Origin of the sequence: Metabacillus arenae, from assembly GCF_014773385.1 — a bacterium.
Classification (GTDB): Bacteria; Bacillota; Bacilli; order Bacillales; family Bacillaceae; genus Metabacillus_D; species Metabacillus_D arenae.
Genome location: NZ_JACXAI010000007.1, coordinates 1 through 220490 on the forward strand (window position 1 = coordinate 1; position 220490 = coordinate 220490).

At 37.8% G+C, this 220490-nt stretch carries 210 protein-coding genes, 1 pseudogene, 1 riboswitch and 5 other annotated features; of the genes and pseudogenes, 50 read left to right on the forward strand and 161 right to left on the reverse strand.

Going from position 1 to position 220490, the window contains the following annotated elements:
• Positions 1–128 precede the first annotated feature (128 nt).
• The 3 genes from pheT to IC621_RS07490 all read right to left on the reverse strand — a co-directional run bounded on the left by pheT (position 129) and on the right by IC621_RS07490 (position 5016).
• Positions 129–2543 carry a phenylalanine--tRNA ligase subunit beta gene (pheT, locus tag IC621_RS07480; protein ID WP_191157306.1) on the reverse strand — a complete coding sequence of 805 codons (2415 nt, stop codon included), beginning with the start codon at positions 2541–2543 and terminating at the stop codon, positions 129–131.
• Between the two features lie 14 nt (positions 2544–2557).
• Positions 2558–3592, reverse strand: a complete 1035-nt coding sequence (pheS, locus tag IC621_RS07485) for a phenylalanine--tRNA ligase subunit alpha (protein ID WP_191157308.1) — start codon at positions 3590–3592, stop codon at positions 2558–2560.
• 386 nt (positions 3593–3978) lie between these two features.
• Positions 3979–4212, reverse strand: a binding site (T-box leader).
• Between the two features lie 51 nt (positions 4213–4263).
• A complete protein-coding gene (locus IC621_RS07490) occupies positions 4264–5016 on the reverse strand; it encodes a TrmH family RNA methyltransferase (RefSeq protein ID WP_191157310.1) in 753 nt (250 codons plus the stop codon).
• Between the two features lie 157 nt (positions 5017–5173).
• On the opposite strand from IC621_RS07490, the gene sspI reads away from it, so the two are divergent.
• Positions 5174–5383 (forward strand): small acid-soluble spore protein SspI, encoded by a 210-nt coding sequence (gene sspI, locus IC621_RS07495; RefSeq protein ID WP_191157311.1) that lies wholly within the window; start codon positions 5174–5176, stop codon positions 5381–5383.
• Between the two features lie 277 nt (positions 5384–5660).
• On the opposite strand, the gene IC621_RS07500 is transcribed toward sspI, so the two are convergent.
• Both IC621_RS07500 and IC621_RS07505 read right to left on the reverse strand, forming a co-directional pair.
• A complete protein-coding gene (locus IC621_RS07500) occupies positions 5661–6746 on the reverse strand; it encodes a M42 family metallopeptidase (protein WP_191157313.1) in 1086 nt (361 codons plus the stop codon).
• Positions 6747–6817: 71 nt separating this feature from the next.
• Positions 6818–7306 (reverse strand): dUTP diphosphatase, encoded by a 489-nt coding sequence (locus IC621_RS07505; RefSeq protein ID WP_191157315.1) that lies wholly within the window; start codon positions 7304–7306, stop codon positions 6818–6820.
• A gap of 119 nt (positions 7307–7425) precedes the next feature.
• On the opposite strand from IC621_RS07505, the gene IC621_RS07510 reads away from it, so the two are divergent.
• Entirely contained in the window at positions 7426–7812 is a 387-nt protein-coding gene (locus tag IC621_RS07510; RefSeq protein ID WP_191157317.1) for a sigma-w pathway protein ysdB, read from the forward strand.
• Between the two features lie 212 nt (positions 7813–8024).
• On the opposite strand, the gene IC621_RS07515 is transcribed toward IC621_RS07510, so the two are convergent.
• The 24 genes from IC621_RS07515 to IC621_RS07630 form a co-directional block, all read right to left on the reverse strand.
• Positions 8025–8291, reverse strand: a complete 267-nt coding sequence (locus IC621_RS07515) for a DUF1294 domain-containing protein (RefSeq protein WP_191157319.1) — start codon at positions 8289–8291, stop codon at positions 8025–8027.
• Positions 8292–8706: 415 nt separating this feature from the next.
• Complete coding sequence (rplT, locus tag IC621_RS07520) at positions 8707–9066, reverse strand: 50S ribosomal protein L20 (RefSeq protein WP_191157321.1); 360 nt, start codon at positions 9064–9066, stop codon at positions 8707–8709.
• Between the two features lie 31 nt (positions 9067–9097).
• On the reverse strand, positions 9098–9298 hold the full coding sequence (rpmI, locus tag IC621_RS07525; protein ID WP_191157323.1) for a 50S ribosomal protein L35: 201 nt from the start codon (positions 9296–9298) through the stop codon (positions 9098–9100).
• 19 nt (positions 9299–9317) lie between these two features.
• Complete coding sequence (gene infC, locus IC621_RS07530; RefSeq protein WP_191157715.1) at positions 9318–9839, reverse strand: translation initiation factor IF-3; 522 nt, start codon at positions 9837–9839, stop codon at positions 9318–9320.
• 90 nt (positions 9840–9929) lie between these two features.
• Positions 9930–10059: a sequence feature (ribosomal protein L20 leader region), on the reverse strand.
• Between the two features lie 399 nt (positions 10060–10458).
• The gene (thrS, locus tag IC621_RS07535) at positions 10459–12393 is read right to left on the reverse strand and encodes a threonine--tRNA ligase (protein ID WP_191157325.1); all 1935 of its coding nucleotides are present in this window, start codon (positions 12391–12393) and stop codon (positions 10459–10461) included.
• A gap of 51 nt (positions 12394–12444) precedes the next feature.
• Positions 12445–12708, reverse strand: a binding site (T-box leader).
• Positions 12709–12990: 282 nt separating this feature from the next.
• Positions 12991–13827: a putative sporulation protein YtxC gene (ytxC, locus tag IC621_RS07540; protein ID WP_191157327.1), complete on the reverse strand. Its 837-nt coding sequence runs from the start codon at positions 13825–13827 to the stop codon at positions 12991–12993.
• Positions 13828–14076: 249 nt separating this feature from the next.
• Positions 14077–15009, reverse strand: a complete 933-nt coding sequence (dnaI, locus tag IC621_RS07545) for a primosomal protein DnaI (protein WP_191157329.1) — start codon at positions 15007–15009, stop codon at positions 14077–14079.
• Between the two features lie 17 nt (positions 15010–15026).
• Complete coding sequence (locus IC621_RS07550; RefSeq protein ID WP_191157331.1) at positions 15027–16442, reverse strand: replication initiation and membrane attachment family protein; 1416 nt, start codon at positions 16440–16442, stop codon at positions 15027–15029.
• Between the two features lie 55 nt (positions 16443–16497).
• Complete coding sequence (gene nrdR / locus IC621_RS07555; protein WP_191157333.1) at positions 16498–16956, reverse strand: transcriptional regulator NrdR; 459 nt, start codon at positions 16954–16956, stop codon at positions 16498–16500.
• 78 nt (positions 16957–17034) lie between these two features.
• Positions 17035–17433, reverse strand: coding sequence for a cytosolic protein (locus tag IC621_RS07560; protein WP_191157335.1), 399 nt, complete (start codon positions 17431–17433; stop codon positions 17035–17037).
• Positions 17434–17563: 130 nt separating this feature from the next.
• Positions 17564–17944 carry an adenosylmethionine decarboxylase gene (gene speD, locus IC621_RS07565; protein WP_191157337.1) on the reverse strand — a complete coding sequence of 127 codons (381 nt, stop codon included), beginning with the start codon at positions 17942–17944 and terminating at the stop codon, positions 17564–17566.
• A 253-nt stretch (positions 17945–18197) separates the two neighbouring features.
• Positions 18198–19220, reverse strand: a complete 1023-nt coding sequence (locus IC621_RS07570; protein WP_191157339.1) for a glyceraldehyde-3-phosphate dehydrogenase — start codon at positions 19218–19220, stop codon at positions 18198–18200.
• A gap of 146 nt (positions 19221–19366) precedes the next feature.
• On the reverse strand, positions 19367–19966 hold the full coding sequence (gene coaE, locus IC621_RS07575) for a dephospho-CoA kinase (RefSeq protein WP_191157341.1): 600 nt from the start codon (positions 19964–19966) through the stop codon (positions 19367–19369).
• Between the two features lie 16 nt (positions 19967–19982).
• Entirely contained in the window at positions 19983–20612 is a 630-nt protein-coding gene (ytaF, locus tag IC621_RS07580; protein ID WP_191157717.1) for a sporulation membrane protein YtaF, read from the reverse strand.
• A gap of 190 nt (positions 20613–20802) precedes the next feature.
• Complete coding sequence (mutM, locus tag IC621_RS07585; RefSeq protein ID WP_191157342.1) at positions 20803–21627, reverse strand: DNA-formamidopyrimidine glycosylase; 825 nt, start codon at positions 21625–21627, stop codon at positions 20803–20805.
• A gap of 150 nt (positions 21628–21777) precedes the next feature.
• On the reverse strand, positions 21778–24408 hold the full coding sequence (gene polA, locus IC621_RS07590) for a DNA polymerase I (protein WP_191157344.1): 2631 nt from the start codon (positions 24406–24408) through the stop codon (positions 21778–21780).
• 423 nt (positions 24409–24831) lie between these two features.
• Entirely contained in the window at positions 24832–25683 is an 852-nt protein-coding gene (locus IC621_RS07595) for a CAP domain-containing protein (protein ID WP_224752391.1), read from the reverse strand.
• A gap of 358 nt (positions 25684–26041) precedes the next feature.
• The gene (gene pnpS / locus IC621_RS07600; protein WP_191157346.1) at positions 26042–27802 is read right to left on the reverse strand and encodes a two-component system histidine kinase PnpS; all 1761 of its coding nucleotides are present in this window, start codon (positions 27800–27802) and stop codon (positions 26042–26044) included.
• Positions 27795–28517 (reverse strand): response regulator transcription factor, encoded by a 723-nt coding sequence (locus IC621_RS07605; protein WP_191157348.1) that lies wholly within the window; start codon positions 28515–28517, stop codon positions 27795–27797. Before IC621_RS07605 ends, pnpS begins: the two co-directional genes overlap by 8 nt.
• Positions 28518–28868: 351 nt before the next feature.
• Positions 28869–29345 (reverse strand): MaoC/PaaZ C-terminal domain-containing protein, encoded by a 477-nt coding sequence (locus IC621_RS07610; RefSeq protein ID WP_191157350.1) that lies wholly within the window; start codon positions 29343–29345, stop codon positions 28869–28871.
• A gap of 87 nt (positions 29346–29432) precedes the next feature.
• Positions 29433–30377 (reverse strand): malate dehydrogenase, encoded by a 945-nt coding sequence (gene mdh / locus IC621_RS07615; protein WP_191157352.1) that lies wholly within the window; start codon positions 30375–30377, stop codon positions 29433–29435.
• 82 nt (positions 30378–30459) lie between these two features.
• Positions 30460–31734 carry an NADP-dependent isocitrate dehydrogenase gene (gene icd, locus IC621_RS07620; protein WP_318153018.1) on the reverse strand — a complete coding sequence of 425 codons (1275 nt, stop codon included), beginning with the start codon at positions 31732–31734 and terminating at the stop codon, positions 30460–30462.
• 169 nt (positions 31735–31903) lie between these two features.
• On the reverse strand, positions 31904–33022 hold the full coding sequence (citZ, locus tag IC621_RS07625) for a citrate synthase (RefSeq protein WP_191157356.1): 1119 nt from the start codon (positions 33020–33022) through the stop codon (positions 31904–31906).
• A 406-nt stretch (positions 33023–33428) separates the two neighbouring features.
• Positions 33429–33890, reverse strand: a complete 462-nt coding sequence (locus IC621_RS07630; protein WP_191157358.1) for a DUF441 domain-containing protein — start codon at positions 33888–33890, stop codon at positions 33429–33431.
• A gap of 406 nt (positions 33891–34296) precedes the next feature.
• Between IC621_RS07630 and ytvI the strand changes: the two genes are divergently transcribed.
• Complete coding sequence (ytvI, locus tag IC621_RS07635) at positions 34297–35412, forward strand: sporulation integral membrane protein YtvI (protein WP_191157360.1); 1116 nt, start codon at positions 34297–34299, stop codon at positions 35410–35412.
• Between the two features lie 10 nt (positions 35413–35422).
• Here ytvI and IC621_RS07640 read toward each other — a convergent pair whose 3' ends face one another.
• The 8 genes from IC621_RS07640 to dnaE form a co-directional block, all read right to left on the reverse strand.
• Positions 35423–35809, reverse strand: coding sequence for an FxsA family protein (locus IC621_RS07640; RefSeq protein WP_191157362.1), 387 nt, complete (start codon positions 35807–35809; stop codon positions 35423–35425).
• Positions 35810–35999: 190 nt separating this feature from the next.
• Positions 36000–37760 (reverse strand): pyruvate kinase, encoded by a 1761-nt coding sequence (gene pyk / locus IC621_RS07645; protein WP_191157364.1) that lies wholly within the window; start codon positions 37758–37760, stop codon positions 36000–36002.
• Between the two features lie 540 nt (positions 37761–38300).
• Complete coding sequence (gene pfkA, locus IC621_RS07650; protein WP_191157365.1) at positions 38301–39260, reverse strand: 6-phosphofructokinase; 960 nt, start codon at positions 39258–39260, stop codon at positions 38301–38303.
• A gap of 646 nt (positions 39261–39906) precedes the next feature.
• Positions 39907–40884: an acetyl-CoA carboxylase carboxyl transferase subunit alpha gene (gene accA / locus IC621_RS07655; RefSeq protein ID WP_191157367.1), complete on the reverse strand. Its 978-nt coding sequence runs from the start codon at positions 40882–40884 to the stop codon at positions 39907–39909.
• A complete protein-coding gene (gene accD, locus IC621_RS07660; protein ID WP_191157369.1) occupies positions 40878–41741 on the reverse strand; it encodes an acetyl-CoA carboxylase, carboxyltransferase subunit beta in 864 nt (287 codons plus the stop codon). The genes accA and accD overlap by 7 nt, the downstream gene beginning before the upstream one ends.
• Positions 41742–41867: 126 nt before the next feature.
• Positions 41868–42488 (reverse strand): FadR/GntR family transcriptional regulator, encoded by a 621-nt coding sequence (locus IC621_RS07665; RefSeq protein WP_191157371.1) that lies wholly within the window; start codon positions 42486–42488, stop codon positions 41868–41870.
• A 10-nt stretch (positions 42489–42498) separates the two neighbouring features.
• A complete protein-coding gene (locus IC621_RS07670; RefSeq protein ID WP_191157721.1) occupies positions 42499–43734 on the reverse strand; it encodes an NAD(P)-dependent malic enzyme in 1236 nt (411 codons plus the stop codon).
• 105 nt (positions 43735–43839) lie between these two features.
• Positions 43840–47202, reverse strand: coding sequence for a DNA polymerase III subunit alpha (dnaE, locus tag IC621_RS07675; protein ID WP_191157373.1), 3363 nt, complete (start codon positions 47200–47202; stop codon positions 43840–43842).
• A 309-nt stretch (positions 47203–47511) separates the two neighbouring features.
• Here dnaE and IC621_RS07680 point away from each other — a divergent pair, with 309 nt between their 5' ends.
• The 3 genes from IC621_RS07680 to IC621_RS07690 all read left to right on the forward strand — a co-directional run bounded on the left by IC621_RS07680 (position 47512) and on the right by IC621_RS07690 (position 48949).
• Complete coding sequence (locus IC621_RS07680) at positions 47512–47853, forward strand: YtrH family sporulation protein (RefSeq protein WP_191157375.1); 342 nt, start codon at positions 47512–47514, stop codon at positions 47851–47853.
• Positions 47850–48353, forward strand: coding sequence for a sporulation membrane protein YtrI (ytrI, locus tag IC621_RS07685; RefSeq protein WP_224752392.1), 504 nt, complete (start codon positions 47850–47852; stop codon positions 48351–48353). The genes IC621_RS07680 and ytrI overlap by 4 nt, the downstream gene beginning before the upstream one ends.
• A 383-nt stretch (positions 48354–48736) precedes the next feature.
• A complete protein-coding gene (locus IC621_RS07690) occupies positions 48737–48949 on the forward strand; it encodes a hypothetical protein (RefSeq protein WP_191157379.1) in 213 nt (70 codons plus the stop codon).
• Positions 48950–49252: 303 nt separating this feature from the next.
• On the opposite strand, the gene IC621_RS07695 is transcribed toward IC621_RS07690, so the two are convergent.
• Positions 49253–50191 (reverse strand): DHH family phosphoesterase, encoded by a 939-nt coding sequence (locus tag IC621_RS07695; protein ID WP_191157381.1) that lies wholly within the window; start codon positions 50189–50191, stop codon positions 49253–49255.
• A gap of 361 nt (positions 50192–50552) precedes the next feature.
• Between IC621_RS07695 and IC621_RS07700 the strand changes: the two genes are divergently transcribed.
• Positions 50553–50849 (forward strand): YtpI family protein, encoded by a 297-nt coding sequence (locus IC621_RS07700; RefSeq protein WP_191157383.1) that lies wholly within the window; start codon positions 50553–50555, stop codon positions 50847–50849.
• Between the two features lie 465 nt (positions 50850–51314).
• Here the strand turns inward: IC621_RS07700 and IC621_RS07705 are convergent, their stop codons facing one another.
• The 8 genes from IC621_RS07705 to IC621_RS07740 all read right to left on the reverse strand — a co-directional run bounded on the left by IC621_RS07705 (position 51315) and on the right by IC621_RS07740 (position 60383).
• Positions 51315–52634 carry a CBS domain-containing protein gene (locus IC621_RS07705; RefSeq protein WP_191157393.1) on the reverse strand — a complete coding sequence of 440 codons (1320 nt, stop codon included), beginning with the start codon at positions 52632–52634 and terminating at the stop codon, positions 51315–51317.
• Between the two features lie 65 nt (positions 52635–52699).
• A complete protein-coding gene (locus IC621_RS07710; protein ID WP_191157395.1) occupies positions 52700–52939 on the reverse strand; it encodes a hypothetical protein in 240 nt (79 codons plus the stop codon).
• 384 nt (positions 52940–53323) lie between these two features.
• On the reverse strand, positions 53324–54004 hold the full coding sequence (locus IC621_RS07715; protein ID WP_191157397.1) for a metal-dependent hydrolase: 681 nt from the start codon (positions 54002–54004) through the stop codon (positions 53324–53326).
• A 433-nt stretch (positions 54005–54437) separates the two neighbouring features.
• Positions 54438–55559, reverse strand: coding sequence for an alanine dehydrogenase (gene ald, locus IC621_RS07720; protein ID WP_191157399.1), 1122 nt, complete (start codon positions 55557–55559; stop codon positions 54438–54440).
• A 297-nt stretch (positions 55560–55856) separates the two neighbouring features.
• Positions 55857–56618: an SDR family oxidoreductase gene (locus tag IC621_RS07725; protein ID WP_191157401.1), complete on the reverse strand. Its 762-nt coding sequence runs from the start codon at positions 56616–56618 to the stop codon at positions 55857–55859.
• Between the two features lie 958 nt (positions 56619–57576).
• Positions 57577–57726 (reverse strand): hypothetical protein, encoded by a 150-nt coding sequence (locus IC621_RS07730; RefSeq protein WP_191157403.1) that lies wholly within the window; start codon positions 57724–57726, stop codon positions 57577–57579.
• Between the two features lie 72 nt (positions 57727–57798).
• Positions 57799–59175: an argininosuccinate lyase gene (gene argH, locus IC621_RS07735; RefSeq protein ID WP_191157405.1), complete on the reverse strand. Its 1377-nt coding sequence runs from the start codon at positions 59173–59175 to the stop codon at positions 57799–57801.
• Positions 59172–60383, reverse strand: coding sequence for an argininosuccinate synthase (locus IC621_RS07740; RefSeq protein WP_191157407.1), 1212 nt, complete (start codon positions 60381–60383; stop codon positions 59172–59174). Before IC621_RS07740 ends, argH begins: the two co-directional genes overlap by 4 nt.
• Positions 60384–60581: 198 nt before the next feature.
• Between IC621_RS07740 and IC621_RS07745 the strand changes: the two genes are divergently transcribed.
• On the forward strand, positions 60582–60896 hold the full coding sequence (locus IC621_RS07745) for a radical SAM protein (protein WP_191157409.1): 315 nt from the start codon (positions 60582–60584) through the stop codon (positions 60894–60896).
• Positions 60897–61096: 200 nt separating this feature from the next.
• Here IC621_RS07745 and IC621_RS07750 read toward each other — a convergent pair whose 3' ends face one another.
• Positions 61097–61942 carry an EcsC family protein gene (locus IC621_RS07750; RefSeq protein ID WP_191157411.1) on the reverse strand — a complete coding sequence of 282 codons (846 nt, stop codon included), beginning with the start codon at positions 61940–61942 and terminating at the stop codon, positions 61097–61099.
• A gap of 223 nt (positions 61943–62165) precedes the next feature.
• Between IC621_RS07750 and IC621_RS07755 the strand changes: the two genes are divergently transcribed.
• From IC621_RS07755 to IC621_RS07760, 3 genes are all read left to right on the forward strand, one after another.
• Positions 62166–63038, forward strand: a complete 873-nt coding sequence (locus IC621_RS07755; protein WP_191157413.1) for an aldose 1-epimerase family protein — start codon at positions 62166–62168, stop codon at positions 63036–63038.
• A gap of 276 nt (positions 63039–63314) precedes the next feature.
• Positions 63315–63446 (forward strand): hypothetical protein, encoded by a 132-nt coding sequence (locus IC621_RS26835; protein ID WP_263575984.1) that lies wholly within the window; start codon positions 63315–63317, stop codon positions 63444–63446.
• A gap of 444 nt (positions 63447–63890) precedes the next feature.
• Entirely contained in the window at positions 63891–64649 is a 759-nt protein-coding gene (locus tag IC621_RS07760; protein WP_191157415.1) for a L,D-transpeptidase family protein, read from the forward strand.
• A gap of 78 nt (positions 64650–64727) precedes the next feature.
• Here the strand turns inward: IC621_RS07760 and IC621_RS07765 are convergent, their stop codons facing one another.
• From IC621_RS07765 to sppA, 9 genes are all read right to left on the reverse strand, one after another.
• Positions 64728–65015: a hypothetical protein gene (locus IC621_RS07765; RefSeq protein ID WP_191157417.1), complete on the reverse strand. Its 288-nt coding sequence runs from the start codon at positions 65013–65015 to the stop codon at positions 64728–64730.
• A 233-nt stretch (positions 65016–65248) separates the two neighbouring features.
• On the reverse strand, positions 65249–66439 hold the full coding sequence (locus tag IC621_RS07770; protein WP_191157419.1) for an acetate kinase: 1191 nt from the start codon (positions 66437–66439) through the stop codon (positions 65249–65251).
• Positions 66440–66777: 338 nt separating this feature from the next.
• Positions 66778–67767, reverse strand: a complete 990-nt coding sequence (locus IC621_RS07775; RefSeq protein WP_191157421.1) for a class I SAM-dependent methyltransferase — start codon at positions 67765–67767, stop codon at positions 66778–66780.
• Between the two features lie 279 nt (positions 67768–68046).
• Positions 68047–68889 (reverse strand): aldo/keto reductase, encoded by an 843-nt coding sequence (locus IC621_RS07780; RefSeq protein WP_191157423.1) that lies wholly within the window; start codon positions 68887–68889, stop codon positions 68047–68049.
• 344 nt (positions 68890–69233) lie between these two features.
• Positions 69234–69734: a thiol peroxidase gene (gene tpx, locus IC621_RS07785; RefSeq protein WP_191157425.1), complete on the reverse strand. Its 501-nt coding sequence runs from the start codon at positions 69732–69734 to the stop codon at positions 69234–69236.
• Positions 69735–70087: 353 nt separating this feature from the next.
• Complete coding sequence (gene ytfJ, locus IC621_RS07790) at positions 70088–70555, reverse strand: GerW family sporulation protein (RefSeq protein ID WP_191157427.1); 468 nt, start codon at positions 70553–70555, stop codon at positions 70088–70090.
• 15 nt (positions 70556–70570) lie between these two features.
• Positions 70571–71278 (reverse strand): DUF2953 domain-containing protein, encoded by a 708-nt coding sequence (locus IC621_RS07795; protein ID WP_191157429.1) that lies wholly within the window; start codon positions 71276–71278, stop codon positions 70571–70573.
• Positions 71279–71355: 77 nt separating this feature from the next.
• The gene (locus IC621_RS07800; protein ID WP_191157431.1) at positions 71356–71871 is read right to left on the reverse strand and encodes an RDD family protein; all 516 of its coding nucleotides are present in this window, start codon (positions 71869–71871) and stop codon (positions 71356–71358) included.
• Positions 71872–71883: 12 nt separating this feature from the next.
• Positions 71884–72885 carry a signal peptide peptidase SppA gene (gene sppA, locus IC621_RS07805; RefSeq protein WP_191157433.1) on the reverse strand — a complete coding sequence of 334 codons (1002 nt, stop codon included), beginning with the start codon at positions 72883–72885 and terminating at the stop codon, positions 71884–71886.
• Positions 72886–73093: 208 nt separating this feature from the next.
• Here sppA and IC621_RS07810 point away from each other — a divergent pair, with 208 nt between their 5' ends.
• Entirely contained in the window at positions 73094–73894 is an 801-nt protein-coding gene (locus IC621_RS07810) for an NAD kinase (protein ID WP_191157435.1), read from the forward strand.
• 67 nt (positions 73895–73961) lie between these two features.
• Here the strand turns inward: IC621_RS07810 and IC621_RS07815 are convergent, their stop codons facing one another.
• The 7 genes from IC621_RS07815 to ezrA all read right to left on the reverse strand — a co-directional run bounded on the left by IC621_RS07815 (position 73962) and on the right by ezrA (position 82802).
• Positions 73962–75572 (reverse strand): amidohydrolase, encoded by a 1611-nt coding sequence (locus tag IC621_RS07815; protein WP_191157437.1) that lies wholly within the window; start codon positions 75570–75572, stop codon positions 73962–73964.
• 324 nt (positions 75573–75896) lie between these two features.
• Entirely contained in the window at positions 75897–77480 is a 1584-nt protein-coding gene (gene mbcS / locus IC621_RS07820; RefSeq protein WP_191157439.1) for an acyl-CoA synthetase MbcS, read from the reverse strand.
• A gap of 171 nt (positions 77481–77651) precedes the next feature.
• Positions 77652–77798 carry a hypothetical protein gene (locus IC621_RS07825; protein WP_191157441.1) on the reverse strand — a complete coding sequence of 49 codons (147 nt, stop codon included), beginning with the start codon at positions 77796–77798 and terminating at the stop codon, positions 77652–77654.
• Positions 77799–77977: 179 nt separating this feature from the next.
• Complete coding sequence (locus IC621_RS07830) at positions 77978–78193, reverse strand: alpha/beta-type small acid-soluble spore protein (protein WP_191157443.1); 216 nt, start codon at positions 78191–78193, stop codon at positions 77978–77980.
• Between the two features lie 156 nt (positions 78194–78349).
• Complete coding sequence (thiI, locus tag IC621_RS07835; protein WP_191157444.1) at positions 78350–79558, reverse strand: tRNA uracil 4-sulfurtransferase ThiI; 1209 nt, start codon at positions 79556–79558, stop codon at positions 78350–78352.
• Between the two features lie 5 nt (positions 79559–79563).
• Positions 79564–80709, reverse strand: coding sequence for a cysteine desulfurase family protein (locus IC621_RS07840; protein WP_191157446.1), 1146 nt, complete (start codon positions 80707–80709; stop codon positions 79564–79566).
• A 386-nt stretch (positions 80710–81095) separates the two neighbouring features.
• Positions 81096–82802 (reverse strand): septation ring formation regulator EzrA, encoded by a 1707-nt coding sequence (gene ezrA / locus IC621_RS07845; protein WP_191157448.1) that lies wholly within the window; start codon positions 82800–82802, stop codon positions 81096–81098.
• Positions 82803–83165: 363 nt separating this feature from the next.
• Here ezrA and hisJ point away from each other — a divergent pair, with 363 nt between their 5' ends.
• The gene (hisJ, locus tag IC621_RS07850; protein ID WP_191157450.1) at positions 83166–83966 is read left to right on the forward strand and encodes a histidinol-phosphatase HisJ; all 801 of its coding nucleotides are present in this window, start codon (positions 83166–83168) and stop codon (positions 83964–83966) included.
• Here the strand turns inward: hisJ and refZ are convergent.
• The gene (refZ, locus tag IC621_RS07855; protein WP_191157452.1) at positions 83959–84606 is read right to left on the reverse strand and encodes a forespore capture DNA-binding protein RefZ; all 648 of its coding nucleotides are present in this window, start codon (positions 84604–84606) and stop codon (positions 83959–83961) included. The two genes, hisJ and refZ, sit on opposite strands and share 8 nt — an antisense overlap.
• A 211-nt stretch (positions 84607–84817) precedes the next feature.
• Here refZ and IC621_RS07860 point away from each other — a divergent pair, with 211 nt between their 5' ends.
• Entirely contained in the window at positions 84818–85297 is a 480-nt protein-coding gene (locus IC621_RS07860) for a GAF domain-containing protein (RefSeq protein ID WP_191157455.1), read from the forward strand.
• A 216-nt stretch (positions 85298–85513) separates the two neighbouring features.
• On the opposite strand, the gene megL is transcribed toward IC621_RS07860, so the two are convergent.
• Positions 85514–86698, reverse strand: a complete 1185-nt coding sequence (megL, locus tag IC621_RS07865; RefSeq protein WP_191157456.1) for a methionine gamma-lyase — start codon at positions 86696–86698, stop codon at positions 85514–85516.
• A 686-nt stretch (positions 86699–87384) separates the two neighbouring features.
• Here megL and rpsD point away from each other — a divergent pair.
• Complete coding sequence (rpsD, locus tag IC621_RS07870) at positions 87385–87987, forward strand: 30S ribosomal protein S4 (RefSeq protein WP_191157464.1); 603 nt, start codon at positions 87385–87387, stop codon at positions 87985–87987.
• Positions 87988–88079: 92 nt separating this feature from the next.
• Here the strand turns inward: rpsD and tyrS are convergent, their stop codons facing one another.
• Positions 88080–89345, reverse strand: coding sequence for a tyrosine--tRNA ligase (gene tyrS / locus IC621_RS07875; RefSeq protein WP_191157466.1), 1266 nt, complete (start codon positions 89343–89345; stop codon positions 88080–88082).
• 53 nt (positions 89346–89398) lie between these two features.
• Positions 89399–89620 (reverse strand) — a binding site (T-box leader).
• Between the two features lie 132 nt (positions 89621–89752).
• Here tyrS and IC621_RS07880 point away from each other — a divergent pair.
• Positions 89753–92623 carry a transglycosylase domain-containing protein gene (locus IC621_RS07880; RefSeq protein WP_191157468.1) on the forward strand — a complete coding sequence of 957 codons (2871 nt, stop codon included), beginning with the start codon at positions 89753–89755 and terminating at the stop codon, positions 92621–92623.
• Between the two features lie 286 nt (positions 92624–92909).
• Here IC621_RS07880 and acsA read toward each other — a convergent pair whose 3' ends face one another.
• On the reverse strand, positions 92910–94628 hold the full coding sequence (gene acsA / locus IC621_RS07885) for an acetate--CoA ligase (RefSeq protein WP_191157470.1): 1719 nt from the start codon (positions 94626–94628) through the stop codon (positions 92910–92912).
• A gap of 420 nt (positions 94629–95048) precedes the next feature.
• On the opposite strand from acsA, the gene IC621_RS07890 reads away from it, so the two are divergent.
• The 3 genes from IC621_RS07890 to IC621_RS07900 all read left to right on the forward strand — a co-directional run bounded on the left by IC621_RS07890 (position 95049) and on the right by IC621_RS07900 (position 97716).
• Complete coding sequence (locus tag IC621_RS07890) at positions 95049–95681, forward strand: N-acetyltransferase (RefSeq protein ID WP_191157471.1); 633 nt, start codon at positions 95049–95051, stop codon at positions 95679–95681.
• A 224-nt stretch (positions 95682–95905) separates the two neighbouring features.
• Positions 95906–96550 (forward strand): acetoin utilization AcuB family protein, encoded by a 645-nt coding sequence (locus IC621_RS07895; protein ID WP_191157479.1) that lies wholly within the window; start codon positions 95906–95908, stop codon positions 96548–96550.
• Positions 96547–97716 (forward strand): acetoin utilization protein AcuC, encoded by a 1170-nt coding sequence (locus tag IC621_RS07900; protein ID WP_191157481.1) that lies wholly within the window; start codon positions 96547–96549, stop codon positions 97714–97716. Before IC621_RS07895 ends, IC621_RS07900 begins: the two co-directional genes overlap by 4 nt.
• A 195-nt stretch (positions 97717–97911) precedes the next feature.
• On the opposite strand, the gene ccpA is transcribed toward IC621_RS07900, so the two are convergent.
• The 5 genes from ccpA to IC621_RS07925 form a co-directional block, all read right to left on the reverse strand.
• Entirely contained in the window at positions 97912–98913 is a 1002-nt protein-coding gene (gene ccpA, locus IC621_RS07905; RefSeq protein ID WP_191157483.1) for a catabolite control protein A, read from the reverse strand.
• 459 nt (positions 98914–99372) lie between these two features.
• Positions 99373–100449, reverse strand: a complete 1077-nt coding sequence (locus IC621_RS07910) for a bifunctional 3-deoxy-7-phosphoheptulonate synthase/chorismate mutase (protein WP_191157485.1) — start codon at positions 100447–100449, stop codon at positions 99373–99375.
• A 400-nt stretch (positions 100450–100849) separates the two neighbouring features.
• Positions 100850–101182, reverse strand: coding sequence for a bacillithiol system redox-active protein YtxJ (ytxJ, locus tag IC621_RS07915; protein ID WP_191157487.1), 333 nt, complete (start codon positions 101180–101182; stop codon positions 100850–100852).
• Positions 101183–101421: 239 nt separating this feature from the next.
• Positions 101422–101898 (reverse strand): YtxH domain-containing protein, encoded by a 477-nt coding sequence (locus tag IC621_RS07920; RefSeq protein ID WP_191157489.1) that lies wholly within the window; start codon positions 101896–101898, stop codon positions 101422–101424.
• A 25-nt stretch (positions 101899–101923) separates the two neighbouring features.
• A complete protein-coding gene (locus tag IC621_RS07925; protein ID WP_191157491.1) occupies positions 101924–102367 on the reverse strand; it encodes a DUF948 domain-containing protein in 444 nt (147 codons plus the stop codon).
• 220 nt (positions 102368–102587) lie between these two features.
• Here IC621_RS07925 and IC621_RS07930 point away from each other — a divergent pair, with 220 nt between their 5' ends.
• The gene (locus IC621_RS07930) at positions 102588–103703 is read left to right on the forward strand and encodes an aminopeptidase (protein ID WP_191157493.1); all 1116 of its coding nucleotides are present in this window, start codon (positions 102588–102590) and stop codon (positions 103701–103703) included.
• A gap of 215 nt (positions 103704–103918) precedes the next feature.
• Here IC621_RS07930 and murC read toward each other — a convergent pair whose 3' ends face one another.
• The 9 genes from murC to IC621_RS07975 form a co-directional block, all read right to left on the reverse strand.
• Positions 103919–105217, reverse strand: a complete 1299-nt coding sequence (murC, locus tag IC621_RS07935; RefSeq protein WP_191157495.1) for a UDP-N-acetylmuramate--L-alanine ligase — start codon at positions 105215–105217, stop codon at positions 103919–103921.
• Positions 105218–105708: 491 nt separating this feature from the next.
• On the reverse strand, positions 105709–106344 hold the full coding sequence (locus tag IC621_RS07940; protein WP_191157497.1) for a hypothetical protein: 636 nt from the start codon (positions 106342–106344) through the stop codon (positions 105709–105711).
• 1 nt (position 106345) lies between these two features.
• The gene (locus tag IC621_RS07945; RefSeq protein WP_191157499.1) at positions 106346–107443 is read right to left on the reverse strand and encodes a nicotinate phosphoribosyltransferase; all 1098 of its coding nucleotides are present in this window, start codon (positions 107441–107443) and stop codon (positions 106346–106348) included.
• Between the two features lie 502 nt (positions 107444–107945).
• Complete coding sequence (locus IC621_RS07950) at positions 107946–110396, reverse strand: DNA translocase FtsK (RefSeq protein ID WP_191157501.1); 2451 nt, start codon at positions 110394–110396, stop codon at positions 107946–107948.
• 509 nt (positions 110397–110905) lie between these two features.
• Entirely contained in the window at positions 110906–111505 is a 600-nt protein-coding gene (gene ytpR, locus IC621_RS07955; protein WP_191157503.1) for a YtpR family tRNA-binding protein, read from the reverse strand.
• Positions 111506–111525: 20 nt separating this feature from the next.
• Complete coding sequence (locus tag IC621_RS07960; protein ID WP_191157505.1) at positions 111526–112326, reverse strand: DUF1444 domain-containing protein; 801 nt, start codon at positions 112324–112326, stop codon at positions 111526–111528.
• A 31-nt stretch (positions 112327–112357) separates the two neighbouring features.
• A complete protein-coding gene (locus IC621_RS07965; RefSeq protein ID WP_191157507.1) occupies positions 112358–112672 on the reverse strand; it encodes a thioredoxin family protein in 315 nt (104 codons plus the stop codon).
• A 4-nt stretch (positions 112673–112676) separates the two neighbouring features.
• The gene (locus IC621_RS07970) at positions 112677–113690 is read right to left on the reverse strand and encodes a PTS transporter subunit IIC (protein WP_191157509.1); all 1014 of its coding nucleotides are present in this window, start codon (positions 113688–113690) and stop codon (positions 112677–112679) included.
• 233 nt (positions 113691–113923) lie between these two features.
• Positions 113924–114427, reverse strand: a complete 504-nt coding sequence (locus IC621_RS07975) for a hypothetical protein (protein WP_191157511.1) — start codon at positions 114425–114427, stop codon at positions 113924–113926.
• 540 nt (positions 114428–114967) lie between these two features.
• On the opposite strand from IC621_RS07975, the gene IC621_RS07980 reads away from it, so the two are divergent.
• Complete coding sequence (locus IC621_RS07980; protein ID WP_191157513.1) at positions 114968–115411, forward strand: YtoQ family protein; 444 nt, start codon at positions 114968–114970, stop codon at positions 115409–115411.
• A 91-nt stretch (positions 115412–115502) separates the two neighbouring features.
• Here IC621_RS07980 and gvpU read toward each other — a convergent pair whose 3' ends face one another.
• The 14 genes from gvpU to IC621_RS08050 all read right to left on the reverse strand — a co-directional run bounded on the left by gvpU (position 115503) and on the right by IC621_RS08050 (position 123984).
• The gene (gene gvpU / locus IC621_RS07985) at positions 115503–115892 is read right to left on the reverse strand and encodes a gas vesicle accessory protein GvpU (RefSeq protein ID WP_191157515.1); all 390 of its coding nucleotides are present in this window, start codon (positions 115890–115892) and stop codon (positions 115503–115505) included.
• Positions 115893–115925: 33 nt separating this feature from the next.
• Positions 115926–116669, reverse strand: a complete 744-nt coding sequence (locus IC621_RS07990) for a YtxH domain-containing protein (RefSeq protein ID WP_191157516.1) — start codon at positions 116667–116669, stop codon at positions 115926–115928.
• A gap of 37 nt (positions 116670–116706) precedes the next feature.
• Complete coding sequence (gvpJ, locus tag IC621_RS07995) at positions 116707–117015, reverse strand: gas vesicle protein (RefSeq protein ID WP_191157518.1); 309 nt, start codon at positions 117013–117015, stop codon at positions 116707–116709.
• A 62-nt stretch (positions 117016–117077) separates the two neighbouring features.
• Entirely contained in the window at positions 117078–117386 is a 309-nt protein-coding gene (locus IC621_RS08000; protein ID WP_191157520.1) for a gas vesicle protein K, read from the reverse strand.
• Positions 117358–117627 carry a gas vesicle protein gene (locus IC621_RS08005; protein WP_191157522.1) on the reverse strand — a complete coding sequence of 90 codons (270 nt, stop codon included), beginning with the start codon at positions 117625–117627 and terminating at the stop codon, positions 117358–117360. Before IC621_RS08005 ends, IC621_RS08000 begins: the two co-directional genes overlap by 29 nt.
• A gap of 3 nt (positions 117628–117630) precedes the next feature.
• Complete coding sequence (locus IC621_RS08010; RefSeq protein ID WP_191157524.1) at positions 117631–118446, reverse strand: GvpL/GvpF family gas vesicle protein; 816 nt, start codon at positions 118444–118446, stop codon at positions 117631–117633.
• Between the two features lies 1 nt (position 118447).
• Positions 118448–118714 (reverse strand): gas vesicle protein GvpG, encoded by a 267-nt coding sequence (locus tag IC621_RS08015; RefSeq protein ID WP_191157526.1) that lies wholly within the window; start codon positions 118712–118714, stop codon positions 118448–118450.
• Complete coding sequence (locus IC621_RS08020; RefSeq protein ID WP_191157528.1) at positions 118711–119487, reverse strand: GvpL/GvpF family gas vesicle protein; 777 nt, start codon at positions 119485–119487, stop codon at positions 118711–118713. The genes IC621_RS08015 and IC621_RS08020 overlap by 4 nt, the downstream gene beginning before the upstream one ends.
• Before the next feature lie 4 nt (positions 119488–119491).
• Positions 119492–120403 (reverse strand): gas vesicle protein GvpN, encoded by a 912-nt coding sequence (gvpN, locus tag IC621_RS08025; RefSeq protein ID WP_191157530.1) that lies wholly within the window; start codon positions 120401–120403, stop codon positions 119492–119494.
• Between the two features lie 36 nt (positions 120404–120439).
• A complete protein-coding gene (locus IC621_RS08030) occupies positions 120440–120709 on the reverse strand; it encodes a gas vesicle protein GvpO (RefSeq protein WP_191157532.1) in 270 nt (89 codons plus the stop codon).
• A gap of 130 nt (positions 120710–120839) precedes the next feature.
• The gene (gene gvpA / locus IC621_RS08035; protein WP_191157535.1) at positions 120840–121100 is read right to left on the reverse strand and encodes a gas vesicle structural protein GvpA; all 261 of its coding nucleotides are present in this window, start codon (positions 121098–121100) and stop codon (positions 120840–120842) included.
• 28 nt (positions 121101–121128) lie between these two features.
• On the reverse strand, positions 121129–121722 hold the full coding sequence (gvpQ, locus tag IC621_RS08040) for a gas vesicle protein GvpQ (RefSeq protein WP_191157537.1): 594 nt from the start codon (positions 121720–121722) through the stop codon (positions 121129–121131).
• Positions 121723–122129: 407 nt separating this feature from the next.
• Positions 122130–122687: a DUF84 family protein gene (locus IC621_RS08045; RefSeq protein ID WP_191157539.1), complete on the reverse strand. Its 558-nt coding sequence runs from the start codon at positions 122685–122687 to the stop codon at positions 122130–122132.
• A 223-nt stretch (positions 122688–122910) separates the two neighbouring features.
• Complete coding sequence (locus IC621_RS08050; protein ID WP_191157541.1) at positions 122911–123984, reverse strand: M42 family metallopeptidase; 1074 nt, start codon at positions 123982–123984, stop codon at positions 122911–122913.
• Positions 123985–124288: 304 nt separating this feature from the next.
• On the opposite strand from IC621_RS08050, the gene IC621_RS08055 reads away from it, so the two are divergent.
• Complete coding sequence (locus IC621_RS08055) at positions 124289–124600, forward strand: PepSY domain-containing protein (protein WP_191157543.1); 312 nt, start codon at positions 124289–124291, stop codon at positions 124598–124600.
• Positions 124601–124731: 131 nt separating this feature from the next.
• Here IC621_RS08055 and IC621_RS08060 read toward each other — a convergent pair whose 3' ends face one another.
• Together IC621_RS08060 and trmB are read right to left on the reverse strand one after the other, a co-directional pair.
• Positions 124732–125577 (reverse strand): YtnP family quorum-quenching lactonase, encoded by an 846-nt coding sequence (locus IC621_RS08060; RefSeq protein ID WP_191157545.1) that lies wholly within the window; start codon positions 125575–125577, stop codon positions 124732–124734.
• Between the two features lie 136 nt (positions 125578–125713).
• Entirely contained in the window at positions 125714–126358 is a 645-nt protein-coding gene (gene trmB / locus IC621_RS08065) for a tRNA (guanosine(46)-N7)-methyltransferase TrmB (protein WP_191157547.1), read from the reverse strand.
• A gap of 517 nt (positions 126359–126875) precedes the next feature.
• On the opposite strand from trmB, the gene IC621_RS08070 reads away from it, so the two are divergent.
• Entirely contained in the window at positions 126876–127154 is a 279-nt protein-coding gene (locus IC621_RS08070; protein ID WP_191157549.1) for a YtzH-like family protein, read from the forward strand.
• Here the strand turns inward: IC621_RS08070 and IC621_RS08075 are convergent.
• The 7 genes from IC621_RS08075 to thpR all read right to left on the reverse strand — a co-directional run bounded on the left by IC621_RS08075 (position 127151) and on the right by thpR (position 134384).
• Positions 127151–127960 (reverse strand): phosphotransferase family protein, encoded by an 810-nt coding sequence (locus tag IC621_RS08075; RefSeq protein ID WP_191157550.1) that lies wholly within the window; start codon positions 127958–127960, stop codon positions 127151–127153. The two genes, IC621_RS08070 and IC621_RS08075, sit on opposite strands and share 4 nt — an antisense overlap.
• A gap of 547 nt (positions 127961–128507) precedes the next feature.
• Positions 128508–130655, reverse strand: coding sequence for a type I pullulanase (gene pulA / locus IC621_RS08080; RefSeq protein ID WP_191157552.1), 2148 nt, complete (start codon positions 130653–130655; stop codon positions 128508–128510).
• Positions 130656–131283: 628 nt separating this feature from the next.
• Entirely contained in the window at positions 131284–131655 is a 372-nt protein-coding gene (locus IC621_RS08085; protein ID WP_191157554.1) for a hypothetical protein, read from the reverse strand.
• 123 nt (positions 131656–131778) lie between these two features.
• Complete coding sequence (locus IC621_RS08090) at positions 131779–132411, reverse strand: hypothetical protein (RefSeq protein ID WP_191157556.1); 633 nt, start codon at positions 132409–132411, stop codon at positions 131779–131781.
• Positions 132412–132651: 240 nt separating this feature from the next.
• Positions 132652–133338, reverse strand: coding sequence for an LrgB family protein (locus tag IC621_RS08095; protein ID WP_191157558.1), 687 nt, complete (start codon positions 133336–133338; stop codon positions 132652–132654).
• Positions 133335–133730, reverse strand: a complete 396-nt coding sequence (locus tag IC621_RS08100) for a CidA/LrgA family protein (protein ID WP_191157560.1) — start codon at positions 133728–133730, stop codon at positions 133335–133337. The genes IC621_RS08095 and IC621_RS08100 overlap by 4 nt, the downstream gene beginning before the upstream one ends.
• Before the next feature lie 84 nt (positions 133731–133814).
• Positions 133815–134384 (reverse strand): RNA 2',3'-cyclic phosphodiesterase, encoded by a 570-nt coding sequence (gene thpR / locus IC621_RS08105; RefSeq protein WP_191157562.1) that lies wholly within the window; start codon positions 134382–134384, stop codon positions 133815–133817.
• 361 nt (positions 134385–134745) lie between these two features.
• Here thpR and cysK point away from each other — a divergent pair, with 361 nt between their 5' ends.
• Complete coding sequence (gene cysK / locus IC621_RS08110) at positions 134746–135678, forward strand: cysteine synthase A (RefSeq protein ID WP_318153016.1); 933 nt, start codon at positions 134746–134748, stop codon at positions 135676–135678.
• A gap of 233 nt (positions 135679–135911) precedes the next feature.
• Here cysK and IC621_RS08115 read toward each other — a convergent pair whose 3' ends face one another.
• The 3 genes from IC621_RS08115 to IC621_RS08125 form a co-directional block, all read right to left on the reverse strand.
• Positions 135912–137066: a diglucosyl diacylglycerol synthase gene (locus IC621_RS08115; RefSeq protein WP_191157564.1), complete on the reverse strand. Its 1155-nt coding sequence runs from the start codon at positions 137064–137066 to the stop codon at positions 135912–135914.
• A gap of 409 nt (positions 137067–137475) precedes the next feature.
• Complete coding sequence (gene pepV / locus IC621_RS08120) at positions 137476–138870, reverse strand: dipeptidase PepV (RefSeq protein WP_191157566.1); 1395 nt, start codon at positions 138868–138870, stop codon at positions 137476–137478.
• A gap of 110 nt (positions 138871–138980) precedes the next feature.
• Entirely contained in the window at positions 138981–139148 is a 168-nt protein-coding gene (locus IC621_RS08125; protein WP_191157568.1) for a hypothetical protein, read from the reverse strand.
• Positions 139149–139619: 471 nt separating this feature from the next.
• Here IC621_RS08125 and IC621_RS08130 point away from each other — a divergent pair, with 471 nt between their 5' ends.
• Complete coding sequence (locus IC621_RS08130; protein WP_191157570.1) at positions 139620–139841, forward strand: DeoR family transcriptional regulator; 222 nt, start codon at positions 139620–139622, stop codon at positions 139839–139841.
• A gap of 55 nt (positions 139842–139896) precedes the next feature.
• Here IC621_RS08130 and IC621_RS08135 read toward each other — a convergent pair whose 3' ends face one another.
• Together IC621_RS08135 and IC621_RS08140 are read right to left on the reverse strand one after the other, a co-directional pair.
• Complete coding sequence (locus tag IC621_RS08135; RefSeq protein WP_191157572.1) at positions 139897–140622, reverse strand: pseudouridine synthase; 726 nt, start codon at positions 140620–140622, stop codon at positions 139897–139899.
• 262 nt (positions 140623–140884) lie between these two features.
• Positions 140885–142510: a putative polysaccharide biosynthesis protein gene (locus tag IC621_RS08140; RefSeq protein WP_191157574.1), complete on the reverse strand. Its 1626-nt coding sequence runs from the start codon at positions 142508–142510 to the stop codon at positions 140885–140887.
• Between the two features lie 186 nt (positions 142511–142696).
• Between IC621_RS08140 and IC621_RS08145 the strand changes: the two genes are divergently transcribed.
• A complete protein-coding gene (locus tag IC621_RS08145; protein ID WP_191157576.1) occupies positions 142697–143965 on the forward strand; it encodes a BaiN/RdsA family NAD(P)/FAD-dependent oxidoreductase in 1269 nt (422 codons plus the stop codon).
• A gap of 131 nt (positions 143966–144096) precedes the next feature.
• On the opposite strand, the gene IC621_RS08150 is transcribed toward IC621_RS08145, so the two are convergent.
• The 18 genes from IC621_RS08150 to IC621_RS08235 form a co-directional block, all read right to left on the reverse strand.
• Positions 144097–144333 carry a DUF2553 family protein gene (locus tag IC621_RS08150; RefSeq protein WP_191157578.1) on the reverse strand — a complete coding sequence of 79 codons (237 nt, stop codon included), beginning with the start codon at positions 144331–144333 and terminating at the stop codon, positions 144097–144099.
• A 130-nt stretch (positions 144334–144463) separates the two neighbouring features.
• The gene (locus tag IC621_RS08155) at positions 144464–145435 is read right to left on the reverse strand and encodes a nuclease-related domain-containing protein (protein ID WP_191157580.1); all 972 of its coding nucleotides are present in this window, start codon (positions 145433–145435) and stop codon (positions 144464–144466) included.
• A gap of 925 nt (positions 145436–146360) precedes the next feature.
• Complete coding sequence (locus IC621_RS08160; protein ID WP_191157582.1) at positions 146361–146678, reverse strand: rhodanese-like domain-containing protein; 318 nt, start codon at positions 146676–146678, stop codon at positions 146361–146363.
• 298 nt (positions 146679–146976) lie between these two features.
• Positions 146977–149391: a leucine--tRNA ligase gene (gene leuS / locus IC621_RS08165; RefSeq protein WP_191157583.1), complete on the reverse strand. Its 2415-nt coding sequence runs from the start codon at positions 149389–149391 to the stop codon at positions 146977–146979.
• 546 nt (positions 149392–149937) lie between these two features.
• Positions 149938–150148 (reverse strand) — a binding site (T-box leader).
• A gap of 112 nt (positions 150149–150260) precedes the next feature.
• On the reverse strand, positions 150261–150590 hold the full coding sequence (locus IC621_RS08170; RefSeq protein WP_191157585.1) for a DUF4257 domain-containing protein: 330 nt from the start codon (positions 150588–150590) through the stop codon (positions 150261–150263).
• 286 nt (positions 150591–150876) lie between these two features.
• Positions 150877–151653: a 3-hydroxybutyrate dehydrogenase gene (locus IC621_RS08175; RefSeq protein WP_191157587.1), complete on the reverse strand. Its 777-nt coding sequence runs from the start codon at positions 151651–151653 to the stop codon at positions 150877–150879.
• Between the two features lie 18 nt (positions 151654–151671).
• Positions 151672–152994: a GntP family permease gene (locus tag IC621_RS08180; RefSeq protein ID WP_191157589.1), complete on the reverse strand. Its 1323-nt coding sequence runs from the start codon at positions 152992–152994 to the stop codon at positions 151672–151674.
• 30 nt (positions 152995–153024) lie between these two features.
• Complete coding sequence (locus IC621_RS08185; protein ID WP_191157591.1) at positions 153025–153687, reverse strand: 3-oxoacid CoA-transferase subunit B; 663 nt, start codon at positions 153685–153687, stop codon at positions 153025–153027.
• On the reverse strand, positions 153684–154385 hold the full coding sequence (locus IC621_RS08190; RefSeq protein WP_191157593.1) for a CoA transferase subunit A: 702 nt from the start codon (positions 154383–154385) through the stop codon (positions 153684–153686). Before IC621_RS08190 ends, IC621_RS08185 begins: the two co-directional genes overlap by 4 nt.
• Positions 154386–154658: 273 nt before the next feature.
• Entirely contained in the window at positions 154659–155204 is a 546-nt protein-coding gene (locus IC621_RS08195; RefSeq protein WP_191157595.1) for a DUF6022 family protein, read from the reverse strand.
• 471 nt (positions 155205–155675) lie between these two features.
• Positions 155676–157040: a sigma-54 interaction domain-containing protein gene (locus tag IC621_RS08200; RefSeq protein WP_191157597.1), complete on the reverse strand. Its 1365-nt coding sequence runs from the start codon at positions 157038–157040 to the stop codon at positions 155676–155678.
• A 475-nt stretch (positions 157041–157515) separates the two neighbouring features.
• Positions 157516–158832, reverse strand: a complete 1317-nt coding sequence (locus IC621_RS08205) for an ABC transporter permease (protein ID WP_191157598.1) — start codon at positions 158830–158832, stop codon at positions 157516–157518.
• Positions 158822–159520, reverse strand: a complete 699-nt coding sequence (locus tag IC621_RS08210) for an ABC transporter ATP-binding protein (RefSeq protein ID WP_191157600.1) — start codon at positions 159518–159520, stop codon at positions 158822–158824. Before IC621_RS08210 ends, IC621_RS08205 begins: the two co-directional genes overlap by 11 nt.
• A gap of 18 nt (positions 159521–159538) precedes the next feature.
• On the reverse strand, positions 159539–160501 hold the full coding sequence (locus IC621_RS08215) for an ABC transporter permease subunit (RefSeq protein WP_191157602.1): 963 nt from the start codon (positions 160499–160501) through the stop codon (positions 159539–159541).
• Complete coding sequence (locus IC621_RS08220) at positions 160495–161373, reverse strand: ABC transporter ATP-binding protein (RefSeq protein WP_191157604.1); 879 nt, start codon at positions 161371–161373, stop codon at positions 160495–160497. The genes IC621_RS08215 and IC621_RS08220 overlap by 7 nt, the downstream gene beginning before the upstream one ends.
• On the reverse strand, positions 161366–161755 hold the full coding sequence (locus IC621_RS08225) for a GntR family transcriptional regulator (protein ID WP_191157606.1): 390 nt from the start codon (positions 161753–161755) through the stop codon (positions 161366–161368). Before IC621_RS08225 ends, IC621_RS08220 begins: the two co-directional genes overlap by 8 nt.
• Positions 161756–161930: 175 nt before the next feature.
• Positions 161931–162101 carry a glycogen biosynthesis protein GlgD gene (locus tag IC621_RS08230; protein WP_191157608.1) on the reverse strand — a complete coding sequence of 57 codons (171 nt, stop codon included), beginning with the start codon at positions 162099–162101 and terminating at the stop codon, positions 161931–161933.
• Between the two features lie 11 nt (positions 162102–162112).
• Positions 162113–162376, reverse strand: a complete 264-nt coding sequence (locus IC621_RS08235) for a YtzC family protein (RefSeq protein ID WP_191157610.1) — start codon at positions 162374–162376, stop codon at positions 162113–162115.
• 191 nt (positions 162377–162567) lie between these two features.
• On the opposite strand from IC621_RS08235, the gene IC621_RS08240 reads away from it, so the two are divergent.
• Positions 162568–163536, forward strand: coding sequence for a TIGR01212 family radical SAM protein (locus IC621_RS08240; protein WP_191157612.1), 969 nt, complete (start codon positions 162568–162570; stop codon positions 163534–163536).
• On the forward strand, positions 163533–164105 hold the full coding sequence (locus IC621_RS08245; RefSeq protein WP_191157614.1) for a tRNA (mnm(5)s(2)U34)-methyltransferase: 573 nt from the start codon (positions 163533–163535) through the stop codon (positions 164103–164105). The genes IC621_RS08240 and IC621_RS08245 overlap by 4 nt, the downstream gene beginning before the upstream one ends.
• A gap of 137 nt (positions 164106–164242) precedes the next feature.
• On the opposite strand, the gene IC621_RS08250 is transcribed toward IC621_RS08245, so the two are convergent.
• A complete protein-coding gene (locus IC621_RS08250) occupies positions 164243–165325 on the reverse strand; it encodes a tetraprenyl-beta-curcumene synthase family protein (protein WP_191157616.1) in 1083 nt (360 codons plus the stop codon).
• Entirely contained in the window at positions 165312–166118 is an 807-nt protein-coding gene (locus IC621_RS08255) for an alpha/beta hydrolase (RefSeq protein ID WP_191157618.1), read from the reverse strand. Before IC621_RS08255 ends, IC621_RS08250 begins: the two co-directional genes overlap by 14 nt.
• Before the next feature lie 71 nt (positions 166119–166189).
• Here IC621_RS08255 and IC621_RS08260 point away from each other — a divergent pair, with 71 nt between their 5' ends.
• From IC621_RS08260 to IC621_RS08270, 3 genes are all read left to right on the forward strand, one after another.
• Complete coding sequence (locus IC621_RS08260; RefSeq protein ID WP_191157620.1) at positions 166190–166717, forward strand: gamma carbonic anhydrase; 528 nt, start codon at positions 166190–166192, stop codon at positions 166715–166717.
• 631 nt (positions 166718–167348) lie between these two features.
• On the forward strand, positions 167349–167906 hold the full coding sequence (locus IC621_RS08265) for a phosphatase PAP2 family protein (RefSeq protein WP_191157622.1): 558 nt from the start codon (positions 167349–167351) through the stop codon (positions 167904–167906).
• Positions 167907–167924: 18 nt separating this feature from the next.
• A complete protein-coding gene (locus tag IC621_RS08270; protein WP_191157624.1) occupies positions 167925–169067 on the forward strand; it encodes a glycosyltransferase family 4 protein in 1143 nt (380 codons plus the stop codon).
• Between the two features lie 320 nt (positions 169068–169387).
• Here the strand turns inward: IC621_RS08270 and asnB are convergent, their stop codons facing one another.
• Together asnB and metK are read right to left on the reverse strand one after the other, a co-directional pair.
• On the reverse strand, positions 169388–171286 hold the full coding sequence (gene asnB, locus IC621_RS08275) for an asparagine synthase (glutamine-hydrolyzing) (protein ID WP_191157626.1): 1899 nt from the start codon (positions 171284–171286) through the stop codon (positions 169388–169390).
• Positions 171287–171656: 370 nt separating this feature from the next.
• Positions 171657–172859: a methionine adenosyltransferase gene (metK, locus tag IC621_RS08280; protein ID WP_191157628.1), complete on the reverse strand. Its 1203-nt coding sequence runs from the start codon at positions 172857–172859 to the stop codon at positions 171657–171659.
• 385 nt (positions 172860–173244) lie between these two features.
• Positions 173245–173465, reverse strand: a riboswitch (SAM riboswitch).
• A gap of 426 nt (positions 173466–173891) precedes the next feature.
• Between metK and pckA the strand changes: the two genes are divergently transcribed.
• Together pckA and IC621_RS08290 are read left to right on the forward strand one after the other, a co-directional pair.
• A complete protein-coding gene (gene pckA / locus IC621_RS08285; protein ID WP_191157630.1) occupies positions 173892–175478 on the forward strand; it encodes a phosphoenolpyruvate carboxykinase (ATP) in 1587 nt (528 codons plus the stop codon).
• A 422-nt stretch (positions 175479–175900) separates the two neighbouring features.
• Positions 175901–177091, forward strand: coding sequence for a dicarboxylate/amino acid:cation symporter (locus IC621_RS08290; protein WP_191157632.1), 1191 nt, complete (start codon positions 175901–175903; stop codon positions 177089–177091).
• 116 nt (positions 177092–177207) lie between these two features.
• Here IC621_RS08290 and IC621_RS08295 read toward each other — a convergent pair whose 3' ends face one another.
• Positions 177208–177450 carry a DUF2584 domain-containing protein gene (locus tag IC621_RS08295; protein ID WP_191157634.1) on the reverse strand — a complete coding sequence of 81 codons (243 nt, stop codon included), beginning with the start codon at positions 177448–177450 and terminating at the stop codon, positions 177208–177210.
• Positions 177451–177502: 52 nt separating this feature from the next.
• On the reverse strand, positions 177503–178285 hold the full coding sequence (locus IC621_RS08300; protein ID WP_191157636.1) for an alpha/beta hydrolase family protein: 783 nt from the start codon (positions 178283–178285) through the stop codon (positions 177503–177505).
• 118 nt (positions 178286–178403) lie between these two features.
• On the opposite strand from IC621_RS08300, the gene IC621_RS08305 reads away from it, so the two are divergent.
• From IC621_RS08305 to IC621_RS08315, 3 genes are read left to right on the forward strand one after another with little or no spacing between them, the layout of a single operon-like run.
• Complete coding sequence (locus tag IC621_RS08305; protein ID WP_191157638.1) at positions 178404–179393, forward strand: ABC transporter substrate-binding protein; 990 nt, start codon at positions 178404–178406, stop codon at positions 179391–179393.
• A 14-nt stretch (positions 179394–179407) separates the two neighbouring features.
• Positions 179408–180172 (forward strand): ABC transporter ATP-binding protein, encoded by a 765-nt coding sequence (locus IC621_RS08310; RefSeq protein WP_191157640.1) that lies wholly within the window; start codon positions 179408–179410, stop codon positions 180170–180172.
• On the forward strand, positions 180165–180977 hold the full coding sequence (locus IC621_RS08315) for an ABC transporter permease (RefSeq protein WP_191157642.1): 813 nt from the start codon (positions 180165–180167) through the stop codon (positions 180975–180977). The genes IC621_RS08310 and IC621_RS08315 overlap by 8 nt, the downstream gene beginning before the upstream one ends.
• Positions 180978–181031: 54 nt before the next feature.
• On the opposite strand, the gene ytkD is transcribed toward IC621_RS08315, so the two are convergent.
• From ytkD to IC621_RS08330, 3 genes are all read right to left on the reverse strand, one after another.
• Positions 181032–181505 carry an RNA deprotection pyrophosphohydrolase gene (ytkD, locus tag IC621_RS08320; protein ID WP_191157644.1) on the reverse strand — a complete coding sequence of 158 codons (474 nt, stop codon included), beginning with the start codon at positions 181503–181505 and terminating at the stop codon, positions 181032–181034.
• 102 nt (positions 181506–181607) lie between these two features.
• Positions 181608–181946 (reverse strand): hydrolase, encoded by a 339-nt coding sequence (locus tag IC621_RS08325; RefSeq protein ID WP_191157646.1) that lies wholly within the window; start codon positions 181944–181946, stop codon positions 181608–181610.
• A gap of 55 nt (positions 181947–182001) precedes the next feature.
• Positions 182002–182400: a phage holin family protein gene (locus tag IC621_RS08330; protein WP_191157648.1), complete on the reverse strand. Its 399-nt coding sequence runs from the start codon at positions 182398–182400 to the stop codon at positions 182002–182004.
• A gap of 184 nt (positions 182401–182584) precedes the next feature.
• On the opposite strand from IC621_RS08330, the gene IC621_RS08335 reads away from it, so the two are divergent.
• Positions 182585–182797: a hypothetical protein gene (locus IC621_RS08335; protein ID WP_191157650.1), complete on the forward strand. Its 213-nt coding sequence runs from the start codon at positions 182585–182587 to the stop codon at positions 182795–182797.
• 135 nt (positions 182798–182932) lie between these two features.
• Here the strand turns inward: IC621_RS08335 and IC621_RS08340 are convergent, their stop codons facing one another.
• A complete protein-coding gene (locus IC621_RS08340; RefSeq protein ID WP_191157652.1) occupies positions 182933–183373 on the reverse strand; it encodes a Dps family protein in 441 nt (146 codons plus the stop codon).
• Between the two features lie 146 nt (positions 183374–183519).
• Between IC621_RS08340 and ytzI the strand changes: the two genes are divergently transcribed.
• The gene (ytzI, locus tag IC621_RS08345; protein WP_191157654.1) at positions 183520–183672 is read left to right on the forward strand and encodes a YtzI protein; all 153 of its coding nucleotides are present in this window, start codon (positions 183520–183522) and stop codon (positions 183670–183672) included.
• Between the two features lie 277 nt (positions 183673–183949).
• Here the strand turns inward: ytzI and IC621_RS08350 are convergent, their stop codons facing one another.
• The 7 genes from IC621_RS08350 to IC621_RS08380 all read right to left on the reverse strand — a co-directional run bounded on the left by IC621_RS08350 (position 183950) and on the right by IC621_RS08380 (position 192323).
• Entirely contained in the window at positions 183950–184936 is a 987-nt protein-coding gene (locus IC621_RS08350; protein WP_191157656.1) for a TIGR03943 family putative permease subunit, read from the reverse strand.
• A gap of 18 nt (positions 184937–184954) precedes the next feature.
• The gene (locus tag IC621_RS08355) at positions 184955–185959 is read right to left on the reverse strand and encodes a permease (protein WP_191157658.1); all 1005 of its coding nucleotides are present in this window, start codon (positions 185957–185959) and stop codon (positions 184955–184957) included.
• A gap of 1032 nt (positions 185960–186991) precedes the next feature.
• Entirely contained in the window at positions 186992–188086 is a 1095-nt protein-coding gene (locus IC621_RS08360) for an acetyl-CoA C-acyltransferase (protein WP_191157660.1), read from the reverse strand.
• Positions 188083–189531, reverse strand: coding sequence for an AMP-binding protein (locus tag IC621_RS08365; protein WP_191157725.1), 1449 nt, complete (start codon positions 189529–189531; stop codon positions 188083–188085). Before IC621_RS08365 ends, IC621_RS08360 begins: the two co-directional genes overlap by 4 nt.
• A 13-nt stretch (positions 189532–189544) precedes the next feature.
• Positions 189545–190102, reverse strand: coding sequence for a biotin transporter BioY (locus IC621_RS08370; RefSeq protein WP_191157663.1), 558 nt, complete (start codon positions 190100–190102; stop codon positions 189545–189547).
• 720 nt (positions 190103–190822) lie between these two features.
• The gene (locus IC621_RS08375) at positions 190823–191569 is read right to left on the reverse strand and encodes a FixH family protein (RefSeq protein WP_191157665.1); all 747 of its coding nucleotides are present in this window, start codon (positions 191567–191569) and stop codon (positions 190823–190825) included.
• Positions 191570–191849: 280 nt separating this feature from the next.
• Entirely contained in the window at positions 191850–192323 is a 474-nt protein-coding gene (locus tag IC621_RS08380; RefSeq protein WP_191157667.1) for an S-ribosylhomocysteine lyase, read from the reverse strand.
• Positions 192324–192471: 148 nt separating this feature from the next.
• Between IC621_RS08380 and yidD the strand changes: the two genes are divergently transcribed.
• A complete protein-coding gene (gene yidD / locus IC621_RS08385; RefSeq protein ID WP_191157669.1) occupies positions 192472–192714 on the forward strand; it encodes a membrane protein insertion efficiency factor YidD in 243 nt (80 codons plus the stop codon).
• On the opposite strand, the gene IC621_RS08390 is transcribed toward yidD, so the two are convergent.
• Complete coding sequence (locus IC621_RS08390) at positions 192692–193258, reverse strand: beta-class carbonic anhydrase (RefSeq protein ID WP_191157671.1); 567 nt, start codon at positions 193256–193258, stop codon at positions 192692–192694. The genes yidD and IC621_RS08390 overlap by 23 nt on opposite strands.
• 125 nt (positions 193259–193383) lie before the next feature.
• Between IC621_RS08390 and IC621_RS08395 the strand changes: the two genes are divergently transcribed.
• Together IC621_RS08395 and IC621_RS08400 are read left to right on the forward strand one after the other, a co-directional pair.
• The gene (locus tag IC621_RS08395) at positions 193384–194562 is read left to right on the forward strand and encodes a GTP-binding protein (protein ID WP_191157673.1); all 1179 of its coding nucleotides are present in this window, start codon (positions 193384–193386) and stop codon (positions 194560–194562) included.
• A gap of 215 nt (positions 194563–194777) precedes the next feature.
• Positions 194778–195878 (forward strand): metal ABC transporter solute-binding protein, Zn/Mn family, encoded by a 1101-nt coding sequence (locus IC621_RS08400; RefSeq protein WP_191157675.1) that lies wholly within the window; start codon positions 194778–194780, stop codon positions 195876–195878.
• A 263-nt stretch (positions 195879–196141) separates the two neighbouring features.
• Here IC621_RS08400 and IC621_RS08405 read toward each other — a convergent pair whose 3' ends face one another.
• The 3 genes from IC621_RS08405 to IC621_RS08415 form a co-directional block, all read right to left on the reverse strand.
• Positions 196142–196954: a DUF899 domain-containing protein gene (locus tag IC621_RS08405; RefSeq protein WP_191157727.1), complete on the reverse strand. Its 813-nt coding sequence runs from the start codon at positions 196952–196954 to the stop codon at positions 196142–196144.
• 301 nt (positions 196955–197255) lie between these two features.
• Positions 197256–197756, reverse strand: a complete 501-nt coding sequence (locus IC621_RS08410; protein WP_191157677.1) for a hypothetical protein — start codon at positions 197754–197756, stop codon at positions 197256–197258.
• A gap of 5 nt (positions 197757–197761) precedes the next feature.
• On the reverse strand, positions 197762–198376 hold the full coding sequence (locus IC621_RS08415) for a TetR/AcrR family transcriptional regulator (protein WP_191157679.1): 615 nt from the start codon (positions 198374–198376) through the stop codon (positions 197762–197764).
• 300 nt (positions 198377–198676) lie between these two features.
• Between IC621_RS08415 and IC621_RS08420 the strand changes: the two genes are divergently transcribed.
• Together IC621_RS08420 and IC621_RS26390 are read left to right on the forward strand one after the other, a co-directional pair.
• Positions 198677–198916 (forward strand): ArsR/SmtB family transcription factor, encoded by a 240-nt coding sequence (locus IC621_RS08420; protein ID WP_191157681.1) that lies wholly within the window; start codon positions 198677–198679, stop codon positions 198914–198916.
• Positions 198897–199156: pseudogene (locus IC621_RS26390) on the forward strand (NAD(P)H oxidoreductase); the annotation flags it as partial. The gene IC621_RS08420 and the pseudogene IC621_RS26390, both read left to right, overlap by 20 nt.
• Positions 199157–199297: 141 nt before the next feature.
• Here the strand turns inward: IC621_RS26390 and IC621_RS08425 are convergent.
• A complete protein-coding gene (locus IC621_RS08425; RefSeq protein WP_191157682.1) occupies positions 199298–200233 on the reverse strand; it encodes a CobW family GTP-binding protein in 936 nt (311 codons plus the stop codon).
• A gap of 232 nt (positions 200234–200465) precedes the next feature.
• Positions 200466–200726, reverse strand: coding sequence for a type B 50S ribosomal protein L31 (locus IC621_RS08430; RefSeq protein ID WP_191157684.1), 261 nt, complete (start codon positions 200724–200726; stop codon positions 200466–200468).
• Positions 200727–200882: 156 nt separating this feature from the next.
• On the opposite strand from IC621_RS08430, the gene IC621_RS08435 reads away from it, so the two are divergent.
• The 4 genes from IC621_RS08435 (at position 200883) to IC621_RS08450 (ending at position 204054) form a co-directional block, all read left to right on the forward strand.
• Positions 200883–202235, forward strand: coding sequence for a cytochrome ubiquinol oxidase subunit I (locus tag IC621_RS08435; RefSeq protein ID WP_191157686.1), 1353 nt, complete (start codon positions 200883–200885; stop codon positions 202233–202235).
• Positions 202236–202437: 202 nt separating this feature from the next.
• Positions 202438–203484, forward strand: a complete 1047-nt coding sequence (locus IC621_RS08440; protein WP_191157688.1) for a cytochrome d ubiquinol oxidase subunit II — start codon at positions 202438–202440, stop codon at positions 203482–203484.
• A 71-nt stretch (positions 203485–203555) separates the two neighbouring features.
• Positions 203556–203711, forward strand: coding sequence for a DUF1540 domain-containing protein (locus tag IC621_RS08445; protein WP_191157690.1), 156 nt, complete (start codon positions 203556–203558; stop codon positions 203709–203711).
• A gap of 154 nt (positions 203712–203865) precedes the next feature.
• Entirely contained in the window at positions 203866–204054 is a 189-nt protein-coding gene (locus tag IC621_RS08450; protein ID WP_224752395.1) for a hypothetical protein, read from the forward strand.
• Between the two features lie 487 nt (positions 204055–204541).
• Here the strand turns inward: IC621_RS08450 and IC621_RS08455 are convergent, their stop codons facing one another.
• The 10 genes from IC621_RS08455 to IC621_RS08500 all read right to left on the reverse strand — a co-directional run bounded on the left by IC621_RS08455 (position 204542) and on the right by IC621_RS08500 (position 216410).
• Positions 204542–205429: a metal ABC transporter permease gene (locus IC621_RS08455; protein ID WP_191157694.1), complete on the reverse strand. Its 888-nt coding sequence runs from the start codon at positions 205427–205429 to the stop codon at positions 204542–204544.
• On the reverse strand, positions 205419–206747 hold the full coding sequence (locus IC621_RS08460) for a metal ABC transporter permease (protein WP_191157696.1): 1329 nt from the start codon (positions 206745–206747) through the stop codon (positions 205419–205421). The genes IC621_RS08455 and IC621_RS08460 overlap by 11 nt, the downstream gene beginning before the upstream one ends.
• A gap of 12 nt (positions 206748–206759) precedes the next feature.
• Positions 206760–207512 carry a metal ABC transporter ATP-binding protein gene (locus IC621_RS08465; RefSeq protein ID WP_191157698.1) on the reverse strand — a complete coding sequence of 251 codons (753 nt, stop codon included), beginning with the start codon at positions 207510–207512 and terminating at the stop codon, positions 206760–206762.
• Between the two features lie 142 nt (positions 207513–207654).
• Positions 207655–208575 (reverse strand): metal ABC transporter solute-binding protein, Zn/Mn family, encoded by a 921-nt coding sequence (locus IC621_RS08470; protein WP_318153017.1) that lies wholly within the window; start codon positions 208573–208575, stop codon positions 207655–207657.
• Between the two features lie 267 nt (positions 208576–208842).
• Positions 208843–209955 (reverse strand): o-succinylbenzoate synthase, encoded by a 1113-nt coding sequence (gene menC / locus IC621_RS08475; RefSeq protein ID WP_191157700.1) that lies wholly within the window; start codon positions 209953–209955, stop codon positions 208843–208845.
• 1 nt (position 209956) lies between these two features.
• Positions 209957–211411: an o-succinylbenzoate--CoA ligase gene (locus IC621_RS08480; protein WP_191157731.1), complete on the reverse strand. Its 1455-nt coding sequence runs from the start codon at positions 211409–211411 to the stop codon at positions 209957–209959.
• Positions 211412–211612: 201 nt separating this feature from the next.
• Positions 211613–212431, reverse strand: coding sequence for a 1,4-dihydroxy-2-naphthoyl-CoA synthase (gene menB, locus IC621_RS08485; protein ID WP_191157702.1), 819 nt, complete (start codon positions 212429–212431; stop codon positions 211613–211615).
• Entirely contained in the window at positions 212421–213260 is an 840-nt protein-coding gene (gene menH / locus IC621_RS08490) for a 2-succinyl-6-hydroxy-2,4-cyclohexadiene-1-carboxylate synthase (RefSeq protein WP_191157704.1), read from the reverse strand. Before menH ends, menB begins: the two co-directional genes overlap by 11 nt.
• Positions 213257–214999, reverse strand: coding sequence for a 2-succinyl-5-enolpyruvyl-6-hydroxy-3-cyclohexene-1-carboxylic-acid synthase (gene menD / locus IC621_RS08495; RefSeq protein ID WP_191157706.1), 1743 nt, complete (start codon positions 214997–214999; stop codon positions 213257–213259). The genes menH and menD overlap by 4 nt, the downstream gene beginning before the upstream one ends.
• On the reverse strand, positions 214992–216410 hold the full coding sequence (locus IC621_RS08500; protein WP_191157708.1) for an isochorismate synthase: 1419 nt from the start codon (positions 216408–216410) through the stop codon (positions 214992–214994). The genes menD and IC621_RS08500 overlap by 8 nt, the downstream gene beginning before the upstream one ends.
• A gap of 281 nt (positions 216411–216691) precedes the next feature.
• Between IC621_RS08500 and IC621_RS08505 the strand changes: the two genes are divergently transcribed.
• From IC621_RS08505 to IC621_RS08515, 3 genes are all read left to right on the forward strand, one after another.
• On the forward strand, positions 216692–217627 hold the full coding sequence (locus IC621_RS08505; protein ID WP_191157710.1) for a 1,4-dihydroxy-2-naphthoate polyprenyltransferase: 936 nt from the start codon (positions 216692–216694) through the stop codon (positions 217625–217627).
• Positions 217628–217864: 237 nt separating this feature from the next.
• Complete coding sequence (locus tag IC621_RS08510) at positions 217865–218623, forward strand: yteA family sporulation protein (protein ID WP_191157712.1); 759 nt, start codon at positions 217865–217867, stop codon at positions 218621–218623.
• A 306-nt stretch (positions 218624–218929) separates the two neighbouring features.
• Positions 218930–220120, forward strand: coding sequence for a macrolide family glycosyltransferase (locus IC621_RS08515; RefSeq protein ID WP_191157713.1), 1191 nt, complete (start codon positions 218930–218932; stop codon positions 220118–220120).
• Between the two features lie 159 nt (positions 220121–220279).
• Here IC621_RS08515 and IC621_RS26395 read toward each other — a convergent pair.
• Positions 220280–220490, reverse strand: a 211-nt coding sequence (locus IC621_RS26395; RefSeq protein ID WP_224752396.1) for a hypothetical protein, incomplete at its 5' end; no start/stop codon positions are given.

Below are 220490 nucleotides of genomic sequence, written 5' to 3' on the forward strand. Positions count from 1 at the left end.
ATAACTTTCTCCATTCCCCATGTTTTTCTTAATTATACAAAAAAGTACCCTATAGGTAGACTTTTTTTTAATGTCTACTCTATAGGGTACATTTTAGATCACCTCTACAAGCTTTTATTAATCAACATTTAACCTCTTAAGGAAGCTCCAAACTTTTCTTGGACCTTCTCTAATACTTTCTCATGTGCTTTCGTTACTTCTTCATCTGTTAACGTTTTTTCAGGATCAAAGTATTTCAGTGAGAATGCGAGTGATTTTTTACCTGCTTCTAAACGATCGCCTTTATATAAGTCAAAAATTTGAACATCCTTTAATAAATGACCGCCTGTTTCAAAAATGACTTTTCTTAAATCACCTGCCACAACCTGTTCATCAACAACAAGTGCAATATCCCGGGAAATAGACGGATAGCGCGGGATCGGCTGGTAGTATACAGGCTCCGTATCCAGAGTGAGCAGGTCTTCTAATGCCAATTCAAATACATAGGTTTCCGTTAAATCTAATTCTTTTTGAACCGAAGGGTGCAATTGCCCAACAAAGCCAACAAGCTTATCTGCAAAGTATAATTCCGCTGTTCTTCCCGGATGCATGGCTTCACGCTTCACTTGTTTATATTGAATTTGCTCGAGTAAACCTAATTGATCAAACAACCCATCTAATAAGCCTTTCATAACATAGAAATCAACTGGTTTTTTCTCTCCCTGCCAAGGATGAATGTGCCAAAGTCCTGTGATCGCACCTGCAAGACGCTCTTTTTCAGCAGGCTGGTTTCCTTCACCCTTCGAAAGGAATACAGACCCGATTTCATACAAGCTGACTTGATCCATTTGCCTTGCAAGATTGTATTTAACGGCCTCGAGAAGCTGAGGAAGGATACTTAATCGTAAAATACTTCTTTCCTCACTCATTGGCAGTGAAAGCTTTGTTAATTCACTTGATTCTAGCGCTAGCATTGAAGCTTTCTCTTTACTTGTCAAGGAGTAAGTAATAGCTTGATATAATCCGCTGCCTTCTAAATACCGGCGAACTTTCCGTCTCTTTTCCTGGTAAACTGAAAGCTTTCCGGGATGAGCTTCTGAGGTTGGCAGGGTAGACGGAATATTGTCGTAACCGTATAAACGGGCTACCTCCTCAACAAGATCCTCTTCAATTGTGATATCTCCCCGCCGGGAAGGTACAGTGACTGTAAATTGATTCTCAGCTGCCTCCACTTCAAAACCAAGGCGTTTAAAAATCGAAGTGATGTTTTCTGAACTTATATGCATACCAAGTACTTGATTAATCTTTTGAGCTGTAATTTGAATTGTCACAGGCTTTACTTGTAACTGGTCAAATTCCACAGTGCCTTGGAGTACTTCACCGCCGGCATACAGCTCCATTAGATGTACAGCTCGTTCAGCTGCAGCTTTTACCCGATCTGGATCTACTCCTTTTTCGAATCGGGTGCTTGCTTCACTGCGTAATCCGTGATCCTTAGAAGCTCTGCGGATCGACTTTCCATCAAAATAAGCTGATTCTAGAAGGACAGTTGTTGTGTCTTTCTGAACCTCTGAATTTTCGCCGCCCATTACTCCGGCTATAGCGACAGGTTCTCTTCCATTTGTAATAACTAAATGATCATCCTTTAGCGTACGCTTTTGATCATCGAGAGTAACAATTGTTTCCTCCTCATTTGCCAGGCGGACAACAATTTCTTTTGAACCAAATCGGTCATAGTCAAAAGCATGGAGAGGCTGCCCATATTCTAGTAACACAAAATTAGTAATGTCGACGACATTGTTATGGGGTCTTATACCAGCTGCCATTAATCTCGTCTGCATCCATAAAGGAGAAGGGCCAATGGCTACATTTTTGATAACCTTCGCAATATAAACCGGATTTTCTTTTACTGCTTCTACTTTTACGGAAATATAGTCTGAAGCTTTCTCAGCTGTTTCTTCATAAGAAAGCTCAGGTAATTTCACTTCCTTCTCTAAAATAGCTGCCACTTCATATGCGACTCCGAGCATACTTAAACAATCTGAACGATTCGGTGTTAACCCTAATTCTAATACAGTATCATTTAACTGAAGCTCTTCTAGAGCATCAGTTCCTGTTTGTGCATCTCTAGGGAAAACAAATATACCTTCTGAATATTCCTTTGCTACCAGCTTACCTTCAACACCAAGCTCCTGCAGAGAACAAATCATCCCATTTGATTCTTCTCCGCGCAGCTTCGCTTTTTTAATTTTGAAGTTCCCAGGCAAGACGGCACCTACCGTTGCAACAGCTACTTTTTGACCTTGATCAACATTTGGCGCTCCACAAATAATTTGAACAGGATTTCCTTTTCCTAAATCAACTAAGCATTTATTCAATTTGTCTGCATTTGGATGCTGTTCTTTTTCAAGCACATGGCCAATAACTACACCGCTTATCCCTTGATTTAACTGTTCTACAGCTTCCACTTCAATACCTGTGCGTGTAATTTTCTCCGCTAGCTCTTCAGGTGTCACTCCTGATAAATCTACATATTGTCGTAACCAATTATAAGAAACAAACATTTGCTATACCTCCCTTAAGCTTTTTTAAATTGCGATAAGAATCGTAAATCATTTGTGTAAAAATGACGAATATCATCAATACCGTATTTCAACATAGCAATACGCTCAGGACCCATACCGAATGCGAATCCTTGATATTTTTCTGAATCAAAGCCAGACATCTCTAAAACATTCGGATGAACCATTCCAGCACCCAAAATTTCTATCCAGCCTGTTTGTTTACAAATTCTGCAACCAGAACCCCCACATGAGAAACAAGATACATCTACTTCAACTGAAGGTTCAGTGAATGGGAAAAAACTAGGACGCAAGCGGATTTCTCGGTCTTCACCGAAAAGCTTTCTTGCAAATACTTCTAGAGTGCCTTTTAAATCACTCATACTCACTTTTTCACCGACTACTAATCCTTCAATTTGGGTGAATTGATGGGAGTGGGTTGCATCGTCATTATCACGTCTGTATACTTTTCCAGGGCAAATAATCTTAACAGGGCCCTTTCCTTTAAATTTTTCAAGAGTTCTAGCCTGAACTGGTGAAGTTTGTGTTCTTAATAGCAATTCCTCTGTAATATAAAATGAGTCCTGCATATCTCTTGCTGGATGTTCTTTTGGCAGGTTTAAAGCTTCAAAATTATAATAATCTGTCTCAACCTCTGGACCAACCTCTACTGTGTAGCCCATTCCAATAAACAGGTCTTCAATTTCCTCAATGACAGCTGTAATTGGATGGGGATTACCTACTCGAATTGGCCTGCCCGGTAACGTAACATCAATCGTTTCTGCTGCTAATTTCTTTTCTACCTCTGCTCTTTCAAGGGACTCCTGTTTACTCGCAATATTCGAAGCAATCGCTTCTCTCACTTCATTTGCAAGAGCACCCATTTTCGGGCGTTCTTCTGCTGAAAGTTTCCCCATACCACGAAGTACTTCTGTAATCGGACCTTTTTTCCCTAAGTAAGCAACACGGATGTCATTCAAGCCTTTTAAACTATTGACTTCCTCAATCTGCTGCAATGCTTCTTTTTGTAGCTGTTTTAATTGATCCTGCATGATAATCCTCCTTTTATATCGATGAGCCTTAGGCTTTTTTCTAAGAGATTGTTCCTGGTAACATATAAGAAACCCTGCATAAAGGCAATCGGTGATTCGCTGATTGCTTTTAGTCTTACTTCCAGCCTCAGGTAATGCAATAAAATAAAATGTTCGAACGATGCCAAATTAGAAAAGCTCAGGGGCGCTAGTCCTTCGGCGACAAGCATTCGGGCTAGCCGGCTGTTCATTAACCCTCTCGGGTGGATTGGCTTACTAAGGGCCGATGGCGCCTGGCAGGCAAGGACGTCCTGGCCGCCTGCGCTGGACATCGATAGCTAACTTTATTACGTTAACACTTTCATCATCATAAACTTTCTAAAACGATAAAAAAGCCCCTCCCCTAAGAAAGGGGCGAGGCTTCGCGGTACCACCCTTGAATCATTTATCAAACTAATAAATTTTAACTTCATTCAGATAACGGCTTTCCACCGACACACCTTTACGCTAAAAAAGCGGTCCCGGTGCCAACTCAAGAGGTGAATTCATTTACCTCTACCATAAAAATGCTTTCAGTCTATGGCATTTTCTCCCTATAAATGGCGTTTTTGTAAACTACTCTTCTCTTTCAACGTTCTTTCCACTATTTAATTTGATTTTAATTATAATGAAATTATTTCATTGATGCAACATTATTCACGTAAATGGTATAAAAGTATTCCTGCAGCGATGGCGACATTTAAAGATTCTGCTTCACCATAAATGGGGATGTACAGGTTAGCTGCTGTATTCTTTAACAAATCTTGCTGGACGCCGCTGCCTTCATTTCCAACGATTAAAGCAAAATCTTTAGAAGATTTTATCTTATTAAAAGGTTCACCGCCTTCAAGTGCTGTACCATATACAGGGACTTTTCGTTCTGAAAAAGACGGCAGCCATTTTCCAATAGCTCCTTTCATGATCGGAATATGGAATATGGAGCCTTGGCTAGCCCTAATTGTTTTTCCATTATACACATCAACCGTGCCATCCCCCAGCAGCACTCCATCAATTCCCGCTGCATCGGCGGTTCTTATCAATGTTCCAAGGTTTCCTGGGTCTTGTATGGCATCAATCATTAACGTTTTAGACCAATTTAAAGGATGAACAGCTAATTTTTGCTTACATACAGCTGCAATCCCTTGCGGTGTTTCTGTTTCACTAATCACCTTCATAATTTCTGTGGTTACGAAAGTCAAATTGATTCCATCAAGCTTCCAATGTTGGGGAATAGATACTTCCTCAGTAATGATAATTTCATTTACCATTTCCTTATCCTTTAAACCTTCTTCAACAAGGTGAAATCCTTCAATAAAAAAAGTCCCTGTTAGATCCCTGTCTTTCCTTTTATGTAACTTTCGCCATTCTTTTACTTTCGGATTTTTAATACTTTCGATTCTTTTCAATACTCATGCTCCTTTAAATAAAATGGCGAATAAGCCCTCGAAAAAATTCGTTAGATGTTTTCTTACTTTTTATATTATATCTTACAAATGATACATAATAAACCTGCATAAGGTAAATGCTAGGTGTGGTAGAAGATTTTATAAGGAGTGTGTCAAAATGGACTTAAATTTAAGAAATGCTGTTATAGCGAATGTATCTGGGAACAACCAAAATCAGCTGCAGGAAACCATTGTGGACGCTATTCAGAGCGGTGAAGAAAAAATGCTGCCTGGACTAGGAGTTTTGTTTGAGGTTATTTGGAAGAATGCTGAGGAAGCAGACAGGCAAGAAATGCTTGATACTCTTGAAAAAGGGTTAAAAAGCTAATTATTCATTTAAGAGGGTGCTCCAAAGGAACTTTTGCCAGCACCCTCTTTTATTTAGCTTATATGATCAAGTTTAAGGAGCTTCGTTGCCAGCTCAGCGCCCTACCAGAATTACGGGTCGGGGCTGAACAAGGCGCTTCCGCTTTTCGTCTTGTCTAGCTCCAGCGCCTAGCCCCTCGAGGTCACAAGCCAATCCTCCCAAAAAGGCAAGAACAGCCTTTTCGGAAGGCTTGGCTTGTGCTTGTCGGGGCTGAACAAGGCGCTTCCGCTTTTCGTTATTAATCAAACGTAATTTTTTCTACAGTTTCACGATCAAGTCGTTTGATAACTTCTGCAATTAGCTTTACTGCATTTTCATAATCATCACGATGAAGCATTGCTGCATGGGAGTGGATGTATCTAGTCGCAATTGTAATAGAGAGCGCCGGCACACCGTTTGCTGTTAGATGAATGGCACCTGAATCTGTTCCTCCACCTGCAATGGAATCAAATTGATAAGGGATACGAAGTTCGTCCGCAGTATCTGTTACGAGATCCCGTAATCCTTTATGGGAAACCATCGAAGCATCATAGAGGATAATTTGCGGGCCGTCTCCCATTTTCCCTTGAGCTTCTTTCTCAGATACACCAGGGGTATCACCAGCGACACCAACATCAACAGCAAATGCAATATCAGGCTTGATTGAATGTGCTGATGTTTTTGCCCCACGCAGACCAACCTCTTCCTGAACAGTACCAACTCCGTATACAACGTTAGGATGGTTAGCATTTCTCAAACGTTTTAATACATCTATCGCAATTGCACAGCCAATTCTGTTATCCCATGCTTTAGCAAGAAGCATTTTTTCATTATTTAATACAGTAAATTCAAAGTAAGGAACGATTTGGTCCCCAGGTTTTACACCCCAGGCGAGCACTTCTTCTTTACTTGATGCTCCGATATCGACGAACATGTCTTTAATATCGACTGGCTTTTTGCGAGCTTCAGGAGAAAGGATATGAGGAGGCTTTGAACCAATAACACCCGTAACATCTCCTTTTTTCGTTACAATTGTTACTCGCTGAGCCAGCATAACCTGTGACCACCAGCCGCCAACTGTTTGAAAACGAATAAACCCTTTATCATCAATTTGAGTTACCATAAAACCTACTTCATCAAGATGGCCTGCAACCATAATTTTTGGGCCATTATCTAGTCCAACTTTTTTTGCAATAAGGCTTCCAAGCCCATCGGTTGCCACTTCATCTGCAAACGGAGCTATGTATTTTTTCATCACTTCGCGAGCTTCTCGTTCATTTCCCGGAATTCCTTTTGCATCAGTTAAATCTTTTAACATTGTCAATGTTTCATCTAGGTTCTTCATCTTTTAACCCCCTTCTAAATTGTCTTCAAATATACAAACCTCAGGTGGCTTCACAAAATTAAACCTGAGGTTTAATACCCCTGTTCTTGACGCTCATGGTTTACTTGATTTTTTTTCATATAGGCTTCCTCTATTTGTTCTGTAGTAAAACCTAACTGTTCTCCCAAGTTTATGTATTCATTGAAAAGGATTAAATATCTTAATTTGGAGTAATCTTGTTTGAACTGATCAATAGCTGTGTATACAGCTAAAAATTGTTCTGTTAAAGCAGTATCTATTATCAGTCTCTCTACTTTAACATGGTTTTGAAGCTTCAATTCTATACCAAGAGATAAAATAAAATGTATGCCATCCACATATTCTTCAAGAATGACTGAAGGGTCAGATGCAGGCTTTAAACTCCAGAATTTAAAGCACCTTGTTTCGTTTGCCAGTTCTCCAAGCTCTACCAGCAAGGCTAGTGTCTTTTTTTCAATAAGCTCTTCATTCCCCAGATGATGTTGTTCTTCTATTTTTCGATCTAAAGTTTCTTGCATGTCAAAAAGCCGCGTTAAATTCATGTTTTCATCTCCCTTAAAATATACACTTAAAAAAATTATACCAAATTCAAAAAAAGTTGAAACCTTTTTAATTAAGAACCGTATAGAACAGTATTACACGTCCAAGGGAGGCTAAGGCGATGGTCTTACTCTTAAGGCTATTGATAGTTGCACTTTTTATTTTTCTTGTTTATTCTCTTGTAAAGTATTTACTCAATCCAAAAAGAAAATTAGAATTGGCATGCGAGCAGAAGAACTACTATTTATTGGATGACAAAGAAAATGTCCGAAAAAACTTTTTCTTGACATTTAAGGGTGTTTTGTTTGAAGGAGAAAAATATTTAGGACGTGAAGAGAATTCATTTGAGGTCGTCTCCATTTTTATAGGGACAAACACCCCAAACAAATTACAAGGACTTTCTCTATCTGATTTTCAATTTATTGAGGAAAGCATCAAACAGCACTATCCCCATTCAAAAATTGACTGGAAAAGTCCTATTAAAGAATTCTTAACGAAAAAAAAGTAATAGGAGAACAAGCAGCAGGGAAAAATTCACTTGCTGCTTTTCTTATTAAGGGCTTTTTTAATACAAGAGACCTCTAAATAAAGACAGACAGTGTCAAGCGACTCACATCTGACTATTGGGAGGACCCTCGACTCATTAAATGGATAGACTTTGAACGAGAATGCAGCAAGTTTTTGAAACAGCATTTTTCTTATAATGCAGTGGGCGGATGCTTAAACAGAAGATAAACTATTAATAATAATATATAAATGCGGTAACGCTATTATTGGCAAGCCTAATCGAAATGAGGTATGCTTCGTTTTGTGCCGGAATAAAAACATTCCGGCAGTACATCCTATTGCGCCTCCAATTATAGCTGTGATCCAAATAGTCTGCTCCTTTATTCTCCACTGCTTTTTCATTGCTTTTCGTTTATCAGCGGCCATTAGAAGGAAGCCTGCTGAATTGATCAGTATGTAAAATATCCACAACCACAACATTTTGTTCACCAACTTATTTTAAAAATAGATTATTTTAATGAGCTAGTATCAAAGTTTATAATCTACACCAGTATTTTCCCTGTTTTCTGTAAACTAAAGACTCTTTATAAGAAACTATTGACTTTTGCCAAACTATATTAATAAAGAAAATCGATTTCATTTACTGTTGTATTAATGTAGTTGCACCGAGAACAGGAATCATTGCACCAAAGACAATAGTTGAGGTCAGTTTTGGGCTAGTCCTAGGGTGGTAATAGTCTCCGCTTTTCTTTGTAGGAATAATGGTTATGAGAAAATATGTAAACTAAAAAAGAGATGGTCTCCGTCAATAACAAGCCCCCTCATAAGCTGCATTGTTTCACAAATGCAGCTTCGACTGAGGAAACCAGTTAGCCAGAGGCATCTCCATTTTTCATTACTTGTTAAGCTGAGCTTTTGCAGCGTCTGCTAATTGATTAAATGCTTTTTCATCTGAAACGGCAAGATCAGCAAGCATTTTTCGGTTTACTTCGATGCCGGCAAGCTTTAAACCGTGCATTAAACGGCTGTAAGAAAGACCGTTAATACGTGCAGCCGCATTAATACGAGTAATCCAAAGCTTACGGAAGTCGCGTTTTTTCTGACGACGATCACGGAAAGCATAGTTGTATGATTTCATTACTTGCTGATTAGCAACTTTGTATAATGTATGTTTTGAACCGAAATAACCTTTAGCTAATTTTATAACCTTTTTACGACGTTTGCGTGTAACTGTACCGCCTTTAACTCTTGGCATATCAAATTCCCTCCTATATACTGCTCGTTAATTACTTAAGATTATCTAATAAGTGACGAATGCGTTTGAAGTCACCTTTGCTTACTAATGTGCCTTTGCGAAGCTTACGTTTTTGCTTTGTAGATTTGTTCGCAAATAAATGGCTAGTATATGCATGTGAACGTTTTAATTTACCAGAACCAGTCTTTTTGAAACGCTTTGCAGCGCCGCGATGAGTTTTCATTTTAGGCATAGGTGTTTCCTCCTCTTTCTTACTTTTCGTTTTTCGGTGCTAAAATTAAGAACATGCTTCTGCCATCCATTCTTGGATGACTTTCAATTGTACTTACTTCAGCACAAGCTGCAGAGAAACGATCTAGTACGCGTTGACCAATCTCTTTATGTGTAATTGCCCGTCCTTTGAAGCGGATTGAAGCTTTCACTTTATCGCCTTTTTCTAAGAACTTAATGGCATTCCGAAGTTTCGTATTAAAATCATGTTCATCAATCGTAGGACTTAATCGAACTTCTTTCAGATTAATAATTTTTTGATTTTTACGAGCTTCTTTGTCTTTCTTTTGCTGTTCAAAACGGAATTTACCATAATCCATGATACGGCAAACCGGCGGTTTCGCATTAGGAGCTACCATAACTAAATCCTGGTTTGCGCGCGTTGCAATTTCTAGAGCCTCTTGACGAGATTTAATTCCAAGTTGATCACCGTTTTGACCGATAAGACGTACTTCACGAGCACGAATACCCTCGTTTACTAACATGTCTTGTTTGCTAATAATTAGCCACCTCCAAGGTTTATTCACTGAATAGCGTTTTTTTCCATTTCGAAGATGCTGCACTTGCCTGACGTTTAGCCTACAGGTTTTTCAAACAATAAAAAAGTGTGGGCGCACAAAACACCCACACTACGATTTCACAATTTTAAAAAGACTTATCGTAATACCTGTCAACAGCTTACAGCGTCAATCAGGTGAGAAGCGGGTGCTTCTTCTTTGAAATATAGTAAATCACTATTCATTTCTTTACTTAGAGTAGTATATCATTTTTCTTAAAAATGTGTCAAGCATACACATATTATTGCAACAGGAATAATTTTAGCAAATATTCAAATAGGAAGCAACTGTTTTTTTATAATAAAAAGAATCCAACTCCCATTTAACAGACTCATTTTGTTCTCGCCCTAGGCAAGTCAAGGCACTTCCGATTTTCCTTATTGGCCAGTGCATGCTGACAGGACGTCCAATTGCCGGCAGGCATAAGGCCGTAACATCTTTACCGGCCAGGCGCCATCGGTACTTAGGTCATAAACAAGTCTGTTCAAGAAGAATAATGAACAACCTCCCAGCAGGCTCGCCCGAATACTTTTCGCCAAAAGACTCGCGCCTTGGGCTGTTCTAATTACTTTTTACTTTCTGCTTTCACGTTTTGCAGGAACTGGTTAAATGGTACTGTTTCAGATTTCTGCTCACCGTATTTTCGAACATTCACAGCTTCATCCTTGATTTCATTATCTCCTACCACAAGCATATAAGGAATCTTTTGCATTTGTGCTTCACGAATTTTATAGCCGATTTTCTCATCCCGGCTATCTAATTCAACCCGCAGACCTTCCCTTTGCAGCTGCTCTTGTACTTTTTTAGCATAATCAAGATGTACTGCTGGAGAAACAGGAATAACTTGAACTTGTACGGGTGCAAGCCATGTTGGGAATGCCCCTTTATACTCTTCGATAAGGAAAGCAACAAACCTTTCCATTGTAGAAACAACCCCGCGATGGATTACAACCGGCCGATGCTGTTTGCCATCTTCCCCTACGTAAGATAAATCGAAGCGCTCAGGCAGTAAGAAATCTAATTGAACAGTTGAAAGTGTCTCATCCTTACCTAAAGCAGTCCTAACTTGAACATCAAGCTTCGGACCGTAAAATGCAGCTTCTCCTTCTGCTTCATAGTAATCTAGATTAAGCTCATCCATTGCAGCTTTTAACATACTTTGAGCTTTTTCCCACATTGCATTATCATCGAAATATTTTTCTTTATCCTCTGGGTCACGATAAGACAAACGAAATGAATATTCTTCAAAGCCGAAGTCCTTGTATACCTCTTCAATTAACCGGACAACGCGGATAAATTCATCTTTAATTTGATCCGGCCTTACAAAAATATGTGCATCATTTAGTGTCATTCCCCGAACACGCTGAAGTCCGGATAAAGCACCAGACATTTCATAGCGATGCTGCAAACCAAGCTCAGCGATTCGAATCGGAAGTTCACGGTAGCTATGGATTCCATTTTTGTAAATCATCATGTGGTGCGGGCAGTTCATCGGTCTTAAAACCAGATCCTCATTATCCATGGACATGACAGGGAACATATCATCCTGGTAGTGATCCCAGTGACCTGATGTTTTATAAAGCTCTACACTTCCCATTGCAGGAGTATATACGTGCTGATAGCCAAGACTGACTTCCTTATCAACAATATAGCGTTCGATGATCCGGCGGATTGTTGCCCCTTTAGGAAGCCACAGAGGTAATCCCTGCCCTACTTTTTGTGAACTTGTAAATAGATTTAATTCTTTTCCCAGTTTACGATGATCACGTTCTTTTGCTTCTTCTAATAGCCTTAGGTGTTCGTCAAGATCAGCCTTTTTGAAAAACGCAGTTCCATAAATACGTTGAAGCATTTTATTATTACTATCACCACGCCAATATGCCCCGGCAATACTTAATAATTTAAATTCTTTAATTTTACCTGTTGAAGGAACATGGATTCCTCGGCATAGATCAAAAAACTCTCCTTGCTTATAAAACGAAACAGCTTCGTCAGCAGGAATTGCTTCTAACAGTTCCAGCTTTAAATGATCCCCAATTTCCTCAAATCGTTTCTGTGCTACATCCCGGCTAACTTCCTCACGACTAATCTCAAAATTTTCATTTACAATCTTTTTCATTTCTTTTTCGATAGCTGGAAGATCTTCTGAGGAAAGGGATTCTTCCATATCAATGTCATAATAAAAACCGCCCTCGATAACCGGCCCTACTCCCAATTTCACATCTTTGCCATACAAACGCTTAATTGCCTGTGCCATTAAATGTGCAGTACTATGCCTTAAGATTTCTAAGGCATCTCCTGAATCTTGGGTAATAATTTCAATTTCCCCACCCTGTTCAATTGGTGTACGCAGATCTATTTGCGAGCCGTTAACTTTACCAGCGATCGATTTTTTCCTTAATCCTGGACTAATGGATGCCGCAACCTCTTCTGTTGTCGTGCCTTTTGAAAACTCCTTTACAGCTCCGTCTGGAAATTTTAATTTTACAACGTCAGACATCCTTGTTCACTCCTTTAATAATTTATGAAAATATAAAAAACCCCGCCCCTGGAAAGGGACGAGGTTTGTAAACACTCTACTATCACGCGGTTCCACCCTTTTTCCATATTTCATAAAAAAACAGCTCAAACTGAAATATGGCTCTTAAAAAATCTATAACGGGAATACCCGTCAGCCATTACTGGGCAAAACGCTTTTCACAACCGAAGTTTAGAGGCGGTAAGTCATATTCATCCTGTTAGGAAGCTTTCAGCCGGCGGCCTCCCTCTCTAAAAACTGATTTTAACATGCTCATGTCCTCATCATAACAATATATTATTTAATATTTAATCGTATTATAAATCGTTTAGAAGGAGAAATCAAATCATTTTTCACATCACATTTATCCAACTCTAATTTGCTGCAGAGCACCCTTTCTCAATCTCTTTGAAAAATGAGGATGGTAGGGAATCATTTGCCCATAGGCTGTCAGATAAAAGGAATACGTACTACTAACGCCATTTATTCATCCTTAAGGTGGAGCATAATGAACAAAGGCTACTCTGTCCCAGCGTCTTCATTGGCACATCCTGTGCCCTGCCTCCGTTAATGAACGTTTCATTTTATTCTTTTTAGCTGGAAAGAGTCTCTGGAAAAAACTCTTAACCTTTCTTGAAAGATATTCTGAATAGTTTGTATCATACCGTTGTCATTATCGTCTGTATACAAGTATATATGCTCAGGAGCAATAGATACTAATGGAGCAAGGAGTCCTGAATCAATATACATTGGATGTTGATAAATAAACGTTCTATCAATAAATGATTTTAATTTTTTTTGTGAAAGTAAATTTAATTGATCATCAAACACAAAAAAATGCTCATCATGGTCTATATATAAAGTGGTTATTTTTGATTCATGCTGAATCACATATTCACGCAGACTTTGAATAAAGTTTTGATATTCCTGCTCCAGCTTATACTCCTCAATCGCGATTTCGACATACTCGCGAAGTCTGTGAAAATAAGCTTGCAAACGAAACGTTGAAAAAGAATCAAATGTAAAGCTTAAGCCCGGTTTTAATAAGAGTTCAAAAGCTTTTTGCAGCAGCTCTTGACGCGGCCCCAATTCTTCAACCTTAGGAATTTCCGTCCGCTCACCCTCCATCAAGGAGTGAGCAATATGTAACAGCTCCTGCTTCTCATCTTTATCAGTAAAGAAAAACTGTTTTTCTATAATAGCTATTAAATACCCATCCTCTTTATACGTTAACCAATATTCCATTAGCAAAGCTGTAAGTGTACTTATAAAGCTATCAGCCTGTTTAGCAGAAGACACTCTCACCCCGCAGCTCTCAATCAGCTCTAAATGAAAAGTATTCCCTTTCCTATGCTGTTGGAGAAATCTATATAAACATTCCAGATCCTGTTCGCAATTAAAAGTGATTTCAACCACATTAGTCCCCCCTTGCAACATCTGCTTCTATGTATATGGGGGGGTGGACAAATTTAGAAGTAAGGATAACTAAATTCATTACGCTTCAAATGGAATAATCCGTTAAAACGGGTTCACTTAATCTCCCAGGTTCAATTATTCTTATAAAAAAATAAAAAATGACCCGTCTTAGAGTCATTTTTCTAATTTTTGAGTTAGAAGGCTTAATAATTATGTTAAAAATTAAGAGTTTAATTTCATCAAAGCATCCTAAGCCCTCCTGTTTTGTCCTTTTAATTCCACAGGCTTAGCAAGGTATTTTATTCTTTCTAAAATACGCCGCGCTTTTACTTCCTCCGCTTCTCCCCGCTGTGAATATGTCAAGTGATGAAGCAATTGATCGAAATTAAAGTTGGAAGTAAAGAAAGTCGGCAGGTTTTCCAGCATCCGATGTTGCAGAATCGTTCCTAACACTTCATCTCTTATCCAGCTTGACATTGATTCTGCACCGATATCATCAAGCATAAGAACTGGGACCTTTTTTACGGCATCCAGTTTCTTGTCTATCGATTGATCATTGATTGAGTTTTTCATTTCTCTTAAAAACTCAGGTACATAAACAAGCATTGAAGAAACATCAATATCAGCCAGTTCATTGGCAATTGCACCGAGAATATAAGTTTTTCCAACTCCAAAAGATCCATGTATAAACAATGCTTTAGGTTGATCTTCATCCCCATACTTCTTAACCAATTCTTGGATGTGACGGATGATGTCAAACCTGCTTGGTTCATCGATTTCGATATCTGTTAACTTGACATCAAGGATTTCTTTTGGAACATAAATACTTTTTATTAAGGACCGGTGTTTACGTAACTCGTCGTCTTTTTGTTTTGATGGGCAAATATCATAAAGTAAATCGATATTTTTCCCATCAAATAAAAGAGATGGGTAGTAGCCTTTAATAAGATTTTTACAATCACTTAAGCTTTGACAGCTTTCACACCGCTTACTTTGTGAAACAAATTCATAAAGTTTAATCAAATTCCTGTCTATCAATTCTTGAGTGATATATGGAGTATGTTCTTTAATAAATTCTCTCACATCAGGATCTTGTAAAACTTGTCTTTTTTCTTTTTCATACCGAGCTTTAAAGTCCTGGCGCTTTGTCACATTTCCAAGTGCTTTGTTTATGGATTCCACAAAGAATCACCTACTTATTATCCTTTTTTCTTCTTATTTTTCATTTCTTCATATCGTTTCAGTTCTTCTGCAAGTTTTTTTCTTTCTCTTTCAAATTCGTCATGATTTATCTCAGTCTTTTCTTGATTATTTTCTTCTTTTTCGTGTTTAAGCCAGTCAGGAAGTTTTTCTGTTCGAATTGACTTTCTGTTCTGACCGTTCTTTGTTTTGTTTTCTGCCCACGATAAATACTGTCTATGTTCTTGTTTAGCTAAATTCATAGCTTGCTGAACCGTTTTTATTTGTTTTCTTGCCCAGTGTCCGGCAATTTTTTGAACATAACTCTTTGTCAGTTTCATATCTGTTTTCAAGAAAACATAATAAATGAGAACATTCACAACTCCAGGGTGCAATTTTTGTTTAAACATAACCTCTTCAATAATCTGCAGGTCTGCAATTGAAGCTTCAGCACCGCCGGAAATGTCTTGAAGAAACTTTCTTGGAGAGATGGTCTCCAGCTGATAAATCATCTCTTCTTCCTGAGTTAACCCTTCAGTACGATTAATTGTTCTTTCCCTTAACGGCTGGACTTTATCCGCCAAGTCTGGGAGTTTTAAACCATGCTCAAACTGATACCAGTCCCGTGCTGATTTACGAAGCGTCTCCTCATTAATTGTATCATTTTCCTCTAAAGCATCCATGACAAGACTTTTCATTTGGATTGCATCTATCCCATAGAGGAAAGAAAGCTTTTTGATCGTTTCTTTTATATTGGGTTTAATAGAAGACGTTGGAATTATTGACTCTGAAAGACCTGAAAAGAATAATTGAAAATTAAAGACATCTTCTTTTAAAAAAACCGATTCCCTTCTATCATCCTTTACAAACTCTTTGCCATCCTGAACTTCGAAATCGTCCTTCGCCTCGTTGGAAGGGATAATTTCTGAAGGCTGTATGGATTTAAACACTTCGTGAAATTCCCTCGTCACCTCTTTTACATCTGGCGAAACAGTCAAGTCAGAGAAGAAATTCTTTAGTTGCTGGAATTTTGTTTTTCCTACCCGATTATATAAATATATATTTAAAAAACCATCATTAAAAAACACATCAGGTCTTAATGGAGGGGCTAATTCATAGACATATAATTTTTCATCCCCGTTCTGCTTTACAAATGTCTTAAGTAACCCCATTCCTTCAAGCTTTAGGCGTTCTTTAAAAATTTCATTTAAGTTAGATTGCATGAGGACCATTAATCCGCTGTGAGTCGTTTCGTTTCCCCAGAGCCGATCCTGTTCCAGCTCCCCCCACAAGGTCATATACAAGCTAAAGCATTTTGATCCAACCAGCGGCTGATATAAAAGGGTTAAAATTTTGCGATCAAACTCCTGAAGCACTCCTTGACTTCTAACAATATAGCGATCGACAGGTAAAAGCTCATTCCAATGTGATTCCATTCTTCTACAACCTTCCAAGCCTCAATGTTCCATAATAAAAATTCTCACGAAAAAACTACCGTTCCTTATTTATCAAATCTTTTAATTCATCTATAAATACGTTAATATCTTTAAATTGACGATAAACCGAGGCGAATCTAACATAGGCAACTTCATCAACTTTTGCTAACCGATCCATAACCATTTCACCGACTAAATCGCTTTTCACCTCAGAAACTCCTTGATTACGGAGCTCCTTTTCAATATCGTGTGAAATTTCCTCTAATTGCTTTAAAGCTACAGGACGCTTTTCACATGCTTTAATCAGCCCTCTTAACATCTTTTCACGACTGAATTCTTCCCTGGTCCCTTCCTTTTTAACAACAATGAGCGGAATCTCTTCTACTTTTTCAAAAGTCGTAAAACGGTATTGGCAATCCTCACATTCGCGCCTTCTGCGAATAGCTCTGCCTTCATCAACAGGACGAGAGTCTAATACTCTTGTCCCATTATTTTGACATGTTGGGCATTTCATAACACCAACTCCATTAAGGTTTCTTCACGAGGTTGATATACCTTTATCATATAGAAAAGAAAAAAAACGAACAAGCCGCTAGCTTGAATGAATACCAGTTCCGACAAAGGTCATCTCGCGGTCTAACTTATTGTAAACGGTTGAAATTAACTTTCTGCTATATCCAAAGTCTGTCGGCAAAGGGGTATCTGTTGAAACAGAAAAATCAACGGCTGTTTCCAATGGTCTTACTGAAATTATCGTTACAATAAGCAATGCTTTTTTAGGCTTTAAAACATTAACGCTGATTTCCCCACGTTCTTCTGACACAGAGGTTACTTCAAACCCTTCTGTCCTCTTTAAAACTTCTTGAACGGTTTCAATCGCTTTTTTATTTGTTACCTTATAATAATGGCTGCGCAATTCACTTATTGGATGATTTTCTGAAGTTTCCGTATGTGTCGAAAAAAAACGCTGAATATTTTGTAAAAGACCCATTCTATTTTTTCTCTCCTTTTCACTAAGCTCCCGATTATTTAGTTAATCCTATTTACTATCATACTTAATTTTCACAGAAATCAAAAGAGGTGTGAATCAACTTCACACCTCTTTGTTATATTACAATCTATTAAAGTGCTTTTACTTGTGCTTGTTTAACATGAACTGGCCCCATTCCGCGCGGGATTTCAATATTCTCACGTGTTTGAGCTCCCAGTGATTCAGCAATGTGGTCAGCTGCGATATTCGGATTTAAATCCCCGCAGGTATAAACATCAATACTTGCATAGCCATGCTCAGGAAAACTGTGAATTGTTAGATGAGATTCAGAGATGATAACAACCCCGCTAACTCCTTGAGGTGCAAATTTATGAAAAGCGACCTCTCGCACTTCAGCACCTGATTTTAACGCAGCATTAACAAATGTTTTTTCAATAAACTCCATGTTATTCAACTTATCAAAATCACATCCCCATAATTCAGAGATTACGTGACGTCCCATAGTTTCCATTCATGGATCCCCCTTTTACAAAATATTCAACGAATGAACTCTTTGCATCATGGTATGGTTGACTACCACGGGGGAAAGTTAGTCCAAAGAGGTCCTAACCCTTTAAGTAGTTGCATTACCGTGCCAATAAGAAGTTCACGAAAAATAGTATACTTTGTTTAAGATTATTTTGCAATACACTTTTTTATTATCATAAAAAAAGGTACCAGGTACTCGCGGTTCCTGGAACCGCGAGTACCTGGTACCTGCGTAATTATACCGCAGACAGCCTTTCCATCTTAGCAGCTACATGCTTTGCTAAATCGACTACTCTGCAGGAATAACCCCACTCATTATCATACCAAGCAAGCACTTTTATCTTTGACCCTTCTATCACCATTGTAGACAATCCATCTATAATCGCCGAATGGGGATTTGTATTAAAGTCAATAGATACTAAAGGCTCTGTCGTATATTCAATGATGCCATACATGGAGCTGTTTGCTGCTAGCATAAACGCATGATTCACCTCTTCTACTGTTACTTCCCTCTTAACGTCTACCACCAAATCCACCAGCGACACGTTTGGAGTTGGAACTCTAAGAGCCATACCATGCAGTTTTCCTCTTAAGTGAGGTAAAACTAATGATAATGCTTTGGCTGCACCAGTAGTAGTAGGAATTATGGATTGAGCGCAAGCTCTGGCACGCCGTAGATCTTTGTGTGGATTATCAATATTTTTCTGGTCATTCGTGTAAGCATGAACCGTTGTCATCAGTCCATTTTCTATACCGAATTGCTCGTCTAATACTTTTACAACAGGAGCTAGACAGTTTGTCGTACATGAGGCATTTGAAATAATCATATGCTCTTCAAGATTAAGAACTTCCTCGTTCACACCCATTACAATTGTGACATCCTCATTTTTCCCCGGGGCTGTTAAAATAACTTTTTTTGCGCCTGCTTCAATATGTGCAATCGCTTTATCACGAGAATTAAATTTCCCAGTTGCCTCAATAACAATATCTATATCGAATTCTAGCCAAGGCAGAAGCCTTGGTTCGCGATTATTAAGCAATTTTATTTTCCTTCCGTTTACAATGAGGTGCTGTTCCTCTGCAATTACCTCACCATCAAACTTCCCATGATTTGTGTCATACTTTATTAAATGTGCTAACGTTTCAGCTGGGTAGCTGGCATTTATCGCAACGATATTTAGATTATCCTCGGTAATTGCTTTTCTAAAAACCATTCTTCCTATCCGTCCAAAACCATTAATTGCAATATTAGCCTTCATTATAGATCCCCTTTCAAACTATGTGTCATACTTATTTTCATTATTATATAATTAGTATATCACATTACCTTTAAAACGGAATCCTTAATCCGTCTTTTTCTGCAAATAAAATAAAAAATGCTATCTTTCTTTAAGAAAAATAGCATTTACAGCACATTCCATTTTATTAATTGTTCTTTTAGCTGCTTTTCAGACGAGCTGATTGTCCCGTTGTTATCGATAACTGCGTCGGCAAGCGGTACCTTTTCCTTTAAAGGCATTTGCGACTTAATTCGCAGCAGGGCATCCTCCTTTGATAAATGATTCCGGTTCATTAACCTTTTCAATTGGATAGCTTCATCAACATATACCAAAAGGATGACATCTGCAAAAGAGGTGAGTTTGCTTTCAAACAAAAGAGGGATGTCAAGAACAACAGCTGCTTCTTTATTCTTTATCGCCGCTCCCTTTTGCCTTAGCATTTCCTCTCTGACAGCAGGATGAACAATTTGGTTTAATTGCAGTCTTTTGTTTTCGTCTTTAAAAATAATTGAACCTAGTAATTCTCGATTAATAGATCCATCTCTTTGTATGATACCATCGCCGAAAGATGAGATAATTTGTTCATATGCAGGTTTGCCAATCTCCACGACTTCTCTGGAAATGAGGTCAGCATCAATAACTGGTATCTCTAGTTTTTGAAACATGGCAGATACAGTACTTTTTCCACTAGCTATTCCACCAGTCAATCCAATGACAAGTGTCATGAAAAGGGCCTCCTATCTATAATTTCCATATTCCTATCATAATCAGCAAAATTCCGGGCAAACAGGAAAACTTATCAATCCACATAAATTTCGATAGCCACCTTCCAGATTGGATGCCTATTAAGACAAAGACAGAACTCATGAATGCTACGGTTATACTCATGATCCATGGGGAATAACCGAGCATGGCTGCTCCAATCCCCGCTCCGAAAGCATCTAATGATAGCGCTAACCCTAAAAGCAGAGCTTCAATGCCGTTTATAACACCTGAATTATCAATGTCTGCAGCAGTCGGTTTTCTTAAGATATTAATAACAATACCTATAGACTTTATTTCCAGCTTAACAATTGTTTTTTCCTCATTATCAACTGTTTCTTGGGGCGGCTTGAAAAACTGATATAAAACCCAAGAGCCGATGAGAATTAAAATAAAACCTCCAATTTTATCTGTGATGGAAGGTGGTAACAGCAATGTTAATAGGTTGCCAAAGACCATTGCCAGGAGCATTGTAACCGCTGAACAGCATGCAATAATAAAGATTGACTTAAACGGAAGGCGAAGTTTTCTCAACCCGTATGTTAATCCAGCTGAAAAGCTGTCGAGACTTACCGCAAACGCTAATAATACTAGTGAGATCGTTTGAATCATTCCCCTGCCCCTTTCTCTTCTAGGTTGCTAACCCATTATATGAGGGGTGCCCAAAAGATGTTATTGCACAGGGTAAATATCCAATTTAATCCCACTCTTAAACGAGCAGTATGTCCTTAAAGGTCCAATTGGTTTAACTACCAATAAGTACGAGATGATAAAACCGGCACTGGTTAGAAGCTTTACATTATTTTTGGCAAGTGGAACAATAATGAGTTCCTCTTCCGCCAACCACGGTCTTTGTTAAAATGGAACCGCAATTTTTACATGGTTCATTTGTTCGTCCGTACACGAAAAGCTGCAGCTGAAACATCCCAATTTGCCCTTGGGAATTTATATAGGAACGAATCGTGCTCCCGCCTTGATTGACAGCTTCTTTTAAAGTAAAAATAATCTCTTGATGCAACAGCTCTAATTCTTGGCAAGATAATTGATTAGCAGGCCTTTCAGGGTGAATGCCTGCACGGAATAGAGCTTCATCGACATATATATTGCCAAGCCCAACCATCACCTTTTGATCTAAAAGAGCCGTTTTTATCATTCGATTTGTTCTCGACAGCTTCATTTTCAAGAAGTCTAACGTAAATTCTGGATCAAAGGGCTCTGGTCCAAGTTGTGATAAAGGGAGTACAGTGTCTTCTTCTCCCTTTTTATACAGATGCATCGTCCCAAACTTACGGACATCCTTATATCGAAGTTCTGTTCCATCGGTGAATTGAAAAATGACATGGGTATGTTTTTCTACCGGCTCAGACTCGCCAAAGAAGCCATACCGGCCTTCCATTCTTAAATGAGAAACAAGCACAAAATTATCTAAATAAAATTTCAAGAACTTTCCTCGGCGTCCAACATCTAAAATTCTTTGGCCAACTAGTGCATCCTGGAACTGCTCTATTTCCAAAGGATGTTTAATTATTTTGGGCCAATGTACAAATACATTTGCAATCACTTTATCTTTTACAAGTTCAACAAGAGTTTTTCTGACTGTTTCCACTTCTGGCAGCTCTGGCATCGAATACACATCCTTTATCTTTGGCTGTTTTCGCAAACTTTTCCGAAAAAAAGGACACAGACTAAAAGCTTCTTCTTCTGTGTCCCAACTTATGGGCCTTCGATTAACCTTGAGTATAGAGAAGAACCATCTACTGACGGAAATTTAACTTTATTTCGCATCATACCATGAAGGTCCATAAGAATAGTCCACTTTAAGTGGGACGTTTAATTTTACTGCATTCTCCATTACTTCTGGTACAAGCTTTTCCAGTTTTTCAATTTCATCCTTCGGTGCTTCAAAAATTAATTCATCATGGACTTGGAGTAATAATTTCGATTTTAATTTCTGTTTTTCCAATTGTTCTGCCATGTCTATCATAGCTTTTTTGATGATGTCTGCAGCACTTCCTTGTATAGGTGTGTTCATCGCTGTTCTTTCAGCAAAGCTTCGAAGATTAAAGTTTCTGCTCGTAATCTCAGGAATGTATCTGCGGCGATGCAGAAGTGTTTTTACAAAACCATTCTGCTTCGCTTCCTGAACAATATCTTCCATATATTCTTTTACACCCTCAAAGCTTTCAAGATATCGTTTAATAAACTCACCTGCTTCACTGCGGGTAATACCAAGACTTTGAGATAAGCCATAATCACTTATCCCATATACAATACCGAAATTAACGGCTTTCGCCTGCCTTCTCATATTGGAAGTAACTTCTTCTTTTTTGACACCAAAGACATCCATCGCCGTTTTTGTATGAACATCCATATCATTTTTGAATGCTTCCATCAGATTTTTATCCTCAGCAATATGAGCTAGAACTCTAAGTTCAATTTGCGAATAATCTGCTGCGAATATGACCCAATCTTCTTTTGAAGGAATAAAAGCTTGGCGAATTTTTCTGCCTTCTTCAAGCCGGATCGGTATATTTTGCAAATTCGGGTCTGTTGAGCTTAAGCGGCCAGTTTGAGTGAGTGCCTGTTGGAAACGCGTGTGAACTTTATTTGTATCCTGATGAATAACTTTTAAAAGCCCTTCAATATAAGTAGATTGGAGCTTCCCAAGCTGACGGTAGTGCAGGATTTGTTCTACAATCTCATGTTTTTCAGCCAGTTTTTCCAATACATCGGCAGAAGTTGAATAGCCTGTTTTGGTTTTCTTGATGACAGGCAAACCTAATCTATCAAATAAAATGACACCTAGCTGCTTAGGTGAGTTAATATTAAACTTCTCACCAGCGAGCTCATGGATCTTTTCTTCCAGCTTTGTCAGCTGCTCAGCAAGGCTTTGCCCCATATCCTTTAATTTTTGCAGATCAACCTTTACACCTGTCGCTTCCATATCTGCTAAAATCACCGCCAAGGGCATTTCTAATTCATAAAACAGCTCTCGCTGTTCATTTTTTTCTAATTCTTTATCAAGTTTATCCTTCAATTGAGATAATGCTATTCCTTTTCGTACTAAATGCTCGCTTAGGCCCTCTACACCTGGAATCTTCTGCTTAGCACCTTTTCCATAAACTGCTTCATCTGTTTGCACGAGAGTAACCTGTTGTGCTTTTGCTGCGCTTGCTACATCGTCAAACGAAGCAGAAGGATTAATAATATAAGAGGCAATTAAGACATCAAACTCCACCCCTTCTAAACAAACATCTTGCCATCTAAGAGAAACAATTGACTTCTTTCCATCAAAAACAATCTTTTTCTTAGTTTCATTTGCTGCCCACTCTTTAAACTTTTCTGAGCCAAAAGCAAGCTCGGTTGGAACATAATAGTTCCCATTTTCATTAACGATTGCGAGTCCAATTATTTCACCGCTATGATAACTGCTATCAGGCATTTCAACGACAAGTGCAGATTCTTCAGCCAGCATATCATTCGTAATTTCTTCCGCAATTTCATAGGTAATATTTTCAAAGGTCTGCAGCTCTTCATCAGGCTCCTCACCTATTTTATCAAGAAGAGAATTAAATCCTAATTCTTTGAACACACCTGCAACACTTTTCACTTCATAGCCGTTGTATTCAATATCAGGAAGGTCTATTTCAATTGGAGCCTCACAGTTGATTGTTGCCAGCTCCTTACTCATAATCGCCAGATCTTTGTTTTCTTCTAATTTTTCTTTTAATTTTTTTCCGTTTACCTTGTCAATAGACTCAATCAGCCCCTCAACTGTTTCATATTCCTTTAGTAATTTAATGGCTGTTTTTTCCCCGACACCCGGAACTCCGGGAATATTGTCTGAACTATCTCCCATTAAACCTTTCATGTCAATGATCTGCTCAGGGTTTATTCCATATTTATCTTTAATAAAGGCGGGAGTATATGAATCCACATCAGTAATTCCTTTTTTTGTAATATCAACTGTTACATTTTTAGTTGCAAGCTGAGTGAGATCCTTGTCTCCTGAAATAACTTTTACATTAAAACCATCTGCCTCTGCTTTTTTTGAAAGCGTGCCAATGATGTCATCTGCTTCATAATTTTCCAGCTCATACCTTGAAACATTGTAGGCATCCAGGAGCTCTCTAATGAAGGGAAATTGCTCGGATAATTCGGGTGGAGTTTTTTGTCTCCCTCCCTTATATTCTTTGTATGTACTATGCCTAAACGTTGTTTTTCCTGCATCAAATGCAACTAGGATATGGGAAGGTTGTTCTTCTTCCAAAATTTTCATTAAAATCATCGTAAATCCATAAATCGCATTTGTATGTACACCTTTGTCATTATTTAATAGTGGCAATGCAAAAAAAGCACGATAGGCGATACTATTTCCATCTATAAGTACTAATTTTTTTGTCACGGGGGTAGACCTCCTAAACTGTCAAAAGAATGTTGAATCCTCCTTTATTCTATCAAAGTATGGACCGTATGGAAAATATGGGCTCTTAGGGAAAGGGTGATATCGAAATGAAGGTAAGGGCGTTTTGAAGTGGTCTGACTGGCACAAAATACAACTATCTGAGAAGAATGCTGCTTGCAGGCATAACGCTTGGAGAGGAGTCAATAGATATCCATACAACGCAATTACGAGGGTTTCTAAATTAATTACTTGGCTTTCCATATTATTTTATTTACCCGGCATTGAAATAGTTGCACATTCAAAGGGCCAATGGCGCTCGGAGATAGACAATGATACCACTCTTTATCACGTTCATACTTTAATTAACTTAAACATTCTTACCTGACAACAAAAAGAAACCGGCTTTGCCGGTTTCAATTTACTTTATTTTCCTATAAACATTTGGGTCCAGTAATGACCATCTTGTGTGTATCCAATTCCAATATGAGTAAAATCTCCGTTTAGAATATTTTCACGGTGTCCTTGACTTTTCATCCAAGCATCTACAACTTCTTCAGGACTTTGTTGTCCTTGAGCAATATTTTCGCCTGCCGTTTGATAATCCTCACCATGATTTTGCATCATCTCAAACGGGGATCCATGAGTAGGGCTGTTATGAGAAAAATAGTTATTCTTCTTCATATCATCAGATTTTTTTTGAGCAACATTTGCTAAAGAATTATCCGCAGATAAGGGAGATAAGCCATTTTTCTTTCTTTCAGCATTCGTTAGATCAATCACTTGTTTCTCAGCTGCATCCATGTTCTGCCCTTCATTAGGTTGCTGCTCCTGCCCTTGACCCTGTTCTGGTGCTTGCCCTTGACCCGGCTGTTGGTTTGGTAATTGTCCCTGGCCTTGATCAGGGGTTTGGTCTGGCTGCCCGTCAGGTAGTTGATCAGGTGCTTGATCAGGAGCCGGCATTTGTGTTTCTGGTTCCTGTTGACCTGGAATTCGCTGCTGTATATCCCCTTGTAAAAAATTGTTTGGAACTTGCCCATTTTGCTGATTTTGATTCATTTGAAAGCCAATATTTCGTGTATTGTTACTCGGTGTATCCGTATGATACCCATTTTTTTCAACAGTTAAATAACCATTATTGACCTTCTTTATTTGATCGGTTTTCGCTTGATCATCTCTCGTTGTATCAAGGGCTGTATCATTATTAGCACACCCTGTAATAAAACTTGTTACCAACAAGGGGATGACAGCAAAAAGAAAAGGGTTACTTTTTTTCATTTCATCATTCTCCTTAGATAGTTATTCTTCAACAACTTTAGTTTGTCTGATCTAAACAAAAGAATGATTGGAAATAAAGTGAAACTTCTATCATTAAAGTTCTTCATTCGCATTAATTGGACTTAACGAGCATTGATTCTTCCTTTACTGCCATCCGATGGCGGTCGGAGCTGGACAACGCTAATTAACTTTAATGCGGTAATACTTTAATCAATTTAACTTCTGAAACAACAAAAAAAGGGACAAGAACACGAAGTTCTCGTCCTAAAGATTGGCTCCTTGGATGAAGGGGTTTTCACTAATTATATTAACAGCACTTTTTTAAGCTAGCATAAAGTGTATGTAAATTAAATGTAAACTAATCTTCATTCAAGAACTTTTTTAGTAAAACAGTGAAGGTTGTGCCTTGTCCAACACTGCTATTTACCATAATTTTCCCTTTATGTGCTTCAATTAAATGTTTAACAATAGCTAAACCTAAACCCGTTCCCCCCGAGTTACGACTTCTCGCTTTGTCAACACGATAAAAGCGTTCAAAGATTCTTGGAACTTCATCTTCTCTTATCCCTATTCCTGTATCTGATACCTCAATTTTAGCTTCATCACTTTCACTAGTAACGCTAATGGTAACTGATCCGCCTTTTGGCGTATAAGCGATGCCATTGTTTATCAAATTAATAAAAATTTGCTTCAATCGATGGATATCACCATGGATAATGACTTCTTTCATTTTGATATTTAAAATAAGCTCTACTTCTTTTTGGTCAGCTTTGTGTTGAAGCATAAGAACAACTTCTTCAAGTAATTCAGGTAAATCTAGTTTATGTATATTTAACTCAAACCCTTGTTGCTCAATTTTTGAAAGATCTAACAAATCTTGAATTAAAGATTGTAGACGATCACTTTCTTTTAAAATAATCGATAAAAATGATTCCAAAGTTTTCCTATCATCCATTGCCCCATCCAATAATGTTTCAGAAAAGCCCTTTATTGAAGTAATAGGTGTTTTTAGCTCATGGGACACGTTTGCCACAAAATCTTTTCTCATTTGTTCCAATTTTTTCAGCTCCGTAATATCATGAAAAACTAGAACAATCCCTTTCCATTCGTCATTAATCCCAATAATAGGCGCTCCATATATTTCAAAGTGCCGTCTCTCAATCTCCAATGGAATGTGAAGCTGTTTTCTTACTTTTACCTCTGTCATAAAAATTTCTTCTACAATCTCAATGATTTCAGAATGCTCAAATGCATCATAATAAATTTTAAATAGCAGATCACCTGCATGTACACCAAATGTTTCTTTAAAAGCGCGGTTTATTAAATTTATATAGCCTCTTCCATCTATTAAAATCAAACCGCTTCCCATATTTTCAATTAATGTTTGCAGACGATCTTGCTGCATTTCTTGCGCTCTTGTCATATCCTGAAGATTTCTGGCTAAAATATTTATGGATTGACTCAGCATCCCAGTTTCATCTAAATGGTCTTCATAGGTCCTTGCTTTATAATTTCCTTTTGCCAGTTCTATTGCTACTTTTGTGGCAGACTCAATTGGCCTTGTATATTGCGACGTGATCCTTACACCAAGTAGCAGGATCAATACAAGTGCAAGCCCAAGACTCGCTATCAAAACACCCCATATTTGCTGGTTGGTTTTCATAATCGATTCTACCGGAGAACTAGCGAGTAAAAAACCCTCGTGCTCATTTCCATTTAAAATAGGGAACCCGTAATAGAATACCTTTTCATCCTCTTCTACAATTTCAAAGCCTCTTTTTCGATCTGGGTATTCCTTCAAAACTTTATTTATTAATCTTTCATCATTATGTTTAAAGTTGCCAGCTTTTTGTAATATGTCCCCTTCTGAGTTAATCACTGTTAAATGTGAATTTAGTGTTTCGCTTGCTTCCTCCAAAATAGGCTCAAGTTCTTTAGATTGAATCCCCTTGTCCTTTATTATAATACTAATTAGTTTTACCTCTTTTGCCATTCTGTCTTTAAACGTATTAATATAAAAACTATTGAAAATTTGTCCTAATAATAATCCAAGACCTACTAGAACGGAAATAATAAGTGTGATTAGTGCAAATAGTAAACGGGAACGAAACTTATTCATTCATTTTGGGCTCCTCAAGCTTATAACCTAAGCCCCGGATCGTTTTTATATAAACAGGTTTTTTTGTATTTCTCTCTATCTTATCTCTTAAATGGCTGATATGGACATCAACAATTCTTGTATCACCTGCAAAGTCGTAATTCCAAACAGCACTCAAAAGCTGATCTCTTGTTAATACCCTGCCTTTGTTTTTTGCTAAATAAACTAAAAGCTCAAACTCTTTAGGTGTTAAATCTAACCGCTCTTTTTCAAAATAGGCTTCATAATGTTCAGGAAGAATTTTCAAATCCCCAATAATTATTCTTTCAGAAATATCAATTTCTTCCCCAGATTCATTTTGTGATGAAGTAACCGTTCTTCTTAAAATAGCCTTCACACGAGCGACAACCTCTCTTGGACTGAAAGGCTTTGTCATATAGTCATCTGCACCAAGCTCAAGTCCGAGCACTTTATCAAACTCATCATCTTTAGCAGTTAACATTAGGATAGGAATTAAAACCTTCCGCTGACGCAGTTGCTTACATACATCAATGCCATCCAAATTAGGAAGCATTAAATCCAGCACCATGAGATCAGGTGTTTCCTCAATTGCTTTTGCAATCCCTTCTTCTCCATCCATTGCAGTTACTACCTGGTAACCAGCTTGCTCTAAATTATATTGCAACAAAGTAACAATAGATTGTTCATCATCAACAACTAAAATCTTTTTACTCATATATGCCTCCAGAAAATTTTTTTCCCAACCATCATCTTTCGAAAACCAATCGATCTAATTTCTTTATAATTCTATTCTACCGAATGCAACTTCCTTCGACAATTTTTTCTTATGTTTTGTTAATTTTACAGAAAAAATCCATCCGGTACCAGGTACCGGAATAAGAAAAGCGCAAGCGTCTTGGTCAGCCTAGGGCAAGCTAAGACGCAAATGAAATGAAGGTGTTTATTTGCGGCTTATGACCTCGCCAGGCTAGGCGCTGGAGCTAGACACGAAAACTTGGTACAAAATCATTCTTATCTTTCTAAAAAAACCTGATACCTCAAAAAAGGTAACAGGTTTTGATGATATTTAAAAATTATCTAATGCATCCCCATCTTTGCATTCTATTTGACATGGTGGCTGTACTGTGAGTGATCCTTTTATGACCTGCTCTTTCTGTTCATTTAGAGCAACTAGTTCAATAATAATAATATTTTGATCTTGATCAACTTCTTTTACTTCAAACTGATATTCAACCATAGTATAATGAAAAATCGGTTTTAGAAATGCAAGATTTTGCTCTAAAATATAACTCCCTGGGCCAGGTAAATATTTTGAGACAGCTGAACAAATAATTCCTGTTAGCATGATTGCCGGGACTACTGGCTTTTTATACGGAGTAAGTGAGGCATAATTATGTTGAATATAAAGAGGATTTGCATCATCGGTTAAACCTAGGTAAAGAAGCAAGTCCTTATCCTCAATTTTTTCTGTTAATGTTAACGTCTCGCCTGTTGTTATTTCCCCAATTTGGCGACCTAGTTTTCTTTTTTTGCCTAATAGCATGTAAAGCTCACCTCTAATTGTAATCGCTTACATATCTATTTATAAGTAATGGGGCCCAGCTGCCTGAACCCCAGTAAAGTTTTAAAATTAATTAGAAGATAATACTTTCATGACATTTTTAACAGATTCAGCAGATTTTTCAAGTGCTGATTTTTCATCTTCTGTTAATTCTAATTCAATGATTTGCTCTAAACCATTTCCACCAAGAATGGTCGGAACTCCTAAATAAATTCCATCAAAACCGTATTCTCCTTCTAGATATACGATTGCCGGAATTACACGGCGCTGATCTTTAAGGATAGCTTCTGCCATTTCTACTAGGGAAGCAGCAGGAGCATAATAAGCTGATCCATTACCTAATAAGTTTACAATCTCGCCGCCGCCTTTGCGTGTTCTTTCCACAATAGCTTCTAAGCGGTCTTTAGGAATTAATGTTTCAAGAGGAATTCCGCCGGCATAAGAGTAACGTACTAAAGGAACCATATCATCCCCATGTCCGCCCAACACAAAACCTGTTACATCTTTAACTGAAAGATTTAATTCCTGTGCAACAAATGTACGGAATCGAGCTGTATCAAGTACACCTGATTGTCCAATTACACGATGTTTTGGAAATCCTGATTCTTTAAATACTGTATAGGTCATCGCATCTACTGGATTCGTTAATACGACAATTGTACAATCTGGTGAGTATTTCACAATTTCTTTTGTAACACTGCGCATAATTTTTTCGTTCGTTTGGACGAGATCATCACGGCTCATACCAGGTTTTCTAGCAATTCCCGCTGTAATAACGACAATATCAGACTCGGCAGTATCTTCATAATTTGATGTGCCTGTAATATTAGCATCAAAGCCTTGAACAGGGCTTGCTTCAAGCATATCCAGTGCCTTCCCTTTTGTTGGGTTTTCCATTTGAGGAATATCAACAATGACTACATCAGATAGTTCCTTTTGCGCTAAAAGAAAAGCCGTTGTTGCACCAGTAAAACCAGCACCAATAACTGAAACCTTTTTACGTCTATTTCCCATTTATTACATCCCCTTAGTCTTATATGTACTCATATAAAGGGCTGTTTATTAGAAACAGCCCTTGTTTGCCTTAAATTACGGATTACCCCATGTTCTTAATTAGTTCGTCCCCAAATTCAGAACATCTCACTTCAGTAGCGCCGTCCATTAAACGAGCGAAATCATAAGTTACAACTTTAGACTCGATTGTTTTTTCTACAGATTTAATAACAAGCTCTGCAGCTTCATTCCATCCTAAATGTTCAAGCATTAAAACACCTGAAAGAAGGACAGATGAAGGGTTTACTTTATCAAGACCTGCGTATTTAGGAGCTGTTCCATGAGTTGCTTCAAAAATTGCATGCCCTGTTTCATAGTTAATGTTTGCACCAGGTGCAATACCGATTCCACCTACTTGAGCAGCAAGTGCATCTGAAATATAGTCTCCGTTTAAGTTCATTGTTGCCACAACATCGAACTCACGAGGACGAGTCAAGATTTGCTGCAAGAAAATATCTGCAATCGAATCTTTCACAATGATTTTCCCAGCTGCTTCTGCATCGGATTGAGCTTTGTTTGCAGCATCTTTGCCGTCATTTTCAACAATTCTATCATATTCTGCCCATGTGAATACTTTATCGCCGAATTCCTCTTCAGCTAGTTCATAGCCCCAGTTTTTAAAAGCTCCTTCTGTAAACTTCATGATGTTGCCTTTATGAACTAAAGTTACGGACTTGCGACCATGCTCAATTGCATAGTTAATCGCAGCTCTTACTAAACGCTTTGTACCCTCTGAAGAAACAGGCTTAATTCCGATTCCTGATGTTTCAGGGAACCTGATTTTGTTAACACCCATTTCGTTTTTCAGGAATTGAATAAGCTTTTGAACTTCTTCAGAGCCTTCTGCATATTCAATACCCGCATAAATATCTTCCGTATTCTCACGGAAAATTACCATATCCGTATCTTCAGGACGTTTAACAGGTGAAGGCACTCCTGTAAAATAACGAACTGGACGTAAACAAGTGAACAGATCCAATTCTTGGCGGAGTGCTACATTTAAAGAACGAATTCCTCCGCCTACTGGTGTTGTTAAAGGACCTTTAATGGCAATAAAATATTCACGGATCACGTCTAATGTTTCTGATGGAAGCCACTCGCCAGTTTGGTTGTAAGCTTTCTCACCAGCTAATACTTCTTTCCACACAATTTTCTTTTCACCATTATAAGCTTTTTCTACAGCTGCTTCTATTACACGAGAGGCTGCAGCCCAAATATCAGGACCGATGCCATCTCCTTCAATATAAGGAACAACTGGTTGATTTGGAACGTTTAGAACTCCGTCTTTTACAGAAATTTTTTCTCCTTGTGTCACGATAAATACCTCCTGAAATTATGTAATAAAGTTTGCTAATACTCCGATTCATCATTAGCATGTCCAATTCGCAAAGTCGGACAAGATAGTTCCCTTTCCTTCTTTCAAACCCAATTGAAAGAGGTTAACATAAAGGATCGTTAACCTCACCCTACCTCACTTCTGCCCGCTTTTACCCGCGTTCGCTTATAGGTACGTAAGCCTGCAAGTCAGGACCAGTGTAATCTGCGCGTGGTCTGATTAGGCGGTTGTTCTCATATTGTTCGAGGATATGAGCAAGCCAACCTGATACACGGCTCACAGCAAAGATCGGAGTAAACAAATCATGATCAATACCTAAGCTGTGATAAACAGAAGCCGAGTAGAAATCAACATTTGGAGGAAGAGGTTTTTCTGATGTCACAATCTCTTCAATTTTAACAGACATTTCGTACCATTTCGACTCATTTGTTAAGTTGGTTAATTTTTCTGACATTTTTCGCAAATGTTTTGCACGAGGATCTCCTTGTTGATACACTCTGTGCCCGAATCCCATGATCTTTTCTTTGTTTGCGAGCTTTTCTCTAATATATTCCTCAGCATTTTCAACTTCCCCAATATCCGATAGCATTTTCATTACTGCTTCGTTAGCGCCCCCATGTAATGGACCCTTGAGAGCACCGATTGCTGCAGTAACACCAGAATAGACGTCAGATAAGGTTGCCACACATACTCTTGCGGTAAAAGTTGATGCATTTAATTCATGATCTGCATGCAGAACAAGCGCTTTGTTAAATGCTTCTACTTCGATTGGTGATGGGTCTTTCCCTTTTAACATATAAAGGAAGTTTTCCGCGAATCCAAAATCTGCCTTAGGTTCAACGGGCTCTAGTCCTTTTCTAATTCGAGCAAATGCTGTTACTAATGAAGGAAGCTTGGCTTGAAGGCGAATCGCTTTTCGATAATTTGCCTCAGTTTCCATTACATCTGCTTCTTCATCGAACAATCCTAACAATGAAATAGCTGTCCGTATTGCCGCCATAGGGTGAACACTATTAACAGGTATAAATTTAAAATGATCAATCACTTCTTTTGGAAGAGTCGCATTTTCCGCTAACTGTTCTTTAATTTCTTTTAACTCTGACTTTGTCGGCAGTTTACGATGCCATAGCAAATAGATGACCTCTTCAAAACTAGCATTTTCTGCTAAGTCATCAATATTATATCCGACATATGTAAGTGTGTCGTCAATAATCGAACTTACGGAGGATGTAGTTGCAACTACCCCTTCAAGACCTCGTGTTGTTGTCATAATTTTCTCTCCTTTACGTAATGTAATCCCCTATACAGGTTATCATTTCAATTGAATAAAAGGAAGGAATGTACAGAAGATCCTTTCTATTTTTACTAATTTGAGGTGACCTGAGCGCATGCTCAATTAAGAAGCATTTAAATTTTTCTTACTTATTTAAAAGAAAATGCTTACATTTTTAGTTAATGAAATAGTCACAAAGAAGGGAATGAAACATTGTGACCTTCATGCTGAGAATGGGGCTATTAACTAACCCATTTTCATTATAAACAATTATCAGATTTTTGTGAATGGAAAGGATCGGATTAAATTAAATTTGTTAGAAAAATGATATTTTAAGAGAAAATACTTCTTTTACTCTGTCTTGTTTCTTTCCCATATTCTTATGTTAACTTAAAAAGTTATATTACGCAAAATATTTAATTACTTGCATGGCCAAATAAGCAATTCCTGCTCCGATTAATGGTCCTACTGCAACTCCATTAAATAAAGCAACAGCCAAAATAGTACCAAATACTAATGCAGTAGTTATATGAGGATCTTCCGAAAGCAAGGTTAAACCATTTTTAGCGATAAGGGCCACTACTATTCCTGCCCCTAAGGCAATCCATGCATAAAAAGATCTCATTGCCTCGCCAAGCTGTTTAAATCCTATGTCTCCAGTCGCAATCGGAACTAGTACGGCAATTGTAATAACAGTAACACCCCAATTAATTCCTTTTGACTGAAGAGCAGGAAAAATCTTTGAATCAAGCCCTACTGCCTTAATAATTAATAAAACGGCAACCGCAACGATAAGCGACTGGTTTTTCGCGATAAGCCCGATACCTAATAAGACTACTAAAAACAATGTAGCTTGTGAAAACATTCCTTTTTACGTCCCTTCTAATAAGTTCTCAAATTTGTTAGATTCCATTGGGTGGGAACAGAACCACACCTTCATAGCATAAAACTAAATCTTCTTTCAGTGAGGTGTTTTAGCTCGGAAAATATGTTAGTAACCTTCTGCAAAAGAATGCCGGTAAGTCCCTGTCTAAGAAACCCATAACGGTCCTAAAGATCATCCAGACGAAAACATCAGGAAGATGTGCTCTTAAGTGTGTTCCTTTTTTCCGTATTTTTATGGGATGTTTATCCTACTCTTTTGAAAAGTGGTTTTACTTGCCTTAAAGAGCGTGATAAAAAGACCTTTTCGAGATTCTTCCATTCTAAATATAAATTACGAGAGTAGAATATAAAGAAGCTAAAAATTGTCGTTAAAAGGAGGAAAAGCTTTGTCTCTTCAATTCCTATACCGTATTTTAAGAGGACTATTTATCATAGCTGTCGTGGTCAGTCTTTTTCTCCTTGTTTATTTTCTTTCAAGTCTGACCTACCCTTTTATTATTGCGCTAATACTTTCTTTTATGATAAACCCATTAGTCAACCTTCTTGAAAAGTGCCATCTTCCACGAAGTATAGCTGTTTTTCTCGTGTTAACCGGAGTTGTTGCAATCCTAGCTGGATTGCTGACTTTATTGATAGCCGAAATTGTTAGTGGGACAACCTATTTGGCATCAGTCGTCCCCACACATTTTAAAACACTTGTTTATTATATTGAAACTCTTTTTGCAAACCAAATAATACCTTTTTATGATCAAATGACAAGCTTATTTCAAAACCTTGGTGCAGGTCAGCAAGAGACAATCTTATCGAATATTGAACATATTAGTGAGCGTATTTCAACAAGTGTCGGGGAGTTCATTAAACATTTCTTAGAAAATATTCCTGTCATATTCAGTTGGATACCCAATGCTGCCACTGTCATCGTTTTTTCATTATTAGCTACATTTTTTATTAGCAATGATTGGTATAAACTAAAAAGATTTTTTTCAAAAATACTTAACAAGAAGGCAAAGGTGAGCGGACAAACAGTACTCACAGAATTAAAAAAAGCGTTGTTTGGTTTTTTAAAAGCTCAAGTAACGTTGATTTCTATTACCACTTTTATTGTTTGTATCGGTCTGCTCCTATTAAGAGTAGAGTATGCCTTAACAATTGCCTTACTTATTGGCTTAGTTGATTTACTACCTTACGTTGGAACTGGGTTGATCTTTGTTCCATGGATCATTTATTTAGCTTTAAGCGGTCATATCAAGCTCGCCATTGGACTTGGTATTTTATATCTAATTGTCATCGTCCAAAGGCAAATAATGGAACCAAAGGTACTCTCGACCTCTATTGGGCTTGATCCTTTAGCAACACTTATTTCATTGTTTGTTGGGTTTAAACTGATTGGATTTCTTGGACTCCTTGCCGGTCCCATTGTATTGGTTATCATTAATGCCTTAGTAAAAGCAGGCATCATATCAGATATTTGGAACTTTATATTAGGAAAAAAAACCGCTTAACAGCGGTTTTTCAGCGAATAATTGTTATTCTGTTATTGTAGATCCATTTTCTGATAAGGCGTTGAATAAACGGCTTTACGAATTTTCTTGTTGGTGGAATTAATAAAAAGAAACCGATGGTATCAGTCACAAAGCCGGGAGTTAACAGTAAAACCCCGCCAATTAAAATACAAAGGCCATCTATAACAGAATCTCCAGGAAGCTCACCTGTTCTCATTTTTTCCTGTGCCTTTCTTAATGTTTCTAATCCCTGTTGTTTGGCTAATGCAGCTCCTACAATACCAGTTAAAATGATAAGTAAAATAGTCGGCAAAACTCCAAACGTATTCCCAGATAAAACAAGCAGTCCAATTTCGATAGCTGGTACAATAATTAGAATGAACAAGAGGATACGCATGTAATCCACCTCTAGCATTATTAGTCTTGTTATTAGTATATGTTAAACGACAAAAAAAGAGAAGGAAAAGCACCTTCTCTTTTGGTTCACGTTTAAAGAATAGCAACCCTGTATTGGATTGTGTATGAATGCCTAGCTTTCATAACATGCCCGATTTCTTAGGCTGTTCAAGGCCTCCTGCTTTTCTTTCTTACAGCACGCTTGCGTGGCCTTTATAAATAGCACCTCGTGTCCCGTCTACTGTAATCTCCATATCATCTTCAAGTAAAGAAGTTGCCCCTTCAACACCTACGATCACTGGGATACCCAGGCTTAAACCGACCACAGCTGCGTGGCTTGTTAGGCCGCCTTCTTCTGTAATAAGAGCAGAAGCCTTTTCTAGAGCCTGAATCATATCACGATCTGTATTTCTTGATACTAGAATAGAGCCTTGAGTCATTTTTTGCTCAGCTTCTATTGCAGTATTGGCAATCACTACTTTACCAAATGCCGACTTCCGGCCAATACCTTGGCCTTTTGCAATTACGTCACCTACAACATATACTTTCAACAGGTTTGTAGTGCCAGCTTCCCCTATCGGAACACCTGCAGTAATAATAATAAGATCTCCGTGCTTTACAAGGCCGCTTTCAAGTGAACGTTGAACAGAGCTTTCCAGCACCTCATCTGTTGAGTTGGCTTTTTGGCCATTCACAGCTTCTACTCCCCATACTAATGCAAGCTTTCTTGATACAGCTTCACATGCAGTTACAGCTACGATAGGCGCTTTAGGTCGATATTTCGAAATCATTTTGGCCGTATAGCCACTTTCAGTTGGAGCGACAATAGCGGATGCACTTAAATTAATCGCTGTATGAGCAACAGACTGACCGATTGCATCTGTAATTGACATTCCGGCTAATTGGCTGTGCATAGAGAGAATTTGTTTATAATCAAGGGCTTGTTCTGCACGAGAAGCAATATTGTGCATTGTTTGTACTGCCTCGACAGGATAAGTACCGGCAGCAGTTTCTCCTGAAAGCATAATAGCATCAGTACCATCAAGGATGGCATTTGCTACATCGCTTGCTTCAGCGCGTGTAGGACGAGGATTGCGCTGCATGCTATCCAGCATTTGGGTCGCTGTAATAACAGGCTTGCCAAGTGCATTACATTTCTTAATAAGCTCTTTTTGAACAAGTGGAACCTCTTCAGCAGGAATTTCTACACCTAAGTCACCACGAGCCACCATTAAGCCATCGGAAACCTCAAGAATTTCGTCGAGGTTATCAACACCTTCTTGGTTTTCAATTTTTGGTATAATTTGGATATCAGATGCTTTATACTCTTCTAAAAGCTCGCGAATTTCAAGGACATCTGAAGCACGCCTTACAAAGGATGCAGCTATAAAATCTACTCCTTGCTCAATACCAAAGATAATATCCTTAGCATCTTTTTCTGTCATTCCAGGAAGGTTCACACTAACTCCAGGAACATTTACACCTTTTTTATTTTTCAATGTGCCGCTATTTAAGATTTTTGTTTTAATTTCACTCTTAGACTTATCAATTTCAATAACCTCTAAGCCAATTAATCCGTCATCCAAAAGAATAGTCGACCCTTTGTGAACATCATCAATTAACCCGCTATATGTAACCGAGAATTTTTCAGAGGTTCCCACAACCTCATCCATTGCTACGATAATTTCCGAGCCGGCAACTAATTCAAGCGCCCCGTTTTCCATTGTATTTGTACGGATTTCAGGCCCCTTTGTGTCTAATAGAATGGCAACATTTTTACCAAGTTTCTTTGAAGCTTCACGAATGTTTTTAATTCTTGCTCCGTGTTCTTCAAAATCACCATGCGAAAAATTTAACCTTGCTACATTCATACCCGCTTCCATCAATTGAGTCAGCTTTTCCACGCTTTCACTTGCAGGACCAATAGTACAGACAATTTTAGTTTTACGCATTCGTTTTTCCTCCTAATTTCTTTATCCTATTCTGGCAGACGAAAAACCCCCACTGGTGGAAGTTTAGCTTTATGAAAACGCTTTTTCAAAAAATTTGTTGCTATTTCGAAAAGCGCAAGGCTTTATTCCTTCGGAGACAAGCACTTGGGCGATCCGGCATGAAGGTTGTTCTTTAACCTTCTTCACGAATTGGCTTACGACCTTCGGACCGATGGCACTCAGAGCTGTAATGACAACTCACCTTAACACAGCTGCACTTTAATCACCTTAAACTCCTCTGACACTTAAAAAGAAAAGCCCAATTCGAGCCTCCCAAAAAGGCTTGTATTGCCTATTGAGAGGAATGGCTTGTACCTTTAAGAATTGGGATAGACCCTTTTAGCTAGGGCAATCCTAAGACAAAGGATATGATATCACTTCCATGGATAAGATACCTCCTAAAGGAAAGAGGCCAAGACTTGAAGCAACCATCGATTCACCGATTACCATTTCATGTAAGCAATGCTCGCTTTGACTGGGAGACTATGAAATCGATCCCTTTTAGATCGATAATTCTTTAGATAATAAATACATCGATTGATCAACTGTATGCTTTTGTTCTAAAATTTCTAGAATATCGTGGTCAACAAGCTTATTGTTCTGAATACCTACACAACGGCCGCCTTTGCCTTCTAACAGCAATTCAACCGCATAAGCACCTAAACGACTTGCAAGCACTCTATCAGCAGCTGTTGGCGAGCCGCCTCTTTGGATATGACCTAACACAGATACTCTTGTTTCGAGCTGTGTTGCCTCTTCAATTTTTTTCCCAAATTCCACTCCACTGCCAACACCTTCAGCTACGATTATGATACTGTGTTTTTTACCGCGTTCATGTCCTCTTTTTAAACGACTGATGATTTCATCCATATCATAATCTGCTTCTGGGATTAAAATCGTCTCCGCGCCTCCTGCAAGACCGGACCAAAGAGCTAGATCTCCAGCATGTCTTCCCATTACTTCGATAACATATGTACGTTCATGAGAGGTAGCCGTATCACGGATTTTATCAATAGCATCAATCACGGTATTTAAAGCAGTATCAAAGCCGATTGTAAAATCTGTTCCTGGGATGTCATTATCAATCGTTCCGGGAACTCCTATACAAGGGAAGCCATGCTCAGTTAACTTTTTTGCACCCATGTATGAACCGTCTCCGCCTACGACAACCAAGCCTTCAATTCCATGTTCCTTTAATTGCTTAATTCCTTTTTGTCTTCCTTCTACTGTTTTGAACTCAGGGCAACGAGCTGTATAAAGCTTAGTACCTCCGCGGTGAATAATATCACCAACTGAACCAAGTTCAAGTTTTTCAATATTTCCTGCAATTAAACCAGTATATCCACCATAAACTCCATAAACCTCAACATTATGGTAGATAGCCTTTCGAACAACTGCACGAACGGCTGCATTCATTCCTGGTGAATCTCCGCCGCTTGTTAACACACCAATTCGTTTCATCCTTCTCACCTCAAATAGGTAGTATGTAAGTGTAATAAATAGGTCTTTTTCGCAGACTTTGTTGCTTTAATTAAGTGAAGTTTCTTGCAGAGCAAAGGGGCGATCACAAATTCGATTCTCATAAAAAGGCTTGTACTCCCTTTTTGGGTAATCGACCTGAGCTAAGTCTTATCATTCCCGAGAATATATCTCTTGCAGGAAGATGTCAGGTGTGATCCTTGAAGCAAACAGCGAATGACTGATTGCATTTGGATATCAGCAACACTCTATTAGAATAGAACCTATCAATCCCATGATGTATATATTGAAAGAAAATAGCCCGGTCATAACAAATATTCCTTTAGACCAAACCCATTATACAATAAAATAAAGTTTTTTGGAGCATTTGTGCAAAAATTCACGAAACCTAAAACCTTTCCTTTTTTTCACAGTGTACGATCGTTTGTTTAAAGTCATAAAATAAAAGCAGACTGACTCAGTAGTATAGCACCTAATTCATTCTCTCTTTCTTCGAATAGGATTCTTCTTGAAGTGAGAGAATGATTTGATCATGGCACTATATGGAGTCAGTCAATAAATTAAAGCTTCCATCAGCGGGAATTATACTTTTGACCCGCCCCCAAGTTTAAAGAAATCAGTATGGTATTTATTTTACCCCAAGAAGATCATCAGCAAACGAAATTTTCCCGATCTGCTTGTATTTGTTATATCTATGTTGGACTAATGATGTACTGTCCAACTTACTTAGTTCAGATAAAGAAGCTTGAAGTCTCTCGCCAATCTTTACTGCTTGACCATCAACATCACGATGGGCACCGCCTCGTACTTCTGGGACAATTTCATCTATGACTCCTAACTGCTTTAAATCAGGTGCTGTAATTTTCATCGTTTCAGCTGCTTTTTTCGCTAAAGAAGCATCTTTCCAAAGCAATGCAGCTGCCCCTTCAGGAGAAATGACTGAATAAGTGGAGTTCTCAAGCATGTGAAGGTGGTTCCCTACACCTAATCCTAATGCTCCCCCGCTTCCTCCTTCTCCAATAACAATGCAAACCACAGGAACAGTAAGACCTGCCATTTCAAAAAGGTTTTTTGCAATAGCTTCACTCTGTCCTCTTTCTTCAGCAGCTTTTCCGGGATAAGCCCCTTTTGTATCGATAAAGCATATAATCGGACGCTGAAATTTATCAGCTTGTTTCATTAAACGCAGAGCTTTTCGATATCCTTCTGGATGCGGCATCCCAAAATTTCTGTGGATATTCTCTTTCGTATCTTTTCCTCGTTGATGACCAACCACTGTCACTGGGACGCCATTAAACTTTGCGATTCCGCCAATGATCGCAGCATCATCTCCGAAATAACGATCACCATGCACTTCGAGAAAATCTGTGAACAATCGTTCTATATAATCAAGGGTTGTCGGCCTGCTTGGATGCCTCGCAATCTGGACTCTATCCCATGGCTGAATATTCGTATAAATTTCTTTTTCCAGTTTTTCTAATCTTCCTTCAAGCTTTTGAATTTCAGAAGAAAGATCAACATCAGCATTCTTTGTAAACTCTTTTAACTCACTGATTTTTTTTCTAAGCTCAATGACTGGTTTTTCGAATTCTAACTCACCTACCACTGCTTTCCACCTCCCGGCTGGTGAACATCGAGGATCGTTGTCAACACCTCTTTTAAGTCATGTCGATTTACAACCTTGTCAAGCTGACCATGCTTTAAAAGGAATTCAGCTGTTTGAAAATCCTCAGGTAACTCTTCTCTGATTGTTTGTTCAATGATTCTTCTTCCTGCAAAACCAATTAGTGCACCAGGCTCTGCAAGATTATAATCTCCTAAGGATGCAAAGCTTGCAGATACGCCTCCTGTTGTAGGATGGGTCATAACGGATATAATTAACCCTTTTTGTTCACTGAACAGCTTTAAACTTGAGCTTGTTTTGGCCATTTGCATGAGGCTTAAAACTCCCTCTTGCATTCTCGCTCCGCCAGATGCTGTAAAAATAATAAATGGTACTTTCATCTCTCCGGCACGTTCAATAGCACGGGTGATTTTCTCACCTACTACTGATCCCATACTGCCCATTCGAAAGCTTGAGTCCATTACGGCAATCACTGTTTTAAAGCCATCAATTGTACCATGACCTGTAATGACCGCTTCGTTCATTTTCGTTTTTTTTCGGTCCTTTTCAAGCTTTTCCAAGTAACCTGGAAACTCAAGTGGGTTTTCTGACAGCATTTCCTTGTCAAATTCATTAAAAGAACGTTCATCAAACAAGCTTTTTATCCGCTCTTTAGCTGTCATTTGCAAATGATAACTGCAGCTCATGCACACTCTTAGGTTTTTATTTAATTCTTTTGTGAGCATGATCTTTTTGCAGTTAGGACATTTAGTCATAATTCCTTCCGGTACATCGTGTTTTGCTTGTTCTGACGGAACCGACGCATATTTTTTCTTTTTTGAAAATAAGTCCTTTAGCAAGATAATACCTCCCTAATCTATGAAGGTTTGTCATTCTGAGAATAATTGCAATATACATAGTATTACTAGAATGATGAAAAAATGGTACTTAGAATTAGGCTTTAAATTGGAAATAATTTTATTTTACTAATCAATATTGACTTTTAAACACAAATTGATATAAGCCTTGTTTGCTTCTTCTTGATTTTTGTTAAGCAACGCATCTGTTAAATGATCAAAGTTTTTTTGAGCAGTTTGCGGAAGCTTTGGAACGACAACTTTCAAATACTCGTTCAATACGATCCATACTCTTAATAGCAAATAGTTATCAGCAATTGTTAATAGTTCTGCCATAAATTCTCTATATTCAAACTCATGAGAGTGAAGTTTTTTCTTTAATAGCTTTATTTGCTTACATTTGTCTTTCGTTAAAATGAGTTGAATGGCGTTTTTTTCTAAAAGCTCATTCATTTCCAGCAGATCAGCTTTTGCGTTGGTATCTTGAAGGATAAATGTACCGAGAAGATCGACCAAATGATGATCCTTAAAATCTTTAATAAATGTACCTTCGCCCCGTCTTGTTTCGATGATTCCCAGCAGCTCAAGTGCACGGAAAGCCTCGCGAACCGATGATCTTCCAACCGTCAGGCGTTCTGCTAATTCCCGTTCTGAAGGAATTTTATCGCCAGCCTTCAGCCCGTCGTGTTCAATAATTTCTCTAATTTGCTTTAATATTTGTTCGTACACTTTAGACTGAGAAGAGGACACAGGCTCTCACTCACTTTTCTTCAATGATTGCTAACCTTCTAGTTTTCTCCGCTATTTCTTCGGGATCAACTTTAATCCGGGCAACACCGGTTTCCATTGCAGCCTTCGCCACTGCAGCAGCAACAGCCGGAGCAACTCTTGAATCAAAAGGAGCAGGGATTACGTAATCATCTCTGAGTTCCTCCTCAGAGATTAAGGATGCAATGGCTTCAACAGCAGCAATTTTCATCTGCTCATTAATATGAGTAGCACGAACATCCAGTGCACCTCTAAAAATTCCTGGGAAAGCAAGAACATTGTTTACCTGATTTGGAAAATCCGATCTGCCTGTCCCAATGACGCTGGCTCCAGCTGCTTTTGCTTCTTCAGGCATGATTTCAGGTACAGGGTTAGCCATCGCAAAAATAATTGCCCCATCATTCATCGTGGAAACCATTTCTTTTGTTAAAGCTCCTTCGACTGACACTCCGATAAATACATCTGCACCTTTGATCACATCGGAAAGAGAACCATCAATCCTTTTATGATTCGTGAACTTCGCCACTTCAGATTTTACATTATTCATTCCAAATGGGCGTCCATCATAAATAGCACCCTTTGAATCACACATTATGATATCTCTTACACCATAACGGTATAATAATTTAATAATGGCGATTCCGGCTGCACCAGCGCCATTTGCGACTACTTTTATGTTTGCCATTGGCTTGTTGACCAGTTTTAGAGCATTCACAAGACCAGCAACTGTTACAATCGCCGTTCCGTGCTGGTCGTCATGAAAAATAGGGATGTTTGTCTCTTTTTTAAGCCTTTCCTCAACTACAAAGCAGTTGGGAGCCGCGATATCTTCAAGATTTACTCCTCCAAAAGTTGGTTCAAGAAGCTTTACAGTTTCTATAATCTTATCTACATCAGTTGTATTTAAACAAATTGGAAAAGCGTCTACTCCAGCAAAGCTTTTGAATAATACCGCTTTCCCCTCCATCACAGGCAAGGCAGCTTCAGGACCTATATTTCCAAGGCCAAGAACTGCCGTACCGTCTGAAACAACTGCTACCATATTTCCTTTCATTGTATAGTCATATACTTTGTTTCTATCATCGTAGATTGCTTTACACGGCTCGGCTACCCCAGGAGAATATGCAAGGCTTAAATCATCAGCATTTCGAACAGGAACCTTTGATTTTGATTCCAATTTCCCTTTATTAATTCGATGGATATGTAAAGCTTCTTCACGTAAAGACATCATCTTTCACTCCTTAAGGTTCCTTCATAGAATTTGGTGGTCTGGCCACTTTTAGTCATTATAAAACTATAACACAACTTTCCTTGTAGTAAAATGATATATTAATCAGGATTTACACACTACATTTTGTTCACCAAGTGTTTTCCTTAGCAGGCTTATACATTCATCAGTGGGGTTAACACTATATTCCTCCGGTAGTTGAATTGTTTTCTTTTGGCTGACATAATACAAATAGACAGGTGATTGCCCCTTGTATAGTTGTATAATTTCTTTAACAGTTTTTAAATTTCCTTCTTCCTCTGCAAAAGGTTCAATTTTTAAGAAAAGGGAATTTGTTGTTTCTGGTTCAAGCTCATCGATTATTTTCCCATCCTGGATAATGAATTGTAATTGATTATTTCGATTCTCAACCTTCCCCTCCAGGCAAAATATTGCTCCTTCATATAACCTATCGCTTAATTTGGAAAATGTATCTGGAAAGGCAACTGCTTCTAATTCGCTTGTTTCATCACTGATCGTTAAAAAGGCCATGACAGCACCTGCTTTAGTACGAATTGTCCTTACCTTCGAAATAATTGCTCCTATTTTCACCTTAAGATGCAAGTACCCGTAAGCATCGGCAAGCTTTACCGTTTTTAGTTTTTGAAATGTTCGAGAGTAAGCAGAGATTGGATGAGCTGAAAAATAAAAACCGAGGACTTCCTTTTCATAGTCCAGTTTTTGGATAATATCAAGCGGCTCCACTTCAATGTATTTAGGCTTAATATTCACTTCTTCTTCAAACATGAAATCAAGTTGATCATCTTCAGTTTTAAATAACTCAGAGTGTTCTAAGGCTACATCCACACTTGCTAATAATACAGCCCGATCCTTATTAAACTCATCCATTGCTCCTGACATAATTAAAGCTTCGATTGTTTTTCGGTTTATCGCTTTATGTGACACTCTGACGCAAAAATCAAAAAAGTCTTGAAAAGGACGCTGTTTTCTAACATGAAAGATTTCCTTGACTGCTGAAACCCCTACACTTTTTATGACAGCTAAGCTAAAGCGGATTCCTTTTTTCTCCGGGATAAAAGGATATGAACTTTTATTAATAGAAGGTGGAAGAATCTCGATGTTCTGCTGCTTTGCTTCACGTAAATAGTGTGCGATTTTGGAGTCATTCCCGATAACACTTGTTAATAAAGCAGCTGTGAAATACAGCGGAAAATGCGTTTTTAAATAGGCCAGCTGAAAACCAATCATACTATATGCGACAGAATGGCTTCTATTAAAGCCATAATTTGCAAATTTCACAATCAAATCATATAGCTTATGGGCGGTATTTTCCTTGTATCCTTTTTTCAAGCAGCCTGTCACAAATCGATCTCGCTCTTTATCCAGTAATTCTTTGATTTTTTTTCCCACTGCCCTTCTTAGTAAATCCGCTTCTCCCAAAGTAAAGCCTGCCATTTTAGATGCAATCTCCATAATCTGTTCCTGATAGACAATAACACCATAAGTATTCCTAAGGATAGGTTCAAGATCAGGGTGAAGATAGCGGACAGTTTCCTGCTTATGTTTCCTTTTAATAAAGTGTGGAATATTTTCCATTGGGCCGGGACGATAAAGAGCATTTACGGCTACAATGTCCTCAAGCGTTGTAGGCTTCAGCCTTTTTAATACACTTCTCATACCATCGGATTCCAGCTGAAAGACGCCTGTTGTATCTCCCCTGCTGAGCAAGTTAAACGTCTGCTTGTCTCGGTAAGAAATTTCTGCAAACGAAATCCTTTTCCCTTCCTCTTTTTCAATCATTTGAATAATTGTTTGAATAAGGGTCAGATTCCTGAGGCCTAAAAAGTCCATTTTTAACAGACCTAAATCCTCCAAGTAATCCATTGAATATTGGGTTAAATAGACATCTTCATGGCCCTCCTGAATGGGAATAACATCTGTGAGAGGCTGCTCGCTAAAAACCACACCAGCAGCGTGTGTAGACGTATGTCTTGGCAGGCCTTCCAGTTTTAATGCCGTTTCAAAAATTTTATTGGCAAGCTCTGATTTAGCGATATACTCCTTTAGTTTAGGAGACTCATTTAGTGCCTCCTGCAAGGTAATTCCAACACGGGATGGAATCATTTTTGTAAGCCTATCAGCTTCTTTTGCTGAAATTCCCATTACTCGTCCAACATCTCTTAATGCTGCTCTTGCTGCTAAAGTTCCAAATGTAATAATTTGTGCTACATGCATAGCACCATATTTTTTTGTTACGTAAGTAATCATTTCATCACGCCGATTGTCCGGAAAATCGATATCGATGTCAGGCATGGTCACCCGTTCAGGGTTTAAAAAGCGTTCAAATAACAGCCTGTGTTCAATTGGATCTACATTTGTAATTTTAAGAGCGTAAGCCACTAATGAGCCTGCCGCAGATCCCCGCCCAGGACCTGTAAGAATTCCTTGTTCGTGTGCATGCTTCATAAAATCCCAAACAATTAAAAAATAATCACTAAACTGCATTTTTTTAATAATATCTAACTCATAGGTTAATCTTTTGTAATAGCTGTCATCAGGTTGCGGAAATCGCTCCTTCAGCCCTTTTAGGCAAATTCTTTCAAGATACTCATCAGCAGATTCTCCTTGTGGCGCAGGATATGTAGGGAGTTGTGTAATTCCCAGCTCAAGCTTTACATGACACCTTTGAGCAATATGTAAGGAGTTTTCAAGTACCTCAGGATTGTCAGCGAACAACTCTGCCATTTCTTCTGCGGATTTCAAGTACAGTTCTTCAGTAAAAAGGCTCTTTTCTTCTATCATTTCTGATAGTTTCTTTCCTTCTTTTACTGCTAAAAGACATTTATGTGCAAAGGCATCTTCTTTCTGAAGAAAATGGACATTGTTTGTGGCAACAGCTTTCACACCTGTTTTTTCAGACAGTTCTAATATCGCCCTGTTAAGATTTTGCTCCTCTATCCCTTTATGAACCTTTTGAATAGAGAGGTAGAAGGAATTCTTTCCATAAATTGAAACAAACCGGGAAAGCATAGCTTCGGCCTCTTCATACAGCCCAGACAACAGGAGCTGCTCAATCACTCCATCATGTCCAGGGGAGACCGCTATTACCCCTTCCCTGTAGCTTTTCAGCCAGCTTTCTTTCATCCCGGCTTTTGATTTTGTTTGCAAAGCACTGCTGATTTTTAGTAGATTTCTATAACCCGCATTATTCTCTGCGAGCAGCACAAGCGGATAAGAAAGCTCTTGGTTTTCTTCGACTAGAACTGAAGCTGTCAGCCCGATGATCGGCTTCACTCCATGCTTCTCGCACAATTTATAAAAAGCGATTGCTCCGTACATAACATGAACATCAGTAATTGCAAGCGCACGGAACTTTTGATGCTTTGCTTGTTCAACAAGCTTTTCGATTTTCACAGAACTACTTAACAAGCTATAAGCGCTTTGCACTTGCAAATGAACGAAAGGCAATCATATTCCCACCTTTAATTTTGGCAGTTTTCGTAAACTTGTTGCTATAACAGGCAAAGTTATGAATCCGAGAGGCTTTTTACCTTCAGACGTGAGAAGTGGTGATGTGGAACTAGAAGCTATCGACGAATCATTAATTTCCTTATTCTACCATCTTATCATCCCTCAAAAAAGCAACAATTTTTTTGAAAAGAGCCTTAAAATTTTTTTCACTATATACATTATATTTGTTGAAGTGAAATTGGACAAACGGAACATAGTTGTCCATCTTGGTCCATATAAATACATATAGAGAGGATGGTGCTATCTATGGATCCAAAGGTTGCTTTCATGCCAAATTTTATTATGTGTTATTTTATCGCTTTAGGGGTTATGTTGGGAGGAACATTGATAGGCGGAATAGGCGCCTATCTGTCTGGTCAGCCTCCGCTTACTTATATTTTCAGTTTAGCCAACAGATTAAAAATATGGGCACTTGTTGCTGCGATCGGCGGAACCTTCGATGCTGTTTACAACTTTGAACGAGGAATTTTAGAGGGGAATACAAGAGACATGTTTAAGCAATTTTTGTTAATACTATCTTCCTTAGGCGGGGCCCAAACAGGCTGGCTGATTATTCATTGGCTGACTCAGGAGCATCTTTCATCATGAGAATTCCACCGTATTACCGGAGGCCTGGCTGGCAGCGTTTTTTTGCAGGAGTGGTGATAGGGTCAGTAATCAGCTGGTGCTTCTTTTTATTTACGTATGTCACTTTGCAGGAAAAGCAAATTTCTCAGATTCAGGAACAAAAAGATACAATAGCAGATTTGAAACAAAAGAAAAAAATTTATGAAGAAGATTTTCTAGAATACAACAAAGAAAATTTAAAAAAACTGACTGTTCAAAATATTGAAGTTCGAATAACAAACGGTGATAAATACAAATTTACACCCTTTATGACTGGAATGGTAAAAGAGCAAGTGAAGGACGATATATCAGATATTCTGGCAAAGGATATTGATAGTGTGCATAAAACACGAAATTTAATTAAGCTGGCGATCGAAAATAAAATTTATCCGATTGATGATAAAGAATACAAAGTAAAGGTTGTAGAGATGACGATATCTACAACAGTTTCTATTGGTTTAGAATTATCTTTTGCAAAATAACGTATTGAAACAACAGAATTGTTTCGAAGCAGTACTGGAGCTACCAAATGTGGAACAAAAAACACAAGGCGCTGGTCCTTCGGCGACAAGCATTCGGGTGAACCGTCTTGGAGGTTCTACTTTAACTTTCTCGGTTTAATTGGCTTATGACCTCGAGGGGCTAGGAGCTGAGCTGGACACAGACTACACTCTTTAACACGTTAATACTTTAATTAACTTGAGTTTTCTAATTTGATAAAAAATTTAAAAGTTTTTTAAATCTTCTTGAAATTTGTCGCCTTCTCCCCCTCTTTCATATAGAATAAAGATAAGTAAAAAATCTATCTCATAAGTGTGACGATTTGAATATCACACATCCAATGCTAATATGGAGGGGATAAAAAATGTTTGTTATTAATAATCGGAGATTGGCTCAAGAGAAAGTCGACCGCATTTTACAAGGCTATTCAGCTTATGCAGAATCAAAAGAATTAGCATATTTAATAAAAAAGGAACTGGAAGCCCGTCAATTACCGTTTTTTGAAGACCGGACAGAAATTGGCTATTGGTTTATACCTGAAGAACATCCCAGTCACTTTAGAGAGCACCGATCCTAATTACTACCACTCACCTCAGGCAATTAAAACCTTCTAATTTATTATGCTATCACTCTCACACAATATACTCAAACGACCTTGTCCGAACGAAAAGCACAGGGCGATTTGCCCAACTCAAAGAGCGAGTACTCAAATGAGCCTCCCGGGAAGGCCGCCCTTGTCTTTTTCAAGATTTGGCTTTTGTACCTTAAAAATCGAGATACGCGCTGGAGCTGGACAATACTACCTCATATAATACCATTATCTTTCATTTAAATTAAACGATCATATCCTTGAAAATCGAGGGCATTATTGCCCTCTGCATCAAACATCCTGACACAATTTTTCCAGATCACTTAGGATTTGCTCTACTTCTTCTAAACTTTTAACCGATGCACCTGCAGCCAATGGATGGCCTCCGCCATTATATTTTTTCGCAAGTTGATTAATAACAATTCCTTTCGAGCGCAGACGGACTCTGATTTGATCTTCTTCTTGCACGAATAACACCCAAGCTTTCAATCCTTCTATATTGCCTAGGATTCCGACAAGCTGCGAAGCATGTGATGGCGTTGCTTCAAATTTATCCAAAATATCCTTTGTGATCACCATTGAAGCTGATCCTGAAGGAGATAATTGGAAATTCTCCATCATATATCCAGACAGCTTTGCCACATTAACACTTGTTTTATATAGCTCGTTATAAAGTTCGGTTGGATCAAAGTTGTATTGGATTAGTTCACTTGCATATTTAAATGTTTTTTTCGTCGTATTTGAAAAAAGGAACCTGCCAGTATCGCCAACAATTCCTGCAAAAATTAATTGAGCTGCTCTATCATTTAGCTTTAGTCCCTTATCCTTGCCAAACAAGTAGAACTCATAGATCATTTCACTGACTGAGCTTGCTGTTGTATCGACCCAAAGGAGATCTCCATACTGATCCTCGTTAGGGTGATGATCAATCTTAATTAGTTTGGAACCTGTGTTATACCTTTTGTCACATATGCGTTCTTGATTTGCCGTGTCACAAACAATAACTAAGGCACCTTGATAGTGATCATCTGTAACTTTATCTAATTCATAAAGGAATTCTAACGAAGGTTCGGAAGCGCCGGTAACAAGTATCTTTTTTGAGGGAAAGGAGTTTTTCAACATTTCAGCAAGTCCGCATTGTGACCCATAGGCATCAGGATCTGGACGAACGTGTCTGTGTAAAATAATGGTTTCATATTTAATAATTTCTTCTAGAATTAATTCTTTCATAAATAGACTCCTTCATTTTATAATTATTCATTATACCTCATCTGTCTAAGAGAAAAAACAGCGAGAAATTTTAACGATGAAAAAGGTTATTAAATGGCTTGTCCAAGACTTTCTCTAGTCTATATATGAGTTTTCCGGTTCCTTACCGACTTTTCTAGTCTATGTACGAGTTTTCCGGTTCCTTACCGACTTTTCTGGTCTATGTACGAGTTTTCCGGTTCTATCCATTGTGAGCTAAAGGATCAGGCTTGTCTCTTCAGGATGGACACAAAAATGATACTTATCTATAAATTTAGACCACTGGATTTTCTATTTTGTAAAAGCTAAAATAGAATGTAATGAAGATGTGGAGGATTTCTTTATGCCAATTTTTGTTGTTCTAATTGTTTTCTCAGGTGTTTTTTATTTATTTTATAAGGTTAAGTTTTACCGAACAAAAAAATCAATGGAAAGACAATGGCTTTCTGCAAAGTCCAGTATTGCACTTGGTTCCTTTATTTTTTTCTTTGGAATAAACCAGCTTTTCATTTATCGATCAAATGTATCTCTCATTATAGGAGCTGTTTTTATAATTGTAGGATTAACGAGTGCTTGGGCAGGTTATCGGGCGTATAAACACTTTTTGCCTTTAGCAATTCAAGAAGCAGAAGAATCATGAGAACGAAAAGCTTGGAGGCGCTAGTCCTTTGGTGACAAGCTATGAGAGCCGGCTGGAGGATTGTTTTTTAACCTTCTCGGGCGAATAGGCTGATGACCTGGGATGGCGTCTTGCCGGCCAAGACGGACCATATGCCTCCCGCTACTTTCCCATCCTCGCCGCCTGCGCTGGACATCGACAGCTGGCTTTAAAAGTTAATACTTTATTTAACATAAACTTTTGATCCTTTTTAGAATATTTCCAGGGCACTTGTCGTTCGGTGACAAGATAAAACAAGCCTGCAGAATGGTTGGTTTATGCACTTGGGAAAATGCCTATGGAACTGAGGGAAAACGAGAGGGCAAGGGACTTCGAGCATTCTCTGGAAAATCTCGTGAGGTTATGGGCTGAAATATAAATAGTTCTTTACCACTTCAATTGAACCGGCAATGCAAAAACGACATCTACAGAAGATGTCGTTTTTGATTAACTTCTTTCAATTAATTGAACCATCAACATTGCTTTTCCTACTATTACTCCATCGTTTAGAACATCAACGTCAATTTTCCCAAATTTTCGGCCGACTTCTAAAATTTTCGGTCTAATGTCAATCACTGTTTCCATTTGAACAGGTTTTAAAAAGAAAATTGTTAAGTTTTCAACAACAATTTCGCCTTTTTTCTGGGACCGTAAATAGCGATTTGCCGCTTCTGTTACAAGCGTTGTAAAGACACCATACGAAATCGTTCCAAGATGGTTTGTCATTTGCGGGGTCACTTCACAACGAAAGGAATTTTCCTTTCTCATTTCCTCTTCGCTGGCAACAAATTGATTTGTCACAATATCATCGAGCCTTTCACCCACTTGAGGCTGCTTGCTTATCATTTGCAAGGCTTTTAGTACATCCTGCCTGCTTATCATCCCTTCAAGTCGTGCTTGCTGATCGACCACAGGAAGAACTTCAATTCCTTCCCAAACCATAATTTGTGCTGCAGATGCAACAGACGTTTTTCCAATGACAGTGACCGGATTTTTTGTCATTGCCTTTTCTATTGGAGTACTTCGATCAAACCCCACTATATCCTTAGATGTAATCATGCCTTGAATTTTATTATTATGATCGATTACCGGGAATCTCCCATGACCAGATTCAAAATTCTTTTCATACCATATTTCCACCGTATCACTGGGTCTTAGAGAAACCGTTTTATCTGCCGGAGTCAAAATATCTTCTACAAGGACAATTTCTTTTTTAATCAATTGATCATAAATAGCCCTGTTGATCATGGTAGCTACAGTAAACGTATCATAGCTGGTTGAAATAATTGGCAGTTCCAAATCATTAGCGAGTTTTTTTACGGTTTCGTCCGTATCAAATCCACCTGTAATTAGAACAGCGGCACCTGCTTCCAGAGCATACCGATGCGCATTTGTCCTATTTCCAACAATAAGGAGGTTTCCTGCACCAGTATATCTCATCATCGCTTCAAGCTTCATAGCTCCGATTACTATCTTATTTAATGTTTTATGTAATCCAGTACGCCCGCCCAATACTTGTCCATCAACGATGCTTACCACTTCAGCATATGTTAATTTCTCAAAATTTTCTTTGTTTTTTCGTTCAATTCGAATCGTGCCTACACGCTCAATCGTGCTGACATACCCTTTATTCTCGGCTTCCTTAATTGCCCGATAAGCGGTTCCTTCACTGACATTCATGTCTTTAGCTATTTGCCGGACAGAGATTTTCTCGCCAACAGGCAATGAGTCAATATGATTAATAATTTGTTCATGCTTCGTCGCCAAGCGTACTTCACCCTTTACACCCGTCATGATTACTATTTTTATTATAAGGGTGGAGTGAGGTTATATCAACGGAGCATCTGCATTTGTCGTTTTCTTGGTTGTTGTTTTTGTTTGATCGATGATTTTTCAACTCTCTTCTTTGAATAATATAAGATACCTGTTAAATTCCCGCCGATCGCTAATAAAGCAAAGATCATCCAAGCTCCAGAAAAGACCATCTCCATAACACCAGCAGAAAACGTCAACTGCGGGATAGCCCATAAAAGCAAAATAAGCACACATACCAGATAAAAGAATCGTCTCATCTAATCCTTCCTTTCTGTACAAGCCATTTTTTTATTTATATGCTTGTTTTGTGGAAAAAGAAGGTGAAAAGCGGATTAATTTGTATTTAGGATAATAAAATACATAGTTTGGTCATCTTCTATTTTTTGAAAACCTTTTTATCAAGGTTCCTAAAACTAAAGCTGTTCGCTACGGCATAAAATTACTCATATTAGAATAATCGAAGTGGTGATTATATTCCCATTTCCTCATCAATTCAACCAATTTCACTGGGTTTCCGTCCAAATCCCTTGTCATTTCATCCAATTTCATCGAATTTTCCTGACAATTGATACACTATTTTGTAATGTGAAGTCTAGTTACAACAAAAAAGAGAGAATCACTCTCTCTTTTTGATAACTTATTTATAATTCTATTTTATCCCCTGCTTGCAGAACTTTCCCTGCCCCATCCGGCAGCATGTTCACAAATTTGTGTGGATCTTGTTCAATTACTGGGAACGTATTGTAATGAATAGGGACTACTAATTTGGCTTTTACATAACATGCTGCTTCCGCTGCATCCTCTGGACCCATTGTAAAGTTATCGCCGATCGGCAAGAAAGCTAAATCAATTTTATGCCGGTCACCAATAAGTTTCATATCAGAGAACAAACCAGTATCACCAGCATGATAGATCGTTTTCCCTTCTATTTCAAGTAACAAACCGGCCGGCATTCCAGTATAAACAATGGTTTGATTTTCTTCTTCATAGCTCGACCCATGAAAAGCCTGTGTTAATTTCAATTTACCAAAATCAAATTCATGTGCCCCGCCGATATGCATTGGATGAGCATTTACACCCTTCCAGCCTAAATATGTAGCTAACTCAAATGGCGCAACGACAAGAGCATCATTTTCTTTAGCAAGTGTAACAGTGTCCCCTACGTGGTCATTATGGCCATGAGTAAGCAAGATAACATCAACTTTCAGGCCCTCCACTTTTAAGTCAGTCTGTCCATTTCCATTAATGAAAGGATCAATAAGAATGGTTTTTCCCTTAGTTTCAATTTTTACGACTGAATGTCCATGATAAGATACAAGCATATACTTCTCCCCCTTGAAAAATTTTTTACTATAATAGTTTTACACACTTTTTACCTTTTTCCTCTATTTATAATCTTTAAACCTAAATTTTAGCGCAAACTGGGTGGCCTTTTTTGATTAGCGAACGTCAGATAGTTTGTACAACCAAGCATCGGTTTTGTTGCCATTCACTCTCTTTACGAGCCAGATACAACATTTTTTGAGCGAATCATTCCCTCATACTGGGTGAATTGAGCAGATTTTACTTTTGCGCATGCCTTGGGCTTATGACCTATTTGCCCATTTGGCGCCTAATGCTGGACAAGGTTCGCTGCTTTTATACGTTAATCATACTTTAAATAACTCAATTTCCCGAAAATAAAATACACCTTTCCAACTTCGGGATCTTTGAGTAAGGATAAAGAAAACGACCGCATAGAATGGGCCGTTTCCTTTAATATTCGACAATTAATGTTTTTGGATCCTTATATTCTAGACCTTGAGATTCCGCAACAGCCTTATAGGTGACAAATCCTTTTAGAGTATTAATTCCTTTAAGCAGGGCTGGATTTTCATAGCAAGCTCTTTTATACCCTTTATTAGCTATTTGGATGGCATACGGGACTGTTACATTTGTAAGTGCCATTGTCGAGGTTCTCGGGACTGCACCAGGCATATTGGCCACTGCATAATGAACGACGCCATGTTTTTCATATGTTGGTTGATCGTGAGTAGTAGTTCTGTCAGTTGTTGCGAAAATCCCCCCCTGATCTATTGCAATATCTACAATAACCGAGCCATCGGTCATCGATTGAACCATTTCTTCTGTTACTAATTTCGGGGCTTTTGCGCCATGAATAAGAACTGCACCAATAACAAGATCAGATTCTCTAACTGACTCCTCAATGTTATAAGGATTGGACATAAGCGGATTAACCTCTTTACCAAAAATATCATCCAATTGCCGGAGGCGATCTGGGTTAACATCTAAAATTGTCACATCAGCACCTAATCCAATTGCAATCTTAGCCGCATTTGTACCAGCAACTCCACCGCCGATTATAGTTACTTTCCCTCTTTTTACTCCAGGCACTCCTGAGAGAAGAATCCCTTTGCCGCCTTTTGGCTTTTCAAGAAATTGCGCCCCAACCTGGGAAGCCATCCTTCCTGCCACTTCACTCATAGGAGTTAGCAATGGGAGGGAACCGTTTGGAAGCTCAACTGTTTCATAAGCAATTCCCACGACCTTATTATCCATCAAAGCTTTCGTTAATTGCTCCTCAGGTGCAAGATGAAGGTAAGTAAACAAGATTAAATCTTCTCGGAAATATTGATATTCTGAGGATATAGGCTCTTTTACCTTCATAACCATATCCATTGACCACGCCTCTTCAGCAGAGGCAACCATAGTTCCTCCAGCTCTTTCATATTCCTCATCTGTGAAGCCAGATCCATCACCAGCTGTTGCTTCAATAAACACCTCATGACCTGAATGAACAAGATGATTAACTCCCGCAGGTGTAATTGCTACCCGGCTCTCATTGTTTTTCAATTCTTTAGGAATTCCTATTTTCACCCTTAGTACCCCCTTCTAGAAAATCTTTACTTTTAAAGTATTTCCTAGTTTTACTTTATGAAAACAAATTGTAGAAAGAAATTCATTTTTCAGGAAATAGGAGTTTTTTTAAAAAAAGCATGAGTATGTGAAACCGAGCTATCCTTACTCTTCTCTCTCTTAGGGTTTACTCGTTAGAAAATAAACTGCTCGTTGACTCGAAGTACTACAGCAATTCTGCCTTCTTCTCCTTGAGTAAGTTGAAGCTTGGATGAAAAATCGCCGTTTTTGGCTAATAATTATGAGCGGGGTAAAGATTCATGATAAATGTTTATGAATGACATTCAATCCTCCGGTTGCTTCAATGACTGTGCCCGTTATCATGTCAGAATCATTTTCGCATAGAAATGTAATAATTCGGGCTATATCTTCCCCTGTCCCCGAACGTCCTATTGGGGTATTAGCATCCTTTGTTTTTCTGGAGTCCTTTATTGTTGATTCCTTCATTGCTCCTACAATGTTGCCTGGACTAATCATATTTGCTGTTATTCCGTTTTCAGCTTCTTCAAGCGCAATCGATTTCGTCAAAGAAACCAAACCAACCTTTGCCGCACTAAATGCCGCCCGATGGAGCCAACCAGGAGAGCTTTCTGCCCCTTGAAATCCATATGTAACAATACGACCAAATTGTTGTTTTCGCATGATTGGAATAACTTTTTTAAACAAGTGAAAAACAGCACTCAAATTTCCTTCAATCATTTCATACCATTCATGATCTTCATAATCAGCCAAACGTTTTCGGTCAAATATGTATGGCCCTGCATTATTAATAAGGCAATCTACTCGGCCGAACCGTTCGTGTGCCTGATCAACCATTCGATATAAATCCTCTTTCCTAGTAACATCACCCTGAACAAAAAATAAGCGGTCTTCCAAATGCTTGAAGTTCCTTTTCAAATTATCAACAGCGACCAGATCATTTCGGTAATTAACTGTTACATGATAACCTTTTTCTATAAAAGCTTCGGTTACTTTTCGGCCTAATCCTTTTGAACCAGCCGTAATAAGAGCGTGACGCACAGCTTCTCCTCCCTGTGATTGAATAGTAGGTATACAATGAAAAGCGCAAGTCTTTAATCCTCCGGTGGCAAGTAATCGGGCGAGCCGACTGGAAGGTTGTTCTTTACCTTCTTGGACGGATTGGCTAATGACCAAAAGACCGATGACGCCTGGAACTGGACATCGATAGCTGACTTAAACACGTTAATCCTTTAACTAATTTAAACTTCTGATCTAACGTAAAATGGATTTCATCTATACTTTACTACAAAAGAGCTTCCAAAAGCATTCCATGTGATTTAACTTTTTTCAAGTTAGTATAGGTGAAGTAAAAATAATGTTTATTAGCTTTTTCAATTATATGTAAATCGAATAAAAAACTGTACCTAATTAGAAAGCAACACGTGTCTTTCTAATAGCGAGAGGTTAAAGGTTGAGGGCTAATTTCTTTTCCTATTCTCTTTGACTAGTTTTATTAAGATGTTTCGCTTAATTTTGGCCGCATTTCAAACGATTCTTTTTTTATACAAATAACAAACGCTATTTCTTTTCTTCTTGATCAGCAACCGATAGCTTAAACTTTTCTTCGATATGTCCATTATATCTTCTAAATCTGAAATATATTTTTGATTTTCACTTTTCTACATAAAGAAATCTTAATAAAAATACAATGATAATTGAGTTGAAATCGGTTTATCTTCGAAAATGATTCATTTATCTTCGATCTTTTTATAATATCTTCGAAAACAACCGATTTATCTTCGAAAATTTCATTATATCGATTATTCGACATAAATCGACACAATTTTCTTGTATTTTTTGAAACGTAATTCTGATATTATAAAAAAAGCCAGACACACCTTCATGATTGAGGTGAATCTGGCTTTTTTATTGACCTGGAGAATTCCTAATTATGTGTCAATTAGCATTATAAAGTTGAGCTCTCAAGCCCAATTGGAGCGGCTATTTTTAAAAATGGTTACCTATTGTATTCTTCTGGAATGTAACGTTCATTTTGCTCATCAACCACGCCGCTTTCATAGGCATTTGAAATTTGCTGAAATGTTTCCTTTTCTCCTTCATGGTCGAAATAATAAGTGTTTCGGTTCACTTGTTTTTCTTTTTTCATTCTCATCAGCTCCTTGATTCTTTACCTACTAGTGTCTGTGAAATCAAGGAATTTTTTGCTTGGAAAATTCAGCTAATTATTGATGAGACCCTTTGCTTTTTCAATGGCTTCTTTGACTTTTATAAAACCTGTTCCGCCTTCACTCATTCGTTTTTGGACTGCATATACGGGATCTAAAATTTCATACACAGAAACATCAAACAAAGAGGAAGCTTCTTTGAATTCTTCAAGCTGCAAGTCTTTTAGGTAAACTCCTTTTTCAATACATGTGTAGACTAATTTCCCAACTACTTCATGAGCCTCCCGGAACGGCATCCCTTTCGTTGCCAGGTAATCTGCGAGTTCAGTTGCATTTGAGAAATCCTCTTTAGTCGCTTTTGCCATGTTATCTGTTTTTACTCTCATTGTTTCAATCATGCCAGTAAAGATTTGCAGGCTTCCTTCTACCGTTTGAACTGTGTCAAACATGCCCTCTTTATCTTCTTGAAAGTCTTTATTATAGGCAAGCGGTAAGCCTTTCATAACCGTTAATAAAGAAAATAGATTTCCATACACTCTTCCTGTTTTTCCACGAATTAATTCAGCCATGTCAGGATTTTTCTTTTGCGGCATCATGCTGCTTCCTGTTGCATACGTATCATCCAATTCAACAAATTGAAATTCTTGAGAACACCAAAGAATAATCTCTTCGCAAAATCTTGATAAATGCATCATCATCATTGAGCTGTTACTTAGAAACTCTAAAATAAAATCACGGTCGCTTACCCCGTCAAGACTGTTTTCATAAATGGCATCAAATCCTAATTTATCAGCAGTAAAATTCCGATCAATTGGAAAAGTCGTCCCAGCAAGTGCTCCGCATCCTAGTGGGGATACATTGATTCTAACTAAAGATTGCTCAAATCTTTGCTTGTCCCTCTCAAGCATCCAAAAATAAGCCAGCAGATGATGAGCAAACGAAATCGGCTGAGCTCTTTGGAGGTGGGTATATCCTGGTAAGATCGTTTTAACGTTTTCTTCCGCTTTTTTAACTAGTGTCTTTTGGAATTGATTGATCATTTCGATAATTGCTTCGACATGCTTTCTTAAATAAAGATGCATGTCTGTCGCTACTTGGTCATTCCGGCTTCTGCCCGTATGAAGTTTACCTCCAACAGGACCAATCTCGTCAATAAGCAGTTTTTCAATGTTTAGGTGAATATCTTCATAATCCACTTCAAATGGTAATTGCTTCGCCTCTGCTTTTTTGAGTAGCTTATTTAGACCCTCTTTAATTGTCTGAGCCTCTTCTTCACTAATAATCTTACACTTTTCAAGCATAGCCACATGGGCTAATGAGCCTTCAATATCTTCTAAAACCAGCTCCTGATCAAAATGGATCGATGCTCCAAACTCATCGACCCATTTCTCAGGAGTTTTTTGAAATCTTCCTCCCCAAAGCTTCTTCATATACTCACCTTTTCTTTATTCTTAACCATGCTGTTCACTTTTGTTGGAAGTCCAAACAATTCGGTAAACCCAATCGCTGCTTGATGGTCAAATGCATCTTCCTTTGTATAAGTGGCAAGCTTTTCATCGTATAACGAATAAGGTGATTTTCTCCCTTCTACAATGGCATGCCCTTTAAACAGCTTAACTCGTACTACCCCAGTAACATGCTGTTGAGTTTCCTTAAGGAATGCTTCAAGTGCATTTTTGATCGGAGAAAACCAAAGACCGTTATAGATCACTTCGGAAATTTTTTGTTCAATAAGCGGTTTGAAATGGGCAACTTCTTTCACTTGAGTAATATCTTCTAATTCTTTATGTGCCTTGATTAAAGTCATTGCACCTGGACATTCATATATTTCACGTGATTTAATACCAACAAGACGATTTTCAACATGATCAATCCGTCCAACACCGTGCATTCCCGCTAATTCATTTAATTTTAAAATTAATTCAGATAGTGGATAAGATTGACCGTTTAATGAAACCGGCACACCTTGTTCAAACGAAATTTCTACGATATCTGCCTCATCAGGACTGTTCTCTAAAGAGTTTGTGAGATCATAAGCATCTTCAGGGGGTGCAGCCCACGGGTCTTCTAATATCCCGCACTCATTACTTCTTCCCCATAAATTTTGATCAATTGAGTATGGGCTATCTAGTTTAATTGGAACCGGAATGTTATGAGCTTGGGCATATTCAATTTCCTCTTCCCGTGACCAGCTCCATTCTCTCACCGGTGCAATCACCTCTAAATTTGGATTCAATGCTTTGATGGAAACTTCAAAACGAACTTGGTCATTTCCTTTTCCTGTACACCCATGCGCTACGGCGACTGCCCCTTCCTGTTCAGCAATCTCAACCAATTTCTTTGCAATTAGCGGACGTGAAAGAGCAGATACCAATGGGTATTTACCTTCGTATAAAGCATGAGATTGTAAGGCAAGCAATGCAAAGTCCTTTGCAAATTCTTCTTTTGTATCAATCATAAATGATTTGACCGCACCAACTTGCAGGGCTTTTTGCTGAACAAATGCAAGATCCTTTCCTTCCCCTACATCTAAACAACAAGCAATAACCTCATATCCTTTTTCTTGTAACCATTTAATCGCAACAGATGTATCTAGACCTCCTGAATAGGCTAATACAATCTTTTTATTTTCACTCATTAGAAAACCCCTCTCTGTTGTATAAAAATTAATTCATATTCATAAAAATTCAATTATATGTATACACTTTAACAACTTCGATGCATTTTTTCAATAGAAATTTCATAAAAAAACATAACTATTTACAAAAAATTCACTAAATCGTGTAAGATAGCCTATAAAGGGTTTTTATGAGCAACTAATAAAGGGTGTTGGACGATGAAATGGTTTCAATATGATGAACGATTACAAATTGAAGTTCCTGTTATACAGAAAAGCTGGGATAAGATTAGTAAGGAAGAACAAGAAAATATATTAACAAAATGGGAGAAAGTTAGAGGGAGAATTCCAGATCGAATTAAAGAGCTTGAAAAAGAAATCGAAAATAAACAAGCTCAATTAAATGAAGAAGAAAATTTTGAAGCATCTTGCATATTGAACATCCAAATTGCAGACCTTGCGTCTGTCATCAATGATTTATGGATTTGGTATCGGATCAACCAAACAATCAACTCTACAAAAATTCATTCCTAAATATTGATGAACTAGACTTGTTCAATTTCAGAAAAGAAAAGCGCAAGTCCGACCCTCACAAGTATTAACGAGCCGGCAAAATATGACCAAAGGGCCAATTACGCCTGTAAGCTGGAAATCGATAGAATACTCTAAAATGTACAGTTAAATAAATTTAAGCTCTATTGCCATAGAAAATGGTCAAATCTATCACCTGATGTTTAAAGAGCTGTTAAATCTCCCTTTTCTGTTAACAGCCGAAATTGATAATATTTTTCTGCAAACTCCGTAATTCTCTTTGTTTGACGATAATTTATCCCTGCTCCTGTTAAGATCCCTAATAGTGGGATTCCCTGAATAAGTTTCTTTTTTAGTAATGAAAGAAACACAAGTTTAACAGTCTGGCTAAGGAAGACATGAAAGATACGGTCATCGGTTAATACTTCAGTTTCATTACAAAAAAATGGGAGCTCTTCTTCTTTCTCCATGTCATCTACAAGTTTTTTCCATCTCTCATATTGGAATTTCTTCGGTAATAGTGCAGCATGAAAAACTTGCAAAGAAACCATCATCTCACGAGGGACATTCACATTATAGCCGTAGCTCATTGCTGTCAATTGTACAGATTTTAATTGAATACTAACAAGTAATGGCAGATCAATTCCCCACAATAACATGCCTCCTGAACCTGTCATTCCTCCTTGAATAAAAGAGTATAAGCGATGCTTCGCTATTGAAGAAGCTGCTATGTAGTGGAGCTGATCAATCGGAAGCTGCTTTAAATCAGCAAGCTCTTGAATGCTACCATTAAAAACTCTAGCCTTTAATAACAACTGCTCCTTTGCTTCAAGCTGAAATTTGGAATTTTGGATATAAGAATGTAAATGAAAGAAACCATCATCAAGGTTAGTAAAGAAGGAAGGTTTTAAGTGAGGTGGAATTTCTTTTATTAATTTATTCAGCCATTTTTCAGTGTTTTTTTCAATATCTGTCTGCAAATCATTCTGCAACTCTTTCTCCCAAAGCTTAATTGAGTCAAGATAATAGTAATCACGTTCATTCAACATATCAGACCCTCTCTTCATTGACAGATAACCAGTTAATGACATTATAACATATAATAATTTCTGAGCTGCCTGACAAAATCAGTGGCTTAAATCAATCTTATTAAAGGCCGGCGTATTTTATAAATGTTTCCTTATTTTCATCCCTCACTTCTTCATTTAATTGCAGATATAAATGTATATCGGATAAAATAATGAAAATAAGTGCATATAAGGAGAGACAAATATGATCCATGAGCTTGAAAATGAAACGATTATCTTAAGAATGAAGGAAGGGGGAGCCGAGCTTACGAGTGTGATGTTAAAATCGGATGGAACAGAATATATATGGCAGGGTGACCCAGCCTATTGGGGAAGACATGCGCCTGTTTTATTTCCAATTGTCGGCCGTCTTGTAAACGATACATATCTTGTAGATTTAAAGTCCTTCCATTTAACCCAGCATGGATTTGCTCGTGATATGATGTTTAAGGTAACCAATAAATCAGAAAAAAGTATCCGTTTTGTTTTGAATTCAACTAAAGGAACATTGGAGCATTACCCTTTTCCGTTTGAATTGTCTATTACCTATATACTCGAGGACAATTCGGTTGTTGTCATATACTCTGTTCATAATATTGGTGATAAAGAAATGTTTTTCTCAGTCGGAGCACATCCAGCCTTTAATTGCCCGATGAATAGTGGCGAAACATTTGAAGATTATTATCTAGAATTTGGGGAGATCGAAAACCTGGAAACTTATATATTGGAAGATGGTTATCGGCAAAATTCCAAACGTAAAATTGCACCTCCCTCAAAGACGCTTCCTTTAGCCAAAAGCCTTTTCAAAGACGATGCTATCATTTTGGAAGAAATGAAAGAAAATAAAATCTCCATCCGTTCTAATCGGCATGAAAGGTTTGTACAAGTTGAATTTCCGGATTTTCCTTTTATCGGAATCTGGACTCCTTATAATAAGGCACCCTTTCTATGTATCGAACCTTGGCAAGGCTTAGCAGATGAAATAGGGCATCCGGTGGAGCTGAGCAAAAAAAAGGGAATTCTTCCACTTGAAAGCGGCGGAACTTATACAGGTAAATTTAAAATCACTGTTGGATGATTTAAGAAAAAGCTCAAGGATCAGTCCTTGGCAGTCAAGTGCGCTGTTCGTTAACCTTTTTAGATGACTTGGAATTTAAAAGTCTATTTCGGATGGATCCAGACATAAAGTTCCATTACAAACTTTTAGAATATTATCTTGAAAAAGAGGTATTTCCTTTATTTAGCTGTACAACTTCAAATTTACAACTAATTTCCAAAATCAAATTCACATGGAAGCAGCAATAAGAGTTATAATGGAAGTGAACGAAAAAAGCAATAAGGATGGTGTGTTTCCATGAAGAATCGAGACAAACGGAAAAAGAGGAAGCGTGACATTCTAAAGGATTATTTAAAAAACAAACTAAAGCCGCTTAGACCAAAAGAAGGAAAATCACCAGTTTCCAATCATAAACAGCATATTAGCTAACGATTTTGCAGGGGGAGATACTTTGTCTCTTCCTTTTTTGTATGTTTTAAAAGAGTCTCTTTTTTATAGGAAATTACATTCACACAGTTTAAACTTATATTAGGTTAATTTTCAAAGGGGCTGTCCGAAAAGGTCAACTTCATTAAAAATTGAAAATCAAGAATGTTAATATATCAGCATTCTGAAACATGGAAAAGGGGCCTCCAATAGCCGAAAATCGACTTATTGGACAGCCCCTTTTTTGTGTTTTCTCGTTTAAGTAATTGGCAATTTTCGAAGTTGTTTAATGGAAGTTACATATTTGTTACGTATAAGTATGCAAATATTTCTCTAACAAAATCAACCTTTAATATAATTGTAAATTTTTTTAATTAATTGAAATCAAGATGAAATATTGCTCATATGATGTATGAAAAAACACTAAACTTCATAAGGAGCCAAACCATGAGGAAAATATTCATATTGATTTCGTTGTTCTTTTTATTCTTTTTTGGTGCTGGTATGACAAAAGCATCTGCTGGAGGGAAACAATTAATTATTATCAATAAAGCAAAAAATGAACTAGCCTACTATGAAGGAAGCAGCCTAAAAAGTGTTTTCAAAGTGGCTACCGGCAGAAAGCCCTCTTACACCCCTGAGGGTAGATTCAAGATTGTCAATAAAATTGTGAACAGGCCTTATTACAAGAAGAAAATTCGAGGCGGAGACCCCCGTAACCCACTAGGGAATCGCTGGCTCGGCATAAATGCCAGAGGAACTTGGGGAACTACTTATGCTATTCATGGGAACAACAATCCAAGTTCAATTGGAAAGTATGTAAGCGATGGCTGTATAAGGATGTTTGATCACGAAGTAGAATGGCTTTTTAGTAAAGTAAAAGTGAATACACCTGTCATAATTACTACATCCAACAAGTCCTTTCAATCAATAGCATACTCTAATGGTTATAAAGTAAACGGCAGCAATAAACAGGTTTCAAAACCAGCTGTAACTACTGGCACTATGCTAAAAAAAGGACACCGTGGAAGTGAAGTGAAGGAGCTGCAACGCCTGCTCACTAACAAAGGATACAGCACAAAAGGAATCGATGGTATTTATGGTTCAAATACTGATAAAGCGGTTCGTAAATTCCAAAAGGACCGGAAATTAAAAGTAGATGGTGTAGTTGGTCCTGCTACAAAGAAAGCACTTGGGTTGTTTTAAATAAATCTATAAAAAGACCTTTCAGCCATATGTATTCAAACAAATATGAAAGGTCTTTTTTTATTCTATTTGTTTTGATTACTTTTCCGATACATCTTCACTTGCAGAAACTTGTTGACTATTTGAATGTGGCTTATCCTCTCTTATTCTATCTGAAATAATATTAAGAAATTCAACAATTTCTGCTAAACCTAGTAAGACTAAGCCCAAACTAATACCTGCTAGAGACCAGCATAAAAAGGTAAACCAGTTTATCTCACCAAGTTCATTACCAAAGGTTGCCCCGGCAATAAGTGCAGCTGCAATAATAATCCATCCCATAAAAACTAGACTTACAGCAATTAAATTTTCTTTATTTTTCAGCAAAATAATCCCCCTTTCATACTAATACAAGATAATATTAACTTATATTGGAATGAAATGCTTTAAATTAGTAAAAATCATCGGCTGCCCTATTCCTTAGAGGAAAAATCCCTAGTTTATTAGTTACTATTTATTAAATGACATGAATCCTTAGCAAAATAAAAAACAACCTCCTCATGCTAATTAAATAACATAAAAGGTTGTCCAATAAAAATCCGGTACACATTTCGAGCCAATTACAAAGCCAGCTTCACAACATCCCTTGCAATCATAACCTCTTCATTGGTAGGGATAATGATAACTTTTACCGGAGAGTGCGGATAACTGATAAATGTTTCTTCCCCGCGGACTTTATTTAGGGCTGGATCCCAGTATACCCCCATGAATTCGAGTCCAAGCATGACTCTTTCGCGAACTTCAATACTATTTTCGCCGATTCCGGCTGTGAAGATGATCGCATCTACTCCAGACATGCGGGCTGCATACGATCCAATATATTTGTGAATCCGATTCGCGAATACTTCAAGAGCCGTTTCGGCACGTTCATTTCCTTCTTCAGCAGCTTGTGTAATATCCCGTAAATCACTTGATAAACCAGAAATACCTAATAAACCGCTCTTTTTATTTAATATTTCTAATACCTCTTCAGCTGTTTTCCCTGTTTTTTCCATAATAAACGGAAGAAGGGCAGGGTCAATATTTCCTGAACGCGTACCCATGGCTACACCTGCTAATGGAGTAAAGCCCATCGAAGTGTCGATTGAATGACCTCCTTCGATTGCTGCAATACTTGCCCCATTACCAAGGTGACAAGAAATTAAACGCAGTTGCTCTATGGGACGGCCTAACAGCTCAGCCGCACGCTCTGACACGTATTTATGTGATGTGCCATGGAAACCATATTTACGAATTCCATACTCTTTATAATATTCATACGGCAAGCTGTATAAAAATGACTGTTCAGGCATTGTTTGATGGAAAGCTGTATCAAACACAGCAACTGCGGGAACATTAGGCAATACCTCTTTGAAAGCCTTAATTCCTACTACATTGGCTGGGTTGTGTAATGGAGCTAAGTCAGATAGTTCTTCGATAGCCGCCAGTGTTTCGTCCGATATTAGAACTGAGTCATTAAATTGTTCTCCGCCATGAACAACGCGGTGGCCGATCCCATTTATTTCATCCAATGATTGGATGATTTCTAGATCTGTAAGCTTAGCTAATAAGATTTTTACAGCAACTGCATGATCAGGAATATCTGTTACTTCCGTTTGCTTTTCACCGTTTGTATCAGTAATGGTGAAAACTGCATTATCTAAACCAATTCGTTCAACTAAGCCTTTTGTGACAACATCTTCGTTTGGCATATCAAACAATTGGAATTTTAATGAGGAACTTCCTGCATTAATCGCAATAATTTTTGACATATTTTTTCGCTCCCTTTATCTTAGCTGGTAAAAGCAGGATATATAATAATATTTAATATAATGACGATTCCTTTATAAAAACCTGACTTTTACATTTAAACACTGCTATCTAAAGTTTTCAAGTGCATATATAAACTGCAATCGGTTACAGTTAAAAGTCTATAAATTCTGAGAAATTGAATTCAAAGACCGAAAAGCTCAGGGGCGCTAGTCCTTCGGCGACAAGCATGGCGCCTAGCCGGCAAAGACGTCACGGCTAACTTTAACGCGTTAATACTGTAATCTACTTAAACATTCTGAAACCAAAATAAAAACTACGAGTAGTATACCCGTAGTTTTTATCCTTTATTTTGTATGATCCATTCGTCAATCTGAGCAATGACCGATTGCATCGCTTGTTTATTTGAAAACTTAGGAAGATTTACAAGAAGAGCTTGCTTTGGAGGTGAAATGTTTTCTGATTTTTTCTGCAAAATAAAGATGCTTTTGGCATGCTGTTCACCTTTAAACAGGCTTACTGGCAATTGAAATAAACCTTGAATATATACATTTTCCTTTAAGAAAGCATTCAACTTTGGAGCTTGAGATGATTCAAATAAATGGTTTGGGATTATAAAAAATAAATATCCCCCAGGAAGTGTGTAGTTTATACTTTGTTCAATAAAAAGGTGGTGAGCAAATGAGTGGCCTTCATCAGCCTTTAATTGATAGTTCTTAGCTCCCTCATCGTTAGGATAATAACCAACTGGTATATCGCAAATCGTAATATCCACTGGATCAACGTAAAGTGGCTGCAGGCTGTCCTGATTATAAAATTGAACTGGATGCTGCTGGAGATTTGCGGTTACAAGCGCAAGCTTTAATAATAGATCATCAACATCACTTCCATAACTGTCAACCTCTATACCTTCAAGATCATTTAAGACGGTTGTTAGCAAATTCCCTGTACCCACAGCGGGATCTAAAAGGCGAATTTTTTCTTTATGTAAAAATTTTTTTACTAAATAACTTAAAAATAAACCAACAGCATCTGGTGTCATTTGGTGATTCGGATGAGCCGCTTCCTTTAGACCTTTTAAAATAGCCAGCTGAAAAGCTTTTCTTAGCTCCTCTGCTTTAAATTGATTCAGATTTAGACTGCTGTACTTTTTCTTTAGTAATTTTATAGTCGTTTCACTTAATCCCTCTTCATGAATCTCACCGTGAAAGAGGTTTTCCCCTGTCTCTGCCACTGCTTCAATATAAGGATACTTCAGCTCACTTGCGATTAAGTCTGCTGTTTCGTTAATTAGTGAAAAAAACCTTTCAACATGAGTACCTTCTTGCATTCATACCTCTCCTTTTCATCCTATATTATCATTTTAGTCGCTGTTATTGTAGCTTTGAAATAATGTTTGATTCATAACATCGCGCAATTCACGTTTGTATGTGCATTGCTTACAGGACCAGTTTGAACACATCTAGGGTATTCTACGATGTTGCGTGTATTTTTATTTTACAATAATATCACAGAACTCCAACAAATATTATAGTGCCTAATTTATGAAGCAAAAAAACGCATCACTCATACATACAAGTGGTGCGCCGATATGTTTTATCTGTAGTTGTTAAAATTCTTCATAAGCAGCAGGATCTTGATCGTTAATTCTGCCATCTGGGCGAGTTAATTCTGCAATCGTGCTCATTTCTGTTTCATTTAGAGAAAAATCAAAAATTGATATATTTTCAAGTTGTCGTTCAGGAGATGAAGATTTAGGAATTGGAATTGCCCCTAGTTGATAATGCCAACGTAAAATAACTTGTGAAATCGTCTTGTTATGATGGTCGGCAATCTTTTTAATCGTTTCATTTTGTAAAATGTCACTTGCTCGAGCTAATGGACTCCAGGATTCTGTTTTAATGTTGTTCTCTTCATGCCATATTCTTTGTTGTTCCTGGTTGAAAAATGGGTGTAATTCTATTTGGTTTATGCTTGGCTTCGTGCCAGTTTCTTTTTCTAACCGCTCTATATGTTCTGGTAGGAAATTACAAACACCAATAGAACGTATCAGCCCCCATTTTTTAGCGTCAATTAATGCTTGCCAAGCTTCTACATAGTTATTTTGTTTAGGATTTGGCCAATGGATAAGATATAAATCATAATAGTCCAGATTTGCACGATATAGTGATTCTTGTATGGTAATGACAGCTTTATCGTACGCTTGATAACGACCTGGTAATTTGGATGTAATTCTTAATTCTCCCCTTGAAATCGAACTGCGTCGAACGGCTTCACCTACAGTTCCTTCGTTTTCATAATTATAAGCAGTATCAATTAGTCGATAACCTGCATCAATTGCACTATTTATAGCGACTGCACCTTCATTACCATTAAGTTTATATGTACCAAAACCTATAACTGGCAAAGTAACGCCATCATTTAGTGTAACCTCTGGGATTGATATACTCATAATTCATCACTCCTTTCAGTAATATTTTAAGATTACACCTATATGAATAGAAATCCAAATAATTGAACTGAGGCTACGTGCAGCCGGACAACGATAACTAGTTAATATTTAATTAATTAAAAATTTCTAATTTTAAAAGAGAAGCACAAGGCACTAGCCTATCGGCGACAAGCACTTGGGCGAGTTCGCATGAAGTTTGTTCTATAACCTTCTTGACGGATTGGTTTATGACCTTGACAACAATTATCTTTAATACGTTAATACTTTAATTAATTAATTTAAACCCTATAAGAAAGGCTCCGTTTCAATAAACGGAGCCTCATTCTTTATCCTAGAATATCAAATTATTGAGCTGCTTTTGCAGCTTCGATCGCACCCTCATAATTTGGATGATTTGTAGCTTCTGCAACATATTCTGCGAAAGTTACCTTATCATTTGAGTCTACTACAAAAACCGCTCTTGCCAGCAAACGAAGTTCTTTAATGTGAACCCCATATGCCTCTCCAAAGGATAAGTCACGATGGTCAGAGACGGTTTGAACATTCTCAATTCCGTTCGCCGCACACCAGCGTTTCTGAGCAAATGGCAGGTCAACACTTACTGTTAAAACTTTAACGTTGCCAAGCTTTGCTGCTTCCTCGTTAAAACGACGGGTTTGTGCATCACACACCCCAGTATCAATGGAAGGAACAACAGAAATGATCCGAACACTTCCTTTTGAGTCTGCTAATGTTACTTCAGTTAAGTCATTTGCAAGAACTTTGAAATCAGGAGCTGTTTCTCCAACTGAAACTTCATTCCCCAATAATGTTACAGGATTACCCTTAAATGTAATTGATGCCATGAATGATTCCTCCCTAATAAAAGTATGTACAAAGTAAATATAACGAGATTATGAGAGGATTGCAACGAAAGACCATTCATTTTCATAATCTTTTAAATTTAAATTAAAAAGTCTAAGTTATAATGGAAAAATCTAACTTCTATACAGATCATGATATGCATTTTAAATGAATGCTTATATCTAAGAGATGATTGCCTTTTTAATATAAAAGAAGTTTTTATAAAGGCAAAGGGTAACTGCCAATTGCTTTAAGTCTACCTCAAGAGATACCTCAAATCACGGAGTAATAGACTTTGTTACAATAGCAACAAAATTTGCGAAAATAAAAAACGGAGTAAAAAAGGACATCCAAATTAGATGTCCAAATCATTATTTTTATTTTTTATTGATTCATTTTTATTAGAATCGTCTTTTTTAAAGAGATGCTGAATTTTTTCAACAGTGGCTGGCGCTGCCTCTAATATTTTTTCATACAAATGGGTGCTTTCATCTAAATGAAGCATTTTCACGCCATTCGTACCAACAATTAAAAAGGCGATAGGTGTAATAGATACTCCGCCCCCGCTTCCTCCGCCAAATGGAAGCTTATGTTTAGAAGAAGAAGGAGTACCTGGTTGTCCTACATTCTGTTTTTCTTCCATTCCCTGACCGCTAAATTCACTTCCCCCAGCCGCAAACCCAAAGCCTACCTTTGATACTGTCAAAATGACACTGCCATCTGGCGTCTCAACAGGGTCACCAATTATTGTATTCACATCAATCATTTGCTTTAAATTTTCCATGGCAGTTTTCATTAAGCCTTGAATGGGATGTTCACTCATAAAAAAAAGCCTCCTTTAAGCTGTCTTGTTTTTCTTTTCATTAAGAAATGAAAAAGGACTGTTTTTAAACCAAGGTCTCCCGCCCTTCCAATATTTTACGAACCTTAAGCCTGCTAACATAGCATTCCCGAATCGAAAGGAAATAATACATTGAAGGGTAGTTTTAGATCTTAAATGGTAAAAATCTGGTTCAATCATCATCACCGGCATTGTTTTCAAGTTCATATAGGATGAAACTAATCCGACGACCATTCCTTTTAAGGTCCAGGCTGTTCCTACTACCATTCCGGTTAAAGCAGCATCGCCAACTCCTAATAGGGAATGCCATTCAAATTTAATAACTTTTACATGCTTTAAAAACTTCCTTGTAATTTTATTAAGTCCAATTATATGCTCGGTTATTTCCCTTACATCCTTAATGCTTGCTATGATATCATCAGGTGTAATCTTATTGTCTTTCTTTTTTGGGGATTTTTCGCCCTTAGCGCCAAGACCTGTCTCTTCTTTTACCATAAGATTAGGCTGTTGATCATCGATTTTCACAAAGGGAATATTTATGGTATATCGCAAAATACCATACCATGCCTGAAACTTTATTTTATAATGATCATCATCACCGCTATGATTTAAATCAATTGTGATGGTTATTTTTGTGATAAAGAGAATGAGAAACATTAAAAGTAGAATGATAACAATTCCAATTATCCAGTAAATAGGAATCACTTCCTTTCAAGTTCCCATTATTTCCTTCCTAAAAAAGAAATAAACCTGCTGAAACTTCAGCAGGTTTACAAAAATACTTATCCTTTATTTTTCCTTTGAAATAGGCTTTCATGAATAACAGTTGTATCCGCAAAAATATCATGCAATCCTTGTTTTTTATTCGTAAACGCAACAATTACATATCCGATCCAAATCGTTTTTGACACGTATCTTCCAATAAATTCACGGAAAATCACTGTACTCCAAGGAAGTTTGCCTTCATTATTCTCTTTTAAGGAAATAACCCTTAATCCAAATATCATTTTTCCAAGAGTTTGATTCAAATATTTTGTCATTAACACAAAATAGAGAAAAAAGATCATCGCTTTTAGGATCGAGATCGGTGAAAACATAGAAGAGCCGTTTGTCTCGAGTCCCGCAAGTGTAAACAGAGGCACCACAACTATTGAGTTGATACTTGCCACAACTGCTAAATCAAGAAGGTATGCCCAAAATCGAATCCAAAAGCCTCCATTGGCTTTTTCTATAAGGTCTTTTGGAGTTTCATCAACGGGCCTCTTTGGATCATTTACTTCTTCATACGTTGCATCCATCTAACCCCCCCTTTATTCAGAATATAAATACATCATTCTTGTAGAATTTGGCTGATTTAATAACTGATAGATATTCAACAATTCGTATTCTTTACTAAATATTTTTGTTGCACCCATTGATAGAAGAGAATTAAAGCCCATACTTGTTTCATATTGAAAAACCTGTGCATTTTTTATGTCATGATCCTTTTTCATTGCTGCAATCGTGTCATCTAAATATCCAAGCTCATCGACCAGATTGATTTCCTTTGCTTGTCTGCCATCATAAATTCGGCCATCCGCAATCCTTTTAACTTCTTCCTCTGATAAATTACGCCCTTCGGCAATCACATCAACAAAACCTTGGTAGGCATTGTCAACCATTGATTGGAGAATTTCTCTTTCTTCTTTAGTCATCTCTCTTGTTGGAGACATAATATCTTTGAATTCCCCACTCTTAATCGTTTCGAATTTTACGCCAAAGTTTTCTGCTAACTCGCCATAATTGACTCCTTGCATAATTACGCCTAGTGATCCTGTTAATGTATCTGGTGCTGCAAAGATTTTATCTCCCGGTGTTGCAATATAGTAACCGCCTGAAGCGGCCGTGGTTCCCATCGAAACATAAATTGGTTTCTTTGTCTCTTCTTTTAACTCTTCAAGTTTTTTATGTATTTCAGCACTTTCGACTACCCCGCCGCCAGGAGAATTAATACGGAGAATAACACCTTTGACAGATTCATCTTTTGCCGCTTCATCAATCATTTCCAAAAATTTCTGATGTTGATATCCTGCCGTTTCAAAAAAAGAAGATACATCCCCAGTATCTTGTATAGTCCCATTGACTTCTAAAACAGCAATTTGATTATTCATCGAACCCTCTTCAACAACCTTTTTAGAAAACGTGCCGCTTTCAGTAAAGGAACTGGTCAGTGCTTCGGTATTAGAAAAAAACATTGATGTAAAGCTGATAATCATTGAAAAAACAAATAGTACACCTGCAATTATTAAAGCTCCCCACCGTTTACCGTTCATATATCGTTTTCCTCCTTAATGAATCAGACTAACATTTAAGCTTTGTCTCTTTTTCTACGAACCACTTTAATAAAAGTTTCATCTGTTGCCACTTCCTACTAGGATGATGACATTTAAGATAAAAATCGTGGTAAACTAAACACAATGAGTATTTTACCATGTCTTCTTGCAAAAGTGGAGAAACTTACCATAAAAAGGAGGAATTTTCTTGAATGATCGCCGCAATGTTTATTTTTTCTACAAAAAAGAAAACGAACTAATTGAAAAAGTATCCTCTTTAATGAAGCTTGCTGAACAATATGATTTTACAGTTGTCGAGGAGCATTCAAAAGCAAATATCATTGTTAGTATTGGCGGAGACGGTGCATTTCTGCAAGCTGTGAGGAAAACAAACTTTAGGGATGATTGTCTTTATGTGGGAATTGCAACAAAAGGGACAATAAGTCTCTATTGTGATTTTAAAGTAGATGAGCCTGATAAAATTATTCAAGCAATGACTGAAGAACAAATAGAAGTAAGAAAGTATCCAATCATCGATGTGACTGTCGATGATAAAAGCCATTTCCATTGCTTAAATGAGCTATCAATCAAAACATCCATTATAAAAACTATTGTAATCGATGTATTTATCGACGATTTTCATTTTGAAACATTTAGAGGGGATGGGATGATTATCTCGACCCCAACCGGGAGTACCGCTTACAATAAATCAGTTAATGGTGCAGTCGTGGATCCATTCCTACCATGTATGCAAATAAGTGAACTTGCCTCTTTAAATAATAATCGCTACCGGACGCTTGGCTCACCATTTATTCTTAGCAGCAATCGAAAATTAACGCTAAAAGTTGTTCAGGATGGAAATGATTATCCAATTATCGGGTTGGATAATGAAGCAATGAGTATAAAACACGTGGAGTCTGTTGAACTAGAATTGACAGGAAAAATTATTAAAACAGTTAAATTAAAGGACAATTCATTCTGGCATAAAGTTCAACGGACATTTTTGTAACAAGCAAGGAGGGAAACGTTGGTTCGCATGCAACTGTTGTTAATCAACAATGAAAAGCAGCACTGGATCATGTTAGTGCTGCTTTTTTCATTTTATTCTCTCTTTTATACACAATTTCTCCGTCAATAACGGTCAAGTTTACTTCTGTTTGCATCAATTTATCATCCTCAATAGAAAAGATATCCTGGTTAAAAACAGTAAAATCAGCAACAAAGCCGGGGGCAATTACTCCTCTTTCTTGCTCTTTATGAATCGCATAAGCACTTCCCTTTGTATAAAGCTCTACCGCTTGAAAGGTTGTTAAACATTCATTTAAACCGTAGCCTGGCTCATCAGGTGTATGAATACTTTTTCTAGTGACTGCAGCATGAATTCCGAGCAGCGGGTTAATCGGTTCAATCGGTGCATCTGAGCCTCCAGCGCAATGAATTCCTTTTTCTATAAGTGTTTTCCATGGGTAGCATGTTTTCATTCTTTCCTTTCCAAGCCTTTCAATAACCCAAGGAAAATCGGTTGCCACAAAACGTGGTTGAATATCTAATATGATTGGCAAAGTTTTAGCTCGTTCAATTAAATCTTGACGTAATATTTGGGCATGAATCAATCGGTCGTGCTGACCTTTTTTTGGCGGATTCGCTTCAACTGCATCAAGAACATTTTCAAAGGCCAAATCCCCAATGGTGTGAATAGCTGCTTCCATGTTGTAATCCCTAGCTTTTTTTATAAGATCTTTTAGAATTTCTTCTGAATGGATCGCAACCCCAGTTGTCGAAGGAGCATCCTCATATGGTTTACTTAATAAAGCAGTTCTGCCTCCAAGTGCACCGTCAGCAAATATTTTCATTGCCCCATATTCGATAAATTCTGTATTGGAATTCGACTTTCCTTGGAATTCATCCACAACAAGATGGTGAACTAATAGATGGGCACGAAATTTTTTCTTTTGAATAACATTTTCAAATGCTTGCAGAGTTTTCATTAAATCTCCATAATAGGATAAATCCTCTGTATGAACTCCAACTAATCCATTTTTATAACAATCTTCTATTGATAGCTCTAAGGCATTTTCCAAGTATGCCTTACTAACACTTGGAGTAATTGAATAAATTAAGTCTTGTGCTTTGTCCAGCAAGTATCCAGTTGACTCGCCCAAATGATCACGGACGATTACACCACCGGTTGGATCAGGCGTTTCCCTCGTAATTCCTGCAAGCTCCATTGCTTTTGAATTAACAATCATTGCATGGCGGCAAATTCTCTTAAGTAAAATAGGATGATTCGGTGCAATCTCATCCAATTCTGTTTTATGTATAATTCTGTTATTTTCCAGCTGATTCTCGTTCCATCCTTCTCCTATAATCCATTCATCCTGCTGAAGATATGGAACACGTTTTTGGATAGCAACTAGAATATCTTCTGCTTTATGCATTTCAGAAAAATCTAACCGCAGTAATTTTTCACCATGCCCGATCACATGCATATGGCTATCCACAAGTCCAGGTAATAGAGTGCTCCCTTTAAGATCCACTGACTTGTTTATTTGTTGTTCGTATTTTGACAGTAAATATGATTTTTTTCCGACCTCGATAATTTTTCCGTTCTTTGAAAAGATGGCATCTATTCGGTCATTTTCTTTTATCATTGTATAAATATTGCCACCATGCCACAAAGTACCCAAACTGCATACCTCCAACAAAACTTTTCAGCTATTTTAGCATATATATAGGGGGTTTTGGTAGATAGCACTCTTGAAAGTCAAAAAAAGCGCTTTTCTAAATGATTAAATTGCTTTGATTAAAGTATAAAAGGACTCTCCGCTTCCTTCATTCCTCTCATTCCCCGTTCATCTAGGGATGAACCAAATATTCTCGGGCGTGATTGACTTTCTTTGATTCGCATAGAAAAAAAGTGAATGTCCGCCAATCATGCAAAATTACCGGACACCCTAACATGTTCAACTTTCGTTTTTCAGCTTGGTTTTATTTTTTAGCAAACACTTGGTTTACGCATTTGCCCTTTTCATTTCTAGCTGTCTTAATTCCACACGGCGGATTTTTCCTGAAGTGGTTTTTGGTAAATCTGCAACAAATTCGATTTCCCTTGGGTATTTATATGGAGCTGTCAATTTTTTTACATGCTGTTGGAGTGCTGGAATTAATTCCGGGTCATCGTTGTCAACTCTATCCTGAAGGACGATATAGGCTTTTACGATAGAACCTCTAATTTCATCAGGACTTCCAATAACAGCACATTCTTTTACATACGGATGTTTAACTAGAGCATCCTCTACTTCAAATGGACCGATTGTATATCCAGAGCTTATAATGATGTCATCTCTTCTGCCTTCAAACCAAAAATATCCATCATTATCCTTGCGGGCACGGTCTCCTGTAATATAATAGTCGGCCCTGAATTGCATGGATGTTCTTTCCGGATCCTTGTAATATTCCTTAAATAAAGCAGGAGTACTAACATGAACGGCAATATCCCCAATTTCCCCTGGGCTGCATATCTGTCCTTCATCATTAATGATTTCGACTGAATTTCCGGGCGTCGGCTTTCCCATAGAACCCGCTTTAATTTCCATTCCTTTTAACACACCGACTAGCAACGTATTTTCAGTTTGGCCATATCCGTCACGAACTTCTATTTGAAAATATTTTTTAAATGTATCGATAACTTCGCCATTTAATGGTTCTCCCGCTGAGACGGCACTATGCAAATCCGGAAGCGAGTATTGCTCAAGCCCATCTACTTTTGCCATAAGACGGTATTCTGTCGGGGTACAGCATAAGACATTGATTTGATAATCTTGCAATAGCTGCAAATATTTCGTTGGTTCAAACTTTCCTTGGTAAACAAAGCCTGTTGCCCCGCTCCCTAATACAGATAAAAAGGGACTCCATATCCATTTCTGCCACCCTGGACCGGCTGTCGCCCAGACTTTGTCTCCTTCATTAATACTCAGCCAATTTGCAGCAGCAGTTTGAAAATGGGCATAAGCCCATCCATGTGTATGAACAACACCTTTAGGATTTCCGGTTGTTCCTGAAGTATAGGAAAGGAAGGCTTGACTGTCTCTTTTTGTATTTGCCAGCTCAAGCTGGCCATTAAAGCTGGCCGCTGTTTCTTCAAGAGAATACCAGCCTTGCAGTTGACCGTCTAAAATAAATTTCTCAAGATTTTCATACTCTTTAATCTCGCTAAATTGGTCAGCATAAGGTGCATATACAACAAGGCCTTTTACATCTCCGTGAGTTACGCGGTATTGGAGATCCTTTGTACGCAGCATTTCAGAGCATGGAATAACAACAATACCCGCTTTCAATGCTCCCAAATATACAGCATAAGCGTCAATTAATCTTGGAATCATGACTAACAGCTTATCTCCCATTGTCAGTCCCTTGCTCATTAAAGCGCTTCCAATATTATTCGCTCTCGTTAATAATTCTGAATATGTAATCTCTTCTTTATCTCCTTGTTCATTTTCCCATTGTATAGCAAGTAAACTGGCTTTGCCAGAATATTTTTCAACTTCTGATACTAAGTTATAGTCTTCTGGAGCAATTAATTCTTCTTTATTCACTATCATTCTCCTCCCATGTCAATTTACATTTATAATTATACAAATATTATAAAGGTTTTGAAAAGAGTTATCCTTAAATATACGTGTTTCCTATTAATACTTTAATTAACTTAATCTCTCTTAACTTGACAAAAAAAGAAAAAGCTGTCCGATGTTGAACAGCTTTTTCCATTAGCTTTGCTCATTTGATTCTTTTGCATTTTTTGGTTCATTTCTGCGCTTTCTTTGTTGTTTTTGTGCTTTTTGAAGCTTTTGTCTTTGTTCTTTACCGTCACCAAATTCATTTCCAAATTCTGTATCATTTGTATTTTTTGTCATAATGACACTCCTTTACTTAATTCTAAGAGATTGTTGCTCTATCTCACATCCCGCCTCTCACTTTGGGAGAAAAACATTTCGGAGTATTAGGATGTTTCAATCTCAGGCAAACCATACGAAAACAGTCAAAAGAAAAGAGTGGGGAAGCCCCACCCTTGTAGCCATTTTTTATTTAATTATTACTGTTGGTAAGAACCACCTAAAGATGATTGAGCCATTGATACTAAACGTTTAGTAATTTCTCCACCAACTGAACCGTTAGCGCGGGAAGTAGTTTCAGCTCCTAAGTTAACACCAAATTCAGTAGCGATTTCATACTTCATTTGGTCGATAGCTTGAGCAGCACCAGGAACTACTAATTGGTTAGAACCAGCTTGTCTGCTTTGTTGTGCCATGTGATCTCACCTCCTTGTGAGTATAGATTGTGTAAAATCACATGGCTTCATTCAAAGAAAAGTTGGTAATTGTATACAAAAATAATAGGGTGTTTAATCTAGCCCATTTGTTTATAATTTTTATTCAAAAGAGGTGCGGACTTTCCTAGATAAGCTTTAAAGTAAATCCTCAATCTCTGTATGCTGCGGCCTTATTTGACCGGTTATTTCAATCATTTCTGTTTGTTCTACCGCTTCTTTTAAAAGAGAATCAAAATCAACAAAGCTTTCAAACCTATTTATTTTCTCCCTTTTTGGTTTTGTTTTCGGTGCAGCAGGTGTAAAGATGGTACAGCAATCCTCATAAGGCCTTGAGGAAATACCGTATGTATCAATGGTTTTTGCGATATCAATTATTTCCAGCTTGTCCATTGTAATAAGCGGACGCAAAATAGGAGTCGAAGTCACTTCATTGATTGCATACATACTATCCAGTGTCTGGCTTGCTACCTGACCAAGACTTTCACCGGTAATAATGGCTAGCGCCTGTTGTTTTTCCCGAATCATATCTGTTATTTGCAACATCATTCTTCTCGTCGAAGTCATCGTATAATTTTCCGGAACCTGCTTTTGAATTAATTCTTGAATTTTCGTAAAAGGTACAATGTGGAGATTGATCGTTCCACAGTATGGGGTTAATTGTTTTGTAAGGTCGATCACTTTTTGCTTGGCTCTTTCATTTGTATATGGAGGACTGAAAAAATGGACAACCTCAATTTCCAATCCTCTCTTTAAAGAAAGATAGCCTGCAACAGGGCTGTCAATTCCACCTGATAACATAAGCATTGCCCTCCCGCTTGTTCCTGCAGGCAGACCTGCAGCTCCGATATGATCATGAAAAGTGAGATAAGCGGCCTCTTTCCTTACTTCGACTCTTAAATTAATGTCAGGATGATGAACGTCTACTTTTAAATGATTTGTATTGACGAGAATATGACGGCCAATTTCGTAATTTAGTTTGGTTGAATCTAAAGGAAATGTTTTATCAGCCCTTTTTGCGGAGACCTTAAACGTTTTTCCTTCTGGATTTTGGGAACGGACAGCTTGAAGAGCTGTTTCTTTAATTTCATTCATTTCACTTTTACATTTTGCGGCTACACTAAACGACTGAATGCCAAACACTTTTTTTAGTGGAGCAACTAACGGCTCAGGATCTTGACCGTTTAATGTGATGTAAAACCTGTCCCGTGTACTGCTGTATGTTAGGTTTTGAAAATCTTTTAAAATAAAACGGATGTTTCTTTTTAATTTCGTAATAAACTGCTTTCGATTTCTTCCTTTTGTTGAAATTTCCCCAAAACGGATTAATATGTGGTCATACAACATAAAAATTACCTCATCACTTTTTTTAATTTACCAATCGATTTCGCTAAAGCACGGCAAAATGGTTCAATCATATCTTCTGTATGATCATAAGAAAGACTTATTCTTATAGAGCTTCCGGCTATTCTTTCTCCTTTACCCATCGCTAATAGAGTTTGACTCGGTTTTTTCTTTTTAGAAGAACAAGCAGAAGTCGTGGATACATATATTTCCTCTTCTTCAAGTAAATGAAGCAAGACTTCTGGTTTTATTCCAGGGATTGAAATATTCACAATATGTGGAGCCGAACCCGCTTGTGGAGTATTAATAACAACTCCCTCAAGCTGAAATAATTGATCGACTAAATTGTTCTTTATAAGATTAAGATTCTCAAACGAATCAGAATAATTCTCAAAGGTTAACCGAAGTGCTTTTGCCATGGACACTATACCCGCCAAATTCTCGGTTCCTGAGCGGAATCGACTTTCCTGAGCACCCCCAGAAAAAAGCGGCACGATTTTCACTCCTTGTCTTACATATAAAAAACCGGTGCCCTTCAACCCATGAAATTTATGCCCGGAAAATGTGCAAAGATCGATTTGATTTTCTTTTAATAATAATGGAACTTTCCCAATACTTTGAACGGCATCTACATGAAAAAGTATTTTTGGATAAGCTTGTAATAATTGGCCGATTTCTTTAATAGGCTGAATCGTTCCAACCTCATTATTCACATGCATGACAGAAACTAAAGTAGTATCTTCTCTAATCACCTTTTTAAGAGCCTCTGCCATGACATATCCATATTGATTAACTGGAAGATAGGTTATTTCAAATCCAAACCATTCTTTTAATTGTTGAAAGGCTTCTAATACGGAAGGGTGTTCTATTTCTGTTGTAATAACATGCTTACCCCGTTCTTGAAAAGCTAATGCAGCCCCTTTAATAGCTAAATTATTTCCCTCTGTACCGCCTGCGGTAAAAATCACTTCATTTTCTTTTACATGTATCAATTTGGAGAGCTGCTGCCTTGCTGCTGCTAATAAATTTTCAGCATCGTTCCCTAATTTATGTAAGGAAGATGGGTTTCCAAAATAATGCTTTGATACATGAGTGAATGTATCGACTACCTCTGGATATGGTTTAGTAGTCGCACTATTATCTAAATAAAACATATCATCATTCCTCCGCAAACCTTTTCATACATGCATCATAATATATTAGCATATGGCTGAATAAAATAAAAATATTGAGTCCTGGGATAACGAGGGATTAGATACAATATCCACACAAACTTATATCCATTGCAACCTCTAGCTAATGCATGTTGTGTCTTTAAATTCGAAAGGCAGATGTTTTAAACAAAATGGTCCTTGACTGGCTCGGTGATAATCTTCAACTTACATGGCAAATTAGAGAAATTATTTCCGTTAACAAGAACGAAAAGCGCAATGCGCCTGGAGCTAAACATCGATAACCAACTTTAACACGTTAATACTTTAATCAACTTAAACTTTCTGAACAAACGAAACAGACGCTGGAAATATACCCAGCGCCTTTTCTATTTAGCTAAACGGTTTATTTCATTATCCACGTGATGTTTGATTTTTTCACTCGTACCGGGCTCTACTTGCTCAACAGCAGATGCTACTAATTCGAGTGACTTTTGGTATTCGTATTTACGAAATAAATATTCAGCTTCATTAAGTTGAAGCCCAATTTGAGGATACTTGCTTCGATACCGATTTCCGTACTGAATTAATCTTTCGATCATATATACCTGCTCAACCATTTCTTCAGTATATTTTTTCATTTTTCCAACAATGTGTACAGCATCTTCAAGACCGTCATTTACTGCAAGCATATTTAGTGGAACCTCATCAAGCTTTTCAGTAACTCTTATAATAGATAGCTTTGCTTCTGAAAAAATATCAGAAAAATTGTGGGGCAAGCCGGGTACATTACTCTTATGAACCATTCTTGTTGCCTCTGCCACCTCTTGTTTAAGAACGGTAAGCTTTTGCCTTGCTTCCATCTCTTCCTTACGAAGTGTTTCAAGCATTTCTTTATAATTGTTATGGTCACTTTGAATTTCTAAAATTTGCTTTTCAATTTCGATAAGCTCTTCTTTGATTAACGTATAGGCCACTTGATCTGTTTGAAGATTCTCCTTCAATTGTGAAAATTGTTTTTCAATTGCAGAAATTCGTATTTCAATCGTTCTCTGTTTTTCTGTTTCTTTTTCAGATAGGTGATAGCTCTGTTTGACAAGCTCTGTTTCATCCTTTGTTTCCCGCTTCTGCTCTGATAATTGTTCAATCAGCAAATCTACTTTGTTTTTCGTTTCAAGGACATATTGGCTTGACAGAACCTCTTTTTCCAATAAATCATAAATTGTTTCAATCGCTTCGTTTAAATCATGTATGACCGGTCCGATATCTTTAATTTCTGTTTTTTCGATTTGCACAAGGCAGTTGTCAGCAGTTTTACGCAATTTATCTATTTCTTGAATAACTTGGATATGATCAAGCTGATATCCTTGATTAATCATCTCATCATAGCCGCTGGTTAGCTCGTCCAATTGATTTGGGATTAATGTTTTGCATTCATTTAACAGTCTTGGAATCTCATCTAGCTTATCCAATAGTTCATCTAATTGTTCTTGCTGAACAACCAGAATTTCTCTGGCAGCTAGATAATTTCCTTCCTCCATTTCTGAATCAAAGCTCTTCAGCGCTTCAAAAATTTCATGATTCATAGCTTCAAGCTTTTCATGTGCCTTACCATACACATGACTGTGGGCTAAAAGCATTTTTTTTGCTTTTTTGAATTTTTCCCGCAATTCTTCGATCTCAACTCGATTTTGCTTCTCACTAGTCACAAGATTATGAATCTCCTGCAGTATAGAATCAATATTTTGACTCGTCTGCTGAAGCATCATTTCAACATGATCCAGAACTTGATTCGCTTTTTTGAAACGAAATTTATCAGTAAATTCTTCAGCATCGAAGAGAAGCTCCTCCACTTTAGGAAGCTGAGTGGTTAGAATTTCGTCCCAGTCGCTTCGCCAGCGCTCAAACAGTTCTTCCGTTTGGCCTGTCATCTTTAAGTCTTTAACTTTGCTCATCTCTTCTACAATCGATCTGTTCATAAGTTCAATTTTATGAGCTTCTAATTCGTCAATTTTTTTATAAATATTTTTTCTCAAAAAATATCCTAGCCCGAAAAGGATTAGGGCTGCCATGATTAAAAGAAACACAAATTCCATAATGAGCCCCCTCGTTCTTCCAAAAAATCATCTTGTAAAGGGAATTATCCCGTTTTAATAGACGGCTTGCCCCACTAGACATCCGAAACCCAATTGGTTTAACTAATCATCAACGGGGATAGAGACCCAAGGTGATACAGTCTTGCGAGCAATAGTCGCGAACGCCAAAACTTGCACCCCTATTACTTAAAATCCCGGCTGATGAAAGCTTCACTTTATATGTAAACAATGATTTTAATATGTAAGTGATGTTAATTCAATGTATTTATGATACCATGTTAACGACAATTTTTGACCAATATTTTAAATTTTTTTACATAATTTATCGCTTATTTTCGCACATTCTAACGAGGTGATGAAAAAATGAAAAAAGATGGACATGTCCATACACCATTTTGTCCTCATGGCTCAACTGATTCATTGGAGCTCTATTTACAGGCAGCAATTAATCTTGGTTTTACAGAATTAACATTTGCTGAGCACGCCCCTCTGCCTGCTTCATTTGAAGACCCTACTCCCGAGAAGGATAGTTCGATGCAGCTGAATCAAATGGAAGAATATCTAGAAGAATTGAATCATCACAAAAAGAAATATGCACATAAAATCAAAGTGAATATTGGGCTTGAAGTTGATTATATTGCAGGGTATGAAGGAGAAATAGCCTCTTTCCTAAACAAATACGGTCACTACTTGGATGATAGTATTCTTTCTGTTCACTTTCTAACAGTAAAAGACCAGTACTACTGTATGGATTACTCAGAGGAGACATTTGGGGCTATAGCAGATCATCTCGGAGGTGTGCAAAATGTTTATAAGCTTTATTATCAAACAATACTTGCTTCAGTCCAGGCAGATCTAGGTATGTATAAACCTAAACGAATTGGCCATATGTCACTTGCTCGTAAGTTCAACAGGGTCTTTCCCCATGAATTTCGGGAAGTACAAAAAATAGAAGAGATTTTAATTTCCATAAAAAAACAAGGGATGGAATTAGATTTCAATACAGCAGGATTACGCAAACCAAATTGCCTTGAAATCTATCCTTCACCTTGGATTGTTGAAAGGGCTATACAACTTGACATTCCATTTTGTTATGGTTCTGATGCGCATTCAGCCAAAGAAGTCGGGTTGAATTATTCTGAATTCCAAAAAATAGTTAAGTAGTCATAATGATTTGCGAACTTGAATCATTCATTAATGCTGTTTGCACCCATAAGCACAACTCTGAAAAATACTGTTTAACAAAATATGGTTCGTGTGTTTGCAAATAAAGGACTTCACCCATATATTGAGGTTGGAGATAAGGCATCATCAATAAGCTTTTCAGCTGTACAATCATATGAACAGACGGAAGCTTGCGAAATTCTCCTGCGGCCATGCCTTTTTCAAAAATCTCAATAAATAAATATTTTTCTTTTGATAAATAAGTGGTCATGACTTCTCTTATTAAAACAGAGTCTAAAGTGGTTTCTCTTAAAACAAACCTTGCAAGTTGACGGTTATTGTGTTGATAATTTAAAATATCTAAAATTAATTGTATTAAACAGTCCTTTGGAGGGAGATAAGAAAGTTTCGCATAGCCTTGTTCCATAACAGTAAGATAGCCTTCAAAATATTGAGAAACCAAATACTCAAGAAGCCCTCCTTTTCCATTAAAATAATAGGAAATATGGGCAACATTGACTTTTGCTTTGTTTGCAATTTCTCTAACTGATGTACCATTGTACCCTTTAGTGTTAAACAGTGACACAGCGGCATCAATAATTCGTTCTTTCGCAGGTGACGAGGCAGACGTTTGCGGCAATTTTATCACTCCTTCCTAAAGTTATTCCTATTTGAATATTCCTCAGGCCTGCCATTAAAGGCCCAAAAAATCGGGACATATCGGGCAAGTTTTAATAGTCTTATAGCCTTATTCCATAAGGCTATAAAGAACTCCTCTAAGAAGTTCTCGACAAGTTTTTAGGTCTGAGGATCGATTTTAATAAAATCAACCCTGATCATGGAGGTTTATCATGTTTCATGTCGAAAATTATTCAGGTTCTGCACAAAAAGATTATGAGTTAGTCATTAAACAGCTGCAAGCGTTACTCGAAGGAGAAGATGATTCAATTGCAAATTTAGCGAATGCATCCTCATTATTAAACCAGTTTTTAAGTGATATTAACTGGGTCGGATTTTACTTAGCTAAAGGAAATGAGCTTGTGCTTGGGCCGTTTCAAGGTCTGCCAGCTTGTGTGAGAATTCCTTTCGGCAAGGGAGTATGCGGAACGGCTGCCGCAAATAAAAAAACAGAAAGAATTGCTGATGTCAACAGGTTCCCTGGACATATCGCGTGTGATGCGGCATCTAATTCAGAAATCGTTGTTCCAATTGTAAAAGACGGCCAGTTGTACGGGGTATTAGATATTGACAGCCCTTCAAAAAACCGTTTTGATGAAATCGATCAAGAGAATTTAGAGAAATTTGTTGATGTCCTTACTACCTATTTATAAGGATGTTTGCAAACTTTATTGCAACTGGAATCTATCTGGAGTTAAGGCACCTCCCCTAGAGGTGAGTTGAGACTATGCAAACGGCGAATTACTCCCATTGCCTTTATTTTTTAGTCCTTTATAGGCTGATTGAAATGAGCCATTAGCAAAGTGAAACCTCCTTTATTACGAGTTAAAGCAAAAATGCCAGGCATTGCAGTATGCCTGGCATTTTTGTTAAACCTGTTGATTTAATGCTTGATAAATATCCTCTAGAATATCTTCCCTGTTTTCTAATCCGACAGATAACCTTACCATTGTATCTGTAATCCCCATTTTCAGCCTTTCTTTTTCACTTACAACAGAGTGTGTCATTGAGGCAGGATGCTGGATTAATGTTTCAGGGTCCCCTAAGCTGACAGCAATTTTTATTAATTTTAATTGATTCATGAACTGCTGCGTTTTTGCTTTATTTGCACCTTTGATTGTAAAGGATATAAGTCCTCCACCTTTTTTCATTTGCTTTCGTGCAAGGCTTGCCTGTTCAAAATCTGGAAGAGTTGGATAATAAACTTTTTCAATACGTGCGTGTTCAACCAATGAATGAGCAATATATTCAGCATTTTCACAATGGCGGTCCATTCGAACAGCCAACGTTTTTATACCTCTAAGTAAAAGCCATGAGTCAAAAGGAGACATTACCGCTCCTATATCCTTTCTCATCGTCTTTGATAATTGCTTAATATACTCTTCTGTCCCGACGACTACACCGCCAATGACATCTCCGTGACCGCAAATGTATTTAGTGGCGCTGTGTACAACAATATTACAACCATGATCTAACGGTTTTTGTAAATATGGAGATGAAAACGTATTATCAACGACAACTGGAATTTTGTTCCTTTTCGCAATGGAAGTAACCATCTCTAGATCGATTAACTCCATTGTTGGGTTAATAGGTGATTCCATATAGATTACTTTAGTATTTCCCTTAATGGCCTTCTCAAACGCTGACTGATTGTTCAGATCACAAAATGAATGACTGATGCCGAATTTTTCATCCAATAATTGTAAAAACCCAAATGTACAGCCATAAACACCTCTCGAACAAATAATGTGATCTTTTTGATTAACTAAAGAAAATAGGACTGCTGATACCGCCCCCATACCTGATGAAAATGCGAGACCTTTTTCCCCGCCTTCTAAAACGGCCATCTTTTCCTCAAACAATTCAACCGTAGGGTTTGAAAGCCTTGAGTAAATAAAACCAGCTTCATTCCCTGCAAAACGATGTTCCCCTTGCTGTGCATTATCAAAATAGAAGGTAGAGGTTTGATAAAGCGGTGGAGTTAAACTTTGGATAAACTCCTTTTGTTCATTGCTGTTATGAATGACTAATGTTTCGATCTCTTTTTTTGTCATATCCTCTTCCCCTTTGCCTAAGTAATTCTCCTTTATCATATGTTATAAGATCTGTTTTTTGTAAGCGTTTCCATCATTATGAAGAAAAAGTCTTTTAAAATCTTCCTGTAGTACCACGAACGAAATAAAAGTTAACAATCCCGTATTGATCAGTTACGCTTTAAGATCAAGAAATCGATTCGGTGCATTTTGTTAGTATATATGATTATGACTTGGCTTTGCTGATTACTCCAAGTTTGATTGTTAATTTCGAGGATACAGTGAATTTGTGGAATAATCGATATCTTGGAGAATACGAAGATAACTTATCCATCCATAGTAAATACTTTATTATTTTCGATCAAAACCAAACACTTCTTATTATAAACAGATTAATTTTTAAACATGATGAGATGAATTTTATCAAACGAAAACCAGAAAATAGACTGAATAAACTTGATCATGTAAAAGTTTTCTTGACTTTATTCACAATAAATCATACAATAGTCGTTGTGTAAAATATTGCAGCCTATTGATACAGCAATTTTGAGTTCATTTTGTTCCCTGCTGAAGAAAAGCTTCAGATTAGAGGTGTATCGTGTAACTCTCAGCTGCTAGAGCGAGGATACATGAAAACAAAATGTCCATGATTGTAGAGTTCAATCTGTTTTTATTTTACCTAAATAAAAACAAAGGAGGAGTCTCTTATGGCTCGTTATACAGGTCCAAGTTGGAAACTCTCACGTCGTTTGGGAATTTCTTTAAGCGGTACAGGTAAAGAATTAGAAAAGCGTCCTTACGCTCCAGGTCCACATGGCCCAGGTCAACGCAAGAAAATTTCAGAATACGGTTTGCAGTTGCAAGAAAAGCAAAAGCTTCGTCACATGTATGGTGTGAATGAACGTCAGTTCCGCAACATGTTTGATAGAGCTAGTAAAATGACTGGTATCCACGGTGAAAACTTCATGGTTCTTTTAGAATCACGTTTAGATAACATCGTTTACCGTCTTGGCTTAGCGCGTACTCGCCGTCAAGCTCGCCAATTAGTAAACCATGGACATATTCTTGTTGATGGAAGCCGCGTGGATATCGCTTCCTACCAAGTAAAGCCTGGTCAAGCTGTTTCTTTACGTGAAAAGTCTCGCAGCCTTTCAATCGTCAAAGAAGCAATCGAAGCAACAAACTTTGTTCCAGAATATGTTTCTTTCGATGCTGACAAATTAGAAGGTACTTACACTCGTTTACCTGAGCGTTCAGAGCTGCCTGCTGAAATTAACGAAGCATTAATCGTAGAATTCTACTCTCGTTAATCTTCAAAAAAATCCCTGCCATAAACAGCAGGGATTTTTTTACTTTTTTAGGGTACCAGGTACCTATGGTACCCTGGTACCCTAACTAAAAATTAATTTGAGTACTCAATAAGAAAGTATTTCTTCTTACCTCTCCTGATAATTGTAAACTCCTCTTCGATCCGGTCCTCGCTTGATAACACATAATCTAGGTGCTGGTTTCGCTCACCATTAATGTAAACTGCTCCATTTGTTATATCCTCTCGTGCTTGCCGCTTAGATGGGGATATTTTTGCCTGAACAAGCAAGTCAACTAAGCTTATTTCCTTTTCACTTACTGTGTAGGATGGAACATCTTTAAAGCCTACTTTTACTTCTGAAGCAGTAAGGGAACGAATTTCCCCGCTAAATAGGGCATTAGAAATATTAATTGCTTGCTCCAAAGCAGATTCACCATGAACCAGCTTTGTCATTTCTTCAGCGAGTGCTTTCTGGGCATTTCGTTTTTCCGGCGCATTTTTCACTTCACTTTCAAGGTTGTTAATTTCATCATGAGTTAAGAATGTAAAGTATTTTAAATATTTGATAACATCTCTGTCATCTGTATTAATCCAGAACTGGTAGAATTCATATGGCGAAGTTTTCTCACTATCCAGCCAGATTGCTCCGCCTTCTGTTTTTCCAAACTTTGTGCCATCTGCTTTCGTAACAAGCGGAATTGTTAAACCAAATGCTTTTGCCTCTTCCTCTGTTTTTCGAATAAGCTCCATGCCTGCTGTAATATTTCCCCATTGGTCACTGCCGCCTATTTGCAGCTTGCAGCCTTCTTTTTGATAGAGGTTCAGGAAATCGTATGACTGGAGAATCATGTAACTGAATTCAGTAAAGGAGATTCCAGACTCAATTCTTGCACTCACTGACTCTTTAGCTAACATATAATTTACTCCAAAGCTTTTTCCTACATCTCTTAGAAAAGGGATTACATTCATATTCCCAATCCAGTCAAAATTGTTTGCAAGAACAGCACGGTTTTCAGAAGCCTTAAAATCCAAAAAACGGGACAGCTGATCTTTAATCCGGTTTGACCACCCTTCTACAATTTCTGATGTATTCAATGTTCTCTCTGCCTTTTTACCACTTGGGTCCCCAATCAAGCCTGTTGCTCCTCCGACAAGGGCAATTGGATGATGGCCATTTAACTGAAAACGGCGCAACGTTAATATTGGCAGTAAATGTCCTATGTGAAGACTGTCTGCCGTTGGATCAAAACCTGAATAAAGCTTAATCTTTTCTTCGTTTAACACTTTTTGTAAACCGGCTTCATCGGTCATTTGATGAATTAAGCCGCGGAACTGTAAATCATTTAGTAATTCTGACATTTCTCATCACTCCTTTATTTAATGACAAAAAAATAACGCCCCTTCAATTAAATTGAAGGGACGAAATTGTCGCGGTACCACCCTACTTGAAATAGCGTAAAAGAGCCATTCCCACTTAAGCACGATAACGGTCGCATCCGTCTTTTACTACTTGCATGTTTCATAAAAGAAGCTCATGGATGTAATTCGCAAGATATCTATATACTGATTTCCACCAACCATCAGCTCTCTAAAATAGGCAGATTCTTACTACTTGTTCCAGTCATAGCTTATAATAATATATTCGATATTGATTTTTTATCATAATCGATATATTTTGTCAAATCTTGATTATCGACGAATATTGACAACTACATACAAAATTAGTTTTCCATATGGTATAATTAATAGGATTTTGGGGGGATTACATGGAAAAATTAAAACTTTTTTTACAGCGTTTCCGGCGAATAAAGCTTAATGAGAACTCAATAAGCAAGCTTCGTATTACATATCAAGTAGTATGGAATTTATTATTATTATTTATTATTGCAGGTGCAGTCAGTCTTGCATTTGGGGCAGGAATTGGGGCTGGATATTTCGCTTCCTTAGTAAAGGATGAACCATTACGAAGTTATGATGAAATGAAAGATGATATCTATAATTATGAAGAATCATCTGAGATCTATTTTAATGACAACGTTTACCTGGGAAAGTTACGCGCCAATATTGAGCGGGAGGAGGTTTCTAGCAAGGACGTCTCTCCACAATTGAAAAATGCCATCATCGCAACTGAGGATGAGTTTTTTTATGAACATGATGGGGTTGTTCCTAAGGCTATTTTGCGTGCACTATTCCAAGAATTCACAAACTCCTCTGTTCGTTCGGGCGGAAGTACGTTAACTCAACAATTAATCAAGAACCAGCTTTTAACTAACGAAGTTTCCTTTGATCGAAAAGCAAAAGAGATCCTGTTAGCTTTAAGACTGGAAAACTTTTTCGAAAAAGAAGAGATTTTGGAAGCATACATGAATGTCTCGACATTAGGCAGAAACAGCTCTGGCCGGAATATTGCCGGAGTTCAAAGTGCTGCCCAGGGCATCTTCGGAGTAAATGCTAAGGATTTATCTATACCTCAGGCGGCATTTATTGCAGGGCTTCCGCAATCACCATTTGGATATACTCCTTTTACAAATAACGGAACTGTGAAAGAGAATCTTGAACCAGGTGTGGGCAGGATGAAAAGCGTTTTGTCCAACATGTACGATGAAGGCTTCATCACAAAAAAGGAATATGATGAAGCGCTCACTTTTGATTTACGAAAAAGCTTAACAACTAAAAAGCCATCTTCTACTGAACAATATCCATTCCTTACCTATGAGATAGAGGATCGAGCAAGGGAAATTCTTATCCGGCAGCTGGCAGAAAAAGATGGGCATAAACCAGATGAATTAAAGCAAAATGAAGATCTTTACCGTGAATATTATATACAAGCAGATGCTAACCTTCGCCACAAAGGTTACCGTATTCATACAACAATCAATAAAAAAATGTACGATAAAATGCAGGCTGTAGCAAAGGAATATCAATATTATGGAAGTGAGAAGCCAGAAACAAAAATCGACCCTGACACAGGGGAAGAAGTTCAAGTGATGGAACCTGTTGAGGTGGGCGGTGTTCTCATTGAAAATAAAACCGGGAAAATTCTAAGCTTTGTAGGCGGGCGAAATCATGATCGTAAGCAAGTAAACCATGCAACAGATTCACTTAGATCAAATGGTTCTACGATGAAACCTCTTGCCGTTTACGCCCCTGCGATGGAAATGGGGGTTGTTCAACCTGGTTCTGTAGTAGCTGATACTCCTATGACTGGCAGCTGGAATCCGAAAAACTATGGCGGCAGGTACCATGGATTGACTAGCATAAGAACAGCACTAAAGCATTCTTATAATATCCCTGCTGCAAGAACCTATTTAAAAATTCAAGCGAATAATCCAGTCAATTATTTAGATAAGATGGGGTTTACTTCACTAGCCCAATCTGATTATACAATTAGTTCTTTAGCTTTAGGTGCCATGAAAAGAGGCGTTACTGTTGAAGAAAATGTAAATGCTTTTTCTACTTTCGCAAATGGCGGTAAATTTGTGGATGCCTACATGATTGAAAAGATTGAAAATAGTGATGGAGAAGTAGTTTATGAACATAAATCCTCCTCAACAGATGTTTTTTCAGCTCAAACCTCTTATTTATCCATTGATATGATGAGGGATGTCATTTCCAGCGGAACGGCAGCTTCATTAAAAGGGTACTTAGCCTTTAGCGCAGATTGGGCAGGTAAAACAGGAACTGGACAGGATTACAAGGATGCATGGTTTGTTGCAAGTAACCCAAACGTATCCTTCGGCACATGGATTGGATATGATACACCAAAACCGATTGAGCAAAGTTACAAAGGATTATCATATAGTAAGAGAAATATTCTTCTATGGGCAAAATTAATGAATGTAGCTCATGAGACGAATCCTGATCTGATTGCTCCTAAAGAACGATTTAAAATGCCAGGTGGTATTGTTGAACGATCATATTGTTCACTTTCGGGAGATCTGCCATCTGAACTATGTCAAAAAGCCGGGCTCGTATCATCTGATTTGTTCAATGAAAAATATGTTCCTAAGAAAACTGATGACAGTTTAACAAGCGGAAAATATGTAGTTGTAAAGAACAGCGCATATCATGTACCTTCCTCTGCTCCTTCGGAATTTGTTCAAGAAGGAGTTATGCTGAAGAAAGAAGTATTATGGAATCTCGGTGTTAGCAGTGTTTCAGAATTAGAAAACTTGCTTCCGAATCAAACAAGCTGGGGCAAACTAGTAGTAACAGAAGGAAAAGAAATTTCGGACAATGGTTCTGCTCCTACTGTTGTTAATGGAGTATCAATTAGCGGAAATAACCTATCATGGTCTGCAAGTGGAGATAACGATGTTATTGGGTACAGAGTTTATGCCGCTGCTAATCACTCGAGCAGCTTTAAGAAAATCGCAAGTGTACCAGCATCAAAATCCTTGACAGTTTCAGTGGGAAGCTCTTCAGCAGCCTACTATGTTGTCGCCGTCGATGTTGCCGGACAGGAGTCAGCAAAATCAGCAATTGTCAAAAATGGGGATTATTCAGAAAAAAAACCTGATGAGAAAAAGAATGTCCCTTCAGATAAAGAGAAAAAACCTGATGAGAAAAAAACTGAGGAAGACAAGCCAAAGCCTCAGGATAAGCCAGCTGATGATAAAAAACAAAATGAACAATAAATTGATTCTTCCATTAGTAGGGGTTTCGGTGCGCAGGATTTGTAAGTAAGGTGCCTGAGACACGACTCCCGAGAATTTTGCTAAGTTCATTCATTCCCCCACTGAGGATGAATGAGGCCTACTTACTGTGAACACGCAGACCTTGCCCCGGACATAACGCTTTTAGTCTGTGTTCCTTTTTCCGGACACCTGAGCCCAAGTTAGCCATCAATATCTTCTGCCCATTAAGAGTTGGATAAAGCAAAAACCCGGTTCATTATAGGACCGGGTTTTTGCTTTATCTCTATTAATCTTCCATTGTTGATAGATCACCAGTCGGTAAATCAAGCTCCCAAGCTTTTAAGACACGTCTCATAATTTTACCGCTGCGGGTTTTCGGTAATTTATCTTTAAAGTCGATTTCACGTGGTGCTGCATGGGCAGCCAACCCTTTTTTAACAAACTGCCGAATTTCTTCTTTCAATTCTTCTGATGGCTCATAACCATCTCGAAGGGCGATAAACGCTTTGATAATTTCTCCGCGTACAGGATCCGGTTTTCCAATGACACCAGCTTCTGCAATGGCAGGATGCTCGACTAGCTTGCTTTCTACTTCAAAAGGACCTACACGTTCACCAGATGTCATAATAACATCATCAATCCGTCCTTGGAACCAGAAATATCCCTCGTCATCCATATAAGCTGAATCACCTGATACATACCAGTCACCAGGCATGAAATAAGATTCATACTTTTCTTTATTATTCCAAATCGTATACATCATCGAAGGCCAACCTTTTTTAATCGCTAAGTTACCCATTCGATAAGGAGGCACTTCATTTCCTTGATCATCCACTATTGCAGCTTCCACACCAGGGATCGGTTTGCCCATAGATCCAGGCTTAATTTCCATACAAGGATAGTTACAAATGATTTGTGCGCCTGTTTCTGTCATCCACCACGTATCATGGATCCGCTTTTCAAACACTTTTACCCCCCACCGGACAACCTCAGGGTTTAAAGGCTCACCGACACTTAATACATGGCGTAAGGAGGACAAATCAAAGCTCTTAACCAACTCATCTCCCGCCCCCATAAGCATTCTAAAAGCCGTTGGAGCACTATACCAGACTGTAACCCCGTAATCCTCAATTGTTTGGTACCAGTTTTCAGGCTTGAATCTTCCTCCTACAATGACGTTGGATGCTCCATGCAGCCACGGACCAAAGATTCCGTAAACTGTTCCTGTGACCCAGCCTGGATCAGCTGTACACCAATATACATCATCTTCTTTAAGATCTAGAACCCAATTGGCTGTCTGATAATGCTGAATCATGGCATTATGAACATGGAGAACTCCCTTTGGTTTTCCAGTTGAACCAGAAGTATAATGAAGTAGTAACCCATCTGTCAGGTCTACCCACTCTAATTCCAGGTCTTTACTGCTTTCTTTAAACCTAGATAGAAAATCAATGTAAAAATCATCTTCCTTCACATTTTCCCCTACAACAACAACATGCCTTAGATTTGGCAGCTGATCGAAAGGTACACGGTCCATAAGCTCTGGTGTTGTTACAATCACTTTTGCTCCACTATCGTCTAATCGATCTCTCACTGCTCCTTCCATAAACGCTTCAAAAAGCGGCCCTACGATAGCTCCCAATTTAATAGCACCTAATATCGTGAAATATAATTCAGGTGTTCTTGGCATAAAGACAAAAACACGATCCCCTTTTTCAACATTTGCATAGTTTTTTAACACATTTCCTGCTTTGTTAGTTAAATCCTTCATTTCTTTAAACGTATACTTTTCATCCCGGTCAGGATCCCGATAGTATAAAGCAATCTTATTCTTACGAAAGGATTCGGCATGCTTATCAATCGCTTCATAAGCAGCATTCATTCGGCCTGTTTCCGACCATGAGAATTCTTTCTCAGCTTCTTTCCAATCGAAGCTTTGATACACCTCTTCATAGCTGTTTAAATTATAGTTTCCTTTCGAAACTGGCAGCGCTTCCAATTTCATACCCATACTCCTCCTTATGTAAGATTCTCATATTCTATTATAGTATAATTGCTTTTTTTTCTCAATTTTAAAAAAACTGATTGTTAACACAAGCTGAAAACGCTTTATATGTTAAAATCTAATTATAGAAGAAAAGCACAGGCGCCTTAATCAGCCCTGACAATCCACTCGGGTCGGCTGGGCGCTAGATCTGGACAACATAGAAAAGTGGAAGCGCCTTGTACAGCCTGGGACAAGCACTCGGGCAAGCCTCTCGAAAAGGCTGTCTTTGCCTTTTTGGGTGGATTATCTTGTGACCTCAGGCGGGCTAGGTGCTGGAGCTGGACAACAATCCTTATCTAACACGTATATATTTTTCTCAAATTTAAACTTTCCGAAGCAACTAGAAATGGGAATAGATATGATTAAGGTGGTGACTTTGTGGAACATAAAAAAACGTATCATGCAAAAGAAATAAAAACAGCACAAGGCAATCTGTTAGTTGAGGGTCCTATTTCATCTGAAAAACTAGATTCATATGAATTTCATAAGGATTTAGTAGCATTTCGTCCACCTAAGCAGCAGCATAAAGCGCTAGTTGATATTGCTAAATTACCAGAAGGAAGAATCCTAATAGCCAGAAATCAAGATATAGTTGTCGGATATGTTACATACCTCTATCCTGACCCATTAGAAAGATGGTCAGAAGGAAATATGGAAAACTTAATTGAATTGGGAGCAATAGAAGTTATCCCGGAATTCAGAGAGTTTTCAGTAGGAAAGAACCTTTTGGGAATTTCGATGATGGATGACGCAATGGAGGATTATATTATTATTACCACTGAATATTATTGGCACTGGGATCTGAAAGGAACAGGGCTAAATGTCTGGGAGTATCGTAAGGTAATGGAAAAAATGATGAAAGCAGGCGGATTGGAATGGTATGCAACCGATGATCCAGAGATCTGCTCTCATCCTGCAAATTGTCTAATGGCCAGGATAGGAAAAAGGGTGGATCAAGATTCTATTCAAAAGTTTGACCGATTACGATTTATGAACCGTTTTATGTATTAGTTGACTATTAGATAGAAATTTATCAATCTGCTGCTGGAGCCAATATTGGATTACGAAACGAGCAAAGATTCTGATCCTTCAGGAAAAGGTTGTTCTTTAACTTTTTAATAGATGATTTATACTCTCAAGAACCATATTGCCGTGAAATACCGGAGATAAAATATTCGACGAATTTGTTCAGGTCCAACTAAAAATCTGAACTTAAAATAAAGGGGTGAGATGCCATGATCATTGAACAAATTATGCAACAGGATGTTGTCACACTTTTTCCAGAGAATACGCTTGAAGAGGCAATAAAAACAATGAACAGCAGACATATTAGACACCTTCCAATCGTTTCAAAAGATGGCCTCTTAGCCGGTATCCTATCTGACCGGGATCTTAAAGATGCCAGCCCTTCTATATTTGAATTAAAAGACAGAATGAATGAATTAAAGAAACCGGTAAGCACCATTATGAAAAAAGATGTTATTACATGTCACCCTTTGGATTTTGTGGAAGAGATTTCAGCGGTTTTTTACGAACATCGGATTGGATGTGTACCTGTTATTAAACATAAAAAATTAGTTGGAATTGTAACTGAAACAGACTTGCTTCATACATTCGTTCAATTGACTGGAGCAAATCAGCCAGGCTCTCAGATCGAAGTTAAAGTACAAAATAAAGCAGGTATTCTTTCAGAGGTAACAGCTGTATTTCAAAAACGGAAAGTAAACATTGCAAGCGTGCTCGTTTATCCAGATAGTAATGAACAGTTAAAAATATTAGTTTTTCGTGTACAAACAATGAATCCAATGGGGCTTATTACTGATTTAAAAAAGGAAGGCTATAAGGTACTTTGGCCTAATTTTCCGGAGATTTCCTCATGAAGGATGCAGCGTTTGTCTACTCAAAAGCTTTCCAAAAATACAAATTCAGTAATAAGCACCCATTCAACCAACTAAGAGTAGAATTGACTCTTGATTTATTAAAGTCCATGAAAGCAATCGATGAGACTGATATGATCGAACCTCGAACGGCAACAGATGAAGAATTATCATTAGTACATGATCCAGCTTATATTCAAGCAGTGAAAGCTGCCGGCCAAAATCAGCTATCTGAAGAAGCTGGACTTAATTACGGGATTGGAACTGAAGATACTCCTATGTTTGAAAATATGCATGAAGCAAGCGCATTATTAGTAGGTGGAACATTAACCGCAGTAGATCAGGTGATGCAAGGAAATACAAAGCATGCTATCAATTTAGGAGGAGGACTTCACCACGGTTTTCGCGGGAGAGCATCAGGGTTTTGTATATACAATGACAGTGCTGTCGCAATAAAATTCATTCAGGAAAAATATAAAGCAAGAGTGCTGTATATTGACACAGATGCTCATCATGGTGATGGCGTTCAATGGACCTTTTATGATGACCCAAAGGTATGCACATTATCTATCCATGAAACAGGTCGGTATTTATTTCCCGGGACAGGCAATGTGTCAGAGCGCGGCAGCGGCAGGGGGTATGGTTATTCCTTTAACATCCCTTTAGACGCCTTTACAGAAGATGAATCGTGGATCCAGGCATATAAAAGATCTGCTTTAGAGGTAGCTGAATATTTCAGACCAGATGTCATCCTTACACAAAATGGGGCTGATGCACACTATCATGACCCGTTAACCCATTTATCGGCAACAATGAACATCTATCATGAAATTCCAAAACTCGCTCATGAAATTGCTCATCAATATTGCAATGGGCGGTGGATTGCAGTTGGCGGAGGAGGTTATGATATTTGGAGGGTTGTTCCAAGAGCATGGAGTCTTATTTGGCTGGAAATGAAAAAAATCAACCCAGTTGCTCCACTACCGAAAGAATGGATCGATAAATGGCAAAGGCACTCTCCTGTCCCATTACCGAAAGAATGGAAAGATCCTGAGAATATGTATAAAACCATTCCAAGAAAAAAAGAAATTGAGGAAAAGAATGCTCAAACATTAGAAAAAGCAATGTATATCATTCAGCAAAATAAGTCAGATATAAAAACAAATTAATGGTAAAACTCTTCTGCATACTAGCGTTGAGGAATAGCGCGAAAACTTATAGTATTTTACTTTAACGAGAATGAAAATAATACCAATGATTCAGAATAGAAAAAAAATGATAGACCAAGTTTTACTCCAAGCAGGTGTCACTTAGAATAGACTTACCACCAGTGGGGGAAATGCCCACTGGTGGTAAATTCCACTTTATTTTGTTGATTGTCTTACTTCAATCCGGTGAGGGAGTTCAACCTGTCCATTTTCTACTTCTTCTTTATTCATCAATTTTGTCAACAAACGCATCGCTACTGCACCAATATCATATGTTGGCTGAACGACAGTTGTAAGCTGAGGGCGAACCATTGTTGCCAGCCTTGTATTATCAAACCCGATAACTTCCAAATCATTTGGAATTGATAAACCAGCATCTTGTGCGCCATGAATCACTCCAAGTGCCATCTCATCAGTTCCTACAAAAACAGCTGTCGGCTTATTTGTATAAGAGTTGAATTTTTCAAATGCTTCAATGCCTGAATCATACGTATAGTCTCCCTCAATGATTAATTCTTCATCAAGATCAATCCCAGCATCCTCTAATGCCTTTTTATAGCCTACAATTTTCTTTAATTTATTGATTGGTTCTTCCATCGTACCTGTCACATAGGCAATTCTTTTATGCCCATTATCAATTAGCATTTTAACAGCATCATAAGCGCCTTGCTGGTAATTAATATTGACAGAAGGAGTTTCTCCGCTAAGCTCAATAGATGCGGCTAAGACGATAGGAACTGGGGATCTCTTGAATTCTTCGACATGCTCCTCCATAATGTTGCCGCTCATATAAACAATTCCGTCTACTTGCTTACCCAACATTGTATTTAATAAATGTAATTCTTTTTCTTTGTTTTGATCTGAATTACTTAGGATAATGTTGTACTTGTACATTGTCGCAATGTCTTCAATTCCTCTTGCAAGCTCAGAATAGAAAGTACTTGAAATATCAGGAATAATCACTCCGACAGTTGTTGTTTTCTTACTTGCTAGTCCCCTAGCAACAGCATTGGGACGATACCCTAATCGCTCAATCGCTTCTAATACCTTTTTCCTTGTTGTTGGTTTGACATTCGGATTTCCATTTACTACTCGGGAAACGGTTGCCATTGAGACATTTGCTTCTCTTGCTACATCATATATTGTTACATTATTCATTCATTACACTCCTTTAGTTCCTCTGCTTCTATTTCAGGCTATAGTATTATCATGCGCGACAATATGTAGATAAATGTCAAGATTTCATACTTTATGTAAATTATCATATTACAACGCGAAAGCGTCCGCAATAAATTAAAGCGTTTTTAAATAAGGAAAAAGGTATTTTTCCTTATATGTTCATACTTGAGCAATTATAAGTATATGTTATCTTTTGCAATCGGCAGTTTTTTGTCGGCATTAGTCACTACCATGGAATAACCAAATTGATAGCTTTTTACTAACTTTAAGACTTAATATACCATTCTTTTATTTAATAGGAAACCAATTCTTAAAGAAAAGCATTATTTTCTATTACAATCCCTCTTTATAACATCTAGTCCGTTTCCCAATGCAGCCTAAATATGATAAATAAAAAAGAAACTCCCCAACCTGAGGAGTTTCCTTTCTAAGCATTGTCTATGCTTTCGCTTGAACTAAAGGTCTTAATTCATTTATCCATTCATTAAATTGATCGATATTCATTTGCTGTGCAGAATCTGATAAGGCAACGGCAGGATCAGGATGAACCTCAGCCATTACACCATCAGCCCCGATAGCTAGAGCTGCCTTTGCTGTTGGCAATAATAAATCTCTTCTTCCAGTTGAGTGAGTTACATCTACGAATACAGGTAAATGTGTCTCTTGTTTAAGAATTGGAACTGCCGAAATATCAAGCGTATTACGCGTTGCTTTTTCGTAAGTACGAATTCCACGCTCACAAAGGATGATTTGATCGTTTCCTTGAGCGATAATGTATTCAGCAGCATTCATAAATTCTTGTAATGTAGCGGCCAAACCGCGTTTTAGCAACACTGGTTTACGAACAGAACCTGCAGCTTTTAACAATTCAAAGTTTTGCATATTACGAGCACCGATTTGAATGACATCAATGTAATCCACTGCTGTTTCAATATCAGCAGGGTTAACGATCTCACTAATTACAGCCATATCATATTCATCTGCTACTTGCTTTAGAATTTTCAATCCTTCTACCCCAAGGCCTTGGAAATCATAGGGACTAGTTCTCGGTTTGAATGCTCCGCCGCGAAGTAATCGCAAGCCTTGCTTTTTCGCTGCTTCAGCGACAGCTGCCACTTGTTCAAAGCTCTCAACTGCACATGGGCCGACGATGAAAGATTGCCCTCCATCACCAATTGTTTCACCCTTAATTGTCACCACAGTATCCTCTGGCTTTTTCTTACGTGAAACCAATAATGCTTTGCTGTGATCATCTTCCTGCAATTCTAAGCCTGCCTTGAAAATTTCTTTAAATATATGCTGAAGAGTGGAATTTTCAAATGGTCCCTCATTAACTTCATTAATAATATCAAGCATTTTTCTTTCACGGACAGGATCATAACGATTAACACCTTGCGTTTCTTTCGCTTTTCCTATTTCCTGAACTAACTTTCCTCGTTCACTAATTAACTTCAAAATTTCCAAGTTAATCTCATCTACTCTTTCCCTTAGCACATCAAGCTCTGCATGGCTCATCTTTTCTCATCCTTTCTACCTTTTTAATTATAAAAAATCCCGTTTATATTGCGATATCTCTTTTCTCATTCCATAACGGGCAGAAAATATGATACATTTTCTTTAATTAGAGTTTATTATATACAATCTTTCACCAATTGTCATTAAAAATTTCTTTATTTATTAAACGCTTTTAAGCGGTAAAGTGTTTTATGCTATTACTATAGGGAAAGTGTTAGTTATTTTTAATAATAGACTTCATTTGCATGAGGTATTGGGAGCTTTGATCTGCTGTAAAAATCATCTTAACAATATGCCCTCCAAGTGGGGGAAAGAAGTTATTTTAAAATGGATTATGAATGAAATAGTTAACAATATTGGAAAAAGACGCACTCTCCAAAACAGGAGAACGCGGCTCTTTTTATAATGAAAGAACTTGTTGTTTAAGTATCTCTTTTTTAATATTCCAATGAGAAGTATGCCATATTACTTCTTTGCCTTTAAACAACAGTACTTGAGGTGATTCGTGTTTTACATGGTAGTTATTTGCAATATAGTTGGAAAGCTCTCTGCTTTTTTGAACATTTAAATAATAAACATGAACTTCATTTTGACTTTCAGCAAATGAAGAAAATTCTTCAAATGCACTTGAACTAATTGGACAGGTTAAACTATTCTTAAATAGTAAAAAAGTTGTATGCTGGTCGATTACATTTAAAAAATCCTCGATGGACTTAACGTTAATTTTTTCCATTTTTATGCATCTCTCCTTCTACAGTAGCTTTTACCGCAAATTTAGTTAATATATATAGCAAAGTTAATCACTTCAGAAATGAATGTATCTTTTTCAAGGTGAGAGGCCAGATGTCAGACTAGAGTCAACCTCGGAATGATTACTCTCTTTGCCGGGATAATACGTTAATTAACTTAAACTTTCTGACAATATAACAAAGGCTGACCTTCATATTCCAACCGGGTCAGCCCTTCCTTTTATTATCGTCTAGATTCTTCTAATTCTTTCACTTCTTCTGTTGCTTCCGCTACATTTTCTGGTGCTTGATCCTGCTTTTCAGATGTTGCTTGATCTGTTTCAAGTAAGCTTTTCGAAGCTTCATCTGCCAGCTCATCAGCAGCAGAGTCTGTAGGAACTTCCGAATCATTTGTTTGATTATTAGAAGCTTTTCGTATATCTTTTACTTTATTTAGTAACTGATTTGATTGTTCTGATACAGATTGAGATATAGTAGCAGTCTTTTCTTTAGCAAGGTTAGCAAATTCACTACCTCTCTCTAACGCATCATTTGTGATTTTTCCAGTTCTTTCCTTCACTACAGTTGCTTGTTGACCAATGTTTTCTCTTAACTCTTTCCCTGACTTAGGTGCTAAAAATAAGGCTGTTGTGGCACCAACTATTCCACCTATTAAAGTACCAATTAAAAAATCTTTGCTGTTAATGCTTTCTTTGCTCATTATGATTCCTCCCTAAATTTGTTTTTTATATTTGATCTTTTAAAGGTGTTTCTGGCTTTTGCTTTTTCATTTTCCATTTCTCCCAAATTTCCATGGCGGTATTGCCCCATTGAACAACCTGAGAAATCTTATCTTGATTTTGTTCAAGATTTGTAGAAACAGTTGTTGAAACCTTTTGTACTGATTGATTAAATCGCTGCAGTGATGTTCCAACGTCTTGTACAGCAGCTACAACAGTATTCAAACGATCTGATTTATGCTGGATGTCTTCTGCTAGCTGATTGGTCTTATGTAAAAGATCTGTAGTCTCAATAGTGATCCCTTGCATTTGTTTTTCCAAACCTTCTAAGGTTCCAGCTACATTCGTCAATGTTACGTTTAAAGAATGAAGTGTTTTTGATAAATAAACAACTAGTACTGTAAATGCTATTGCAATTAGTGCTACGCTTAAATATAATACAACGATCATATCCAACCCTCCTGCTGTGTCTTTAAGAATGATTTACCCGATATGCTCCATTATAAACATTTTTACTTCATTCTATAAAGGATTTCTACAGAGCCTCTCTTTAATCCTCTTTTGCGATCCCTATTTTCTAAATTTTATTGAAATGATTATTAATAGTCAAATTTGGTGGATTAAAGGGTAAAATGAAATCGTAAATACATTCTAATTTGGGGGTAACCATATGAAAGATCCACGGATAGATAAGCTTGCTAAAAATTTAATTCATTATTCAATTCGTTTGCAAAAAGGAGAAAAGGTCCTAATCGAAAATTTCGGGCTGCAAAGGGAATTAGTGACAGCCCTTGTAAAAGAAGCTTATGCTGCTGGAGGACATCCATTTGTTTTGCTTAAGGATCATCAAATAGACCGGGAACTTATGATCGGCGGCAAAGAAGCGCAATATGAGATGATGGCCGATTTTGAAGCAAATGTAATGCGTAAAATGGATGCCTATATTGGCTTGCGGTCAGGTGATAATATTAACGAATTTGCTGATATTCCGGACGAACAATTGAAATTGCAAAGTAAAACAGTCGGTAAAAAGGTTCATCGGGAAATTCGCGTTCCAAAAACAAGATGGGTTGTGCTTAGATACCCTAATTCCTCAATGGCTCAGCTTGCTAAAATGAGCACAGAGCAATTTGAAGGTTTTTATTTTGATGTATGTAATTTAGATTATGGAAAAATGGATCATGCCATGGATGCTCTAGTAGAACTGATGAACAAAACAGATAAAGTTCAGATTAAGGGAGGTGGAACTGATTTAACTTTTTCGATTAAAGACATACCTGCTGTAAAATGCTCTGGCCAGATGAATATACCTGACGGTGAGGTGTATACAGCTCCGGTGAAAAATAGTGTTAATGGAACAATTACATATAATACTCCATCCCCCTACAATGGATTTACATTTGACAACGTAAAATTAACTTTTAAAGATGGAAAAATCATTGACGCCAAGTCTAATGATACCGATCGTATTAACAAAATTTTTGATACAGACGAAGGTGCTCGCTTTATCGGAGAATTTGCAATCGGCGTAAACCCTTATATCCTTCACCCGATGCAAGACATCTTATTTGACGAAAAAATAGATGGAAGCTTCCACTTTACTCCAGGTGAATGCTATGAAGATGCATATAATGGCAACCATTCTAACATCCATTGGGACATGGTTATGATTCAGCGGCCTGAATATGGTGGAGGTGAAATCTACTTTGATGATGTGTTAATCCGTAAAGACGGCCGGTTTGTTATATCTTCTTTAGAAAGCCTGAATCCAGAAAACCTAAAATAAACTAGGCTTTAGTCCTTCGGCGACAAGCATTCGGGCGAGCCGGCAGAAAGGTTGTTCTTTAACCTTTTTGACAGATTGGCTTATGACCTAAGGCCCGATGGCGCCTGGAGCTGGAAAATGATAACTAAATTTAACACGTTAATACTTTAATTAGCTTAAACCTTCTTAACTGATTAAAAAAAGCTCTTCAGCATGGTGAAGAGCTTCCTTTTGATTTAGGCTAATATTTGCTCATAGGCTTTTTGATATTTTTGAATATCTCCTGCGCCCATAAAAACCAAGACACTATTTTCATGTTTTTTGAGGATTTCTGTTTCATTTTCTTCTATGAGTTCAGCCTGATCAATTTTGTTTAGCAAATCATGGATAGATAGTTTTCCTGCATTCTCTCTAGCTGAACCAAAAATATCACAGAGATAAACATAATCCGCCTTCTTTAGACTATTTGCAAATTCCTCTAAGAAGGATTGAGTTCTTGTAAATGTATGCGGCTGAAAAACGGCCACAATGTCTCTATCAGGATACTTTTGTCTGGCTGCATCAATGGTAACACTAATTTCAGTAGGGTGATGGGCATAATCATCAATTAAAACCTGGTCACCCACTCTTTTCTCATTAAAGCGGCGTTTGACGCCTTCAAATGTTAATAACCTTTGCCCAATAACTTCAACATCTACCTCTTCATAGTGACATAATGCTATCACTGATAAGGCATTTAAAATACTATGATCTCCATAGGTTGGGATCTTAAAAGAAGCATAGAACGTATTCCTTACAAAAACATCAAATTGCGTTCCTTCAGTGTTTTTTTCAATATTTCTTGCTTGAAAATCGTTTTCTTCGCCAAAGCCGTAATAAACGACAGGAACTTTCGCATGTATTTGCGGCAGATGTTCATCATCACCGCAAGCAATGATTCCTTTATTGACTTGCAGCGCCATTTTTTGAAAAGCGTCAAATACATCCTCTATGCTCGTAAAGTAATCAGGATGATCAAAATCAATATTAGTCATGATGGCGTAGTCTGGAAAATAAGAAAGGAAATGTCTCCGATATTCACAAGCTTCAAAAATGAAATATTTGCTGTCGTGAACTCCCTTTCCAGTTCCGTCCCCAATTAAGTAGGAAGTAGGCTCAGCGCCTTGGATTACATGTGAAAGCAAGCCGGTAGTCGACGTTTTCCCGTGGACTCCGGTAATGGCAACACTTGTAAACTTCTCCATGAAATCGCCAAGAAAACGGTGATAACGAATAACGGGCACACCAAGCTTTATAGCAGCTTCGATTTCGAGATGAGTATCCTGGAAAGCATTACCTGCAATAACAGTTAAACCATCCTTGATATTCTCCTCTGAAAATGGAAAAATGGGTATCCCTCTATCTTCTAATGCTTTTTGAGTAAAAATTGTTTTTTCGATATCTGATCCTTGCACGGTATATCCCATGTCATGCAAGATCTGAGCAAGGGAACTCATACCAGTCCCTTTTATACCAACAAAATGATAAACAGTCATATTAGAACCTCCAACAAACGTCTATCTGTATGACAGTATATGACGTTCATCTAGTTTTGCAACCAATTGCAATTTTCCAAAAATTAGTCTTATGTACTTTGTACTATTTAAAATGAATTCTCCCCCACAATGAATGTGGCATTTTACTAGAACAGGCTCAAGCTATATCCAAAGTAGGAATATTAAATCAATCATTTTTCCTGAGCTAAATTTTTCGCACCTTGGAAGATTATCATGGCTTGAAAGATTGGTCAATAGTGTAATATTCCTGTCCTGCTTTCTAGAAGTGGGAGATCGGTGGTGGGATTAGATGAAATCAGCGAAAGAGCTGATTTCTTTTTAGGTAAAACCACCTTTACCCATTTTTCTTAGTGAACTTAATTTTTCTGAAATAATGCAATCGGTGCCTCGCCGATTGCTTCTAATCTCACCTTAAATAATTTAGCTCTTTTGCAATCTTAAATTTCCTAATTTTTGTAGAAAAAACTTTTTTATACAGTTTTCCCTTTCATTACGTATTGTATTGCATATTTTTTCAAAAAAGTTCGCCAGCCAATATTAGACTGGCTTTTATAATGGAACATTAACCTTTTTATAATGGTTGAATCCTCAATTAGTACGAAAGAACCCAACGGAAGATTGTAATCAAATATCGGTACATTTCGTACAAAAATAAAATCGTGATTTTGAAGCTTTGATGGAAAGACAGACCGTTTAAACCGAGCGGACTCTTTAGTATCCAGCTTTTCAACGACAATATCACTGCCGGTTAGCTGAGCAATTTTGAATGGTTCTAATACATTGGCAAGCAAGACAGCTTGCTGAACGGCATGTGAACGATTCATCGCTTTAATGTCAGATCTTTTTAGATAAAGCTGAAATAAAGTCAAATCCTGAACAGTCAAATAATCAAAACCAAACCAGTCAATAAAAATGTGATCCTCAAGATTGAAGGAAACATCCTTTTTCGTTAAATCTTTCAAAAAATGTTTCGCCCTTACCTTTTCGCGGATGTTAACCTGTTTCATTAAATAATGATGAAAGTCTTTGTAAATTTGTATAAAACCTGCTTCAAATTGCTTCTCTTTTTCCTGACGAAGATGTTTGAAGTTGATAATATTATTCATATTAATCTACTTTTTCCAGCCTAGGATTTGGCCGATACCTTCTCCCTGCTTTTGCTTGGGGCTTTCCATTGAGCAATACATTATCTCCTGTAAAACCTATACTGATTTTCAGGAGGTTGCTTCCTACTCCGTAAATATCAACAGGTACCCTTTGCTTCTCAAATTCCATGATTCTGCTTTCATTAAAGCCGCCGCTCACAACAATTTTCACATGCTCAAATCCCTCTTTATCAAGGGCTTCTCTTAACGCAAAAATTAACTGAGCATTTACCCCGCGCGGATCAAAGGTTCCTAATACATCGGGGTTGCGAACGAAATAGTGATCAATCATCGTTCGTGAAGTATCGACACGAACGCCCTTCAGCTGATCTTTAAATTCTCTTGCTAAACTTAAAGAATCCGTAATGCAGTCGTTATTATAATCAACGAGAACAATTAAATCATCTTCAGGAAATTTTTTATAATAAGCTTTTGCAGCTTCTACGACGTCTCCATTAAACATTTGGATAAGTGCGTGAGGCATTGTGCCCATGCCCTTTTTCCCCCACCATTCACTCATGGCATGTGTTGCCTGGGCAGAGGAACCGCCTATATAGGCTGCATATCCATCACCAGCCTGCATCGTAAAATGATCATCACGATCCCCCATAAAGATAACAGGCTTTTGCTTACCAGAAAGCCCTGCGGCTTTAACCACATTATAAACATTTGTGGCGACAGAAGTACGGCGGGCTAAAATGCCGTCAATCACTCCTTCTAGATAACCAAAACTTTGATATGGACCAGTAACAGTTAAAACTGTTTCAAATGGGCTGATCTTATCTCCATCCTTTAAAGAATAGATCTCAAGATCCTCAGGGTGATCAGAAAAGGTTTTAAGGAGTGCAATCACTTCATCAGTACCGCATAATACCGCATGTTCTTTTTGAAAAAACTGCATTGTAACAATATTTTCAGGATTAAAATCACTAACAATTTCTTTTGTTTTAAGAAAATAAACAGCTGAAAACCAACCATCTCCGACCCGATCATCGAATTTGAAGGTCTGGTTTGTTAATCGCTTAATTTCTCCCTGCATTTTAAGCTCTATCTCTTTCATTCTTTCAAGACTCCTTAGATGCTTTTAACAATTTCAATTTCATGTTAAGTAGTGAAAAAAGGCGTTCCTCTAATAGTAGGCAAGTATAAGTCGAGCCACTGAAAAGTTTTTTCTTTACCTTTTGACTAATTGGCTTATGGCTGGGATCTGGCCGGCAAAAGGTCATGCTCTGTGACACATGGAAGCTGGACAATTCCGCCTCAAGATTCATGGTTCAAATAGTAAATTTAAATCTATAACAAAAATTTTCACTTTACCATTATAATACGTTTATTGACTATCATACCACTTTCTTATCGACTTTCGTTAGCTTTCTTAATTTTTATTACAAGTAGAAAAAATTGCTAAAAAAGCACTTATAAAGGGAAGGCGTATCTTCTTTTCCTTGTCCAGCCGCAGCACCTGGCACCTCTAGTTCACATGCCAATCCGCCCGAGAAGGTTAAAGAACCAGCCGGCTCGCCCGAATGCTTGTCGCCGAAGGACTCACGCCTTGCGCTTTTCTAATATACATTGCTTTCCTGAATGTTCTCAAGGTCTTCTTCCGAGATAAGGATATCTCGTGGTTTGCTGCCTTTTGCTTCGGAGATAACTCCATTCTCTTCCATTAAGTCCATTAGTCTCGCTGCCCTATTGTAGCCGATTCGGAAACGACGCTGCAGACTTGATGTAGAGGCGCCATTTTGATTTATGACGAATTCACATGCTTCCAAGAAAAGCTCATCTCCTTCGGTTTGAACAGTAGACCTTCTCACCAATTCTTCTTGTTCAAATAAGAAGACAGGCTTCATTTGTTTTCTAACATGATCTACAACGTGTTCAATCTCATCGTCTGAAACAAAATTACCCTGTATTCTTGCTGGCTTAGAAGAGCCGTTTTCTAGAAACAGCATATCTCCCTTCCCGAGTAATTTCTCAGCTCCTCCTGTATCAATAATCGTTCTTGAATCGACTTGCGAGGACACAGAGAACGCAATTCGAGATGGGATGTTCGCTTTAATTAATCCTGTAATGACATCAACAGACGGCCGCTGAGTAGCGACGATCAAATGGATGCCGCACGCTCTTGCTTTTTGTGCGATACGGCAGATTGCTTCTTCGACATCATTTGGTGCAACCATCATAAGATCAGCCAGCTCATCAATGACCACGACTAAATATGGCAGGTGCTCCCCTGTTTGATGCTTCTTCACCATTTCATTATATCTCGCAATATCTCTTACACCAGTGTGGGCAAATAGCTCATAACGACGCTCCATTTCCTCCACAGCCCATTTAAGAGCAGCAGTAGCCGCTTTGACATCAGTAATTACCGGGCTGACAAGATGAGGAATGTGATTGTATGGTGCAAGCTCGACCATTTTAGGATCTATTAATAACAATTTTACCTCATGGGGTGAAGCTTTATATAAAAGACTAACCAGCATCGTGTTAATGCACACACTCTTCCCTGATCCTGTTGCTCCTGCAATTAACCCATGGGGCATTTTCTTTAAATCTGTAATAACAGGCTGGCCTGCTATATCGAGCCCTAATGCTACTGTGAGCGGTGAAGAATCATTTCTGAACGCCTGGCTCCGAATAATTTCTCTCAAAAACACCATTTTGCTTTGCTTATTAGGGACTTCTATTCCTATCGTGTTTTTACCAGGAATCGGGGCTTCAATTCTAATATCCTTCGCCGAAAGGCTTAATTTAATATCATCTGATAAATTGGTAATTTTGTTTACTTTAACTCCCGGCTCTGGCTGTACTTCAAGCCTTGTAACAGATGGACCTTGAGTCACATGAACCACTTTTGCCCTTACATTAAAATTTTTCAGAGTAAGGTCAAGAAGATCTTTTTGCTGATGTACCCATTCCTCTGTATGTACAATCTCATTTGGAGGTACTCGCAAATAATTAAGTGGTGGAAATTGATAATTGCCTGTTCTTTCCCTCAGCTTTTCCCGGTCTTTTTTTAGCATCATGACATTAAATGGTACACCAGATGATTTTTTTGGTCTTCTAGGATGAGTTCCTTTTAGATTAATCGTTTTCGATTCTTCATTTTTATCATCCTGAACCTGTTTTGTTTCCAATTGTTCTATGGGTACATTTGACTCTTGCTTACATATAACTTTATCCTCCGAAGCTGCTTCCTGTTGAACTTCTGTCAGATCGTCTTCATCTTCAAACTCATTTATTCTATTATCCTGTTCGATTGTTTCCCCATCGTTATACTCACCATTTTCTTGCACCTGGAGGCCATCATCTGTTTCTGGCAATTCTTGCTCTGTATTTTCTTCCATACCATGATGTGACGAAGAATCATAAGAAATTGCTTCTTCTTTCCCATTAGTTTGTGGTTCCAAGCTAGCTTCTTCATGATTATAAGGTGTCATCCTTTCATCTTTTTCAGACCTCATATGAATTTCTGAAAAGGAAGAATAATGATCCTCTGCCTCTGAATTTAAATGAAGATCACCATTGAGACGATTCGATTCATTCATTGCCCGTTTTTTTCTTAAAGCTTGGATATCTAGTAATTCTTGATCTTCTCTTGAATGAAACCCATAGATCGGTGAAGGAATCTCAGTAGGCTTAAATGGGTTTTTTTCGAATTGGTCTGACCCTTTTTGCACAATTTTCTTAGACGACAGCTTATAATCTTGTTTTTTTCGCATATCTGCAGGCCGAGAAAAGTCTCTTTTTTGTTTTTCTGGAGAATGTGGTGCTTGTTTTCTTTGTCTTTTTGATTCCGTTTTGGAATTAGAACTGGTATTTTCATCTGGAATAATAGGAAAACGAAACTTACCCTCTGGATATTGATAGGCTACTCTTGCTTCCATTTCTCCCCTTATCTTTTCATAGTTTCTATTTACCTGCTTTGGTTTTGGCTTAATGTCATGCTCTTCTATTTCTTCTTCTTTTTCATTTAAAAAGTAATTTAACATTTTTGACATCCAACTCATTTTATCAACTCTTTCAGCTTCTAGTTGTTTATCCTGTCTAACAGGCTTATATGTTCATTGTAACAATAAATCGGTAATTGGAAAGGTGTTTGATAACCAATTTCTTAACGCAAAATCCAAGTTCGTAACCAAGCTATACATTTATCAGCTTGCTGAAACTGCAAAATAATAAAGCTTAGAGCGACTTTGTTCAGGCCTCGGGTATGTCCATCTAGGCATTTGAGCCTTGACAACAAAATGAATACAAAAAAGCCACTAGTCCCACTAACCAGTGACTTTCCTTATTTTATGAGAAAATTCGTAACTTAATTGTCTTTTTTGGGGAGCACCCCTAAAAGAAGAGTCGAATATCAACGAAAAAAATTAGGTTTTTCTCGCTTTTATAACTACTTTTTCTTTTGAAAAAAGGTAGTTAAATAAAGTAAAACCAGACTTTTAAAAGGATTGCATCCTGCCTCAAATCATAAAAGTTCTATCTGTGATTTGCATAGTTAAATCATAATTAAGATCTACATAAAAGAAGAACCTGTTTGATAGTCGTCCTCTAAAACTAAAATCCCTTTTTCCTTCGGTGCGTTTGGAAGGTTCAATTCTTTTGCAGAGCATATCATACCGCTTGAAGCTACGCCCCTTAGATCTGCATCTTTAATAACTAGTCCACTCGGCATCACGGCTCCTACCTTTGCAACTACAACCTTTTGCCCAGCTTCTACGTTAGGAGCCCCGCATACAATTTGAAGTGTTTCTGTTTTTACATCCACTTGACAAATACTTAATTTATCTGCATTAGGATGTTTTTCCTTTGAACTTACATACCCAACAACAAACTTAGGTGAAAGGTCGACTTCAATTTCATCAGTGAATCCGTTTTTATGTAAAATGTCATTTATTAAACCTACAAATGATTCTGTTAAATCTAATGGTCCATTCCCTTCCACCTTTTTATAGGTAGATGCACCAAAAATATTAAATCCAATGGTTTTACTGGAGTCTTTTTCAAAAATTCTAGCAACATCGCCTTTTCGTTCGAAATCAATTTCTTTTGCAGAATCAGCTAATGTAATAATCAAAGTGTCTCCAATACCTTTTTCATTATAAAACACATTCATTTCTTTCACCCTTTCAACACTTAACTGCGCTTATTTTTTCCCATAATAAAAATGGGTTCCAGTTCTTGATTTTCATATAAGAATGATAAAGCTGTTATTGGTACACGACCGCTTGCGAAAAAGCTCATCGTCATTTGGGCAAGTATATCATACCCTGTTTCATTACGAATGTCGGCAATAATTAGGACATCTTGGTGCGGAACAGCAACTGCCATCGTGCCAGTCACCTTCTCTTCAAACGATTTTAATAATGAATCATTTAAAATCCTGCTTGCATCATACCCATCATTCTGATTAAGAAAATAAAAGATATTACCTGCAACTTGATCTTCTTTCCATTTTGTAGGGAGTGATCTTACATTAAACGAGGCTGTTTCCTTTATCCTTTTAATTGTCCATCCTTCTCTTTGTAGGATTTGCTGGTCAATTAATCGATAGGTCGTGCCAAGGTCTAACGCAAAATAGATTCGTGTTTCTGCGGTGTGCTCTTCAAAAACAAGCGGTACTCCCTCATTTGATTTTTCAGGAAAAGAGGTAGATCGAATGACCGGAAACACCGATTTTTCCTTTTCACTTAATGCTTGGGGCTCATTCATAGCCTTTAAGGCTTCTCTTATATAGTAAGTGATTTCATCAAGGGCCTTTTCTTTTGATTCTTCCCATTTAGCAATCACCTTTGGGAGCTCAAGTGTAAGACCTTTTTTTAATTGCTTGTCTTCAATTCTGAGAGTATCCTTTTCTCTATCAAAATGAAAGTCTAAAGAAGGCTGATCTAAATGCTCCTGAACTAACGCAGCCATTTTTCGTGCCGTCATTTTCATTATTTGGACCTCCTTTCATTTTTGGATCAGGCTATTTTAATCCGTTGATAAACTCTTGGATTTGCTCTTTTGATTTTCTTTCCTTGTTCACAAAACGGCCGGTTTCTTGTCCATGGTGAAAGGCAATGAAGCTTGGAATTCCAAAAACATTAAGTTCCTGGCAAAGCTCGATAAATTTGTCACGGTCAACGTAGTAAAATGTATGTTTTTCATTTTCTTTCTCTAGCTCTGGCAGAATGGGTTCAATCGCGCGGCAATCAGGACACCAGTCAGCTGAAAACATCAAAATAACATTTTCCAGAGCGATTACTTGTTTATAATTTTCGCTGGAATCAATAATTTTCAATTTTTCACCCTCCAATATTTAATTTCATATCGCCAGGTTTAATAAAACCTTTTTTTCTCATCCATTCGGATAATACCAAACTAATAGCTGCAGGGCCAATAAAATGCAAGATGAGAATTTGGAAGAAAACCTCTGCAGTGAATCCATGGGTAGTAATGGTCATGATTTGGCCGACAAAACCGCTTGTACCCATACCCGCACCCGCTGCATTGTTTGTAATTTGAAATAACACAGTCCCAAATGGAGCAAGCAAGGCTCCTGCAATAGTCGGTGGAATTAAAATTAAAGGATTTTTTACAATATTCGGCACCTGCAGCATGGAGGTTCCTATTCCTTGCGCAAACAATCCTCCTATTCCGTTCTCCCTGTAGCTGCTCACAGCAAATCCAATCATTTGGGCACAGCAGCCAATTGTAGCAGCACCCGCTGCAATTCCTTCTAGATTAAGCATTAGAGCTATTGCTGCACTTGAGATAGGTGCAGTTAAAGCAAGACCCATTAAAATAGCTACTAGTATACCCATTAATATCGGTCTCTGTTCAGTTGACCACATAACGACACTGCCGAATCCCTTCATAAATGCATCAATCGATGGACCGATAAAGCTTGCTACAAAGTAACCTGTCAAAACGGTTACGAAGGGAGTCAAAATGATATCAATTTTTGTTTGTTTGCTAACAACTTTTCCGATTTCAGTTGCAATTAAAGCAGCTGCATAGCTCCCAGCTGGGCCACCAAGAGCTGCTCCAGCGGCACCGCAAATTAAACTTGAAAAAATAACCAGAGGCGGAGCCTGTAAGCCATATGCGACAGCTGCCCCGATTGCGGGACCCATTAACCCCATCGAAAGTTTGCCAATTTCCACAAACGTATCTACGTGAAGTTGTTCTCCAATTGTTTTAAAAATTAGTCCAATAATAAGAGATGAAAACAAACCAAGCGCCATAAAGCTTAGCGCATCTACAAAATACACCTTTGGTGATAACGACACACCTTTTTTATGCAAAAAATTCTTCAAGCTGTTTCCCCCTTTCCATAATCTATATTTTAATCACTATCATACTAAAATGAAGTGACTTTTACTAACACCACCACAGTTTAATGTTTTTTCTTTTATTGGAGGTTAATTTTGGACTGGTATCAATAAGGAATTTCCTCCAAAAACGCGAAACCAGCCGAGGGCTCGTGTTGTGTACACCCTAGGCTGGTCAAGGAGCTTTCGCATTTCTTTGCAGGTCTGCGAAAACATCATTATTTAATTTGAATCGATTTTGCAATGTCCATCATTTGTTCGGCGTTGTCTGGAACATCGTTAGCTTTTGATTCAGTTGTGATTTTAGCTCCGCCAATCCCTACCGTTACTTCATACATAGAGCCTTCAATTTTTTTAACAACTAAGTACCCGAACCTCTTTTCTTCTTCCATTGTTTCGTCAATAACAGGTTCTTTGTTAGTCTGGGTCAGTGTCTCATAGCTTCGTTTACTAGTCATTTCTTCGTTTGAGTTTACGAACAGAATATATTGTTGGCCTTTTTGGTTCAACAACACATTTGAATCTTTTTTCGTTTCTACTTTAAACGTATCAGGTAAAAAATAAGAAAATACTTTGGTCTCTTGATTTACCTGATGAGCATCTTTTTTAAAGGCTGATTCTGTTTGCTCCACAGCTAAAGGTGTAAACTCATTCTCAGACATGGCGCAAGCTGATAAAATGGTAAAAGACAATATAATAATAAAGCATATTAACTTTCTCAATTTATTTGGACCTCCATTTTATGTTCTAGAACAAAAAGCTAAAGGGTACCTTGTCCAACCTAGGGAGCACTTTAGACAAGCCTTTTGGGAAATACCGCACATGCCTTTTTTGGCGGATTGGATTATGACAACAGGCTGTTAGCACTCGAGATTGAAGGAAATAACAAAATCAACCTATTTGTTAAGGGCTTACAATATTTTAAATCTGACAATACAAGAAAAGCGCAAGGAGCCCGCTTATCGGCGACAAGCATTCGGGCGAGCCGGCAGAAAGGTTGTTCTTTAACCTTTTTGACGGATTGGCTTATGACCTAAGGGCCGATGGCGCCTGGAGCTGAACAATGATAACTTACTTTAATACGTTAATACTTTAATTACTTAAATTTCCTGAAACCAGGACAAAGGACCTCTTATTATATTACCCGAAACTTTTTTCAAATGCCAAGTTTGTTTGGATCCTATAAAAATAAATAGTAGAATTGAGGAGAAAGGAAAGCTGCTGTTTTTTATTCGTTTAACTTTAATTTAGGAGGGATCTGCATGAACTTTGTTGTATATTTGGCTGGTGAAATACATAGTAACTGGCGCGAAGAAATAAAGGATAAAGCCAAATCACTCAACCTGCCAATTACTTTTGTTGGACCGATGGAACATCATGACCGTTCAGATGATATTGGAGAAGAAATACTTGGCAGGCAGCCTGGCAAGGTATATAAAGATGAAGCTGCTTCTCAAATCAACAACTTTAGAACATCCGTATTAATGAACAAAGCCGATGTCGTGATTGCATTATTTGGTGAGAAATATAAGCAATGGAACACTGCCATGGATGCAAGTGCTGCCATTACTTTAAATAAGCCGCTTATCCTGATTAGACCTGAAAACCTGCACCATCCCTTGAAGGAACTATCTAATAAAGCAAATGTTACAGTTGAAACCGTTAACCAAGCGATGAAAGTGCTGGCATATGTCCTTGAGACTTAAATAATATTAAAAATAGCATAGTGAATTCTTTATGCTTAAAAAATGCGGCTGATCAGCCGCATTTTTTAGAATCTTAATCTGTTTATTCCATTCATTTTTCTTCTGCGATTTTACCGATGAAAAAACCATCTGTTTGATCAAGCCTGCCCCTCCATAGAAACTCACTATTGGAGGGTGTCGGTTTATTATCACCACAATAGATCCTAGTATTTTTCAAATGAATATAGTTTAAATTTTCGCTTTCTTGAATATTCTGACTTGCATGGTTAAACATTTCACTAATTTGCTCCGAAATGTCATTGCCATTAACAAACTTTTCACTTAAGCTCTGAAAATATTCTTGGGCCGATATAAGTGTCCCAGTTATAAGAGCACCTTTCATATTCAGGGTAATGTCGAGTGAAAAATCATGTTTATTAGCGGCCTTAGTGAATGTTTCGAGCACACTGTCCTTCACTGGATCACCATTATTTAAAGACATTTTATCCCCTCCAATTCATCATATTTCTCCCAGTCAGCTTGATGATTTAACCGTATCATCTTCATTTTTCACAACCGTTTCATTGGATGAGTTTTTATTTGCGGTCTTTTCAGAGCCTTTCTTTACATTAGCAGAAGTTTTCTTCCCAGAACGTTTACTGCTTTTTTTATTGGTATTACTTGTTTCCTCTTCATCTTGATTCTCCGGATTTTTATCATCGGAACCTGATTCCTCTAACTCCTCTTCTTCATCTGTTTCATTATCGTTGTTTGTTTCAGAGTCATCGTAATGATCGGTTTCACTTTCTGATTGAAGGCTTTCCTCTTCTTCATCTGTTTGGGAAACTGCCTCGTCTTGGTTTTCGTCCTTGGCCTCTTCTTCACTATGCTTATTCATTTTTAAAATATTCAGAGGAGAATTTTTAATTTTATCTGTTATTTCTTGAGTTTTGCTAGTACCCTTTTCCTTTAATGATGAAAATTTATCTTTTGATTTATCTCCAAATTCTTTACAACTGTTTAATGCAGTTGACGTTTGTTCACCAATCGATGAACGAAGCTCTTTGCCAGATTTAGGTGCAAGCAGCAAGGTAGCTGCAATTCCCACAGCTCCTCCAGCTAATGTTCCTTTAAAAAACTCTTTTTTTCCTTTAGGGTTTTCAGCTTTCTTGTTCGCCTTTTCTTCTTTTGCCTGAGCTTTTTGCTGTTTTTTGTTCATATTCTTCTCCTCCTTTGTATTTGATTGGTCATTGTTTTGTATTTCATTATTTTTTGCCACCTGAAAATTCCTCCTACCGAGTTTTTGTTATGATGATTTATACATTAAAATTCATTTTTTCTTCTAATTGCTGAATACGATCATTCAGTTTTTTATTTTCTTCTTCCAGCATTTTGTTGTTTTGACTCATTGCTTTCGAGCTCAAGTAAGGATCGTTTTCCCACCAGTCCATACCAATTTCTTTAGCTTTATCTACTGATGCGACGAGTAAACGGATTTTAATAGTTAAGAGTTCTACATCTGCAAGGCCTATTTTAATATCACCTGCAATAACGACCCCTTTATCAAGAACTTTTTCCAAGACATCTACAATGGTGCTCGATTGAGTTGAGCGTTCAATTTCCACTAATGTCCCTCCTCGCTCTATGAGTACCGATTTCGCTTTTTCATACTATTTTTGGTAAAGACTTAAATCAGGTTTCCCAGCGGTCCGAGATCTATATTCAGGTCATTTTCATCCAATTCAAAAATCTCCTTCATTTCATCCATTTTGATTTCTAGATTAGCAAGCGCAACCCCCAGCTGCTCGATCTGTTCCTCTGTCAAAGTTCCCCCGTCAACTCGTCTAATCGCGTGGCGTTCAACCAGCTGCCTGAGCAGTTCAATGACGGTAAGAACGAGCTGTGCTAGTCCTTGTTCTGCACGATCCGGGTCCAAATTAATGCGGCCATTATTGCTTTGCAAGCCTTTACTTCCATCTATTAAACTCTGTGGCATAAGCAAGCTCCTCCCTTTCACGGTCCATTTCAACTGATGATAAATTTTTCCCATTTTCATCATTTGCTTGTACTAGCGTTTCAACCGCAGATATTAACACTCGCAAATCCAAGTAGACAAGATCAATTCCAGCAATAGAGATGATTAAATCTCCTCTAAGCACAACCCCTTTATCCAAAATGACATCCAGAATATCGAGAAGGGAAACATTGTTATTTTCAATTTGCTCACGTGTATTCATGCTTTATCCCTCATTATCTATCAAGCTCGCAAAATGATAGGCAGGCCATGGACCAGTAGGCTCCATTTTCCACCCTGCATCAATTATTGAATGGCTCGTTTTTCGAACCTTATCCATGAAGCTTTGCAGATGGTCAGCAGTCAGAAGATAGACACTGTTCCAGCACATTTGCTCTTTTCTGCCTAAAACATCTTTGTCCCATGTTTTTTTTATCGAACTATCTATACAAAAGGCTTTCAGCTCTTCATGAATCTGTTCGCATATTCGGTTTTTCTCCATCTCAAGCTCTCTATCTATCAATTGATTGAGCTTCCTTTTTTCAAAATACTGCCTGCCGGGAGGGAGCTCGCTTATTTCCTCCCGCTTCGCTGCAATTTTCGGATTATTTTTACGAAAAGAGTCGCGCAGCTGGTTATCATCGCAATATATTTTCATATTCCATTCTTGTTTTCCTTTAAGAGATTGTAAGAGTTCAATGATTTTGCTTTTTTTAGATTTTATCGTCTGTTGAAGGCTATCTAAACTCGAATAAATAGTACAGAATTTCGTTGGGATTAACGTATAGTTTTTATTTAGCATCATCAGTATTTCATGATGATGGAATGCTTTCTCATGAAGCCACTCCATCTGATTAACCTTTTGTTTAATCTGATCCTCCGAATAGCTATTAGGATCAAGCCTGCTCACAACAGCGGTAATTTCCCCAATCTGGATGGACTTTCCTTCATGTTCATTATCAAAGCCTTTGAAGGAGGGCAATGGCGCATCCTCAACTTCCTTCGATTGGATCATTCCATATAAATATAGTAGTTCAGTCATATTACTGCCCTCCCTTTTCCTCTTTTATCATTTCTTCCAATTGTTCCATTTCCAGCCTTTTCGCTGCCTCATATCTTGCAAGCAGCTCTTCTTCTTTTTCTTTATAAGCTGCCTCATTTATCTCACCCAGCTCATACATCATCTGCAGCTGAGTTAATTTCTGCTGAATAGTTGGCAGATCATAGAGCTCCTTATCTGCTTCTTCCTTAATTTTCTCTCCTACCTTGACCACTAAATTTAATGGGGCGGTGAAGAGCTTATGAATCATGAGCTTTTTTCTACTTTCAATTGGATATTAATGAAGTTGTAGGCTGGCCAAGGACCTGTGTAATGGAAATCCACTTTTCCCTTCCAATGCTCATGAATTTCATTTACTTTTACATCAAAGAGTTCTTCCTTTTCGTTATCTACAAGAAAGGATGCATTAAGAAGCATTTTCTCACCAATCGGCTCATTGCTTTTGGAAGCCTCCGCACATGACTTTAAAGGCTGATATACTTCTTTTTGAATATCCTTTTTTAAAATCTCAAAAAAGTTCTGTGCCATCCCACCGAGTTTAATACGGTCATAATAACCGGCATTTTCTGATTTATTATTAACCGTTTGTCTTTGTTTTTGAATATCTGTTCTTTTGGACAGTTCTTGATTAATCCATTCATCCTTAGCTACCACCTTTAAACCAAGCTCCATTTTCCCTTTAATTTCCGGAAAGATTTGGCTGAATTGAGGATAAAGGCTTCTCAGCAAATGCTTCACATCATCTTTTGAATTGAAGACATTTCCAAAACTAATAGGAATAACCGTATTATTTTTCTTCATCACCGATGAAACAACCTCTTGATGAGCCATAATGTTTTGTTTATTAGGATGATAGATCTTCATTGGAACCTCAGCTGCAACTATTGCAGCATCTTCATAGTGAATCGTGAAAGTATCTCTTTTTTCTCCTCCTAGATCGATACTGCCGAAATCGAGATCCTTTTTCATTGTCGTTTGAATCCCGCAAAAAATATAAATCCCTGATTTACTCAACTTCCTCACCCCGCTAAATTTTCTTACATTCTGATAAAATCACATTCTGCACTTTAGAATCTGTTTCTTTTTCAAAAGCTTTTCGAACTTGGTACCAGACAATATCCATCACTAATTGCTGGAATTCTTCGTTATCACCTTTAATAGGAAGGTCTGCCTTTGCAGCTAGAAGAGCTATCATAATAGAAGCTCTGAGACTCGGCCCTTCATTTCCTTTCTTTTTACACGATTCACGCAAACGGGAAACAAAAGCAGTCACATTTTTTGCTTCTGTTTCATCTATACCCGTTTTTTTGGATACAATAACGGCCTCTTCACTTTGTCCCAGAGGTTGCAGGGGAATGGTAATTAATCGATCTAGAAGGGCTTCCTGTGTCTGATAAACTCCTGCATATTCTTCAGGGTTGCTAGTAAAAAGAACGGAAAACTCTGGATGTACTTTTATAAAGGGCTGGCTGTGCTTTGTTCCATACAAAGGTAGAATTCCCTCCTCCAATATGGACAAGAACAAATTGTTTGTAGATGGCTTCGACCTTGTAAATTCGTCGTATACAAGGGTGTACCCATTTTTTACAGCTTCAAGCAGCCGCCCGTTTTTCCATGTCTCAGATACTTTTTCATCCTTTTTATAAACGGAATGGATATAATTATCGATTACTTTTTTGCTTGAATAGCCAGTATAGGAACCGATCAGATCCTTATTAGATAGTTCATGATTCCCATGCATCAACATAACAGGCCGTTTTCGTTTTTTCGCAATGTAAAGAGCAAGAGACGTTTTCCCAACCCCTGACGGCCCTGTGAAATGGATAGGATAACCAGCTTCCAGATAGCCAGATGTTCTTCTGATCACATCTTCAAATGCCTCTGCATAAAAAATATCATCGTTTACTTTTTCCAGACCTGCTTCTTTTAAAACTGTCATTGGTTTTCCCTCCATTGAAAGGAATATTGGATGGGGTTATGAATCCTCATGCTCGGTCATTGCACTTCTTGGACGCAGGCTTCTGCGAGTATAAGCCGTTACATTGTTATCCTTATCTAGTGATACATGATAAACTCCAACCATTTCATCTTTCGCATACTTTCTCATATATTCTCTTTCTTCAATGACCTCAACGATACAAATGCTTCCTTCTTCAGTAGGCTGAATGGAAGCAATTTTATGTGGAGGCGCAATATGTTCATTGAAAAATTCAGTAAGGGAATCAATTTTTTTCTTAATACTCATATGTGGAGTCCTCCGTTATCCAGACTATAAAGTGAAGCTGTCCACTTATCTTCATGGATTCCTCGTAAGCTTGAGCCAGAGGATCAGAAGATTAGGGGTACAGCCAGGGAATAATCCCTGACTGCTTCTATTAAATGCTAAATGCTCGATCCCTCTCGTTTTCTTGTTCAGGTAATCCTTCTTCTTCAACCTCATCTCGAAGCAGACCCACTGCATTTGCATAACGGAGCCAAGTATCAACGCTGGCAATGACAACTCTTGCCTCTACAGTGACTAATTCGATTCCAACCAGTGAAACTCGTGCAAAAACATCAATTACGACACCTTTATCCAATATACGGTCAACTACCTCTGCCAGACTTGAACTATCAGTACTTTTTTGAACACCCATTTTTCATTCTCCTTTCTTTTTGAAAAAGTTAAGAGTTTGATATAGAACTTATTGTCTTAATGTCACTTGCTGTTTTTATTTTGCTTGGTCTCTTCAGGTTTGTTGAGCTTTTAATAGAAGAAACACTTTTTAATTGGTTTGCTCCATCTATATCCTTCATGCTTTTTACTTGGCCGTCTTTGTGATCAGACTTGATTTTTTCTTGAAATTCCTCGCCGGCTTTTTTAAACTTTTTCAGCTTTTCGCGAATGTTTAATAAAGCATTTTGGACTTTTCCACTTACGTCTTCTGCCTTCGAGTGTACATTGTCAGCATTTTTTTCTTTTGCTTCTTCAAGCTTTTTGGAAGCATTATTTACTTTCGACTTAAGCTTTTCCTGAAAGTTTTCCTTAAGGGCGTATATAAATTTTTTTTGTGCTTGTTCTTTTAAATCCTTTCCTTCATTTTTAACATTTTTTTTTACTTTATTTTTTTCTTTCTTCAGCTTCCATTTTAAGATTTTTGGCGTAACCTTTGATCTGACGCTTGGTATTAAAAGCATGGCCATACTAGCTGCAGCCAAGCCTCCGTATACCTTTTTTTGCTTGTGAAAACTGAAAGTATGTTTATCCTCGGAACTCATTTGAAACCCTCCTTTCTAAAATTGAAAGGTATTTGTTAACCCTGCTTGCGGGTTATGCTTTACTTTGGTGTTACCCTTGGATTGAATTTATTCAAACATGAGTAAAAATTGAAATCACAACAATTACCATAAAAAAAATGGCAATCGACCCCCAATTGATTTATTTGTAATATTGGTTTCTTGATAAATCTACAAAGTAAAATGCAATATTAAAATTATTACAATAAAATTTCATTTTAAGATTTTTAAATTACCTACAAAATAGCAAACTAATAGCTGTGATTTAAGGGATCTTTTGGATCAAAGAAGAGGTTTTATTAATGGGGCCTAGAGGGTTCAAAGATAAATTAAAACACGTAAAAGCACCTTGGAAAAAGAATAATCTTCCAAGGTGCGTAAATCTTTATTTATTTTTGATTTTTCAAACTTGCATGCAGCTTCCTTTTGATTTCACCGTCTGCATAATATAAATATTGGCCTGCAAGAAGCTTTACTATATGAGTAAACATATCCGTCCTTTTGACAAAACCGCTGGAGAAGATGCCAATTGCTCCTTCTTCCTTCCGAACATGCTGTTTTTTTGTATATTGATCCATCACATCACCAAGCTCACGGCCGGCTTTTACTTCCAAGCCGATTTCATCCGGGAGAAGGAGCCTTGCTCCCCCAGCAACAATGGGTTTATTTTCGGGATCCTTTAATGCTCCCCAATTACAAAGATAAAAGCCATGCGGAGTTTCAACCACACCGCCTTCTAAACCAATCCCTAAATCAGCTTTTTCATTCTCCAAGGCATTTATCGACCTGTTAATAGCGCCTTGCATTGTTTCTTCATCAGAGAAAGGCTGCGAGGATACATTAGAATTTGCATTTGTTTCAACAAATAATAATGATGTAAATTTCTCAAATCCCCTTTTTACAGCATTGACCTTCACAGGATTAAGTGAGCCGATTGCTATTTTCATAATCATCCCTCTTTTTAAAGTGCACCCTCCATAGCAGGAGTGTTGCCAGAACATAATGTACTAAATGAGGCACTGGACACCCTAAGGTTTTGGCCTCGTTTATTAATCCTCTGCAGGGTGTGAATTTGACCACCCTGGTTTTATAAATGCGGTCACCTTTACTGCTTGTTAGAACGGGATAGAAGCGGACACTACTCGAAGGAGCTGCGCCGCCCCTTTCCTTCTATCCATTCTTTTTGATAGATTGAACAGTCGATTGGTCGCACGATTTAACAAGCTTCGTAATCAATTCCTTTGCTGCGGCATAGTCGTCAATATGAATGATAGAAGCAGAAGTGTGGACGTAACGGGCACAAATACCGATGACGGCGGAAGGGACCCCTTCATTAGCTGTATGTACCCTGCCTGCATCAGTACCTCCCTGTGACACGAAATACTGATAAGGAATCTTGTTGGTTTCCGCTGTGTCAAGCACAAACTCCCGCATTCCTCTGTGTGTGACCATAGATCTGTCAAATATCCGCATTAGAGCTCCTTTTCCCAGCTGGCCAAATTCCTTTTTATCACCGTTCATATCATTTGCAGGGCTTGCATCAAGGGCAAAGAAGAGATCAGGTTTAATCATGTTTGCAGCTGTTTGCGCCCCTCTTAACCCTACTTCCTCTTGGACGGTTGCACCTGAGTAAAGTGTATTTGGTAATTCAACGTCTTTCAGCTCTTTTAACAGCTCAATCGATAAGCCGCATCCATACCTATTATCCCAGGCTTTCGCAAGAATTTTTTTTGAATTAGCCATCGTAGTAAACGGGCAAATCGGAATAATTTGCTGACCTGGCTTAATACCAATCTCCTCGGCATTTTCCCGGTTATCAGCTCCAATGTCAATCATCATATTTTTAATCTCCATCGGTTTTTTCCGTTGCTGTTCACTAAGCAGATGAGGGGGGATCGAACTAATTACACCGACTATCGGTCCACTTTCTGTCATGATCTGAACTCTTTGAGCTAATAGTACCTGACTCCACCAGCCGCCAAGCGGTTGAAAACGAATCATTCCACTATCAGTAAGCGCTGTGACCATAAACCCAACTTCATCCATATGGCCCGCTACCATGATCGTCGGCCCGCCCGATTGATTTTTCCGAACTCCAAAAATTCCGCCGAGCTTATCTTGTACAATTTCATCTGCAAAAGGCTCCAGCTGCTCGCGCATAAACTTTCTTATAGCATGTTCATTTCCCGGAGCTCCAGGAAGCTCTGTCAATGTTCGAAATAACTCTAAAGTATCGTGATTCACATTTATCTCCCCTTCATTCAGCGTTTTCCTAAAACTGCTTCTAAACTTTTTCTTATTATGTACAGTTTTATTTTAACCAAAGCTTTCTTTCCTTTCCAGCATATGAAACTTAGGCCGTCAAGTTTATAGAAAAATGGATAGCAGAGAGAAATGCAGGTGCTCTGATATTAATAAAGACAAATCTAAAAAAGTTTGACGAAAGGCTTTACAAAAGACCAATCTATATACCTTCACATGAAGCTTAACTTCTTTATCATATTTCTGTATACTCTACAGTAGATGTTATTTAATGGAGGTCAAATGTATGAATTGGAGAAATTTTTTCGTAGGAGTCAGCATTGGATTTGCTGCTGCATATTTCGTAAAAAACAGAATGGAAGCACAATACATTTCTTCAGAAAAGGCTTTGCATATTGTAAAACAGGCTTTTAAACAAAGAGGGCCAATCGACGGTTCATGGATCTACACTGTACCAGAAGAGTATTATAAAAATCATTTAACCTACAAAGTTTATAAGACGGGGGTAACCAGAACAGCAGGCGGTTCTCTTGAACAATACGAAGCACTAGTAGACGCAAAAACTGGAACAATTATTGAAATTATCCAAACAGCATAAAAAACTCTTCCATCTGTTAGGGTTCGAAATTGAATTCCCCGCATTTCCTCTGAAGCATGAAATCGGAGCTTACTGTTCATTATAAGTGAAAAAAAGGAAAGAGGCTGACAATTAAGTTAGCCCCTTTCTTTTTATATTTCTCTCTTTACACTCTCTATTACTTCACCTTCATCATTCCATTTTAATGCCCGATATATTGCGTCATGATAAAAAGTCAGCCAAGCCTGCTTTTCCTTAGCTAATGCTAACCACTTTTGTTTTTGCTCAATTGATGTCATTGGGTAGTCATCAAATGCTAACACCCAAAGTGGATTTTTGTGGGCATGAGTTGGCATTAAATCCGCCATGTGGATAATTGTTTCTCTTTCTTCTTCTATCACAACAATACAGTGCCCATCACTGTGACCGCCTGTGTGGATCATTTTTATGCCGTTGATTACTTCTATGTCATTCTCAAATGGATGAACCTGATTTTTGGCAGCCTCCCAATTTTCTTTCCAGTATGTATTTCTAGATCGAATAGTTGGATGTTTCATTTCTTCCCATTCAACATTTGAAGTAATAATTTTTGCATGTTTAAAGACAGACGTATATTCCTCTCCATCAATATGTTTCGTTAACCCGCATGCATGATCAAAATGCAGATGCGTCATTAAAACATAATCAATATCATCTGACGTTAAACCTAATTTTCCAAGTGAAGCTTCCAGCTCTGACTCTTCTGTTACCCCATAATTCCTTCTTTGCTTTTCAGTTAATTTTCCTTCGCCAATCCCTGTTTCGATTAAAAGGTATTTCCCGTCTTTTTCTATTAAAATGGGATCAGTACGAAGTTCAATCTGATTATTTTCATTTACAGGGTATTTTTTTGACCATAACGGCTTCGGAACTACCCCAAACATAGCACCGCCATCTAAATGAGTAACCCCGCCCTTTAACCATGTAAGCTTTGTTTGACCAATTGTTATACTCTCCATTTATCTCGCCTCCCCGTCTTTAATAATAACAAGACACGGGTTATAGCGATACTAAATTGCATAGCGGTACCAGGTACCGAATGAGGAGCGTGAGATATATCGCACATAAAAAAGCTCACAAGCTAAATGCTTTGAGCTACTTTTTCTCATATTTAACTTCAGAGCGGTAGATTCGTTGGCCTTTGCTGCTGAATTTTTCTTCATATTCTGTCATGATGTTGCCTTCAAAATCACTGTTGTGAAGGTCAAGGCTGATGTATGTCAGCTTTAGCCCATAATCTGAAAAGCTTTTTAAAGAATACTCAAATAATCCCTGATTATCTGTTTTAAAATGAATTTCTCCTTCTTCTACAAGAATTTCTTTGTAGAGATCCAAAAACGTTTTATACGTAAGTCTTCTTTTTTCATGCTTTGTTTTTGGCCAAGGATCAGAGAAATTCAAGTACACCCGGCTTACCTCAGCGGGGGCAAAATACTCTGTTAAATTATTTGCATTTACATTTAACAATTTCACATTGTTTGCTTCTGACTCTTTTACTTTTTTAACAGCATGAACTATTACACTTTCAAATAGCTCTATTCCTATATAATTAATGGAAGGATTAGCTCTTCCCATTCCTGTTACGAATTGACCTTTCCCCGTTCCAACCTCTATATGAATCGGATGATCATTCCCAAAAATTTCATGCCATTTGCCTTTATAAGATTGGGGATCTTGAATAACAATTTGTGGATTTTCAGCTAAATATTCACCAGCCCACGGTTTATTGCGTAAACGCATGAAACCACCTCGATTTTATTAGATTGCTCTTACTTTTAAGTATCTCTCACTACAACAAAATAATCTTGGGGTCTTTAAAAGTTTGCATATGCCTTTTTTGAAAACAACAAATACAAATTCAAAAGATATCATGAAAACCCTTTTGTTGCAAGACTTTTTAAATTTTAAAAAAGGTATTTCCAAAAAAATTACGCTGATATTCTATACATTTGGACAACGAACGAAAAACGCAAGGCGTCCGACTATCGGCGACAAGCATTCGGGCGAGCTGGCTGGAAGGTTTTTCTTTAACCCTCTCGGGCGGATTGGCCCTGAGACCTAAGGGCCGATGGCACCTGGCCGGCAAAGGCGTCACGTCCGCCTGCGCTGGACATCGATAGACAACTTTAACACGTTAAAACTTTAATTAACTTAAACTGATCTCAAAAAAAATACCGGAAGACAGCTCCCGGCATTTTGTATAAATTCCTATTGATTGAACAACTTAAAGTTATAAGCTCTGAAGGGATGTGTTGAAATGCCGCTCGATTACCATCATCAAGTAGCTCTCTTAAAGGATATTTTATCTGACCATCAAACAGATTGCTGTGGCACAATTGCAGAATGCGAACAATTAGAGAGAGTTATTAAATCCTTAATGACTAATTCCAATATTGATCAAAACTTGAAGAATATTCTTCAGCAAATATATCAATACAGCCAATCTGGTGTGAATTCATCAGGGCTTAACCAGCATATTCAATCTTCACAACAAAATTTAACGCAATGGATACATGAAATCGATACCTTCTCTTAAGAACATTTATTGTTCAACAGACCATGCAGAAAGGTTAACCCAATATTCATGTCTTTCAGGTTATTCCTTGTCCTGTTCCACAATATTAAAGTAAGGGTTTGAGCCATCACATACCAATACATTCTTCGTTGAAGGTGTTCAGTAAATTCCAACCCGTATTGGTTTAACCATTGCTCCCAGTCTTCTTTGTCAATATACCAATAGAGAAGAACCCCTATATCGATTGCTGGATCAGCAATCATGGCACCATCCCAATCAATTAAATACAATTGATTGCTGTCAGAAAGAAGCCAGTTATTGTGATTCACATCACAATGACAAACAACCTTCTCTTCATATTGAACATGCTCAAGCTGGTTTTCCAAATAAACAATTGCTTGCTTGATCTCTGGAACATTGATTTGTTCAAATATAATGGTTTGTTTTAAATCTTCCAAAATTGAATTAGGTGTCAGCGGTTGTTTGCCCAGACGCTTTAACATATCAAGCAGTTCTTTAGAATGATGGATTTTATGTAACAATGCAGCTACATGTTCATCCTTCATATCAGCAGGCTTCAGCTCACGTCCGTTTAAACAGTGCTGGGCAGTAATTACGTCACCATTTTCCATACGCTTTGTCCAAATAAGCTTAGGCACAATACCTTCAGCAGACAGCACAGCTAAAAATGGAGAACTATTCCTTTTTAAAAACAACTTCTGACTCTCTATTTGCGCAAAATATGCGTCACCTGTAGAACCGCCGGCAGGATAAACCTCCCAATCGCTTCCTAATAGTTGTTCCAACCAGTTCACCTTCAATTTCAACCCAACATTTCTTAAGTATTTTAAGCACGAAAAGCTCAGGGGCGCCTTTTAGACGTATGGACTGGACTTAAGCCGTATGTGATAAAGGAATCTTTGACTTATCGCAAGGAGGTAAAGGAAGTCCACTAGTCCCTGGGTGCTGAAGCTAGACAACAAAAGTCTATTTTAACACGTTAAAACTTTATTCAAAATACATTTTCTGAAACCAGAACGAAAATCGTCTCCTTACTGCAGCCTCAGGCAAACAATTGGGCGATCCCCTCAATAGACCACTGTTGTTTTTTGAGAGGATCGGGCTGTCACCTTAAGAAACGAGCTGGGCGCTGGAGCAAGATAAACGAATTGCAAAATCTTCAAGTTTATGAATACCATTTAATGTATGATCTGCATGCTTGCTGTAGGAAAATAAGGAATCAAAATTATTGAAATATAGTTCTGTAAAAGCTAAAAAAGACAGCTACCAGAAAAGATGTTTTCCTAAAAACAACAGCCATCTTATTAAATTTTATCGTTTCTGTCTATTTTTCGTCAAGAAAAACTGACAAATCTAGATTTTAAAAAGGATATTTGTTCCAATGTCATCAATTATTATTTTGCCAGAAACCCTTATTTCCTCCTTTGTAAAACTTGCTGGAGCTGCTTTTAATATCCATTCCTCTTGATCAGGAAGATTTATTGGAAAAGGATCTCTTAGGCGATTGTTGTGAACGACTAGGATCTGTTTATAAGTGTCAATACCTTCTAAGCTATGAAGCAGGTATGAGATAATACCGTCTTGAGCAATCAAAAAAGCTAAGTGCTTCTTCACTAATTCTGTTTTAGGCAAGCGCAAAGCAGGATGGGATTTTCTAAAGCTGATTAGCTTTTTCACATATTCAACATCCTCGTTATATTTTTCTCTTCTATGCCAGTCAAGCTGGTTTATATGATCAGGGCTTCTATAGCTGTTTTCAATTCCTTGCTTTGTACGAAAAAATTCCTGTCCTGCGTGTAAAAAAGGAATGCCTTGTGAGAGTATAACCATTGAAGCAGCTAATCTCTGCCATTTCCTTTTCACTGTGTCTGCTTCATGCTTTAATGGAATGTTCATTTTATCCCAGAATGTATGGTTATCATGTGATTCAACATAATTAATTGTTTGGGAAGGTTCCTGGAACATCCCTTTTAACTCATGATTAAAGGGAATCGATCCAACAATACTCTGCTTAGCCTCATGAGTCTTATGATGATTTCCAAGCGCAAAGCCTCTGTCATATGGTTCAAAAGTACTCCCTTTGATATTATCTCTAAACATGTCATTAAAAAATGCGATACCCGGCATTTTTTTCGAATTAGCAATAGTTGCTTTTTGTTGATATGGGAGTGGAGTTTGTAAATCCCATCCCTCTCCGAACACTAGTGCATCTTTTTTGAATTTATCTACTTCATGCCGTACTTGATTCATCGTTTCAACATCTAAAATCCCCATTAAGTCAAAACGAAATCCATCGACATCAAAGTTTCTCATCCAATATTTCACAGAATCTATAATAAACTTTCGAACCATCAGCCGTTCAGACGCAATGTCATTTCCTACTCCTGTTCCATTTGACGGAAGGCCAATTGTATCATGGCGGAAGTAATAGCCAGGTACAATCTTTTCAAAGGAAGATTGTTCTCTAATAAAAACATGATTGTAGACCGCATCCATAATCACCTTTAAACCCTGTTTATGGATAGCATTAATAGCCTCTTTTAATTCAAAGATTCTTTTATACGGGTCAGAGGGAGATGTGGAATAACTCCCCTCAGGAGCATTAAAATGGAGAGGATTATAACCCCAATTATAATTCACATCAGGTCTTGTTTCATCTACCCCTTCGAAATCATTAAATGGCAAGAGCTCGATATGGGTAACGCCTAAATCTTTTATATAGGATAAACCAGTGGAAAATGAATGGTGGGTGGTGGATTCTAATTCCGTAAACGCTAAATATTTTCCTTTATAAGCCATACCGCTGTCCGGATGAATGCTGAAATCACGAATATGAAGCTCATAGATGATCGCGTCTGTCGGTTTTTGCAATTCAGAGGTTATGACTCTTTCCGTTTCAGTTTTCCCAATGTCAATAATGACTCCCAGTTCACCGTTTAAGGAGACGGCTGTCGCATATGGATCCACAGCTTCTCGCCATTTCAAATTTATACATATCAAATATGAATAATAGTAATGTTCATAGTCCCCTGCTAGCGTTGCTGACCAAACTCCCCTTTCCTGACGGTGAAGTGGCTGGATTTCTTCCATTCCAGTATGAGGAGAAAAAAGCTTAACCTTCACTTCTGTTGCAGTGGGTGCCCATAGAGTTAATTTTGTTCTCTTACTTGAGTAGTCTACACCTAAATCACCGGCATAATAAAAGGATTCATCGAACAAAGCCGTCCTAATAACTGCACCAATTTGCAGGTCTGTTTTCATGCCAGTGACATCTTCTATATAATAAGTTTTTCCGAAACCTATATCCTCATTAAATCGGCAAATATACTTTACATATTTATCGATTATTAAATGTTCTATAATGTTTAAAACAATTTTCTCTTTTTCTTTAAAAAGATAAAATTTCTGGTGATAGGAATGATGGTTTTGCTTCGGAATTAGGATTGTAATGAGATTAAATTCATCTAAATAGGCGTCAAATGGACGTCTTATCTTCAGCATGAAGTCTTCCTCCTTGTGAGAACACATACAAGAACATGCATGGCGCCAATATAGCACCATTTATCACGAAAAAAATTTGTGTTGTTAATTTTATACAGACAAAGAAATTCGTTTTATGAAAGAATCCTTCCTTTATATGATATTGAATCTCCTTCCAAAATTATGTCCAGATCCAGCTGGTATATATCAAAGCTTCTGAAAAATTATTCAACCCATTAAAAATTTCAGGGACATACAGTCGACTAGTCAAGAGTTTTATTGGACAAAGCAATTATGCCTGAATCTCATATTTCATCATAACGGGACCATCTACTGGGAATAGGATCGATAATTATTTCATTTTTTCTGGATTCCCTTCCAATCTTTATATTCTTTAGAATTGCAAGCCTTGAGGGATAAATAGAAAGAGAGCTTCTCCACCCGAGCAGAGCCAGCTTCTTTAGAAAGCTGCACTTTATACTAGTCTATGTAACTTATTTTAGAAATGTTAAATCACTACCTGAGTTAAATACTCAACGCTCACCTTGTCAAAAACTAGGGTGATCACAAAACGAGCCTCGCAATTATAAAACTTCAAGCCCTTTGATCAAAAAAAGACCGTTTACATCAACATATTATTCATCAACCTTTAGTCTGTTCGATTACATGAGATAGTTAAACAATAATTTAGGAGGGCTTTAGCAGCTATTATTTGAGTATGTTTAATGGGGGCAGCCGTTCTTCTCATTTTCATAAACCACTCATCATACTTCCGTATATCGATTAATTCAATATCATATGGAACCTCTGGGTAATCAATGTAACTATTTCTAGACAGGATTATTTTTTTTATCGGCAGGACAACTTCTGCATGCTTCAGAATGGAATGAACAATATTTCCTGTTTTATTCAAGCTTATAACAGGATTCAACACTTTTTTTTCGGATAAAGAATGCTTCTCAATCCAAAAATGCTGCTTACCTCGAACGAAAAGCGCAAGGCGCCCGCCTATCGGCGACAAGCATAAGACGAGCCGGCATGAAGGTTGTTCCTTAACCTTCTTGACGGATTGGCTTATGACCTAAGGGCCGATGGCGCCTGGAGCTAGACAACGACAACACTCTTTAATACGTTAATACTTTAATTATATTAAACTTTCTGATCTTACAATAAAAACGGCATCCTTCCGTCCTTCAAGGAACGTGACACATAATGCTTCCGAGGGTGTCACAATGATGATATCCAACTCAAGCTCAGCCTGTTTTACTAAAAAAACAGGCTGAAAGAGGATTAAATTGTGATCTGGAAATCTCATCAGCAAATGTTGAAGGAGGTTGTTTCTAGTCCAATCCTTATCAATAGTCGAAATTTCAGAAATCGTCGAACTTGCCCACTTCAACTGAATCCTGAAGATGTGTTCCATAAAAATCATTTTTAGTTCTTCTTCCGATTTCGGTATCGTAGTAATAACTAAATTTAATTCCTCCTGATTCTCTGTTTGCTGAAAAAGGGCAGGTATATCAATATTAGAACTGGCCGAATTGTTTTTTTTCCATCCGCTTTTTATCTTTTTAACAAAACTTCTTTCTTGACTATCTTTTGTGGTCTCTAATGATACCAGGTTCTGTTGTCGATAGATGGAAAGGCTATCATTTTCCCAATCTGAATAAAGCCTTTTCCAATGCTGGTTCTTTAGTCTAATAAATTGGCTTGGATATCTGTAAGGATCTAGATCATACCTAGATACATAGTCTTTTAGTTTGATTAACTGGGCCAATACAAGAGACTCCTCTCTTTTTTTGCAAAAATGGTTGGTTCCTATACTTTGGTTGAACGAAAAACGCAAGGTGCAAATTCTTCGGCAACAAGCACGAATCGAGCCGGCAAGAAGGTTGTTTTTTAACCTACTGGACAGATTACTTATGACCGCTAAAATGAGTCGCCGCAGGTTAGATTCGAAGCAGTTGGTGATTCACTAGCAATTTTGAAGAACTCATAAAATCTAATAGAAAAGAGCCTACAAAATTAATCCGATGATGATGGGACCGAAGATTGAAGCAAAGACAGCACTAAGAATCATCGAAATAGAGCTAATAGCACCTTGCTGGTTTCCGATTTCTAACGCTTTCGCCATGCCTACTCCATGTGCAGCAGCACCGTATCCTATTCCTACAGCAATTGGATCCTTAATTCCCACTAAACGCAGAAGGGAAGGTCCAAAGACGACTCCAGAGATTCCGGCAATCATCACATATACAGCCGCCAATGAAGGTATGCCGTGAACCAATGATGAAATATCCATGGCAACTGGGGAGGTTACTGATTTTGGGGCTAATGAACGAATAAGTTTCTCATCGACTTCTAACCAGAGTGACAAATAAATACCGCTCAAAAGACCAATTAAAGCTCCCGACATCACACTTGCAACAATCGCAAAGGCGTGACGTTTTAATGTATTTCTGTGCTCATAAAGGGGAAATGCCATGGCAACAACCGCAGGCCCCAACAATAATTCAATATACTTTCCTCCTTGCATGTATTGGCTGTAGCTATTATTAGTTAGCAATAAGATGCCTACAATAAAACATGTGCTTGTAGCAATTGGTACAAAGAAAGGAAAAGGAAATCGTTTATAGAACTTTTTTGCCAAAAAATAGATGGTGATTGTGCCTAAAATGATCAATATCGAGAACCCTAAATTCATGCTCCTTCCTTCTCCCTTTCACAGTCAATCTGCTTCTTATCACTTTTACCAGTCAGCCAATTGCTTATTAAGGCAGTAGATACCATTACAAGCCCTGTACTAAACAAAACGATGAAGATTGTAATGATGCCGTTTCCTTTAAAAAGTGAAAGATAATCCATTAATCCTACTGTGGCTGGAATAAAAAGGAGTGCAAGATGCTTAACTAAAAATTTGCTTCCTCCCTCGATCCATTCTTTTCTAAACCATTTCACATGCAACAAACAAAATAGCAAAATCATCCCTAATATGCTTCCTGGAATAGGCAGCATTAATATGTTTTGTATGGTCACGCCAAGCCAATAAAAACCAAATAGAAGGCCAAGTTGTCCTATCATCCATATTTTCTTCATGCAGATCCCCACTCTTTACATTGTCTAACTTGTCTTCATGTTTTGGAATTGATAAAGATCTCCATCCAGCTCCACAGCTTATTTCTATCCAAATATCCGGAAGCAGTTTATCACTTCGTATTTTGGCACACGATCTAAATGAGTTTGAAATAAAACAAATTCTTCTACTTGAAAACTAAGAGGTTGCCTCATGAGCTCCTCTTCTAACTGAACCTGGCGGGTGAACCCATTTTCTCCTTCCCACCCACGAGCTAACGTAATGTGCGGAGAAAATGGGCGTGGATCCAATTTAAAGCCGGCATCTATACACTCGCTGTATACTTTATTGTGTAAAAGATTAAGCTGCTCTGATCGAGTGATACCTGCAAAAAATATTCTCGGAGAATTCGATCTGCCGAAAGTTCCAGTATGAGTAATATTTAACGAAAAAGGGGCTAAATTGTTATCCCTAAGTTTCATCGAGCTAATAAGATTTTCTAAATGTTCAGGAGACTTCGGATGTCCTAAAAAGGCAAGCGTCAGATGAAGATCATCTTGGTGCACCCATTTTTTAAAGGGCAGATCATTTTTAAATAATTGCAACGTTTCAACTAATTTATTTCTTATTATTTTAGGCAGATGAATCCCCAAAAAATAGTGAGTTGATTGAGCCATGTTAATCTCCTTATTCTCTAATCTAATTTTCCAATGGAAAACTGCCAGATTATGTAGTATCCTTTTATTTTATCAAATAGATCGATCGTTAACCAATTAGGGAAACCCTTCAAAATAGTGTTTGCCGGGATGATAGGATTTTATAATTTATATCACACTCTTAATAGTCAATAAATCCACATTTCAGGCTTCAGAGGAAACAAAGTGATAGAAAGGGTAAACTGATTGTTAGGCTATTCCGATTGGTTCAAATGCCTCCGGGTTATCCCGCTTAGACACTGAAGAAAAATCCCACTGATGGAGATTCACATTATGATAAAATGGATGCAAGTACAGTAAGAACAAAGAAGGAAGTGTTAGTGTGCGCGTAGTTAACACCATGGCTGACTTAATAGGAGATACTCCTTTATTAAAATTAAATCGGATGAAGCCGGAAGGCGGAGCTGATGTTTATTTAAAGCTGGAGTTTTTTAATCCAAGCGGAAGCGTAAAAGACCGTGCGGCCTATTTCATGATAATTGAGGCAGAAAAACAAGGTCTTCTAACAAAAGGATCGACTATTATTGAGCCCACGAGCGGAAATACTGGAATTGGCCTTGCAATGAACGCTGCAGCAAAAGGTTATAAAGCTATCCTTGTCATGCCTGATACAATGACACAGGAACGAATCAATTTATTAAAAGCATATGGAGCTGATGTTGTATTAACACCTGGAGATGAAAAAATGCCAGGTTCAATAAAAAAAGCAAAAGAGCTATTGAAAGAAATCCCAAAAAGCTTTATGCCCATGCAATTTGAAAATCACGCAAACCCTGACGCTCACCGGCAAACAACAGCCATCGAAATCATCGAGTCGATGGAGGAAATTGGTAAGCCCCTTTCAGCGTTTGTTGCTGCATCAGGAACAGGCGGAACGATTACCGGTACTGGCGAAACATTAAAAGAACATTTTCAAGATCTTACAGTCCACGTTGTAGAGCCGGCAGGCTCGCCAGTATTATCGGGCGGCAAGCCAGGCAAACACAAATTAGTTGGGACAAGTCCTGGCTTTATTCCAAGTATTTTAAACGAAGAAGTGTACGATGAAATCTTCAAAATTGAAGATGAAGAGGCATATGAAGCTGCACGAAGGCTGGCCAGAGAAGAAGGCATTTTAGTAGGTCCCTCCTCAGGAGCAGCTTGCTATGCAGCAATACAAGTTGCAAAACGTTTGACTCAGGAGGATGTAGTCGTATGTATTGCCTGTGATACAGGTGAACGGTATTTATCAAGTGATTTATTTCAGTTTGGTTGATAAAAAGTATCTTAAAACACGTAAAACGCTTGGATGTTATCCAAGCGTTTTAGTGTGAAGAAAAAACGAAACTGCATTAGCTTTTGAAGAGTACGCCATTATAAACCAAAACAATTTTTTTAGAAGCAAACTACTTAGATTATCTGATTGGTTATACGGCACTCCGCCATCCTATAATTGAGGTTGTTTAAACACTGATTTCCGAGCTTTATTCTTTATTAATAGTTTTCTTGTTAAATCCCGTACTGATTTTGCAAACAATTTCTACCAGTAATCGAGGCAGCTGCCTCGATTACATCCTCTACAATTACTCTTGAAGCATACGGACTATATAGCTCCTTTATGCTCTCCTTCATTTCAAATAGTTTTTGTTTATCTTTAAGAACGTGAAGAACTGCATCCTTTATCTCTTCCTGCCGGTTTACGATAATCGCAGAATTTTGTTCTTCGAAAAATAGGGCGTTTTCTTTCTCCTGGCCTGGTACCGGCTTATATAACATAACGGGTACTCCAAGTGCTGTAGCCTCTGATAATGTGATGCCTCCCGGTTTTGTAATCATACAAGAAGAGATTCGAAATAATTCATCCATTTGCTCAATATACCCTAAAGGAATAATGGTTTCAGGATATTTTGCAGCAATCGGCTCTAATTTCTTTTTTAGTTCATGATTGTTGCCGCAGCAGACTACTACTTGCAGGTTGGGTTCGTTTAGAAATGATTCACATAGGCCCTTTACATTCTTTAATACACCATGTGCACCAGCCATGATCAAAACAACTTCTTTGCTTCGGTCTATTTTATATTTTTCAAATAAATTGTCTGAAACATAGGGCTTCTCAAATCGCGAACGAATTGGGATGCCAGTTACCTTTACTTGGTCTGGATGAGTCCCAAGCTCAACAAGCTTCTTTTTAACGTTAGGACTTGCCACATAGTATTTATCGATATTGTCATGCACCCAAATTTTGTGCAAACAAAAATCGGTGACAACATTAAACGTTGGAATGACTTTGCCTGTTCTGTTTCTATACTCAGGCACCACAATCATCGGAAAGGTATTAATAATGATATCAGGCTTCTCGGTTTGGATTAGCTCCTCAAGTCTTTTGCTGCCTAACTTGAAATAAATATTCATAAACCGCTTATTGTATATTTTATCAACGCCGTAATAGAAAAGTTTGTAAAACTGTTTCCCGACAGAAAAGCTTTTAATATATAGAAACTTGGTAATCTTTGAAATGATTGGGTGTGATTCATTATAAAGCTCTGAGATCACTACCTTGTTAAAATCTAGATTTTCAAATTCCTGCTTCAAGGTTTTCGCAACCTGGAAGTGACCGTTTCCATATTTTTCTGTTAAAATTAATATTTTCAAATCAGATTTCAATCGTCTCAACGCTCCTTGTGATGAACAAATAATGCACAATGATATGAATGCAGATTAGACGGTTCGGGAATGAAATGAATGATGTCATATTAAGCATAAAAAAATATAAATCCACAATAGAATATTGTACACGATTATGCTTGATGTTGATAGACTTTTAGGACATTTATACTTTTTTATCCATATAAAATGTTCATTTTCTTACCTTATTTTGCTTAGAATTTCTAACTTACCAAAAGGCGTTTTCTTTAGGATAAAGAAAGTCGCCTTTGTTGTCCAGAAATAGCAATGTAATGCTGCCATCTTCACATTATCTCGAAACATTAATTTGAGGCTATACAATAGTGAATAAAACCTCTGTTCCTCGGGCAAAAACATCCATAAATTACCTTACTTGCAAAATACACTTCTATTTGGCGAGTTCGTAAATCGCTTGTGCATATATCGCTGTTGCTTTTACTAAATCATCAATTACAATATATTCATCTTTTTGATGGGCTACATCTGGCCTCTCTGGAAAAAGCGGACCAAATGCGACTCCAGCCTCAAGTGACCTTGCATAGGTTCCGCCGCCAATTGATAATAGTTTTGCTTTATCTCCTGTTTGTTCTTCATAAACTTTTTGCAGCGTTTTTATAAGAGAATGGTTCTGATCCACATGGTGAGGCTTTGAATCGTTAAATGAAGTCAATTCAAAGTACTCGATTTTTTCTAAAATTGCTTTTATTTTAGACGAATCACCTTTTACAGGATAACGAATATTAATCCCCAGCTCGCCGCCATTTACCTTCTCATAGTTCATAATTCCGACATTTAACGTTAGTTCTCCTGTAATATCATCTTCGCATGAGACCCCAACTTTCTTACCCCTAGTGTCATCAATGAAGAGATCCGCTAATTGATTTATAAATGCTTGTGCTGCATCATCAAGCTGCTCACGTTCAAGAAAAGCCGCTAATAAGAGTCCGGCATTTTTTCCATTGTTAGGTTCCATTGCATGTGCTGAAGCTCCTTCAAGGGTAAGCTTCAGCTTGGTCCCTTCGATATCCGCTTTCCCTTTTAGTTTCATTTCAGATAAGTAGGATTCAAAATTAGTTTTAATGGCGTTCAAATTCGTTCCTTCACATCGTGCTTGGGCAAAATCTGGTACCATATTTAAACGCCTTCCCGATTGAAACTGAGTTAAAATATACCCTGTTGATTCTGTATATGTATGTGTAGGAATATAACGTAACTTAGCGTCAATTATCCCTTTTTCTGCATAGATAATTGGAAAATCAGCATCTGGGGCGAATCCAATTGTGGGCATTTCTTCATGCTTAAAGTAATGATCAACACATCTCCAATCACTTTCTTCATCAGTTCCGATAATAATGCGGACACGTTTGTTCAAGGAAAGACCCATTTCCTTGACAATTTTCATTGCATAATAAGCGGCCATAGTTGGACCCTTATCATCTATAGCTCCTCTTGCATACAAGTTCCCTTCTCTAATTTCAGCTCCATACGGATCACTGCTCCAGCCATCTCCTTCAGGAACAACATCCACATGACATAACACACCAACTAACTCTTCACCCTGGCCCATTTCAATATGCCCGGCATACCCATCAACATTTTTGACCGCAAAGCCCTCTTCTTCACCTTTTTGCAATAGAAATTCCAATGCTTCCTGAATCCCTTTACCAAATGGAGCACCATGAGATGAATCGTTCTCATCAAGAACGCTCTTAATTTGCAAAAATGCATGAGTGTCCTTTAATAATTGCTCTTTCCTTATTAACACTTCATCCATCCACTTCATCCTGTCACCTGCTTCTATTTATGTATGAATATTTGTCTTCTTTATAAAGATAACAAATAAAGAGCGAGAGACCAAAATTCTATCTAGAAGTCCCGTTAAATTAGTACTATTCAATATAAAAACACTTCAACAATCGTACTAACGGCTGCCATAAAGCTTACTAAGAAAACAGAGGTATAAATAAGTTGACCCTTTTCGACTTCAAAATGGATATCCTTTATTTTTTGGTCTCCTTCAGAATATCCTGCTTGAGTAATTTTTACAGCCAAAACGCTCATTTACTCACCCCTCTCTTACATAACGATTTTGCAAGAAAAAAGTTTCATTGAAAATGAAATCGTAATTCATGGAGATTTCGGAGCAAATCATGAGCAATTGAAGAAGTCCATTGTCATTCACCAATTAAGGCAGAGCTCTGATCAATTTCTTTCGTCAACCATAAAGGTGAAGCGTTACATACTGCTAAAAGTGCGATAGAAATAAAAAACTTGACACAATTACTCATACTATTCAGAATAAAGTACATATAGTAATATGTGAAATGGATTACACAATGGAGGTAATGAGATTACAAATATGTAAAATTTGTGTAAAATTGACGTTTTTCGTGGAATTCCCTGTTTATTTTCGTGTAAACTATTGGTGTAGCGTTTAATATATTTAAATGCAACTTAATAACATCAGAGATACAAGCATCGAATGTTGTAGTAGGCTTTGCTCAAGTGATCAAACCGATAAGGAGTGGTTTTTTGAAACCTTCGACAAACCGTATGCTAACGAGAATCAAATCTGTCTACATGTTTATCCAAGAAAAAGGGACTGTTACAACCCAACAGCTCGTTGATGAATTTGGAATAACACCCAGAACGATTCAACGTGATCTCAATGTGTTAGCATATAACGATTTGGTACAAAGTCCGAGCAGAGGAAAGTGGAAAACTACAAGGAAAAAGGTTAAAATGACCTCCTAAAGTTTCAATTAATTACCTAATATACATAAAGAGGACTGTAAGCCAGTCCTCTTTATTAAGTGTTAAATTGTTCGGAGTTCCTCAATATATCTACTTCTTCATCAGTTAGCTCCCTGTACTCTCCCAGTTCAAGATCTTCATGAAGAACTAAATTACCCATGCTGATCCTTTTTAAATAGACAACTTTTTTTCTTACTGCCTCAAACATTCGTTTTACCTGATGATATTTTCCCTCTGAAATCGTCACTTCAATTTCTGACTGGTTCTCCCCTTTTAAAATCTTTAAGATCGCTGGCTTTGTCATATATCCGTCATCAAGTAGGACACCTTCTTTAAAAGCTTTGACATCAGAATCGGTTACAAGTCCATCAATGATAGCAAAATACGTTTTTGGAACATGTTTTTTTGGTGAAAGCAGTTGATGGGCAAGCTGACCATCATTTGTTAAGAGCAACAACCCTTCCGTGTCTTTGTCCAGCCTCCCGACAGGAAAAGGCTTTAATACAGCGTCTTCAGGCTCAAGGATATCAAGCACTGTTTGCTGTGTTGCATCCTCTGTTGCAGATATATATCCAGGCGGCTTATTCATCATTAAATAAACAAATTCTTTATATCTGACAATTTCTCCATAAACGGTTACTATATGTCCGCTGGGATCCACTTGTTTCTTAGCATCCTTAATAACGGTTTCATCAACTTTCACCGCACCAGATTTCAACAGCTTTTTTACCTCTTTACGGGTGCCATACCCAGTATTCGACAGTAATTTATCAATTCTCATAAACTCAGACCTTTCTTTTTAGAAAGAATTTTTCATTAACACAAAACGGAGGATGTATTAAAGCCCCAGTCCAACTAAAAGCGAACCGCTTATTAGCAGCAGGCACTCGGGTGAGCCGTCTGGAAGGTTGTTATTTAACGTTCTTGCCGGATTGGCCCTGAGACCTAAGAGCCGATGGCACTCGAAGCTGGATAATGATATCACTCTTTATCACGTTAATACTTTACTTAAATTTTCTTAACTGGCTAGAAAAAAAGAAAGGCTATGAGGCAGCCTTCCTTCTTTTAAAAAATCGTGAAAAGCGATCTCCAAACAGTCTTTCTATTAAATGCGACCGATAAGCTAAATAAAGGTAAGCAATTGCACCTGCACCTATCGCAACTAGGAGTATAATGGCTGACTGAAGACGCCCATCTTGATATTGAATGAAAATTCCAAGAATCGAATGAGTAACAGATACAAGTAATCCCATAAATAAAGCAAGAATAGCCATAAATATTGAACGCTTAAAAAACCTTTTGAATTGATATTTAGCATGTTTTTTTATCATCGCAAAGCTGTATATAATAGAGCCGATAAATCCTATAGCAGTTGCAAGGATCGAGCCTGCCCCTTGAAACATTGTGATTAATGGAGCATTTAGGGAAAGCTTTAATAATATCCCAAAAAGCAAGCAAAAAACAGCCAGCTTTTGTTTGTTAATCCCTTGCAGGATAGCAGCAGAGACAGTAAAAAAGGAAAATAGCAACGCTACAGGAGCGTACAATTGCAGCAAGCTTACACCTTCTTCTTTATATTCGAAGAAAAGGGTGTAAGCCGGTCCAGCGAGAACAATTAATCCTACTACTGCAGGAAGCACAAAGAACATAATGATTTGCAGAGCCTGATCAATATAATGATTGACAAGCTTCAGATTCCTTTTTGTAAAGGATTTTGTAATTGTTGGAACCAAAGTTAAGCCAAAAGCAGTTGCCAATGAAACTGGAATCATGATCAGCTTTGGAATATAAAAAACAACAATTGAAAACAGTGAAACTGCCTTATCCCCATGACCTCCGTCTATCATGGCTTTATTAAATGTATTTGTATCAATGTAATTATAAATTGGAATGGCAAGTCCCACAAATACAAACGGACCCGCATATTTAAACAGTTCTTTAAACATTGTTCCTAAACTTTGACTTTCCGATGGAACAACATTTTCTCTCATCGCCAGCAGAGAATCTTTTCTCTTGACCCAATACATGATCAAAACAATAAGACCTCCCATTGCCCCAACAAATGCTGCAAAGGTAGCATAGCCGACAGCCGTTACAAAGTCTCCGTTAAACACGTTTATAATTAGATATACGGAGACAAGGAGAAAAACAATCCGAACAATTTGCTCAATCACTTGTGATACAGCAGTTGGACCCATCGATTGATGCCCCTGAAAAAAGCCGCGGATCAGGCTCATAATCGGAACAACGATAAGAGCCAAGCTGACCATCCTGATCACAGCAATAACGTCCTCTAGACTAATCCCTGATAGCTGCTTCTCACTTAAGGCTGACTGGGCAAAACTGGGCGCAAGGAAATAGAGAGCAATAAAAGCCGCGAACCCTGTAATGAGCATGACAAACATTCCGGCTTTAAAAATCCTCCGACTCGTTTGATAATCCCCCATTGAGTTATATTTTGAAACATATTTCGAAACAGCCATCGGAAGGCCGGCTGTTGCTATACTTAAGAATATTGTATATTGGGCATACCCCATCTGAAACAAGGTTCCTCCTGTTTCACCGAGCATTGCATAGAAAGGAATAACATAAATCATTCCTAAAAATCTAGATATGTATGTACCTAACGTTAAGACGAAGGTACCTCTTAACAAGTTGTTATTTGACATTTTTTAATCACCATTTCTCAGTGAAGATTCAACTTAACCATTTTAACACAATCCATACCCAAGTCGATATAATTGTATACTTCTTTGCAAAGTCAAGAATGCTGAACAGTATTTTCTCTTTTTTTGTGATTCGGCTATAATGAAAAGAATGAATAGCAGATATGTGATAGAAAGTAGTGAATCAACGTGAAATATGATGTTACAGTAATTGGCGGGGGGCCTTCCGGGTTAATGGCAGCTATTGCAGCAGGAGAACAAGGTGCTAATGTGCTTCTAATTGATAAAGGGGATAAGCTCGGACGAAAATTAGCTATTTCAGGAGGCGGCAGATGCAATGTAACAAACCGTCTGCCAATTGATGAGATTATTAAGAACATTCCTGGCAACGGCAGATTTTTATATAGCGCTTTTTCAGAGTTTAGCAATGAAGACATTATAGTTTTTTTCGAAAAGCTGGGAATTCAATTAAAAGAAGAAGACCATGGAAGGATGTTTCCCGTTTCAAATAAGGCTCAGTCAGTTGTTGATGCCTTATTAAAGGAGCTTGACCGCCTTAATGTCGAACGGGTGGTAAATGAGCCTGTTAATACTCTGATATATGAAAATGGGCAAGTAAAAGCCGTCCAATTAAAGAGCGGTACTATTATTCATTCAGAAACCATTGTAATAGCAGTAGGCGGAAAAAGTGTCCCGCATACAGGCAGTACTGGAGATGGATACGAGTGGGCGAAAAAAGCCGGACATACTGTAACAGAACTGTTCCCAACAGAAGTACCTCTAACATCTGATGAAGGCTTTATCCAATCAAAAGAACTACAGGGATTATCTTTAAGAAGCCCGGCTGTTAGTGTGGTAAACCCAAAAGGCAAAACTGTCATAACACACAAAATGGATATGATCTTTACCCATTTCGGCATCTCAGGACCAGCTGTTTTAAGGTGCAGCCAATATGTGGTAAAGGTGATGAAAAAATTCAATACACGCCAAGTCAAAATAAGCATAGACGCACTTCCAGAGCAAAACGAAGAACAACTTTTTCAGCAAATTCAAAAACTAGCGAAAAATGATCCTAAAAAAGCAATTAAAAATGTGCTCAAAGGGTTGCTGCCAGAAAGATATTTACTTTATCTGTTCGAACGGAATAAAATTGAACAAACAATCACATTTCCGAATTTATCAATAGATAAATTACGTTCTTTTATAAAGGATTGCAAACAATTTAAATTTACTGTTAACGGAACCCTTCCGATTGAAAAAGCCTTTGTTACAGGGGGCGGGGTCTCAATAAAAGAAATTCACCCGAAGGAAATGGCGTCCAAAAAAATGCAGGGGCTTTATTTTTGCGGAGAAATTCTCGATATTCACGGATACACCGGCGGCTACAATATTACGTCTGCCCTTGTAACCGGCAGACTTGCAGGTAAAAATGCTGGTCTTTATTCAAGGAAAATTTAATTGATGCTGGAATTTTGAAGAAAATATTGAGTTGAAATATTTAGCCTTTCATCCCATTTAAGCAGCGAAAAATACCTTAACTAATAAGAGTGATGCGTTATTGAAGCATCACTCATTCTATTTGCTGTGACTTAACACCAGCCTAAATCGCAGCCTTCTGCATATTGCGTCTGTTCACAGTTTTTCGCATATAGCTTATATATCCGGCCCTCTTCTCTTAAATAGCCGCTTTCCAGATCATATTGCCTTCCCTCATCCGTCATGACAAGTTTCCCGATGCACTCCTTGCCTAAAAATAATTCGATATGATCCTCAAGCACCTTCCCAATCACACGGTTCGTCACATCCAGTTTGTGATATTCACCCATATCACTCACCCTCCTTAACACAATGTATGATGAAAGGGGGAGAATATGTTAGCGCTTTCGGTAATAAATTTCACTCTCTTTCATTAAAAGGAGTAAGACCAAGTATAGAGCGTATACCTGGTCCAATCTTTTAATCCACATATGGAAGGATATATTTCCTTCCTTTGAAATCTCCTTCATGCTTAAGGTTCAATGACCTTAATAATTTTGAAGCTGATGAGATCGATGAAATTTGAAGAAAGTCTCTGATTTCTTTATTTGTAATAATTGATCCTAACAAAAGGTTGTAATCAATTAAGGAAATCAAGTGAGCATTTTTACAGATATGATCACATTGCTGGCAGATCCAATTTCCTTTTCCCTTTTTCATTAAAAATGAGAGGCATTTTGGACAATATATACCCTTAATTAAATCTGTTTTTGAAAGTTGAAATTTCTTTAAAATGTCATAATTAAAGGGAGTGTTTTGTTTGAGTAGAAGATTTGAAACTTTTTTGACTTCTTTAGAGGAATGACTTTCTTTTTTATAGTAATTATCGAGGACTGATACAGTAGAAGGGATCTTTGCGGCATGAATTATTTTTTGAGAAATATCACCATTTTCTGAATTTGTTTTAATAATTGTTGAAGGGTTACTTATGGCAACCAAAGAGAGGATTGGAATTGACGAAAGACCATTTTTTATTAGCCATGACTTAAGTTGAAACTCTTGACGGGTAACTTGCAAAAGGGGATCGGGAAATGACTCCTCTTTTCCATTGGTTTTACGAATAACTTGATGAAACACTTGATCAAAAAATATTGTTCCTGTAATGTTTTTCACTTCTAGTATCAGTAAGTAACTAGGTGTGACTATTAGGGTATCAATCTGAAAAAAGCGATTATGGTTATCCTGAAGCCTCAAATCATGAAATATATTATGCTTATATTTAGATAAGAAAGATAGATGATAATTCAAAGATTCCTCCCCTCGATATCCTGCAATGTTTTTAGATAACTCTTCCTCAACCTTTTTACGTTTAGGATGATTCATAGGCAAACGCCTTAGCAACGCTTCTAATTTTTGAACCTTTAGAGGTATTCGTCGTTCTTTTACTATCAAACTAATTCACTCCTTTACAAGTTTGAGAATAGTTTCAATAAGAATATAGAACATTCCTGCTTGATTCACATATTTAAATGAAAAAGTTTGATCGGTTGTAAAAAAATCCATTATATTCCTGTATTACTAACTTTGTTTCAGTATTAATGATTATATTTCTATTTAATATCTGAACATCTATTAGCTGTATATCGTCTTCATTTACTTGTCAATTAATCTATTTACTGTCCCAAACTTTCCCCTTTTTTTCCCTATCTCAATATTTACTTACTTGTTCCTAGAATTTATTGGCCGGATGAGCAATTTTATTTTCCACAAATTAAATTTATTAGCTCCTTATTCGAGTTATTTTCCGCAAATCAAATTTATTGTCCACATCTACGATTTATTTGACGCTAATTAAATTTATTGACCAACACAAAAACTTTTTTAACGGCTTATTATTGTTTCGTCCTTAACTTCTTTTTTATTTACAGTTGAACCATCTATGTCTTATTCTTTACTCCATTTATTTGCCACACCTCCTTTTTATTGTCCGAAACTTCCCACTTTCTTTCCCTATCGCAAATTTTACTGTCTAATTCTATGAATTTATTGGCCGGATGAGCAATTTTATTTTCCACAAATTAAATTTATTAGTTCCTTCTTCGAGTTATTTTCTACAAATCAAATTTATTAGCCCCATCTTCGAGTTTTTTCCACAAATCAAATTTATTAGCCCCATCTTCGAGTTTTTTCCGCGAATCAAATTTATTAGCTCCTTCTTCGAGTTATTTTCCGCGAATCAAATTTATTAGCCCCATCAACGAGTTTTTTTCCACTAATACATTTTTTTGACCTAACTAATGCTATTTAGCTTGTATTTCCTCGTATTATCCTTGTTTAAATACATCAAAAAAGAGCTGCATGCAGCCCTTCGTTATTTTTATTCACTCTTCGGTTTTGTTTTGCCTTTGTACTCAAGCATGCCGCCGGTCATATTTCGAACTTGGTAGCCTTGGTCTTGAAGGTAGGCGCAGACATTTTCGCTGCGGCGGCCTGAGCGGCAGATCATGATGTATTCTTTGTCTTTATTGAAATAATCAAGCTGGTCAGGGATCTCGCCCATACGGATATGTTTTGCTTCAGGAATCATTCCCTCTTCGACTTCTTCATTTTCCCGAACATCGACTAGCTCTAGTTTTTCGCCATTTTCTAGTTTTTCTTTTAATTCATCTGCGGATATTTCTCTAATTTCGACCATGAGTAACTTCCTTTCACTTATGTTAAACCTAGTATAGCAAATTAAAAGATCTTGTTTCCACATTTGAAACATTATTCGCGAGTGCGCTGGTCCATCGGTTACAAGCATAAGACGAACTGGCAGAAAAAATGTAACAGTTTTGTCGTATGTCCTAACGGCTCCTGTATTCACACCAAACACATTGATAAAATCGAAGCCTATACATGTATATCAATTTTCGTTTAACAATTCCAGTGCTCCTAACATTTAAAAGGCATATACCCGGCAGACTGCGGATATATGCCTCTTTTCTTTTCACTTAATTCGCAACAATATTGACTAGCTTACCAGGTACTGCAATCACTTTTCGAATTGTTTTCCCGTTGATTTGTTCTTTTATATGGTTATCGTTAAGTGCAATTTCTTGCAATTGCTCCTTTGAAGCGCCTGTTGGGACATATAGCTTTGCACGGACTTTACCGTTCACTTGGACGGCAATTTCCACCTCGTCTTCAACTAGCTTTGCTTCGTCGTATACAGGCCATTGTTGATAAGAAATTGTATCTTTATGGCCTAGTTTATTCCATAGCTCTTCAGAAAGGTGAGGTGCAACAGGTGATAACAATTTCACAAACCCTTCCATAAACTCCTTAGGAAGAACGGTTGTTTTGTATGCTTCATTTATAAATACCATTAGCTGAGAAATAGCCGTATTAAAACGAATGCTTTCGTAATTTTCTGTTACCTTTTTTACAGTTTCGTGGTAAATTTTCTCCAGGTGTTCCGTTTTTTCATCAACAATTTTAGGGCTGATTTCACCGGTATCTTCTACAAATAAGCGCCAGACTCGGTCCAGGAAACGGCGTGCGCCATCTAGACCAGTTACAGACCATGCAATGGATGCTTCAAGCGGCCCCATAAACATTTCGTATAGGCGAAGGGTATCCGCTCCATGAGTCTTTACGATTTCGTCAGGGTTCACTACATTGCCCTTTGATTTACTCATTTTCTCATTATTTTCTCCAAGTATCATCCCTTGGTTAAATAATTTTTGAAATGGTTCTTTAGTCGGTACTACCCCGATATCATACAAAAATTTATGCCAAAAACGTGCGTATAGAAGATGAAGAACAGCATGCTCGGCACCACCGATATAAATGTCAACCGGCAACCACTGGTTTACCTTTTCCTTATCGGCTAAAGCTTCATTATTTTTCGGATCAATATAACGGAGATAATACCAGCAGCTGCCCGCCCATTGCGGCATTGTATTGGTTTCTCTTCGTCCCTTCCTCCCTGTTTCGGTATCTGTTACGTTGACCCAATCTTCTATAATAGCTAATGGAGATTCTCCAGTACCTGATGGTTTGATTTCAGTCGTTTTGGGGAGCATGACAGGCAGATCTTTTTCTGAAACAGCTGAGGAAGATCCATCTTCCCAATGAATGATTGGAATCGGTTCTCCCCAATATCTTTGACGGCTGAACAACCAGTCACGCAGTCGGTAAGTAACCTTCTTCTCCCCTTTTTTGTTTGCTTCCAGCCAAGTAATCATGTTAGAGATGGCACTTTCTTTGTTCAATCCATTTAAGAAATCAGAGTTTACATGCTCGCCATCGCCTGTGTATGCTTCCTTTGAAACATCCCCGCCGCTTACAACCTCTGTTATCTTCAATTCGAATTTTGTTGCAAACTCGTAATCTCGCTCATCGTGAGCAGGGACAGCCATAATGGCACCAGTTCCATAGCTTGCAAGCACATAATCTGCAATCCATATTGGCATTCTTTCTCCGTTTACAGGATTGATCGCATAAGCACCTGTAAACACACCTGTTTTATCTTTTGCTAGATCGGTCCGTTCGAGATCGCTTTTATGTTTAATCTGATCAATATATTGTTCTACAGCTTTCTTATAATCTTCTGTAGTTATTTCCTTTACCAGCTCATGCTCAGGAGCAAGTACTGCATATGTTGCACCGAATAGAGTATCAGGGCGAGTAGTAAATACCGTAAATTTTTCATCATGCCCATCTATTGAAAAATGGACATGAGCCCCTTCTGATTTGCCGATCCAATTGCGCTGCATATCTTTAATGCTTTCAGGCCAATCAAGCTCTTCAAGATCTTCTAACAGCCTGTCAGCATAAGCTGTTATTTTCAGCATCCATTGTCTCATTGGCCGGCGTTCGACCGGATGGCCTCCGCGCTCGCTTTTCCCGTCGATTACTTCTTCATTTGCCAGAACGGTTCCTAGTGCAGGGCACCAATTTACAGGAACTTCATCAACATAAGCTAGGCCTTTTTCATATAGCTTTAAGAAAATCCACTGTGTCCATTTATAATAATCTGGATCGGTAGTATTTATTTCTCGATCCCAGTCATAAGAAAACCCTAAGTCTTGAATTTGGCGGCGAAAATTATCTGTATTCTGCTTTGTAAATTCAGCTGGATCATTCCCTGTGTCTAAAGCATATTGCTCGGCAGGAAGACCAAAAGCATCCCACCCCATTGGATGTAAGACATTATATCCCTGCATGCGTTTCATACGGGATAAAATATCTGTCGCTGTATATCCTTCAGGATGCCCTACATGGAGCCCTGCCCCTGAAGGATATGGAAACATGTCAAGTGCATAAAATTTCGGTTTATTTTGATCTTCTGTTGTTTTAAATGTTTTGTTCTCAAGCCAATATGCCTGCCATTTCTTTTCAATATCCTGGTGATTAAAACTCAACTGATAAACCTCCTTATATTCTTACTCCTAAAATATTGGTATCATTTTGAACGGAAACATCTATTTATAAACTGAACTCCCATCTGTTTTGATGAGCAAATCGAATCCACTTAAAGAACGAAAAGCTCAGGGGCGCCAGTCTATCGGTGACAAGCATTCGGGCGAGCCGGCAGAAAGGTTGTTCTTTGACCTTTTTGACGGATTGGCCCTGAGACCTAAGGGCCAATGGCGCCTGGCCGGCAAATGCGTCACGGCCTTATGCCTGACGGCACTAGGACGTCCTGTCCGCCTGCGCTGGACATCGATAGAAAACTTTAACACGTTAATACTTTAATTAACTTAAACTTTCTGATCTCAAAAGAAAAAGCTTTCCGAGTCTTTCCAGCAGTTAGATGTCAAATGTGGTAATTGAGGAAATCAGGCGAATAAACCGAGATCTATATCAAATTAACCACCTTTTACTATATAGAACTTTATCGACCGTAAACCTTCATAATAATCTAACGGATTAGCGCAATAAAGAATGAAAAAAAGTCTCTCGCCCCAAAAAGGGACGAGAGACTTTCCCGCGGTACCACCCTAGTTAGCACAGACTGTGTGCTCACTTGCATCCTTATCGTGGACAATTCGGCAAATACTAGTTCGTTCATATTTGCAACTCAAAGGCGAGTTCATAGTCACTATCACGATTGACTTGCACCATCCGTCAACTCTCTAAACGTGAATGTCTATTACTACTCCTTATCACCGTTCTGCAATATATACCATTTTCTTATTTGTATTTTATATAATTTTGCAATGAAGTGCAAGTGACTTATCTTTAAGGGATTAAATTGAAACATGTGAGGAATGCATAGTTTGAAAGCAACTTATTCTTGAGGAGGTGTACGTTCTTGTTTTTCATTGTGGGAAGGTTGTTGTACTTGAGACTGTCTAACAAAGTCAAAGCTGCGAAGTACCGCTTCACCGCTGTATCCGGCAATAATAGACAGAATCACTAATTGCATGGAGGATTTTGGTTCTGAAGATAAAACAAGGAGCATTGCAGCGATCATTCCGACAGCAACATCTTCCCAAAAGCCAAGATAAATAAATCGCTTGGTGATCCGTGGCTTTTCCAGTCGGCCTTTTTTCTTAACATGTCCAAGTAGACCCATTAAACCGCCGATAAAGGTAGCGATTACTACTTGTTGAAGCATCACTTTTCATCCCTTCCTAAAGCCGTATTTTTATAGCACACGCGACTCTAGGCAAAACATTCTGCCCCCTATTTTGACATTTCTGGATATCTTACAAGCTAAAAAAAAGAGAAGCTTGTTTTACTTCCATTATATGTGAACAGAAGCAAAACAAGCTTGAATCAATAGTTTTAATTTTCAAAAAATAATTTATGCATCCTAAATACTACTTTACAGCCTCTATAGTCTAAAAGAAATGCATTTAGAATTCATTAATAAGGTAATCAAGGTAATTATTACCACAAGATTACTGAATCGTATAGCCCCCATCAATGACAACCGCCTGGCCTGTCACCCCATTTGCTTTGGAGCTGGCTAAAAATAAGGCATAGTCGGCAATTTCTTTTACTTCTAATAATCGTTTTTGGGGAACAAGCGGGTAGATAACCTCTTCAAGAACTTTTTCAAGCTCAACATTACGGGTTTTCGCCAAATCCTTCAATTGATTGCGAACCAATGGAGTGTCAACATACCCCGGACATAAAGCATTAACAGTAATCCCCGCGGTTGCTCCTTCTAGCGCGGCAACTTTTGTTAGGCCGATTACACCATGCTTAGCACTATTATAGGCAGCCTTTCCAGCAAATCCTACTAACCCATTTATAGAAGAAACATTCAGAATTCGTCCATACTTTTGTTTTTTCATGATTGGAAAAACATGTTTTATCGTTAAAAAAGGTGCTGTTAGCATGACATTAAGAAGTAATGAATATTTCTCTGTCGGAAAATCTTCAATCATGGCGACATGTTGGAGACCTGCATTATTGATCAGAACATCAATCTTCCCATAATGCTCAACTGCCAGGTTAATAGCATATTTTATATCCTCTTCTTTGGTAACATCACATTTTATGCCAATTGACTCAAACCCCTCCGCTTCTAAAGCGATTGCTCCTTCTCTGACTTTTTCTTCATTTAAATCCGTCAGAACTACTTTTGCTTTTTCTTCAGCAAATGCTTTTGCAATTTCAAAGCCAATTCCTTGAGCAGCTCCTGTAATAAAGATAACTTGATTTTCTACCACAACTACCTACCTCCAGCTTTAAATTCCTAATCCAAATGAGAACAAAATAATGGCAAGCACAACTCCGATTGCTGGAACAATTACCGTTAAGGCGCCAACTGCACCGTAAGCGTCTTTATGCGATTCACCGCAAATCGCATTTACTGTAGTCACAACATAGCCATTATGAGGAAGCGAATCCAATGCACCAGAAGATATCGCGGCAACCCTATGAAGTGCTTCTGGATTTACCCCGGCATCTAAATAGTGTGGTGCAAGAATTGGGAGAGCAATCGCCTGGCCTCCTGAAGCTGATCCTGTCATACCAGCTATAACGCTGACCGCTATCGCCCCGCCTATAAGAGGACTTCCCGGAATATTTGTTATCGCATTAACGGCCGTTTCAAATGCTGGAACTGCTTTTGCTACTCCCCCAAACCCCACAACAGCAGCTGTATTTCCGATCGCAATTAAAGCACCCATCGTGCCTTCTGAAATCGCATTCTTGAACGATTTGAAATAAGAACGATTTAAAAGATATGTGGCAATGATACCACTTAGCAAGGCAACGATAAGAGCAGATTGCTTCAAAGAATCATGGAACACATAGGAAATGATAAGAACGACTAAAAGAGGGATAAGACCGAGAAACGGATTTGGCAGCTTCCTGCCGTTGTCTATTTGCGGGTCATTTTCACGGGCAACAAATCGTTCTCCTTTTGCAACCGCTTTCGAAATCATCCGTTTTAACCACCAATATCCAAAAACGATCATAAATACAGCAACAATTAAACTGACCTCCCAGCCTGCATATGGAGAAGTCCCTAAAAATTCAATTGGAATCCAGTTTTGGATTTCCGGTGATCCTGCTGAAGTCATTGTAAAAGTAACAGAACCAAATGCCAGTGCTCCTGGAATAAAACGTCTTGGCAGATCCGCTTGTCTAAATAAACTAACCGCCATTGGATAAACAGAAAAACCAACAACGAATAGACTAACCCCGCCATATGTTAACACAGCACAGGCTACAACTATTGCCATAACAGCACGCTTCATACCTAATTTCTCTACAACCCATTGTGATACACTATCGGCAGCGCCGCTGTCTTCCATTACTTTCCCGAAAATGGCACCAAGTAAAAACATTAAATACCATGAAGCAACAAAACTAGTAAAACCGGTCATATAATTCCCTACGAAGTTTGCTTCCCCTTCACCAACAAGCTGTGGAAATAGAGGCAAACCGCTTAGAACTGCGACAAATAATGCACATAGCGGTCCAGCAACAAGTAAATTCATCCCTCTCATTGTAAGGTAAATGAGTAAAGCCAAGCCTCCAATTAATCCGATCATACTTAACATCTGTCATCCCCCTTGTCTTAAATTCTTATCTTAAAAAATGAGTAAATTTTCTGGTATGATAAGTTCAGGTTCTGTAACCGCTTGAATCTCATCCACTGTATACCCCTCAAATACTTCAATTAATTTTAGTCCATTATTTGTAATATCAATTACTGCCCGGTCTGTAATAATTCTGTCAACCACGCTTTTTCCGGTAAGCGGGAGTGAGCATTGATGGACAATTTTTGGGTCTCCGTTTCTTGAGATATGCTCCATGATGACCACAGTTTTGTTAGCTCCATGAACAAGATCCATGGCCCCTCCCATCCCTTTGATCATTTTTCCTGGTATCATCCAGTTAGCAAGGTCCCCCTGCGCGGAAACTTCCATTCCTCCAAGGATTGCTACATCTATATGACCGCCTCTTATCATCGCAAACGATTCTGCACTATTAAAATAGCTCGCTCCATTAATAGCAGTTACAGTCTCCTTGCCCGCGTTTATTAAATCAGGGTCGATATCATTTTCAAAAGGATAAGGTCCAATACCTAACAAACCGTTTTCAGATTGTAAGACAACCTGTTTATCAGGGTTAATATAGTTCGCAACAAGCGTTGGCATACCAATTCCAAGGTTCACGTAGTAACCGCTTTCAATTTCCTGTTCAGCACGTCTTGCTATCTTTTCACGGACTGAATGTTTATCCTGTTTCATCCCGTTTTCACCTCTTGAACTGTTATTCTTTCAATCTTCTTTAGCTGCTTTCCTACTAAAATACCTTGGACATATATGCTTGGTGTGTGGATTTGCATAGCATCCAGCTCCCCGGTTTGAACAAGCTGTTCAACCTCTGCTATTGTTGTTTTTCCAGCAGCTGCAATCATTGGATTAAAGTTTTGGGCCGTCTTATTATAAATCAGATTGCCCATCTGATCGCCTTTGATCGCACGGACAAGACTAAAATCTGCTTTCAATGCTTTCTCGAGAAGATATTCTTTGCCATCAAACGTTCGCATTTCCTTTCCTTCCGCCACTTTTGTTCCTACTCCAGCTGGTGTATAAAAAGCTGGTATTCCAGCACCGCCTGCCCGAATTCGTTCAGCAAGGGTTCCTTGAGGTATTAATTCAACCTCTAATTCCCCAGCTAGTACTTGTCGTTCAAATTCTTTGTTTTCCCCCACATAGGACGCGATCATCTTTTTAATTTGTTTATTTTTTAAAAGCAGACCTAACCCCCATTCATCAACACCACAGTTGTTCGAAATCACCGTTAGATCCTTTACACCGCTTGCAGCTAGAGCAAGTATTAAATTTTCAGGAATGCCGCATAATCCAAAACCGCCAACCATAATGGTCGATCCGTCACCTATGTTTTCTACTGCTTGGTTTGCTGCGCTATATAGCTTTTTCATCTTTGTCCTCCTCTCTTCCTTACCAATATATAAGCAAAAACCGTGCCAACTTTCAAAAACAGCTTAAACCTTAACAAATTCAATACTATTTAACTATATTTCCGATTTTTCGGAATTCTTTATCTGTAAGGACAAGCTAAATTTTCTTTTTTAGGGGGAAATGGCTTGGTAAAAAAGAAATGTCCGAAAATCCGGAATGTATTCCAGACTTTCGGACTAATAAGAAGAAACAATTAAAGTTATGATAACATTTCTATTATCCGATCCAATTTTTTATTCCGAACTTCCCTGACTTCGCAGATATTCTTCATATTCAACAGTGAATTCAAGTGCATGCTTGAATTCATCGGAACGAAGAGAGAGGGCTTCTACTACAGCCTCCTTGCTTGTCTCGCTTAAGCTGATGATTTGAGGCTGACGAGGGACGCGAAACTGCGTGTGGTCATGAAACACTATGGTGACTATAGTACCTAGAGGTTCTCCATTCAACGTATAAACGGTACTCCACATCCAACGTTGTCGGTCGGAATCATCCTCCCCCCATTCTCTAGAAATATCAAAGTCCCCTGGAAATCTAGGCTGAGGGTGCAATCCATCCTCTTTAAATTGTTTATGAATAGCTAGAAACAGCAGGTTCAAATACGTTCCGTATGCCATATCGCCTCCCTCGCTATATGCTTTTTGTAACTGATCTCGTTTTTCCTGAAGTACAGTTTGCCAGTTTTCTCTGATATGATCTTCAATGTACTGTGCGATCGCGTTAATGCGACTTATATTACTATCTTGAAGAAGCTCCTTCAAAGACTTATTTTGTTTCATGACTTTTATCCCCTTTCAAATGTTCTTCATCAAAATTGAATGAGTGCTGAATTCCTTAACCTAATTCTCAATGGTTTAGTCTGTTAAGATTGATTGGCTGGGTTCTTTCGTTGTTTACGACTCCCTTCACATTCGAATCCTTCACCTTACAGCTTAATCATACAACCTTTATGCAAATGCTCAAGTTTTGGTCATTTATCCGGTCATCTAAAGGAAAGAGCTTGCAAACCATTTCATAGCCTTTAACCTTTGTTAACAAGTTTTTAGAGGTTGAGAATATGAAAATAAAGACCGATCGATATTGCAAGTAAATTGAATATCAGTACAAACGCCTTGAGGCATTATGAATCTTGGGGACTTGTTTCAAAAGTGAAAAGAGTAAAAAATGTACTCAAGATTATAGGAATTTTCTCTTCCATCCATTCAATACATTGATTATGCGTTGATTGAGCAAGTGTGTTGGCTGGATGCCTAATAGGATAACTGATACTTTTGTAATTTTTCGTAAAATGTTGATTTACTTACTCCTAGAGCGGTCGCCGTTTTTCGTTTGTCTCCATGGTGTTGCGTTAGAGCCGATAAAATAATTCTTTTTTCCGTTTCATCCAGCATTTCTTTTAATGTTTGATTTTCTTTAAAAAGTGACGTATTGCATAAATACTCTGGTAAAGCTTCGAGTATCATCGTTTCTCCAACTGTTAAATGAATGGCTGCTTCAATAACATTCTCAAGTTCTCTGACATTGCCTTGCCAATGATAATGATAAAAGACTTTCATTACATCTTCATGAATTTGAGCAATTCTCTTTCCCGTTCTTAGTGATATTTTTTTAATAAAATAGCCGACAAGAGGTTCAAGGTCTTCTAATCTTTCACGAAGAGGCGGGATATCAAAAGGTATGACACTTATTCGGTAATATAAATCATCCCTGAATTTATTTTCCTGCATCATTTTTTCAAGCGGGCGATTCGTTGCAGCAATAACTCTTACGTCAATTGGGATTGTCTTTACAGAGCCAACTGGTTCGACTTCCTTTTCCTGCAGGACTCTTAATAGTTTAATTTGCATATGCTGGGACATGTCCCCAATTTCATCGAGAAAGATTGTCCCATTATTTGCTAGAAGAAACTTTCCTTTTTTTCCGCCTTTTTTGGCACCCGTGAAGGCGCCTTCTTCATAACCGAAAAGCTCTGATTCTAAAAGCTGCTCAGGTATTGCACCACAGTTGACTTTGACAAACGGCTTTTCACTTCTTTGGCTTAACTGATGAATACTATGAGCAAAGAGCTCTTTTCCTGTTCCGCTTTCTCCTCTAATTAAGACTGAGCTGTCAGTAGCCGCAATGCTTTTCACTTTTTCCTTTAAGACGTGAATTTTCCTTGAGCTTGAGACAATATCGTTCAGTGTGTACTTTGCTCCTGTTTCATCTTGCTTTTCTAAAAAGCCATGTATGGAGGTCAGCTGCTGCCTTACCGAAGAATTCATCTCATTCCATTCTTTTGTATCACGAAACATGACGGTACCAAAGGCTCCAACAACCTTTCCGTCAGCAAAAATCGGGATACGACTAGCAATCATATAATTACCTCTGATATATTGCAGGTCTGAAATTTCTTCCACCCCAGTTTGAACAATGGTGTGCATACGCGTATTTTCGATCACATTTGTCACATGTTTTCCGATGGCTTCCTCCCTGGAAACCTTTAAAAAATGACAATAATTTTCATTTATATAAATAACTATTCCCTCTGCATTCACAATAACGATCCCAGCAAAAGCGTTTTCTATCACGGTTTCAAATATTTCTTTTGCATATGGAAAATCTTGATTAATCACGTTCTCACACTCTCCCTCTTCCTAATTTTAGCATAAGAGCTTAAATAATTTGAAGGAGTTTCATGCTGGGTTTACAAGGAAAACACTAGGGATTCTTTCTCGAAGTGAGAGGTCAAAGGTTAAATGGGCTAATTTATTATTTTCTTTTTTCTTTGATAAGTTTTTAGAGATGTATCAATTAATTTTGGCCGCATTTCAAACGGTTTTCCCTTGTTCATTTAATCTCAACCGCTATTTTCACTTGATCAGCCGCCGATTATTCAACTTATCTTCGAAATTTGAAATATATCTTCGATTTTTTCACTCTTATCTTCGAAATCGGCAGATTTATCTTCGATAATTTCAAAATATCGATTTTTCGGCATAAATCGACAAAAATTAACGACGCAGATTTATTATATTTCCTAACAAATGTTATAACAGGACAAAAAAAGAGCGTTAAATTTTAACACTCTTTTTCATTTCGATTTACTTTTTAAACTTCTCTCCTTAACGCACTTAACACATTTACATTTGTTGCTTTTACAGCAGGTCTAAGCCCTGATACTACAGCGACTCCAATGCTGATTCCAGCAGCTATGAGAACTAAACTTAGTGGAATATCAGAAAACGTAATATCAGTCGGCATTCCGTCTGTTCCTGCCATTGCAGTTAGTATCATCGGAATAACTGTATTTGCAAGAATGCTAACCCCATAGGAAATGAGAACCCCCAAGAGTGATCCAATTAATCCTATAAAGGCACTTTCCATAAGGAATATTCGTTTAATAACCTTCGGCTGGGCACCAATTGCCTTCATGATGCCAATCTCCTGAGTTCTTTCTGTGACAGCCATAGTCATCGTATTGAAAATACCGATTGAGGCTATAAGCACGGCTACAGTTCCAACAAAAATCAAGCCAATTTTAAACACGTTAAAGAACAAATTTACACTGTCAAGCTCTTCGGTAATGGAATAAACCACAAAGCCTTTGTCTTTTAAACTGTTTGTCACTTGTTCGACTTTTTCTAAGCTGTCAGCATACGCCTTCACCTCAGTGTAAGGAGCCTCTTTGTTTTCAGCATTTGCAGCACTGAGAATTTCTTGTTTATATTTGTCGCTAATATAAATATTCCGGTCTTCAATCCAATCCTTTGAAGGCTCTTCTGTCACTCCGACAATTTTAAAATCAAATGTTTTTTCGCCTTCTTTTTCCCCATTTTCTTTTATCTTTGTCACTTTCATACTAACGCTTTTTCCGAGAACTTCGCCTTCAAATCCTTTAGGTTCTTCCACATTCCCTTCTGGATTTTCATAAAATTTTTCAAGCTGGGTTCTTTCTTCCTCAGTCAGTAATGATTTTGCAAAACTATACCCTACCACAATTTCATTTTGTGCTTTAGGTACTTCTCCTTTTTCTAAAGATAAATTCGCCTTTAATTCTTCTTCCATATTGGTAATTACCGGACGGACATCCCCTGTTCGGTCATTCATCTTTACTTCAACAGGACTTTCAATATGATTTCTTCTTACGACTGCTTTGACTCCATCCGTTTCTTCTAATTCTTTTATTTCGTCATCACCAGGATCCTTTGCCTCACCATCAACTTCTTTACCATGTACCGAAATTTCCGTAATGACCTGCTGAGACGTAATTTCATCAGTAATGCTTTTCTGTAGACCAAATCCTACAGAAGCAAGGACAATCAAAAAGGAACAGCCCATTGTTGTTGCTAATATTGTCATAAACAACCGCACTTTATTTTTTTTCATATTTCTCCGGACAAGTGATACCTGATCATTAAACTTCAACGTAAACACCTCCTTCAGCTAGGACGCCATCATGCAAATGAAACCTGCGATCTGTTGCTGCTGCAACTTCGTCATCATGGGTAATAATAAAAAACGTAATTCCTTTTTCTTCATTTAATTCTTTAATTAAAGCTAAAATTTCTTTTTCTGTCTCGGAATCCAAGCTTCCCGTCGGCTCATCAGCTAGTATGATTGTTGGATTTAAAATAAGTGCTCTTGCGATACTTACACGCTGCTGCTGTCCTCCTGAGAGTTCATTTGGGTAATGAGTTGAATGATCGTCCAGGCCAACCCTTTTCAACATCTTGTGAACTCTTGTTTTACGATCTGCTTTCGGCACCCCTTTTAAGGTTAATGGGAGCTCAACATTTTCGAATGTTGTCAAGCTTGGGATAAGCTGAAAGCTTTGAAAAATAAATCCAAACGTATCAAGTCGAAAGGCTGCCCACTTTTTTTCACTAAGATTCGTAACATCGTGACCATTTACAATGATTTGTCCCTCTGTTGGCGAGATGTAACCAGAAATTAAATTTAGTAATGTCGATTTTCCAGAGCCGCTTCGACCGACAATCGAAGCAATTTCCCCTTTTTCTACAGTTAACGTTATTTGTTTTAGCACCGGAATTTCACGTTCACTGCCTTTTTTGCCCACCTTAAAAGAATGGGATAAATTGTTAATTTGAATCATGCTGTTTCTCCTCTCTTTTTAAGAACGTTTCCCTTTTTTATAAATTAGAAAATACCCAAGCAGAAAACCTATTAAAGCTCCAATAAATCCGCCAATCAGATAACCTCCAAGACTTTCACCGCTTGTAGTAAACCCGGAAATCCCGAATCCCATAATTCCTAGGATCATCACAAGGATTTGAACTGGCAGGTTAAGCTGTTTCCATAAAAAGAAATAACCATTTCTTTCATTTGGATGTTTCATAAATGCAAGCAATCCTATAATGAAGAACAAGATGATCATCCCGACAGGTATAAAAATTTCCGCTTGCAGGATCCATGGTTGATGGAAGACAAAATAAGTAATTGGGGAAATGGCAATAATCCATAAAGTGTCATCATTAAAAAAGCTTGGCTCTCCACTAAACATGTAAATATGCATGCCTATCAAAAAGAAGAGCATCCATGGTAAAATAGCTGTACTAAAAGCCACAAGAGCCTGTGCAAATGGATTCCCTGTAAGGGCTCCAGCAGCCAAAACTAGAGTAAAAATCATGGCTGCCGAGATAATGCAATAAAGGTAATAAATATGGAAATAATTAGCTTCAGCTCCCATACCCCAAATGATCAAGCTTGATAACAGGTAAGAGATACCGATGCTTCCAATAAGAACAGCAAACCCCAATGCAAATTTCGTCATAAAAATTCCACTGCGCTTATATGGCAGAGACAAGGTATAATCTAATGTTCCTTTGCTTCTTTCGATACCAATAAGCAAAATAGCCATAATTCCTGCAATAATAGCTGCTATTCCAATAAAAGGTTCATTATTAAACTGAAATACTAAAGGATGGCTGCTTCTAGAAACCTCTGTATACTCCTTCCAACTGAAATAATCTATTAATAGCCTAAAAGGAATAAACAAGGACAGAGCGATGATAGTGCCGATATACATCCCTTGATTTTGTTTCCATTCTTTATACAAAAGTCCGTGCCCTACCATCTTCGTTTTCCTCCAAACTTTGCAATAAAGACTTCTTCGAGGTTGACAGGAAGTTCATTCCATACTTTTGGCTGTAATGATTTCAGCCAACTCTGCTTTTCTTCATCGTTTCTTTCTAACAGCAAGGTGTAGAAAACACCTACTTGATCTAAAATAGGAATCCCCTTTCCCCTTATTTTTAATTTCATATCTTCCTCTAAAGCAACCTGAACCTTAACAAAATCTTCTTTAATTGCTTCAATATCCATGACATTGGATAAAGAATTACCTTCTAGAAAGCCGATTCGATTGCATATGCGTTCGATATCTTCTAAACGGTGGGAAGTAATGAAAATAGCTGTATTTCGTTCTGCTACTTCATCTACCATGAGCTGGAGCAAATCATGACGAACGACTGCATCGATTCCATCTGTTGGTTCATCAAGTAAAATAACAGCCGGCTTAATGGCAAAAGCCATAATTAAGGCTAGCTGTTTCTTTAAACCTGTAGAAAGCTCTCGATATTTTTTCGTTTCAGGAATATCATATCGGTTCATTAATTCATTAGCATATGTGACATCAAAATCAGGGTAAATCTCTTTTAAGATTCTGACTAGCTGCTTGTAAGTAAACCTTTCATAGAAGGAATTTATAACAGGAACATAGACAACCTTTCTTTTCACAAGTGGATGATCTTTAATTGAAATATCTTCAAATAATACATCGCCGTTATCTGGCAAAATAATTTGTTCAATGATTCTTAATAATGTCGTTTTTCCCGAACCATTTCTTCCTAATAAACCAAATATTTCTCCTGCTTGTATGTTTAAGGAGACATTTTCCAGCACGGCTTCACCATCAAGTGTTTTTGTTATATTTTGTATGTCAAGCACGTCCTTTACCTCCTATTTCTTTTTTTATCTCCTCGATCCATGTATGAATTTCATTTATATCCATTCCTGCATAGAAGGCGTCTATGATTACTTGTTTCAGTTGTTCTTTAATCATATTAATCTTCCCCTCATCAAGCGTTTTTTGAGCATTTTCCGAGACAAAGGTTCCTCTGCCGCGCAATGTTTCAATGATTCCTTCTCGTTCGAGCTCCTTATAGGCCTTACTCACTGTATTAGGATTGGCAATTATGATCGTCGCCATTTCCCGAACGGATGGAAGCTTATCACCAGGTTTTAATACTCCTTTTAAACACAGCTCTTTCAACTGCTGGATAATCTGTTCATAAATAGGGGTTGAACTCCGTGGATCAATTTGTACCATCAATCTCCCCTTCTTTCTCTCCTTTTATGTCGCCATTGTATTAATTGTACTATTATGTTTAATACACTTAATACAATACACATGGAAGTTCAAAAAGTCAATACGATAATTCATTTCAAAGCAAAGCCAGGCTCTCTTTCTCTTACTAAGAGATGCCTGGCATGTTTGTTATCCTTTATTCTGTATGTTCAGTACGTTGTTTCGATTTGATTGGCTGACCCTGATTTTTATATTTCTTTTTAGATGTTTTTACTGGATCATATTCTTTTCCAAATTCTACGTCATTGCTATTTATACCGTTTTTTGTTTTTTGTTCAGGATTATTTTGCTTTGAACGTTTTTTCATCAAATCGCTCCTTAGTGTCTTAGCAAGATCATTTCATTTTGAAGCTGTTGAAGCTGAAGCCGCATTCTATATAGCTGCTCCTTTTGTTGATCATTAGCACTTAAGGATAGTTTATTAAGATCGTTTACTGTATCCTCAAGCATCTGCTGAGCCTTCATATATTCGGTATCATTAAAATGCTCTTGCTTTGCCCCTGTTTCGTACTGCTCCCTTGCATAGCGAAGTGTATCCTCACCCTGCTGCAAGTAATCCTCTACAGATTGTCTTGTTGCCAAAACAAACGCCCCCTTTAAGGTTGATGAATAGATATTCATCATGATTAGTTTGTATCAAGCTGCTGCAAATCTGGCATAAAAAAATATGGAACTTTAGGGCTAACATCTTTTACATTTGTTTCTTGCAGCTGCCCATGATAAAATTTTAAAATGGCTTCATTTAGGATGATATTAAAAGGAGGTTGCTGAATGTGAATCAGACAAACCCTTTCTTATATGCAAGTGATGATAAGCGTTATCACACATGGAATTATCATTTAAGACAAACATTCGGTCACAAAGTGTTCAAGGTAGCACTTGATGGCGGCTTTGACTGCCCTAATCGTGATGGAACAGTAGCTCATGGCGGATGCACTTTTTGCAGTGCAGCTGGCTCTGGTGACTTTGCTGGTAATCGTGCAGAAGATCTTGTCACTCAATTTAACGACATTAAAAGAAAAATGCATAAAAAATGGAAAGATGGCAAATATATGGCCTATTTTCAAGCCTTTACAAATACACATGCGCCTGTTAGTGAATTACGAGAAAAATATGAAGCAGTACTAGATCTTAACGGTGTCATTGGTCTTTCGATTGCGACTCGTCCGGATTGTTTGCCAGACGATGTTGTCGAGTATCTTGCTGAGTTAAATGAGAGAACTTATTTATGGGTAGAACTAGGCCTGCAAACGGTTCATGAAAGAACGGCCATGTTAATTAACCGTGCACATGATTTTCAATGTTATGTAGACGGTGTCAATAAATTGCGTAAACATGGAATCCGTGTCTGTTCTCATATTATTAACGGATTGCCTTTAGAAAATTACAAGATGATGATGGAAACTGCTCAAGCAGTAGCTAAACTAGATGTACAGGGAATTAAAATTCACTTGCTGCATCTTTTAAAAGGTACACCAATGGTGAAACAATATGAAAAGGGAAAATTGGACTTCCTGTCTCTTGAAGAATACGTTAGTCTTGTCTGTGATCAGCTTGAAATCATTCCGCCTGAAATGATTGTTCACAGAATTACTGGTGACGGACCAATTGATTTGATGATTGGACCTATGTGGAGTGTTAACAAATGGGAAGTTTTAAATGCAATTGATGCAGAGCTAAAACGCAGAGGCAGCTATCAAGGGAAATTTTTCAAACAACCGAAATTGGAGATTTCTAAATGAGGCTAACAAGAATACTGCCTTTTAGTAAGCATTTGCTATCTACTGCTGCAGCTGCTGGCGATATCGTCATTGACGCAACAGCCGGGAATGGACTTGACACCGTTTTTTTGGCAGAGCTTGTCGGGGAATACGGACATGTCTACGGCTTTGATATTCAGGAAGAGGCGATTTTAAACACTGCAAACCGGTTAAAGGAAAAGGATTTAGAAAGCCGCGCCACGTTAACTTTAGACAGCCATGAAATGGTAAAGAAACACATACCTGTTAAATTTCATGGACAGGCTTCAGCAGCCATTTTTAATCTTGGTTATTTGCCTGGCGGAAACAAAGCGATCACAACAGCTCCCTCTTCAACGATATTGGCAATTGAAGAAATTCTTGATCTCCTAAAGCCTGAGGGCATAATTATCATTGTCATCTATCATGGGCATGAAACAGGAAAAATGGAACGTGATGCGATCATTCAATACGCCATGTCGATTGATCAGAAAAAAGCTCATGTCCTGAAATACCAGTTCATAAACCAAGCAAACAACCCTCCGTTTATAGTTGCGATTGAAAAGCGGTAATCATATATTTCACGCTTTTTCTTATGAGAAAAGCACAAAGTTTAAAGTATTTTACTCGGCAGTAAAAATGTCAATGCCTTATGGCTCCTAAATACAAAATAAAGGCCGGTTCAAGAATTTGAACGGCCTTTTTTTAGTTATGAGCTTTTACTCCAGCCTATTCTCTGAATAGCCCTATATGCCCTTCCATTTAAATAAAAAAAGTAAGAGGTTTTACCGCTCTTTTTTATTAAGGATTTTGCTAATTGATTAATGGCTTTTTCACCTGTTTTTACTTTTTCATCAGATAAATACAAACCCAGCAATCCCTTGTGAACAAGCTTGTGGAATTTTTGATGAGGAATATCTGCTAAATGATCATCTGCTTTTTGTATGAAATGCTCCAGTCTGCTTTGCATTTCATTTGTCGAGCTATAATAGCTGCAGAAATTTAAGTCCCCGCCTTTTTTGTCTTCTTCTTGATCGATAAAATAATCAAGCAGAATGTGCAGCCCCTGTACATAAGGAAAATAGCTTTTTCTTATTTTATTAGCCAGCTTCTCATTAAAATAAGAATTGAAACCATAAGAAACTAGGCAGAAGATACCAAGGGTAGACCCTGTACAAGCTGAAAACTCGTACCATTTTAGATCAGGGTAACAATTTTTGTAACGTTCAAACCATTCCTCCAAGCGGGGTAATCTTTCCTCGGGCTTTACATGCTTATGTACTTGCAAATCACAATAATAACCTGCCAGCTCTAATAGGTGCGTTTTTATTAGCGTATAATGATCTAATTGACTTAAAACATTTTGGCAGGTTGCAACAAGCTCATGCAGATAGCCTCCATCGTCCTTTTCATGCCGATGCTGATAATATTTTTTTAAAGGCTCACCAACCGTTAGGGCATCGAGCATGGATTGATGGAGCATCCGAAAATCCACTGGATCAAGAGAAGTACTTCGATCACACAAATTATCCAAATAATCACTTATCGTTTGATAAGCAACAATAAATTCTACACATTTGTGCTTATGAGCTCCAGCGATAATAGCGAGGATGCCTCCACCCTCACAATGAAACGTCTTGGTTGCGATGCTTTGCATTGCTTGCTTTTTAAGCTCCTGATCCGGGATTAGCTGAGCTTTGTTTTTCCATTTATTTAAATGAAAATGAACAATCGGAAAAATTTCTCTATAGACTTTTGTCATCAGCCCTAATGGGTGTTTAGGAATTGACATTTGCGCAATCACCAGCTTCTATTAAGCCGTCAATAAACCATCTCGCTGTGCGAAAAACTTGTTCCTGCTCTGGCTCATTAAAAATTTCATGATAGCATGTCGGCCATTCTTTAAAGCTTTTCTCGGAAATATCGACTTTATTAAACCATTTTTTAACGGCTGACTTGTCAACTATTTTATCCTCGCCGCCTTGCATTACTAAAAGTGGAATATCTGGAAATTTTCCAATTTGCATATGCGCTTGTTCCATTGCTCCTAAAAGCTCACGATACCACCTGACAGAAACCTTTGTCACATAAAGAGAATCATTTTCATCCACTTCCCAAACCGCTTTATTCCTTGTAGCCAATTGAATGGAAAGCTTTGAATCGACCTTAAAGGTAGGAGCCACTACATTAAGACCTCTGGAGAGAATCTCCATTGCCTTATTTGGTTTATAGGCCACACCAAGACAAGGCGAAGACAGTAAAACTCCTGCAATCTTGTGATGTTTTTCCTGCAAAGCCCTGATAGCAATTAATCCTCCCATGCTATGCCCAAGTACGAAAACAGGTAAGTCATAGCTGAATGCATCTTTCAGCCATTCATTTACAACCACAATATACTCATCAAACGCATCAATATGCCCTCTTCTTCTTGTGGAGGTGCCTTGTCCAGGAAGATCTCCCATCACCACATGGTAGCCTGCACATCTCCACATTTCCACAAGCCATTTATATCTCCCATGGTGCTCTGCAGCTCCATGAATAATAACAATGACTCCTTTTGGATTATCTGCTTTCCAGCTCCACATGAATACCACCTCGACTTAAGCAATTTGTTTGCTATAATATTTTTAGTTCATTTTTAGAAAGGATGGATTAAATGTTGTATCCATACAAAGAATATAAGCCCGAAATATCTGAAAGTGCCTTTATAGCTGACTATGTAACAATCACAGGTGATGTAAAAATTGGTTCAGAATCGAGCATTTGGTTTAATACTGTCATTCGAGGAGATGTTGCTCCTACCAGAATAGGTAATCGAGTAAATGTCCAGGACCAATGCTGCCTGCATCAAAGTCCAAATAAGCCGCTGGTCTTAGAAGATGATGTTACTGTCGGCCACCAAGTAATCTTACATAGTGCCACAATTCGCAGAAATGCCCTAATTGGAATGGGTTCCATCATCCTAGACGGTGCAGAAATAGGGGAAGGAGCTTTTGTTGGTGCAGGAAGCTTGGTTCCGCCTGGGAAGAAAATCCCCCCTAATACACTTGCTTTCGGCCGTCCCGCCAAAATTATAAGGGAATTGAATGAAGAAGACCTTAAGGATATGAAGCGGATACGCCGTGAATATGTAGAAAAAGGCCAATATTATAAAACTGTACAATCATCTCCAAACTCATTTTAACATCAATCAAACAAAAACTCATTTCAGAAGAAATGCCAAGGGCGCTTTCCTCCGAAGCTAGTGGAGGTATAAAACGAGCCTCCCGGAAGATTGTCCTGACTTATTGGGAGATTTGTATTTAGTGATATGGGATAGTAAAAATTGAAACTTCCAACAGGATGAGGAAAGTGTCCAACCAAAGGGTGGCCTATTCAGCCTCAGCTTTTTGAATATACAAATAAATATAAAGTTTTAATCTGAAGACAGTTACCCAACATCTGTCTTCTTTTTTTCTGTAAAGTTTCAACAGTTAAGAGCAGAATAAAGGTTATAGCAACAAATTCAACTATTTGCATATAGATTTAATATCTAAATATTCTTCTTTTATATGATTGTAAAAAAAACAATACTAGTTCTAATAAGGGGAAACGGAGCAATTCGTTATGCATTTGTAAGAGCAGCTTCTCCAGCCTTCCTAGACTAAATAGAAAGATATTCTCTTATTATATGCAAGCTCCTACTGAAAAAAACTAACTAAATTTTAAAGTTTTGCAAATATTTAGTGATAAAATCTTAACATTATCTTATCATTCACTAAATATTTCTAATTTAAAATAGAGAGAAAGATGTTTTTACAAAGGAGCATCATTTTATGAAAACGAAATTAATTACGAATATGTATGATTTGGAATGCAGACTATTTCGCAGCGTCAATCGGCACTTTGATCGTAAAATCTGGAATTTTTATTTTCGGCAAGTTACAAATACAGGTGGAGCTACATTCACCATTCTCATTTCCTTATTTCTTATTTTATTTACAAAGGGGCCAGTCCGCCTAACAGCTATTGCAAGTGCTGCTGCCTTATTAATTAGTCATATACCTGTTGCATTTGTAAAAAAATTATATCCGCGAAAACGTCCTTACATTGCATTAATAGAAACAAAAGTATTAGAAAATCCATTACAGGATCATTCTTTTCCATCAGGTCATACAACAGCTATTTTCTCAGTTATTATCCCATTCCTTTTATTTATGCCTGCTCTCAGCTATATACTGCTGCCACTTGCGGTTAGCGTGGGAATTTCTAGAATGTATTTAGGATTGCATTATCCATCAGATGTACTTGCTGGTTGTTTATTAGGAACATCATCAGGCTTATTAACTTTTATGATGATAAAAAATTATTTTCCTGCAGCTTTTTACCTTTAAAGTTCGGGGGGGAGTTTCATGAGAATTGCGATTTTCACTGATACGTATGCACCAGATGTAAATGGAGTTGCCCGCACATTAAAACGATTTGCCGACCACTTAGAGAAGGAAGGATATGAATTTAAAATCTTTGCACCTGAAGGATCAAGAGATACTTTATTCTCAAGTCATATTCATCGGTTTGCAAGTCTGCCCTTCTTTCTCTACCCTGAGTGTAGATTGGCCCTGCCTAATATGATTCAAGCCAAAAGCGAACTGGTTCGATTTAATCCTGACATTATCCATATTGCTACTCCATTTAACATTGGTTTGTGCGGCTTGCATTATGCTAAAAAACTAAACATTCCGGTAGTAGGCTCATATCATACTGATTTTGATCAGTATTTAGAATATTATGACCTTCAATTTTTTTCAAAGTTTTTATGGAAGTATATGCACTGGTTTCATAAACCTTTAGAAAGAATCTTTGTCCCCTCACATGAAACATTTAACCAATTGCACCATCGCGGATTTAATAATTTGCGGATTTGGGGAAGAGGGGTAGATTGCGAACTTTTTCACCCTCGCTATGATCAAAAGGAAGTTCGGGATAGCTTTCAAATTAAAGAAAAATACATTTTATCCTATGTAGGCCGCCTCGCACCTGAAAAAGATGTAACAACTCTAATGACCATAGCCAAACAACTGCCAGAGGCATTAAAAAAACAGGTACGCTGGTTAATTGTTGGAGATGGGCCATCTAAACAGGATATGATAAAAGAAGCTCCTGAAAATATGACCTTTGCAGGTTATTTAAATGGAGAAAATCTTGCGAAAATATATTCAGCTTCAGACCTGTTTGTTTTTCCATCCCCTACTGAAACGTTTGGAAATGTTGTTTTAGAAGCATTAGCATCAGGAACCCCTGTAGTTGGAGCAAATTCTGGGGGTGTTAAAAATATCATTCAGCAAGGAAAATCTGGCTTTTTATGTAAACCTCAAGATACAAATCAATTTATTCAAAGCATCCAGCAATTATTAAATCATTCATCATTAAAAACTGAAATGAGTTTACATGCCCGTCAATATGCAATCACAAAAACATGGGATCAGATTCTAGGCGATTTATTGAAAGAATATGAACAAGTGTTAATAAAACCAGAACAAATCAGATATGCTTGATCTAGATGTGAGAGGTCTGAAGTGGGAAAGGATAAAATCACCGAAAAAGCTGATTTCTATTTAAATAAAACCTGCCTATATCTCCTTTTACTTTTGAAAACTCTAAACATTTTGAAATTAAAGCAATCGATGTCTCGCCGATTGCTTCTATTCTCACCTCTCATTTCTCACCTCTAAAAGTGAGAGGTCTGAAGTGGGAATGGATGAAATCGCCGAAAACGCCGATTTCTTTTTATAACATCATTCACATACCATTACCACAACTGTTATACGTTAAAGCATAATAAAAGCAGGTCCTAAAGAAGACCTGCTTTTGTTTTTTAAACAATGCTATATTCTTTGTTTGTACCATGTACAGTGTTAGTGAAGCTGTATTTATCTTCTATAAATACTTGATGCCACATCATAAAAATGATGATGCTCCATATTTTTCTGCTATTGTCGTGCTTCCCTTGAACATGCTCTTCTAAAAGTTTAAATGCATAACTCTTATCAAGCAGATACTCTGTCTCACTCTCTTTTATCAGTTTAATAGTCCAATCATACATTTCATCTTTCAACCAATTGCGTAGCGGGACAGGAAAGCCTAGTTTTTTACGGTTTAAAACATGCTCTGGAATTATCGTTTCAGCTGCTTTTCGTAAAATATATTTTGTTGTCTGATTTCTCGTTTTCCAATCCCCCGGGATACTTGAAGCGACTTTAAATATTTCTTTATCTAAAAATGGAACTCTCAACTCTAAAGAATTGGCCATCGTCATCTTGTCAGCCTTTAAAAGAATATCTCCCTTTAACCATGTTTGAATATCAATGTATTGCATTTTTTCAATCGCCGCTAATTCCGCAGCATCTTCATAATAATGTCGGATCAGTTCTAAACTGTCATACGAATTTTGATATCCCGTTAGTAAATGAAATTTCTCTTCCTCAGAAAATATTTTTGCGTTTCCACAATATCTTTCTTCTAATGGAGTACAGCCTCTTAGTAAATAGTTCCTTCCCTTAATATGTGAAGGAATGTTTTTCACAACTGAACGTATTGAACGTTTCATCCCTTTTGGAATATAAGAAAATGGTTTTAAAGCAAGAGGCTCACGATAAATATTGTATCCGCCAAATAATTCATCTGCCCCTTCCCCAGAAAGAACAACCTTTACCTTTTTCCTTGCTTCCTTGGCTAAAAAATAAAGTGGAACAACAGAAGGGTCTGCAAGGGGATCATCTAAATGCCAAACGATTTTCGGAAGAGCACTCATAAATTCATTTGGTGTCACATTATATTTGTGATGGGGCAGGTTTAACTTTTCAGCTGTTTCAGCAGCAACGTCCATTTCATTATAGCCGTTCACATCAAATCCTACCGAAAATGTATTAATGTTTGGATTAAATTCCTTTGCAATTGAAACAACTATTGTTGAATCAATTCCCCCAGATAGAAAGCTTCCTAAAGGGACATCACTTCTCATATGTACTTTAACCGAATCAAATAATGCTTCTTGGATGTCCCCAATTAGCCGATTTTCCTCTTTAGGAACTGGTGAAAGCTTAGGTATCCAATACTTATGAAAGTTTATCTCTTTACCTGGACGAACTTGAACATGGGTGCCTGGCACTACCTTCTTAATATCCTTTATCATTGACATTGGCTCTGGTACATATTGATAGGTAAAGTAATGCTGCAAGGCTTCCAGGTTTAATTCCTTTTGCTTCATAACTTCCAAAATACTCTTTTTCTCTGAAGCAAAAAGAATCGCATTATTGCTAGGATAGTAATACAGAGGTTTAATACCAAATGGATCCCTTGCTCCAAATAAAGATTTCTTCTGCTTGTCCCAAATTAAAAAGGAAAACATTCCTCTTAATTTATTAGGAGTTTGATCTCCCCAATTCTGATAGGCCGCTAATATCACTTCAGTATCAGAAGTAGTTTCAAAATGATACCCTTCCTCTGTCAGCTCGGCCTTTAACTCTAAATAATTATAAATCTCGCCATTGAAAATGATCCAGTAACGCTCGTTATCATACGATAACGGCTGCTGGCCATTTTCAACATCAATAATACTCAGCCTGCTGAACGCCAAATTGACATATTCATCTGAATAATAGCCTGTCTCATCGGGGCCTCTATGATCAATTTTTAAATTTGCCTGCTTAATAGCGGTTGCCCAATCTACATTCGCTTTTGAGCCGGTGTGCAGAATACCTACAAAACCACACATATATTTCACTCCTAATCTCGATAAAAAAAGTTAAACATCCTTCAACTATTGGACTTCGTAAGTCGGCAAAAAGTTACATCGTGATGGTATAAAAGACAGATACTGTAATTTTTCCCTATATTTCGCACTGTATAATTAAAAATTATACATTAAAACCCCTCATATTCATACCTAATCCCTATTTATTTTTAAAGAATTAATAAGACATACTAAAGGTGATTTATTAATATTTCAGAACGAAAAACTCTGGGGAGGTTAGATACTGGAGCTGTGAGAAAGATCGTTTCTTAAATAGGTATTTTTCAGGTGGATAAAAGGTTTATTATCATACATAGAAAAACAGTCAGGACCACCCTGACTGTTTTTAAGATTATAACTTTTGAGCTTGCTTTGCTAAGATTTCCGCCTTGTCTGTTCTTTCCCATGGGAGATCAAGGTCATTTCTGCCAAAGTGCCCATAAGCAGCAGTTTGTTTATAAATTGGGCGGCGAAGATCCAGCATCTTAATGATACCAGCCGGACGCAAATCAAAGTTGTTACGAACCACTTCAATTAGCACTTCCTCAGGCTCTTTTCCTGTTCCTAGTGTATCAATTGAAATAGAGACAGGCTGAGCAACTCCAATTGCATAAGCTAATTGGACTTCACATTTTTCAGCAAGTCCTGCCGCAACAATGTTTTTGGCAACATAACGAGCTGCATAGGCTGCTGAGCGGTCCACTTTTGTAGGATCCTTTCCAGAGAAAGCACCGCCGCCGTGACGGGCATAACCGCCATACGTATCAACAATGATTTTACGGCCTGTTAAACCAGCATCTCCTTGGGGTCCGCCAATAACGAAACGGCCTGTTGGATTAATAAAGTACTTAGTATTCTCATCCAACAGCTCTTTTGGAACGACAGGATTAATAACATGCTCCTTTACATTTCTCTGGATTTGCTCTAAAGAAATTTCGGGATGGTGCTGAGTTGAGATAACTATCGTATCAATGCGAATAGGCTTGTCGTTTTCATCATACTCAACAGTAACTTGGGTTTTTCCATCTGGACGTAAATATGGAAGAATATCTTCTTTCCGAACCTCTGTCAATCTTCGGGCCAGCTTGTGTGATAAAGAAATCGGAAGCGGCATTAATTCCTTTGTTTCATTACAAGCAAATCCAAACATTAACCCTTGGTCCCCTGCACCAATGGCCTCAATTTCTGCATCAGACATTTGCCCTTCGCGAGCTTCAAGCGCCTGATCGACACCCATGGCGATGTCAGGTGATTGTTCATCAATAGAAGTCAACACTGCACACGTTTCAGCATCAAAGCCATATTTTGCACGAGTATACCCTATCTCTTTTATTGTGTCTCGTACAATTTTTGGAATGTCAACATAAGTGCTCGTTGTAATTTCTCCGCTAACTAGTACTAATCCAGTCGTCACAGAAGTTTCTGCAGCAACACGGGCATTCGCATCTTTAGATAAAATAGCATCTAAAATGGAGTCTGAAATTTGATCACAAATTTTATCAGGATGCCCTTCTGTAACTGACTCTGATGTAAATAGACGGCGTTTGTTGGTCATTTACATAATCCTCCTCAAGAATTGAACTTAATTATATGTTTTGAGACGGAACTCGTTTCCCTATCCCTATTTTTACCTCAAGTAAAAATAAAGTTGTTGGCATGTTTTGTAAGTACAGAGGAAATATTGATCCAAACGAAAAGCATAGAATCGCGTCCTGTCAAACCTGGGATAACTAAAAGCTGGTAAGGACTAAAGCTGGACGACGGAAGACCGCATTAATGCTCATGATTAATTTAACTTATTCTCCTATTAACTAAAAATAGATGGATAGAAGAAAAATATGCATTATTTTAGCATAAATCCGTTTCTTTTCCACTTACAAAATAAAAAATCCTTCCCTGCAGAGCGCGAGGAAAGGATGTATCTTCGTCATAGCCTTTCACTCTTATCGATCAAGGGCCTGTTAAGCCTTGCATCAGGTTAGCACCTTTGCCCGGAAAATATCGGATGATGACGCTTGTATGTAATCGTGTCAGTCGTTTCTAACAAAATAGAAACATCATCTAAACAATCAATAAAGCGGTTCTTTCTCAGCCAATTTCCATTGATAAGCAGGTTGCTGGGTTTCATAGGGCCTGTCCCTCCACCAGCTCAGGATAAGAGTATCCGTTCAAGGTCATATAATAACTTACCACAGTGGGAAATGTCAATAGAAAAAACACATGCTAGAAGTGAACAGTCGTATATGGAATTTGATGAAATCAGCGAAAGAGCTGATTACACCTTATCTCATGGATTTTTTGGAGACTTAAACATTCTGATTGAAGGCAATCGGTGTCTCGCCGATTGCTTCTAATCTGACATCTCACCTCCGGCCTCTAGAAGTCAATGGTGGGAAATGATGAAATCGGCCAAACTTTGATTTTTCAAACCTCTTTTTCATTAAATAGTGAACCAATTTTAAGAATAAAACGTAAAATAAGCATATATAGTATAGACTATTAATTCTAATGTGTTATACTAATTGTAAGTTTACGAACTAAGGTTGGATTATTAATACAAGCGCAAAGCCAAAGGAAGGAGAAATACATGAAAACAATTGAGGTTTCAAACGAATTGACTGAGCTATTAAAAGCGAAAAATACTTATCATAACTTATCTGTGTCAAAGCTTGTTGAAAAGGTTATAGAAAGAAAAGAAGGAACCATCACTTCAACTGGAGCAATCAGAGCTACTACAGGAGCTTACACAGGTCGGTCTCCTAAAGATAAATTCATTGTGAAAGAAAACTCTACGGAAAAAAAAGTTGATTGGGGCAGTGTAAATCAGCCAATTTCCGAAGAGGTTTTTGAAAAGCTATATGCGAAGGTTATCGACCATTTAAAAAATAAAGATGAATTGTTTGTATTTGATGGATATGCAGGGGCTGATTACAAATACCGTTTACCAATTCGCGTGATTAATGAATTTGCATGGCACAATTTGTTTGCCCGGCAGTTGTTCATTCGTCCCGAGAAGGAGGAGCCAGCTGGAGATAAACTCCCCTTCACGATCCTCTCTGCACCAAATTTTAAAGCAGACCCGCTCGTAGACGGTACGAATTCAGAAACCTTCATTATAGTTTCCTTTGAAAAACGTACCATTCTAATCGGTGGAACAGAATATGCTGGAGAAATGAAGAAATCAATTTTCTCGATTATGAATTACTTATTGCCTGAAGAGGATATTTTCTCTATGCACTGTTCTGCCAATGTCGGTATTGAAGGCGATGTAGCTTTATTTTTCGGATTATCAGGCACTGGAAAGACTACCCTTTCAGCTGATCCAAACCGAAAACTAATTGGGGATGATGAACACGGCTGGTCAAACTCCGGTGTGTTTAATATAGAAGGCGGCTGTTATGCAAAATGTATTAACCTTTCTAAAGAAAAGGAACCGCAAATTTTCAACTCCATACGATTTGGCTCTGTATTGGAAAATGTTGTCCTTGATGAGGTTTCAGGTGAAGCTGATTATGATAATACCTTCTTCACTGAAAACACTCGTGCTGCATATCCTTTAGATGCAATGGACAACATTGTGATGCCAAGTGTTGCAGGACATCCAAATACGATCGTCTTTTTAACGGCTGATGCATTTGGCGTGCTGCCTCCAATTAGCAAGTTAACAAAAGAACAAGCCATGTATCATTTTTTAAGTGGATATACTAGTAAGCTAGCAGGAACAGAGCGCGGCATTACATCCCCGGAAGCCACATTCTCTACATGCTTTGGATCACCTTTTCTTCCGCTTCCTGCAACTAGATATGCCGAAATGCTTGGTAAAAAAATCGAAGAACATGACGTTAGCGTCTATCTCGTGAATACAGGCTGGACTGGCGGAGAATATGGGATCGGCAGCAGAATGAGTTTAAAATACACTAGAGCAATGGTTCTAGCGGCACTTGAAGGTGAGCTGGATCTTGTCGAGGAAACTGTTGATGAAACATTCGGGCTTCATATTCCCCTCAATGTACCAGGTGTACCTGATGAAGTACTGCAGCCAGTAAAAACATGGGAGGATCAAGAAGCTTATTATCAAAAAGCTCAAGAGCTTGCCGCTAAATTTAAAGAAAACTTTAAAAAATTCGCCCATGTCCCAGGACATATTGAACAGCTTGGTGGACCTTTAGTATAAAGGGAGTAAGCTGAAACTGCTCCTAGTAAGGACATAATTTAAAAAACTGTTTGAACAGTTTAGTTGTTCAAACAGTTTTTTTTAGTTTTACAAGAAAGCTTATGTTAAACCTCCCATCAGCAAGGTTTTTTCGTCACCATTGATAGGTAGATGAGGCCCGCAGAATGGCGACACACAAATGTTGCCAAGGAAATGACGCTTTTAGTCTTTGCTCTTTTTCCTGTCTCTTGCGGGCAGTTATTTCCACCTATTTTCTTTGCTTCACTGAGGGCAGAGCCATAAAGTTTTCAGCTCTTAAGAGTGGGATAATGGATAGTTCCAATTATTTAACAATAATTTTCTATTTAAATATAATAATCAATATGTTATTTTTAGTATTATCTTTTTATAGAAAACACTTGTACGTTTTAGGAGGACAATGAATGAAGTTTAAATTAGGACTTTTGCCAAAAATTATTTTTGCTATAGTATTAGGGATTATAGTTGGTTCGATTTCACCGGAGTGGCTTGTTAAAGGATTTGCTACGTTTAATGGACTGTTTGAAAACTTCATCGGGTTTGTAATCCCGTTAATTATCATTGGCTTTATTGCTCCAGGAATCGCACAAATTGGAAAAGGAGCTGGGAAGCTTTTAGCCTTAACCACTGCTTTCGCTTATGCATCTACGATCCTTGCTGGTTTGTTAGCATTCCTTGTTGGAAACAGGATTTTACCTGGCTTTATTACAGGAAATAAATTACAAAGCATGGATAACCCAGAGGAATTTCTAATAGAAGGGTTTTTCAAGGTGGAAATGCCTCCGATTATGGGAGTAATGAGTGCATTATTATTTGCCTTTATTATTGGTATAGGACTTGCATCAATGAAGCAGGATACGCTGAAAAAAGCGTTTGAAGACTTTCAGTTAATTGTCGAAAAGCTAATTTCAGTTGTCATTATTCCTCTGCTTCCTGTTCACATATTTGGTATTTTTACAAACATGACGTACGGAGGACAAGTTCAATCGATTCTTTCTGTGTTTGCTAAAGTTTTCGTCATGATTATTATTTTGCATTTTGTCATGCTTCTTATTCAATATAGCATTGCTGGAATGATGAAAAAGAGTAATCCTTTTAAATTGTTAAAAACAATGGCACCTGCCTATTTCACAGCTCTTGGAACACAGTCATCTGCAGCAACCATTCCTGTTACGCTTGAGCAAGCAAAAAAGACTAATGTAAAGGAAAAAATAGCTGACTTTACAGTTCCTCTTTTAGCTACTATACACCTTTCAGGAAGTACAATAACGATTGTAAGCTGTGCACTAGGAGTTATGCTGTTAAATGGGACTACTCCGACCCTTGGAACGCTTATTCCGTTTATTTTAATGCTTGGGATTACAATGATTGCAGCTCCGGGAGTTCCAGGAGGAGCTGTGATGGCATCATTGGGTCTATTAGAATCAATGCTTGGCTTCAATGAGACAATGATTTCGTTAATGATTGCCTTATATCTTGCCCAGGATAGCTTTGGAACAGCAACGAATGTTACTGGAGACGGGGCTTTAACGATGATGGTTGGAAGGTTCGGCAAGAAAAAGAAATTTCAAAAAGATCCTATAAAAACGGCATGATTGATAAAGGGACTCTCCATTAAACGTGGATCAGTCCCTTTTTTATTGTTATCGAATAGATTTACTTCGTAATAAAGCTTCCTTCTTATCTTAAGTTTTAATAGAAAACCCGCCTGCTAATTTGTTGAGTTTAACGCGACCAGTTGATACGTGATTATGGTTTTATGGTTTTCCATTTCAACCTTTTTAATTAAGGCTTTACCTGATACCTCCCCCTCTATTGTTTTACGAACCTCTAATGGAATATCGATAGGGTAAATGCGATATCCGTTTTTATGTAATTGAAAAATGTTCTCTTCTAATCGAATTTCCTTTCCTTTTGTGACAATCATGGTGTTAAATTCAACAGGCATCCCCATTAAGATCGCTCCTTTTTTTACCTTTTTCTCATTTTATCACGTTTTTTCAATGTTACTGTTTTTTCATCCATGCTGTTAAATTCTTTACTACTGCCCTGTTCTCCTGCGGAGGAAAATAATGTGTATATTGGTTGAAGTACCAGCTTTCAACTTGCTTGTTTAATTCCTTTAAACGATTTTCCAGCTTGTATGCATGCTGGGGGGAGACATTTTTATCTTTCCTGCCATGTATAATAAGAGTAGGAGCGCTTAATTTTTCCAATTGGTACAATGGTGTTCTCCATTTATAACGCTCTGGAAATTTGGTCGGGGGCCCGCCAATCACTCGTTTCATCATTCTTCGCAGATCTTTTCTTTCAATATAAGTTAAAAACATATCAGAAACACCGCCCCAAGTCACAACAGATCGTATCTTTTGTTCATGTATAGCTGTCAGAAGCGCCATAACTCCTCCCCTTGAAAAACCGAAAACATGAATTCTCTCAGGATTTACACGCGGATGCTCCTTGAGCAGCTCGACTGCGGTGATGGCATCGTGCCGATCGTCACCGGCAAAATCTTCATTTCCTTGACCACCTTGGTTTCCTCGGTAAAAAGGAGCCATGACGACAAAGCCTTCTGAAGCAAACTGGATGATTCTTCCGGGTCTGACCATACCGACATTTTTAATGCCTCCTCTCAAGTAAAGGAATCCATCAATGATTTCATCACCGTTTGGAACAGCTAATAACCCTTTAATTTTTAATCCTTTTGATTGATAGGTTATTAAACTTAATTCCACACTTGGGTTAGGAGAAGGGAATAACTGCTTATGAATAATAGTTCCTTCCTTCAATTACATTTCACTTCTTTCTGCACATATAGGCATTCACACATTTTTCTTCTTACACATATTTTATTTTAAGAACTTACCCTTAATCAACATGGTGAAATACACCAAGGAGGATGACAAGATGAAAAAATGGATGCTTATATTTGTTGTTCTTTTATTACTTACCCTTCCCCTAACGGCATGTAATCAAAATGAACTTCAAAAGATTCGCCTGGCGGAAGTTACCCATTCTATTTTTTATGCACCCCTTTACGTTGCTTTATCTAAAGGCTTTTTTAAAGAAGAGGGGCTTGACGTAGAGTTAACAACAACTGCCGGAGGGGATAAAACAATGACTGCCCTGCTTTCAGATGGAGCAGATGTTGCCCTGGTAGGCTCTGAAACATCTATTTATGTTCATGCCCAAGGCTCAAAAGACCCTGCCATTAATTTCGCCCAGCTTACCCAGACGGATGGGACTTTTTTAGTATCCCGCGAGAAAGCAGAACAATTCGAATGGGATCAATTAAAAGACAGCACGTTCTTGGGACAGCGCAAAGGCGGTATGCCGCAAATGGTCGGCGAATTTGTTTTAAAGAATAATGGTATCGATCCGCACGAGGATTTAAACCTTATTCAAAATATTGATTTCGCGAATGTCGCCAATGCCTTTGCCTCAGGAACGGGAGATTATGTGCAACTTTTTGAGCCGACAGCAAGTATTTTTGAGAAAGAAGGCAGGGGCCACATAGTTGCTTCTTTTGGCTCAGAATCAGGACGTGTCCCTTATACAACGTTCATGGCGAAAGAAAGCTACCTTGATAAAAATCAAGATACAGTCAAGAAATTTACTAAAGCAATTTATAAAGCTCAGCAATGGGTGGAAGAAAATAATGCAAAGGATATCGCAACCTCAATTCTGGAACAATTTCCTGATACAGACCCTGAGATTGTAGAAACCGTCATTGACCGTTACAAACAACAAGAATCTTTTGCATCAGATCCTATTTTGGATGAGGAAGAATGGAATAACCTTCAGGATATTATGGAAGAAGCCGGAGAACTTCCTGAAAGAATTGATCACTCCTCCTTAGTAAATACATCTATTGCAGAAGAGGTATCTTCAAAGTAAGGAGAGGACCTTTCATGTCTTTTTTAACAATTGATCAAGTGTATCACACATATTTTACAAAAGAATCTGCTACAACAGCATTAGAAAATATCTCATTATCAATCGAGGAGGGTGAATTTATTTCCTTCCTTGGCCCAAGCGGGTGCGGAAAAACTACATTACTATCCATTATCGCCGGGCTAATTGAGCCTACAGAGGGATCTGTCAAAATTAAAAATGAAACGGTCGGAAGAATGCAATCTTCTATCGGATATATGCTTCAGCAAGATTACTTATTTCCTTGGAAGACAATCGAAGAAAACATTTTACTTGGGTTAAAAATCTCAAAGCAAATCAATGAAAAAACCAAACAGAAAAGCCTGCATTTGTTAAATGAAATCGGTCTTCATAATGTCGAAAAGCATTTTCCTAGGCAATTATCTGGTGGTATGAGACAAAGGGCAGCATTAGTAAGAACACTTTCAACAAACCCAAAAATTCTCTTACTGGATGAGCCGTTTTCTGCATTAGATTATCAAACAAAATTAAAACTTGAAAATTTAGTATTTAGTACGTTAAAAGAGTATGAAAAAACAGCTCTGCTTGTGACACACGATATTGAGGAAGCCATTGCAATGAGTGATCGGATTTTTCTGTTATCAAAAAAACCAGGAACGATTGCAAGAATGTTTATCGTTCCAAATGAATTAAAGCAATTACTGCCATTTGAAGCAAGACAGCATGAGGAGTTCTCTACTTTGTTTCAGCAAATATGGAAGGAGCTAGATCAACTTGAATAAACATCAGAAGAAAATTGATCTCCTCCACCAAAACTACCTTTATGGACTAAAAAAAGAACAGCGTTGGGTTCGTTTCTATCAAATCCTGATTTTCATCTCCTTTTTTTCCATATGGGAAGTGGCTGCCAGGCGGGAATGGATTGACCCGTTAATCTTCAGCTCACCCACGAAAGTTTGGAATTTGTTAGTGGAAAAGCTCCAAGACGGATCCCTGACTACCCATGTAAGTGTCACCTTGTTTGAAACCGTGCTTGGATTTATTTTAGGAACATTACTCGGCACCTTGCTTGCTGCTGCTCTCTGGTGGTCTCCAAGGCTCTCAAAAATTCTGGACCCTTATCTGGTCATCCTAAATGCCATGCCTAAAGTAGCACTTGGACCTATTCTCATTGTTGCATTAGGACCTGGATTTGTTTCCATTATTGCGATGGGTACCATTATCTCCGTTATTATCACAACCATTGTTATCTATACTGCATTTAAAGAAGTGGACCCAAATTATGTAAAGGTGTTAAAAACCTTTAAAGCAACGAAATCTAAAATTTTCACAGAAGCCATTTTACCCGGTTCCTTTCCTGCCATCATTTCAACCTTAAAGGTAAATGTAGGCTTATCGTGGGTTGGGGTAATTGTCGGTGAGTTTTTAGTTTCTGCAAGAGGATTAGGCTATATGATTATTTATGGATTTCAAGTGTTTAATTTTACTCTTGTCTTAATGAGTCTTTTTCTCATTGCCATTTTTGCGACCATTATGTATCAAGCTGTTGAATGGATAGAAAAGAAAGTGATTAAAGATGAGCAATAAAGATCTTTATCGATAAATAAGGGCTTACCGAAAAAAATACGGTAAGCCCTGTTTTCATACTAAATGATATTCATACAGCTTTTGCATGCTGCGATTTAAAACATCATCTTTCATAATAAAACTAAATTTAGGATTTTGTTTGATGTCATTTGGCAGTTTATCTAACAAAACAGGACCTTTCGTTTCATAGTAGCTGGGTTGCTTAATGATTTGATTTACTTTGGCAAAGAAAATATTCTTTATAATGATTTTTTCTTTACCTATGACCTTGTATTGTCCAATATAAACAAGTCTTTGTACGATACCGCCTGTTTCTTCCTTCACTTCCCGGCATGCTGCAGTCTTGCTGTCTTCCCCTTTTTCCACTTTACCACCCGGAAATTCATATCCCCGGTCCCCATGCTCAGTTAAAAGCCACATATCCTGAAAGCGGCAGATAACCCAAACATGCTTTGGGTCAGCAGAAAATGGGTGGTCCATAAATGATAAAGTTACTTCATTGTGATAGTAATCCTTAAACGTTTCCATACTCAAATCCCTCGATTTCAAACTCTTGTTACTCATCTTATCACAATGCTGAAAAATTGTATAAGTGAACCTTCTTACTGTGTATTTCTTAATAACGGACTTCTATGCTTGATCTTCAATGTTAGAAATGATTCCTTGTTCTTTAATATGAGCTTTAGCTTCTTCGTCGCCTAATTCATAAATCATTTTGTAAACTTGGATATTTGTTTGATCAATAGCATCGTTTTCTCTGTCATAATGGTATTCCAAATATGGAGTATGCGCACGGTAAAATCCTTTCCAGTCAGAAGAATAAATTTGATCAAAGTATTCCCTTAGTTTCGTCACTTCTTCATCGGTTGCTTCAATTTTGTAATCCCAAGAGGAAGAAGTACTGTTCTGTGAAATTTCACCGTTTGCAACAGCAACATAATAAATTTTTTTCCCATTTTCCACACCCATAACCCCCTTCAATCTTTGTCTGTATTATTCCCAATTGAATGAAAATTACTTTTCATTAACGGCGAAGTCTATTTTTTACGATATTAATAAGGTCAATCAAAACCTGGGGAACTGGTATTCCCAGCTCTTCAGCTCTTTTAAGAATGTTCATTGTTTCGTAAAACAAGTAAAAAGTAATCGTTACATTTCTTACCGTGTCCTCTGTCTCGAGTAGAACATCCGTAAAATGAGCAATAGAAACAATGATAACTGTGATACATTTTTTAAAGAAGCGAATAAATAAAGACCGGAGTTTAATTCTGCTATTTACAAATTCAGATAAAGTTGTACTTAAAAACTCAAAGGCCATTAATGTAAGCAGAATTAGAAATATATTAACAACATTCCCAATTAGAAATTGAATGATTAAAATTGTGCCAAAGAAAAAATCCTTTGCAACTAGTCCCAATTTCATACCAAGGACTTCCTTTCAATAATAATTGTATATGGTATTTTATGTCAAAGGGATAAAAAGAGATTGGATTTTTTCAAAAATGGTTCGTTATAAAGACCGAATGGAGGCTGTTGCTGATCTTATAGATCGAATGTCATATCCGAGATCAGTGAATACTAGGTGAAAAAGGAAAGGAGACAGGGATATGAAACATCAATTAAACTGGCTGGATAATGAGGAAATTCGATTTCGGGCAGATGATGAGGATATTGAGGCTTATACATTTGAATATATTAACGCTTTGACTAAGCAGGAAATAATGGATTTTATTCAGAATTGTAATGAAGACGATTTAAAATCAATGATCGGTCTGTTTCTGGCTGAGAAAATAAGAGTGGATATAACGATGGAGGAATAAAGGAAGACTCCCCACCTGAAAAGCGGAGTTGAAATCATCCTTTTAAGGAAGGTTAAGTCTTCATCTCAATGTTAGTAACAAGCTTTGAAATAGGGACCTTTTTTCACAAAATAATAAAGACTGCAGAGACAGTCTCTATTTACCGAGATATGCTTTTAACATCCAATTATGCTTTTCGATTGTCTGGTGAATGGCAAGGAGCATATCTCCTGTTGTCTCATCGCCGACCTTATCTGCTACATCCATACCTTCTTTTAACTCATCCGCAACCATAGAAAAATCATCATATATATTTTGCACCATTTGCTCTGCTGTTTCATTTCCAGCTGCTTCTTTCACAGAGGATAAATCAAGAATTTCTTTCATTGTTCCAACAGGATTCCCGCCTAAAGCGAGCATTCTTTCTGCTAGATCATCAATATATGTCGCAGCTTCCGTATAGAACTCTTCAAATTTTTCATGAAGTGTAAAGAAATCCTTTCCTGTTACATACCAATGATAATTATGTAATTTCACATATAATACACTCCAGTTTGCTACTTGTTTGTTAACGGTTGTTATTAATTGTTCAGACATATTAAATTTTCCTCCATCTTGTTCCTTTATTATTTGCCAGTTTTTAGTATGAGCAAAAACCACTTGAATCTTTCATATTGTTAAAAATATCTTATTTTTTGTCAAATAGTCATGTTAAAATAATACGGACAAAGGAGGACGGGTTTTTGATTAAGTGGTTAGTGATTTGTATCATTATTGTTATCGTTATTTTAGTAATAAGTTTACTTACTACTTCAAAAGCTTACACATATAAACATACAATTGATGCACTCGATGAAGATAAGGATCAAACAAAAGCAGATAAGGATAAATCGTGAAAAAGCTGCCCATATCAAATGGACAGCTTTTTACGTTAAATAAGCTATATAAGGTTGGTTCACGCATTCGTTACATTTGTGTGGAATTATTTTGATAAAGGTGCGATTATTTTCGTGATAGTGCATATATTCCAATAAATGTAAAATTATTTTTAAGAAATCGCATTTATTCCGATGACTGTGCAATTTTTTCTTAAAGGTGCAATTAATCTAGTGGCCGTAGAAATAACCTCATGTTCCAGCAATAATACCGATTTACTGCACTGCCCTGATGCCTTTACTCATAAACCTCATACACATAAGGTTCTTTCGGCTGTTCGATTCTTTCGATATTTTCAATTTGAACATAAGGCAGTACAAAATCTTCATAGTCGGTTTTGGTGAGTTTGCCGCTGACTTTTACCCACTCATCTGTTTCATACTCGCTTGCTTGTGCAAAAGTAGTTAAAGTTCCATAGACTGATGCATCTGCGACACAGCATGAGAGACCAAATCTTGCAACAACAAATTCATCTTCTTTAAAGTTATCCTCACGATAAACAAATCCAAAAAATTCAATTTCTTTGCCAATAAACTTTTCCGGATTTTGATCTAATATGTTTGTCATAGCTATATAATTATCTTCGGTTAGGACAATTTTGTCCATTTTAAGCATTTTTTGTTCAAGCTCTTCGTAAAATCCTTCTGGGGGGTCTTGAATAATGAATCCTTCTGGATGCTCTAATGGAATATTTTCAGCATTTGCCTCCTCTTCCCCTTTTTTCTCAACTCGCTCCTCAAGCTTCTTCATATATTCATCTGGATCCTCTAGATAAAGTTCAGCTAATTCTTCATCATCTGGTGAAGCTTGCTCTTCTTTATCTGGAGAGCTTTGGGACTGTTCCTGTGTTAACCCTGTCTTAAATCCTCTTTTAGCTGCAACTGAACTGTCTAGAACCGTTTCTGGAAAAATAAAACCGGTGACAACAGGGATAACAAACAAAGAATAAATAATAAGAGATTGAATTGGCGAGCTCCCATCAGAATGATCAAATCCGCAATTACATACGATTTCTGACTCTTTTTTCGATCCGCTTCGCCAAATCTGAATAACACCTAAAATAAGAAACGTAATGACCGCAAAATAAATAAATGGAATCATCTTTGGGGCAATAAAATTCGTTATATTTCCTGTTATAAGCAATTTGAACATAAGCATTGTAAAGCCAAGCAGGATTATGCCTCTAATATATAAATGAAACCGGTAATCCGGAGTTTTTTGCACTTTTTTTCAGCTCCTTTTTTATACAAAAACCTGCTGATATACTAATACTGAGATGTACACCAAAATGGTGACAACCACAATAAAGGCGGCTACAAATTTGGCACGGAAAAAGGCAAACAGCATGATTGTATTTTTTAGATCAAGCATTGGTCCATAGACGAGAAAAGCAATCAACGAGCCGGCTGTAAATGTTCCTCCAAAAGAGGCGGCAACAAACGCATCTGCTTCTGAACAAAGGGAAAGGACAAATGCAAAGGCCATCATAACACCGGGGGCAATAAATTCACTTGAGCCAAGCTCCGCTAATAACGAACGGTCGAGGAACGTTTGAAACAAACTGGCAAGGAAAGCTCCAAAAATTAAGTACTTCCCCATTTCAAAAAATTCATCACTTGCATGGTAAAAGGTAGACTTCACTTTTCCAATTTCCTGTTGATTATCAAGGACACCTTTTCCGACTAGCTCATCTCTTGTCCACTTTAGCTGATCGCGATTTTTAAATAATATGTACATCATAAACCCAATGATGATCGACAGGATAAAGGCTAGTCCCATTCGTGCATAAACAATTTCCGTCGCAGATTGAAATGCATAGTAAGTTGAGGCAAAAACTACTGGATTTAAAATTGGGGCCCCTACTAAAAAAACGACTCCAACATGCAAAGGCATCCCTTTTTTAATCAATCTCCTTACAACTGGTACGATTGCGCATTCACAGATCGGAAAAATGGCACCTAAAAGCGCTGCTGGGAAAAGAGCGATGATCGCATTTTTAGGCAATAATCTTTTGATGGTCTCTTCAGAAATAAAAACCTGAATCAAAGCTGAGACAAATACTCCCAGCAAAATAAATGGGATCGCCTCCAGCACAATACTTAGAAAAATGGTATTAAGATTGAGCAAAGGACCTGGAATATCAATGGAAAGCTCTTGAAAATCAATAAAAATAAATAAATATAGAAACAAACCTATCAATGCCAATGCTATTGTTTCTTTCACCATTGACAGTGGGGATCTTTTCATCTGGTAATCTCCAATCTTTCATTTTTCTCCTAGCAGTATATCATACGTTTTGTCTAGTAAAGATATGAACAATTAATGACCTGCTACACTTGGATTCTACAGAATTATATTTTAATAGACAATAGTTAAATCGTAAAAACTTCGATTTATCTTAATCTTAAATTGAAATTGGCTCAATTGCACGGAATATTTTCAACTATAAAAATCACTTATATCCTGCTTGCACAATAGTTCTTATGGATTTATTAGTATAAACATTATTTCCCATTTTTTAATTCGCTAACAGTCTCAACATTGATGTTATTCGAAAAATAATTTTATGGACCGCACACCAAGACTTTATTAGCGGCTTTTTTATTGATTCTGTCCTTAACTTCTTTTTTACTTACAGGTGAACCGTCCATGGGTTTATTCATTACTCTATTAATTTGCCATACCTCCTTTTTACTGTCTGCCACTTCCCATTTTCTTTCCCTATCACAAATTTTACTGTCTAATTCTATGAATTTATTGGCCGGATGAACGATTTTATTTTCCTCATATTAAATTTTTTAGCTCCATCTACAATTTATTGGATGTAAATTAATTTTATGGGCCGCATCTACGAATTATTTTCCTTGAATCAAATTTATTGGCCACCTTCTAAGGGTTATTTGCCGCCATTCAAAATTATTAGCTCCATCTACGAGTTATTTTCCACTAATCCATTTTTTTGTCCTAACTAATGCTATATTATTTTGTATTTCTTCATACTATCCTTTCTAAATACATTAAGAAATGTGCAATGCGCCCGCCTATTGGCTTATGACCGATAGGCCGATGACGCCTAGAGCTAGACTACGACAATACTCTTTAACACGTTAATACTTTAATTAACTTAAATTTTCTGATCTTATAAAAAGGGGCTGTCCAATAAGTCGATTTTTCGGCTATTGGATGCCCCTTTACATGTTTCAGAATGCTGATATATTAACATTCTTGATTTACAATTATTAATGAATTACCCTTTTCGGACAGCCTCTTTCTTTCCAGCTAATTATAGGCTTTAAACAGAACCGCAAGGCCGATTCCTCCCCCGCTTCCAATGGCTGCCAATACATATTTGGTGTTTTTTCTCCTTTTTACTTCATGAAATAAACGAGTGATGAGGATGGCGCCTGATGCTCCATATGGATGGCCCAATGCCAAAGCTCCGCCGCGAACATTCAGCTTTTCATATGGTATGTTAAGTTCTTTTGCACAAGCGGCTACTTTTGATGCGAACGCCTCATTTATTTCAATTAAGTCTATATCCTCCATGGTTAATGAATGTCTCTCTAATAAAGATTGAATAGCTGATACAGGCGCAATACCAGGCAGGAGCGGGGATACTCCTGATACCTCACTATCCACAAATTGAAGAACAGGCTGAAAACCATACTCCTTAGCTGTTTGCTCCTCCATGACTAATACAGCACTGGCACCATCATTTATTCCACAGCTGTTAACCGGTGTGACCGTTCCCTGGTTTTGAAAGACAGGCTTAGCTCTTTGCAGTAATTGTTTTATGTTTCTTTTTTTTAGAAAACCTTCATCTATCACATGGTTTGAAATAGGAACAATTTCATCCGTAAATAAACTGCTTTCATAAGCATTCCAGCTCCGTGCATAGCTCATTTCAGTATACTGATCCTGCATATCTCTTGTAATTTTATACTCAGCTGCTACATTTTCTGCAGCGATTCCCATATCCGGATCCCCGATATTTTCCGGGGAGAAACGAGCCCGGCCGGGGAAAGATGAAGTGCTGCAGCTCTCTGTTCCACCTGCTAGATATACTGTCCCTGCACCCCCTTGAATGAGGTAGCAAGCCAGTCGAATCGCTTCCAGCCCTGCGCTGCATTGGCGATCAATCGTCACACCAGGCACAGATAAAGGGAAACCCGCTTGTAAAGCGGATAATCTTGCTATATTACCGCCCGGCCCCACTACATTCCCTAAAATGATATCGTTAATCTGTTCCACAAGATTTGTACTTAAATAGCGGAAAACTGGTTCAATTAAAAAATGCGGCGGCACACCCTTTAATAGTCCGCTTTTTTTACCAATTATCGTTCTTTTTGCATTTACAATCACTGCATGCTTCATGATTTCATCCCAATTTGTTCATAAAACATCTTTTTCACGAGCACACGGTCAATTTTCCCGCTTATTGTGTGGGGCATTTCATCAATAAAAACCCATCTCCGGGGTATTTTAAAAGAGGCTAAATGTTCTTTGCAAAAGCTTCTTAGCTCTCCTTTACTTGGATCTCCTTGAATAACGGCACCTATGATCGACCCCCAATACTCATCCTGTATACCAATGACAGCTGCTTCCCTCACTTTTGGATGTTGGCTAAGAACAGACTCGATTTCTTCTGGAAATATATTGATTCCTCCATAAAGAATCATATTGCTTTCCCTGCCGGCAAGATATAAAAATCCATCCTTATCTAAATAGCCCAAGTCATGCACAGTCATCCAGCCGTCCTTATCCATCCCATTTGATTCCGATTGCAAATATCCATTAAAAAGCAAATCACTTTTAACAAATATTTTGCCAATTTCATTTGCAGGCTGAATTTCTCCGTTTAAATGGCGAATCTCCACCTTCACATTATGACATGGCCTTCCAACTGAGGCTTTCTTCTCATCAGGATGCTCACTGGACAAAATTGAAACAAAGCTGAGTTCTGACGCCCCATAAAATTCGTATAATGACAGCCGCTGAAAAAACTGTTTCATTTTCTCTTTAGTCACTGATTCCAGCTTTGCTCCAGAGGAAATGACCTTAATTTGTTTATCAACACTTATTTCTTCTTTTATTAGAGCTTCAATCATGGTAGGAACTACATATAGCACACTTATCGGAAATTTCGTAAGAAAAGAAGTCAATTTGGATACAGTGAATTTCTCCAATAAATAAACTGTTCCCCCTAAATAGAGGGTGCTAATCGCTCCATACAAAAAATGTGAATGAACCAATGAACCCGGAATAAGAACATGTTCAGAAGCTGTCATATCTAAGTCTAATTGATTACAAGAAAAGCTCTCTATCCAAGATTGATGGGATCTGGTAAAGGCCTTTGGTTTTCCAGTTGAACCGGATGTAAAGCCTAAATAAAATGAGGTATTTATAAAAGAATCAGATTTTGAATTCGGACTATCATCTATTTCCATTCCATTTTCGATTAGAAGCTTTGGATATTCTAACTGCTCTACTTTATAAATTGTTTCCTGTGAGGCAATGATGACCTTAGGATGGCAAATTTTCAAACGTTCTTGAATTTCAAAGGGACTCCATCTTGGATCTAAAGGCACTGCCGTGCACCCGGCAGAAGCTGCTCCAGCAAACAGCTGCAGAAGCTCTAACGAATTCGGAAGAAGTATTGCTACAATCTTGTTTGAGTCAGTTATCGCTCCCAGCCATTCTCCAGTTTGTTTAATTAAACGATGCCACTCTTGATAATTTATTTGTTTAGTAGATGTTTTGACTGCTACCCTCTCAGGATGAACAGACGCATGAGTTTGATACGGTAATGTAATACCCAGAGGACTTCCCCCTTTACGAACTAGACTGATGATAAGTGCTTCGGTTTACAATAGCTTTTCTTAATCTGCCTACTAAAAATGCCGCCATAACCGCTTTTAATAGATCGCCCGGAAGATAAACCAAGCTAAGCTTTGCAGTATGGATTACATCGACGTTCATGAAGAAAGCTTGGACCGGTATACCGAATAAATAAATTAATAAAATACCAAAAAGAATATTTGTTAGAAGCACTTTCCAAAAGGAAACCGAGCGAAACCGTTCGATCATATATCCTATGCCGAACGCAGCAAATGCATATCCCAATAAATAACCTGCACTAGGACTTGTAAAGACGGCAAGTCCGCCGCGGCCTCCAGATAATAACGGCAAACCGGCAGCTACCAGGAATAAAAACACAATCTGGCTCAATGCTCCTAGTCTCGAACCTAGTATACCACCTGCAAGCATAACACCCAACGTCTGAAGAGTGATCGGAACAGGGGTGAAGGCTAAGAAAAGGGGCGGGATAAAGCCAAGAGCGGCCATAATGGCTGTAAATAAAGCAATGTACGTCATATCTCTAGTTTTCATAGTAGACTCCTATCTTCCTATACTTATTTACTCGTCATTCTACAAAAACCTCAACTAATATGTCAACTTAATTTTATTTACTGTTTACAAAAGAAGTTTCTTTTTAACCTATATACACAGCAGTAAGGAATCCTAATAGGTAAGGACTCTCTAGAGGATGGGGAAAAACCAACTTGAAGGAAAGAAAGAGGCGGTTGTCCAAACATAAGCCAGGATTATGAATCACGATCGTTGTTACTACCATTTGGAGTTTTCGACAGATGTTGTGTGTGGCCAGTATCAGGACAAATCCGCCAATAAAGGTTCAGACAGGACAATAAAATCTAGTAATGGAAACTAAAATTGCTCATCCGGCAAATAAATTCTAAGAATCGGCCAGTAAATTTTATGATAAGGAAAGAAAGCGGGTAGACGGGGCCAATAAAAGTGCCTTGTGGCAAGAAAATATGGAACAATTAGATTTATTTTTCATACCATCGTTTTAACCACAACTCAATATTGTTAAATGGCTTTGAAATTAGTCAACTCCAATATGCTTTCTCTCAGTCAAGTCCTTTATTGATAAAATCGCAGAGAACTTATAATAATCGTTAGTGAGGGATTTTTTAATTCAGGGTATATAGCAGAGAATACATGGGGCTTCATTTTGCTTAGAATTCCTCCTTTCTTATCATAAAAAAACAGACCGCCATGCGACCTGTTAACTGATTGTAATTAACATTATTTAACGTTTACTTGAAATTGCTTATGCTCATGCAATCCTTCGTTATTTTCTACATGAATTTGAATCTCGTACTTGCCTTTTTCTTTAAAAGTGTAAGTTCCTTCGTAAGCTTCTTCTTCACTCTCAGCTGCGTCGATCCAATCATGCTTTTTACTATCAGCTTCCCATATTTCAAAGCGGACCTGTGCACCTTTAAGCGGCTTATCGTTTTTATTAATTTGTACAACTAGGGGAACTTCTGTACCACTTTGTATTGCCGATGACTCCTTCAAGCTTATCTTTACTGCACCGTGTTCATGAGAATGTGTGCTCCCATGGCTTTGATTAGATGGACTTCCCGCCCCCACCTGCACCGTCATTTTTGGCATAGTATGCTGATCCCTTGCTGTAACATGTGACTGAATCGTATACGTTCCTTCTTTGTCAAATTTTTTAGAAACCGCATACTTGCCCTCCCCCAATTCCTCGGCACGGACCATTTCACTTTTATCCTTGTTTCCATCAAGCCATATTTCAAATTCGACTTCATCCGCATCATTAACCTTCTCTTCCCCTAACGAGACTTGTGCAATAAATTCCCCTTCTTGGTTAATGTCCAGCTTTTTAGGACCTGATAGCTCAACGTCGAGGATATGTAATTCTTTTTGTTCGCTTTCTCCATTTTTATTTTCCAAAGTCTGCCCGCATGCTGCTGTCATACTCAATATGGACATTAAAAAAAACATTCCAATGAATCTATTCATTTTCTTCACCCTTCTCGGAATCATACGATAGGATATGAGCTCTTTTTCCTATTCTCCCCATTCATATTAGCTTTAATTGACAGCGGATACAATATAAATAAGCCTCATAAAATTAAACAATTTGTGAAGATAATACACTCCATTTTCCTATCGATTTAATTGCATTTTTCCAGATATATTGCTTATTTCATTTTCCGGTCGATAAATTCTTTTTATGATCAAGACTGTCAGAGTGATTATCTTAAAAAACAAATAAACCCGCCATACAGCGGGTTTATCATTAACCGAACACTTTCTCTAATTCTTTTTTGTCTTGATCGAGCCAGAAGCGCATTAAGCGTTTTGCTCCTTCTAAATCGTGAAGCTTTGCTTGCCCGCATTGGCGTTCATTAGCAGCCGGAATTTCTGTAATTTCGACCGCATCCTTCATTGTATCTTCAAGCAAATCGATAATTTCTGTCACCTTTGGCTCTCCACTTACAACAAGATAATATCCTGTTTGGCAGCCCATTGGAGAAATATCAATAATATCAAAGTGATCATACTTTTCAGCATATTCACGAATTCTAAAAGCTAATAGATGCTCCAAAGTATGGATTACATCCGGTTTCATTGCTTGTTTATTTGGCTGGCAAAAACGAATATCGTATTTATTGACTTGACCATCTGAGCCAATTTTATGAACTCCACAATGGCGAACATAGGGGGCTCTTACAGCATTGTGATCTAAATCAAAGCTTTCTACTGAAGGCATGAAATCTTCACTCCCCTTTCTAAATCTCCCTTACTAAGTATAGCACATAATTAATTCCGATATAATGAGTCAGTTTAATCAAGTTTGCATGAAATTTTTCTATTTGCCTTTTCATTAGATATAATGATTAAAAAGGCAGGTGTCCAGCATGAAATTAATATTCCTTTTCTTAATCCAATTTTATCAAAAATTTATCTCCCCAATTAAACCACCGACATGCCGGTTTTATCCAACCTGTTCTCATTATGGGCTTGAGGCGATCAAACGGTTTGGCGCAATGAAAGGAGGTTATTTAACAATAAAAAGAATTCTGAAATGTCATCCCTTTCACCCTGGCGGAATTGATCCCGTTCCAGAAAAGAAACAAATTACTGAGCGTCATAACCATTAACAACCAAATCCAGTTTGCCTGTAGTTGGGTGAATGACTAACCCATGAACTGGAACATCCTTCGATAATAATGGATGATTCGCAATTTGATCGACAGTGAAGCTGACGCTTTCTTCAACAGAATCAAATCCTTGAAGCCATTGCTGCAAATCAACTCCTGAGTACTTAAGCATATCGATTTTCTCTTCATCTATTCCTCTATTGACCGCTTTCTCCAAAAACGAATCAGCATTTAATTTACTCATTCCGCAATCATGATGCCCGACAACGCAAATTTCATCTGCATTCAATTCATATACAGCCACAAGCAAACTTCTCATTATGCTCCCAAATGGGTGTGTAACAATTGCACCCGCACTCTTAACAATCTTTACGTCGCCATTTCTAACATTCATCGCCTGTGGCAGAAGCTCAATAAGCCTTGTATCCATGCAAGTTAAAATCACCATTTTTTTGTTTGGAAGCTTGGTCGTTTCATATTTTTCATATTCTTTTTTTTCTACAAATTCCTGATTGTATTGAATGATTTCATTAAGTAATTTCATTTTCTTTCCCTCATTTTCAATTAAATTTTATATAAATATATCATAACACTTGCTAAATCTTAAGAAAACCGATAAAATATTTTACAAATCGTAAACATTACGATTTGTAAAAGGAGGATATTTTCATGAATCATAAAATCCCCGTTACAGTATTAAGCGGATATTTAGGGGCTGGAAAAACAACATTATTAAAATACATTTTGCAAGAGGAGCATGATTTGAAAATCGCGGTTATCGTAAACGATATGAGTGAAATCAATATTGATGGAAGCTTAATTAAATCTTCGTTTTCCAGAACAGAAGAAAAGCTCGTAGAAATGCAAAATGGCTGCATTTGCTGCACATTAAGAGAGGATCTCATGCTTGAGGTTGAAAAATTAGTAAGCCGGGGTAATATCGATTACATAATTATAGAGTCATCGGGAATAAGTGAACCGATTCCTGTTGCCCAAACCTTTACTTATGTTGATGAAGTGCTTGGAATCGATTTAACAAAACATTGCCAGCTCGATACCATGGTGACAGTAGTGGATGGAAATCGCTTTTGGGATGATTTCGCATCAGGTGAAAGTCTGTTTGACAGACAGCAAGGGATTGATGAAACAGATAAACGGGAAATCGTGGATCTTCTAATTGACCAGATTGAATTTGCTGACATCATTCTTTTAAATAAAGCAGACCTTTTATCAACAGAGGATTTGGATGAACTGTATCATATGTTAAAGAAACTAAATTCTGAAGCTAAAGTCATCCCTGCTTCTTTTTGTAAGGTTCGTTTGAATGAAATTTTGAATACAGGACGTTTTGATTTTGATAAAGCAAGTCAAGGAGCAGGCTGGATTAAAGAATTAAATGAAGAACATACTCCTGAAACAGAAGAATACGGGATTTCATCATTCGTTTACCGCAGAAGAAGACCATTTCATCCAGAACGGTTAATGGAATGGCTTGAGAATTGGCCGGTTGATATAGTTCGAGCAAAGGGATTTTTCTGGCTTGCTAGCCGCCACAATATGGCAGGACTGCTCTCACAAGCAGGGACTTCCATTATGCTTCAAGCAGCAGGCGAATGGGTTGCAGCACTTCCATCAATAGAAAAAAATGCTGTACTCAAGGAAGAGCCAGAACTATTAGAAAAGTGGGATAAGGTGTATGGCGACCGGCAAATTGAACTAGTTTTTATTGGAATTGAAATGAATCAAGAAGTAATTGAGAGGACCCTTGATACTTGCTTATTATCCGATAAAGAAATGAAAGAAAACTGGAAACAATTCAATGATCCACTTCCTTCTTTTGGAGTTTGACTCAATCATTAGTAAACTGCGGAATTTTCAGAAAGTATAAATCTTTTATATTGGTATTTTCAGATCGTAATAATTACGATATAATGTGTAGGAACTATACTAAATCGAAACAATTATGATTTGTTTATGCCATCAAAGTGAGAAATTCAAAAGCAGATATATATATAATGTCCCCAACTATAAAAGGTGGTTTTATGAAGAGAGAGGAGATTTCCATGAAAAAAGCATTCTTAATTACATTTCTTTTAATAATTGGATCTGTTCTCGCTGGATGTAACAGTGAGCCAAGTCAAACAGATACCAAACAAAGCTCTGATTCGCAATCCAGTGAAAAGCTTAAAATATATACAACGATCTTTCCTATCCAGGACTTTACAAAGAAAATTGGCGGTGAACATGTTGAGGTAGAGAGTATTTATCCGCCAAATGCTGATGCTCATACGTTTGATCCTTCAACAAAAGATATGGTTAAACTAGCAGAAAGTGATGCCTTTATTTATTCTGGTGTTGGTCTTGAAGGCTTTGCTGACAAAGCTTCCGAAACATTAAAAGGGGAAGACGTATCAATTGTCAAAGCCGGGGAAGGCGTAGAGTTATCTGAAGCAACCCATGATCATGCTCAAGAAGGGGAGGCTCACGCTGACGACCATGCCCACGAAGAAGGGGAGGCTCACGAAGAAGGGGATACTCACGCTGATGACCATACTCATGAAGAAGGTGATGCTCACGCTTATGACCATGCCCATAAGGAAGGTAATGCTCACGCTGATGACCATGCCCATAATCATGGTGATAAAGATCCGCATATTTGGCTGGATCCAATGCTTTCGATTGAAATCGCTGAAAATATAAAAGAAGCTTTAATCGAGCTGAAACCAGAGGCAAAAGAGGACTTTGAGAAAAGCTTCACCCAATTAAAAAAAGAGCTTGAGACACTTGATGCAGAATATCATAAAGTGATCGAGGAGTCTCCCAAAAAAGAAATTTTAGTCTCTCACGCTGCCTACGGATATTGGGAAGAAAGCTATGGTCTTGAACAAATTAGTGTTCTGGGGCTTTCTCCAACCCAGGAGCCTTCACAAAAACAGCTGCAAAAGATAATCGAAACAGCTAAAGAACATGACATTAAGTATGTCATCTTTGAAAGCAATGTAAGCAGCAAGATCTCAGATATTGTCCGAAATGAAATTGGAGCTGAGGATCTTACTTTATCTAATCTTGAATCAATATCAGAAGATGATTTAAAGAATAAAGAGGATTACTTCAGCTTAATGAATAAAAATCTTGAAACATTAAAAAAGGCATTATCTAAATAAAAATCGTTGAAGAATTGATCTTTTTATGAGGTCAATTCTTTTTTTAAATGATTTTGTTTTTGAAATAAAATGGAGGCTTAGTGTATTTGGCATTTAAAAATTGCTGTTTATGGCTGTATGTTTTTTGAATAGAAAAAGCCGAAAACACGCAAGAAATGAATAAAAAACTTGCATATTTCGACTTTTGATTATTTTGGATATTAAACAAAAGGGCCCGTTTCTTAAATATCTGTTAACAACTATTTATAGATGAACTACATTGATTATAAATCGCTCTTCTTTGAATGGCAGCATGAATCCGATTCAAAAGAGTGTTCATATTCGTCATGACGGCTGAGCCATGTCTTGCCGTTGCCATCACTGCGTCCAGGTGGCTGTTCCCAGTCCTCCTGCCTGCCAAGAGCTGTTAAATCGAGATAGTTGAAGATACCAAGTAGTAGGTCAGTTCCACGGGAGTAAGTCGTATACGTGTGAAAAATTCTTTCGCCATCGCGAAGAAAGGTGCTCACGCCAGGCACTTCCATTGACTGTCCGGAATCAACAGGTACTCCCTTCTGAACAAGCTCGTCTTTGGTCAGGTAGTTGTATTCAATCGGAGCGATGGATTCGTCCAGCGTAACGTGAAAGTCATAGTTAAAGTCGCTATCGAAGGACGAGTACCAAGAAATGTTCCAACTCATGCGTTCCTTGTACCGTTGGAGCTTGGGAAACGGAGCACGGGAGATCAGAGCCAATGACGTGTTGCGTGCATGCAGGTGCGCAAGATGGCCGATATTGTCCGCAGCCAGCGAGCAAGCCGGGCAACCTGCTTCCCAATCAGGATCGAACATGAAGTGATGCACGATAAGTTGAGGACGTCCTTCAAACAGATCAAGCAAACTGGTCTTACCATGCGGACCATCTAAGACATAGTCCTTATCAATCTCTACCATTGGGAGTCGGCGACGGTCGGCATTCAGCGCATCCCGCGCCTTAGTGAATTCCTTTTCTTTAACTAGCAGTTCCTTACGAGCTACAAGCCATTCGTCAAGTGGCACGACATTTGGTAGTTGCAGATGATTTTGCGTTTCTTTCATATCATCTTCTCCCTTCTTTGTTTTCTTAAGCTTTTCACACATAATTGCTATGGACTTATTCTCGATTGCTAAAACAATTCCTTTATTTTTTTCATTATTCAATTAAATGGCCGATTTAAGAAAAGGGACATTGTCTTATTTCAATAAGTGAACCCCAATTGTTGAAAATTGTCCCGGAACACCAACACTGAAAGGATACTCAAGATAAGACTCGAGAAGATTTGTTTAAAGCAAGGCTCTGACAAACAAGGATTGGTGACTATTCTGCAATCGGGGGCTTTCCTGGAACAAGGGAAAGCGCTCATTCTTTATGACGGTAAACCTTTTTTTGTTTCCGATAAAATATATAACACCCGATTCCATTCACAATGATTAATCCAAATATAGTAGTCCCTATAGGAGCCAAACCATTTTCACCTGTAAACATCAAGCCAAACACAATTTTTCCAATCAACGTGACATTTACAATGACTAAGCCCATTTTTAATGAGTGTTTCCAAAATGCAATACAGGCAAGTACGACAAAAATAACACCAATGAATATCGTTATGACAGCTGAAAGAGGGTTACTTAATAACATTTTTTCATAATCCAATACAACCTGCATTTGGGGGTCAATCGTTTCCGGCGCTGGAAACCAAACCATACTACTTGTCATTAAAAGAAAAGTAATGATTATACCTTTCCAACTACGTCGATAAGCAAAATAACAAATAATGATTAAAAAAATGGGACGGATGTACCAACTTAGCGGGTTTAAATGACGAGCAAATGCCCAGTCTAGGATGTCATGAAATCCCAATTACATCACTCCTTTAGTGATTTTGGTGTCACTAAATAGCTAGATACAGCATCAAACATCATGTTTTCTACTTTGGAATATAAATCTGTTCCAATGTCTTTCTTATGCCAACTAATAGTCATGGCAGCACGCATAAATCCCATGATGACTGATGAATCTTCTTCAATTAGCTCCCCTGCTTCTTTTTGTTGATCGATAAATCGGAGTAATGGAAGCACATTCCGTTCTGTTTTTTTCTGTAAAAATTCGGGAGTTACTTTGCGTGCAACAATCTGTAGCTCTTCTGGATGTGTCTGTAATCGTTTCATTAAAGGATTACTATCTAGTTCGTGAACCATTTCATGAAGATAGGCTTTAATTTTCTCTTGAATACTGGTTTTCTGATTTACGACTCCCCATACACTTTCCTCAATACCAGGTCCTTCTTGATCCAACAGTTCTAAATAGAGGGCCTCTTTGGATTCATAAAATACATAAAAGCTACTCTTGGCAATTCCTACAGTAGAAGTTAGTTCCTCTAACGAAGTCTTTTTTATCCCTTTGGAAGAAAACAATTGCTTAGCGACAATAAGTAATTGTTCATTAATTTTTTCTTTCTCTGCTTGGCTAAATTGTGGCATCTATTATACTAACTCCTTTCTAAATATAAGACACAAAACATAAAAACAAATAAATGATTCGTTTTTATGTTTTTATAATAACTGTGATGGAACATTATGTCAATCTTTTGCTTTTTTTTCAATCTTCTGCAATCGGGCGCATTTCAGAAGTAAGAAATGTGCTCTTTCTTTGTGAATAGGGCCAGATTGCTTAATAACTGAATCAATCTATTTTAGGTATGATAAATGAATTTTACTTTTATATTGCCGATTGGCAATATAACTATGTGGTTATAACTTAATTATAGAAATGTGATAAATATGGATGAGGAAAAATACACCACAACTATAGCTGAGGAAAACCGTAGAAAATTTATAGACCTTCTTAGAACAAGACCAAGGTCTGTAGGAGAATTAGTTGTTTGTACACTGCTAAGCCAGAAAGGGGTTTCTAAACATCTTCGAAAATTAAGGGATGCAGGGCTAGTGATCATCAATAAGGATTACTTAGACATACATGCCATCCGGATAAATCAACTAGGGTTTTGCTTACGGCTCTAACAAGCTTCATCATAAAAATGTAGTGTGGCTCAGCCTGGCTGGTGCTTCAATTGAACATTTACAGAAAAGACAATATGTTAAGATGATCACTCATTACCTCAATGTTGGTTTGGCTGAGTATGCAGGAATACCAAATTCGAAAGTTGAAATATTATATAAACCTTGAATTCAAAGCCTGAACTTATTGAAAAATTGCTAAATCAAGCTTATGACCTTGGGTTAAATTATGCCAAAAATTAAATTTTGAAATCAAACAAACAAAAGGTAAACAGCTCTTTTAATTAACTGAAACTTTCTGGAATGATTTGAATAAGCCGCATTTCCAGCATAAAAATGCGGCTTTTGGAAACTCCACTACTTTTTAAATCCAACTAATTTTATTTATATTAATTGGATAGCAGCAGACTCATGCAGCTCTGTTACGTTAAGGGAGTCCCCTATAAGGATCAAGAGTGTATCTGCCTTTTCTGTTTCATGCCATCTAGCTTTATTTGCAGCAAATTGAACATCATAATATTTATTTTCATCCTCAATAAAGACAATCCCTTTTGCGCGTAATAAAGAATGACGTTTAAGCCATTGTTCCAAGCTTTTTCGGGATTTAAGTGTTACTTCGGTTATTTTCAGAGCATGAATATGATGATGGTGGTGGTGAACATGATCTTTTTCATGAACTTCAGCTGATGAGAAGCTTACCGTTTGATGTCGTTCCTTTGTTAAAATGTCCATGGAAACTTTTCCAAAAGTCGTTGGAATGATAGCAACCTCTTCCCCAACAATTTTTTCTAGTTTAGAAAAAACTTTTTGATTTTCCCTTTCAGACACAAGGTCCTTTTTGTTAACTAGCAAAAGAGTCGATGAACTAATTTGTTCTCGCAGCAATTCCCGAATCTCCTTGGAACTAGAAAAAACGCTCTGATATTCCAGGTAATGGCTAGCATCGACTACGCCAATCATCGAGCACAGCTGAAATTGATCAATAAAATCTGCAGATAAAAGGGTTGATTTAATCTCAATCGGATTAGCAACTCCGGTTCCTTCTATTAATAATACATCAGTTGGATTTTTTTCTTGCTCAGTAATAAATTGCTGCAGCGCCGTTTTTAAATCTTCTTGAATAGAACAACAAATACAGCCATTTAAAAGCTCATAAATCGTCTCTTCCTTAAACAAATGCTTTTCAACATTTTCGTCTCCTAATTCATTTAGAATGATCCCCACTTTTTTACCCTGTTCTTTCCATTCTTTTATCATATGTAGGAGGACTGTTGTCTTTCCGCTTCCTAAAAAACCGCTGATCACATACACAGGAATCATGCTTTGGGCTCCTCTCTTCCCTTACTAATAAAGTTAATTACCACAAAACCTAAGGGTGCACTCGGTTCAGTTGCTCGGATAATTGCAATATTAGCATCGTTACCCCGATATTTGCACCGTTATCAAAATATTTGTACCGTTACCTCGATATTTGCACGCTACTCAGAAAGTAATTGGGATTTACTGATTGCATTTAATTGAAAAAAGAAGAAAAGCAAGCTTGGGTGGCTTGCTACTTGTTGTCTGATTTCTTCATATTATATTTTTTCATGAATCGTTCAGCACGTCCACCGCGATCACCGAATTTTTGTCTGCCTGTGTAAAAAGGGTGTGTGTCCGAAGTTACTTCCACTTTAATTAATGGATATGACTGTCCATCTTCCCATTCAATTGTTTCTGTGGAAGACATTGTTGATCCACTCATGAATTTAAATCCGCTGTTTGAATCCATAAATACAACTTTTCGATATTCTGGGTGGATATTTTGTTTCACTTTCTACCACTCCTTAAACGTAATACTTACGATTTATATATTACAAGTCCGCATCTTCTTTGTCAAACAACAATGCCCACTTAAGAATAATAACTTGAAAAAAGTGGACAATAAGGGGAGATTTAGGAAATGCTTTGAAAGAAAGGCGGACATGTCATGGACGATTTAGTCATTGCGAGATCACTTTTCGGAACAACTATGGGCTTCCATATTATCTTTGCAAGCTTGGGAGTAGGTCTTCCCCTGATGATCTTATTTTCCGAAATTCTGTTTCAAAAAACAAAAGATCATGATTATGCCGTCATGGCAAGAAGGTGGACAAAAGGCCAGGCAGTTTTATTAGGTGTAGCTATTCCAACTGGAACGATTGCAGGAGTTCAGCTTGCCCTATTGTGGCCAGGGTTTATGGAGGTTATAGGAAAGGTCATGGCCCTCCCTTTTCAGATTGAGATCTATGCATTCTTTGTAGAAGCCCTTTTTATGTCTATATATGTATACGCCGCAGATCGAATTTCTCCTAAAATGAGAATCGTTAGTGTGAGCTTGGTTTTACTAGGTGCCACAGCTTCAGCTGTTTTAATTACAAATGTTCATGCATTTGAAGGGACCCCGGCTGGATTTCAGATTGCAAACGGCGAAATTATCGATGTAGACCCTTGGGCCGCTTTTTTTAATGCGAGCTTTCTGACAACGGCAGGTCATGTTGTGGTTTCAGCCTATATGACAGGGGCTTTTATGATCGCCTCGATTGCTGCTTATAAAATGCTGCGAAATCACAAAAATGAACGTTTATATACCTTTCACAGAAAAGCATTAATGCTTGGTCTTGTCATCGGAGGAATTTTTTCCTTTCTAACGGCATTAAATGGACATGAATCTGCCCAGTTATTGCATGAGTATCAACCTGAGAAGCTAGCTGCAGCAGAAGGGCTGTTTGAAACAACCGACTATGCACCACTTACTGTTGGAGGTTGGACAGATAGAGAATCTCAATCAGTTAAATTCGGTATTGAAATTCCATGGGCTCTAAGTTTTCTCGCGGCTGATGCCTTTGATACAAAAGTCATTGGCTTAAATGAATTTCCAGAGGAATATTGGCCCCCATTGTTTGTACATACCCTGTTTAATGCGATGGTTGGGATTGGAAGTCTCCTAATTCTTTTTTCTATTACCGGATTTGTTTGGAAAAGAGTCTTAAAAAAAGACCATTTCCCTAAGTGGTTGTTATGGCCATTTACAATTGCTGGGCCGCTTTCTCTCATGGCAATTGAATTCGGCTGGATATTTGCTTGTACAGGCCGGCAGCCGTGGGTCATTTATCGAATTCTAAAAACGGAAGATGTTGTGACGACAACTGGACAAATTGGCTTGTTGTTTATTCTCTTTACACTCGTCTATCTCATTTTGGGTGCAGCTGTATTACTCGTTTTAAGGTACTACTTTAAACGTCATCCTGTTGAACATGAACTTGACACACCTTCAGATAAGGAAAAGGGTGTGACTGTCTAGAACGAAGGTTTTTTAGGCAGCGGTTGCCCTCTAATCAATCAAGAAATTTAAGCAATTGAGACTCCGCCATTTACCTTTATTTCTTTATTTCAAATCGATGATTACCATCATAACTAACCTATTGAAGACAGTTTAGCTCGTGGCCTAGTGATCAACGCGTTATACGCAGCACACTACTTTATTTGAAAAAGGAGATGTCCTGATGGAAATATCAACAGATGCTCTCATAGCTATTACAGTCCTATGGGGGTTTGTGTTTATTTATGCTGTTATGGCAACGATGGACTTTGGAGCTGGCTTTTGGTCGATGATTTATATTAACAAAGAAAAAACGAAAGCCACCAATATTGCTAATCGTTACCTTTCCCCAACATGGGAAGTAACGAATGTTTTTATTGTTGCTATTGTTGTTGCTTTATTCAGCTTTTTTCCGGGAGCTACCTTTATTCTAGGTACAGTTCTATTAATTCCCGGAAGCTTAATTCTGCTGCTTTTAGCGATCCGAAGCGGATTCCTTGTTTTTTCACATATTGCAAAGGATTATGAAAAAGCACTAACCTATATTTCGGGGATTTCAGGATTTATTATTCCGGCAATTCTTATATTGGTTTTACCAATTACTCATGTCGAAGGATTTATAGATGAGGTAAATGGGGTTTACCAATTGCAGCTTAACCGTGTATTTTCAAGCCTTCATACCTATGCTTTTATAGCGTTTGCCATCTCAAGCACCCTTTTTTTATCATCTTTGTTGTTGGCAGATTATTCCAATGTTGCTGACGAGCCTGAAGCCTATAAGGTTTACCGCCGTGATGCCCTGATTTTAGGCCCGCTTTCCTTCCTTTCAACCGTTTCGATCATGGTTACGATGAGAACGGAAGCAAACTGGATTTATGAAAATATGCTGAATTTCCTGCCAGTATTAATTGGCTCTGTTGCTATGTTTTTCGTTGCGGGTATTGCTCTGTTTTTACCAAATACCCGTCATAAAAAAACAAAAGGACAGCCGCGATTAGCTGTCATTGCTGTCACAATTCAGTATTTATTAGCAAGCTTTGCATATGGCAGTGGACATCTTCCTTATATGATTTTTCCTGACATAACAATTCAGTCGGGATTTACCCACCCTAATACATTTAGAGCCCTGTTTATTACTTATATTGTCGGTTTCTCCATTTTATTTCCTGGTTTTTATTATTTTTGGAAATTGTTTATGAAAGACAAAAGATATGTGAAGCAACATGAGTAAGTAATATGAATGTTTGTTAGTAGAATTGGGAAAACTGTGGTTGAACCTTATTGTAAAGGAGGTTATATGCGGTGGCAAAAGTTCTTTGTGAAGTAAATAACTGTCATTATTGGGACGAAGGAAATAAGTGTGGTGCAGATGCCATATATGTTGTTTCACACGCTGGAGATAAAGCATCCAGAAGTGAGGAAACAGATTGTAAAACGTTTAAGCCGGAAGATATGTAAGAATGGAGGACAGCAATTTATGCTGTCCTTGCCCATTTAGTAATGGCTAGGTCTCTAACTTTAATGAATCATGAAGGTCACTTCTAATTAAAAGCCCAATGTAATGTTTATAGCACTTTTATATTTTATACATATTGCAGAAGGAGTTGTTTTGATGAGCAAAGAAAGCCTAATTGAATCCTTTCGGATGGAAATGAAGGATGCTGACCAGCAAACCTATACTGCAAGTGTCGACAGCTTTACAAATCTTTGGGATTACCAATATGGTTACCTTGAGAACCTCCCAGCGGATATTGAAGACCACATAACAAATCGAGCATGGGAATTTGGAATGCTTGAATAACTAAAATCAGAATCGCCTTTCTAAGAGTTATGGCCAGAGATGGTATTTGAAGAATTTGGAGAAAAAGCCGATTTTATTTATCGACGTTAAGAAAAAACCTGGTCTCTTTTGATAAAAAGACCGGGTTAATTGTATTTAGAAGATTATAAGTAATCCGAAGTTACAATTTAATATTTGGTAGTATCCCTGAAAAAGAATTGCTAGACTTTTAAAAATAATTGCGAGGGTTTCCAAAATAATTGCTAGACCTTACGAAATAATTGAGAGGTTTTTTAAATTAATTGCACATAATTGTGAACAAACTGTAAAAAGAGCTGCAATGGGAGGGGTATTTCATCCTCCACTGATGATTAGCCCCCACCTCCTTATGAATTCCCCGAAAATTGAGCATATAGCAAACTCACTCTGCAGTTGCCAAATGTGGGTAACTGACAAGGCTCACAGCAAGGCGCTCTTTCTCCATTTCATTAGCAGTGCCTGGCACCTTTCACATAGCACCTTTCACAGGAGTCTTCTGTTTTGCTATCCATTTTGAAAGGAGGCCATGCCTTGGTGAGAACACAAATGTAATCAAGAACAGAATTCCTGTCATGGTGGCCATGGAACCTGCAATTGAAACATTCAGCCATGTTGCCGTATAGTAGCCGGCCACAGCTGATAAAGCTCCCATACCTGCACTAATGATTAACATCGTCAATAGTCTGTCTGTAAGGAGGTAAGCCGCCGCCGGGGGAACAATCAGCATCGCTACGACTAAAATAGCTCCGACACTATCAAAAGACGCAACCGTCGTAATCGAAAGCATTCCCATTTGTAAATAGTGAATGAACATAACAGGAATTCCTATCGCTAAAGCCATTTCTGGATCAAAGGAAGCAAGTTTAAATTCTTTGTAGAAAATCGTGAAAATTAACAGGTTGATAACAAGGACACTGCCCAGCATCCAAACCGCTTTTGGCCCAAGCTCATAACCGTTCCACGACAATGTATCCCATGGAATAAACGTTATTTCCCCCATTAGTGCATGGTCTACATCTAAATGGACATTTCCGCCGTACAGTGATAAAAGGATCACTCCTACTGCAAAAAGAAACGTAAAAACAACACCTATTGCGGCATCCCCCTGAACTCCTTTTCCATTTAACAATTGAACTAAAAATGCAGTTAAAAGACCAACTAAAGCTGCACCAATCAGCAAGTAAGGCCCATCAAGTGTTCTAGTCACCAAATACGCTCCAACTATTCCTAGTAAAACCGTATGACTGATTGCATCTGCGAGCATAGCCATTTTCCTTAGGATTAAAAAGCTGCCAATTAATGCACAGGATACCCCAACAAGCATTCCTGTCATGATGATCCATGCTTCATAGCTCATTTGCTCTCCATCCTTTCTGTCCTAGTGACTTCGTTTTTGGCAAAAGGGATGGCAGCCGATGATGAATCGACAGCAATTCAAACAAGCGGTTTTTCATTTCGCAAGGAATTTGGTTGACATCAAACCCATCATATTGATTTAATTGGAGGTTTGACATTTCCATTTCATGCATTAAATACATTTCATAAAGTCTTTGTTTCAGAGCTAGATCATATGTTTCTTCAAGACCTTTTTCAGTAAGCCTCCATGACATTCCGCCTGTTCGCTTCACCCATTTTTTCTTTTCAAACTCCATGATATATTTCGTGAACAGTTGATCAGAAATATTCCGCTTTTCCTTTAATTCAACACTAGATAAATCCGGCTCTGAATGCTCCCTTTCTGCCTCTTCAGTTAAGTCATATAAGGAAAGTAATAGTTGTTCCTTCGCTGTTTTTTCCTTTAATTTAACCATTCTAATAAATTGTGAGAGCAAGCCTCTTCTAGGGGCAATGATCAAGGAAATTAAAAAGATGCTTGTAGCTGCCACGATGATAAGCGGCCCTGTGGCCATTCCTTTTGTGGTTGTACTGAGCAAAGTCCCGATAATTCCTGAGATCCCTCCAATGACGCCCGAGAGTATTGTCATAACACTCAGCTTTTCGGTCCAGTACCTTGCTGCGATTGCAGGTGTAATTAACATGGCAGCCATTAAAATAACGCCTACTGTCTGCAATCCAATTACAACCGCACATACAATAAGGGTCATTAGGAGCCCGTTTAAGAAACTTGTTTTCAAACCAATCCCTTTTGCAAATTGAGAGTCAAAGGTTAATAGCTTAAACTCTTTAAAAAACAAGAAGGTGATAATCAGCAGAGTTAATGCGATAATGGTTATTAAACGAACATCCTGGCCGACCATTGATGCTGCCTGCCCAAATAAAAAGTCATCAAGACCGCTCTTATTCCCTGAGGCTGTTTGTTGAATATAGGTTAATAAAACAATTCCGAAACCAAAAAAGACCGAAAGCACCATTCCAAGAGCTGTATCTTCTTTTATCCTCGAATGGGAGACAATTGTTTGGATAAGCCAGGTAGCTGCAAGCCCAGCAATAGCAGCACCTATTAGAAATAAGAAAAGTGATTTTTGTCCATATAATATAAATGCAATACAAACACCAGGTAAAGCAGCATGGGCCATTGCATCACCTATTAAGCTTTGCTTTCTCAGTAATGCAAAGCTGCCCAACACACCGCTTGCGATTCCTAAAAAGAATGTTCCTGCTAAAACCCATTGGGTGTTGGAATTTTGCAACTGAATAAAAATTTGCTCAAGCATTCTGCTCCACTCCTATTGTTTCCCATCTACTGCGACTTGCTGATCAGTTAAAAATGTGAGGCGCCCGCCGTATGTTTTTTGTAAATTATCTACAGTAAATGTTGACTTTGTTGGACCAAAGGCTATTTTTCTCATGTTTAAAAGTAAAACCCAATCAAAATATTCCTCAACTGTTTGCAAATCATGATGAACAACGAGTACGGTTTTCCCTTTTGCTTTTAATTCATTCAATAAAGAGATGATAGCTTTTTCTGTAGCAGCATCGACACCCACAAAGGGTTCATCCATGAAATACACATCTGCATCTTGAGCAAGCGCCCTTGCCAGAAAGACACGTTGCTGCTGTCCTCCAGATAACTGGCTGATTTGGCGATTAGCAAACTCGAGCATTCCTACTTTGTCAAGGCAGGATTTAGCCAGCTCAACATCCCTTTTCTTAGGTCTTTTCAGCCAGCCGATATGGCCGTATCTCCCCATTAATACAACATCTAATGCATTTGTAGGGAAGTCCCAATCAACCGAGCCTCTTTGCGGAACATAGCCCACTCGCTTGCGCTGTTTTTTGTATTGATCGTCAAATACTTTAATTTCTCCTGAAGCTGTTGGTATCAATCCAAGAGCAGCTTTAATCAAAGTAGATTTTCCCGCTCCATTCGGGCCAATAATTCCAATCAGCTTTCCTTCTGGAGCTTGAAAGCTAACTTCCTGCAATACAGGCTTCTTATGATACGCCACAGTCAAATTTTTAATCGAAACTGGATTCATGAAAACACCTCTATTTTGTTATTAATAAGGCTTTGTTGTAAATGAAACAATGTTTATCATTTTGAATGTGCTCCCTGAGGTGAAAGGTCAGACGAGATTTTAGAGGCAATCGGTGATCCACTGACTGCTTTTATATAAAAGCCTATTTTAAAGAAGAAACAATGGTATCGATATTATGTTTAAACATCCCCAGGTATGTTCCTTCCTCAGTTCCTTCTTCCCCCATTGCATCTGAGTATAGTTCTCCGCCAATCTCCACCTCATGGCCCTTCTCTTTCGCTCCTTGAACTACTGCATTAATCGATTTCTCAGAAATACTGCTTTCAACAAAAACAGCTTTAATATCTCTTTCCACTAACACATCTACTAAATCTTGCACATCTTTTAATCCATACTCTGAGTCTGTGCTTAGCCCCTGAAGGCCCATAACCTCAAATCCATATTCCTTTCCAAAATAAGCAAATGCATCATGTGCAGTGACCAATACACGGCTCTTTTCTGGAATGCTGTCAATCTGTTCCTTTGCATAATTGTCCATCTCTTGTAATTTGGTTTTATATTCATCGGCATTAGCAGCAAACTCTTCTTTTAAATCAGGATTTAATTCTGCTAATTCCTTTTCAACTGCATCTACAGCATTTAGCCAGTTTGGTATGCTGAACCAAACATGAGGATCGTGTGCCGAGCTATTCGCTGCATCATTTAAAAGAACATCTTTTGGGATAGCATCAGCTACAGGTATAGTTGGTTTTTGCTTTTCAATCTTTTCAAAAATTTCGCCCATTTTCCCTTCAAGATGGAGACCATTGTAAAAAATAATATCGGCATCGGATAATTTTTTCATATCTCCTTGAGAAGCTTGATATAAGTGAGGGTCAACTCCAGGACCCATTAGAGAAGTAACTTCTACATGTTCACCGCCGATATTTTGGACAGCATCAGCTATTTGTGCGATCGTTGTTGTAACTTTAATTTTTCCATTTTCACCTGTTGTTTGTTTTCCGCAAGCTGACATTGCTGCAACTAATAGGATTGATATAAACATCGCAAACCACTTGTTCATTTTTTCCCTCCTGAATGTTTGTTGGACGAATTTTTTTTGACCTTATACAACTTTTAAGCTAAAAAAATTTAAGTCAAACTAAATTATGAAATTACCGCCCATTTTGTTAATATGTATTTGCCAAATACACGTTTTATTACTCGAACGAAAAATGTTTCCTATATACAACAATCTAATACAGCACAAATAAATTGTCAATAATACAAATTCGACATTTTTGCCAATAATCAACAAAAAAATGCCCTATCTAAAAGAGCATTCTACAGTCTACTTATTAAACTGATCAATTTTTGTTGTGAATTTTTTTATAGCCTGTTCATTTAGCCCGAAGCCAATACCCGGCATATCAATCGGAACTTTAATTTTTCCGTTCCGGACTTCAACCTCGGGTAGGATAATATCTTCCTCCCAATAACGGGTGGAAGCTGATAAATCTCCAGGAATCGAGAAATTTTCTAGACTTGCCAGAGCAATATTGTGAGCTCTGGAAACCCCGGATTCCAGCATTCCTCCAACCCAAACAGGAATTGCATGATCCATGCAATAGTCATGAATCTTTATCGACTCCGTCAAACCGCCAACTCTGCCTGGTTTAATATTGATCACTTTACAGCTTCCCAATTCAATCGCTTTTTTAGCATCTTCAAATGTAACAATACTTTCATCCAAGCATATGGGAGTTTCGATTTGGCTTTGCAGAAGCCGGTGATCGACGATATCGTCAGCTGCAAGCGGCTGTTCAATCATCAATAGATTGTACTGATCCAATTCTTTTAAGCGATTAATATCTGTAAGCTTGTATGAGGAATTCGCATCTGCCATAAGCGGAAGATTAGGAAAATGCTTTCGAATTTCACGTACAATCGAAAGATCTTGAGATGGTTTAATTTTAATTTTTATCCTCTTGTAACCATCCGCTAAATATGTTTCGATTTGATTCAGCATGGTTTTTTGATTAGAAATACCAACGACAACACCAGCATCAATTTCCTTCCTGCTCCCTCCCAGCTGGAGTGCTAATGAAGTCTCTTGCTTCTTTGCGTAAATATCCCAGATCGCTCCCTCAATTGCTGATTTTGCCATCTGATTGCGTTTCAGCCTTTTAAAAACCTTTTGAACTTCACTTGGATGTTCAAAAGAGTTTCCAAAGACTAAAGGAATTAGAAAATCCTTCAGCAAATGATAACAGGTTTGAATGGTTTCCTCTGTATACCAGGGAGATGAGAATGCGACGACCTCCCCATATCCAACCACACCGCGTTGATCCTCTGCCTCGACAATGATGCTTTCTCGATCTGTTACCGTTTCTAAACTTGATTCAAATGGTGTTTTTAATTTTAATGAAAGATGATGAAGCACCACTTTTTGAATACGAATCAATTCATTCACCTTCTGAAATCATTTCTTTCAATTTTCTTCTTACTAACTTATTTGACGCATTTCGAGGAAGAGCTTTAACAAATACGATTTTTCTTGGAATTTTGTATTTTGCTAAATGCTGCTCACAAAAATTCAGTAGTTCCTCTGCCTGCACAAAATTGTTCCGGACAATAAATCCGCAAGGCACCTGTCCCCATTTGGCATTTTGTATTCCGATAACTCCGGCTTCTTTTACAGATGGATGAGACAGTAGAATGTTTTCAATTTCAGCCGGATAGATGTTTTCTCCACCGGATATGATTAAATCAGAACGACGATCCAGCACATATAAAAATCCTTCTTCATCTATATAACCGAAGTCACCCGTATAAAACCACCCATCACGAATGCTCTTGGCGGTTTCGTCCTCACGTTTATAGTATCCGCGTGTTACATTGGGCCCTTTTACGACAATTTCACCTGGCTCATTCGGTGCACACATATTCCCGTCTTTGCGGATTTGAATTTGACATGGAAAAAGCGGCTTTCCTGCCGATCCCAGCTTTTTCAGACTGTCTTCTGGGGAAAGGGTAACGATTTGTGAGGATGTCTCGGTCATACCATAGGTTTGAAAGACTGGGATCTCTTTCTCCTTGCATTTTTCAAGCAGGCTGACAGGTGCAGGTCCCCCGCCAAGTAAAACACATCTTAAATAATTCGGATAATAAGATGGTCCAAGTTCATTCAAAAGCTTCGTTAACATCGCTGTCACCACAGAAATGATTGTGACTTTATCTTTGATAATCGAAAGATTTATTCTTTTTTCGTCAAACCCGGTATGGAGCACAACCGTTATGCCATATATGACACTGCGGTACAGAATGGATAAACCGCTTATATGAAAAAGCGGAACAGCCGCAAGCCAGCAGTCTTTTTCAGATAACCCAAGGTTCAAAGCAGACCCAACTGCACTCCACCAATGGTTCCCATAGGTTTGCTGGACAGCTTTCGGATTCCCTGTAGTTCCAGATGTATACATGATGGTTGCTACCCTGTCTAAAGGAAATTCCCTTTGTATATAAATATCAGCTGTCATTTTATCGCTATTATGTAATGGCTCAAGAGTTATGTAAGTGATGCTTGAACAGACTAACTCTTTAAATTCCTCATCCACTAGAACACATTTAGCTCCTGAATCTTCAACTTGCCACTGGATTTCTCTTTGTGTCAGCCGATGATTCAATAAAAGAGCCACTGCCCCTATACTATTAAGTGCATGGACAGCTGCCATCATTTCTACACTGTTTCTCATTAATACAGCAACGATATCCCTGTGCTTGATTCCTTCAGCTGACAGCCTCTGACAAAAAATCATGACCTTATCATGAATTTGTTTAAAAGTATAGTTCTCCTCTTTAAAACGAACCGCAATCCGGTCAGGAGTTAAATAAGTTCTCTGAACAAGCCAATTAGGCATACTTGTCTGGTTCTCTACCACGTTTGACACCTTCTCATTATAAAATAAAGCTGTTTTTCGATAAAAGACGATCACTTGGAAAGTTAAGTGATTAGAAGCATCAGTCGATTAGGTCTTTTAGAAAACAGCATAAAAATATACAAAAAGGATGACCCTCTGAGTGCATCACACTTTGGGAGTCATCCCTATACTAGTTAAGGATCAAGGAAATCTAGGGAATTGACCGAAGTCTGGCTTGCGTTTTTCTTTAAAGGAATCTCTTCCTTCCTTCGCTTCATCGGTTGTATAATACAGCAATGTCGCATCCCCGGCAAATTGCTGAATACCTGCCAGACCATCTGTATCTGCATTGAAAGCTGCTTTTAAGAAACGAATAGCAGTCGGACTTTTCTCAAGTATTTCTTCACACCATTTCACTGTTTCCTCTTCCAATTGCTCTAATGGAACAACGGTATTTACAAGTCCCATCTCTAATGCGTCCTGTGCGTTGTATTGACGGCATAAATACCAAATTTCACGTGCTTTTTTATGACCGATGATTCTAGCTAAATATCCAGAACCATAACCTGCATCAAAGCTGCCCACTTTAGGTCCAGTTTGTCCAAAAACAGCATTGTCTGCTGCAATGGTAAGATCACATACAACATGGAGAACATGTCCCCCGCCGATCGCATAGCCTGCTACCATCGCAATAACCGGCTTTGGAATCACCCGGATTAACCGCTGAAGATCCAAAACATTTAAACGAGGAATCTCATCATCCCCAACATATCCTCCATGTCCGCGGACTTTCTGATCTCCGCCCGAACAGAATGCTCTGTCTCCAACTCCAGTTAAAATAATGACACCTATATCGGAGTCATCTCTTGCACGTGCAAAAGCATCAATTAATTCCATCACGGTTTTTGGTGTAAAAGCATTATGTACTTCCGGACGGTTGATAGAGATCTTTGCAATCCCATTATATGTTTCATATAGAATTTCTTCATATTGGCGCTTACTTACCCATTCAATAGCCATTTATGCTGCCTCCTTTAGTATGCGTTTCCGCAGATAAAAACTCATCTACTATTGTACCAAAAATTTGCGGCCGTTCCACGTGAATTGCATGACCGGCACCATTCACTTTCTTAATTACACGCTTTGGCAGCCTATCTGCCATTTCAAAAGCAATTCGGCAAAACTTTTCATCTTTTTGCCCGCAAACTAATAGAACAGGAATGAACAGGTGAGAAAGCATGTTCCACCAAGAAGGCTGGGAGCCAGTCCCCATTCCAAGCAAACTATTAGCCAATCCCACAGGGTCATTTTTAAGCCGCTGGGAACGGATCGATTGTTGATAATGGGATGGTAATTCCTTTTGAGACTTAAATAAAGGAATGTTCTCCCACTTATCAACAAAAGACATCACTCCTGCCTCTTGAATATATGCAGCTAGCTTTTCATCACTTTTTCTTCTTTCTGACCTTTCTTGTTCTGTTTTTAATCCCGGGGAGCTGCTTTCTAAAATTAATGATTTGACTCGGTTTTTATAGGTCATTGCAAAAGATAGGGCAAGACGCCCGCCCATTGAATATCCAAGAATATGAACAGATTCAATACCTAGCTTTTTTAAAAGCTCGTTTAAATCTTCGACCATCTTCATCATATCATAATGGAAGACAGTATGAGGAGAATCCGTCTGGCCATGTCCGATTATGTCTAGGGAGATCAGTTGATACTCTTTCCAGATCTCTTTGAATTCCTTCCAATTCTCAGCGCTTCCTGTAAATCCGTGCAACAAAAGAAGAGGAGGACCCTTCCCTGTAATTTCTACATGATAGTTAACATTTCGGATTTTGACAATCATGTAAGAAACTCCCTTTTTATTTCCTGGGAAACGCGTTCTAACAATTCCCGATGAGTTTTGACACGTGTTTGTCGATTGGTTATGATTTCAATTACTTGCAGCCCTTTTTGTTGATTGGATTGAAGAGCAGCCCGTAAATCAGACCTTGTCTTCACTCTACAAAAGGCTCCACCATACATCTCAATGGCCTTTTGAAAATCAAGTCCTGATGGGGTTCCAAAAAGTGCTTCAAAATGCTTCTCCTCCTTAGATTGAGGGAGAAAGGAGAAGATTCCGCCTCCATCATTGTTTATTAATAATATGGTCAACGGGATCTTCAACATTTTAGAAGCGAGTAATCCATTCAAATCATGATAAAATGACAGGTCCCCGATAACTAAATAGGACGGAAACGAACTTGCGGCACTTACCCCTAATGCAGCGGATACGACACCATCAATTCCGTTTGCCCCCCGATTGGCAAAAATGTTTATTTGTTTATTCGTATTTTGAAAAAAGGTATCCATATCACGTATAGGCATACTGTTCCCAATGAAAAGCTGGCACTTTTCCGGCAATAAATCTTTTAAATCTTGGTAGATCGAACCTTCAAAAATAGGCTCATTGTCAGGTGATTGGTCATTCAAATGATTTCGAAAAACATGGTTTATGTTCACCCATTGTTCAAGCCAATTTGATTCTTTTTTTTCTGGAAGGATGTGAACTAGGCTTTTACAAAACCTTGTTTCATCACATTCGATCATTTCACTGCCTGCCATTGTCGGATCTCTCCACCCTCCATGACCATCAACAACCATTTGATACACTTCAGGATGATCTCTTAATAACTGGAACAATGGTTTTGATACAGGCATGGATCCAAAGCGAATGACTACTTCCGGCTTTAAATGCTGCTTAATCTCTTCATCCTTTAAAAGAGAGTCATATTGATCAATGATCGTCTTTTTTGTATGACTTCCGCTTCTTAGGTTAGACAGCGGGTCAGCTAAAATCGGAAATTGCAGCTTTTCAGAAAGGGCAATTATCCATTCAGAAAACTTTTCTTCATGCAACTCACCGCAAACAATTAATCCCTTTTGTTTTGAAGAGAGAAAATCAGCATAACGTTTTGTTTCTTCCTCATTTATCACTGAAATGGACTGAGGAAGCTGCACAAATTTTGAACGCTCCCTTAAGTCATCCCATTTGAGGTAATTCAAATCAGGCAGTAAAGGCTCTCTTAAAGGAAAATTCAGATGAACCGGACCGGCTGGTTTAGCAAGAGTTGTCCCAATTGCACGCGCAGTCACCGTTCTTATGTATCGAAGCATAGAGGATGAATGCTCTGGCAGGGCTAAATCAGCAAACCACTTTACATATTCTCCATAAAGCTTGTTTTGATCAATCGCCTGCGGTGCTCCAACATCTCTAAGCTCATGCGGCCTGTCTGCTGTCAACACAAGTAAAGGCACACGGGAATAGTGTGCCTCAATTATGGCCGGATAGTAATTGGCTGCTGCTGTTCCTGAAGTGCATACTAAACCTACTGGCTTACGGGAAGCCTTGGCAAGACCTAGCGCATAGAACCCCGCTGAACGTTCATCTATTAGAACGTGAATAGTTATCTCAGAATGATCAGCCATTAAAACAGCTAAGGGCGTTGATCTTGAACCAGGACTGATGACGATGTTCGTGACATCATTCGCTGCTAGTTCATCTACAAAATGGGCTATATACTTTGTCAGCGATTCATTATTCATGAATGGTTCCTCCTAAAGCCGACAGCATTGGGTTCAATTTAATTTGTGTTTCGTAGTATTCTCTTTCCGGTACGGAATCTTTCACAATTCCACAACCAGCATACAAGCTGACTTGGTCATCTTCTATTAGACCTGATCTGAGGGCGACCGCAAATTCTCCATTATCATTTGCATCAATCCAGCCAATTGGTCCCGCGTACCAGCCTCTGTGCATAGGTTCCAGCTCACGGATTTTTTCAATCGCCTTCTCTTTTGGATATCCGCCTAATGCTGGAGTAGGATGGAGCTTTTCAATTAAGTCCCATAACGAAAATCCAGGCTTCATTTTACCTTTTACAGGTGTATATAAATGTTGAATATTTTTCGTTTTCAAAAGAGCGGGTTCTTTAGGAACATCAAGAGTTTCGCAGCAATCTGAAACAGCATCTGATATCATTTTCACGACAAAAGCATGCTCCTCTAAATTTTTTGGATCATTTAAGAGTTCCAGCCCGAGCTGTTCATCTTCCTTAACAGTTTGTCCCCTTTTAATTGAACCAGCAAGGCATGTGGACAACAATTGATCCTTTTCTTTTTTTACAAGCCGTTCAGGGGTTGCCCCAACAAAGCACTGCCTCCCCTTTTCAAAGGAGAAAATATAACTGGATGTTTGTTCCTCGATAAGTGAAGCTAAAACACGATAAATATCGACCGTTTTATTAAAAGACAGGCTGACTTCTCTTGCAAGAACAACTTTATTGAACTCACCCCTGCGGATTTGTTTTGTTGCTTGCTTGATGGCATCAAGCCATTCCCTAGTATTCTTCTCTTCCATCCTATACTCTATTTCCTGAAATCCACATGAAAAATGGCCGCTCACAGATGCATAATTTTTCAATTCATCATAATGTTTTATGCAATGACTAAAAGAGTCATTCGGGTAAACAAGCTGGTTAATCGTTAAAAAACCATTGCCTTCCTCTAATGTATACATCAATTTCGGCAGCATGAGGTTTGCTTCTGAGAATGTATCCCATTTTTGGTCCTTCTCTTTTAAAGGATCGAACGAAAAACCTCCAAATAAAATAGGCCCGGTAGCCTGATGTGATCGATCTAAATTTATATTATTTATATAGGATTCCTTTAGCTGCTTCCAAATATTTTCGATATAATGAAAGCGATTGTTTGTGTGATCGTCTGTTGAGATTTTATCTTCTTTTCCTAAGCCAACGATTGTCAGATTATGACCAGGAGCTTTCCAAAAGAAACGTTCACCTAAAAATGCTTCTTCTCCTTGAGAATAAAACTGAAGGGGGTCGATCGGCTGGATTTTTTCAACATGACTAACCAACACGGATTTATTTTTTTTCTTAGCTTGTTCTAGCGCATTCAAAATGTTCTGTTTGAATGTGTCTTGCAATGTTGTAACCACTTACATTCCCCCAGAGTCCATAAAATTGCTTATATTAACATACACCTGTTATAAAAAAGTGTCAATAGAAGCGAAAATCGTTTAAAATGAAGGGTATAAAACGACTTCTAACATTATTATATAACTTCTCCTAAATGATTGAAAAGAAAAGGAGATATAACAATCCATGGTCATGAAAAAAACAAGAATCAGTTCTTTTTAAAAATATTGACACTTGTTTTAGATTCCCCTAAACTTACGAATGGAGCAGTATGTATATTTCAAATAAGGAGCGAACGTCTATGCATACACAATTTGAAGCCCATAATGTTCCTTCTTTAGAACCTGATAAAAATTGGCGGATATGGTGGATGCTCTTAAGACCCCATACATTAACGGCCGCTTTTATTCCTGTAACAATCGGGACAGTCATGGCGTTTAAAGAAGGCTTTATGAACATATGGTTATTTTTAGCAATGCTGCTTGCTTCGATATTAATTCAAGCAGCAACGAATATGTTTAACGAGTATTTTGATTATATACGAGGTCTCGACAATGCAGAATCAGTAGGAATTGGCGGAGCAATCGTAAGAAACGGGATCAAGCCAAAAACAGTAATGGGACTTGCCCTTGCATTCTTTGCAATTGCCGCAGCTCTCGGCGTTTATATTTGCATGATCAGCAGTTGGTGGATTGCTGTTATTGGAATACTTTGCATGGCTACAGGATATTTTTATACAGGCGGTCCAAAACCAATTGCTTATACTCCTTTTGGGGAGCTTGTATCTGGCTTCTGTATGGGAGTTGTCATCATCCTGATTTCTTATTATATCCAAACGGGAATGATAGCCTTAGATGTTTTCTTATTATCGCTGCCAATTTCAATTTTAGTTGGTGCAATCATGTTGTCTAATAATATAAGAGACCTTGATGGTGACAAAGAAAATGGCCGCAAAACGCTGGCGATCCTAATTGGACAAAAAAATGCGATTCGCTTCCTTGCGAGTATGTTTATTGTGTCATTTATTTTGATCATTTTATTTGTTGTAACGGGAATTGCAACTGCCTGGAGTTTACTCGTATTATTCAGTATCCCGAAAGCAAGACAGGCAGTTAAACAATTTATCGGAAAAAAAAAGCCGATTGAAATGATGCCGGCCATGAAATCAACCGCCCAAACAAATACCATCTTTGGTTTTCTGCTTTCTTTAGGGCTGTTTATAAGCTTTTTAATTTAATTTCCAACACGGTATACAAGTTATACCGTGTTTTTTTGTTATTAATTAAAGGATAACCTGACTTTTAAATCACAAGACAAACCATTAGAGACAATTCCGTCCCTTCCGGAAGCTTCGTCTTATCCTTTTCTTGAGTGAATTTTTTATAGTTGCATTTTTTTACAAACATGATTTTAGCAAGATGGATCAAACTAATGATAGGCATTAAATTTTAAACAAGGAAGGAGTGTGGATGGAGTGCTAAACCCACAAAAGCTAGCCGCCTTCCGCTCACAGCTGCTACAAACGAAACAAGAAATACAAAACAGATTTGGAATGAATGAACATTTTGGTCTCAAAAGAAGCCATGCCCATGATTCAGTTGGTGAGTTATCAAGCATCGACAACCACCCTGGTGATGAAGCAACTGAGCTTTATGAAAGAGAAAAAGATATTGCATTAAATGAACATATTGAAGAAGAGCTGGAAGATATCAACAGAGCCCTGCAAGCAATTGAAAAAGGAAAATATGGAACGTGTGAGGTATGTGGTAAGGAAATACCGGAAGAACGGTTAGAAGCTATACCAACTGCAACAACTTGCCGAGAGCATGCTCGAGAAGAAATCGTCTCACATAACCGCCCTATTGAGGAAGGTGTCCTTATGCCCCCTTTTGGAAAATTTGAATTTGATGGAGAAGACGTTGAAGCATACGATGCAGAAGATACCCTGCAAGAGGTTGCTCGGTACGGTTCATCTGAATCACCCTCTGACCTTGATTATCCTGTTGATCACTATAACGATGTCTATTTAGAATCTGATGACCCAGTGGGCTATGTAGAAGACTACGAAAACTTTGCAGCAACAGATCTATACGGAAACGAAGTAAATGTCTATCCTGGTATCGGCCACGAGCAATATGAAGACATGCTCGATGAAGAAGGTTTAATGACACCATTTGGTGATTTGCCTGGTTATGAGAAAGATCCATATACAGACGATAACGAGCCATCCTAATATAGGGGCTCGTTTTTGTTATCAGAACTTAGCTCAAACCTTTCAACCCTGGCTCATTTGTCGCGGAAACCAGATCGGAAATGTCGTGAACTGGAAAACATATTGGACAAACAGACACTCAAACTGGAACTTTTGCTCATTCAAAAGTCGTAGATGATAAATCATACCCTTTACCGATGATATTTTTTTATAAGGTTTGTATCATTATATCAAGAGGGTAAGATAAACTTTTGTATTCACCGGCTATTGAAATTCGCCAGATAATGCATAGAAAAAGATTAATTGAGGGGAAGGATAAGAAAACGTATGAATGTATTAATGATAAACTTTCCAGCAGAGGGTCATATTAATCCAACTCTTGGTATTGTAAAAGCATTAATTGATCGCGGAGATTCAGTTCATTATGTAACTACTAAAGAATTTAAAGAGAGAATTGAAGGCTTGGGTGCTAATGTGTACCTTCATCCCAATCATCTTAAGGGAATTACACCTCAAAAAATATCGAATATTCATGAATTTTTACAGATCCATTTAAAACTTTCCTATGATATTTTGACTGTTGTTCAAAAGTTATCTCATTCCATACAATTTGATTATGTGTATCATGATACATTCGGTGCAGGATTACTTGTCAAAGATTATTTAAACCTGCCTTCTATCTCTTCATCATCTTCTTTGGCTATACCTCAAGAACAATTTTTGAAGATACTAGAAAACCATATGGATCCTTCTTCAGGTCCATCACCAGAAATTGAAAAGGAAAACGAGGTTTTAACAGAACGGATTGAGAAATGTTTTCATGTAGAAGTAGAGAACCCTTTTCAATTTATGATGAATACTGCTAATTTGAATATTGTCTATACAAGTAGAGCGTTTCAGCCAGGTGGAGAATACATGGATAATTCATACGTATTCATAGGGCCTTCTATCACGAAACGGGTGCAAAAGCATGATTTTCCATTAGAAGAGATTAAAGACCAGAAAGTGCTGTATATTTCCATGGGTACCGTCTTACAAGGGTTTGAGACTTTCTTCCAAATCTGCATAGATGCTTTTAGAGACTTCAAAGGGAAAGTCGTTGTTTCGGTGGGGGTGGCTACTGATTTAGCTAAACTTCTGCCTTTTCCAGAAAACTTTATTGTACGTAGATATGTACCTCAGCTCGAAGTTTTACAGCATACTGACGTCTTTATTACTCATGGAGGTATGAATAGCACGAGTGAGGCTCTCTATTATGAGGTGCCCCTTGTCGTCATACCTCATACCTCAGATCAGCCTATGATAGCTGATCGATTAGTAGAACTTCAAGCCGGGTATAGACTTGATCCGCATGAATTAAATATAAAAAAGCTAAAAGAAGCTGTGCAACTAGTGTTGTCCAACGCTTTTTACCGAGAGAATGCTAAGAAGATAAGCAAGAGCTTTAAAGAAGCTGGAGGAGAAAAGAAAGCTCTATCAACAATTGACAATTATTTAAAAGAATCACTTGTTGATTGACAATAAAAATGTTTTATTACATTTTTAGTTGTTATATTTTTAAGTACCGTGAAGAATCTTACATAAAAAATGAATCAACTAAATTTTAACCCCAGTTCTTAATTTAGAACGGGGTTATGCTTGTTTGAGGTTTTAAAATTAAATAATATTATTGTCACTTTACATCAGAATGGAATAAGAGTGTTTTTCCGGATCATGTATGAGAGTTCCGAACCGTATATGAAAGTTCCCGATCGTATATGAAAGTTCCCGATCGTATATGAAAGTTCCCGATCGTATATGTGTTCCAGATCGTATATGCGGATCCCGGCTAATATCACAAAATTCTGGACAATTAACACCTGCTGCCAGCTCATAAATCGTTCCTCCG

Excerpts from the sequence above, each read along its gene's own strand:
- murC (WP_191157495.1), bottom strand. The coding sequence starts at position 105,217 with ATGACTGTTTATCATTTTGTTGGTATAAAAGGGACTGGTATGAGTTCC.
- thiI (WP_191157444.1), bottom strand. The coding sequence starts at position 79,558 with ATGTTGTATGACCACATATTAATCCGTTTTGGGGAAATTTCAACAAAA.
- IC621_RS07630 (WP_191157358.1), bottom strand. The coding sequence starts at position 33,890 with ATGTTTTCACAAGCTACATTGTTTTTAGTAGTCTTATTAGGTATCGGG.
- gvpN (WP_191157530.1), bottom strand. The coding sequence starts at position 120,403 with ATGACAGTTTTAAAAGAAGCAGGTCTGGAAAAAGTAAACGATGATATT.
- IC621_RS08335 (WP_191157650.1), top strand. The coding sequence starts at position 182,585 with ATGAAACATCAATTAAACTGGCTGGATAATGAGGAAATTCGATTTCGG.
- argH (WP_191157405.1), bottom strand. The coding sequence starts at position 59,175 with ATGAAGAAGCTTTGGGGAGGAAGATTTCAAAAAACTCCTGAGAAATGG.
- IC621_RS08325 (WP_191157646.1), bottom strand. The coding sequence starts at position 181,946 with ATGGGTGTGGAAAATGGGAAAAAAATTTATTATGTTGCTGTTGCAAAC.
- IC621_RS26835 (WP_263575984.1), top strand. The coding sequence starts at position 63,315 with ATGAAGAATCGAGACAAACGGAAAAAGAGGAAGCGTGACATTCTAAAG.
- IC621_RS07760 (WP_191157415.1), top strand. The coding sequence starts at position 63,891 with ATGAGGAAAATATTCATATTGATTTCGTTGTTCTTTTTATTCTTTTTT.
- mdh (WP_191157352.1), bottom strand. The coding sequence starts at position 30,377 with ATGGGAAATAGACGTAAAAAGGTTTCAGTTATTGGTGCTGGTTTTACT.
- IC621_RS07910 (WP_191157485.1), bottom strand. The coding sequence starts at position 100,449 with ATGAGCCATGCAGAGCTTGATGTGCTAAGGGAAAGAGTAGATGAGATT.
- IC621_RS08015 (WP_191157526.1), bottom strand. The coding sequence starts at position 118,714 with ATGATTCATAAGCTCTTCACCGCCCCATTAAATTTAGTGGTCAAGGTA.
- IC621_RS07920 (WP_191157489.1), bottom strand. The coding sequence starts at position 101,898 with ATGAGCAAAGAAAGCATTAACAGCAAAGATTTTTTAATTGGTACTTTA.
- pepV (WP_191157566.1), bottom strand. The coding sequence starts at position 138,870 with ATGAAGTGGATGGATGAAGTGTTAATAAGGAAAGAGCAATTATTAAAG.
- IC621_RS08465 (WP_191157698.1), bottom strand. The coding sequence starts at position 207,512 with ATGAATCCAGTTTCGATTAAAAATTTGACTGTGGCGTATCATAAGAAG.
- IC621_RS07505 (WP_191157315.1), bottom strand. The coding sequence starts at position 7,306 with ATGAATTTAACGCGGCTTTTTGACATGCAAGAAACTTTAGATCGAAAA.
- IC621_RS07800 (WP_191157431.1), bottom strand. The coding sequence starts at position 71,871 with ATGGATGCAACGTATGAAGAAGTAAATGATCCAAAGAGGCCCGTTGAT.
- gvpA (WP_191157535.1), bottom strand. The coding sequence starts at position 121,100 with ATGGGTGTTCAAAAAAGTACTGATAGTTCAAGTCTGGCAGAGGTAGTT.
- IC621_RS07775 (WP_191157421.1), bottom strand. The coding sequence starts at position 67,767 with ATGCAAGAAGGTACTCATGTTGAAAGGTTTTTTTCACTAATTAACGAA.
- tyrS (WP_191157466.1), bottom strand. The coding sequence starts at position 89,345 with ATGTCAGAATTACTAAATGATTTACAGTTCCGCGGCTTAATTCATCAA.
- IC621_RS08505 (WP_191157710.1), top strand. The coding sequence starts at position 216,692 with ATGCATACACAATTTGAAGCCCATAATGTTCCTTCTTTAGAACCTGAT.
- IC621_RS07750 (WP_191157411.1), bottom strand. The coding sequence starts at position 61,942 with ATGTTGAATGAACGTGATTACTATTATCTTGACTCAATTAAGCTTTGG.
- IC621_RS07980 (WP_191157513.1), top strand. The coding sequence starts at position 114,968 with ATGAACTTTGTTGTATATTTGGCTGGTGAAATACATAGTAACTGGCGC.
- IC621_RS08470 (WP_318153017.1), bottom strand. The coding sequence starts at position 208,575 with ATGAACAAGTGGTTTGCGATGTTTATATCAATCCTATTAGTTGCAGCA.
- IC621_RS08400 (WP_191157675.1), top strand. The coding sequence starts at position 194,778 with ATGAAAAAAGCATTCTTAATTACATTTCTTTTAATAATTGGATCTGTT.
- pnpS (WP_191157346.1), bottom strand. The coding sequence starts at position 27,802 with ATGAATAAGTTTCGTTCCCGTTTACTATTTGCACTAATCACACTTATT.
- ezrA (WP_191157448.1), bottom strand. The coding sequence starts at position 82,802 with ATGGAATTTGTGTTTCTTTTAATCATGGCAGCCCTAATCCTTTTCGGG.
- IC621_RS08480 (WP_191157731.1), bottom strand. The coding sequence starts at position 211,411 with ATGCCTAATTGGCTTGTTCAGAGAACTTATTTAACTCCTGACCGGATT.
- rpsD (WP_191157464.1), top strand. The coding sequence starts at position 87,385 with ATGGCTCGTTATACAGGTCCAAGTTGGAAACTCTCACGTCGTTTGGGA.
- menH (WP_191157704.1), bottom strand. The coding sequence starts at position 213,260 with ATGATTGTCAAAATCCGAAATGTTAACTATCATGTAGAAATTACAGGG.
- IC621_RS08450 (WP_224752395.1), top strand. The coding sequence starts at position 203,866 with ATGAGCAAAGAAAGCCTAATTGAATCCTTTCGGATGGAAATGAAGGAT.
- thrS (WP_191157325.1), bottom strand. The coding sequence starts at position 12,393 with ATGTCTGACGTTGTAAAATTAAAATTTCCAGACGGAGCTGTAAAGGAG.
- IC621_RS07930 (WP_191157493.1), top strand. The coding sequence starts at position 102,588 with ATGAAAGATCCACGGATAGATAAGCTTGCTAAAAATTTAATTCATTAT.
- IC621_RS07740 (WP_191157407.1), bottom strand. The coding sequence starts at position 60,383 with ATGAGTGAAAATAAAAAGATTGTATTAGCCTATTCAGGAGGTCTAGAT.
- IC621_RS08225 (WP_191157606.1), bottom strand. The coding sequence starts at position 161,755 with ATGGTACAAATTGATCCACGGAGTTCAACCCCTATTTATGAACAGATT.
- pheT (WP_191157306.1), bottom strand. The coding sequence starts at position 2,543 with ATGTTTGTTTCTTATAATTGGTTACGACAATATGTAGATTTATCAGGA.
- IC621_RS08160 (WP_191157582.1), bottom strand. The coding sequence starts at position 146,678 with ATGGTCGAAATTAGAGAAATATCCGCAGATGAATTAAAAGAAAAACTA.
- IC621_RS07825 (WP_191157441.1), bottom strand. The coding sequence starts at position 77,798 with ATGACAAAAAATACAAATGATACAGAATTTGGAAATGAATTTGGTGAC.
- IC621_RS07570 (WP_191157339.1), bottom strand. The coding sequence starts at position 19,220 with ATGAAGGCTAATATTGCAATTAATGGTTTTGGACGGATAGGAAGAATG.
- IC621_RS07510 (WP_191157317.1), top strand. The coding sequence starts at position 7,426 with ATGGTCTTACTCTTAAGGCTATTGATAGTTGCACTTTTTATTTTTCTT.
- IC621_RS08255 (WP_191157618.1), bottom strand. The coding sequence starts at position 166,118 with ATGTGGAGCTGGAAAGCAGATAATCCAAAAGGAGTCATTGTTATTATT.
- metK (WP_191157628.1), bottom strand. The coding sequence starts at position 172,859 with ATGACCAACAAACGCCGTCTATTTACATCAGAGTCAGTTACAGAAGGG.
- IC621_RS07500 (WP_191157313.1), bottom strand. The coding sequence starts at position 6,746 with ATGAAGAACCTAGATGAAACATTGACAATGTTAAAAGATTTAACTGAT.
- ytpR (WP_191157503.1), bottom strand. The coding sequence starts at position 111,505 with ATGAATGTGTTTTATAATGAAAAAGGTATTGGAGACACTTTGATTATT.
- IC621_RS07780 (WP_191157423.1), bottom strand. The coding sequence starts at position 68,889 with ATGAGTATATCAATCCCAGAGGTTACACTAAATGATGGCGTTACTTTG.
- IC621_RS07700 (WP_191157383.1), top strand. The coding sequence starts at position 50,553 with ATGCCAATTTTTGTTGTTCTAATTGTTTTCTCAGGTGTTTTTTATTTA.
- IC621_RS08070 (WP_191157549.1), top strand. The coding sequence starts at position 126,876 with ATGCCGCTCGATTACCATCATCAAGTAGCTCTCTTAAAGGATATTTTA.
- IC621_RS07715 (WP_191157397.1), bottom strand. The coding sequence starts at position 54,004 with ATGCTTGTATCTTATCATGGACATTCAGTCGTAAAAATTGAAACTAAG.
- IC621_RS07515 (WP_191157319.1), bottom strand. The coding sequence starts at position 8,291 with ATGTTGTGGTTGTGGATATTTTACATACTGATCAATTCAGCAGGCTTC.
- asnB (WP_191157626.1), bottom strand. The coding sequence starts at position 171,286 with ATGTGTGGTTTTGTAGGTATTCTGCACACCGGCTCAAAAGCGAATGTA.
- pulA (WP_191157552.1), bottom strand. The coding sequence starts at position 130,655 with ATGCTGAAGATAAGACGTCCATTTGACGCCTATTTAGATGAATTTAAT.
- IC621_RS08355 (WP_191157658.1), bottom strand. The coding sequence starts at position 185,959 with ATGAAAAGATCCCCACTGTCAATGGTGAAAGAAACAATAGCATTGGCA.
- IC621_RS07895 (WP_191157479.1), top strand. The coding sequence starts at position 95,906 with ATGATCATTGAACAAATTATGCAACAGGATGTTGTCACACTTTTTCCA.
- IC621_RS08010 (WP_191157524.1), bottom strand. The coding sequence starts at position 118,446 with ATGACTGAACTACTATATTTATATGGAATGATCCAATCGAAGGAAGTT.
- IC621_RS08100 (WP_191157560.1), bottom strand. The coding sequence starts at position 133,730 with ATGAAGAAAATATGGATGATAGGACAACTTGGCCTTCTATTTGGTTTT.
- IC621_RS08440 (WP_191157688.1), top strand. The coding sequence starts at position 202,438 with ATGGAAATATCAACAGATGCTCTCATAGCTATTACAGTCCTATGGGGG.
- menD (WP_191157706.1), bottom strand. The coding sequence starts at position 214,999 with ATGAATAATGAATCGCTGACAAAGTATATAGCCCATTTTGTAGATGAA.
- IC621_RS08270 (WP_191157624.1), top strand. The coding sequence starts at position 167,925 with ATGAGAATTGCGATTTTCACTGATACGTATGCACCAGATGTAAATGGA.
- IC621_RS07550 (WP_191157331.1), bottom strand. The coding sequence starts at position 16,442 with ATGGAATCACATTGGAATGAGCTTTTACCTGTCGATCGCTATATTGTT.
- IC621_RS08135 (WP_191157572.1), bottom strand. The coding sequence starts at position 140,622 with ATGAGAATTGATAAATTACTGTCGAATACTGGGTATGGCACCCGTAAA.
- IC621_RS08515 (WP_191157713.1), top strand. The coding sequence starts at position 218,930 with ATGAATGTATTAATGATAAACTTTCCAGCAGAGGGTCATATTAATCCA.
- IC621_RS08395 (WP_191157673.1), top strand. The coding sequence starts at position 193,384 with ATGAATCATAAAATCCCCGTTACAGTATTAAGCGGATATTTAGGGGCT.
- IC621_RS08140 (WP_191157574.1), bottom strand. The coding sequence starts at position 142,510 with ATGTCAAATAACAACTTGTTAAGAGGTACCTTCGTCTTAACGTTAGGT.
- IC621_RS08030 (WP_191157532.1), bottom strand. The coding sequence starts at position 120,709 with ATGAGTATTAAGAAAAAAATTGATTCCCTTACTGAATTTTTCAATGAA.
- IC621_RS08330 (WP_191157648.1), bottom strand. The coding sequence starts at position 182,400 with ATGAAATTGGGACTAGTTGCAAAGGATTTTTTCTTTGGCACAATTTTA.
- IC621_RS07745 (WP_191157409.1), top strand. The coding sequence starts at position 60,582 with ATGAAATGGTTTCAATATGATGAACGATTACAAATTGAAGTTCCTGTT.
- nrdR (WP_191157333.1), bottom strand. The coding sequence starts at position 16,956 with ATGAAATGCCCAACATGTCAAAATAATGGGACAAGAGTATTAGACTCT.
- IC621_RS07950 (WP_191157501.1), bottom strand. The coding sequence starts at position 110,396 with ATGAGTTGGATGTCAAAAATGTTAAATTACTTTTTAAATGAAAAAGAA.
- IC621_RS08000 (WP_191157520.1), bottom strand. The coding sequence starts at position 117,386 with ATGCCACAGAGTTTAATAGATGGAAGTAAAGGCTTGCAAAGCAATAAT.
- megL (WP_191157456.1), bottom strand. The coding sequence starts at position 86,698 with ATGACAAAAAAAGAGATCGAAACATTAGTCATTCATAACAGCAATGAA.
- IC621_RS08185 (WP_191157591.1), bottom strand. The coding sequence starts at position 153,687 with ATGAAACAGGATAAACATTCAGTCCGTGAAAAGATAGCAAGACGTGCT.
- IC621_RS07960 (WP_191157505.1), bottom strand. The coding sequence starts at position 112,326 with ATGAAAATGACGGCACGAAAAATGGCTGCGTTAGTTCAGGAGCATTTA.
- IC621_RS08310 (WP_191157640.1), top strand. The coding sequence starts at position 179,408 with ATGTCTTTTTTAACAATTGATCAAGTGTATCACACATATTTTACAAAA.
- IC621_RS08390 (WP_191157671.1), bottom strand. The coding sequence starts at position 193,258 with ATGAAATTACTTAATGAAATCATTCAATACAATCAGGAATTTGTAGAA.
- IC621_RS08190 (WP_191157593.1), bottom strand. The coding sequence starts at position 154,385 with ATGAAAAAGCTATATAGCGCAGCAAACCAAGCAGTAGAAAACATAGGT.
- IC621_RS08060 (WP_191157545.1), bottom strand. The coding sequence starts at position 125,577 with ATGGAGAGTATAACAATTGGTCAAACAAAGCTTACATGGTTAAAGGGC.
- pfkA (WP_191157365.1), bottom strand. The coding sequence starts at position 39,260 with ATGAAACGAATTGGTGTGTTAACAAGCGGCGGAGATTCACCAGGAATG.
- IC621_RS08405 (WP_191157727.1), bottom strand. The coding sequence starts at position 196,954 with ATGAAAGAAACGCAAAATCATCTGCAACTACCAAATGTCGTGCCACTT.
- IC621_RS08375 (WP_191157665.1), bottom strand. The coding sequence starts at position 191,569 with ATGAATAGATTCATTGGAATGTTTTTTTTAATGTCCATATTGAGTATG.
- IC621_RS08180 (WP_191157589.1), bottom strand. The coding sequence starts at position 152,994 with ATGTTAAGTATGATCGGATTAATTGGAGGCTTGGCTTTACTCATTTAC.
- IC621_RS07830 (WP_191157443.1), bottom strand. The coding sequence starts at position 78,193 with ATGGCACAACAAAGCAGACAAGCTGGTTCTAACCAATTAGTAGTTCCT.
- IC621_RS08360 (WP_191157660.1), bottom strand. The coding sequence starts at position 188,086 with ATGAAGCATGCAGTGATTGTAAATGCAAAAAGAACGATAATTGGTAAA.
- IC621_RS07640 (WP_191157362.1), bottom strand. The coding sequence starts at position 35,809 with ATGCGTATCCTCTTGTTCATTCTAATTATTGTACCAGCTATCGAAATT.
- IC621_RS08125 (WP_191157568.1), bottom strand. The coding sequence starts at position 139,148 with ATGAGCGTTTTGGCTGTAAAAATTACTCAAGCAGGATATTCTGAAGGA.
- ytfJ (WP_191157427.1), bottom strand. The coding sequence starts at position 70,555 with ATGAGTGAACATCCCATTCAAGGCTTAATGAAAACTGCCATGGAAAAT.
- ytkD (WP_191157644.1), bottom strand. The coding sequence starts at position 181,505 with ATGGAAACGTTTAAGGATTACTATCACAATGAAGTAACTTTATCATTT.
- IC621_RS08265 (WP_191157622.1), top strand. The coding sequence starts at position 167,349 with ATGAAAACGAAATTAATTACGAATATGTATGATTTGGAATGCAGACTA.
- sppA (WP_191157433.1), bottom strand. The coding sequence starts at position 72,885 with ATGAACGGTAAACGGTGGGGAGCTTTAATAATTGCAGGTGTACTATTT.
- IC621_RS07770 (WP_191157419.1), bottom strand. The coding sequence starts at position 66,439 with ATGTCAAAAATTATTGCGATTAATGCAGGAAGTTCCTCATTAAAATTC.
- ytrI (WP_224752392.1), top strand. The coding sequence starts at position 47,850 with ATGAGAATTCCACCGTATTACCGGAGGCCTGGCTGGCAGCGTTTTTTT.
- pyk (WP_191157364.1), bottom strand. The coding sequence starts at position 37,760 with ATGCGTAAAACTAAAATTGTCTGTACTATTGGTCCTGCAAGTGAAAGC.
- ytxJ (WP_191157487.1), bottom strand. The coding sequence starts at position 101,182 with ATGGAAAAAATTAACGTTAAGTCCATCGAGGATTTTTTAAATGTAATC.
- speD (WP_191157337.1), bottom strand. The coding sequence starts at position 17,944 with ATGGAAACTATGGGACGTCACGTAATCTCTGAATTATGGGGATGTGAT.
- IC621_RS08460 (WP_191157696.1), bottom strand. The coding sequence starts at position 206,747 with ATGCTTGAGCAAATTTTTATTCAGTTGCAAAATTCCAACACCCAATGG.
- IC621_RS08230 (WP_191157608.1), bottom strand. The coding sequence starts at position 162,101 with ATGAAAAAACGTTCAAAGCAAAATAATCCTGAACAAAAAACAAAAAAC.
- coaE (WP_191157341.1), bottom strand. The coding sequence starts at position 19,966 with ATGACACTTGTCATTGGATTGACTGGTGGAATAGCTAGTGGAAAAAGT.
- IC621_RS08195 (WP_191157595.1), bottom strand. The coding sequence starts at position 155,204 with ATGAAACAAAATAAGTCTTTGAAGGAGCTTCTTCAAGATAGTAATATA.
- mutM (WP_191157342.1), bottom strand. The coding sequence starts at position 21,627 with ATGCCAGAGCTGCCAGAAGTGGAAACAGTCAGAAAAACTCTTGTTGAA.
- IC621_RS08455 (WP_191157694.1), bottom strand. The coding sequence starts at position 205,429 with ATGAGCTATGAAGCATGGATCATCATGACAGGAATGCTTGTTGGGGTA.
- IC621_RS08170 (WP_191157585.1), bottom strand. The coding sequence starts at position 150,590 with ATGCTTCAACAAGTAGTAATCGCTACCTTTATCGGCGGTTTAATGGGT.
- pheS (WP_191157308.1), bottom strand. The coding sequence starts at position 3,592 with ATGCAGGATCAATTAAAACAGCTACAAAAAGAAGCATTGCAGCAGATT.
- IC621_RS07690 (WP_191157379.1), top strand. The coding sequence starts at position 48,737 with ATGTTTGTTATTAATAATCGGAGATTGGCTCAAGAGAAAGTCGACCGC.
- IC621_RS07860 (WP_191157455.1), top strand. The coding sequence starts at position 84,818 with ATGTTTCATGTCGAAAATTATTCAGGTTCTGCACAAAAAGATTATGAG.
- IC621_RS08290 (WP_191157632.1), top strand. The coding sequence starts at position 175,901 with ATGAAGTTTAAATTAGGACTTTTGCCAAAAATTATTTTTGCTATAGTA.
- IC621_RS07670 (WP_191157721.1), bottom strand. The coding sequence starts at position 43,734 with ATGTCTTTACGTGAAGAAGCTTTACATATCCATCGAATTAATAAAGGG.
- IC621_RS08250 (WP_191157616.1), bottom strand. The coding sequence starts at position 165,325 with ATGTCAATTCCTAAACACCCATTAGGGCTGATGACAAAAGTCTATAGA.
- IC621_RS08005 (WP_191157522.1), bottom strand. The coding sequence starts at position 117,627 with ATGAATACACGTGAGCAAATTGAAAATAACAATGTTTCCCTTCTCGAT.
- hisJ (WP_191157450.1), top strand. The coding sequence starts at position 83,166 with ATGAAAAAAGATGGACATGTCCATACACCATTTTGTCCTCATGGCTCA.
- trmB (WP_191157547.1), bottom strand. The coding sequence starts at position 126,358 with ATGCGTTTACGCAATAAACCGTGGGCTGGTGAATATTTAGCTGAAAAT.
- citZ (WP_191157356.1), bottom strand. The coding sequence starts at position 33,022 with ATGACAACAACACGAGGTCTTGAAGGGGTAGTTGCAACTACATCCTCC.
- rplT (WP_191157321.1), bottom strand. The coding sequence starts at position 9,066 with ATGCCAAGAGTTAAAGGCGGTACAGTTACACGCAAACGTCGTAAAAAG.
- sspI (WP_191157311.1), top strand. The coding sequence starts at position 5,174 with ATGGACTTAAATTTAAGAAATGCTGTTATAGCGAATGTATCTGGGAAC.
- IC621_RS08055 (WP_191157543.1), top strand. The coding sequence starts at position 124,289 with ATGAATTGGAGAAATTTTTTCGTAGGAGTCAGCATTGGATTTGCTGCT.
- tpx (WP_191157425.1), bottom strand. The coding sequence starts at position 69,734 with ATGGCATCAATTACATTTAAGGGTAATCCTGTAACATTATTGGGGAAT.
- IC621_RS08210 (WP_191157600.1), bottom strand. The coding sequence starts at position 159,520 with ATGATTCAAATTAACAATTTATCCCATTCTTTTAAGGTGGGCAAAAAA.
- IC621_RS08150 (WP_191157578.1), bottom strand. The coding sequence starts at position 144,333 with ATGGGTGAATATCACAAACTGGATGTGACGAACCGTGTGATTGGGAAG.
- IC621_RS08095 (WP_191157558.1), bottom strand. The coding sequence starts at position 133,338 with ATGAATTTAGGGTTCTCGATATTGATCATTTTAGGCACAATCACCATC.
- IC621_RS08435 (WP_191157686.1), top strand. The coding sequence starts at position 200,883 with ATGGACGATTTAGTCATTGCGAGATCACTTTTCGGAACAACTATGGGC.
- IC621_RS08380 (WP_191157667.1), bottom strand. The coding sequence starts at position 192,323 with ATGCCTTCAGTAGAAAGCTTTGATTTAGATCACAATGCTGTAAGAGCC.
- IC621_RS08245 (WP_191157614.1), top strand. The coding sequence starts at position 163,533 with ATGAGGCTAACAAGAATACTGCCTTTTAGTAAGCATTTGCTATCTACT.
- IC621_RS08340 (WP_191157652.1), bottom strand. The coding sequence starts at position 183,373 with ATGTCTGAACAATTAATAACAACCGTTAACAAACAAGTAGCAAACTGG.
- IC621_RS07560 (WP_191157335.1), bottom strand. The coding sequence starts at position 17,433 with ATGGGTCTTTTACAAAATATTCAGCGTTTTTTTTCGACACATACGGAA.
- acsA (WP_191157470.1), bottom strand. The coding sequence starts at position 94,628 with ATGAAATTGGAAGCGCTGCCAGTTTCGAAAGGAAACTATAATTTAAAC.
- menB (WP_191157702.1), bottom strand. The coding sequence starts at position 212,431 with ATGGCTATTGAATGGGTAAGTAAGCGCCAATATGAAGAAATTCTATAT.
- IC621_RS07945 (WP_191157499.1), bottom strand. The coding sequence starts at position 107,443 with ATGAAAGAGATAGAGCTTAAAATGCAGGGAGAAATTAAGCGATTAACA.
- IC621_RS08260 (WP_191157620.1), top strand. The coding sequence starts at position 166,190 with ATGTTGTATCCATACAAAGAATATAAGCCCGAAATATCTGAAAGTGCC.
- IC621_RS07595 (WP_224752391.1), bottom strand. The coding sequence starts at position 25,683 with ATGAAAAAAAGTAACCCTTTTCTTTTTGCTGTCATCCCCTTGTTGGTA.
- IC621_RS07925 (WP_191157491.1), bottom strand. The coding sequence starts at position 102,367 with ATGATCGTTGTATTATATTTAAGCGTAGCACTAATTGCAATAGCATTT.
- IC621_RS07610 (WP_191157350.1), bottom strand. The coding sequence starts at position 29,345 with ATGCTATTAGGCAAAAAAAGAAAACTAGGTCGCCAAATTGGGGAAATA.
- IC621_RS07755 (WP_191157413.1), top strand. The coding sequence starts at position 62,166 with ATGATCCATGAGCTTGAAAATGAAACGATTATCTTAAGAATGAAGGAA.
- IC621_RS07730 (WP_191157403.1), bottom strand. The coding sequence starts at position 57,726 with ATGAAAAAAGAAAAACAAGTGAACCGAAACACTTATTATTTCGACCAT.
- IC621_RS08415 (WP_191157679.1), bottom strand. The coding sequence starts at position 198,376 with ATGCCACAATTTAGCCAAGCAGAGAAAGAAAAAATTAATGAACAATTA.
- ccpA (WP_191157483.1), bottom strand. The coding sequence starts at position 98,913 with ATGAATAATGTAACAATATATGATGTAGCAAGAGAAGCAAATGTCTCA.
- yidD (WP_191157669.1), top strand. The coding sequence starts at position 192,472 with ATGAAATTAATATTCCTTTTCTTAATCCAATTTTATCAAAAATTTATC.
- pckA (WP_191157630.1), top strand. The coding sequence starts at position 173,892 with ATGAAAACAATTGAGGTTTCAAACGAATTGACTGAGCTATTAAAAGCG.
- IC621_RS08420 (WP_191157681.1), top strand. The coding sequence starts at position 198,677 with ATGGATGAGGAAAAATACACCACAACTATAGCTGAGGAAAACCGTAGA.
- IC621_RS07605 (WP_191157348.1), bottom strand. The coding sequence starts at position 28,517 with ATGAGTAAAAAGATTTTAGTTGTTGATGATGAACAATCTATTGTTACT.
- IC621_RS08295 (WP_191157634.1), bottom strand. The coding sequence starts at position 177,450 with ATGGGGATGCCTGTTGAATTTAACACCATGATTGTCACAAAAGGAAAG.
- gvpQ (WP_191157537.1), bottom strand. The coding sequence starts at position 121,722 with ATGAGTTCCGAGGATAAACATACTTTCAGTTTTCACAAGCAAAAAAAG.
- IC621_RS07840 (WP_191157446.1), bottom strand. The coding sequence starts at position 80,709 with ATGTTTTATTTAGATAATAGTGCGACTACTAAACCATATCCAGAGGTA.
- gvpU (WP_191157515.1), bottom strand. The coding sequence starts at position 115,892 with ATGTCTTTAAATAATGGTGATCCAGTGAAGGACAGTGTGCTCGAAACA.
- IC621_RS08425 (WP_191157682.1), bottom strand. The coding sequence starts at position 200,233 with ATGATTCCTGTGTATGTGATCAGCGGTTTTTTAGGAAGCGGAAAGACA.
- rpmI (WP_191157323.1), bottom strand. The coding sequence starts at position 9,298 with ATGCCTAAAATGAAAACTCATCGCGGCGCTGCAAAGCGTTTCAAAAAG.
- IC621_RS07680 (WP_191157375.1), top strand. The coding sequence starts at position 47,512 with ATGGATCCAAAGGTTGCTTTCATGCCAAATTTTATTATGTGTTATTTT.
- IC621_RS07710 (WP_191157395.1), bottom strand. The coding sequence starts at position 52,939 with ATGAGACGATTCTTTTATCTGGTATGTGTGCTTATTTTGCTTTTATGG.
- IC621_RS07695 (WP_191157381.1), bottom strand. The coding sequence starts at position 50,191 with ATGAAAGAATTAATTCTAGAAGAAATTATTAAATATGAAACCATTATT.
- IC621_RS08045 (WP_191157539.1), bottom strand. The coding sequence starts at position 122,687 with ATGAAAATAGCAATCGGCTCACTTAATCCTGTGAAGGTCAATGCTGTA.
- IC621_RS08305 (WP_191157638.1), top strand. The coding sequence starts at position 178,404 with ATGAAAAAATGGATGCTTATATTTGTTGTTCTTTTATTACTTACCCTT.
- IC621_RS07900 (WP_191157481.1), top strand. The coding sequence starts at position 96,547 with ATGAAGGATGCAGCGTTTGTCTACTCAAAAGCTTTCCAAAAATACAAA.
- IC621_RS08215 (WP_191157602.1), bottom strand. The coding sequence starts at position 160,501 with ATGGTAGGGCACGGACTTTTGTATAAAGAATGGAAACAAAATCAAGGG.
- thpR (WP_191157562.1), bottom strand. The coding sequence starts at position 134,384 with ATGGCTCAATCAACTCACTATTTTTTGGGGATTCATCTGCCTAAAATA.
- IC621_RS08370 (WP_191157663.1), bottom strand. The coding sequence starts at position 190,102 with ATGAAAACTAGAGATATGACGTACATTGCTTTATTTACAGCCATTATG.
- IC621_RS07940 (WP_191157497.1), bottom strand. The coding sequence starts at position 106,344 with ATGAATAATATTATCAACTTCAAACATCTTCGTCAGGAAAAAGAGAAG.
- IC621_RS07880 (WP_191157468.1), top strand. The coding sequence starts at position 89,753 with ATGGAAAAATTAAAACTTTTTTTACAGCGTTTCCGGCGAATAAAGCTT.